This window comes from Pseudomonas sp. R3-41, from assembly GCF_054161485.1.
In genome coordinates, this window is the sequence record NZ_CP096421.1 from 2,523,914 (window position 1) to 2,754,599 (window position 230,686).

The window sequence follows — 230,686 nt, forward strand, 5'->3', positions numbered from 1 at the left end:
GCCATGTCTTCGCCGTAGGACTTGGACAGGCCGTAGTAGCCATCCGGACGGCGAAGGCAATGGGCGTCGAGGGCCTCGTCCTGCTTGTAGAAACCGATGACATGGTTGGAGCTGGCGAAAATCACACGCTTGACGCCGTGCTTGCGCGCCGCTTCATAAATGTGGAACACGCCACTGATGTTGGCGCCAAGGATCTCTTCGAACGGGCGCTCCACCGAGACACCGCCGAAATGCAGGATGGCGTCGACGCCTTCCACCAACTGGTGCACGGCCTGCTTAACCGACAGGTCGCAGGGCACCACTTCTTCGCTTTCGTCGATGGCCGGGGCCATGTTGGCGATGTCCGACAGGCGAATGTGGCGGGCATAAGGCTTGAGGCGTTCGCGCAAGACTTTGCCAAGGCCGCCGGCGGCGCCGGTCAGGAGCAGGCGATTGAAGGGGGGGCGAATCTGTGTCGTGGTCATGGCATTACCTGAGCAAACAGTGAGAGGTACAGTTGTTATAAGTTGTCGTACGACCGAGAGGAAATATCCTTATCCTTCCGCTACCTTGTCAACGTTTGATCGACGAACCGCTCTGGATCGGCGTCCCTGCCGCAGGTTGCCATGGGATGCGCCCATGGCAATATCCCGTGTTACAGCAACGAGATCGGGTAGTTGAAGATGATTCGGTTTTCGTCGAATTCGTTGGTGCTGAAGTCACGACGAAGCGACGAGTTACGCCATTTCACGTTGAGGCTCTTCAGCACACCGCTCTGCACGGTGTAGGCCAGTTCACTTTCGCGGCCCCATTCCTTGCCGTCATCGACGGTGGCGGTGTGCACGTTGTCGCCGCTGATGTAGCGGTTCATCAGGGTCAAGCCCGGCACGCCGACGGCGGCGAAGTTGAAGTCGTGGCGCACTTGCCAGGATTTTTCCTTGGCGTTGTCGTAGCTGGAGTTGTAGCTGTCGTTCGCCAGGGTGCCGCCGCTGGTGCCGTTGACGCGCATCCAGGCATCATCGCCGCCGACTTTCTGCAGGCCGACGTAGAAGGTGTTGCCGCCGTATTTGGCCGAGAGCATGGCGAACGCGGTTTTGTTGTCCAGGTCGCCGGCCAACGCGCTGCCGTTTTCCTTGCCGGTGAAGTAACCGAGGTTGGCGCCCAGGGTCCAGTCGCCCATGGGCTGGCTGTGGGTCAGGTTGAAATATTGCTGTTGGTAGATGTCGGACAGTTCTGCGTACCAGACGCCGACCTGGGTGCGTTTTTCGTTGAAGGCGTATTCACCGCCGCCGAAGTTGAAACGGTCGGAGGTGAACGCGCCGCGGCCGTTCATCGACATGTCTTCCATGCTCGCGTCGTTGCGCGGGCTGTTGCCACGGAACTGACCGCCGTAGAGGCTCAGGCCGTTGATTTCGGTGGAGGTGACCTGGCCGCCGCGGAAGGTTTGCGGCAGGGAACGACCGTCGTCGGAACGCAGGATCGGCAGCACCGGCATCCATTCGCCGACCTTCAGTTCAGTTTTCGAGACCTTGGCCTTGAGGGCCACGCCGAGGCGACCGTAATCGTCGGCCGGGCGACCGTCGTCATGAATCGGCAACAAGGAAGTGTTCGCAGTACCACGGCCGCCGTCGAGTTTGACCGAGTACATCCCCAGCACGTCCACGCCGAAGCCGACGGTGCCTTGGGTGAAACCGGACTTGGCGTCGAGAATGAAGCTCTGGGTCCATTCTTCGGCTTTGCCTTGGGCATTGTTCGGGTTGGTGAAGTTGCGGTTGATGTAGAAATTGCGCAGGTTCAACGTGGCCTTGGCGTCATCGACGAAGCCTTCGGCGCTGGCGGTCATGGGCAGAAATGCGGCAAGGCTGCTGCAACCGAGCAGGACCAGGGCGGGGCTGGAGCTCAGAAGGGTACGGCGGTTTGGACGATGGTTGGGCGAAAAACGGACACGTGTGCTCACTATGGCGCTCCCTACTTTTTGTTGTTTTTATTTGTCATACGTCGTCGTACAACATAGCGGTGATTATTTGGAAGCGGCTGCTCGTTGTCAACTGGCCATTATCGGAATTATCCAACTTGGGTGTGCTTCAAAATGAGGCAGTGCAATGGCTGTCGCTGGCGCAGGCCAAGATCGCAGGCAGTGACGCCGGGGAGATCCGGGGTTTGAGAATAGCGGGGAGGGTGCTTGGTTGTGCGATGACTGGTCTAAGACATTAGTCGAATGTCCTGATCGCAAGGCTTGAGCGGGCTCTTGTGGCGAGGGAGCTTGCTCCCGCTGGGTGGCGAAGCCGCCCCAGGAATTTGTGCTGAAACAAAGAAATTTGGGCCTGCTGCGCAGTCCAGCGGGAGCAAGCTCCCTCGCCACAAGGGTTGGGTTGTCCAGCCTGTTTCCAGTCCAAACAGGCCTGTGTTTATCCAGACGTAGGATTGTTCGGGATTGGGCTACGTTGTCTTGCGCCGTTACCTACAACTGCGCCAGAATCCGCCGGCTTGTGCGCCTTGGGCCAGGGTTTTATCGTTTCCGGGTCGCTGATTGAATCAGCGATCGGGTTTGGTAGCCCTGGTGTCGGTGCATAGCGTCATCTCTTGCAAGTGCGATCATGCACTTCGCTTTTTGGTGGCCATGCGCAGGGCCTCTTCGGAGGCGCCGGCTCCGATGCCCGGTCTACCAACCTTCGTATGGCCGCCACCCTAATTCGTTTGGTAGCGAAAGGGATGTTGGCTCCTTTATCAAATGCATCGGAGCTTCATCTATGTTCAAAGTAACCCCCAACCCACCGGATACAGATCCATCCAACTCAAAAGCGTTCGACGAAGCCGCCGGCCGCATCCTCGACTCCTACCTCAAGCCCAAACCCAGCAAACCCGAAGCCGATCCCGGCCAACTGTTCACCGTCGTCAACGGCGTCGACACCGAAACCCTGCTGGCCAACCTCAGCGAAAACCTGGCCTCGGCCAACGCCATGGTCAATGACCTGGCCTTCGACCTGAAAGGCTCAAGGCGCCACATTGCCCTGGGCATCCAGCAACTGATCGAACTGAGCGCAATGCTGGCGAATCGCGCGCTGGATAACGTCGAAGCACGCTAGCCGACGTAACGCAAAACCCGCTTTTGTGGCGAGGGAGCTTGCTCCCGCTGGGCTGCGCAGCAGCCCCAAAATGGACTGACGCGGTTTTCCAGGGATAGCGCGCCAGCCGGTTTTACGACTGCTGCGCAGCCGAGCGGGAGCAAGCTCCCTCGCCACAAAAGCTTTCCCACATGCGGCATCGGTGTTTTCAAAGATGGGTGAATGCTAGTCTTGACCAACGCTGTTGCCAGGGAGCCCTCATGGGCAATCACAAGATCGAGATTCGTCGCAGTAACGTCGAGAAAATCCTGTTGGCCGCCGAGAAGGTCTTCGCCGAGAAAGGTTTCGGCAGCACCGCCATGGCCGACATCGCCGCCGAAGTGCAGTTGCCGCGTTCCAACCTGCATTACTACTTCAGCACCAAGAGCGAGCTGTACAGTGCCGTGCTGTTCGACCTGCTGGAAGTCTGGAAACAGGACGCCTTGTGCTTCGAAATGTTCGACGATCCGCGGGTGGTGCTTAGCAGTTACATTCGCGCCAAGATGAACCACTCCCGCAGCCGGCCCTACGGCTCTAAAGTCTGGGCCAACGAAATCATCCACGGCGCCCCGACCCTGGGCGAGGCGCTGGACGCCAGCCTCTATGACTGGGCCAAGATGAAGGAAGCGAAAATCCGTCAGTGGGTGGAGGACAAACGCATCCTGCCGGTGGAGCCTTCAAGCCTGCTCTACATGATCTGGGCTTCGACCCAGCACTACGCCGACTTCGATCATCAGATCAATATTCTCAATGATCACCAGCCACTGTCGGACATGCAGTTCGAGCGGGCGGTGCAGACGGTGACCAGTGTGATATTGCGGGGGATTGGGTTGGAGCCTTGAGGCTTTTTGCTGGGGCTGATGGCCCCTTCGCGAGCAGGCTCGCTCCCACAGTGGATTTCGGCGAACACAAACTCTGTGTTCCAAACCGGTCCCCTGTGGGAGCGAGCCTGCTCGCGAAGAGGCCAGCCCAGGCACCTCAAACTTCAAGCCGTTACATGGTAGGGATTCCTCGGATCATGGTTCCAATCCAAAAACGGCTTGCCAGTGTCCACCGTCACCATTTCGATGCAGTCCTGCACCGGGCAGGTGATCTGGCACAGGTTGCAGCCCACGCATTCCTCATCGATCACCTCATACACACGGGTGCCGTCCGCCTGCTTGAGGCTGGCGATGGCCTGGTGCGAGGTGTCTTCGCAAGCGATGTGGCAGCGCCCGCAACCGATGCAGGCCTCCTGGTCGATCTTGGCGATGACCTGATAGTTGATGTCCAGGTACTTCCAGTCGGTGGTGTTGCCCACCGCACGGCCGGAGAACGCCTGGAGGTTGGCGTGGCCCTGGCTGTCCATCCAACGTGACAGGCCGTCCTTCATCTCTTCGACGATGCGAAAACCATGCAGCATCGCCGCCGTGCAGACCTGCACCGCGCCGCTGCCCAGGGCAATGAATTCGGCGGCGTCGCGCCAGCTGCCGATGCCGCCGATGCCGCAGATCGGCAGGCCCTGGGTCTGCGGGTCGCGGGCGATTTCCGCGACCATGTTCAGGGCGATGGGCTTGACCGCCGAGCCGCAGTAACCGCCGTGGGTGCTCTGGCTGCCGACGCTGGGCAGGGCGACCATGCGGTCCAGGTCGACGCTGGTGATGGAATTGATGGTGTTGATCAACGACACCGCATCCGCACCGCCGCGATGGGCCGCGCGGGCGGCGACGCGGATGTCGGTGATGTTCGGTGTGAGCTTGACGATGACGGGTAGCGAGCAATAGGTCTTGCACCAGCGGGTCACTTGCTCGACGTACTCCGGCACCTGGCCGACCGCCGCGCCCATGCCCCGTTCCGGCATGCCGTGGGGGCAACCGAAGTTCAACTCGATGCCGTCGGCGCCGGTGGCTTCCACCAGGGGCAGGATGTTTTTCCAGGATTCTTCGACGCAGGGCACCATCAGCGACACGATCAGCGCCCGGTCCGGCCAGTCCTTTTTCACCTGGGTGATTTCCCGCAGGTTGATCTCCAGGGAACGGTCGGTGATCAGCTCGATGTTGTTGATGCCCAAGACCTCGCGATTGGCGCCGTAGTGGGCCGAATAACGCGAGGACACGTTCACCGCCGCCGGGTCCTCACCGAGGGTTTTCCAGACCACGCCACCCCAGCCGGCCTCGAACGCGCGGACGACGTTGTAGGCCTTGTCGGTGGGTGGCGCGGAGGCCAGCCAGAATGGATTGGGGGCTTTGATGCCGGCGAAGACAATCGACAGATCGGCCATTTACGCAGCCTCCACGTTAAGCATCAGTTGAGCGTTGATCGCCTCGGCGGCGAGTTTGCCGTGCTGCACGGCCTGCACGGTGAGGTCCTGGTCGAGGCTGGTGCAATCGCCGCCGGCGTAGACCCCGGGAACGCTGGTGCGCAGGTGTTCGTCCACCAGGATCCGCCCGTCCTGGCGCTTGAGCTCCCGGGCCAATGGGTCCGCCAGCGCGTTGTCGTCGAAGGCTTGGCCAATGGCTTTGAAAATGGCATCGGCGGGCAGGTCGAAGGTCTCGGCGCCGATGACCAGTCGCCCGTTTTCCAGATGGGTACGGGAAAAGCGCATGCCGCGCACCTGTCCGGCGTCATCGAGCAACACCTGTTGCGGTTGGGCCCAGGTCAACAGGCGTACCTGATTGGCCTTGGCGATGTCTTGCTCGTGCAAGGTGGCGCCCATGTCTTCCAGGCCACGACGGTAGACCAGGTTGACGTCCCGGGCGCCGAGGCGAGCCATTTGCACGGCCATGTCGATGGCGGTGTTGCCGGCGCCGAGGACGATGCAACGGTCGGCCAGGGGCAACTGGCTGAGGTCATCGGCCTGGCGCAGTTCGCGGATGTATTCGGTGGCGGCCAGCAGCCCCGGGGCTTGTTCGTCGCTCAGGCCCAGTTGTTTGCTGGCGGCCAGGCCGAGGCCGAGGAACACCGCGTCGAATTGCTGGTGCAGGTCGCTCAGGCTCAGGTGCTCGCCGAGCTTCTGGCCGTGGCGGACTTCGATGCCGCCAATCTCCAGCAGGAAGTCCAGCTCCCGTTGGGCGTAATCGTCCACCAGTTTGTACTTGGCGATCCCGTATTCGTTGAGGCCGCCGGCTTTGTCCCGGGCTTCGAAAATCACCACGTCATGGCCGTGCATCGCACTGCGGTGCGCACACGACAACCCCGCGGGCCCGGCGCCAACCACGGCGATGCGCTTGCCGGTGGCGGCGGCCCGTTGGAACGGGTGCGCGCTGAAGTGGGCGTTGTCCACTGCGTAGCGTTGCAACGAGCCGATCAATACCGGGGCGCATTCATGGGCGTTGTTGCGCACGCAGGCCTGTTGGCACAGGACCTCGGTGGGGCAAACCCGGGCGCAACTGCCGCCGAGGATATTGGCCGAGAGAATTGTCTGCGCCGCGCCTTGGACGTTGTCTTGGTGGATGTTGCGAATGAACGAAGGAATATCGATCTCGCTCGGACAGGCGTTCACACACGGTGCGTCGTAGCAATACAGGCAGCGGGACGCCTCCAGGTGGGCCTGGCGCGCGTTGAGGGGCGGCGCCAGGTCGCTGAAGCGGGCGGCGAGGGTGGCCGGGTCTTCCTGGGAATGGGGGAGATGACTCAAGGGCTGGATCATGGAATGGGCCTCACGGTGTTTGAGGTGCTGCCTCTGGTGGGCAGTGGTTTTTTCGGTTGTCTGGGCTGACGTCTTCGCGAGCAAGCCCGCTCCCACACTGGATCTTGGGCAGCCATAGAATCTGTGTACACGACAGATCCCATGTGGGAGCGGGCTTGCTCGCGAAGGCCGAAGGCCTCGATTTCAGCGTTTCACGGCACTTGGTTTATTCAACTCCGCCCGCTTGCTCAGCAAATCGAACACCGCCGGATACGCCGGCCGTTCGATGTAGCGCCCCGCGCCGCGCTCGGCCCGCAGGTCGCCGTCGGCCCACACCAGCCGACCCTGGCTGATGGTGTGGCTGGGCACGCCGCGTACGGTCTTGCCTTCGAAGATGTTGAAGTCCACTTGCTGATGGTGGGTCTTGGCGGAAATCGTGCGGCTGCCTTGCGGGTCCCAAAGCACCAGGTCGGCGTCGGCACCGACGCGGATCGCGCCCTTGCGCGGGTAGAGGTTGAAGATTTTCGCGGTGTTGGTGGAGGTGAGGGCGACGAAGTCCTGCATCGACAATTTGCCGCTGTTGACCCCTTCTTCCCAGAGCACCGCCATGCGGTCTTCGATCCCGGCGGTGCCGTTGGGGATCTTGCTGAAGTCGTCACGTCCGGCGGCTTTCTGTTCGGCACAGAAGCAGCAATGGTCGGTGGCGGTGGTGTGCAGGTTGCCGGATTGCAAGCCACGCCAGAGTGCTTCCTGATGCCCCCGTGGGCGGAAGGGCGGGCTCATCACGTAGCCGGCGGCGGTCTGCCAGTCCGGGTCGCGATAGACGCTGTCGTCCAGCAGCAAGTGCCCGGCCAGGACTTCACCGTAGACCGGCTGGCCCTTGCTGCGGGCGTAGGTGATTTCGTCCAGGGCTTCCCGGGTGGACACGTGCACCAGGTACAGCGGCGTGCCCAGGGTTTCAGCGATGCGGATGGCGCGGCTCGCGGCTTCGCCTTCCACTTGCGAGGGCCGCGACAGCGGGTGGGCTTCGGGACCGGTGATGCCCTGGGCCAGCAACTTGCGTTGCAGGTGATAGACCAGTTCACCGTTCTCGGCGTGCACGGTGGGCACCGCGCCCAATTCCAGGCAGCGCTCGAAGCTCGCCACCAACGTGTCGTCGGCGGCCATGATCGCATTCTTGTAAGCCATGAAATGCTTGAAGCTGTTCACTCCGTGATGGCTGACCAGTTCGGCCATTTCTTCGCGGACCTGTTCGCTCCACCAGGTGATCGCTACGTGGAAACCGTAGTCGCTGGCGCTTTTTTCGGCCCAGCCGCGCCATTGATGAAAGGCTTCCATCAGTGACTGCTGGGGGTTGGGAATCACGAAGTCGATGATCGACGTGGTGCCCCCGGCGAGGCCCGCCGCCGTGCCGCTGAAGAAGTCTTCACTGGCGACCGTGCCCATGAACGGCAACTGCATATGCGTATGGGGATCGATGCCGCCGGGCATCAGGTATTGACCGCTGCCATCGAGCACTTCGACAGCCGCCGGAACATCCAGGTTTTCACCTATGGCCTTGATCACGCCGTCGGCGCAAAACACATCGGCGCGATAACTTTCATCATGGGTAATAACGGTGGCGCCACGGATCAACAGAGACATTCCGAGTTCCTCGCAGGCATGACCGACTGTTGCCGGTTCTTTATGTTTTATCAATCACGGTGGGTAAAGTCGTGCCGGTTTACATTCTTGTCACGACTGTCAGGATTAGACGCTAGCTGGAGTTGTTGAAATGAGCAAGATTATTTTTTATAAGCTTATGCGTTATTTAAATAGTTGAAATTAAAGGGTTAATTTACAAAATCACCAAAATGGTGAGGCTGCTCACCATTTTGACGCACTTGACAGGATCGTTATTTGAGCGAGATTTGTCATGGTAAATCAGCGGCTTGAAAGCGTTGGAAGTGCGGGCCAGACACCTCGCGTTGTTGCGGGGTGCACCACTTTGAATCTCCCACTCGACAGGGCGTGAAGGTCATCTAGCCTCAATGTCGGAAAGCCGGGACTGAAACAAAGCAATCACTTGGCTTTAAACGTTAAACATCAAAAGGTTGAAAGGGTTATATCGATCATTCGGTCAGCTCGGCGTGTTATTCGGCACGGTTATTGAGTGCTGTCGTGGCCTGGCGGGGTGGTGGATAGCACGCGTGCAAGTACTCCGGCCATCGCCAGTCGATGAGCAAAAATAATGAAAACAGTGGAGCGGACATGACCAGATCAACAGTGACCGAGCGCGACGGATTATTCGAGCTTGAAGCCGGCAGCGACGTCCTCGACAGCCCCCGTTATAACCACGACATCGCGCCGACCAAGGTGCACGAGCGAACCTGGAACAAATGGCACATCACGGCACTGTGGGTGGGCATGGCGATCTGCGTGCCGACCTATACCCTCGGCGGCGTGCTCACCGCCTATTTCGGTTTGACGGTGGGCGAGGCGCTGCTGGCGATCCTGTTCGCCAACATCATTGTGCTGATCCCCCTGACCCTGAACGCCTTCGCCGGGACCAAGTACGGCATTCCGTTCCCGGTGCTGTTGCGCTCGTCCTTCGGCGTCATTGGCTCCAACGTGCCGTGCCTGATCCGCGCCCTGGTGGCGTGCGGTTGGTTCGGCATCCAGACGATGTTCGGCGGGTTGGCGATCCACTTGTTTCTCGGCTCGGTGTTCGAAGGCTGGAAGAGCCTGGGCGGCACCGGCGAAGTGATCGGCTTCATGGTGTTCTGGGTCATCAACCTGTGGGTGGTGTTGCGCGGTGCCGAGTCGATCAAGTGGCTGGAAACCCTGTCTGCGCCATTGCTGGTACTGGTGGGGGCGGGGCTGTTGGTGTGGGCGTTGCCCAATGTCTCGTTGACTGAACTGATGGCGGTCCCGGCCAAGCGGCCTGAAGGCGCCGGGGTGACGAGTTATTTTCTGGCCGGGCTGACGGCCATGGTCGGCTTCTGGGCCACCCTGTCGTTGAACATTCCGGACTTCAGTCGATATGCCAAGAGCCAGAAAGACCAGATCGCCGGGCAGATCATCGGCCTGCCGTTGACCATGTTCCTGTTCGCCTCCCTCGGGGTGGTCATGACCGCCGCCTCGGAGAAATTGGTGGGGGTAACCGTCTCCGACCCGGTGACGTTGATCGGGCACATCCAGAGCCCGGTGTGGGTGGCGCTGGCCATGGTGCTGATCATCGTCGCCACGCTCTCGACCAACACCGCGGCCAACATCGTCTCGCCCACCAACGATTTCCAGAACCTGGCGCCGAAACTGATCGGCCGCACCAAGGCAGTGATGCTCACCGGATTGGTAGGGCTGGCGCTGATGGCCCATGAGTTGTTGAAGAAACTCGGCCTGATCGTGTCCGAGGTCAGCCTCGAGTCGGTCTATTCCAATTGGCTGCTGGGCTATTCGAGCCTGCTGGGGCCGATTGCCGGGATCATGGTGGTGGATTATTTCCTGATCAAGAAACAGCAACTGGACCTGGCCGGGTTGTACCGCGACGACATTTACCCGGCCTGGAACTGGAACGGCTTCATCGCCTTTGGCGTGCCGGTGGTATTGACGCTGTTGTCCCTGGGCAGCGATGCGTTCAGTTGGTTCTACAGCTATGGCTGGTTCACCGGCTCGGCGCTGGGTGGGGTGATTTATTACGGGTTGTGCAGCATGCAAGGGGCCAGCCCGGCGGTCGCCAAGTCACCTCTGCAATAGCAGATGAATGCGGTGCCTGTGGGAGCGGGCTTGCTCGCGAATGCGGTGCGTCAATCAACATCAATGCTGACTGATACACCGCATTCGCGAGCAAGCCCGCTCCCACACTGGACCGCGTCGAAATGAGATAACTGCCTGAAGGAGATCCCCATGAACGCAGCCCTCGACGTCCTGCAATCCACCCATCAGCACATCAACCGCGACCGCCTGTGGCAATCGCTCATGGACCTGGCCCAGCTCGGCGCCACGGTCAAGGGCGGCGTGTGCCGGCTGGCCCTGACCGACCTTGACCGCCAAGCCCGCGACCTGTTCGTGCAATGGACCCAGGCGGCGGGCTGCACCGTCAGCATCGATGCGGTGGGCAATATCTTCGCCCGCCGCCCGGGGCGCAATCCGAACCTGCCACCGGTGATGACCGGCAGCCACATCGACACCCAACCCACCGGCGGCAAGTTCGACGGCTGCTTTGGCGTGCTATCCGGGCTGGAAGTGCTGCGCACCCTCAATGACCTGAACATTGAAACCGAAGCACCGCTGGAGGTGGTGGTCTGGACCAACGAAGAAGGCTCGCGCTTCGCCCCGTGCATGATGGGCTCCGGGGTGTTCGCCGAGAAATTCACCCTCGAAGAAACCCTCGCCAAGACCGACGCCGAAGGCATCAGTGTGGGCCAGGCGCTCAACGCCATCGGCTATGCCGGCCCGCGCAAGGTCAGCGGGCATCCGGTGGGGGCGTACTTCGAGGCGCACATCGAGCAGGGGCCGATCCTCGAGGATGAGGGCACGACCATCGGCGTGGTGATGGGTGCCCTGGGGCAGAAGTGGTTCGACCTGACCTTGCGTGGCGTCGAAGCCCACGCCGGCCCGACCCCGATGCACCTGCGCAAGGACGCCCTGGTGGGCGCCTCGATCATCGTCGGTGCCGTCAACCGCGCAGCCCTCGGTCATCAACCCCATGCTTGCGGCACGGTCGGTTGCCTGCAAGCCTATCCGGGGTCGCGTAACGTCATTCCCGGCGAGGTGCGCATGACCCTGGATTTCCGTCACCTGGAACCGGCGCGCCTGGATTCGATGATCGCCGAGGTCAAGCAGGTGATCGAAGACACCTGCCGGCAACACGGCCTGACCTTCGATTTGAAACCCACCGCCGACTTCCCGCCGCTGTATTTCGACCAGGGCTGCGTCGACGCCGTCCGCGGCGCTGCCCAAGGGCTGGGCCTGTCCCACCTGGACATCGTCAGCGGTGCCGGCCATGACGCGATCTTCCTCGCCGAACTGGGCCCGGCCGGAATGATCTTCGTGCCCTGCGAAGGTGGCATCAGCCACAACGAAATCGAAAACGCCGCCCCGGACGACCTCGCCGCCGGTTGCGCGGTGCTGCTGCGAGCGATGCTGGCTGCCTCCCAGGCGATTGCCGAAGGACGCATGGCGGCGTGAGGGGGCCGATGCACTATTGCAAAGCCATGTGGTCGTAACTTTCAGCGCATCCATGCTTGAAACCTACTGACCACATGGAGACCCAATGAATCAGCAAGTCCCGACCACCGATACCAACCGTCGTCAATTGCTGCAGATCATTGCCGGGCTGTCCGACGGGGTGATGTTGATCGAGGTCGACCAGACCATTGCCTGGGCCAACGCCGCAGCGTTGGCCATGCACGGCGTCGAGGACCTCAATGAGCTGGGCACCACGGCCCGGCAATACGCCCGGCGTTTTCAATTGCGTTACCGCAACAACCATCCGTTGACCGAAGACAACTACCCCATCGCCCGGGTGGCCCGTGGCGATGAGTTCAGCGATGTGCTGGTGGAGGTTACGCCCAAGGCCGACCCGGATCGCACCTGGGTGCATCGGATTCGCAGCATGATCCTGGCCGACCGTAATGGTGAGCCGGAACTGCTCGTGCTGATCCTCAGCGACGCCACCGAATGGGCCAGCGCCGAGCAGCGTTTCGAAAAGACCTTCGGGGCCAACCCGGCACCGGCGGTGATCTGTCGTCTCAGCGACCTGCGCTACATCAAGGTCAACCCGGGATTCCTGGAGATGACCGGCTATAGCCGCGACCAGGTGATCGGGCGTTCGGTGTACGAACTGGATGTGCTCGAAGCCGCCGAGAAACGTGACCTGGCCATCGAGCGCCTGGGGCAGGGCGCGACCATTCCGCAAATGCAGGCTGAGTTGAAATTGCCCGATGGCACCAGCAAGCAGGTGATCGTCGCCGGCCAGCCCCTGGACCTGCATGACGAAGACTGCATGCTGTTTTCCTTCATGGACATGGAGCCGCGCCGCAAAGCGGAAACGGCGTTGCGCCAGAGCGAGGAGCGCTTTGCCAAGTCGTTCCGCCTGTCGCCCGTGCCCACGTTGGTGTGCAGCGCCGAACAACAGCTGCTGGAGATCAACGAAGCGTTTCTCCAGACCACTGGCTACGCCAGCGAAGAGCTGTTGGGTAAAGCCGTGGAGGAAATCGGTTTCCTCGACAAGGCCGCCAGCGTCGCGCTGTTTGCTCGGCTGGAAAAGGCGGCCGCTGTCTCGAGCATCGACGTCAAGGTGAACAAGAAAGGCGGCGAACTGATCGACTGTGAGGTCGCTGCCGACACGGTGCTTATCCAGGACAAACCCTGCTACCTGCTGGTGCTGATGAACATCACCGAACGCAAGCGCTCGGAACTGGAACTGGTGGCGGCGATCGAGGAGGTGATGAAGGACGCGTCCTGGTTCAGCCGGACCCTGATTGAAAAACTGGCCAACGTGAAGAGCATCAATGCCCAGGTGCCCAGCGCATCCTTCACCGAGCTGACGGCCCGTGAGCGTGATGTGCTGGGGCTCATCTGTGAAGGGTTGGCCGACAAGGAAATCGCCGCGCGCCTGAAGCTTGCGCCTAATACGGTGCGCAATCATGTGGCTACACTGTATTCGAAACTGGATGTCCATAGCCGCAGCGAGGCGATTGTCTGGGCGCGGGAGCGCGGTTTGTTCGCCAATGAATGGCGAATGAAGGCACCATGATAGCCAGTGCAAATGCACCGGATGCGCTGGTGCAAATTCAGGTTTTGCAAGGGGGGGCGGTTCCTTAGGCTGTGAGTGTGCGACATCCTCCGTGATGCCGCGTCCCCCACGAAACACTCAAGGAATACGCCTCAATGTGCTATGAACGAACCCGATATGTGAGCGACAGGATGTCTATGCGGACCAGGAGGTTGGAGCTGTTCACCGTTCATTTGCGCCCCCGGGGCTGAGGGTGCATCGCATGACTCATCTGGCCCCGTTGCGTGCCCGCCTCGAAGAAAGCTTTACGCCGCTGGCCTGCGAATGCAGCCTCAACGGTGACGGCACCCTGACCGTGCGCCTGTATCACCGGGAAAGCGGCGAGGTGGACCTGGTGGTGAGCGGCATGAGTGTCGACAGCGTCCGTTCGGAAGAAAGCATTGCCAAGTTGATCGACGAGCTGCGCTATGAGCTGCAAAACACCCCGCTGCATCGCGGTGAGCCTTGATAACTAAGATCTGGCACACCACACTTTGTGGCGAGGGAGCTTGCTCCCGCTGGGTCGCGCAGCGGCCCCAATATCTGTCGGATGCACACGCCAGCCAAATCCTATCCATCGGTTTTGCGACTGCTTCGCAGCCGAGCGGGAGCAAGCTCCCTCGCCACAGGTGTTGCTCCAGCCCTATGTCTACAACAACGTCGCCCGGCAATCGAGCACCAACCGCGCGCCGCCGTGTTCGCTGCTACCCACTTCCAACATGAACCCATGCAGATTGACGATCGCCGCGACGATCGATAGGCCCAGGCCAAATCCGCCGTGCTGGCTGCTGCCCTCGGCGCGGTAGAAGCGGCGAAACACGGCCTTGCGCTCGGCCTCGGGGATGCCGGGGCCGGAGTCGAGCACTTCGATGCGCGTGCTGTCGCCCTGATCGACCCCGCGCAGGATCACGGTGCCCCCCGGCGGAGTGAACTTGATGGAGTTGCTCAACAGGTTCGACACGGCCTCGAACAGCAAGGCCCGGTCGCCATTGAGCAGGGGCAGGGCGTCGGGCACCTCCAGGATAAAGGTCAGTTCGCCTTCCTCGGCCAGCGGCAGATAAAAATCATGCAGTTCTTGCAGTAGCTGCAACGGATCGAGGCGCACGAAGCCCGAGCGCCGATGCTGGTCCTCCAGTTCGGAAATCCTCAACAAACCGCGAAACCGCGCCATCAGGGTGTCGGTCTCGGCGAGCACCTGGTCCATCTGCAAAGCCTCGGCGGAGCCGTCCGGCGCTTGCTGCTGGATGCGATAAAGTTGGGCGCGCAAGCGCGTCAACGGGGTGCGCAGGTCATGGGCGATGTTGTCGCATACACCCTTGACCTCGTTCATCAAACGTTCGATGCGTTCGAGCATGGCATTGACGATCGCCGCCAGCATGTCCAGCTCATCGCGCCGGCTCGACAACGGCAGGCGATGGGTCAGGTCACCGGCGACGATGGCTTCGGCGCTGGCCTGCAACTGGCGAATCCGTCGTAGCGGTCGGCGGCGCAACAGGTGCCAACCCGCGATGCCCGGCAGGATCGTCAGCGATACCCCCCAGAACAGCGCGTGCAAGATGATCCGCGTCACGGCGAACAGCGAGCCGTTGTCCCGGGCCAGGACCAGCCAGCGACCGTCTTGGGTCCGGGTCGCCACCGCGTCGCAGCTGTCGGAAGGCACGCCCGGTTGATCGGAATCGACGCAGCCGCCGAGCATGTGGATCTTGCCGTCCAGCGGCAGGTCGGCGGGCACCCGCTGGATCGGTCCGCTCAAATGGCGCAATTGCGGATCGAACAGCCCGTAGGCGTCGACCCCACGCTCGTCCAGCGTCAGGCTGGCCATGAGCGCGTCTTCCAGTTGGTCGCCGTGGATCCGCGCGAACAGGTGTTGGCGCTGCATCAGGGAGTGCTTGGCCAGGCTGTCGAGGTAGCCAAACACTTCGTAATACATGACCCCCATCAGGATCGCGCTCCAAATCACGAACAGCGAACTGTACAGCGCCAGCAGACGGCTGCTGGAGGAGCGCCAGCCCTTAGCGGGGTTCAGCAATGACATAGCCGGAACCCCGTACCGTGCGAATCAGCGGTTCCAGGCCCGGCGGGTCGATTTTCTTGCGCAGGCGGCCGATGTGGACGTCGATCAGGTTGGTGCCGGGGTCGAAGTGATAACCCCAGACTTCCTCGAAGATCATCATGCGCGAGAGAATCTGGCCGCTGTTGCGCATCAGGAACTCCAGCAGCTTGTATTCGGTGGGCAGCAGGCTGAGCAGCTGTCCGTTGCGGCTGGCTTCGCGGCTGATCAGGTTCAGCTCCAGGTCGGCCACCCGCAGCGCGGTTTCCGGCTCGCGGGTGCCATTGTTGCGCCGCAGCAGCACTTCGACCCTGGCGGCCATTTCGTCGGTGGCGAACGGCTTGGTCAGGTAATCGTCGCCGCCGGCCCGCAGGCCACGCACGCGTTCGTCCACATCGGAGAGGGCGCTGATCATCAGGATCGGCGTGGCCACGCCCATGGTGCGCAGGGTGGTGACAATCACCAGGCCATCGAGTTCGGGCAGCATGCGGTCGAGGGTGATCAGGTCGTAGTCGCCGCTGACAGCCCGTTCCAGGCCTTCGCGACCGTTGTCGACCCAATCGACATCCAGGCCGTTGCGGGTCAGCTCGGCAACGATTTCACGAGCGGTCACGGCGTCGTCTTCGATGGTCAGGATGCGGTTCATGGGCGGTACCCTGTAGAGAAATTGGAGCGATTGCGCAGCATTCTGCCAAAGAATACCTGTCGGCTTTCTGAAAAAAAGTTCATGAGCCGACGAGCCGATTCGCTGGCCTGGATCAACACTTGGTCACAAATAATCCCTAACATAAATTTCGTGCGCACTATCATGTCGCGTCTGTTGCCCCGCTTCGGTGCGCTGTTGCCGGGTGCCGACGCGAACCGGTGAATGTGTGCCGCAAGGAGCCGAAACTTCACTGAACCTTCAAGGAAGAGCAGCATGATGCAACCTCAAGACGTTCTACGCCGAACATTCGATATCCAGCCGTTGACCCGCGCCGACATGACGGTGCGCCTGGACGGGCAAGTCGTCAACGCCGCCCACGGGGAAACCGTCCTTACCGTCATCCAGTCCCTGGGGCAACGCCAGGTCGCCCGCAACGACCGCGACCAGATCAGCGGCGCCTACTGCGGCATGGGTGTGTGCCAATGCTGCCTGGTCAAGATCGACGGTCGTCACAAGCGCCGTGCCTGCCAGACCCTGGTGCGCCCTGGCATGCAGATCGAAACCCGGGTCAACCGCATCACCGAGACGGAGACGCCATGAGCCTGGATCCGGTGATTGTCGGCGGTGGGCCGGCGGGCATGGCAACGGCCATCGAGCTGGCCTCCCACGGGGTTCGTTGCACACTGCTCGAAGAAGCGCCGCGCCTCGGTGGCGTCGTGTATCGCGGGCCGCTGCGCGATGGCGTCAGCCTCGACTACCTGGGGTCGCGCTACAGTGAAGCCTTGGAGAAACTCCACGGTGAATTCCAGCAACACGCCGCCTTGATCGACGTGCGATTAAGTAGTCGGGTTATCGGCGCCGAAGGCTTCCGGGCGCTGATGCTGCTGAATGCCGACGAGCGCCTGGGGGAGGTCGCCTATTCCCATCTGGTCCTGGCGGCCGGTTGTCATGAACGCAGCGTGCCGTTTCCTGGCTGGACGCTGCCGGGGGTGATGATGCTCGGCGGCCTGCAATTGCAGATCAAGAGCGGCGTGGTCAGGCCGCCGAGCCCGGTGGTGATCGCCGGCACCGGTCCGTTGCTGCCGCTGGTGGCGTGCCAACTGCACGCTTCGGGCGTGGCGGTGGCAGGCGTCTTCGAAGCCTGCGCGTTCGGCCGGATCGCCAAGGAAAGCCTGGCGTTGCTGAACAAGCCGCAGCTGTTCCTCGATGGCCTGAGCATGTTGGCCTACCTCAAGCTCAATCGCATTCCCGTGCGTTATGGCTGGGGCGTGGTACAGGCTGACGGCGAGGGCGAGTTGAGCCACGTCACCGTCGCGCCTTACTCCACGACCTGGGAACCCGACCTCAAACGCGTCGAACAGGTGCCGGCCCAGACCCTGGCGGTCGGCTACGGCTTTATCCCGCGGACTCAATTGAGCCAGCAGATGGGCCTGGAGCACGGTTTCAGCGAGGACGGTTATTTGCGGGTGGTGTCCGATGCCTGGCAGCAAAGCAGCGAAGCGCACATTCATCTGGCCGGCGACATGGGCGGGATTCGTGGCGGTGAAGCGGCCATGCTCAGCGGGCGCATCGCAGCGCTGTCGATCCTGATGCAACGCAACGTACTCGATCCGTCCGAGGCCCTGGCCCAGCGGGAACGCTACCAGGCGCAACTGCAGCGGATCATTCGCTTTCGCGCCGCCGTGGATCGCTACACCCAGCGTGGCGCCGGACAAACCGCCTTGCCGGCCGCCGACACGGTGATCTGCCGCTGTGAACACGCCACCCGCGCCGACATCGACCGGGCGCTGGAGCAAGGCGTGCAGGACATGGCCAGCCTGAAGATGCGCACCCGCGTGAGCATGGGCGATTGCCAGGGGCGGATGTGCGTTGGCTATTGCAGCGACCGCTTGCGCGAAGCCACCGGTCGCTCCGACGTCGGTTGGCTGAGGCCGCGTTTTCCTATCGACCCGATTCCCTTTTCAGCGTTCCAGAACGTCGCCACGGAGGCCGTTTCCCATGATTAAGGACTATGACGTAGTTATCGCCGGAGGTGGTGTGATCGGGGCTTCGTGCGCCTATCAACTGTCCAAGCGCAAACACCTGAAGATCGCCTTGATCGACGCCAAGCGCCCCGGCAACGCGACCCGCGCTTCGGCGGGTGGGCTGTGGGCCATCGGTGAGTCGGTGGGCCTGGGGTGCGGGGTGATCTTCTTTCGCATGATGTCGGCCAACCGCAAGCGCCAGACCCAGGGCGCCGCTGTGGCGGTGGATGCCAGCACCCCGCACATCCTGCCCCAGTCTTTTTTTGATTTCGCCTTGCAATCCAACGCAATGTATCCGCAGTTGCACCGCGAATTGATCGACCGTCACGGCATGGATTTCAAGTTCGAGGAGACCGGGCTCAAGTTCGTGATCTACGACGAGGAAGACCGTTCGTACGCTGAGCACATCGTCGCCTGCATTCCCCACCTGGCAGACCAGGTGCGCTGGCTCAACCAGGCGGCCCTGCGCGCGGCAGAGCCGAATGTCAGCCATGAAGCCCTCGGGGCGCTGGAATTTCTCTGCGATCACCAAGTCAGTCCGTTCCGCCTGGCCGACGCCTACACCGAAGGCGCCCGACAGAACGGCGTCGACCTGTTCTTCAACACCCATGTGACCGAGGTGCTGCGCAACGGCACGCGGGTGACCGGGGTGCAAACCGCCGAGGCGGGGACGTTCAACTGCCGAACCCTGATCAACGCCGCCGGTGCCTGGGCCGCGGACCTGAGCGAGCAGGCCACTGGCGTGCGGATTCCGGTCAAGCCGGTCAAGGGCCAGATCCTGCTGACGGAGCGCATGCCGAAAATCCTCAACGGCTGCCTGACCACCAGCGACTGCTATGTGGCGCAGAAAGACAACGGTGAAATCCTGATTGGCAGCACCACGGAAGACAAAGGCTTCGACGTGACCACGACATATCCGGAGATCGAAGGGCTGGTGCAAGGCGCGGTGCGCTGTATCCCGCAGTTGATCGACATCAATCTGAAACGAACCTGGGCCGGCCTGCGCCCGGGTTCGCCCGATGAGTTGCCGATCTTGGGGCCGATGCGCGGAGTGGCGGGCTACCTCAACGCCTGCGGGCATTTTCGCACCGGCATCCTGACCTCGGCCATCACCGGGGTGCTGCTGGATAAACTGGTGAACAACGAACCCCTGCCACTGGACATCACCCCGTTCCTGGCGGACCGCTTCGAAGTGGCGCCGACGGTAAAGCCCAGGGAAGTGGAGCTGGCCTGAGCAATCGCCGCACATAGCCAGCAGCGACCCGGGGACAAAAACTGTGGGAGCGAGCCTGCTCGCGATGGCGTCGTATCAGCCAACATCAATGTCGCCTGACATACCGCTATCGCGAGCAAGCTCGCTCCCACAGGGGGGGGCGGTGGTGTACCTGAAATCCTGGTACACCACAGAGCCCTGTGGGAGCGAGCTTGCTCGCGAATGACGTCAGGTCAGTCAGTACCTATTAGTCATTGCAGCTTGCGATGAGCCTCACGCAATAGTTGCTCGGTGGACTCCCAGCCCAGGCAACCATCGGTGACCGAGACGCCGTAGCGCATCGACGGGCCCAGCGGCTGGCAGCCTTCGAACAGGTGACTTTCGAGCATCATGCCGATCAGGGAACGGTTCCCTTGCAGTCGTTGTTCCAGCACGTCATTGAAAACCTGGGGCTGGCGCAACGGGTCTTTGCCGCTGTTGGCGTGGCTGCAATCCACCATGATCCGCGCCGGTATCTCCAGGCGGGTCAGGTCGTGGTGTATCTGCGAGACGCTCTGGCGGTCATAGTTCGGCCCACGATGGCCGCCGCGCAGCACCAGATGGGTGTCGGGGTTGCCCGGCGTCTGGATGATCGCCGGATGCCCCTGGCTGTCAACGCCGAAATGCCGATGGGGGTGGGCCGCAGAGCGCATGGCGTCGCAGGCAATGCCGACTCCGCCGTCCGTGCCGTTCTTGAACCCTACCGGCATGCCCAGGCCGCTGGCCATTTCCCGGTGGATCTGCGATTCGGTGGTGCGCGCGCCAATGGCGACCCAACTGAGCAGGTCATCGAAGTAATTGGCGGCCATGGGTTGCAGCAATTCGGTGGCGACGGGCAGGCCCAACTGGAGTACGTCGCGCATTAGCGCCCGGGACAAGGTCAGGCCGGCGCCCATGTCATCGCTGCCGTCCAGGCCAGGGTCGTAGGCCAGGCCTTTCCAACCGACGGTCGTGCGGGGCTTTTCCACGTAGGCACGCATGACCAATAGCATGCTGTCACTCACTTCGTGGGCCAGGCGAGCCAGGTTGGCGGCGTATTCGAGGGCGGATTTCGGATCGTGGATCGAGCAGGGGCCGACGATGACCAGCAGGCGGGCATCTTCACCGTCGAGGATCGCGCGGATGGCCTGGCGATGGGCACTCACTTGGTGGCTCAACGCGGTGCTGAGCGGCAATTGCTGCTTGAGTTGCAACGAACTGGGCAGACGCAGGGTCAGGGCTTCGTTGGCAGGATTGAGCGTGGACAGCGGCAAAGCGGAGACGGACGAATTCATGATTTGGCTTCCTGGACGGGTGGCGGGTTCATTCCCGCGCGCCGGTCCTAGTGGGGTGTTCGACAATTGGCCGGATTGGCCCGCAATTGAGGCTTGCCACCGGTAGGTGACCGATCGGAGGCGGCAGGCTGTCCCGAACGGTGGCTGGTAAATCGCCAGGCGGAAAAACTGTCGTAACGGTAATAAGTGGCGTAGTTCATGGTTCAATCCTCAAGTTGTCTGATGCTGCAAATGTTTGGGGCCTGAAAAAACAAAACCCCCGGTCGGGAGGCCGACCGGGGGTTTGGAAAACTCTGGAAGGCGACCCGTTTAAAGTGGGCGCCGGTTGGGTATCAGGCGCGCCAGTGGCTAAACCAATACCCAAAATAAAAGCTGACCGGAGTTTGAACGCTGTTCGCCCGGGCAGCCGCAACCGAGCGCGGGGCGCTGGCGGTTTTAAGCGGTGAGAGGGCGTTGAACATGGTCTGTCTCCGATGAATGGCCCCGAGCTTACTAGAGGGCGGGGCGCCGGTTCAATCAGAAAATTCTATCGGGGGCATGTAAGTGTTCGCTCTGGCTTGAGTCCGCAGGGCTTTATGACAAACTTCAGGTTTGCACCGCCTTCCAGGGATGAACCATGACCGTTCCAACATTTGCCGCCGCCCAGTCGATCTCCATTGCGGGGGACACTCGCGCCAATCTCGCCAGCCATCAGCGTTTCATGCAAGCCGCCGCTGAACAGGGGGTGCAGTTGCTGGTCTTTCCTGAGTTGTCGCTCACCGGTTACGAACGTGGCCTGGCGGCAGATCTGGCGGTCCTGCCGGAGGATGCCGTATTGCAACCGCTGCGTGATTTGGCGCAAGCGCTCGGTCTGACCACCATGGTGGGCATGCCGATTCGGCTGTCGGCGGACGGCCCGGTGTTGATCGGCGCGCTGGTGCTCGGCGCCGACGGTTCCCTCGGGGTGTACAGCAAGCAGCACCTGCACCCGGGGGAAGAAGTCGCCTTCGCCCCGGGCCATGGTGGCTCGATGCTGACGATGGGGCAGGATCGCATCGCGCTGGCGGTGTGTGCTGATTTCTCCCACGCCAACCATGCGGCCGCGGCAGCCGGGCAGGGCGCGACGCTGTATGCCGCGGGGGTGTTGATCACCGAGGGTGGCTACGTGCCGGATACGACCTTGTTGCAAGGCTATGCCCGGCATCACACCATGACCGTGCTGATGGCGAATCATGGCGGCGTCACGGGCGGTTGGGAATCGGCTGGCCGCAGCGCCATTTGGGGCCCGGACGGTTCGCTGCTCGTGGCAGCACCGGGCACCGGTGAGTGGTTGGTGATCGCTCGCCGCGGCGCCAACGGCTGGGCCGGGCAAGCCATGCCGGTGGCAGTGCTTTAACGAGGTATTCATGAGTTTCGAATGGCGTGCCGCAACGAACGGGGATATCGACTTCGCCCGGCAACTGACCTGCGACAACATGCTTGCTTATTACCTCAGGCATGATTTGCTCTGGCAGGACGAAGCGTTCGACCTGGCCTGGATCATTCGGCAGAACTGGATAATCAGCCGGGCAGGCCAGGCGCTGGGGTTTGTCAGCCTCAGCCGTGATGCCCGGGCGTTGTACATTCGCGAATTGCAGATAGACCAGGCGTTTCGCGGACAGGGCGCCGGGACCTGGGCGATCGGACAGGTTTGGGACTTGGTGGGGTTGGAGCGTCGGCCGGCGCTGCGCCTGACCGTATTCAAGGATAATCCGGCCAGGGCGTTGTACGAACGCATGGGCCTGCGGGTCGTCGGCGAGGACGAGTGTTTCCTCAGGATGCAGCGAGACGCCGGTGCTTGAAGCCTCGGATACCGTGGCGATAAAGATGCGTTGTAACTTTTATCTGTCCCTTTGCGCTAGGTCTGCGGGATGCTTTTTTGCTAAGGTGTCGTGCAACCCAAATAAGACCAAATCGTGAGGTGTCTGCTTGATTAGGGTGTTAGTGGTCGATGACCATGATCTCGTCCGTACGGGCATTACACGAATGCTGGCTGACATCGATGGCCTGCAGGTAGTTGGCCAGGCTGAATCCGGGGAAGAGTCCCTGATCAAGGCGCGTGAATTGAAGCCCGACGTGGTGCTGATGGACGTCAAGATGCCCGGCATCGGCGGCCTGGAAGCCACGCGCAAGCTGCTGCGCAGTCACCCGGACATCAAGGTGGTCGCAGTGACCGTCTGTGAAGAGGACCCATTCCCCACCCGGCTGTTGCAGGCGGGCGCGGCGGGTTACCTCACCAAGGGTGCTGGCTTGAACGAGATGGTCCAGGCCATTCGTCTGGTTTTCGCCGGGCAGCGCTACATCAGCCCGCAAATCGCCCAGCAATTGGCGATCAAGTCGTTCCAGCCAACCAACGACTCGCCCTTCGACGCACTGTCGGAGCGGGAAATCCAGATTGCCCTGATGATTGTCGGTTGCCAGAAGGTGCAGATCATCTCCGACAAGCTGTGCCTGTCGCCTAAAACCGTCAACACCTACCGTTACCGTATCTTCGAGAAGCTTTCGATCAGCAGTGATGTCGAATTGACACTGTTGGCGGTGCGCCACGGCATGGTCGATGCCAGCGCCTGAACATGACTGAATTGTTTGATCCCAGCGCGTTCCTCTCCACTTGCAGCGGTCGCCCCGGCGTGTACCGCATGTTCGACAGCGAGGCGCGCCTGCTTTACGTCGGCAAGGCCAAGAACCTCAAGAAGCGCCTGGCCAGTTACTTTCGCAAGACCGGCCTCGCGCCGAAGACCTCCGCCCTGGTGGGGCGCATCGCGCAAATCGAAACGACGATCACCGCCAATGAAACCGAGGCGCTGCTGCTCGAGCAGACGCTGATCAAGGAATGGCGCCCGCCGTACAACATCCTGCTGCGGGACGACAAATCCTACCCCTACGTGTTTCTGTCCGACGGGGCCTTTCCGCGCCTGAGCATTCATCGAGGCGCAAAAAAGGCCAAGGGTCGCTATTTCGGCCCGTATCCCAGCGCCGGGGCGATTCGTGAAAGCCTCAGCCTGTTGCAGAAGACGTTTTTCGTTCGCCAGTGTGAAGACAGCTACTACAAGAACCGCACCCGGCCCTGCCTGCAATACCAGATCAAGCGCTGCAAGGCGCCTTGCGTGGGGTTTGTCGAGCCGCAGGTCTACGCCGAGGACGTGCGTCACTCGGTGATGTTCCTGGAAGGCCGCAGCAATGCGCTGACCGATGAACTGTCGGCGGCCATGGAGGACGCGGCGGTGAACCTTGAATTCGAACGGGCCGCCGAACTGCGGGACCAGATCGGCCTGCTGCGCCGCGTGCAGGACCAGCAAAGCATGGAAGGTGGCAGCGGTGACGTTGATGTAATCGCCGCGTTCATCAACCCGGGCGGCGCCTGCGTGCATTTGATCAGCGTGCGGGGCGGTCGCGTGCTGGGCAGCAAGAACTTCTTCCCGCAAGTGGGTATCGAGGAAGACGTGGCCGAGGTCATGGCCGCTTTCCTGGGCCAGTACTACATCAGCAGTCCGGAACGCGACTTGCCTGCCGAGTTGATCGTCAATGTGGTCCATGAGGATTTCCCGGCCCTGATCGAAGCCATCGACAAGCTTCGCGGTCGTGAACTGACCATCAGCCACCGTGTTCGCGGCACCCGTGCCCGTTGGCAGCAACTGGCGGTGACCAACGCCGAGCAGGCCTTGGGCGCGCGCCTGGCCAACCGGCAACACGTGGCGGCGCGGTTCGATGCCCTGGCCGATGTCCTCAACCTGGACGAGCCGCCGCAGCGACTGGAGTGCTACGACATCAGCCATTCCAGTGGCGAGGCGACCGTGGCGTCCTGCGTGGTCTTCGGTCCGGAAGGCCCGATCAAGTCCGATTACCGCCGCTACAACATCGAAGGCGTCACGCCCGGCGATGACTACGCGGCGATGCACCAGGCATTGATGCGCCGCTTCGGCAAGCTCAAGGACGGGGAGGGCAAGTTGCCGGACATCCTTCTGGTGGACGGCGGCAAGGGCCAGTTGTCCATGGCCCGCGATGTGCTCAATGAGCTGATGGTCCCCGACCTGATCCTGCTGGGCGTGGCCAAGGGCGCGACGCGCAAGGCCGGTTTCGAGACCTTGTACCTGAACGATGCCGCCCATGAATTCACCCTCAAGGGCGATTCGCCGGCGCTGCACCTGATCCAGCAGATCCGCGACGAAGCCCACCGTTTCGCCATAACCGGACACCGTGCCCGTCGCGGCAAGACGCGCCGTACGTCTACACTGGAAGGTGTGGCAGGCGTCGGCCCGACGCGCCGTCGCGACTTGTTGAAACATTTTGGTGGATTGCAGGAACTGTCTCGTGCCAGCATCGAGGAGATAGCCAAAGCACCCGGTATCAGTAAAAAGCTCGCTGAGTCGATTTATGCAAACCTGCACAGCGAGTAGAATGCCCGTCAACCTCGCAGCCAGTTGTGCCGATGAATATCCCAAATCTGATTACCGTTCTACGCGTCCTGCTCATTCCGATCTTCATTTTGCTGTTCTATTTGCCGTACCACTGGAGCTACGTGGCTTCCGCCTCGGTCTTCGCCTTCGCCGCCGCGACGGACTGGCTGGATGGTTACCTGGCCCGACGCCTCGAGCAGAGCACGCCGTTCGGTGCCTTCCTCGACCCGGTGGCCGACAAGCTGATGGTCGCGGTGGCCCTGGTGCTGCTGGTGCAAGAGCACGGCAACCTCTGGCTGACCTTGCCGGCGGCGGTGATCATCGGCCGCGAAATCGTCGTCTCGGCGCTCCGTGAATGGATGGCCGAGCTGGGCGCCCGCGCCCAGGTCGCGGTGTCGAACCTCGGCAAATGGAAAACCGCCGCGCAGATGCTCGCCCTGGTGATCCTGCTGGCCAACCCTTCGGATTTCAGTTTCTGGGTGCTGTTGGGCTATGCGCTGTTGCTGGTTTCCGCAGGGCTTACGCTGTGGTCGATGGTCCAATACCTGCGCGCCGCCTGGCCGCATCTGCGGACGGATGTTGAGCCGAAATAAAACTTTTTTGAATCAAAGGGTTGACGGCGTAATTTGAATCTATAGAATGCGCCACACCAAGACGCGGGAATAGCTCAGTTGGTAGAGCACGACCTTGCCAAGGTCGGGGTCGCGAGTTCGAGTCTCGTTTCCCGCTCCAAATATTGCGCTACAGAGTTCCACTGAATTCTGTAAGTGATTGAAATCAGGGCCTTTAGGCCCTTTTTTTGTTCCAGCGGGAACCACTGAAATCCAGCACTATCCGGTGCGTTTAAGTCCAGAATTGAGTCCAGAATTCTGACGAGCACTGAATCGGTTTGTTGCTGGAGCAGTTTGCGCAACGAGACGAGCATCTGGCCCTGACTCTGTTCAGGAGCTCGCGATGGCACTCTCAGAAATGACAGTTCGGCACGCCCGAATCACCGGTAATGACTACACCCTCGGCGACAGTGATGGTCTCACACTCAATGTGACGGCCAGAGGCGGCAAAGTCTGGCTCTTCCGCTACTACTGGGCGGGCAAGCAGAAGCGCATGTCCCTCGGCAGTTATCCCCAAATTGGGCTTAAAGAAGCCCGTACCCGTCGTGATGAAGCCCGTACCTTGGTTGCCCAAGGCATCAATCCCTATGAGCATCGCAAACAACAGCGGCTTGCTGTTCATGCTGCGAAGGAGCACACCTTCGAGGCTGTGTTCAATCAGTGGGTGGAGTTCCGCAGGCTCAGTTTGAAGGAAGGGCGCCAGAGCACGCTCTCGCAGATCTTGAGAATCTTCAATAAGGACGTCCTGCCCACGCTGGGCGGACGCTCCATCTACGATATCAATCGTCACGATCTATTGGATTTGCTGAGCAGGATCGAACAGCGCAACGCCTTAACGACTGCCGAAAAATGCCGGACTTGGTTCAACCAATTGTTCCGCTATGCGCTGGTGAAGATCGAGGGGCTGGAACACAACCCAGCTTCAGACCTTGATGTAGTTGCACTCCCCAAACCTCCGGTTACGCACAATCCATTTCTTCGTATGGACGAGCTCCCGGCGTTAATGGCTGCTCTTCGAAATTACGGTGGCGCCAATCAAACTCGGCTTGGCCTTCGGTTGTTGTTGCTGACCGGTGTCCGCACGGGCGAATTGCGGTTGGCGACACCCGACCAGTTCGATTTGGAGAAGCGCTTGTGGGTCATACCGGCGGAAGTGGTGAAACAACTCCAGTTAGCGATGCGCAAGCCAGGTAAGCAGACCCAAAATGTACCGCCTTATATCGTGCCGCTGTCGGTTCAGGCGCTGGAGATCGTGCGTCATTTGTTGGACCAGGTTGTTCCCGCGCAGCGCTACTTGTTTGCGCATCGAAGCGACCTGAGCAAACGCATCAGCGAGAACACGCTGAATGGCGCGTTACGTCGGATGGGATACGCCGATCAACTCACCGGTCACGGCATGAGGGCAACGATCTCGACGGCGCTGAATGAGATCGGGTATCCAAAGGTTTGGGTGGATGCTCAGCTTTCTCATGCTGATCCGGACAAGGTAAGTGCGGCCTACAATCATGCGGAATACGTCGAGCAGCGCCGGACGATGATGCAGGACTGGGCAAATCGTTTGGATCTGTGGGGGCAGGGCCAGCTGAAAGCGGCAAGTTCTCCGCTGACCATTCGTTTAGAGGGTGCAGCTTCGTTACCTTCGTTGGAAAGCGCGAATGCAAACGCCGTTCTGTACAGCAGTGGCTTCCCCGCGACGACGGTTCCAGCGTCCAAAATATCCGTCAGCAACGAACCGGTCCTTAACGCGGCTCAGTATTCACCTGTCCTACTTGCTCCAACGCAGACTGAACAGTTGCGCGAACCCCAAGTATCAGACATACAACGTCAGCGCGCCGAGATGCTCGCCACCTATGAAGCTTCGACTAATCTGCCGCTGCTTGTCTTCGCCAAGCTGGCAGGCAAATCCCGAGATCAGATCAATCGTGATATCAAGGCTCGCCGTCTTTTATCCCTAAGCCTGGGGAATCGTGGTCAGCGCATTCCCGATTGGCAGCTTGATCCATTGCGGCACGAGTTGGTACTTGCTGCGTTAGCGCGATTTCCGGATGTCGATGCGTGGAGGCTTTATCGGGCGGTCTGTGAGCCCCATGAGCGACTGAAAGGGCGTTCGCCAATCGATGTGCTCACACTGGAGAATTTCGACGTGACTGCACGAATCGTTTGCAGTGCGCTGGGTTCAAGCTGAGCTGTCTTCGAGCGGTGACAACGGATGTTGCCGCTTGCATTCAGGAGGCCAGGCCGAATGCGAGTCTGAAAGTGATGTGGCAGCGTCTTGACGACAGCCCAGTAATTTTTCATCATTATGCCTCGCGCCACTGACGGAGGCGTTCGGCCCTAGCTTGGTGAAGCCCCTGCACCGTCGTGTTACCCCCTCTTTATAAACCATCTCAATGGTCAGCATCCTCTAGGGTTCCATGCTGATAATTTGAGGTTCGGTCATGAACACTCCAGCTACACCTTCACTTTCGATTTTGAAGTCTGATGCAGAGAGACTTTTACGTGATGCTCGTGACGGCTGCCCAGACGCAGTGATTCGACTTGTGCAACAAGGCTTTCGAAGAGCCGAGGAGCTCACGCACGATACATGTTTGCGGGTCGTTGCCGAGGAGTATGGTACGACCTTCGTTGAGGCAGTCCGCGAAGAGAAGCTGATCTCCCGTTATGTCCAGCATTCAGAAGCAAAGGGGTTCTGGCGTGAGCCTTATGGGTACCCGTTCCGTCGTGCCCGGTACTTGCGGCAATTTGATGCTTTGGTGGAGTCTCTTCGCGATCAGGTGCCTTTGGCTGTGACAGCTCAGAAACGAGGTGTTGATTTCGCCGGTTTCCATTTCAGCAGCTTGCTATTCGGACGCATTGATCAGGTGCTGAAGCGGCGCAATGTGCCTGATTTTAGCCATCTTCAGGCTCCTGGCAGCCTTGTTCACTGGCACTGGGTATTGGACGTCGTCAAGTACAACCACGCAAATTTCAGTGATGCGAAGTTTTATACGGTCACCGCAGACCCTCTCACACGTCCTGGCGGACATTTCTGGATGGCGGATTTCAGCTATGCAAATCTGTCAGGTGCTGACTTCCGTGGCTCGTACATGAGAGGTGCAAAATTTGTAGGTGCCGACTTAGACGGCGCTGACTTCCGAAACGCCAACATCTTTGAAACAGACTTCACCGGATCACAAGGTGGGTATCTCACTGGAAAGCTGGGGGATGAAGATTGGGATGTTGGGCCGAAAAGGAAAGTGCGTGTAAAAGCTAGCCGAAGCAGATTCTCGGCTAAGGCATAAAGGGCAAAGGCTCTAGGGGAGTAGATGAGCTAGCGCGTCGGGACTAAAAAGGCGTTTTGTCCCGACCGCTTTTCCGGCCGCTAGCTCGCTTGAGGGCATATGGAGAACATCTACTAAATGCAGCAGAAGCTGAGCTCTACTCTCTCCATCCATATCTCCGAAAAACATTTTAACTGGGTTCTAGTACGGTAGTTTCATTGAAAAAATCTTAATATGCCCCCAATTTTGCCCCCACTCCGACGCCTTACATGAGCGATCACCAATGGCGATTCCTGACGAAATCCAGTATGGCTCTGGGTGGCTTTGAATTTACGCCCAAACTGGGGTTAGCTGCGGGGAGGTATGGAAGCGGCACGCTCAGAGGTTCTCCCTCGGTGAGCTGGAACCAAAGCAGGTTATGCGCAGCTCAATTCTTGTTCGGCCCTGCTAATGCAAAGTGACCGGTTCGGTTCGACACGTGTCGGGTGGCGAGGCGCAGCACGCGGGCGGTCGAATGCTCGCGCCCGCGTGCCCAAGTACCGCTTTTGCCGACGCCGGCCTTGGCTCTGCGATTACATCAGGGGCGTCATGTGCCTTTGTGTCGATGCAGTGGAATAGGAGCTCGCCTTGTTTTGACCGAACACATTAACGGTAGCTAACAGAATAGCCGTGATTAGAACACTGGTAGCTGAATGATCATCGTCAATGGCTTTTACCTGCAGAGCGATAAGTTGATTAGCTCGAGGTCAAATCTACCGATTGAGCACCCAAACGAGAAAACCATCGCCAGTGCCTCCTACCATCCATTCAAAATTAGCGCGCGTCAGGTGCGACATAACCCGGGGCAAGGATCGCGTTCTTGACGCCGTACAGTGCCAAGGGGTCGGACAACCACAACCTAAATTCTGGGCCCCTGAGGCTGTGATCTGGTGAACAGTCCACGCTCCACTTGCGTAGGGTGTAGCCCGCCGTGGCCGCCCGAAGTTTTAGCGACAGCATTCCATCAACCATTGCGTAATCCATGAGCGTGACTTCCGGTCGCGGTTGATCTGGGTGAGGGATAAGTGTCAATTCAACGATTCTCGTCCACTGGATGTCTCGATCGCTCGTCTCGTGAACAGCAACGGGATCATCGGGAAGAGGGCTCGCCTTGTGGATCCGGGTAATGACGAAATCTCGGAACTCTTCCGATTTCCTGTCAAACCCACGAACATGCCAGCGAAGTCCATTGTCGATCAGAGAAAACGGCACGATGACGCGTTGGCTGGAACCGTTCAACGACTCGTAATCAATCTGCAATGGGCATTTCTGATGAATCGCCTGGGTGACGTGAGCCAGGATACCGAGCTTCGGCCACGACAGTTGATCAGGAAAATCGACCGTGATCCCAGGTGTGGTGTTTCGGGGTTCCCCATCGCCTAACCCTTTGGTGACCCAAATTAGCGCTTGTTCCGCAGTGGAATCGAACAGGCTCTCGAAGTACTCACTGGCTTTGTAGATACGCGAACTCGCGTCATACACCAAGTTGTGCGAACTGAGTGTTTTGTACAACGCGATGTCCCGGCTAGCAGCCGCTTCCTGAATTTCAAAGCGCTCGATTAAGTGCTGACGTTTGAGCTCACCTAGCATACGTAGTCTGAGATCTATGAAGGCGAGGCGGTCTCGTTGTGGCTGACTGAGGTGTTCAAGCATGGTCGAACTTTTTGTAATGAAGGGGATTGTGATATTACACGATCATCAATAGAATTCCTGAATTGCTATCAAAATGATGAGCATTAGGAATAATATTGATCTCATTGCTAAGCAGATTAGAACTCCATGCCAAACGAACAGCTGCCCGATGCATCCGATTCGCTGGGCGAGCCCAAGAGCGAGTTGATCGACTTATCGCCTCAGTTGCGAAATCAGCGGTTGCTGGAACCAATGAACCAGCTCCATGCGACTCGTAACTTCCATCAAGACGAGCATGGAGAGCCTCTGTTTGATGGACTGGACACCCACTACCTGTGCATGGCCACCCTCAATTTCATGATGGAGGGATCTGCTGTCGGCGCGGGATACAGCATGGCGGATGTGCACACCTACGTGAATTCACTGATCAGTCGGATCCGGCCAGAAAAATCCAGCTCAGCGTGTGCAAAGGCATCCGATGTCGTGATTGGCTGTTTGAGCAATAAAGCGGAGAACTACAAAGAATTCGAATTCACCTACTTTCACGCACCCTCTCTGCAAACCCTCGTGTACCGCTTTCGCCTGGTGACTCTTGAGCCGGATCTTGATGATGTCTATCGGTATCGCCCCTCACCAGAGGGTTATCTGCTTCTGATCGGCATGCTGAATGTGGACGTTGAAGATCAGCAGATTCTCATGGAAAAGATGATGCAGATCCTGATCGAAAGGGGGCGCTTTGAGCAGGCCGCGGAGTTCGCCAGGCGCGCCATGGTGCTTTCCATTGAGCATCGGCAACACATTCATGGGCAAATCACTCAGGCGATCCGCGCACCAGGAACGGTGAGATGGAGTGCGGACATCAAGCCTCGATTAGACGACTCGCGTCAGCACGTCAAAGCCCGTCAGGAGGAAGAGGGGCGGCTGCTTATGGCGATTCGCAACAAGATTGGTGAAGTAGAAAACATCAAGAGCAAACAAGAGCTTTCAAGCCTGCATGACTTGTTGTCGAAGGCCGGAACCGTGAGAGCCCGGCTGCAGCTTGAAGTTAGCAGCGCCGAAGGGCGTTTCATCGAGGCTCAGACAGCCGCGTTTCGAGCCCGAAAATCTTCCGGCATTCCTGATCTTGAGACACATCTTCTTCCGCAAGCAATGATCCGCCCAGGAGCGCAGTTGGCCCAGGCGGCCGAAGATCTCATTGTCAGTTTGTTCCCGGCCGTGTTTCCCAAAACACCTGATTTATCGAACCTGCTCAGCATCCTGATGGAGCGACGTCAGTTAACCAAAGACGCAGATGACGACGAGGATGACGACCAGTTCGAGCCGTTCCAGGTCTGGCCAGATCCGTTTCCAGATCAATTGGTCGTAAAAATTTCTCAATGGTTATCCGCAAAATTTGAAGAAAACCGCTCTTGGCGGATTGATGAACTGATAGGTGCGGGAACACACGAAGGCTTCAGTGCGATTGAGCAACAGTGCATTGCGTTCTGCCTTTATCGCAGCTTCCCCGACAGCGAATCAGAATTTGAAAACCACCATGCCGTGCTCGATGGTGAATATGAAACCCGGGTGGTCCGAGGCGACAACCTCAGGTTCGACGTCAAGACAAAGGTCTAGGAGGTTCAATTGGATAACCAGAACAGCGCCGCTGCACGTCTGATTTATCGGGCACTCAACCTAAGTGCGACCCCGGCCAATGACGTGGAGTATCGCGAGCTATTGGCTCGGTACCGCGCCAGCCCAGAACTGCAGCAGGTCCTCGCGGAAATTGCTGAAGGGATGGAATTGATGGTGCTTGATGTCAGCGAGCGAGGCTTGATCATCGCCCCGGCACGTAAGGAAAGCCGCTTCTCAATACGACTCGGCGATCTTCGCAAAAACCTGTCTGAAGACCAGCGCGTGGCGCTGGCGCTGAGTTCCCTGGCCATCTGCGCGGTGTTTTATCCAACGACCGCTCTGATTGAAGATGATAGCCGGTTTCCAATGCCGGCGACGCTGGCCATGTTCAGGGACACCTTGACTGGTTTGTCCGCGCGCATGAATGCGCTCGAAGATTCCGATGATTATTCCCGAGAGGAGCTGCGACCAGGCTGGAGCTACATTCACAGCCTGCCGGTTTCGATCCCCCAAGCCGATCGCGCGTCACCAAACTCGATTGAAGGATTGGTGCGCATGGCACTCAACTACCTGATTGAGTACGGGCTGGTGAATAACGTGGGGGCTCAGGACGAGGGCGAAGCGGTTGAATTTACCGCCACCCATCGACTGCGTATTCAGTTGCGTGAGCGGACGCTACCGCGACTATTTGACTATGTGCGTTCCGGCGCAACGGCCTGAGGATTTTGTATGCAAAAAATCACCCGAATGCATGTTTGCCGCTACGGCACTGCCACTGCCTGGTACGACCAGACCTTGCTCGACTTCACTGCGCCGGATACGCACGAGGCGGTCAACGCTATCGTCAATCTGGAGAATACCGGTGGCAAGACCTCACTGCTGTCATACGTGTTCAGCATTTTCGAGCCGCGCCGGGATCTGTTCATTCAGCACATGCAGAACCCCAACCACCAGTTCAATGACTATTTCGCTAAAGACGGAAAACCATCTTTCATCATCATCGAGTGGTCGATGCCATCACGACTGCCTGGGGGCAAGGACTACAAGCTGGTCATTGCCCAAGCCGTTGCGACACGAGATGTCATTGAGCGCGGTAATGACGTTGATCGGGTGTTTTTTGCGTTCGAATCCCAGCACGGCATAACCTTTGAAGATATCCCGGCGCCCGGCATTAACACGCTTGGCATGCCTGGGGTGAGCACGATGGCAGAGCTCAATCAATGGTTAACCCAAATGTACAGGAAGTGTCCTGAAGACTTTTACCATACTCGCAATCAGCACGATTGGACCACGCACCTTGCCACCACGCGGTTGCTGGATCTCGATCTTCTGGTCATGCAACGACAATTCAATGGGCAAGAAGGTGGCCTGGAAAGCGGCTTTCTGACCTTCAAGGATGAAGAGGATCTGGTTCGTAAGCTCATGGCACTGACGATGGACCCCGAGCGCGCTCAAACGGTGCGCAACACCGTGGTGAATGTGGCGGACAAATACCAGAATAAGCCTCGCCTTGAAGCGCGGCTTGTACAGTTGGCCAGAATCATGTCGTCCATGAAGCCCCTGGGTGAATCTTCTAAAGCTTTTGAGCTTGCACTTGAAGCGCGAACCGGGTTGTTACGCCGTGCGTCGGGACTGGCCGCCTCCATAGAGCTGGTTCGTTTAAGTGAAGAAAAGCAGGTCACTAATTTTGGTGACCTGATCGATACCCTCAACTCACGCATTTTGGAAAACCAGGCGCAACTGGCACATCAGCGCGCGTTCATAGTTTCAATGCGTGCTTTGCAGCACACGCGTCGTGTGGATCGCACTGCGGCGGCGCTTGAAGAGGCCATGACTGGTAAAGACGCGGCTCAATTGCATCTGAGACATCTCAATGGTGCCATTTCGTACAAGAAGATCACCAGCGCTCATGAGCAGGTGCTCATTGAGGAGCGGTCGCTGGCAGAAGAAGTTGAGGGCTTGCGCCCCATCAAAGAAGCACTCGAAAGACAGGGTGCGCTGCTTCGTGGCGCTATCGATATTTTGCTGAAACAGAACGACGACAAACGCTTGGCGGAGAAAAATGTTGAGCAGGCGGCTGCCGAGGCAGTAACGCAAGCCAAGGCCCACATTAAAACGTTGAGCTTGTCCATCAGGGCGCTTCAGCAAGAGGAGGCAAAAGTCGGGGCCGACATCGATAATGCCGAGATACAACGCACCAGCTTGCTGGACGACGGGGTACTGGGTGCGTTCGATCATGACGCCGCTGCTGCGATCGAAAGAATCACGGCAGCCATTGCCCAGGCGCAAAATCGCCTCGGCACCTTGCGCGCTGAACGAACGGGCCACCTACAACACGTTGATCTTCTTCGTGAGCAGGCGGCGCAGCATGGATTGCGGGCTCAAGCAGAAGCGCACATCCGAGAAAATCTGAACAGAGAAGTCAGTGATGCCAGAACCCTTCAAGAAGCCCTTCAGCAAAATCGGTTGCTGTGTTCGGTGGTCGAAGCTGAACTATGTGACCCTGACTCCCTGACGCTGCTGGGCACCGTTTACGAATTTATCCAATCCATGGACCGTGAAGTGCTGGAGCGGGACATTCGCCTGGCCAACCTCGAGCGCGCCAAGCAGTCCATCGAAGAATCCGAACTTGCGGGCCAAAGTGATGACGTCGATCAAGTTGTCCGGTTACTTCGGACTGCCGGCATTCATTCTGCGCGAGCAACCAACTCCTACATTGCCAATGTTGTCCCCGATGCTGAAGAGGCCCGTCGATTGGTCGACTCCGACCCCGCCCGGTTTCTCGGCGTCTGCGTGGGCTCCGAAGAGTGGGAGAAATCATGCAAGATTATTGCGGGTGCTGACTTCTCCCTGAATGCCCCGGTAACTGTCGCCCTGGCCACCGTTGATGCGGCCGTCGCGGCATTCGATCGAGTCGTGATATCGGCGGAAGACGATTCTGCCTATAACCTGGAGGCCGCGGCTGCCGCGCTGGTCGATTTTGAACAACGAATCGCTGAAATCTCTGGCACGCGCGACGCACACATTCAGCGCCGCAACGAAGCACGTGATGCAGCCAACAAACTCAAGGACTATCAAGAGCGCTTCGGCGCCGTGCGAATCGCGGAGCTTGAGCGAAGCATTCAGACTCACTACGAGGAAGAACAGGCGTTCTCGAGCCTGCAGGCAGGGTGCCTGGAAGAAGCCACTGAAGTGCTAGAGCGTGCGAAGGGACTTGATAAAGAGATAGATCCAATTCCAAGTGAGATCGCCAATCAGGCCAGCAGGATCCAGCGCCTGGAGCGTTATTCGCACGAATATGAACAGCCGCTTGCGCAATGGAAGCAACAGTTGGCATCAGTGCAAGCGTCTCTCAAAAAGGCGGAAAAAGAAAGTGAAACTCTTGAGCAACTGATCGATTCAAAAGCAGAGGCCATCAACCACTCGAAGCAATTGCAGTTTGATCTTACGGGGAGCGCCCAGCAGTTGCTGAGTCGCAAAGACCTCACCGAGATTTTCGATCCCAGCTTCGATTATCGAACAGCTCTTGAATCTGGTTTTGATCTGCAGGCATTGATCAAGAAATACGATTCCGACAAAGCCGTATTTGATACTGAAGAAACTGAGCGATTGGGCGTTCGTCGGGTAACCCTCGAGCAATTGCGCAAAGCGGAAGCCACGTCTCGAGAGGAGTACAGGCTTGAATTTTCCGATCTGCGTGAAGAAGCCGTGATCAACCTGCTAAGCCTCGATCTGCCACATGAACGCACGGCCCAGATAACGCAAGTCGGTTTGTACGAACAGGCCTTCGTATCCTCATCGAATGCACATGCAGTGGCCAGCAGCGACAGAGAGGCCTTCTTCGCCAAGGTGGAACCCCCTCAACCCTCTGATGATGTCCTATCACTCAGCGATGATGAACTTGCGCAACACATTGTGATGGTCCAGGACAATACGGATCAGCTTGAGAAAAGTCAGGTTTCCGATCAGCAAGATGCCGAGAAAGCATCGCAGGGGCGTGCTCAAAGCAAGAAGAACGTCGATGTGCTGAACAAGCATAAGAAAATGCTCACTTCTGCGGTTCCTCATGAGGCTGCCGCTCCTGAGTTTATTGAGCTTGAAGGTGACGGCGAAGCGCAAGTGATGGCGGTGCTCGACCGCTATAAGCAGCGAAGCGTCGGTCTGGAAGAAGCCCGAAAATTGGCTCAGTCGCACTTCGATGAGTTTACGAATGTGGTGAAGTCAAAGGCCGTGCAGGACGTTGATCCGGGCCTTGCGCACGAGCTGTCGAGCAACTCCTTTGAAACCACCTGCAGCGATTTTGATCGACTGATGATGCTCATCGTTGAACGTACGGACGCCTCGCAGTCTGAGTTGGACGGCATGCTGCCCGACTTTGAAAATTGCGTGGGCGAAGTGCATCAGTTGGTAGAAGAGGGCATGAGTGTCCTCAAGAAAGCTTGCGAGGTCATGGTGCCAAAAGGCGCCCCCTATGTCGGTGGCAAAGTCATCATGAAGATGCGTCATCCGATTACAGGTGTTTCGACGGAAACCGGGAAGGCTTCTATTCGGCATTACTTGAACGCGTTGATCGAGACTAAGGTCATTCCTGAGCATGGCGCGGATTTGGTCGCGGCTGGCATGATCAACCTTTCCCCACAACGCGCGTTCGGCTTGCAATTACTGCAAATGGAACAGAATGCCGATCACCAGTACCAGGATGCTGGGCGGCTGAAAAAATCCGGCGGCCAAGGGGTGGTCATCGCCATGTTCATGTACCTGATGATGAGCCAACTGCGGCGTACCCATCAGGCCGTCACTAAGCGCGGTGGCGGGTGTCCCCTTATTCTTGATAACCCGTTTGCCAAGGTACAGACCCGGGCGTTGATTGATGTCCAGATCATGCTGGCCGAGGCCATTGGTGTGCAGTTGATTTTTTTCACAGCCATGAAGGATGTGAACATCCTTGCCGGCTTTCAGCGAGTGATCCGTCTGCGCAAGGAGGGCGTGAAAAGTGGGCGATCTCACATTCAAATGGCAACTGCAACCTTCAATACTGCGGTGCAAAGAGCAGGTACAAATTGATGAACATTGCTTTTTTTGAAGCGTTGCGCGGCAGCCGTAAAAAGCGCATAGAGCTGCTGAAATTAAGGAGCCTCTGGATAGAGCACCATCCAGAGCTCCAACAGCATCCCAATCGAGATAGGTTACTCATGGAGGCCCTTAGGGCTGGCGATGAGCAAGGTATTTTGAGACTTCCTTCTCCCCGCAGTTTCGAGCGTATTGGCAATCCGGCCATGCCCATGTTTATCACCGTCATCGTTGAAACGATCTCGGTGTTGAAACCAGACTGGACAGCAGTTTCCTGGATGCCGGAACTGGGGTTCTGGATGCAATTGACGGAAAGCGAAAAGGTCACTGCCAAGGTCATCAACGAATGGCTCATCCGCCGCAGGGGGCGCTTTATGATGGTGCCGTTGCGTGAGCGATCGCTTGAGATGTTCGGGGATGAGAAATACCTCGATGGCAGGGTGCGATCCAATGCACTTTTTGGCGGCAGGCTTGCTCTGTCAGCGATTGGTGCCAGAAAGGTGGACCTTCCCTTGCCTTACCGACAGCGGCCTGGCAAACCAGGGCGGCCGGTGCTGGTCGTGGAAAACCATCACACGTTCTTCAGCCTTGGCGAATGGAACGACACCGCACATCGCTACGCGGCAGTCGTATATGGCGCGGGTAGCGCCATTACGTCGACGGGCACAGCGCTGGATGAAGTCATCAGGGAGGTTGACGGTGATGGAGCGGAATACTTCGGAGATCTGGACCCCGAGGGTGTTTCAATACCGCTGCGATACAACTCTAAGCATAAGACCCAGCTGTACCCGGCGATCTGGCTCTACCGAAAGCTGCTGACTATTGGTCGCCACAGGCCACTGCCCATCCTTTACGCAGGTGACAACCAAGCGGTTACTTCGTGGATACCTGAACTCGCTCAGGAAGTCCACGATGTGTGGAAGGAGGGCGACTGTCTGCCACAAGAGGGCATAGGGCTTGAGCAACTCTTATCCCAGCCTTATGAACTAGGCTTAAACAAAGCCTCTATCGATAATTTATCTGCAGCCGCTCAGTCGTAGGCTAGCGACAAAATGATCGTTGTGCCGGCTGCGGACAATAGGCTTTGGATATCGAAGGCTTCGCGCAGCCATCATTGATCTTGCCTGGTAATGTCGAAGCATTGACGTATCCGGGGCGCTCCATGCACCCCGACTTCGAAGGCGTCAGTATCGATGACTCGCTCTGGTTACCCCTGTCGCTGAATTGCTACGCGGTGACCATTAGGACGCTTGCTTGGCCAAGCGTTGCATGTTGAGCGAGCTCGTCGTCAGACCGGCCCGGTTGAAGCGGTAGCGCATGTACGCCGAGATATCGTCCTCGTGCGACGACACGATCAACTGGCTATGTTTGAGCTCACAGCGGAGCAGGTCGGTCAGGGATGCGATGTTCACCTCGTCTAGAGATTGGGATGGATCGTCGATGAGGATAAGCGGGACTTCTGCGTAGACCTTGTTGAGCGATAGGAAGAAGGCCAGGCTCAGCGCCGACACCTGGCCCGTGCTCATGGACATGACAGCGTCATGCTCAGATTTTTCTGCCGTCAGGAACCTGAGCTGCTTGCCATCTCGGCTCTCGATGAACAACCCAAGGCCGCGTTGGTAGTTCTGGATCAGTCGCCCACTGTAGATGTGGAAGATGAGCTCGATCTCCGAGATGGTCTGATCTGCATACTTCTGCTCCGTTTTCTCCAAGGTAGCGCGGAGCTGGATGACCTTGCCCTTTGCTCTGGTGGCGGCCTCCGTCTCGCGTTGCATTTTCTGCAGTTCTTCAAGGCATTTTTGAAGTCGGCTGCTCTGCGCTTCGTTGGCTTTGATCGTGATGTAGAGCTCTTTTTTTGCCAGATCCTGAGCGTCAAAAATGTAAAAATCCTGCAAGTCCTTGAAGACTGCTTCGATGGTTTGCCGCCAATCGTCAGGGAGCACCACTGTCTCGTCCGTTTTTTTTGCGTGCATCGATTTTCGCAGTTCTTCCAGGCGAGTCTCTGTCACCACTTCGTCGTTGTTGAATGTGAAGGTGATCAGAATGCCTTCGCCCCTGAGCCGTTCCAGGAGCTGCTGGATTGCAGGGAGGCGGGTTTTAACTTTGACCAGTGCCTGATGCAGTGCCTCGTTGTACCCAGGTTTCAGGATCGCTTCGCGCCCCTGAATGAATGTATCAATGGTGCCCAACTCAGTGGTCATCGCAGTGGTCAACGCGACGAGTGCCTTCCCATCCTTTCCTAAGGTGTCAGAGATTTTTTGGGCTCTGACCTCAATCGCTTCGAGCATCGCAACGTGAGTTTTCCAGTCATTCCCGCACAACGGGCAAAACTTGTCGTCCGGATAAAGCTTGGCGTGCTCATCAAGCAACTGCTGCTTCAGTCGGGCCAGTTCGGCAGCGGCGCTGTCATTGGCTGTGTTCTTGATGTTCAGGTCATTACGCGTTTTGATTTGTTCTTCAAACCATTCAAGTCGACCAGCAGCCCAACTTGGCAGTGTTCGTGCCTGCTCAGCAGTGATGGTGGAAGCACCTTTCTTGACGATTTTGGCTGCTTTATCGAGCCCGTCGAGCTCCTTTTTGATCTGTTCCAGGTCATCTAGTTTGTTCAAGTCGGTGCCCAGCAGTGCCAAGCTGCTCAGCGACTCCGCGTGCGACTCGATGTCCGCATTGATGGCATCATTCTGAGCTCTGACCCGAATGGCTGCTTTCTGAGGGAGCAGGCCATTTAGCTTGCGAATGGCGTTCGAGAACTGGGTGTGAATCTCCGAGTCGTAGGTAGGGAAGGGATCTTCCTTATCCCAACCCGGCCCAACCTCAACCGTGGACAGCTTTTTGTAATCAATATTTCCCAGATCGGCTTGCACCATCGCGCGCAGGGCTGTGCACTCACTGTTAAGCGCTTCTTCATCAGCTTTGCGTTTTTCGTCCCCTAGGAATTTTGTGAACCTTGTCGAGAGTGAGCGGCAATTTTCAATCTCAGTTGCAACATCGTTGATGTTGAACAGGTTGCCAAGCTGGTCTTTACGCTCGTCTACCCGCGTGTGAAGCAGTTTGTTCTGCCCTTGCTCAAGGTAGTTGAGGAAGGTGAAATTTTCCCGGAAGTTTCTGCCGAAAACTTCGTCTAGAAACTCGTTCTCACGGAGGTTGGCCGGCGTGAAGGCTTTCGATTCGAAATCGGGGAGTTCATACAGCTTGAAGTGCTTGAACTTGTCGGCTCGGTTGTTCGATTTCTTGTCGAACGCTTTTACTGGCGCATGCCGGGCCAGAACCAAGCGTTTGTCCTCATCATGGAATTCGATTTTGATGCTCAGGTCTTTTTGATCGGTGCGCTGGTTCCAGAAGAGGTTGTCGTCATAGTTTGTTTTGAGCTTCGTCATCAATGTCGAAAAAAGATTGTCGATCCGCTTGATCTGACCCGTGAGCAACAGCTCGACAGCATCGAAGACACTGGTTTTTCCGTACCCGTTCGGCCCGTCGAGCGTTAGCAGCGATGAGGTGCCGAGATCCAAATTGACGTGTTTAAAAGCCTTGAAGCGAGAAACTTCAATCCGCGCTATTTTCCATTTCATTGCTCATCGGCTCCGTGATCAATTCTTCAGCGTTATTCGAGGTGAGTTTCTGGATGATTGTGTAGGTTTCATCAAGGCCTGCTTCGGCTACGGCGTCGGCTGCTTGCAGGCGCAAGGAAATAAGCTCACCTCGGGTGAACGGGAGCTCAAGAAAAGGAAGCTTGATGAAGATTTTTGCTGCAACACTGTAGTGTGTAGCGGCCAGAGGGTCTTCCTTGTAGTTGCTGAACTGGCTCTTGTCCGAGACAGTGGTCACTAGTTCGTTGAAGGTATAGTCCTGGATGGCATGCTGCTCAGTATCGCTGTAGTAAAGTACATATTTCTTGAAGAAGTGAGGGTCCTCTTCAATCGCAAAAATCTGTTCTTCCTGGTCTTTGAATTCAGCTAGGTGGTTCAGGTGATGAATGCAGATGAGGTCACAGTTTTTCTTGAATGTTGGGTGGTTCAGGAAGGAGTCGGGGGCCGATTGATTAATAAGAGTATTTAGTTCGGTGGGACTGGGTAAGTGATCCAGCTTGTGCAAAATTGCAAAGCGGATGGCGGAGCCGAATTCCCGAATGTAGAAGCTCGTAAGGTCGGTTTCAAAGTCTTTGGTGAATCCATGATAAATGAGCGCCTCATCAATTATTTTATTTATCATTCAAACGAGCCTCTGCGTCTTCTTTAGTCACGATGCTTAAACAAAATGATTTGAGAATGTTGCTGTCAATGCGGTCTCTGACCTGCTGATCGTCAAGGTCGTTGGGGTGCGTGAACTTGGTGTTGATGATGAAAGACTCGGAAGATCTGCTGGGGATCAGGTTGTTGTACTCAAACAGCAGCTTGAGTAAATCTCCGTTGTTATCCATCTCTCCCAGCAGGTCTACAGTGCAACCCTCGTGGTCATCAACGAAGGGCAGGTCGAGTGCCGTCGGGAGATAGAATCGCTTGTCACTGTCCAGGTAGTGCGGGAATTGTTTAAAAATCGGCTCAATCGACATGTCCTCGATAAGGCCGGAATAACGCCGAATATCTGCTTTTTGAATGCTGGAGAAACGCTCTGATGGCTTTATCAATTGACAAAGCGTCTGCATGTCGCTGGCTTCTGAATCCCGAATATATTCGAAGAGCCGACGCGCTCGCCCGTACGAGGCGTCGCTCATACCAGGTAAGGCTTGATCGAGCCTGTCTTCCAGATGACTGTGCAGCTTTGCCTTCAGATCGATCGCATAATACTCAGTGTTGTTGTAGGGGTTCTTGTTAACAATATCGTCTATTAGGCTCTGAGCTGTAATACGGCTTTCATACGCTGCCTTGTTTGCCTTTTCTCGGTCGACCTGTACCATTCGGTGAATCGCGACTGCTTGTGTGCTTATCTTTTCAGACAGAAGGCAGTAGTTATAGTGCAAGAGCTCGTCGGTTAGCAGGATAGAGTTGCTGCTGCATATTTCTTTGATGACGGCTTTTGTGAGTCCTTCGATCTCGCCTAGACCGCAATATTTGTTGTTCCCGTACGAGTAGAATTTAACCAGTTCGTTGTTGTTTCCGGTGTAATCATCGGTGTCGTTGAGTTGGACCGATACATGGAAGTACCGTGATACGCCTTTAACTCGATCGTACTCGACAGCAGATGATTTTTCCAGTGCCTCGATGTACTCGCTTTTGTACGTGCCAATCTTGGCTTTTACTTGATGAGCGCTTACAAGTGCGCCGCTTTTGTAAATGGCGAAATCGTCGCTGCTATCTAGTTGAAGCTCAAAATCTAAGTCGCCCTGATGGATTAACTTGAGGGAGTGATAAAGTGCAATTTTCCCTTGGTAGACGTAGCCGCTCCACGTAGACACAGCGGTGGCTGGATAGCCTTTGCTCTTGACGCTCACGTTGACTCCCTTCACGGATAGATATGGCGCTCGTAAATGGCACAAAGATATCACCATGTAAATGTCGTCTTGTAAACCGCAGATTGGAGAGATTTTTGTTGTTTTTCTGACGCCGGAAAGTTGTAATTGTTTCGCTTTAACGTTTAAGCGCGGTGGTCTGGTGATACTGCGATACGCGAAAAGGGCGGTTTGATGGGCTGGATCTAAATTTAAGCTATTAATCTATATGGACTTTTATCTGTTTTTTCTTCGGCAGAGGGTTGCTACTCCTGCAATCTTTAGAACCGTTTGGCAATGCATTTGCTCTTAGAGTTGGCGAGGGAATTCTTCGACTGTTCAGTTTGAGCAGATCGGATGGACAGGCGGTGAGAGAAGAAGAGATCGGTATTACGAAAGCAGCGAAACTCGGGTTATTCTGTCGGGAGTCACAATCAGCAGAGGATGCGCGCGCGCCCTGCTGAATTATTGCACGTCACTTGCGGGGTTTGCCCGCATCACTCCGTTTGTCTCGAATCTGTCCATCTTGATTGCGTGAACGTGGTTGCTCACCACCACCTGGCTTAGGAACGTTGACGTCTTTGTTGATAGGGCGACGATCTGTCATACGAAATCTCCTTTATGCGTTAAGGATCTCACGAAATACATCTGTAGCCAGCAGGCGCATCAAGCAATTACCACATTATGTAGTATTTTTTGATCTGCCTGAACACAACATAGTGCGTTTCTGTTGGTTTCGCAATTTATTTGGATCATATCCTGAGAGCGCTTGAGCGTGGGATGCTGCGAACAGCGAAACGATTGGTTCAGACATACGAGCTCTGCTTGCCCGTGAGCTCAGAAATAAAGCATATGGCCATTACTGTTGCGTACCAAGGATGGGCGGATAGGCACCCGAAATGGGCGCTCACTCCATCTGTTGATCCGATGGCAAGCAAGGAGAATCGCAGTGAGATCCCAGGTCAGAATCATCGACTCGACGCAGTTAAAAAACGCCAACCCGGACCTTGTAGATCCTGTCGGTTACCGCAAAAGCGGGCTGAGCTTGAATCACATCATTGGCTGTCCACTCGATTGCAGCTACTGCGTTCGTCATCTCTATGGAAATTTCGATCAGCGAACGCCGCAAGCATTGATGAGCGATGAAGAAGCCTTCCAGCGATTTATCACTCACCGGTATTTCCAGCCTCATATCACACCCATTCAGTTGTTCAACCGGGCCACCGACCCGATGCTCCCCGAGGTCAAGAGTCATACCCATAATCTGCTGCGTATGCTTGATGAGGCCGGGCTGACCAACAATGTGCTTGTGATCACTCGATGGCGTGTATCTCAGGACGATTGCGAGCGCTTCAATACGCTCAGAAATATCAAGCTGACAGTGCTGGTTACGTACTCAGGAATTGATGATCCGAAGATCGAGCCCATCAAGTCTTCGATCGCTGCCAACAGTCTGAAGATGCTGTTCCGCCATGCGAGGCACTACAAAGTGGTGTTGTATTGGCGCCCAATCGTTCCAGGGCTAAACGACTCGTCAGAACACATTGCAAAGGCCGCGGCGCTGGCCAACCATGCCCATGCGACCGTATTTAGCGGGCTGTTCTATCGAAAGGAAATAGCCGAGTTTTACCAGAGCCAAGGAATCCCTGAACCTTACAAAATGACGGCAAGACGAAAACTACTCCCGCAGGAAGATGAGCATAGGTTGCTCAGATTGTATGGGGAACAGAATCAGGTGACACCGATCTTCCACAAAACCTCTTGCGGAGTCGCCTTTGCGCATGCACAACCCGATTACAACGGACACTTCGGCATCACCGAACTATGCGATACCTGCCCTAGCTCCCAATTCTCCATCTGCAAGGCGGCATGGAAGAGGCCAGATCAGCAGATTCTCAATCGAGTGTGCCACGAGCTGGGTGCTGTGGAAGACCCGCAGGTAAACGACCGTGCGATTGTCGTTCGAGGCCTGGATGAACAGCGTCGTTACTATTTACAGCACTCCCTAGGTTATCAGGTGCACGACGCTGACAAGCCCCATCACTACGCGCGCCATGGCCGCGCCGAGGCTACAAGGAATCTCTGATGCAAAAAACAGACTTCGCGTGGCCCTCTGAACAAATCATCATCGTAGACGTTGAGGGCAATGGGCATACGCCACCCGACTTGGTCGAAGTGGGAATCGCCCGTTTTCCACTTGTGGAAAATCGCGAGCTTTTATCTTGGTTAATCAAGCCCGTCAACCGGATCACTTGGCAGGCGCAGCGCATCCACGGCATTAAGAACGCGGAGCTGGAAAATTGCCCATCCTGGGCTGAGATCATGGGTGACGTCGAACAGCACCTCCAGAACCGATGGTTCGTTGCACAAAATGCGTCGGTCGACTATGGCGTTATGAAGCGTCACTTGCCCGACTGGTCGCCAGTGGGGGCCATCGACACGTTGAAACTTGCTCGTCACGTCTACCCTAACGCCAAGAGCCATCGGCTTGAGTCATTGCTCATTGACACAGGGCTGCGCGATAGGGTTGCCGACCAGCTCCACCGAGCAGCAGATGATGCTTATGCGACGGCCTTATTGCTTGATCATCTCATCGAAAAGTCAGATGCTAGAACTTGGCAGGACATCTGCAAAATCGCGCAGCTCAAAACGCAACCTGACGAGCAATCGCCTCCCCCGGAGCAAGGAAGCCTATGGTGAAGCCTGTTCTTTTAGGTGTCACTGGAACCCACTCCACGGGAAAGTCCACCTTCTGTGAAGCGCTCAAAGTTTCACTTGAGTGCAAAGGCATCTGCGTTACTACCATTCCTTCGTTCGGGAAGTTGGCGGTACAGCAAGGTATCCCGCTGCTCACTCAGCATACCTACGACTCCACTATGTGGTTTATCGACCGTACGCTCGAGGCGCAACGAGCAGCAGCTGACACTGCCGACGTGATATTGGTCGATCGACCGATCATGGATGCCGTGGCGTATTGGAATGCCGCAGTCGAGCATCGAGGTACATCTGCACCGATGCACCAGGTAGAGGCGGTCAAATCATTAATCACCAGCCAGCTTCCTGGCTACACGATGATCGTTGCGACCAGGCTTGATAGCTCCATTGCTCTCGGCCCAGGACGCGATACCAACTTGCCTTTCAGGGCGTCCGTCGACAGCCATTTGCATCAGATTTTGAGCGACTTCGGGATCCAGCATCAGATGCTTTTTCCTGACGTACGAGATGTTCTTCTCGATAGCTTACACATCGAAATCCTTCAAAAGTTGGAGCACTTATGACCGGCCCCCGTACGGGACTCTTGGCAGGAAAGCAGGTGAGGCGCCTCGGGTTTGGCACCATGAGGCTCACGGGGCCGGGCATTTGGGGCCCACCTGCTTCAGAAGCTGAAGCCGTCCAGCTCCTGCGTAAAGCGGTGGAGTTGGGCGTGCAACACATCGATACCGCTGACGCCTATGGTCCAAATGTGGCCGAGGGGCTAATTCGTAAAGCGTTGTTTCCCTATGCCGACGACCTGATCATTGCAACTAAAGGTGGCTTCACCCGTCAAGGTCCCGGCAAGTGGACGCCATGCGGCGTTCCAGCGTATTTGCGCCAGTGCGTTGAGATGAGCCTCAGGCAGCTCAACGTCGAAGCGATAGATCTGTATTACTTGCACCGTGTCGATCCAAATGTCCCCATGGCTGACCAGGTCGGGGAGCTTGAGCAGATGCGACAAGAAGGGAAGATCAAATGCCTGGGCCTTTCGAAAGTCGATATACCTCAAATCACGCAGGCGATTGCGATTGCACCCATCGCCGCGGTTCAGAATCAATTTAGCATCCTGAATAACCAGTCCGAGGATGTGATCCGCTGGTGTGAGCAGAACGAAATAGCGTTCGTTCCCTACGCGCCTCTGAGCGCCGGGAGGTATTTTTCAGCCGGTGAGGTTCGAGGCCAGTCTGCCTCGGCAACCCATGCCTTGAAATAGCTTCTGAACTACTCGCCGGTCATGTTCCCGATTCCGGGCACATCCAGAGTTGAGCATCTGGAGGAAAGCCTCAGATCGGATATTGAGGGCTAGCACCTCGTGCGCTCTCTCATTCGACACATTGGCCAATGGGCAATTTTCCCCAGCTGCTCGAGCGGCACTCTAGTGTTTACCAATGGAGATTGGCTTTGAGTACCCACATCCCACCTTTTAGTTCGCAACACTTAGAAGCTGCATGTCATGTTCTCGCTGATACGGAACGTGGCTTGAGCGGCACTCAAATTGGATACCTCCTCCAAGACATTCGTGTTCCGGACGCCGACGCCAACAACACCAAGTGGAAGCGTTTGTTCAACGCTTTGGCACAAATGCAAAACCAGCATCAGGTCGGGAACCATCTCATCCTTTTCATCAACAGCGCTATGAATCCTGTGAGCTACGCCCGGGATCGTGAGGCCTTTATTTGGCGCAGGGATGAGCTCAACGTTGTCCTAGCATTCTCGGGATTCTATGTGCGCGATGATGGAAAGGTAGGGCGTACGGACAAGGCAACTACACTGGATGTGGCCCGTGCCCGTGTAGGCCGGCTCAAAGCTGCGCTAGAAGCCCGAGCAGTACATGAGGAGGTTTTGAAATATTGCAGGGCAGAACTGTTGAGCGAAAATTACTTCCACGCCGTATTTGAGGCTACAAAAGGGATTGCAGCACGAATCCGAAATCTGTCGGGCTTGAATGGTGATGGCGCCGATTTGGTGACAAAGGCTTTCCTTGGGCAATGCCCAATGCTTGCCTTGGGCCCCCTGGCCACCGAGTCTGAGAAAAGTGAGCAGAAGGGATTCGCGAATCTGCTAATCGGACTGTTCGGCGCCGTCCGCAATCCTTTGGCGCATGCGACGAAGATTGATTGGCCTATGTCCGAGCAAGACGCCCTCGACATTCTCACGATGGTATCGCTGATGCATCGTAAGCTTGATGTCACCCGCAAGATAAACCCTTAGGTTCAGTAGTGTGAGCCAGCGGATTTCTTCAGCCCCTTCGTCCCGACTCACCTCTATCGAGAAAAATGCGATGCCGGTCTATTTCATTGAGCTCGAGTGCTTTGGCTCATGCCTCCTGAGGCACCGCTTCAATCGAATATCAATGCCTGCGTCAAACTAAGATCATAATCCGTATCACCCAAATGGCTAGCCATACACATCAAGCCAAACCCCACGGCCTTATGCTTGTTCCAAAGTCTTTCAAGATTTTCTACCAGCGGCAGCAAGCATTTTTCTTCGTAGGGGCTGAGCTCGAAGTCGCTCGGCTGTGAGCCAATCGTGTCGAAGTAATCGTTAGCCACCAGCTCCTCCTCTGCATCCGATCGCAAGCAAGTCATTTCATCGTAGGCGCTGTAACAGGTCTCGCGCTCCTCGGCCATGAATGCTTGGAACTCGGCTTCGTCGTCGGGGAATTCCTCCCTCAAATCATCGGGTACATCGGCCAGGCTTTTTATGAGCTTCCCACGATAGTCCTGCTTGAGTCGGGCAACGAAGTAATCGAGGCGATCGAATTTATCGGAGGTGTCCGATAACCATCCGGCTTTGACGTTCAACCATCGCGCATCACTGACTTTATCCATCAGCGTGTCCAGGTCGTCTCCTAGTGGAGTACGGCCGAATACCGTTTTCAGAAAATCGTGCTGCTTGTTGAACTCGTCGTATTGTTTTTCGTAAGCAGAATCTATTTCGTTCGCTTGTTTGATAGTCATAGGTAAGGCTCGTTTGGACTGCCTAAGAGTAGGGCGGTGGTCTGGAAAGTGGCCGTGATTCAGATAAGGAAAAACCTGCCAAGTCGTTATTCTTCGATGCCCATTACCGTGTATACGCCGGACTTTACCCGCACGTATTGGACTTTGGCACCTTTACCAACACTGAATCCATCCGCACCGGTCTTTCCATCTTGTGCGTTGTTGGCGACGGTGGTCCCAATCGCCGACTTCTTGAAGAACTCGAAACCAATCCGATATTTTTCCACCAGCTCCTTACCCTCGGGGCACATTACCCGGCGTCGCTCCGAGGTCAGCTCCTGAACCTCGAAAGGGTCGTTCAGGGCACCATTACGTATTTCCAGCAGAATTGATTCATACAACGTCATGCTTTTTCCCTTAAAGTCAGGCGGTCAAAAGGAATCCTGGCCGCCGGGATTGATCGTCAATGCGCGGGTGAAACACGCCCATTGTTAAAAAACGCGAACCGCACCGGCCGCCGTAGGCAGGAAGAGCCAGGCCTCTGTCACAGGTTTGCCGGAAGCAGCCTCAATCGCTTGGGCATACGCGTTGAGTTGGCCGGCATGTTCCTGGGCGAGCCGCTCCCACTGTGCCTCGGGAGATGGATTGGATTTATGGTCAATGAGTACCCACCCCTCTTTTGTATCCAGCAGCAGGTCGATGCGTCCATTCAGTACCTGCCCTGAGGTGAGCAACTGTTGCACCGGGTACTCGGCCATGGCTTTAGCCTGCGGCCACCGGGACTCGATCCAGGCATGCAAGGCAGATAGCTGATTGATGACCTGGCTGGCGCTCACATGCTCATGTACTTCATGGTTCAGCAGCAGGCGCTGCACTTCGTCCAGGACGACGGGACGGCTTGGATCGGTGAACGAGAGGCACAGACTGGCGTGAATCGCGGTCCCCAATGCACTCATTTCCGGGATGCCCTGCAAGGCAATGCGGGTACCGATTTGGCATTTTTCGCCGGCGCCTGTCACCGATCGGATGACGCTACTGGACGGTTGAAAGCTCAGTTGCATGCGGGGCTCGGCAACTACCAGTGGTGCAAACCAATGCAGATTTTGCATGGCAAATGGGATAGGTTCTGGCGTATGGCCGGCGGTAAGTGTTTGACAGTCGGCCGGCAGCGTTTTTCCGTTAGGTAAACGTAGGACCTGCTCGCCTGGAGTTGTCATCAGCCACGGAGCCTGGACGCAGTCGAGCCACTGCCCGGTTGTTTTTCTGCCGGAACGTGCAATCACCAGCAGATCGCGGGCGCGGGTCATGCTCACGTAGAGCAGGCGTTTTGATTCTTCAACAGCTTCCTCTCGGCACGTTTGGGCCAGGCTGGTCTGTTCGAACTTCTCGGCCAGTGGGACCTTCTGCTGTTTGCCTAGAGGCCAAGGCCAGTAGCGGATGAAGCGGTCGTGCAATGGTTTGTGCGGATCGAACGCGCTATTGGAGCGCGAAGAAACGGACCATAGACGGTCGCCAATATCGCGAGCCAAATCCATCAGGATGACAACCGGCCATTCCAGACCTTTGCTTGCGTGGTGGGTCATCACCTGAACGGCGTCCAACGCCGGTGTGGCCAATGCATCATTGTTAGCGCTGGCCGTTTCGCCCAACCAGAGCACCAGCCCGGAGATAGATGCAGCCCTCAGCCTATTTCGGCATAGGTCCTCATATTGCTGCGCCAAGTCGATTATTGCGTCGAGGTTGGCCATGCGCTTTTGAGCCTGTGCTGGCGAGGTTGACCAACTCGTGACGCGTGAAGGTAAGTCACACTCAGCGATTAAGCGTTGCAACGCTTCCACAGGCGTCAGCAATGGAAGGTCCGCGCGCAGCCGCGCCACTGCCGCAACCAAGGGGTGTGCCCGATAATCGTCGACGTCTTGCTCGCGCCACAGCGCTTTTGGATGACCTGCATGCAAATAACGCAGGCGCTCCGCAACCCAGCTTTCCGGCTCTTCTGCCTCAGCCAGCGAAACAATCTGCGCGGTAGCCAGGGTATCGAAGGGATCATTCAAGCGACGCAAGCACGCCAGCGCCAGTGTTGCTTCTGCGGTAGCCAGCAAGCCGGGCTGCGCAGTGGAGCAGGGCATTCCCGCTGCAGCGAGGGCGGCGGCCACTTTGGCGACGTTGCTGTGGGAGTAGCAAAGTACGGTGATATCGCCCAGCTGGACGTCACGGATTTCCTTGCTGGTTTTATCGAGTACCTGATGCCGGTTTCTCACCAGTTGGCCAATGCCTTCGGCCAACGCATTCACCTGCTGCTCGGCATTGCTGCCATCGAGTAACCAATTGGCGAAGGCGGGCCCGGGCAGTTGGTCCGCTCGAGTAGGTATCAGCTGAACTTCGTCGGGCGGCAAGCTGCTGGAGAACGCCGGGCCAAACACTTCGTTCGCCAGCTCGACCAGCTCCGGTCGTGAGCGCCACGAGTTACGCAACACCTGTTTCTCACCGCCCATTTCGGGCAACGCGTTGAGGATGGCCTGCATCAATGCACAGTCGCTGCCACGGAAGCCATAGATGGCTTGCTTGATATCACCTACCCAGTAAACCCGTTTGGCAAAGCGAGAAAGCTTCAGGAAGACCGCTAACTGCATCGGGCTGGTGTCCTGGAACTCGTCAACCATGACCAGATCAAGTTCTTGCTCCAGCACCTGAATCACGGCGGGGTTGTCTAGCAGTTTCAGCAATGCATGTTCCTGGTCGGCAAAGTCCAGCACGCCGAGCTCAAGTTTGCTCTGGCCGTATACGTGCAATGCGTCGATGGCCAAGGTGAACACTTGTTCCAGATACACCGTGATATCGCGATGCAAGTCCGTATGTTCGGCGTAGCGCTCGACCGTTTCGGTCAGGCTTGCAACCAACGGCTTCAGCTTGGCTTCCGGGGCCGATTTGGCCAACTTTGCCCAGGCACTCCAGCGCGCGTTGCCTTGCAGCAACTCACGGTGGAAATCCATGAGCAGGGATACATAGTCAGCCGTTACTTTTTTGTCGCTATCAGCGGCGACCAGTTGAGCGAGCGCATCGGGAATAATGCCTAGGAGCTCACCACTCAAGTCGGTTTTGGTTGCAGTGGGGAAATGCTCAAGCATGTCCTCGGCATTGCGGACAGCAAAGCCACGAGCCAGATCAAGGTCGATGTCGTTGGTGCGTAATTGATCCAACAGTCTGCGCAGTTCATCGAGCCAGTTGTTGCTCGCATAGTCGCCCTGTTGATGGGTGACCTCCAGGCCAAGACGGCGTGCGATGGCAAGGAAGGTGTCCATGCTTTCACCATGCAGGACCCGATCTACTGCCTGATTGAGCAGCACTTTCGCCTGATTCTCTTCCAGGACTCGTTGTTGTGGTGGCATGCCTGCTTCAAATGCGAAGCGCTCAAGCAATTGGCCGCAAACGCTGTTGACGGTGCCTATCCGGGCTTGCCCCATAGAGGTCGCCAAGCCAATCTCACCTTTTTTGAGCAAATGGCTGCGTACTCGCTCGCGAAGTTCGGCCGCCGCTTTTCGTGTGAAGGTGGTGGCAATAACGCCTGCAGGTTGGACCTGCTGACTGAGCAATTCCTGGTGCAGAATCTCTGTGAGCCGGTGAGTTTTTCCGCTGCCGGCGCCTGCGCTGATAAAAGTGATGTGCGCGTTCTTAGGCATTGTCATTGCTCCCATCCGGCCAGGGCCAGGTAGTCGTTGTAGGCTTCCTTGAGGTATTCCATTGGCATCGCTTTCTCGGGCGGTGTTGAAGCCTCGTCCTCTTCAATGCTTTCAAGTGCCACTTCAAAGATGCCCGCGGTGATTTGCGCCTGGCGCCATTTCCAGGCCTCGGTAAAGCTCTGCCAGAGTTCGGGCGTGGTGCTTGGCGGATTGGCGGGCACCCGTTCCGAATCGGCAAATACGCGGTCATCCGGTGTCAGCAGGCGGGCGGACTCCAGAATGAAATACGCCACGGACGGCAACGAATTGGTCTCCTGACGCAGCAACTCGGCATAAATCGCCAGTTGCAAATGGCGGTTCGCCTTGAGTTGTTCGGGATATTTTTTGCCGCCGGCCCACTTCATATCGACGATGGCTCGATGCCCGTCTTCTGTAGTCAGTACCAGGTCGGCAGAACCCGCCAGAGCGCCTCCAGCGAATTGCCCGTCCAACGCCTGCTCTGCGGTTACAATGCGGACATTGGCATTGGCAAAGTGTGCTCGCAGCTGGGTCATTGCACGCAACACTCGGTGGCGCAGGGTCGACAGATCAGCACCGCGCCCCTCCATCAACAGCACTGCCCCTTCTTCAAGCACCACACGCGGGAAATGAGTCGAGAACCACGCGGCGAAGGCCGCCGCGTCCATGGTCAACGCGTCGGCTCGGCTGAAAAAGTGCTCAGCTAAACGGTGAGCAATTGAACCGTTCAGAAGAAAACTGTCGCTCAGGCTGAGGCTCTTGGATGCCTGAATCTTGGCTCCGTATTGCAACAACCACTGATAAGGGTTGAACAGCAGCAGGTTGAGACTCGAGAAAGAGGCTTTTTCCGGTAGAGTTAGTGGCACGTCTGCGGGCAGCTTCCACCAGCGCTTGCGCACCGGTAGGGGGCTCGACAGCCGGGGGTGGCAGAGTGGGCTTGGCGCAAGCAGAAGGTCCTCTAACAGGTGTACCTTTGGGTGCTGCACAACCGCTTCGATCATCTGCCAAAGTGGATGACTTTCCTCATGTGGCGGCGCCAGCGCCAGCGTTAGATTGCGGTTCGCGGCCAGCAAAGGCCGTAGCCAGTCTTGGGCCGCTTGAGCCAGCAGCGTTCCACCGTCGGGCAGCGCCACTCCTGCATTTGCGAGTTGCAGCAGTTCCGCCTTGGACCACGGCGAAATGGCGGGCAGTGCCAGCATGGCCAGATTCCACCACACCACTGTGTCCGAGCTCTCAATGGCGGCCCCCGGGCGGGAAACGGTCGAATGAGCGCCGACCTGGGCGGCCAGTAACGGATTATCCGTGCCACTCGCAGTGGCCTGTTCGATCACCTGCTGCAACTGCCGCGGACGCAACCGCTCGACGCCTTGAAGTTGAAGCGTCTCTAGTGTTTCCAAAGCAGCTTCGCACTGCGCATAACCCGCCCGAGCAGCTAGGCTGTGTGCGGGTTCTTCATGGCCCAGGCGCGGTTGAAAGAACGCCAGCAAGCGCTGGACACGCAGCAGCACTTCGCTCAGCAGCGCGCCTTCATCAACACTGAACGTGGGAGCTTCGAGCCAGTCGCCAATGGATGTTCGAACACGAGACGCTTCGGCACCGTAGTGTTCTGCGATGCGCTCCAGGACTGCATCCCATTCGGCTCCGACAATACCCGGCATACTCGATACCTTGGTCGCCAACTGTCGACGGGCAAACAGCCGAATCGGGCATATCGGATGGGTCAGAAACTGTAATAGCGCCGGGTAATTCAGTGGCGCCCAAAGCAACTCCATTGCCAAAGGCAATACCTGCAGGGCCGGCCGCAAATCGCTGCTGCCATTCAGGCCATGGCGAGCTTGGTTTGCACCGACTAAATGACCATCAAGGCAGCCGCCTTCGGCAGCGGCCACCAGCAAGGTCTGCACGCTTTCATCCAGCGAGCGGCTCAACCAGCTCGCCGCCAACACTCGAGTCTGTGCCTGAACTACCTTTACCGTGCCGTCCTCTTGCCACGGCATCGGTGTCACGCGCTCACCGGCAATGCTCTTGCGCAGTTGCGTCTGCAACTGGCCTAGGAAGCCTTGCGCCGTGCCCACGGGCACCTCAAGGCGCTCGTGCGGGAGTTGATGCAGTACCGCTTGCCAACCAAGTGGGTACACCTCCCAATCGTCAGCCAGCAGCACATTCTTGATCGGTGGTCGCCGCACAGCCAAAGCCGCGGCAACATTGTGCAGGCGTTGCCCAATCGAGGGCGCGACTACCTCGCGGGCTTTCATCTCTACCTCGCTAAGGTCCTTCAGGCGTTGGCTGGCATCTGCCTCCACGCGCCCATCCCAACCGTACAGATACAAGTCATCTCGCCAAGCCAGCAATGCAGCGGACACACCCAGCTCATCAGCGGAAAAACTGGCGCTGTAGAAACGCTGTGCGTTGTTGCAGTGTGCCAGGCAATCCCGATACGCCGCTGTACGCTGCGCCGCGCAAGGCTGGTGTGCTGTCAGGCCCAGTTGGGTTTCCAGAATATCCAGAAACCCCTGTGGCCCGATCGTCAAAGCGCCCAGCTGATTGCTCGCCCGGGTTGCCCGTTGACCATCGAGTTGCATACCGAACGTGATGAGCATTTCAGACACGTTGACGCTCCTTGTGAACGTTGAGGGTTCAACACACCGCTATCGGTGAGTTGTTGTACCGACCTAAAGACGAAACACATTTAGCGGCTGGCGGCTACCGTACGAACGAGGTGCGACGGATTGCGTCGTGGTCGACACGTTTGTCAGCGAAGGCGCTGTTCTCGCCATATTTGCGACTTATCCAGGATTGAGCCAACTCAGGGCTTGATGAACACGTAAGGCGAGGTTGGGGTGGTGGGCGTTGCGTTCGTTGTGGTGGCGAGTCTTGAGCGACTGGTAATCCATTCCAGGAGTTTCCTTGGGGCAGAGGATGTCCGCTTGGCCTTGATTATCGAGGCTGTATCGGCGGATTAGGCTCAGGCTTGAGCATTCGGGGATACTCAGTCCAGTGCATTCTCGCGCAGTGTGGCGATAAGCTATCACTTGTTGAGGGGAGGGATCCACAGGTGGAGAAACGTCAGCGAACCTGAGTGGGAGCGTTGAAACACTTGTAACCGGGATACTGGGCTTCGGCAGTGACCTTGGCCATGGCCGAGCTCACTGCTTGTACGGTGATAGTGAAATTGGCTTGCGGACCGGCAGTGGCGATGGAGCGTTGCATGAAGGCGCTGTAGGTTTTCATGAGTGCTGGCTCTGGGTTGTATTGATGAGCCTTCATTGTTGTGATCAGCCGCGACAGGATGTGTCGGGATGCGTGTACGACACAAAATGTCGTTGTCATTTCGATAATGAGCCCTATCGAATGATCAACCGGAAGGCTGTCCGAATGAGCCCTGATGAAAAAGTATTCCAGTTTCTGGATGCCCTGTTGCCCGATGCCGAGAGCATGCGGTTTGTCGAGTCGCGGTCGCCATGCGTTGCGGATGCAGACATTGGCATGCCGTCCTTGAGAGTGTTGAAAGCACCTGTGGATGGCAATCTTGCTTACCTCACGATCAAGGCCGCGAGCCCCATGGTCACCATGGTCGATCCCGCGTTGCTGCGCATTCTGTATCGTTCGCTACGCGATGACTCGCTCGCCTCAGACCCGGATGCGCTCAATGATCTTGGCTGGCTATGGATCAACGGTCGTCGCGTCCCTTTCGATAGCGTCCTCGCTCGGCGGTTATTCAAACTCGCGTATGTGTTGGGATCGGGTGAGGCGGCATTCAATCTTGGCGAGCAAGCCTGGTATGGCCGAGGCATGTGCGTTAACCAGGACCTTGCGACCAGTTACTACGAGCAGGCCTATGAGCGCGGCATCACGTGTGCGGCGCAGGCGTTGGGGCGTTTGCATGAAAAAGGAATGGATGGCCAGGCGCCAGACTTTGCCAAGGCTACGCACTGGTACCGGCTGGCAGCCGGAGCTGCGTCTGCGTCAGGAGAAAAATACTATGGGTTTTGAGAGTTGGGCATCGATGGCGATGCTGGGGCTGATCCTTTCAGTGCTGGTTGCGCTGTACACGCGATGCGGCAAAACCTGGCGTTTACTCAGCGATTGGCATGTCACTGCGCAGGAGCGTCGAACTCGCGCGAATTGGCATGCCGAGGAAAATCGTGAGCTCAGATCAGCGCTGCGAGCGGAAAAAGCTCATGTGGAACAACTACAGCGCAAGGTGGAAATTCTGCAGGCCTTGCTGCCTGTGGCGTAAAGCGAGCGTCACAGAGGAGGAATGACATGCCCATAAGACCAAGACCCTTCACATTTGTCTGTGGCAAATGTGGCTGGAAGAATACGGTCGTGCCACTTAGCGATGCCCTTGGACCGGGGGATTGGTGCGATCGATGTGAGAAATGTGGAAACGAAGCGTTGGCCCGACAACCGGCCAATATGATTGATCGTACGTTGGCTGAATGGTTTGCCCGGTTACGTAGATAGGAGGAAGTCATGATCGAATTCCAGGGGCAGCGTTTGCGTGATGCTTTCCATGTGGTCGTATTTACTGGCGCGGGCGTTTCTGCCGAGAGTGGCATCCCGACGTTTCGCGACGCCTTGACTGGCTTGTGGGAGCGTTTCGATCCAGCGGTATTGGCCACCGCCGACGCATTTCGCAACGACCCAGCGTTGGTGTGGGGATGGTATGAATGGCGACGCTCAAAGGTACTTACCGCCAAACCGAACCCCGCCCATTTGGCTGTTGCCGAACTCGCTCGGTTAGTCACCAGGCTGACGGTCATTACTCAGAATGTCGACGATCTGCACGAGCGTGCGGGTTGTCATGGGGTGATTCATTTGCACGGCAGCCTCCACTCACCGCGCTGTTTTGCGTGTGCCCGGCCTTATAAGGGGATCACGGATCAGTTGAGTGAACCTGCAGACGTACGCAGGATCGAACCTCCTCGCTGTCGACACTGCAACGGCAAGGTCCGGCCGGGCGTGGTCTGGTTCGGTGAGTCGCTACCGGAGCAGGCATGGCGTGAAGCGCTGGCGGCCGTCAGAGATTGCGATCTGCTGCTTTCGGTGGGGACTTCGGGGCTGGTACAACCAGCGGCGGAAATTCCTCGGATCGCCAGGGAACATGGCGCTGTAGTTGTGCATGTCAACCTGCAGCGAGAATCGGTCCAGGGAGAAAGGGAGTTCAGTCTGGTAGGCAACGCGGCAGAAATACTGCCGCAGTTGCTTGCTCAGGCAAACGAATAGCGGACGCCTTCAACGGTCAGCGAATTGCTTAACGAGCGCCCTGTCTGCCGAACATGGGTTTGTTCGAGGCCCACAAGCCATCTTCTATCGCCTGGACGACGGCACCGTCGATCTCTTTGCTGAATCGCCAGGCTTGAATACGCAACATTCCCTCAAGTTCTGGCAGCCAGTGGCAGAGCTGCATGGCGTAGGTGCTTTTGCTACCGAAGCCAAGGTGTTGTTTGATCCGCGAAACCAAGTCGGAGGAACTCCCGACATACAGCAGCGCCGAGGCGGGATTAAGACGGCAGTACGCCCGATCGTTTTTCCGATTCAACTTGGCCTCTTTAAAGGCGCCGTGGAGCTCTTCGTTCACATTGTTTTCAACTGAAAACTGGTAGATGTAGCGTGCATCAGCGCTGCACCATTTCGTCAGGGATTTCAGCGTTTGTGCGGGGTAGTCCTTGCGGATCTCGCTGAAAGGAATGCATACGTCATGGTGGCAATCAATAGCTGTGCCTTCGACGATTTTGGCCAGACTCCGGAGATTGCTGGCGATGTCGGTCAGGGTCGATGGTGTGAGCATATGCGTCTCCCTTTTTAGTGTTCGAGTCGGCGGCTTACAGCAGACAGTTTTCTGGCCCATACGCCGCAGCGGCGCGGCGCAATGTATCGCCTACCTGTTGGCGTAGTACTGCCGGTTCCTGCACGATCAAAGAATCGCCCAACGACAAAATCCACCAGTGCAATTGCCAGGTGTTGTTAACAGTAGCCTGGACCTGGTAACCGTCCGACAGAGCTTCAAGCGCCATGTCTTTACTCAATGGTGTCTCTCGAATCAACCGCGCCTGGTGTTCACTCACCCAAGCCTTGAAGAGGATTTTTTCCGGCTTTCCGAACTGCAACGCATCGGTATCTAGGTAGGTTTTCAGTTCAAACGATTCCAGGCCTTGGCATGGAGTCTCGAGTACGGTTGCTTCACGAAAGCGATGCACCGCGAACTGACGGACATCGGTGTAAGGCGCGGCAGTAGCGATGAGGTAGGTAATTAGCCCGCGCTGGACAATTGCCAGCGGGTTGAGGGTTAGCTCACTGATTTTGTCGTTGTGCGCTGAGTAGTATTGGCAATGTACCTGCTGCTCGCTGATCAGTGCGTGTTGCAGCGCCTCCAGTGTTTCTGCACGAATTTCCGGGGCACGAAGGTTAAAGTCTGGCCGAACGCTTGCGACTTTGTCGGGCCAGCGAGCGGCGGGGTTGCCGTCTTCGAGACCTTTGAGCTTTTGCCGGGCGTGCTCGAAACGTGGCTCTAACACGCTCAGCATGCTGCCTGGCAGAAGGGGGCGAACAGCATCCTCGACCAGTGCGAGACTCACGGCTTCAGTCAAGGTGATGCCCTGCAACTCGACGCTCACGCCCGGCTTCCAATACCAACCGTATGGCGTGCCGCCATCGTTGCACTGCAATGGAAACACCATGGACAGGTCGCGCAGGTCGCGCTCGACGCTACGGCGGCTGATGGAGTAGCCAGCGTCTGTCAAACGAGTCAGCAATTCGCTCACGGTGATGCCGGGGGCGCGTTTGGGCAATTGTTGCAATAGTTCCCATTGGCGACTCAAAGCGGTATGGGTCTTGGCTGAAGGCAAGAGATTCATCCTTGTAGTGTGAAACTAACCCTTGGCTTTTGAGTAAGCCGGTTGTCTGCCTATCGGCGACAACCCGGCAACCTTTAGTTTGGTGAATGTATGAAACCGATAGGGCGTTGCTGCCCGGTGGACTTCAATCGGCACTCGGCAAGCAGTGCGCCTGCCAATTCATCCGCGCTGGCGAATGGCTTGAAGCGCCCCCGGCGCGCGACCGCCGCGAAGTCACCGGGAGTCAGGTATGTCTCGCCGCGCAAGCGAGTCGCAGCACTGTTTTGTGGGTCCTTGAGCGCCAAAGCCTTCAGATGTGCGGCAAACAATGTCTGAGCCTGAGCGGTTGCCAGGTAACCGAAATGCACCTTCAGGTCGAAGCGCCGCAGAGAGGCTTCATCCAGATCGAGGATCAGGTTAGTGGAGGCGATGAACAACCCTCGGTAGCTCTCCATTTGCGTGAGCATTTCATTGACCGCTGTGATCTCCCAGCTTTGCCGCGCCTTGCGCCGGTCCTGCAAAAAACTGTCGACCTCATCCAGCAGGAGTACGGCGTCTTCTCGTTGCGCGAGCTCGAAGGCGCCCGCCAAGTTCTGCTCAGTCATTCCCACGTAAGGGGATACGAGGTCAGAGACTCGCTTGACCATCAGCGGCTTGCCCAGCTCCTGCGCCAGCCAGTGGCCAAATGCGGTTTTGCCAGTGCCGGGTGGCCCGTAGAAACACAACCGTGCCTGTGGATGAGAGCGCAAACCGTCAACCAGTCCGTCCAGTGGGAGGTCGGCGTTGATCCACACCGGAGAATAAAGCGCTGGCAAAGCGCCGTCGGTGTGCTGAAGTTTTTCGAAGCCTTGAGCTTTCAGCGTGCCGTCGACAATGCAGCGAATAGTGTTATCCAGCGCCTTGCTGGCGCGCTGCGACACGCTGCGTCCTACGCGCACTGCCCGCTCCAGCACGGCAGGCGTCATTCGCTCGTGTGCACTGAGGTGTTCGATCAACTGATCGCTCAATTTGCCACCGCCACACTCGCGCAGCATCCGCTTGCGTTGTGCCAGTGGGGGGTTGGGCACCTCGATCACTAGATCGAAGCGTCGTATATGGGCGGCGTCGATAGCCTCTATGCTGTTGCTCAGCCAGAAACACGGCAGCGTATTTTCTTCCAGCATGCGATTGATCCAGCCTTTCTGCGAGCGACTATTGGCGTCTGCGCTGGCGGTCTGGAAGATGTCTTCGATCTCGTCAAGTACGAGCAAGGCGCGTTGAGAATGCAGCACACTGTTGGCCGCGCGCAGGGAGCACAGACGTTGCTTGGCGGACACCGGGTCACCTTGGCTGTCAGTGCAGGCGACTTCATAAAGAGCGCTGCCCAGGCTGTGAGCGATCAGACGACTGAGTTGAGTCTTGCCAGTACCAGGCGGGCCATACAGCAGAATGTTCACACCTTGACGCCCTTGGGCCAAGGATTTGCTCAGGTAGCGTTCGGCGATGATCAGCGGCTGTCTGACATGACTGTAATGCTCCCAGCTCAAGCTGCCAGGTGGACTCAATCGGAACGCATAGGCGAACAGCTCCAGTGGCGTGCCTTTGCTGAAGCGCAGGAGGCCAGGCAGATCCGGGTTGCTAACCGACAACATCGAACTCAACGCCATGACGGAACGGTGGTTGTTGCTTATTTCCAGCAGTCCGGTGCGCATCAGTGGGCTGTTATGCGCCAGGCAGGCCTCGACCTCCGGCAGCGGCAGGCCCAATAGTACGGACAGCACTTTTATTGCACGGTTGAGTCCCAGCATCCCCAACTGATCTGTAGCATCACTGAGTGTCGGATCGGTGTGCATCAGCACGCAAAAACCGAGCACCTGGAGCTCTGCGTCGGCCAAACCCAACAATTCTCCCAATGCCTCAAGATTGGTCGCCAGGCTGTCCGGGTAGGGCGCATACAGGGGATCGGCTTTGAAGCTACGAGCGCCTTTGCGCAGTGTCGCCAAGGCAAGTGCGGGGCTGTAATTATCGCCGTCTATCCATTTGGCCAGACCCAGTTCATGCGCCAGATCCTCATCATTGAGGCCGTGTCGGCTGATAAAGGTGCGATGTCCACCCAGATCCAGCAGCAGTTGGAAACTCCACTTCAGCGATAGCGCACAGGTGTCAACGGCGCGGCGGCTGCCGTGTGCGAAAGGGTTTAATCGGGTTCCCATGCTAGATCTCCTGATGCTGTGGAGGCGGCAGGGTAGGACGAGCAGTGGTCAGGATGTGTCGTGGTTGTCGTGCGTATTGAGTGATGTCATATTGCCTGCTGCTCTCGGCGACCCACTGGATGCCAGATCACTGCAGACGACACATCTTGTCGGTGCCTGGTGATATTGCTGGTTTGAACACCTTGTTCAGTCCGGCGTCAGCCTTCTCAAGGATCGAGTTTTCATGCTTACCGTTCTATCTCTGCTGGATAACAGGCTACGTCCTAAAGGATCACGAGATCCCTTGGCCATCGAGTCCATCTGGAGCTCGGTGGGGCGAAAGGCGGTGGGTAACCTGACAACGGTCACTAGCCGCACGAGCCATTTCATGGTCGCGTTGCTGGCCTGCCGATATGCCCATACAGGCACGAAATCTCGTCCCCTTGAAGATGTCCAGCAGCGGTACGCACGCGCCGAGCAACTATCGGCTTACCTGCGACTTCATGACTCTGTTAAAGCAGGGCCACTGGGAAGCCAGCTTGCTATCGCCAATCTCAAGCGCGACTCGATGGAATTGGGCATACACAAGAAGGCGCAAATCCTCAGCAATCAACTCAGCTATGGGCTGTGGGGGCTGTATTCCTCCGCACTACAGGCAGCGGGTCTTATCAAAGGCAGTGAAAGACGACTGACTGACCGAGGTGTGGCGTTCACGGATCTTATGTTGCAGGTGTTTGGTGACTCTCGGTGGCAACGCTTCGAGGATTTTGCCGGCCGGAACAATGTGACCCGGGCGCAACTGTCCCTGTTGGCGCCCGACTTTGCCGCGCTGCTCAATGACAAAAGCGTACGCAAGCAAATCGTCCTGGCGCTGCTGAATTACCAAGGGGCTGGCCCCCTGCAAGTCGCGTTGTTCGAGGCGGTTAACGTGTGGCTCCTTTTGCCTGGCGATAAATCTTCAGTGCGCGATTTCATTCAGTGGGCACTGACCGAGCACAGCGTCGACCCCCAATTGCAGGATGTTCTAAAGCAAATTTTGCTGTTGCAACCAGTGCTGGTGTTTGCCAATACGCTTGTTGGCTGGTTGCAAAGCCAGAAAGGCCGCAGCCGCAGCGATTTGATCGACGACTTGAGTCCACGGCTCACGGCGCCATTTCTACCGTTGGACTGGAGCAGGCCGGGGCTGCCGCATTTATCGTTCCTGCAGAGCCTCGTGGAGGCTGCCAACGGCGGCGATGCCGCTTCGGTAATCGAGCAGATCGTCATCCAGAACAGCCTAGTGATGGGCCAGAGAGGTGGAGCCGCGTGGCTTCACTGGGAGGCAGACAAACTCAGGGTTCGGGTTCCCGTGGATCGCGCCTGGTTGCCTGAGGATCTTTGCGGTCATTGTGGAAAAACCTGGGATTACAGCTTCTTTCTTCATTCCTTCCTGACCATTGCCAAGGCAGGCCAAGAATGAAATCACACACCATCAGTGATGCGTTCCGGGCCTGTATCGGTGAGCGCGAAGTGACCTCGGCTTTTTTCACAACCTACAGCTTCGAGCCAGACTTCTTCGAGCTTGAGGTCATCCCGCTGCTACTGGGCGATCAGGCACTTTCAAGCCAGAGCGATATTCGCTCGATCCAGCTGCAGGCATTGATGCAGGACAAGGGCAGGCGCTTTGCCGTGGTGCATGACGTGGATGTATTCAACCCCACGGCAGGCAGTCGCCTCGAAGTCGATTATTTGCCCGTGCGGATCGGCGGGGGGGGGCAACACGCCAAGATGGCAATGTTGGTTTTGCAGGAAAAGGGCGATCAGATACCGACGATTCTGCTGGTGGCAGGGTCATTCAACCTGACCAAGGCGGGGTGGTGGGACAACATCGAGGTTGGACATTTTGTCGAGCTGCAAGCGACTCGTGCGCCTGCCAATATTCTTGAGCCCATGCGCCGTGCACTGCGATTTTTTCAGGCAGCCGCGCCCACCCCTGTCCTGGATGAAATAGTGAATGTGCAGGCCGGCTGGTTGGCGAGCGCCGATGATCCCGATTGCAGCTTCTATTTCTCCGGGGCTGCTTCCAACCGTTTGGCTTTCCTCGACTTCATTGGCCAGCGCCCACATACGTTGCCCGCTGCCAAGGATGCAGCCACGTTGGAAATCGTCAGTCCTTTCTTCGGCGAGAAACCGGACAGTGGCGATACTCAGAAACTGATGAGCCTGTTCCCGACAGTCCGTTTGCTGCTGCCTCGGGATGAGGAGAAGCGGGCACTTGTCGATCCTGGGGTATTTGACGCGTTTAATACCGATCAATGGTGCGGCTGGGCCTCTGCCTGGAACGATAGCCACCAGGTCATCGGAGCCCCCTTTCGCCGGGTACATGCCAAGATATTCCAGGGGCGCGGCAAGCGGTCGTGGCAGTTTGTGGGGTCAGTGAATTTCAGCCACAAGGCATTCCGGGAAAATGTCGAGGCTGGTTTTCTTCTGCAAGGAGGCGATTTCCAGCCATTGCTGGAGCCTTTGACGGCCCTGCCTTCGGGGTTTGCCCCGGACCCGGATTTGCATAGCGCTGAAGCTTCGGAAGGACTGGCAATGCCGGTCTTGCGCCTGGCATACGACTGGAACAGTCAATGGCTGGAAGTGATAGCACAGGATTCTATCAGCGGTGAGCTGACATTGCTGGACAACCCAACGCCAAGCCTTGGCTCAATTGTTTTCGCACAGACAACTTCGGGCAATGCGTTTCTGCCTGCATTGCGTGACCATCTGGAACGCTCTTCTCTGGTCAGGGTGCGCTGGCAGTCAGGTGCCGAGTGCGTGGAGCGTTACCTGATGGTGACGCAGCGCAACATTTACTGTCGTCCCAGCCAGTTGCCGGCGATGGACCTGCAAAGTCTATTGCGTTTGTTCATCGAGATGCGCCTTACCAAAAAAATCAGCCAGTTCGGTGAGCTGGCTCAACAGATGCTTAACCTCCGTGCCGCACTGGGTGCGACGGATGAACAACTGCCGGAAATGATGGACGCGATTGAAGCCAAAAGCTTCTTCGCGGAGTTCTCGCAGGTCAATGGCGCGTTCTGGCAATTGGAACGCACCCTTGCACTGGCGGCAGACGAGAACAGCGCAAAAAAACTCGCGTACTACCTCGCTGGCTGCCAGCCCGACTCTTTGAAGGCCATGCTGGAGAGCGTGGAAGCGGGGGGCGGTGATGAGGAAACGGTGGTTGTGCGCTATTTGACGCTGGTCAGCATGCAAGGCTTGTTGGCCCGATATCCGCAGCACAGCTGCGCGACCCTGACCAGGCGCGTACAGGCACTCATCGCTGAACTGGAAAATGACGAACTGTTGTGTCATCTCGACGAGGCCGAAGGTACGCGTTTTTTCGAATGGTTCAGGACTCAATTTCAGCGTCCCTTGACCCCTGCAAATTCACGGAAGAAGGATGTCTCTCATGCAGCGGATCAATAAAGCCACGGCCGGGGCCGTCATCGATTTTTCAGGTGGCAACCCTGAACTCAAGGGATTGGCTGAGCAGCAACTGTTGGGCGCGGTCGCCCTGTACAACAAGCTCGCGGACCATCAGGTGGCGTACCTCGCCGATGAAGTGGGGATGGGCAAGACTTACATCGGCCTCGGTGTCGTTGCATTGATGCGGTATTTCAACCCCGGTTTGCGTGTCCTGTATCTGTTGCCAAAAAACAACGTTCGCGACAAATGGATCAAGGACTATCGGGCGTTTGTACATAGCAACTACCGGCTTGAGGATATGGCGGTCAAAGGCCTGGGTGGGGAGCCGGTCACTCCGTTCAGAGCCTGTCACAATTTGTCTGAGGTGGTTCAGACAGTGGCGAGTGGCAACGAGCGCGATCTATTTATCTGCACATCAGCCTTCAGCTTTGCAATGGGAAATACCGTAGCCGACATGCTGCGTTGGACACAGCGATTTGAGGAGTTGATGCCTCAACATCGCAAGCTTCTGGAGAAGATCGTCAGGCAGTTGAACACTATGGACGGCAGAAGCAATCCAGGGGGACTCAAGCGGCAGGTCAAGGATGTCTGGGTGAAGGCGTTGGGCGAGATGTTGCCCCGCTTCGATCTGGTGGTAGTGGACGAAGCGCACAACCTGCGTGCTGGCCGTGAAAGCAGCGACCGTAATCGCTTGTTGGCGACCTTGCTGGGCGACAACAAGCGTATCAAGCGTCTTTTGCTACTGTCGGCAACACCCTACGACCGCCATCTTGAACAGTTGCGCAACCAACTCGCGTTGTTCGGCTTCCAGGGGTATGCGGCTCTGCCGGAGGGCGGCGATCCGGCCGACCCCGACATGCACGCGGCGCTCAGTCGCTTGTTCGTACGTCGCCTGAACACGCTCACGCTTGATCAGGTGGCTCACACCCGCAACATGTATCGTCGTGAGCATCGCAGCGGCGAGGCTGCGGAAGTGAAGATGACCGTAGCGCAAAAATTGTTCGCCGCTCTGCTGCAAAAGAAGGTGAGCGAGCACTTGCAGGAGAACTGCTCTAATCGTTTTGAGCTGGGTATGCTGGCGTCGTTCGAGAGTTACCTGCCTGGCGAAAAAAACCGGCCGGTAGAGTTCGATGGTCATGAGGCCGCGGACGAAGGCGATTCGTTACGGGATGCGGCAGACCGCAGCGTCGTGGAATATCTGGTGAACGATTACGAGAACTCCTTCAAACGCAGACCACCGCATCCAAAAATGGACAGTGTGAGTTAACAGACGCATCGTCTGGCGTTTGTCGAAGGCAAGAAACAGTTGATTTTCGTCCGCCGTGTGCGCAGCGTTTCCGAGCTGAAGTTCAAGCTCGAAGAAGCCTACGACGATTGGATTAGTGCCTACATCGTCGGCGACAATGCCATTGTCAAAAGTTACCAGCTATACCGAACGCGCACGGTCGAACGTAGTCACTCCCTGATCGAAAACGATGTCGCTGACGTGTTCGATGCACCGGCAAGCAGCGACAATTTCTTTACCTGGTTCTATCGTGGTCAGAATCCGGAGCTGGCCAGCATCAAGGGCCTGGGGCAGTTGCCCCACAACTTCCGTAGCACGCTGTTGCAGAGCCGATTGTTCGAGGCTAATTGGTTATCTTTGCCGGGCATGCCCGCCATGACGTCGTTGAAAATCGATTGGAGCGTGATCGGCAAGAGCGAGTCTGTCGCCAGCCCCGGCCAACGTTATCGATTGGCTCAATATGCGTATCTGCGGGCAGTCGCAACGCGTGACGATGCAGCCGCGACAGTCGCCAAGTGCGTGTTGAATGTGTTGTTCGAAGGGTTTCAGGCCACTTGTGACTTGGCTGATCCTTCAGTTCTTGCCCGTGAGCTGGAGCGTTCAACACTCTGGGATAGCCTGCGGCGCCATGACGAACTTGCCGTACTTGCACCCCAATGGAGCCCAGAGGTATTTACCCAACTTGCCACTTTGAACAATGGTGCTGTTGATCGGCTGTTACGCAGACTGAATACCCATCAGGAGCTGCTGGGTGCCCTGTGCCGTGTGGATCATCCTTTCATTGATCTGTATTCGCTCAGGAACGCTCGCAGGGAAAAGGACGGTGACGCCGACGGCCTGTTCATAGAGGCACTGGTCGAGCTGTTGGGCGTTCAATGCGTGAAACACACCCCGTTCAGCAGTTATCAGATACTGCGCGATACCGTCGTGAACCTGGATTTGTTGATCAAACTCAACTTTCCGGAGATTTACTCCCGCTCGGTCAGCAGCCTGACCAAGTACCTGGCCACCCAGGTCCGTTCCACTTCACCCATTCGCGGAGCTACCGGCGAGAACAGCGCCAGCCGTACAGCAATTGCCACGCTCTTCCGCATGCCTGGCTATCCACGTGTGCTGATATCCACCGATGTCTTTCAAGAAGGGGAAGACCTACATACCTTCTGCGACAGTGTCGTGCATTACGGTATTTCCTCCAGCCCCATCGCTCTGGAGCAAAAGGTCGGCCGTGTTGATCGGGTCGGGTCACTGGCACATCGGCGCATGCTCTCGGCCGGCACCGATTATGCCGAGCATTTCATTCAGGCGGGCTTTCCGCACATCCGTCAAAGCATGGAGTTTTATCAGGTACGCCAGGCTGCGGCCAACATGAACGCATTCATTCAAACGCTGCATGCCGTGGGCCACCAGGGACCCAGGTTCAAGCGCGAAGTGGAGCTGCATGAGGAGTTGGTGGACCAGGCGCCCGTGAAGCCGCAGATCCTCGATTTTCTCACCAGCCATTATGAAATCACTGACGAAGACCTTCAGGGCGATGACCGCAGTGAGGCGATAAGCAATCAGGCCAGTGTCATGACGCGGCGTCTGGCTCATGTCAAAACCCAATTGGGGCCCACGCTCAGAGATCTGACTGGCGATCCGCAGGCTTTCGTGAGGGACGCTGGAAACGGCTGGCATCTGTCGACGGCGGATTTCGACACGCCGAGCGTTACCGTGCGCAGCGCTGTTGGCATGGCTGAATTGTTGGTAGCCGCGACGATACCTCGCGATATCGACGAACCAGGCGACATCCTTAGCCCCATCGGCCGCGTCCGCTTCCTCAAGACCCTGCAAGCAGACCCGTTCAGACGGGTGTTGCTGGCGCCGGCAGCCGAAAAAACCAAGCGATTCGCTTTGCAGTACAACGCCGAAAATTACGCGGGCAGCGATGGTGTTCTAGTCGGTGACGAAATTCTCGACGTCTATCGGCGTGTCTCAGGCTCGAGTTCTACATCCAGCAAACGCACCGAGGAAACGGTCGCGCGCATCCACGGGATGGTAGACAGACTCGTACACGACACTGAGCGCATGAGCGTAAGGCGGCTTTCGACGTGGAGGCTTGAGTTCCATTTCAAACTGGAGGGGCGATACCAATTGGTAAGGTGGGGGTTCAAGGGCCAGTACGTGGTGTTCACCTCCAAGGTTGTCGATCACAAATGGACTAGAAAATTGGCGATGTTCAAACAGTTCAGCCAGTCACCGCTGGTGGAGCACACGCTTGGACGCAATTGCCGATTCGATCTGGTGGACTTCCATGTCGACCAGGACGAGGAGCTGAGCGTGCGTGCGTGTCATCTAGTGCAACATCTGAATGATGAAGAGTTGATGCACATTGCCCATCAGGTCGCATCTCAGGCAGACAGGCTGGAGCACGTATTGATGGGGCGGGAAGGGGAAATCGGGGACGACGACTGAGTATCACCGCCAGGTTGAGTATTTTTCGTGCCTTTGAAATCTGCTGCTCGGCCCCGACACAATCTGTCGCGACCGGCTCGTAGGCTGAGCACAGACCACAAGAGAGGGATGCGAAATGCTGAAGAACGTGCTGGCTACCATCGGTTTGGCCGTGGTGCTCAAAGCGAGCTTTGATCTGTATCTGAAGTACAAACAGATGAGCGAGAGAATGATACCTGGCGCAAGTCGGCCACCGGCCGGGAGTGATGTGCTAATTGCCTGGCTTTTTAATTGATCCAAAAAATCTTCAAGTTCGACGTCTGCTGTCCGATAGCTTTCTGATGCGCCGATGGGTCTCCAGCGGCTCAATGAAGACACTGCCTTCGGACTTCCGCAAGCTTCTCTTGCAAGGCTGAAAAGCCCAAAAGCTCAAATCAATGGACTGGTGATTACAGTGTCCTCCAGAGACTATCTCTATCAGAAGTTACGGCCTGAGCTGTTGGCCGCCACCGAAGAACCTCCCGCCAAGACTGCGTCCGCATCGCGAAGCACATTGCCTCGCTTCACACTGGAGCGGGACGTAGTGCTTTCGCCGCAGGTCAAGCAACAGCTCGATGAAGCCTTGGTGAAAATTCACCACCATCACACCATCTACGTCACCTGGGGCTTCGCTGAGGTCGACCCTTGTGGCAGCGGTACGATCCTGAACTTTCATGGCGCGCCGGGTACTGGAAAGACGCTTACGGCCGAGGCCTTTTCCGGGAGTATCGGCAAACGGCTTATCAGCGCCAGCATTGCCGACCTAGAAAGCAAGTTCATGGGCGATACGTCAAAGAATATTGCGCAGTTGTTCGAGTCGGCGCGTGCTGAAGACGCCGTGTTGTTCCTCGACGAGGCCGATACCTTGCTGGGTAAACGCTTGTCGTCGGTCACCCAGGGCATTGATAACGAGGTCAATGCCATGCGCTCCACGCTGCTTATCGAGTTGGAGAAGCACACTGGCATCGTGATTTTTGCGACTAACTTTGCGCGCAACTATGACAGCGCCTTTGTCAGCCGCATTTCTCAGCACATCCGTTTCGAACTGCCTGGCGAAAGTGAGCGGCGAGCACTATGGGCACGCATGTTGGTACCCGGAATTCCTCTGGCAGAGGAGCGCGAAGGGGTGCTTGACGTCCTCGCCGCAGTGTCTGAGGGACTGTCGGGTCGTGAAATACGCACATGTTTGAGACTGGCTTTGCCCAAGCCCCTGCTGGCCCATGGCAACGGGGTACTGCACCAGGCTCATCTACAGGAAGCACTCGCTCAGCTATTGGCTGCGCGTCAAGACATTCACACTTCGCGACCCGAGGTTGGTCTCGGCACCGTCGCGGCGACACGTAAAGCATTGGGCATTCATCAAAGGAGCGATAGTTAATGGGCTGGTTTGATTCTCTCGTAAGTACGGTTTCAAACGCCGTGTCGTCGGCGTTTCGTGCTGTTAAACAAACAGTCAGCAAAGCCGTCAAATGGCTTGCCGACGAAGCAGAAACCTTTGTCGGAGAAGTCAAACGGCTTTACCAGGCAGCCAAGCCTTACATTTCCAGCATGCGCGTAGGGCTTCGGACCCTGGCGACCCATGTGCCCTGGCCGTGGGTCAAAGCCTTGAGTCTGGGTCTGGAACGTGCCTTGGCTGTACTGGAGCACCTGGATACCCACCCGCTGGCCGCCAAGGTGCAGCAGGCCATCGATTGGGTGATCGCTCGAGCCCGTGAATGGCAGAAAAAGTTGCTGGATGAGCAGGAAATCGCTGAAGCGCAGGCGCGGGAGCGGGATCTGAATGCTGCCATGGCCAAAACCCAAGGCCCAGAGCGCGAAGCACTTCAGGCGATTGCACTGACCAACCGTTACCACTTGGTCAAGGCATTGACCAATCGTCTGATCGAAACGGAGGCGTTCGTGGATTTCGACCACTACCTGCGCGTTCGCGCAGTGCAGAAGCTGCTGCAGGTTTACGAAGAACAAATGACCCAGCTTGAAGACATCGGCTCCCTGAGCCAGGAGCCGCTATTCATTATCGATGTCGCCGCCCAACTGATCGAAGCGCGGGCAGAGTTGAACGATGCTGACGTGCAGCGTCTGGATGAACTGACCGTCAAGCACTTTGACAAGGCAGTGATTCCGTTTGTGTTCGAGGAGATGATCCTGGTGTGGGGCCTGGATTTGCAAAATGCCCAAAAAGCCTGGGAAGAGCTGAATAAACGAGTGGTCAAGGACCGAGTGCTCAAGCGCCGCCTGGAGATGGAGACGGAACTGGAACCACTGGAAGCAGAAGAGGCGCGGATGCTGGACGATCTGCGCATTCTGTTGCCGCGTGACGAAGCTCAACTTGAAGCGATGGGCAACGAGACCCGCGCCAAGCGTAATTATGTGTTCGCCGCGGAAGGATTTCTGCAACTGCTTGAGAAAAGCGAGGAACAGCTCGTGGCCGATGATCAGGAGTATTTGATCGACCACGGTGGCAAGGTTGGCGAGATTCTGGTGCGTTGCGCTCAAAACGGCGAGAAATGGGAACGCCTGAGCCCAGAGGAGCAGTCGCTGATTGTCAGCTTCGCCAATATTTTCGAGACCGACTGCAAGAAGCGTACTGATGCCTTCAGAGTGATTGAGGTTGCGGCATGATTGGCGAAATCCTGCAGTTCTTGACCCCTTCGCTGAGCAATCCTCTGGAAGTGTTTTTTTTCAGCATCATCCTGTTCGGTCTGTTGCTGTCGCTGATTACTTCACAGGTTTTCGGTCAACCGGCGAAGTGGGAAAAAAACTGGCGCGGCGGGGCTCGGATCAACGCGCTGGACATTGAGCACGGATCCATCGGTGAGTTGAGCCACGCTGTCGCCTCCGGTTGGGAGCGCTTTGCTTCCAATATGCCGGGCTTGCTGTTGATCATCGGGCTGCTGGGTACGTTTCTGGGCCTGGGCCTGGCGTTGGACAAGGCATCCACCATCCTTCAAGGACATGACGACTCGCTCAACGCCATGAGTGGTTCCTTGACCCAGCTCACCGGTATGATGAAAGACCTTGGCACCAAATTCAAAACCTCTACCTGGGGGATCATTGCCTTCATTATGATCAAACTGTGGGAAACCGCACCGTGGTCAGCGGAAAGCAAGCGCACTGACTGGTGCTTGGGGCACATGAAAGCTGAGATTGATCTAAGTCGCAAAGTCGCGCTAGCACTGCATGCCGAACGTGATCAAGTGAACCTGATGGCCCTCGAGACGGTTGGTACTCGTCTGGTAGAGGCGTTCAATGCCCAAGGCCTGCTGGTGGCCTCCGAGCTCAAGCAGATAAAGGCAGTCGAGTTACAGAACGGTAAACAATCCGAAAGCCAGTTCACAGCGCTGGGTGAAAGGCTTGCCTGTCTGGCAGTCGAAAATGAACTCGGCCGTAAAGCCTCGCAGGCGCTGCGCAAGGAAAGTGAGCAAGAGAATCGGGCCGCACTGGAAAATGTCGGTACGCGGCTGATTGAGGCATTCAACACCCAGGGTCTACAGCTGTCGACCGAGCTAAAACAGCTCAAGACGGTTGAATTCCAGAACGGTAAACAGGCCGAGAGCCATTTCAATGCGCTGGCTACCCGGCTTGCCGACCATCATCAACAGCTCGGTGAGATCGCCAGACTCAGTGAAAACCTTCCACGAATCGCCGAGATGAGTACTCAGCTCAGCCGCTTGGTTGAGGTCGAAGAGAGCCTCAAGAGCCTGCAGACGCTCGAGATGCAATTGGGCGAAGTGGCGGACAGCACCAGGGCGTCGAGCGAAAGTCTGCAAGGTTACGTGGAGGCCAAAACCGACAACTTGCTACGTCAGGAGGCCGCGGTACAGTTGATGGGCGAGTCCGCCACGCTACTGGCTGATTCAGCTGGGCTGCTTAAAGGCGGTGTGCAGGTCATGCAGGAAAAACTCAGCGGCGCGATTCACTCGCTGAATGAGGATTTCGCCGGGCACTTGGTAGAAATGAAGGTGAGCATGGATGGCAACATCACCCGGCTGGGCACCGTCATGGAGACTATCGAAGAGAGCCTGACCGGCACCATTAGCACGATGAGCCGTGATTTTACCCAGAACACCCAGGACATGGCAGCCAACCTGAAAGGGGCGACCGACAATATTTCCACTGCGGTCCATCAGTTGTCAGAGCACGTCGGCATCGTGGTCAACGAAGTCAAGGTGACCACTGAAAGCGCCAAGGACATGCAGAAGAAAACCAGCTCCCAGTTCTCCCTCACCAGCGCCACGCTCAACGAAGCGATTGAAGTCATGAGCTCCAATATGGATGAGCTCGGTAAGAGTATTTCGCAGGGCCTGAAGGAGGCGTCCGAGGCAGGGCAGAAGATGGATGCGGTGGCGAAAAAGCTGGTGACCTTCCCGCAACTCGCCGAGCAGTTCACTGCGCTCAACGTGCAATTCAAAACCATGACTGACCAGGGTACTAAAACCCAGGAGGCACTGGAAGCCTTGCCGGCCAGGCTGACCCCTTTAAATGCAGGCGTCAAACTGCTCGAGCAATTATGTGATTCGGCGCGTCAGCTGCCCCCAGTTATTCAGGACGTGAAGGCAATTGCGGAGTCGCATCGTCAAGGCCAGCAAACCATGAACGCTCTGCCTGAACAGTTGGCGGCCAATATCGACAAGCAGTTTGCCAATCGCATCCAGGTATTCAGCGAGGCGGCACAGTCGACGGTGACGTTGCTGGGCCGACTCACGGCGGACTATGAACCTGCGCCTGCGAGTGGTTTGCAGACCGATAAAGCTCAGCTGGCGTAATCGACCATGAAAGAAAAACCCAGCGAATGGATTTCCATCTCGGACCTCATGGCGGGTGTCATGGCGGTCGTGATGCTCATGCTTGTGGTTTCGGTGTTGCAGAACAAGGCGGCCGAAGCGGCGATGCGAGTCGAGAAGCAACAGATGGAAGCGGCGCGTCAGGCAGAAAAGGCCCAAGGTGCGGCAACTCAACAAACACGCCTGAGTGCTTTGCTTGAAGCGATGCAGGAGGACCTTGCGCATGGCGGTGAAGGTGGACTTATCGATGTTGATATCAAGAACCGCCGGCTGACTTTGCCTGACAACGCCTTTGGCCGTGGCAGCGCCTGTATTACCGATGAGGCCAGGCAGGCGCTCACGCAACTGAGCGTTCGCGTCGCTACCTTCATTCACGATTACGGCCAAGGCCAGGTATTGGTCGAGGGGCATACCGACAATGTTCCGGTAAGCCGACCGGTCACTGATTATGCGCGGTACTGCACGGTCTATGACGATAACTACACGCTCTCCGCTGCTCGGGCACGGGAGGCGCGCAAGTTGTTGGTGTTGGCCCTGGACGGGCAGCAATCACTGCGAGTGATTGTGGCGGGTTACGGTGATTCCAGACCAAAACCCGGCCTGAACCCGGCAAGCGCAGAAAATCGGCGCGTTGAAGTTCAGTTGGTGGTGTCTCAGGAGGATCGCTCGCTCGACGGGCGCTGATCTTTGTCTTGAAGGGCACGTCACGCAGGTAAGGTGCCTCGTGAAAAAAATGGTTGCCGACAGCCTGCTGTTTAGGGTCGGCAACCGGGATGCGAACCCTCAATTCGCCAATCTGGCAACCCCCACGCATTCATTACCCTGCATTTTCAGTTCAAGGATGACCTTGCGCGTATCCAGCACGGCCTGGCTGATTTCACGCAAGCGTCCGGTGCTGTCTGTCGTGAGTTTCAGCAGGCGTTTGTCTTGGGCCTTCAACAAGGACTGCCGTCGCGCATTGAGCTCCGCGCTGGACTGGTGTGGGGCAATTCGGAAATTAATCTTTTTCGATTTTAAGAAAAGGATTGTCGGCTGGTATCAATTCAAAAAATTGCTTCGGTTCCCCAATCAAATACCCCTTCAAGGTGGTTCTCTTCCTAGGGCCCTGCACTTGGCATGTCCAGATATTCAGACCGTTGTCTCGCTTCCTGTGGACCTTCAGTTTCTCAAATTGCTTCTGCACCCAACGCCATTCTTCAATCTCATGATCTATACACTGAGGAATACCAGGGAACTCCTGCGCATAGCGTTGGAAGAGGCCTGGCGTAACCAGGAACACCGTGCCGCTCACCGTGTGGATTTTGGCCTTGCTGTCATTGATGATCAGCTTGTGGCTCAGAATGCCTTCCTTGACCCAATTCAGGAATGCCTGGCCTGGGTTATCCGATTGAAGCGTTGAAGTTTCGATAGCACTTTCTGACAGAGCGTCACTGGCCTCAGGCTCTTCCAACTCGAACATGTCCAGCAGCGTGCCGAGGTAATCGACATCCTCTAGTACCATGGCATCCGGCTGCGGCTGGCTTTGATCTGATTTAATCCTGACTGTATCGGGCGCTGGTGTTGGTAGCGGGGTGTCAGATGAGCGTTCATGCGCCACAATGCTCACCATTCCGCTGAACGCCTCAGGCCGGTCTTCGTTCCCCCAGATCAACGCCGGTTGAAGGCGTAGAAAGGTAAAGCTTTGCTGCCAGTCTCCCTGTATCACTTGCGCGGTCCAGATGGCTTTGCCTTCCGGCGTGGACTCAACCAATCCATGTGACTGCAGCTCGTCAAACACCGCGAGGTTGGACGAGGGAATGCCTTCAATCGATTGCGACAGCAGGTAGGCTCGCAGCTTGTCCGTAACCGTCTTGCTGACCAGCCAGAGTGCGTCTTGAGTCAGCCATCCGGCGGCACCTGGCTGGTTGAGTTTCAGTTCGTGCTGAACCAGATGACGCAATCCACTGATCAAGTGATGTTGCAGCGAATGAGTCGGCGCTTGTAGCGCCTTACTTGGATTGCCGCCGATGTTCTGCGCGGTGGAAATGCGGTCGGCCTGAATCACCAATTCGCCCAGCACGCCGGCACGTTCGTACTGACCCGCCAGGACATACAGCAGATTGGCCCACAATGGCGGAAATCCACTGAGCCAATCGAGGATTGGCCGGTCGAGAATCTGGGTGTAGAGCAAGCCTGCGGCGGCGCCGTGCAAGTGGTAGTCGCGCCCCTTGAGATAGCGAAAACGGTAGGGCTGATTCAGGGATCCCTGCCAAGGATGCCAGACACGGCCATCCTGGCGTTCGACCAGCAGGTCCACGGCAATCTTGCCGATGTCATGCAGCAACGCGCCATAGGCGATGCCAGCGGACCAAGCGTCGGTCTGGGCAGCTTGGTCTTCGGGCGCGGCGCCGGTCGGCAGCAGATACGACTGACGCAGTTTCAGACTACAAGCGACCAGCTCCAACCCATGGTCGAGCATGCCGCCAAGATAAGCATGGTGGTGCGTCTCGCTGGCCGGGAGTTGTTGGACCAGTTCGGCGTAGCGATGGATCGGATTTAAATAGAGCTGGCTGAATTGCGGATGGGAGAGGGCGGTGTACTGCCAAATGCGATCAAGCAACTGGCGGCGATGCTCGGCTGCTAACAAGCTTTGGGACGATTCGATGGGCAGGTACCCATCGGCGACGTTTACGGTTGGTGGCGGAGGAGGCTTTTGCCTTTTGTGCCGAAACAGATTGAGCATCATGGTCCTCCCGGGAACTGGCAGAGTCAGTGGCCTTTTAGCCTTTTCGGATAGGGCTCTTACCCTTGACTCCCCATTCCCTTCCAACCCTTACCGGTCCTTTTGACGCGTTTCCCTTTGTGCGGCAATCGGAATATCGATTTGTCCTGGTGCCGTTTTGTTGGAAGCGCATGCTGGTACGAAAAAGGAAAGTGTCGGTACACTGCGGTGCGAATTTTATCGGGTCTTGCCATGAACCTCACTGACGCCACGCTCATACTGCTGCTCGCGGCACGTATCCATGGAACAGACGAAGCCGTCAGGGCCTCGGCGAAGAGCGTGGTCAAGAAGCTACCGCGCAGCAAACGTGATCTGATCTACAAGGTGATCGACAGCCGAAGTCCACTCGAGCTGGTGGATTACCTGGCTGAGAATCTGGATACGTAACGGCGTACTGCGGTTACGGGATTACCTCATGTTCTTTGCGTCAGAGCTCCGCAGTGTGGGGATTTTTCTGGGCATAGAAAAAGGGTCCAACTCGTGTTGGACCCTGTGAAGCGTTTGCAGCAGTGAGGTGACGATCAAGCTCCATCTTTCATGCATCGCGAGTCATCCATTCCCGTCTGCTTCCGTTGCTGCTCCAGGTTGAGCACATACTCCGAAGCGCATCGGGCCTGGCCACTGGCGCGGAAAATCGCGCGGTTGTCAGCCTTGAGCAGGCCGAGCCAGGAGTCGATATAGCCCTCGTGCCGAAGCTCTCCCCGTATACCGGCGTAGGCGCATAAAAAAGCGGCGCCCATTTCGGCGATCAACTCTTCAAATGCATAGCCTGGCGAGCCAAATGGACACGGAGAGGTCACGCCTTCGCGCTGCAATCGAGAGTGGTGTCCGGTCCAGTGCGTCAGCTCGTGAAGTGCAGTGGCGTAGTATCCACCTTGATCGTGGAATTGCGATTTTGTCGGCAGTTGGATGAGATCCCTGATCGGGTGGTAAAAGGCTTCGTCGGCAAATCGATGAATGATATTCGCGCCCGAACTTAGCAGCAGATTTTCTGCAGCGCTGTTGGGGAAGAAGGGATCGCTCGGTTCCGTCTCGAGCACGGTTTTGTTGAGTGTTTCGAGCCCCTCCGTTTGCTCGATGTTGAACAGAAAATGGGTCCTAAGAATCCCAAAATGAGCAACCTTGGGCTGACCGTTTTCATCAAGTACGGGTTGGCCTGACTCGGTCTGTTCCTCGCGCTCCATCGGCTTGTAGAGCACTGCCAGAGTGCTGTGCTCACCCTTACGGATGTGCCCGCCGGCTTTTTTGGCTTGATTGAAGGTGAGCCAGCGATCTTGAGTGAATCCCTGCAACCTGGCCTCGGCCCAGAGCAACGGTAAATTGATGCCCGAATAGGGACGCTGGGTGATGGCGTTGATGGGGTAGGGGTGGTGATGACCGACGTCAGATGAGCCACTTGAGGACCAGGGCTTGATCCATGGGGCTACGCCTTGGTCTAACGCGGTAACGATCTTGTCTGTCACGTCTTGGTAGATATTGCGCATGGCATTTTCCTCGAAAAACCGGAGGAACGCCTTGCCCGTCGGGGAGGGTTCCCCGGTGGGTGTTGGTTGGATTGGTGCAGGACTGCGTATAGCCTGAGTTGGATCAGTGGTCGGCTATGGCCGTTTGCGTTCAGCGTTGCTGCTCTTCCGCAAGCGCTATCAGTAAGGCGTTAGGTTGGTTTGATGCCTGAAGTAGGCTGAGGCTCAGTCGCAGCAATGGTTTATGTTCTGCATCACTCACTGAGCCGAACTTGGCTACCTCAAACACCACGTAGGGTGCGTTTGGATCGGCCAGATGAGCTTTGAAGGCGGCGTGTACGATGTTGCTCAGCCTATCGAGCTGCAGTTTTTCAGGATGATTCGAACCATCGAGCAATACTGCGTGTTGCCACGCGTCTGGAGTGAACACAACGGGCAAGCGCAGAGTGTTCAGTGCTTTGCTTGTAAGTGAGTCGGACATGGTGTGCCTCCGTTGATAGCGCGAAGAAACCTGTCCCATGGGGGAAAGAATTTCCCCGCAGTGGGTTGAAGAAAAACAAGAGGGGTTAGGACGAGCCGAGCTCGAAAGACGCTCGGGAGAGCAGTAGGCGTTCATCACCGTGAAACGTGACCGTGCGAGCCACCGAACGCTAATCGCACTTGGGGGAACCATCACCGGAGTGACGTAGCTTTGAAGGCTCGGGCTACCTGGGAAGGTGCTGTCGATAACAGCGATCCGTACTCTCTATGTAGCTGGATGATATGGGTGGGTCAACCGCCACTGAGGCGCTGATCCACGAGCTGCGTCTTCTGTCTTCCAGTGAAGAGTTTTCGGCTAGGTAAACTGATAAACGGTCAGGCATGGGCGGTTTTCGGTAGTAGGCTATTACTCCTCTCTCAACCATGAAAACGCTCAGAAGAGGGCGAGACCATGCCGACTCAAAACCGTGTTGAGGTTTCCCGCGTCCACCACTGGGCATATACCTGTGGCATGTCGATAAAACGCGGGTATCGCAAGTTGAAAGCATTGGAGTCCCGCACGGCTGAGCGTGCGGTGACGGCAGGTATGCCCGCAGGCAAGCTGCTTGTTCGCGGGAGTTTTTTAATCTTCAAGTTGGCAGTTGCTGCAGGACTGCTTCTAGTTAGCTTATGGCTCACAGTGTCGGTGATAATCCTTATCGCCTTATGTTGGGCCATCGCGAATGGAACACCTATCAAACCTAAGGATGCTCTCCGTTACAAAGCATATGGCGATCCATATGGTGAGTATGAGTATGGCCGCGCACCCGGTCAGCCTGATTTAAAAGACCTTTAGTCGAGCTCTTCACTCCCTACTTTAAGGCCTTTCCAGCAGACATCAGAGCTCCAGTGCCCCTTGCACCAGCGTCCTGCGCTTGAGCTGCTCCTTTGCTAAGCATGCCGTCGGCGATTGAGCCAACGCTATATCCTGCCCAGCTCATTGCAGCCAAAAACAACATCGGAAGCACGACGAACATTGCCCCCATCACATACTCAATCACCTGTGCCGTGACGGTCCCGTCCATAAAACCGGATGTGGGCAGCGACAGCAGTACCTGATTGGACGCCGACACTTGGTTGTACAAGGTATCGAGCATGCTGGAGTCGACCCAGCGGGCCAACTCCCACCAGAAGGTCAGCATGTGCAGTGTGAACAGCGCGAACGTCACCGTCATGACGGCCTTTAGCTGGTAGGTACTAACCAGCAGGATCAGTGGCAGGCTGATGATGACGCCCATGATCAGGAAAGCCTGCACCATGGGCAGGGCGGCGCGTAGCGCATTCATCGCCGGGAAGTTGCTGAAGGAACCGAGGGCTAGCCCAGTGTTGGTCGCCAGGTTATTGAGCCCCTGATTGATCGACCCGCCGCGAGCACTGGAGCCATAGTCCTGGTACACCTGCCCGGGCGACATGGACATCGATTGTTGGCGCGGGCTGACCAGTTCGCGCAGGGTTGCATCCTCGATTTCGTTGCTCGAACGGCCAGTCAACCAGCCTTTCAGCTGAGTCAGCAGCGAAGGATCGACCTGTTGGATCAAGCGCTCGCGCAACCCGACACCGCTGTCATTCCACCACTGTTTGCAAGTGGGATAGCCCGCGCCATTCTCCAGCCGCGGCAAGGAAACATCGCGGCTTTCGTCATAGGGCCAGCTGACTCGCGGCGTGCGTGAACGATCCGTGTCGTAGTAGCCGGGCGTGTCGAGAAAATAGCTTGACCCTATCCAGGAGGCGTCGTGACTTTGTGCCTTGTCCAACTGCGGACGGTTGGTGAATAGCCGAGAACGGGAATAGCCGTAGCAGTCGCGAGTAAAATCGGCGACTTCCTGTAGCAACACTTGGTTATCAATGCGAGAACTGTCGATCTCCATGCGCATCTGTCGGATGTCCGGTGCGCAGGGAATGGAGGCGGTGGCCGCTGCGGTCACTCCTTTACTCAAGGCGTGCACCAGAAACCACCAGATTGGCACGTTGGCAGAGCGTTCTCCGATGGTGTTGAAAGTGGTACCCCAGGCGGTTTCCGCTGGCTTGGCCACGCTGACACCGCAGCGTTGGCTCGCTGCATCGTCGAACGCCATTGAAGCGAGGTTTAGCGGAAAGACCGGCGCGCAGCCGAACAATACGACAATGTAGGCCAGCCAAAGCCGGTTCTCGATTCGAGGCACCGAGAGCAATCCCTTGTTGCCTTCATCCGCGCCTTGCTGACGGGCCGACAACCATTCTTGCAAGATGATTGCACCAAAGGGCGCGGCGAACAGCCCCGTATCGGACAGGACGTTCCAGATACCGTTGTTGATGATCCATGCCAGCAGGGAGAGGTAAAACTCCAGATAGCTGTTGGTGCTCATGAGCATGGTGGTGACCTCACAATCGAGTGAGCTCGACGCAGGTAAAGAGCGAGAGCCCTAACGTCCCTGCGCGTTTCACGCGCAGTCGGTCCTGTGGTCGATGTCGGTAGCGCCTCAGCAGGTCCCACCAGAGTGCAAAGAGGACGCCGTAGAGCAGGACACGCCACCACCGCAGATAAGACCGTATCGATTCCAAGGCTTGCTGCCAGACCCCGAAACTGCCCAGCGCAGTGCAGCCGATCCAGGCGACCAGTGCGGCGCTCAGGATCATCGCTGCTGCAACCCAGAGACTTGAAAGCAAAGTGAATAGCAGTGAGCGTTTCATGGCTCACTTGCGCCTGGCGTCAGCGTCGTTGAGTCGACCAGGTTCGGGGTCGCCTTGCTCGACGGTGCGCGACGCATCGGCGCCTCCGGCATGCCGATCGAGCACGAGACTCGCGGTGTTGGTAGCCAACATTTGTCGAACCTGCAACTCGGTCTGCAGTAGGCGTATTTCACGCTCCAGCGTGTCGATGTTTTTCGTCAAGGCCGTTTGGGCCGGTTCAGCGGAAGCGATGTTCGGTTCGTGACTGCCTGCCAGCAGGGTGCGCAGTAGCAGGAGCGCCTTATTGAGTACGCTGGACAGGGCCGTCTCACTGGCCAGGCGCCGCGCCAGGAGTTCCTGATCAGGATCGTCGCGCAGGGCTTCGATCACACCACGGGTCACCGGCAGCATCGGGCTGGAGGCTTTACTCAGATTGTCAGGGGTAGGCGACAATGAGCCGGACAACAGACCTTGCAGGGTCTTGAGGTGTTCACTGTAGGCCTCCTGGATCAGCGGCGTCAGTCCGCTGCCAGCGGTAGCCCGCAGAGTCTCGCAGGTGTCACAGGTCGCGACTTCGGTCTCGCCCAACACTCGAACGGCCCATTCGGATTCCTCTTGGGGTGAGGTCCATGCCTGGCAAATAGCGCCGCCCAGGCAATCACTGCTACTGATCGAGGCGCTGTCATCCACGGACCGGTTATGCAGCAGGTTGTAGCCCGCCCGCACCACATCGGAGGTTGCCCGGATGGGTGTTTGTCCGCTACCTCCAGCCTTCTGCCCGCCGACCCAAGACACCCCGTTGTTGCCGTTACGGGCCTCGGTGTTTTTCACCGCGGCCACCGCATCACCGCCTGTTTGTTCTAGGTTACCCTGCATCTCCTGGTTCTTGGCCAATGCGCCCCAGCCGGCTTGACCGACCTTGTCCGCCATCTTCTCGGCCATGGCCTGGCAGGTCAGCTTGGAACGGTCGAAGTCGATGCGCCCTTGCATCACCCCGTTACTCAACAACTCATAAAGCCCGGGGTTGGCGCGCTGGATGATCAACGCAGGCAGCGACATTACCGCTTGGGTCGCGTTCTGCACGATGCTGCCCATGATCTGCTGGAACCCTTCGGTGACTCCGTTCAACTGGTTTTGCAAGGTGTTGGTGAGGCTCATGTTTCCGCACATCATGTTCGCCTGCCAAGACCCACCGACACCGAGTCCGTTGGGGCGATAGAGCGAACTCGGCGAGCCCGCTGCCAAGCCGCCACCGATGGTGTACATCACCCTGTCGTCGAGCACTTCGCCTTGAGTGCCTAGACGGTAATCGTCCTCGGCGGCGTCGGCATGCGTGGCCACGGCGAGCAGTCCGCAGAGCAACAAGCTCATCGGGCCCAACCATGGTCCTGCAAGAAGCCGACTCATGAAGCACCACCTTCGAAGTCGATGCTGAACAGGAAGGTCTGTCCCTCACGCTTGCAGCAGCTATAGGGGCGCCACAGCGACCACGCGTAGCCGCCATCCACGCTCTGCACCGGTTCACTGGGGAAGATGGCACATGTGGGTTGAACCCGGGGGGAGAGCAATTGCCATTTGTGGGTCGAAGCGTCGTTTTCAACGATTGGGCCAGGCGGCCAATAACCATCGCGTGGTACGGGTGTGAGCGGGACATACACGTGCGGTTGCCAGTTGCGGGTAATGACGTCACCCGCTCGCTGCGCCATCACCGCAGCGGCTTTGAAGTCGTCGGGTTGCACCAGGAATCCTTGCCGGGGATAGACGTTGCCCCACATGTTTCCCGCGAGCTGACGACCGATTTCACGGATTCCCGGCACGAGCGACTCGGGGTAAAGGCTTTCCGGGATGCCATGACGCCAGGCCAGTGAGTCCCAAGTGCTCAGGTAGTAGGGCAGGAACGCCGTGGCACCGCTGGCGCAGGCGTAGCCGGATTGCGAGGCAAGTTGCGTGGCGGCCCAGCCACCTGGATGACCGATGGCATCAACGTTTTTGAAACGAGGCAGATTATCGCGCTGGGTGTTCGGCGTGATCAGGTTACCGCCTCCTTCCGCCCCACTGATAGGAGAGGATAGGGCGGCCATCTCGGTCCACGGATTGGCACCGGTGGTGGCATAGCTCGAGACCACCAGCTCAGGAATGAAGTGACGAACCTTGGTTGAGGTTTTCACAGTGCAGCCGAAGGGGGTGCAGAGCAACCAGAAGCAGATGCCGACGACCTTATATTCGAGACAGTCCGGAGTGAGCACGGAGGCGGCAATGGTGCCGGTATCCAGCGCCACGCTTGATCCGGATGCCAGCAGAATGCTCAGCACCAAAGGATGTAACTTCTGGGGCGAAATGTGCGGGCAGGCAGCAGACATGATCCAGGCTCTGGGTGTATGGCCTGGACAGGTTCAATAATCGAGAGAGGGGTGTCAGTGAGAAAGCCGAACGCAGGATTGTCGGTTTACAGCGATCTTCTAGATCAGCAGAGGGTCATTCAGCGCTCAGCTTACGAGCAAGCGCGTCAGACTCGATGAGCAGTTGATCCGTTTTGATCTCGAAAATGTTGGCGAGTTTGCAGAGGACCAATAACGACGGGTTGCCTACCCCTCGCTCGATTTGGCTCACGTAGGTACGATCCACCTCGGCCATGAGCGCCAATTGCTCCTGGGTAAGGTTCTTCACGCGTCGCATCGAGCGGATGTTTTCCGCGAGTTGCAGACGGAGCTGTTCGTAGTCTTGAGTCATGCGCGCAAACTGCGCCTTGAGGGACTCTCAATCCACGGGATATAGTCTACATTGGTCTGATTCGGGCATCTTTTTGATGTTTAAGCGAAGTGCCAGTTTTGTTTCTATGCTGCTTTGAACAGACCCAGCATTAATAAATAAATCGAAAGCTAAGGTGTCTATGGACGAGAATTACGTTTCAATTCCGGCGGCGGACGGTTGCCCGAGCCTTCTGACACCGTGGGGCAGTGAATTCGCGCCCATGATTGATCGTGGCGTGCAATGCGCTCAGGCCTGGCTTAATACACCAGGGGAGGTACCGCTGTGGTGGGAGTTGGCGCAGGCGCGTAAGACTTGTCCGGCAGGAGACTCTCAGGATGCTTTCGAAGCAGGGTTTTTATTGAGAATTCAGCAACGGCTACAAGGCGTTTCACCGTAGCCGTGCGGCTCCAACCCGGACGATATGGCTTGCACGGGAAAATTTACTGGAAGGTATGGTTCCAGGCTCCATTCCTCTAGAATGGAGACCTGACAGAAATAGCGTTGGTCTGTGACAAACAGATTTACGTAGCTAGGATTCTGGTAAGTGCAGATTCTGCACGCTCTGAGAACGTGGAGCGCGATATGAAAGCCGACCAAGTGTTGAGTGACGATCTGGTGAGCCGACTGGAGGGTAAAATCCCAGCCATGGCTGAAGGTGCGATCAATACGGCCTATATCAATGCGCTGGCGGCCGGACGCAGCGTGATGGAAGTCATGGACGGCATGCTCGTTGAGACGACTGCTGATGGTAAGCACAAGGTTATTCGGGTGGCCAAACCCAAGCATAAAGTGACCTTGGGCGGCATTATCAAGGTGCGTCGCTGCTCATGACCGTCCCTCGGCTGAGGATGTTTGCCGGTCCTAACGGTTCTGGCAAAAGCACGATGAAAAGTGCCGTTCCTTCCCATCTGATTGGTATCTACATCAATCCGGATGAAATCGAAAAGGCTGCCAAAGAAGGCGGGCGTCTGGAATTCAGCGATTTTCAGTTGGAAACCGAAGGTGATGAGGTTCTCGGTTTTATCAAGGCGCATCGCCTGATCCGGTCGGTTCAGCTTGATGAAGAGGCGGCCAAAATAGACTTCAGCGGCAACGGCCTGAATTTTCAGACCGTGGAAATGAATTCCTATTTTGCTTCCGTCCTCTCTGATTTTATTCGGCACAAGCTCCTCGAAGCCCAATTGTCGTTCACCTTCGAAACGGTGATGTCTAGCGAGGACAAAATCGCTTTTATGCTCAAGGCAAGAGCGTCGGGATATCGCACCTATCTCTATTTTGTCGCCACTGAAGACCCGGATATCAATATCAACAGGGTCAAGAACCGTGTTGCGGCAGGTGGGCACCCAGTTCCCACGGAAAAAATTGTCCAGCGCTACGGTCGTTGTCTGAACCTATTACCAGCGGCCATCGCAGCCTCGAACCGGGCTTATATCTTTGATAACTCCGGCGCTGATCTGCTGCTGCTCGCTGAAGTAACGGACGGGACCGACCTTGAGTTCAGGACTGATGAGATCCCTGACTGGTTCATGCAGGCCTACGTGGAGAAGGTGTTCAAGGATTTGCTGCCGGGTTGATCGAAACCTAGGATCAGCTCCGTTTCACTTAATTCCTCGCATCTTATCGATCCGCTCAGCTACCCGGTAAGCCGCCTCCAATTCCGAGCAGCCGGTGCGTTGCATCAGTGTCCAACGTTCGGCCTTTTCCTCGGGTTCCGTCATGGCCAGGGCGAGATAGAGGCTAGGTGGCACGGCCCGAAACAGCGTTTCGAGTTTCTTCGACAGCACGACCCCTTCGGTGAACTTACCCGGTTCCTTGTTGGCGGAGAGCAACAAGGCTTTCTGCACCGGTGAAAGCTTCTTGAACCGCGCGATTTCTTCAATCTCCGCTGGCGGCATGTTCAAACAGATCCACCATTCGATCATGTTGAGCATCGTCTGTGCAGCCGTGGGAAAGTCGGCAAGATTTTGTGTGGCCAGCCAGAACCAGGCGCCGAGCTTGCGCCACATCTTCGTGCCCTTGACCACGAACGGTGCTAACAGCGGGTTCTTGGTGATGATATGGCCCTCGTCGGTGACCATAATTATCGGTCGGCCCAGGTACTGATCGCGCTCTGCAAGGTTATTCACGGTGTTCATCAGGCTGATGTAGCTGATGGACATCTGGGCTTCGTAACCTTCACGAGCATAGGTGGCCAGGTCGACGATGGTCACATCGCTCTCGGGCCAAGGCGTGCCTTCACGATCGAACAGTTCACCCTCGAAACCCTGGCAGAACAGGTCCATGGACTCGCCCATTTCCTGGGCACGCTCACGACGCTTCTCCGGCAAGTGCGTGTCGGCGGCGACGCGCAGCAACGCGTCCCGCACGTCGCGGGTCAGCACCTGCCGGCCTGCGGCGACGCAGGCCTGCGCCGCGTCAAGGATGCACTCGCGGATCAAGCTGCGATCGGCTCGACTCAGGCGCGCCTCTTCCTTGGCCTCGCCGCCGGTGATCATCAGGCGGGCGGTGATTTCCAGTTCGCCTAGAACGTCGCGCTGGTTTTCGCGACTGGCTACCGTCTCATCGTCCAGCTCATCGATCGACAGACTCGCCACCTGATCCGGCTGCTCGACCAGGCGCCAGGCATCGGCGAACGGGGCGAGGCTGATTGCGGTACCAGGTTTCAATTGGACCTTGTTGACCGACAAGCCCTGTGTCGCGAAGTAGTCGCCCTGCAAGCCGAATGAGTTACCGGCCTCAACAATAAACAGGCGAGGGCGGTACACCGCCATGACCTGCATCAGCAGGGTGACCAGGGTGGCCGACTTGCCGGCGCCGGTCGGCCCGAACAAAAGCAGATGGCCGTTCATGGTCCGGTCCAGACGTGACAACGGATCAAAGGTCAACGGTGAGCCACCACGATTGAATAGAGTGATGCCGGGGTTGCCGGTGCCGGTGCTTCGCCCCCACACCGGAACCAGGTTCGCCAGGTGCTGGGCGAACATCAGCCGCGTGTACCAGTTGCGCGTGTCGCGGGCCGGGTTGTAAACCATCGGCAACCAACGCAGGTAGCTGTTGCAGGCGGCGACCTCATCGCCTTCACGTACCGGTTGCAGCCCCGCGCCCAATAGCGCGTTGGCAAGGCTGACCGAGCGCTGGTGCAATTGCTGTTCATCGTGACCGCGCACATAGAACGCCAGGGTGCCGCGGTACAGCTTGTGCTGGCGACCGATGATCGCACGAGCCTCTTCAACATCCTGACGACTCTGGGTCGAGGCCAGGTTTTCACCGATGGCTTTGCGTGCCAGACGGTTCAGCTGCTCCTCGAGCACATCTTGGGGTTTGACCACCAGGGTCAGACTCATCACCGTGCCTTCGGGTAACTGGTCGAACAGCGCATTCACCGCGTCGCCCTTGCGAGTTTCACCAGTGAGTTGACCAATCAAGGGCGCTCGGCGCAGCTTGTCCACTACCATCACGCGGTGGGGCTGCTCATCGAAATACCAGAATCCGCGATGCACATCCGAACGCGGCTCATTGAAAAATAGCCGCTCGGCGAAGTCATGATCGAAGGGCAGTTCCAGCGACTCACCATCGCCCGATTCCGGATAGGCCACGCGGCGGTAGAAGTCCTCAGGCTCTTCATCGCTAAGTTTGGGGGCCGGATTGAACCAGGGCAGCAGCCAGGCATACAGACTGCGGCCATCGACTCGCGTCGATTGCACCCCGCACGCCTGCAACGAAGCACGGATACGTTCGCAAGCCTGTTGCAGGGATTGCAGCGGGGTGAGCCCCGTCTCTTCACCGTAGTACTCAAGCCAGCGATAGACCACCAGGCGCAACCGACGGTTATTGCCGCGCCAGGGCAGGCGCGTCACCACCTTATCCTCAAACAAACCACCAGGCTTGGCGATGGCCTTCAGATGACGGCGGCTGAGTTCCAAATACGCTTCGGTGAAGACCGTGGCTCGCGCGCTGTCCTGGATATAATCGGTGAGCCGGGTCAGGTAGGGGGTGAAGTCGTTGTCGTCCTGACAGAAAAACTGCGCCACCCACGGAGCTTGGTCCAGCTCGTCAAAGCTATCCTGCAGGGCATCCTCGAGGGCATCGCGGGCGGCCATCAACCAATCGGGTTCGCGCCCCTCAGTGCCAATGGGCAGCAACTCGAACACGGCACCCACCGAGCGGTTGTCATCCAGTAGAAAACACTGCTCGGTGTCGAGGTATTCGACCCATGGCAGGTGATCGGTGAAGCTGGGGTTATGCGCATAGAGTGCAGCTTCATCGGCCAAGGTGGCGCGAGGGCGCAATGGGTGGCGCCAGGCTTTCCATGCAGAAGTGCGGTTGCCCGAGTCGCCGGTACGCATTACAAGTCCTCCTGACGTTCTCCGGGTAATGCGTACTGCACCCGTTGGTAGAACGGAAAGACGGTCGAGTAACCCGGAACCGGTGCCTGCTCGGTACCGCTCAAATGCGGATACACGTACAGCACCAGATCGGGATTGGGCAGGCGCGGGAACAGGTTGCGGATCTCGTTCGCCGCTGTGCGCGTGTACGGTTCCTGGAGAGCCGCGGAGACATCTGCCTGAGCCAGCGGGCGGCGTAACTGCTGTCGAGCATCCAGCAGTTGCTGCTGAGTGCCTTGCGAACCGGCGCCGTTCCAGATATCCATCATAGTTTGCTCGCCATGGGGCAGCAGCGTGTCTTTGTCGGTGGAACACCCCGACAGAACCCAGCAGAACACGCTAATCCAGGTCAGGCAGAGAGGCATGGTCTTTTTCATGGCGAACGCTCCGGCCCTTGGGCTCGTAGTCGATGGTGATCTCATGGTCGAGGTGCAGCGCGACTTGGGCGGCCGGTGGCACGTACACGGCAGCAAAGGTCTCGCCATACAGTTTGTTGATCCACTCGCGAATGTCGCTGACCCCACCACTGAGAATTGAATTCAGCGCGCTATTGCCACTGCTGCTGGTGACCCCAAGCGTACTGCCGCCCGAACTGATCACGCTGCTGCTGTTCTGCTCATCCCCGAGCAAGGCGGCCACACCGGCGCCGGCGGCAGTGATCAAGCTCTGGCTGCCGAGGTACTGTTGAGCGTTTGAGCGGCGTTCGCCGGCAACGCACGGGATGCCATATGGATCGGACAGGTAACCGAGTCCGCCGCGAATCTTGTCGGTGTTTGAGCTCTGGGTGGTGGAGGCATTACGGCTGGCTACCGCCTTCGGCTGGGGCACCGTGCGGATGGTGCCGTCGGTAAACACAAAGGTGATTGACTCGACCTGTCCGCGCACGCAAGACAGGGCCCAGTCACCGGATGCCGTGCCGCTCATTACGGCCCCCGCGACGTCCGGCAGGTCGATGCCGTTGGCGGTCAGGTTCTCCGGACCGACCAGCACCTTGAAGGGATAGGGGTCATTCACGGTGCCGTCCACCGGGACTCGGCCGATCATCGCGGTCATGGCGACCGAGCCCATCAGCGTGGCGTTTTCAGGAATGGTGTAGACCGGCTTTGCGCCTTCGGTACGATCAGCGGAGCGTGTCAGGTCACGTTCACCCTTGGTGACCTCGTGTAACTGCTTCTGGCTGCGGTCGATGGCATTGTCCTTCAAACCCTCCAGTGAGTTGAAAGCAGTAGGCAGACTCAGGGTGGACGCGGTCTTGGTTTTGCTTTGGGCGTCGGTGGACGGAGCATCCGAGGGCTCAATCCACTGCAGCGCATCATTGGCAGAATGCTGTCCTTCGAAATGAGCACCGTCGCCCGGCTCAAGCCCCAGTCCGATTGGCATATCCTTGCCTTTGCCGGTCAGCCCCGACAGCTGTTCCTGCAATTGCGTAAGCAGAGCACGGGCCTGGCGGCTGTCTTGTTCCGCTTTGAGTCGGGCCTCGTTGGCTTGTCGGCGGCCTTCGTCGACCTGTTGGGTTACGCTGCCAAGCGCGGTCTGGATGCGCGAATCGACACTATTTTCCCGCTCACGAAGGCGGTTGTTCTCCGTCTGCAGCGAATCGTTGTGTTTTTTCAGGCCGAGCATGTCGCTGCGCATGGCCTTCACCTGGCCGACCAAGGTGGCAACCGTGTCGCGTGGGGTATCACCCGCAATACCGAGCGACTTGGCCTGTTCGGCGGATAACTGGAGGTTGTCCTGAGCAGGCGGACTGTCTGACGAAGGCGAGGTACCACCCGCAACCCAAGTTTTCAGGATGATGAACACCACGCCTAGCAGCACAGCCGGTACCAACCATTTGAGCAAGGCGTTAGCTTTCATCGTCAGCACCTCGTGCAACGGGCGGGAGCGGCACGGCGTGTTCGAGGCCGGCACCGTGGGTGACGAGATAGGCAACCGTGGTGTCTTCAGGGCTGCCGACAGGCCCGAGGAAAGCATGCTGGAAGGACGCGGCGAACAACTTGGCCTGAAGCTGACGCGGGTCGAGTTGCACCGGCGCTGAACTAAGGTTGCGTAACTTCACCGCCGTCAACCAGTAATCACCGAGTCGCCAGGCGGCGATGGGCGTGCTGGACACGTTTTCAGTCGGCAGCAGGGTCGGCAGTGCGGTGCGCAGCTTGAGCGGGACGCGACGTATGCCGGGCAGAGGCTCAACGGTACGTAGAGGTGCGTACAGGCTTTGTGCGGCGTAGCGCGTCAAAGCGACCGGGATCGGCGTACGTTCTGGAACAGGCACGGCGCTAAATTCAGCCTCGGTAGGCTGCTCCTGAGCATTCTTGAGAATACGCACGGGTTCCAGCGGTTGATCGCCAGGCTTGGCTGCGATGTCCAAGAGGATGATCTCGCCCGTCGCGACAGATTGCAGCTGTAGGCGGGTCGGGTCGATAGCCTCCGACGCGCGCAGGTACAGCGTGCCGCCAGTTGATTGCACACGCAGCTTGCCCGTCAGGGTTGAGGGCACTCCGACGCGAACAGCCTCATCGACAAAGACCACCCGCTCCTGATTGATCACTAGTGGCACCGCGAGGGGAAGGCGTTCCCAGTGCATCAGCTCCACGGCCTGTGCTACTGCTCCCCATAGCATCAGTGAGAAGGTAAGTCCCAAGGCAGAAATCCGCTTCATGGCGCACCTCCAGGCAGGGAGAGCTTTTGCGGAGTGCCTTGATAACAATCCAGTGCCAGCCCCCACTTATTGCGTTCGGGATCCAGATCAAAACGCACCACGCGTAACGGATAACGCACCACCACCCGTTTTACTGGTTCCGCGGCGTAATACTCATCGGCATTGAGGTCGAGCTTGACCAGCCAACTATCGCGGTCGAGTTGCTTGACCCTGAGGTCCGGATCATCGCTGTAGCCTCGCCCTAGGATTTCGTAGACGCCTCGCACCCGCTGGCGCAGTTCGCCTGCGGCCTTGCGGTACTCATAGTCTCCATCAAGGAATGCCTTGCAAGCGGGTGTTAGGTAGGATTGCAAGCCATAGATTGCGCGGCGATAGTCCTGCTCGCCATCCGAGGGCCAGCGGTTGAGCTGACCAAAGATGTACAGGGCAAAGGCATACACATTTTCTGAAGGGATATCCCACCATTTGCGCATGCTGCCCGAGCGCAGATCTGGCGGTACATGTACGGTCAGATCGGTCGGTGCCGAGCGCCAGCCATACCAGAGTCCGGCGCAGACCAAGGCGAGGATTACCACCGCCAGACGCAGGCTGAAGATATGAGCCTGTTGAGCATCCACCTTGTTCCGAAAACGGCTCATGGTCGCCACCGGGACAGAGCAGGGCGGAGTCGACGCGAGCGGCGAACCGTCCAGACGCCGGAGTGGAGGACTAAACCTCCGCGCCTCAGGCGCCAACGGCTGGCGAGTATCCATTCCAGCTTGCGGTACAACCAGGTCTCGGGACGGGCTCGTTTGGCTCGACGCAAAAGCGTGCCACCGGCTAATAACACCACGGCCATGCCTGCGATCATGCCGGTCGGCGCTACGGCAATGGAAGCGGTGGCGATCGCCAGAGGAACGCCCAGCAGCAGGCCGATGACTGCGCCGGTACCCAGCGCTATCCACATCTCATCATTGGTCAAACCTCGCAGTACGGCAGGGTCGCGATTGAGTCGCTCGGGCAGAAAAACCAAGGTGCCGTCGGCAAGGCGTTCGATAGTGTCGTTCATGTCGACCTCACAGAATCGCGGCAGCCTTGGTCAGGAACCAGATGATGATCACCACCAGCAGAGCTCCGATACCGACTACAGCACCCAAGTCCTTCCAGGTCTTGCGCTGGTTCTGCACGTCGGCATAAACGGTCAGGGAGTGCCAGGCCACACCGAGAAAAGCGAGCAGGGCGATCAGCAAACCGAGCAGGATACCGCCGTCGTAGGCGTAGTTTTTGATCGTTTCGATCAACCCGGAACCTTCACCCCGTGAAGGCGCTTCCATGGTCGGTAGTTCGGCAAAAGCCAAACTTGGACCAAGCACCAGCAGCAGACCGATCAAGCGTTGGCTCGCACGATCACGCAGGTTGTTTTTCAGAGGGGCAAGGCACTTGAGCATGGCGGCGATCTCCTGGATTAGGACAGGGTGAAGAACATCAGGACGAGTATGGTGAGCAAGATGCGGGCGACACTGCCGCCGAAGGCTCCAAAGCGCACGCTGCCGTTGGCCCAGCCCCGGTAAGCCGTCCACATCACCCAGGCACACCACAGCAAAGCCAGGACGAGAACCAAGGACAGCCAGAGCGTCGAACTGCTCTGCGCCGAAAAACCGGAGGCGTTTTGGAAGGCGGCCGTCTGAGCGTCAGTCATGCTCATGGCGAAGCCTCCGCTTTCGGGTATCAAGGCGGTAATCGCCCACCATTTCATGGGGATCGCGGGGTTGAGCGCGAGAGGGGGACATATAGCCCTGCACCCCCTGGCGAATACGTTGGATGTCCTTAGACAGACGGAGATAGTCGAAGCGATAGCGCTCGACTGGTTCAGCCGTGCTGGCTGCCTCAGCTCGTGTCACAAGGCGTTCGATGGCGTCGAGTTGCTGCAGAATTAGACTGAACTGATCTTGCTCATGAGCAGATTCGGCATAGCTGCCGCTATGGAACGTCGTCAGTACGAACAGTGAGCAGATTCGGAAAAATTTGGTTGACATGCGGATAGCCCGTTTGGAGATGGGGCCAGCATTCATCTAACCTCCAGGGCTCAGCAGTAAGAAACATGAAACACGCTGCGTCATTTATTTCTATACAGCTCTTTGGGGCACCGTATCGAAGGTCAAAAACAGGCAAAAATGACACGTTACACTGCAAGCACTGTCTCGATTGCTCATGAAAAACGATTGGTGGCCGTTAACGTTTGATTCCGCTAACAACGTCGCTAGCGGGGCGCAGATAAGCTCCAACGAAATCAGTTAACGAAGAGTGAGTGCAAAGGGTGAACATTCAACAAGCAATTTGGCGGTATCGTATTCGGCAGGGCGTGGGCCTCTCCTTGATGGTCTTTGGTGCATTATTTTATTTTGTCTCGTTGTTGATTTCCCTACACCGTCAAGCGGAGAAACTCGCTGAGTCAGAGATCTTTGGGCATCTGGGTGGGCTGATGCAAAACTTGATAGCTGCTATTTACCAAATCACATCGCCCTTCATCGGTTTAGTTTGGAGCAACGCGCCTACTCTCAACCAGGAAAAACCACTCAGCTATGGGAATTTTCTGTTTCTCGGGTTGCTGGGTGTAATGATTGTTGGAAAGCAATTGCTCCTTTCCGCTAGACATCTCAGAGGGCGTGTTCAGGTCCAGCTTGAACGTATTGAGGAAGCTCACTGGCGCAGCTCGATGCAGAATGGTGCCGCAACCCAAGTCAACGCAAATCAGATCGGCCACATCAATTTTTATCAGCAATCAATGCCGCCATCTTCCACGAGTGATTGGTGGCAGCGGCCATGGGGTATCATTGGTTTGTCTATCATTGGCGGTTATATCGTCGCGGTATTGGCTAAATTGACCGGAATGGTTTAGCACGCCCGCAGTGCGTTCTATTAAATGTATTTTTTGAATGTCGCCGCGGTGATAGCGGTTGCTATCCCGAGCATCACCGCGCAAGGCAAAAAAACCGCTATAGGGTTGAGCGAAAACGGTAGGGATAGGTAAATAATCCAGGGTACGATCAGCAGTGGAAATACAGCTCGCTTAGCGCGGTGATAGACAAAGCTGCTTTCTCGTCCTGCTCCAAATTTGCGTAGATCGCGACGCATCAAACCATCGACAAAACCGGTGAACGAGACCAACAAAAATAGTGGTGTGGCCATGACGAGAATGGTCAGGCGCACCACGAAAGTGAAGGCCACATACACTGCAGCCAGCACGAAATCCTCAATGCTTACGTAGAGCTGGTTGATCCAACTCCAGAAACCGTTGCCCTGACTCGACACTCGCGCCTGTTGGGCAAAGTCCGCAAAGCCGGTCTTGACCAACAACCACTGATTGAGAAAGTCCAGCCACTGGCCAATCGTCTGCCCGGGTTGTTGAATGATCAGTGAGGATTTGAAGTGCTCGCTGAGCCAACCCAATTCGCTATTCAACATGGCTTGGCTGTGCCGCCAACCCTGCTCGCCCCAGAACAGCAGCAAACCGGCGAACTCGATGAGTATCGAGAACAGCAACGAGGCGATCAGCAAACCGATGATGCGTAAGACCAAGCCAATAACCGAGACGATCAATCCCGAGCGTTGGATCGGTTGTGGCGGCGTGTTCTGTACGGAAGTCGCCATCCTTTACTCCATTGCGCACCGTTAAGTTGCTGCTGCCACTGCGCCTGCCGTATACGTGTTTGCTGAATCAAAACCTGTAGCGGGGCGGGCTACCCCACCTGATCCAGATCGAAGTTGGTTGTCGGGCCGCCACCGCTCGCACTCCACCATTGGCCCGCCTGTTCGTTGTAAGTGGCCCGCATCTGCTGGGTAAGCTCCTGCAGGTCCTTGGGCATGGCATTCTCGTTGGAGGGCTTAGGCAAAGGCATGCGGACTTTCCAGAGCTGCCCACCGGCCTGGAAGGAGAACATTTGCCCCTTGGGCAAGCTGACGATATGAGCGGGCTCGATCAACGGCACGCTGGTGCTGCTGACGCGATCCTGCGAGGAGGACGTGAAGTCTGTGTTGGCCTCAGGATCGGAGGTGTCGGTAGCACCCGAGACAAGGGTCTTGGTTAGCACGTTGACCTTGGGCAACTGCTGGGTGAGCAATTCAGCGGTGGCCGTCTCGCGCACGCGGAGCATCTGCAGGGTGTTGAAGTTACCAATGACTTGGCCGGCCTTGGAGCGGTTACCAATGCGCGCTTCGATATCGCTAAGGGTCTGGGTGTAGGCCGTTACCTGGATGCCGGCGCCACCGCCCTTGTTGATTAGCGGGATGAATTCATCGCCCATCAACTCGTTGAATTCATCGGCGTGCAGGTTGATCGGCAGCTTGCCAGCGGTGCTGTCCGATTGGGGCAGACCATGGTCAATGCCATGTTTGTAAATATGGCCCGCGACCGAGACCAAATCGGCAAACATGGAGTTGCCCACCGCGGCGGCCACCTCGGCATCGGTCAGCGCATCGAGGCCGACATAAACGATGCCGCGTTTTCGGATGATCTGCATCCAGTCGAAGATCGGCCGCGGGTCATCTAAATCGGTGTAGTTGGGGGCCAGTAACTGGGCTGTCTTGCCGGTGGTGAGTTTCTCCAGTAGCGGCAGTAGCGAAGCCACGATTTTGTCGAAGTAGGTACGGTCATAGCGTACCGCCGAACGCAGCCCGTCCATTACTGGATCAAATACCCGCTTCACCGCCAGGTACTGCTCGATGGCCACCACGCGTTTTTCTCGTCCGACCATATGCCGGGGAATATTCTTCTCGGTGAGTTTGCCTTCAAGCTGGACGATCACTTCCCACGCTTTTGGATCAGTTCTGGCGAAAAAATGCTGGGCATATTCGATGAACAATGCGTCGATGTTGACCACATGCCGTTGGATTTGCAGATAGTCCGGACGTCGGCCCAACTCGATCAGGGCGCGGGCGATGATGTTGACGAAACGCCAGGCGAACTCGCGAAACGCCGCCGAGTTACCTTCGCCACTGAGCTGTCCAGCGATGCGCGACGCCACTTCCGAGATGCGCCCGAAACGACCCACGGCGTTGTAGCGGGCGGAGATCTCCGGCCAGCCTAGATGGAAAACATAGAATTCCTTTTCTCGACCTGCACGTTTGGCTTCGACGTACATGCGTTTGAGCAAATCGGCATCGCCCTTCGGATCGAAGACGATCACCACCTCGTGTTCAACTCGATGGATGTCTTGGGTGATGTACACCTCGGCGAGCCGCGTCTTGCCAACACGGGTCGTGCCCAGCACGAGGGTGTGTCCGACTCGTTCGCCCAGCGGCAGACTGACTTCCGTTTCGTCGGGCTCGACCCCATGCAACAGCGGTGAGCCACCGACTGGAGGTAAAGGGCGCAACGGATTAAAGGCGCTGTCCCAGGCCGTGACACGGGCCAGTGTCGAGAGCGGAAACGGTGCATGTTCTAGGCGACGTTCGAGTCCACGTGCCAGGCGGTAACGGGTCGGTTGATCGACGTAGTGAGCGACGGCCGGATCCTGGGCCTCGACCAAGCGCTGGGTGTGCAAGCGGGTCCAGCGAAAGCCGCGCCCCATGAACAGACGTTTGCGGCTCACCGGAATCTGCCGGCTGGTCAGTTCGTAGCGAGGCAGCCGGCGGATATTGCGCCGATAGCGCAACACCTCCCAGGCTTGTCGGAGGCGGATCAAACCGAACAGGGCATAGGCCAGAGCCGCAATCAGACCGATCTCGGGTGATAGGGCCACGGCCCAGGGCGAATACACGCATAACCCCGCCGCGGCGACGCAGATCGCCACGGTATACAGCTCAACTGCGGGCCGGAGTTTGGACTCCATCGCATGCTCGGCCATGACCCAGACTCACTGTTCCAGTGAGGTGGCTGTGATTAAGACAGGGTAGTGCTCAATTTTCAGGCGAGAGGCGATGTCGTTGCCGTTGACCGGTAGGATGGTGATGCCCGGCGCGGCTGCGCGAATTCGGGCCAGGGCTTCAGTATCGGTCACTTCGACGGCGAGGCCGGCCGCCCCCATTTCTTGCAGTTCAGTCGCGCGCTGATGCAGCCAAGCCAACGATTGGGGATCCTCCCCGACAAGGAAAAATGGCTGCAAGCCCGGCATGTCCAGGGTACGAGTTGTGATTTGGCCTGGGCTCAAGTGAGAGCTGCGCACGGGCAGTATCCAGGTTTCATCGGCAAATGCAGATAGGTCTGCATGTATGGCCCGAGCAGGCTGGGTCTTGTTGTTTATTGGCGGCCTGACAGCTTCAAACTGGGGGCGGGTGAAACCGCCAGGCTGAACTTCTGCAAACGACAGTCCCGGCTGGGCGAGCGCAGCCAAGAGCACGGCGAAGTAATACGCATTGGGAATTCGCTTCATGGTGGTGTGCCCTGTTTAAAGGAAACCTGCAGTCGTTCGAGTTGTTGAGAAAAGCCGGCGCGGTAACGCGCGGCCAGTGTCCCTCCTGCCGGGCGGTGATAGCGGCCAGCGGCTGACGCCCAATCACCGGTAACGGCGTGATGCTCTTGCAGCAGCGCGGCAGTCACGGCCAGATTGCGGTAGGGTTCAAGTGCTTCGCAGGGACTGGAAAAACGTTGTCCGTGATAACCCAGGTTGATTTGCCCAAGTCCCGCATCGACCCGCTTGGCGTCATACCGAGCAAGCGCCTGAAGCAAGGCGTGACAGGCGGTCTGCCGATTGGCGAAACGGTAAGGGCTACCGGCAATATTCAGCGTCCAGGGCCAGGGCAGCAGTCGACCACGGAGGCGGGCGCCACTCTCCTGCAGGGCAATCGCGAACAACACCGTGGAAGGGACGTTGGCGTCATGCGCTGCCAGTTGATAAGCCGGAGGCGGAAGTTCGTCTGCCCGGACGGCGTGCACCGTCAGCAGGAGCGCAATAGCAATCAATCGAGACGTTGCCATTGTCCGTTCACCTGCTGAAATGTGACGGGTAACGGTCTCGGGGCTCCCAGGCTGAACCAGCGACCACGGTCATGGTTCAGTGTGATCTGCCGGCGTTGGACCTTGGCTGGATCGATGTCCGCTTGCCGAGCCCAGCGACGGACGCGTTCATCCTCGCCTTGGCTGCCCACCAGATAAATATCAAGCGCCGTATCACTGCTTTGCAAACGCTGCGCTTCGGCGGTGCACGCAGGGCAATGGTCTTCGACAAACAGAGCACGGCGCGGCTCTACCGGTGAGCTAGCAGCGGGCGGGGATGCCATACCCTGAATCGGCAACAGTCCAGGAAACAGCCTGGCCCAAGCTGCGGTGTAGGCGTTTTGGTAAGCCAGCTCGCGCTCGGCACGTTTGGCTTCCAGCGCTACCTGCAATTCGGCATAGCGCTGACGCTCTTGGTCGTTCTCTGCTTCGACGCCGAGTGCAGTCAGCGGATCGAGATTCGGGCTCCAGTACCCACGCGGGCCGGCTTGGATCTGTTCGAAGCGTGTCCACTCCTGCTCCGTCAGACCCCAGCTTGCCGCCTGTTCAGAGTGCGAACGCTCCAGCGGAGCAGACTGCGTGTCCTGGGTCCGTGACGGTGTCGTGACGGGGTTGCCCAGCGCAGCGCCCGTGCTCAGCAATGAAATGAAACAGACGATGGGGCTCAGCGGAGCTCTGTTCATGATCGCTTCTCAAGGGAGGTGCACGGTCTGGTCTGGGTGAGCGGTCACCGCGAAGATAACCGCGTTCGGCTCCAGCACCTTCAGTTGCCATGTGCCGAACTGCTCGCCGTTGTGCAGCAACTGGATATCATTGAGCGAGCGACTGTCAGGAGGTGCGACCGCCAGAAAGCGCTCGCCACCGCGGTACTCGACGCTCAACACTGAAAATGGCGGCAGGAGCGGGGCAGGCTTTGGCTGAGCGGTTTTTTTTCGGCTTGGCCGAGGAAGGCGTCGGGGGTGGTAGTAATGGCTGGGTCTTGAGGTCCAGGAGTTGCTGCTCGACGTGCTCAAGTCTTGCGCGCAGCGCGATCATGTCGGCCTCGGTGGCACGGTCTGCCAGACCGTCGCGTAGCTCCTGTATCTCTTGCGCCCATTGATCCAACATCGGATCGAGGGTATTGGCCTGTTGCTCACCGGTATCGACCATCTGCTTCAGGTCTTTCAGCGCGTACTGCAGCTTCTCCTGTGCGTCCAAGAGGGCGCTTGAATCACGTTGCAGGGTATCCAGGGTTTGTACGCGTTGGGCGTTCGCATTTTCCAGCTCGGTCATGCGTTGATACTGGTTATACAAACCACCACTTAGCCCGGAGACCGCCAGGCAAAGTGACCCGACAATGAGGGTTTGAAATGCCGAGGCTTTCATGGACGCGCCTCCCACTGATGGGACGAGGTTGGCGTGACCCGCACCGTGCCGCCATTTTTCTGCCGTTCGAAGCAGACCGAACGGCTAACCTTATCGACCGTGAGTTGCCAGGCGGGGCCAGCCAGTACTTGTAGCGCGTTGCGTAGTGAGATCGGGCCGAGCCGGTAATGGGCGGCGGGCAGAGGCCGGGTAAACAGTATTTTTACTGGTTCGGCAGCAGGGCAGAGCGAATAACCTGAGCGCTGCAGCACGTAGTGCATCGCTTCCTGTACCGAAGGATTCAGGTTGGGTGGAATGCTCACGTCAATGATTTGAGCGAGAAGATCACGTTGCTCTGCCGTGGGCTCGGTGCTGACCAGCGTATAGCGGCCATAGCGGAGCTCTGTCGGGTGACTCTCTTCGGCTGTACTCCTCGAAAGCTGGGCCCGATTGGAACCACCGGCATTTTCTGGACTAGTCGGCAATGGGGTGGGGATCTGCGCCGTGCAGGCGCTCAATAAACCCAGCAGGCAGACAGGCGTGAAAAAACGCTCCATGGAAAAAACCTCATGTCAGATTCAGTGCAGAACCTGACATGAGGTGATGGAGCGATTCAGTGAGTAAGTTGATTCAAGACGGGTCGTGTTTAAGTTGGACGCGTTGCTATTTCGTCATAAATGGCGAGCCCATCCAAGACGGCAGCGTCGGGGTCGAAAATCAACAACCTCACATCCGCCAATGCCGCCAGATACAGTACGTTGACCAAAGCCTCCGGCGTACCGGCGTCGAGCTGTTCTTGCCTCAACGACGAGTAAGGATTGCCCTCGATCTTAACCAAGTTATCGTCGGTCCAGGGCGTGCCGATCAGCTTACACCCGACGCCATTGCAGTCTGGTAGGGCAAAGGGTTCAAACAGCAGTCCGGTTGGCTTGGATTCAAAATTGCCAACCCGGCTTTGCAAGTGGCGCAGTGTTTCGTCAGTGAGGTGTGCGGTACTGATCTCCCAGGCTCGACTGTAGTGTCCTGTGTCGAAGCTCAAACGATGGACCATGGCTTGGGCTTCTTCCAAGGAGTAAAGGTCACCGACATGATGTCGTTCGTTGAGCATTTCGCCAGTCACGGCATAGATCACTTGCCGCACCAGCCCGATGGACTGGAAGTGTTCATCCAATTCATCCGGAATGGCCTGCCCCTCGCTGATCAGAGCGAAGTCGTCGTTGAACAGGCAGGCGAACAGTTCCAGCGCATCATCGAGTAGATGAGCTTGTGAGTCGTGTATGGAGCGAAAGCAGGGAGGGCAGTCGTTTGCGTAGGTGATCAGTAGCAGCCGTTCGATAGATAGATTGTCATAGCCGCGGACGAATGGGTTTGAGACCCCCAGCATGTCTGGGGTTTGGGTAGTGGAGTTCATGAGTATTCTCCAGGATGAAAATGAACAAGGCGCCCGAAGGCGCCTGTAAGGGTTAAAGCCAACCGTATTCGGCAAGAGAAAGTGGGCGACCTTCACCCACGATGAAGTGATCCAGTACGTGAACCTCGATCAACGCCAAGGCCTCCTTCAACCGTGCGGTCAAGACGCGATCTGCCTGGCTGGGTTCCGTACATCCCGAGGGATGGTTATGAACAAAAATGGCGGCTGCTGCGTTATGTGCGAGGGAGCGCTTGACGACCTGGCGGGGGATAAACACTGGCGCCATCGATGCTGCCGTGAAAGAGGATCTCGAACGCCAGAACGCGATGGCGGGCATCGAGAAAAATCACACCGAAAACTTCATGCTCTTGTTGCGCAAGATGAAGTTTCAGATATGAGGCCACGGCGTCAGGTGACGTCAGGTTCGGGCCGCGGGTGAATAGCCGGCGATCCAGAATGTGCAGCGCTTCGTCGATCAGCTGGTTTTCCTGGGCGATACGATCAGCCTCGACATCCGAGGTTTCAATCAGGGTGAGTGGGGTGCTCATGGCGTACCTCCGAAGGGAACAATCCGGGGGGTACACACCCGAGGGGAGTGGTGTCCCCGAGGTGGATATAAAATGACGGGCGTTGCGCGATGACGCGCTGTTTACAACCGAGTGAATCGGTGGCGTTGTCCGTGCAGGTGTGAATCGCAACCGGCGCAGGGCAATGGGGAGAAGGTTCTTATGCCTCGGCCAGTTTCGGGGTCGAAGTCGGCACTGATGGGCATTAGCCGAACCAGCCCGCGATGGAGACCGGCGATGCGTTTCTCGATTTCATCCGCCGTGTAGTAGAGCGATAACGTGCTGTAGTCCTCGTAAGCCGCAGCGAACAGGCAATCGTCGCAAAGCCAGAAGGATTCCATGTGGGTTCTCCTGTGCGGATTGAAGAAAGGCGCTCGATTGAGCGCCTTGATGTAAACATCGTGAATTGTTCAGGCGGACTGAACAGTACGTGTGGCGACACGGCGGGCCGTGCGGGGAGTGGGTGCAGATTCAGGTTCTGTCCCGGATTCTGTTGGGTTGTCGGTATCCTCAGCTTCGGCATCAGCCGACGTTGGGGATGGCTCACTGTTTGGCGCTGGCTCAGCAGGTGCTGTTGCCTCCTGCCTGGCAGGCGCTTTGTACTCGAATACGCCGTTGACCTTGATCCAGTCTATGAAGAGCAAACGACCTTTCAGGCTGGCGCCCGGTTGGCCTTGTTTAGCGCCTTTCTCATAGAGAAATGGGTCAATCCACAGGTCGCCGATACGGAATGACAGCAAGACCTTTTTCTCGGCATTGACGGCATCCATATAGAGGCGGATCAAGCGCTCAGCTTCGCCCCCAGCGACTTTGCAGTCGAAGCGGGTGTACTCGACTGCATCAGTGGCGCCGTGCAGAGCCGCGATATCGCAGGCCATGAACGGCTGGCCGCGGCGGACTTGTACTTCACGAACACGGTTGAGGTAGCCGATACCGACGGTGTGCAGATTGAAGTAAGTAGTTGCTTCTTGAGATTGGTTGGCGTGGGCCATGGTGGTTCTCCTGTTTCAAGGGAAAACGGCGACGCACAGCCCCTGACGGGGAAGTGAGTCCCCGTCAGGGTGGGTTAGGTGAAGGCGAACGATGAACGACTCGTCACCGGCAAGCCGATGACCATCAGATCGATGCGCCTGGAGAATAGGGGGGCAGCAGAGGAGAAATCCGCAGCATATCTGCGGACCTAGGGTAGTGGGCATTCATCACCGCTGAAGCGGTAATCGTGCGAGCCTCCGAATGCTGATCGCACTTGGGTAAACCACCACAACCGTGGCGTAGCCTTGAAGGTTCAGGCTACCTGGGCTGGGCTGTCAACGACAGCGAACCACGGCCTTTGTATAAGCCTGTCACAGGGGAGCGTCAAGACGCCGTAAGCTGATTTTTTATAGCCGGAATACAGTGGAAATTATTGGACTGAAAAAAATGAAGAGCGGGCCTGACGGGGTGCCAGGCGAGGAATAGAAAAGCCACCTTAGGCGGTCTGACGCAGTCGACAAGCTCCTCGCAAAACTTGATTTAACTGCGCCATGATTCGCCAACCGACCCTTATCGTGGCCTGGGTCGGAATACGCTGGCACGCATCCGCGCACAAAGGGTGCCCAGTATTTCCCCGGCGGGCTCCGGGACTGAATGCGATCGCGGTAGCGGATGACCGCTGCTGCCTGGTCGAGGCAACAGTGGTCATCCGCCACATTGATCCGGTCGAGCACAAAGCGGGAATGAAATTCCGCAGAAGAGAAGGCTCCGAACTCAGGGAGTCCGACCGAGCTACCCGGAGCGAATCGGTCTTGGGTCGCCGTAAGCGATGATCCTGAGGCACTACAGCAGAGGGAGTGGGACGACGTCAAGCCAGTGGGTGAAGAGGTTATTTGCTACTGAGATGAGCGGCCAGCTGTTCGACGGTCGTCAGGATAAAGGCACGGTCGCTTTCGTGAAGGCCGCTCAGCAGGCCTGCGATCATCTGGCCCTGGTCGTTGGGGCGACTGCTCGACTCCGTCAGCAGTTCATCCATCCGGCAGTCGAAGATGTCCGCCAGTTGCATCAGCTTGACCACGGAAAGCTCCACCACACCCCGCTCAAGGCGCGAAATGGCTTCGCTCCCGATTCCCAGGCGTTCTGCCACCTCTTCCTGGGTCAGATTACGCTGGGTGCGGTGTTTCGCGATCATGCGTCCGATTTGGGCTTGGGTTGGATGTTTATGTGCCAAGTGATGAGTTCTCCAATTCAACCCGAATGGTTGAGCAAAGACCCATTGACATGAACATCCTTAACGGTTGAGTATCGACTTAAAGGGTTGTTATATTGACTGAAATAGCTGTTTGTCGCGACGTGACACCTATTCCTCCAGGAATCAGAGGCCGAAGTGACCAGTGAGACTGAGCGGTCTGATAGGACCAAATGGAGGCAAGTTTGAGCATGGATGAGCAGCGAGAGCACGACATGGACCTGATCTGGGATCGAACACTGGAGCTGTTCATCAAGATCCATGACTGCCCTGATAACCCCGAACACCGCGACAGCCTTGTTCACTGGCTTAACGAAGATCCTGCTCACCTGAAAGCGTTCAACGAGCTGGGGCAGATATGGATAGCGACAGGCATCGCCTTGGCCCGTGAAATCGGACGACCGCTAAGCGACTTGGAGAAGGAGCAGGAGCAGGTGCCGTTGATGATGCACTGACCCGTACATCAACCCCAAGAACCATGTGAACATCCATGGTGCCTTATGGACGACGTATACCTTTGCTGATCGGCAAAGTGCCTTTGCAGTCCGGGTACTGGGAGCATGACCAGAACGGCGCTGATTTTCCCTTACGCCTGAGCATTGAGGCATTGCAATTGGGGCATGCCGGCCCGGCTTCGACCGGTACCGACAAAGTGAGCGCTCCGCAGTTTGCAATCAGTTGCGTAATCCAGTGCGCCTGCTTGGCAACGAATGCATCCAAGGTCAGACGTCCCGCTTCGATTTCATCCAGCGCTTGCTCCCAGATCGCTGTCATACCCGGATCCGCGACTGCAGCGGGCACCGCCTCGATCAGGGTATGGGCCGCTGCGGAGGCCATCAAAGCTCGTTTTTTCTTCAACAAATAACCGCGATCAATCAAGCCCTTGATGATGCCGGCTCGCGTGGCTTCGGTACCGATACCGGTGGTGTCCCGAAGTTTCTGTTTCAGGCGTGGGTCGTTGACCAGCTTGGCCACGTTCTTCATCGCCTTGATCAGATCGCCCTCGGTGAGCGGTTTGGGAGCAGTGGTGCGCATGGACTTGAGTTCGACGTCGTCCACTGCGCACTGTGTACCCTGTTGTAGGACGGGCAATACTTGGGATTTTTGACTGGGTTCATCGTCTTCGGCGTTGTCGGAGAGTAAGCCTTTCCAGCCTTGAACCAGGATCTGTTTGCCAACAGCGGTTAACCGTTCTTCGCCGCACTCCAGTTCGACCTCGGTTCGATCAAACTCGTGATGCGGCAGAAATTGCGCGAGGTAGTGGCTACGAATCAGTTCGTAGACTTGGCGCTCTTGTTCGGACATCCGCGTGAGATTCGCTGGCTCGGTGGTGGGGATGATGGCGTGGTGCGCGGTGATTTTGGCATCGTTCCATGCTCGTGAGCGCAATGATCGATCGATGCTTCCGAGCGCTGGGCGTAACGCGGGATCCATTCTGAGCAGGGCATCGAATACCGCAGCGACCTCGTTGAACATGCTCTCTGGCAAATAGCGGCAATCGCTGCGCGGATAGCTGGTGGCTTTGTGGGTTTCATACAAGGCTTGGGCGATGTTCAGGGTTTCCTGAGCGCCAAGTCCCAACTTGCGTGAACAGACTTCTTGCAGTGTGCTCAGGTCGAAAGGCAGGGGTGGCGCTTCGCGTAAATGCTCAGTCTGCAGCGAGACTACGGTGGCGGTCTTGCTTCTAGAAATAGCTTGGACGGTCTGACTGGCAAGCGCCTGCTGCAGGCAGCGACCGGCTTCGTCACGTCCTGAGCTTGGCGGTATCCACGATGCGATGAAGGGTTGCCCCATTGAGGACAGGTGCACATCCAGCACCCAGTACGGCACAGAGACGAAGCTGGCAATCGCGCGGTCTCGTTCAACCACCAAGCGCAAAGTGGGCGTTTGGACGCGTCCAACCGACAGCACGCCGTCATAGCCCGCCCGCCGTCCTAGGAGGGTAAACAAACGACTGAGGTTCATACCAATCAGCCAATCGGCGCGGCTGCGGGCGAGGGCTGAGTAATAGAGCGGGAAGGTCTCCTGACTAGACTTCAGCGAGGACAGTGCTTTGCGAATCGACGCCTCGTTGAGTGCGGATAACCAGAGGCGCTCAACAGAACCACGATAGTTGCAGAGCTCTAGTAACTCGCGGGCAATCATTTCACCTTCGCGATCGGCGTCAGTGGCGATGACGACGGTGGTAGCTTCGCTGAGCAGCTGTTTGATGATTTTGAACTGCGCGACAGTCTTGGGTTTGACCTCAACCCTCCACTGCTCGGGAATGATCGGTAGATGATCCAACGACCAGGTTTTGTACTGATCGCCATAGGCTTCAGGTGGGGCCGTTTCCAGCAGGTGACCGATACACCAGGTAACGGTTGTCTCGCGTCCGATCAAGCAACCATCGCCACGTCGGCTGGCTCCGAGAACCTTGGCGATGTCACGACCTTGGGAGGGTTTCTCGCAGAGAAAGAGACGCATAGAACTGCTCCGGGTTGAGTTCGGAGCAGCGTTGTTGGAAACAGCAGTGGCGAGCTATGAGAAACCTGAATGGCAGGTTCCTCATATTAGTCGGTGAGGGCAGTCTTGATTGGGAGTGAGGCTACTACCTTGGAGTCACGTGGACGACAGTGCTTCACGAGCAGCGAGTAATGACAGGCCAGGCACTTCGCGCAAAGGCGCAATTTTTATGCCTCAAGTTAGTCATGCCGATGGTGGCTGCCCTCTGCGCTTTTTGGACTTCGACGCAGCCGAGCTGGCCTGGTCTGTAGCCTGCCCGACGTGAGCCGCAGACGAGGTTGATTCGCTGGAGCGATCCCGCATGACCACGTTCTGCACGCGATGAGGCAGGATGCCGACACGACGCGCCTCGATCTTGAAGGTCACCCGCGCATTGTCTTCGCTGTCCTCCCACTCGTCGCGCACGGTGCGGCCTTCGACTAACACGCGCATACCTTTCTGGTACAGCGTGCTCCAGTGTTCAGCGTCGCGGTGCCAGAGCTCGACCGGCGCCCAATAGCCGCCTCGATCCTCAAAGCTGCCATCGCGTGGCACGGGGTTGTCGAAGTACACATTCAGCCGCAGCAAACGCCGTGGCTCGTCATTGCCTGACGGGAACTCCTGGAACTCTGGCGCACTACCGATGTTGCCTTCGCCGACGAAAAAAGTACTCATCGTGATATCTCCGCTGCTGGTGTGAACTGGCGCAGCAGCCGTTCGGCACTGGCCATTTTGATCGCGCAGGTCGATGCCTGGCGGTAGAGCGAATGCACCACGCTCATCTGCAAGTTCAGTGCAATGCGCTCGCATTCGAAACGGTGCAATCCCTCGCGTACGGCTTGGGGCAACGCCTTGTTGGAGACTTGGCGTTCCCAGACCGCAACGCCCATACGGGCGAAATCGCGGGTGCGCCATCGCAAAAAGGTGCTGCCCGCACTGGTGTTCTGCAGCACCAATCGAATATCCAGCAGCGAGTAACGCGGCTGTCCGGCTTGCTGCACCACAGCCTTCATCAGGTGACATAACTGCGCCTCGATTTCCCTCGCCACCTGCGCCAGGTGCTCCAACTCCCCCTTACCCTTAAAAGGTTTTAAAAGGCCTTTTAGGGAGGCAGCGTGTTCGAGCTGTCGATAGGCATCCGGTGTTAGTGTTTCGAGGGGCATTGGTTGAGTCGGGATTAGGGGCTTCATACTTCGTCCTCCGGCTCATCGACTGTCGCAGATGGCTCTACTGCTTCGTCTGCTAACGCGTCAGCGCCATCCACTGCCACAGCACCATGACGAATGATGGGTGGCGCGAACTGGGAGCGGCGATGTCCCTCAAGGATGTCCATAGGGGGGAGTCCAAACTTCTCCATGGCCGCCAGAGCACGAGCGTTGTTCGCCGCCATGTCGTCACGGGTGACGCCTGCATGCCGATAGCGCTGCGCCTGACCGAACAGGCTGCGCAGCAGGTGGGCGCCGTCGTCGATCCAGGCTTCCATGTCTCGGCGACCGATCAAGGCGGTGTGATGGGCCAACAGGGTATGCCGCACCAGCGTGTCGTAGTCAGTCAGCAGGTAGACGGCGAGGAAGCCCAGTTGGCTGCCGATGTACAACGGCAAGGTGACGGGATGGATATTGAGGTTGTCGCTCATGTCGATCTGCGTCGGCAGTTCTTGTCTGATCCGGTCCAACTGCTGGGTCAGTTCCAGCATCCCAGCCTTGGCCTGCATCAATTTTTCTTCGAGCTGCACGATCGCCCAGTCGGCATAAGGGTCGTCCTGCGCTGCGGCCTGTTTGATCAGGTTAGTGACGCTGATGTAGCCCGCCATGCCCATGATCGAGTGGACGCCTTCGCGTGCGGTTCGACCTTGCCAGATACGGGCGGCGTGGTGGGTGTGCAGTGTCAGGGTGATGCTGCTGCGCAATGAGCCCAGGTTGAGCTGATAGTGATCGGCCACGGTGTCGTCCTCGCATAGGCTTGGACGGGAACGTTGCGACAGATGAAGATCAAGGACAGCCGAAAAGCTGAATGAGGTGTGTTCGGTTTGGTTCGAGACGGTTGATTTTCGACACGCTCGACAGTGATGCCAGTGGCATCAAATCTACTGACGTCCAGGGCGTTTGCCACGCAGCTGGCGCAGTTCATCCAGGCACGCCTGGGCGAGGGCAGAGGCGGGTTCGCCCTTTTTCCTAAGTTGGCGCGGGGGAGCGGGTGGCGGCTCTGTCATGGGTAACGATTCAGCCTGACCTGCCCAAGGGCGGAAATCGCCTTTCAGCGCCCGCTGGATCAGGCCCATCAGATACGCCGCGGGTTTGCGGACGCTGCCTGCCGCACACCGCGCGCCCGCTTCGTTGAGCACCGCCTGCCGATCTGCTGGTTTCAGCTTGTTCAGCGTCACGGTGACGGCCTGCCGCTCGCTTGAACTCAGGTACAGCGGATCAGGCCAGTGCAGGTCATCCACCGCCGGGGTCGCGCGCGGTACCGTACAAATACTTTCTTTTAATACAGTACAGGCGGCATTCGGATTCCGAACGCTGCCGGAAACATGGGCGTTCAGACCCGGTTCGGAATCCGAACGAGGTCCCGCACGATTCCGAACGCGGTGATCGCCACCCAGTTCGGAATCGTGTAACGCTTCATCGGGCGCCTTATCCAATCCTTGTTGTGTCCAATGGTCGCTCCAACTGTCGAGCCGGGTGGGGAGTCGACCCAAATCGATATCGGTGTCTTGGCGGATTTCCTCCAAAACATGCTGAGCGACAATTCGCACCGCCTTGGTTGCATGATCGAGGGCGTGTCCGGCGAGCTCCAGGTAATCCTGGTCCAGCTCCATGGCTTCGGCGGGGGTTAACGGTTCATCATGCAGGACGTACAGAGAACCTTGTAGGCGCCCGCTGAGCTGATCGCGGCCACGACTTACCAAACTGAGCCAGCGAGTCAGCCTGAGCATCGTCAAGACGCGAGCGATGGTTTCACGGGAGGCTGATGCACCGTAGGGCACGCTCGACAAGTAAGGCTGCAGATCTTCATAGCGCGGCGTGACCACGCCCTGACCTTGCAGCATGAGTCGAAATACTTGCCAGGCATTCCGTTCCAATGGCGTCAGGCGACTGTCCAGCAGCAGCCGACGCGGCACCACTTCATGGGATTGACCACTGAACAAAAAGCCCGCCGGCAGGGCCTGATTGGAAGGAGGTTCAGTGGTGGGGCGTCGGGGCCAGTGTTCACTTAGTTGTTGGGTGCATTGCTGCAGGACACGTTGCCAGCGACCGGACGGGACAGTGTTCATGTTCCGTTGCTGTAATGGTCGATCTGCTGCCAAACGATGGTCAAGCTGATCTGTTGCTCCTCCGCCAGCATCATCATGGCGTCGAGCTGATCCTCAGCACCGTCCTGATCGCGTAGTTGGCACCAACGCTGCCAGAGTGCATGTTCCTGCGCCTCGCTCAAGTTCTGAGGACGGCCCTTACGGGTTTCTATCTTGAGCAGACGTCGACGCAGGGCGGTTTCCGAATGCGCCAAGCCGAAGCACTGATACATGATGGTACTGCTGGCACCGAGCTTGAGCGCTCGGTTGATCAGCCGCTCGTTCTGTTCGTCGCGTTCGGCCTGGTCGATCAACCGATGCAGCACCGGCGAATCAATCTTGACCTCAACCCAGGGGACGGTGGCATGGGCCAGGCGTGACAGTGTGGTGGGCGGTAAGGATTGCAACAGGTAGATCTCGTCTTCACCCAGTCCGAGGGCCTTGCAGCGTTGCAAGTTACCCAGGCGCAACTCGTGAAGGATCTGGGTCAGCATGGCCTGGTTGAGCACATTGAAGGATAGGTTCATGGCAACTCCTTCGGTGTATCAGCTTCATGAGTAAGCGTTAGGTCGATCAAGCGACGGGCCAGACGGACCAGGCGATACAGTTTGATTAACAGATCGTCGGGCAGTCGCTCCAATCCTACGTCCATGGTCGGACGATTTATCAGTGGGAGGTGGTAGACCCCCAGCAGCAACTGGCCGAACAGTGCTGAGGGCAGTTGCTTGCGATCCTCCCAGCTGACGTCGTCTTGAGCGCGCAATAAGGCCAGAAGCATCAGGTGAACGCCGGCCGCACGAGGCGCAGCAAGATCAAGTTGCTCTATGCTCAGGGCGAAGCCCAAGCCATGCGTCTGATCGATGATGCTCTCGGGATGTCCGGCATAGGCCGCCATTTCCCGAGCCAGACCGGCAATGGCTAAACGCAGTTGTTCGGGGGTATCCAGTGTTGGCGCAATGATCCAGATGTCGTCGATCGGGCAGGTTTCAACAGTCTGTGCTGGTTCGGTGGCAGTGGCGCGATCAATCTGTTCGCGGATCTGCTGGACACGTGACGGACGGCTGACGGCTGATCCCACGTTCGTTACGGGCAGTGCGAGCTGTTCCTCTCGCTCTGTTTCGGTCTGCGTCCTGGTTTCAGCTGATTTGGAATGCGACTCGGAGGGAGGGGGCTCGGCCGCGGGTTCATTGATGCTCGGCAGAGGGTTGTTCTCTGGGAGCATGATGTCAAAGCCGGGCGTCCGGATGACCCGCTGGGTATCGCCCAGCTCCAAGGCCAACATGCGGTAGGACTGTCCGAGTAAGCGGCTCATGCGTTCGAGCAGTTCATCCTGGATTTGCTCAAGGTCGAAGGACTCTGGGTTGGCATCAAATTGCCCTAAGGTGTCGAGCCAAAACTCGGAAAAAGCGATGGCGTCGGTTGGATAACGATTCCAGGTTCGTTCAGCCTGGCTACGCAGACCAATCAGGCGTTCAATTTTTGGTTTTCCCAGCCCGGCATATAGTGTTTGTGGAATGGCGGGCAGTAAATATTCAAGGGTGTCCAGCATCCGGCTGATGTGCGACTGTGAAATGGGGTAGCCCCCAGCGGCAAGACGTCGTGCCAGCTCTCGTTGCGAAAGTGCCGCTCCATCTGGTTCGAACATGGTTTTGAGTTTGGCTACTGCCAGAGCACGCTCAATGAAGGTGAGTTGGCCGTGCAGATCGCTTTCAGCCAGATGGCCGAGTAGGGCAGTGATTTCACTGCTCCAGGGTCGGAACAGGCAATGAATACGGAAGAAGCGTTCATCGCGGGTTTCCTGCCACAACTCGCCGAGAATTGCCAAGCGCGTATTACCGCCGTTGCGGATGATGAAATAGGTTTCTCCCGGGCGGCGGGTAATCGGCGGTGGTTGATCCAGCCCGCGTTCACGAATCGAGGCTTTTATGTCGTCATACAGCGGGTTGCGGATGAAGCGTGGGTTGTGTTCGTAGGGCCGCAACTGCTCCAGCGTGACTAGCATCGGGGTGCCGATGACTGGATCGGACAGTCGCTCCAGTTCTGGACCCCGAGGAAAATGGTCCTGGTGCAGTTTGTCGGTGATCTCCTCCGGACTGAGCTTTTTCATTTGAACAGCCTCAGTTAGCGCCGGTTGCGCAAATGGTCACCGACCTTGAACTTAACAATCTCGGCTGTACCCGAACCTTCGAAATACCGAGACAGTTCCGCGAGAAACCCACCCATGGCCGAGCGCCCACCCTGCAGGCGAAAGACCACGGTGCAGTACTCCTCGCTTGGTGGGTGATCTTGTCGAATGGCTGGCTGAACGATGATGGGAAACTGAGCCAACATCAAAGACTCCTGGCCAAACGCTGTTGGCCTCAAGGTTGAACAAACAAAATGATTCGGCGAGAAACACTGTCGTCGGAATTCGCCTTATCGAACCTCTGCGTATCTGCTCACTCTAGAAATCGCTTCGCGCCATTCCGGAAATAATTCGATGGCCAGCGCTTGCATAGTTTCCAGCGCTGATTGCGAACGTCGTTCACGTGGCTGGCGAGTCTCGATTCGATGGGCGGGTAGACCAAGGGAGGCGGCGTTGAGATAAGCCACTCGGTCTGGAACTACCGTGTCTAGAACTGAGATGTTGGGAGCCCCAGCGAAGGCCTCATGCAGGCCACGGATGATCATCCGCGTGTCTACTCGGATGCTATTTACCTGGTTCAGCAGCAGTCTCAAAGGTGGTGGTGGAATGCCCAGGTGTCGGAACGGTTCGAGTTCGCTGAGCAGCTTCAAGGTGCCGCGGCGCAGTTCGCGGGCGGCGAGCATTTCCGGCGTTATGGGAGAAAGAGCGAGATCGGACGCCAGGACGGCCATCTCCAGCAGCACGCTACGTGCGCCTTGGGTGTCGATCAACAGAAGGTCATAACTGGAGCGGAAATGGTCGAGCAAATTGCGCAGCCGCAATCGCCCGTCAGGGGCGTGCAGCAGCAAAGTGCTCAGTCGGCCTTGATCGTCGTTGGAGAGGATCAGATCGAGACCGACGACCTCCGTCGTGGAAATTATTTGCGCAGGATCTGTATGGTTGAGCGCAATGAGTTCGTACGCACCGGCGATGGCCTCGTGGTTCAAGGCGTAATAGCTGGAGAGGGTGGGTTGGCTATCCAGATCAAGCAGCAGGACGCGTAGGCCAGCATCCGCCAGCAGACCGCCGAGATTGGCAGCCACTGTGGTTTTGCCTACTCCACCTTTTGTGGACACCACTGATACCACACGCATGACATCAGGCCTGCTGCGCCAAACGCTCAGTGATCCATTGTTCGATCTCCAGCGAGTCCCAGCCGACGGCGCGCAGTCCAATACGTTTGGCATGAGGGAATTTACCTTCCTTCATCAAGTTGTAGATGTGCGCACGCTTGAAGCCGGTTTTCCGCTCCACTTCGTCACGCCGCATGATGTGACGTTCGGCCGGTGGTTGAGGGCTGTCAGCGAGCGAGACGGATGAATTGGACATGTTGGTCACTCCTGGCGCCGCTTGGCGCGTGGTGGGAAGTGATCCGAATTGAATAGCAGAAAAGAAGTGGGGTCATTGCACTGCAATCAAGGGCATCGCAGTGCAATGATTTGGTTCAGGTGGTTTTTTTGAGAGCGCGATTGGCTGCCGCGAACTTTTTATCCAGCGTTCGTTTGCTGAGGCCGGGAGTGTCATTGTGGCGCGCGGTTAAAGCATCGACGATTGCGGCTTGGCTCTTGAACACGGAAAGAGGTTTACCTGCGGGCGACACGTCCAAGACAGTGTTGACCAAGGCACCGATGATCTGTAGGTAGGTGTGTTCACTACGATCGCTGAGCTGTTCCTGCGTTTTTACCAACGCTTTCAGGCTTTCCTGCTCAAGTCCGAGTGCCTGAAGGTCAGCTTCGACATCTTGGAGCTGACGTTGCAGAGCATCGCGCTCTTGCAGGAGAGCATCCCGCTCGGCCTGGAGTGCAAAGTAGACACCCAGGCTGATTTTGTCTCGAGGGTCGCCGTTCGACTCGAACAAAAATTTGGGCCGCTGATCGGGGTGGTAGATCTGCATCCAAAGACGTAAGTCGGAGTGTCTAACGGTCAACAGAGTGAGCTCTACGGGGGTGCCCATGGGGACCGAAATACCGAAGGAGCCATACGGTAATTCGCCATTGCGGACGGCGTCATAAATTTTGTCAGTATTGGCCTGTAGGCACGGCCATTGAGGAAACAGGCTCCAGAGCTTTTCCGGGCAAGACCAAGCCGCTTTCACGATCTGCGCTTCGTAACGAATGAGGTTGCACCAACGCAATGCTGCGTCGATGGGCCGATAGAAGGTTTTAGCCTGCGGGTTAAAGTTGTTTGAAGACATGTGCGAATGGACCTCCATTCCTTATGGATCAGCCTCCCGCGAAACATATCTACATCAGCCTGGCTGATGGCAGCAGCTGTTTATTTGGATTCGTTACTCGGTGAGGTCACTCAACTGCATACCGATTGTTCAATGTTGTTTACCTTGGTAAAGCTAGCTAATTTGCTTCGGCCACTTGCTATGATCTTTGCCAGGCGGTTATATCCCGAACCTTTATCTGTCGGCGCTCTGGTCGGTACCAACCTGATGGTCCTCTGAGGTTGAGGCTGACCAGGTGCCGAAGACTCTGATGCTATTCAGGAGGAGGGCCGGCCAATGGCTAGGTGACTAATCGTATTTACGTCAGCGTTTTGAGTGGCATGCGCCGGACCGGTATTTTCGATCCACCCACCTCCTAAGGCTTTGTAGAGGTTCGCCTCGCTGGTCAGCTGTGATAACCGATCGCGGATCAGTGATTGCTGTGCATTGAATAGCGAGCGTTGGGCATCCAGGAATGTCAGGTTGCTGTCTATCCCGACGCGGTAGCGGTATTCCGCTAGATCTCGGTATTGCTGGTTGGAGTGAACATAATCGCGTTGGGCCTGAAGCTGTTCAATGTAGGTCTTGCGCGAAGCCAATCCGTCTGACACCTCCTGAAAAGCGGTTTGAATCGATTTTTCATATTTGGCTATATTGATGTCTTTTTGGATTTTCGAGTAATCGAGGCTGGCTCGCAGGTTGCCAGCGTTGAAAATTGGCAAGCTGATACTCGGGCTGAATAGCCAGCTACCAGAGCCGCCTTTGAAAAGCCCCGAGAGTTCGGCACTCGAGGTGCCCGCATTGGCCGTCAGAGAAATGCTTGGGAAAAAGGCTGCGCGGGATGCACCGATATCGGCATTTGATGCCTTGAGCGTGTGTTCCGCTTCAAGAATATCCGGACGTCGCGTCAATAGATCAGACGGCAAGCCTGCCGGTACCTTGGCGATTAAGTCTCCATCAAGTGGCTTGCCTGACGGAAGGTTATCGGGCAAGTGAGTGCCTAGCAGCAAAACCAAGCTATTTTTATCTTGCGCAACTTGGCGTTGATAGGTGGCGAGGCTGACTCGAGCACTCTCTACTAGGCTGCGCGCCTGGGCCAGGTCCAGCGCCGATGACGCGCCTACATCACGGCTGCGCTGGGTCAGGTCCCGGCTTTGTGCATACGCTGCTACGGTGTCTTCAGTCAGCTTGAGCAATGCCTCATCGGCTTGCCAGGTGAAGTACGCATTGGCGACGCTGGCGACTAGGCTGATCTGTGTCGAACGCCGCGCATCTTCACTGGATAGGTAGGTCTCTAGGGCTTTTTGATTGAGGCTGCGCACTCGACCAAACAGGTCCAGTTCATAGGAGCTGATGCCCAGCTTGGCAGAGTATTGGCTGGATATATCGGAGCGTCCGGTCTGCGAGAGGTCCGCGGGTGTGCGCTGCCGCGTCAGACCTGTATCCGCCGATACGGACGGAAATAGCGAACTGCGTTGAATCTGATACTGGGCTTGATAGGCCTCAATATTCAACGCAGCTACTTTGAGATCGCGATTGTGTTCGAGCGAGGTCTGAATCAATTGCTGTAAGGTTGGATCCTTGAAGATCTGTCGCCACCCTTGTTCCGCGGCTACTACGTCAGCGTCCTTGGAGGCATATGCTTGGCCTTGAGGATATCGGGCATCTACCGGTGGAATGGGGCGTTCATAATCAGGGTTCAGCGAGCAGCCGCCCAGGATAGATGCAGCAACTGCCAGGCACAGTAGGGACTTCTTCATCACCCATCCTCCGAATAGTTTAATCATTCTTCTGTTTATTGAACCCAAGTGCGATGGTTCAGGTACCCAGTTTTGACTGGGTGCTATCGCCTGCACTGTAGCCGCTTAAAAACGTGTCAATAGCTCGGTGGACGGCATCCTTTAGCTCAGCGCTGGACAGTCCTTCCCTGACGCCCATCAGGAGCGGAAACACCGTCTCGGAATCCAAAAGGGCGATTAGGTGTCGCGTGGCGACCTCAGGATCTGACTTACGCATTACCCCCGCCTCCATTCGACCTTTGAAAAACTCTGTCAGTAATTGCATTGCGACCTTTGGCCCAGCTGCGACGAAAAGATTGCCGATGTCGCTGCGTCCCGATTCGCTGATAACGATCCGTAACGTTTTTATCGATGACTCACTGGCAACTACCGCGAGAGAGGTTTCTCCGAACTCCCTGAGCATCGCAGGCAAGTCTTTGCTTTGACTGGTCAATAGCTTTTCCAGGCTCGGCAGAATCTGCTTCTTGGCCACTTGATGACTGACCGCCGCGAAGAGCTCCTCTTTGGAGCTGTAATAGCGATAAAGCGTGGATTTGGAGCCGCCGATCTGGGCCGCTATGCCAGCCATGGAGGCTGCCTCAAATCCCTCTTCCTGAAAGACTTTTGCTGCTGCCTGAAGAATGGCATCGCGCTTCACTTCCGAGAGTAATCGCACCGTAAATCCTCTTATTTCGATACCCAGCTGTACCATTATTGCTTGACGGAAGAAGACTGTCAAAATATAAGGATACAGGTTGGTATCGTTATTCCGAGTCGTTTCTGGAGCTCTCTATGTGTCTTGCATCTTCCAATCGCCTGATGTTAGTGGCGACCATCGTGTCGATCAGTGTTTTGACGGCTTGTGGAAAGCCTCCCGGCGGACCTCCACCGGCTCCCGGCACTCCCGAAGTCGGGACGCTATCGGTAAAACCACAGCGCGTGGTTTTCACCACAGAACTTCCGGGCCGCACGGTACCTTTCCTGATTGCAGAGGTGAGGCCTCAAGTGAATGGTATTGTCTTAAAGCGCAGCTTTATCGAAGGCAGCGAAGTAAAGGCTGGCGAGGTGCTGTATTCCATTGACCCCGCGACCTACAAGGCGACTTACAGCAGTAACCAGGCCGCTCTGTCCAAGGCTCAAGCAACCCTTACCTCCGTTCGGCTAAAGAGTGATCGCTACAAGGAGTTGGCCTCCGTCAACGCGATAAGCCGCCAGGACTACGACGATGCTATCTCTTCTCTGGGCCAGACTGAGGCGGATGTGTCGTCGGCCAAGGCAAATGTTGAAAGCAGTCGTATCAACTTGGCGTACACGCATGTTGATGCACCTATTTCAGGTCGCATCGGCAAATCCAGTATCACACCGGGAGCGTTGGTTACCGCCAGTCAAGCTACGGCCATGGCAACTATCCAGCAGCTCGATCCGATCTACGTCGATGTCACCCAGCCAAGCGCTGCATTACTGCGTCTCAAGAAAGCGATGGCCCAAGGGGATATTCAAAAGAGCGGTGCCAGTGCTGCAAAGGTCAGACTGCGGCTTGAAGACGGCAGTTTCTATCCATTTGAAGGGACGCTTGAGTTTTCGGACGTAACGGTCGATCAAGACACAGGCGCGATCACGCTACGTGCAATCTTCCCGAATCCTCACACGGATTTATTGCCCGGCATGTATGTACGCGCGGTGTTGGAAGAGGGCGTGAAGGAACAAGGGCTACTCGTGCCGCAGCAAGCGGTGTCGAGAGATAGCAGGGGAAAACCGATGGCCTATGTGGTGGGGACAAGTAACAAACTTGAACGTCGGGAGTTGGAGACCGAGCGTACTATTGGGGATCAGTGGCTGATTCGCAGCGGGCTCAACGCAGGAGATCAATTGGTTATTGACGGCCAACAGCGTGCATCCCCAGGAGTTGAGGTCAAGCCAGTGCCCTGGCAATCGCAACCTGCAGCGCTGGCTAACACATCCTCTGATCTTCGCTGAGCTTGAGTAAATAACATGTCACGCTTCTTTATAGATCGCCCGATTTTTGCTTGGGTACTGGCCATTGTCGTGATGTTGGCCGGCCTCATTTCCATTCTCACATTACCCATCGCGCAGTATCCGAGTATCGCCCCACCGGCAGTGGCTATTACAGCCACTTACCCTGGTGCTTCAGCCAAGACGCTTGAGGACACGGTTACCCAGGTAATCGAGCAGAAAATGAAGGGCCTTGATCGTCTGAGTTACATCGCGTCAACGAGTGAGTCCAACGGAACGGTGACGATCACACTGACGTTCGAAAATGGGACCGATCCAGATACTGCGCAGGTGCAAGTGCAGAACAAGCTCAACCTGGCCACGCCTCTTTTACCCTCTGAAGTGCAGCAACAGGGCATCCAAGTCGTCAAGTCATCCACTAATTTCCTGAACATTTTGGCATTCACCTCTGAAGACGGCAGGATGAATGGCTCAGATTTATCTGACTATGTCTCTGCAAATGTCCAGGATGCCATTGGTAGGGTCGAAGGTGTTGGCGATACCACGCTGTTTGGTGCGCAATACGCAATGCGCATATGGATTGATCCGGACAAACTGGCGAGCTTCAGTCTTACGCCAACGGATGTAAAGCAAGCCATTCAAGCGCAAAACGTACAGGTTTCATCTGGGCAGTTAGGGGCGCTCCCAGCGATTGCCGACCAACAACTCAACGCGACCATTACGTCTCAGACTCGTCTTCGGACTGCGGAGGAGTTCGAAGATATTCTTTTGCGTACCGAGTCTAACGGCGCTCAAATACGTTTACGCGATATCGCCCGCATTGAACTTGGGAGTGAGAGTTACAACAACTCCAGCCGTTTCAACGGCAAGCCTGCCGCGGGTTTGGCCATCAAGCTTGCCACCGGTGCAAACGCGCTGGACACTGTAAAGGCCATTGACGCCCGCATCGAAGAGTTAAAGCCCTACTTCCCTCAAGGCGTGCAGGTACAGAAACCCTACGACACTACGCCATTTGTGCGCATCTCTATTGAAGAGGTGGTACGCACGCTCGTTGAGGCGATAGTGTTGGTTTTCCTGGTGATGTTCCTGTTCCTTCAGAACTTCCGTGCGACGCTCATCCCGACGATCGCGGTTCCCGTGGTGTTGCTCGGAACGTTCGGAGTGCTTGCCGTCTTTGGGTTCAGCATCAACACCTTGACGATGTTTGCCATGGTGTTGGCCATTGGGCTATTGGTCGACGATGCGATCGTGGTGGTGGAAAACGTCGAGCGGGTCATGAGTGAAGAGGGTCTTTCACCCAAGGAGGCTACCCGAAAATCCATGGGGCAAATCACCGGTGCGCTAGTCGGCGTAGCTTTGGTACTGGCTGCAGTATTCATACCCATGGCATTTTTCAGAGGTGCCTCGGGGGTGATTTACCGTCAGTTCTCGATCACTATTGTTTCCGCCATGACGTTGTCTGTACTCGTGGCAATGATCTTGACTCCTGCACTGTGTGCCACCTTTCTTAAGCCCCTGGGCAAGGGGCATGAACCCGCCACTCGCGGTTTTTTTGGCTGGTTCAATCGCACGTTTGATCGGGGAAGTGCCCGGTATCAGCGGGGGGTCAGTCATCTCCTCGGTAAACCTAAGCGCTACATGGCGATATACGGTGTCATCGTTGCGCTGGTTGTATTTGGATACACAAAATTGCCTGCTGGTTTTCTCCCTGATGAAGATCAAGGTACGCTCTTTGCCCTCATCCAACTTCCGCCGGGTGCAACGGCCAAGCGTACGGATGAAGTGCTCAAGCAGGTGGAACAGCACTTTCTTGTTGACGAGAAAGAGGCTGTGTCAGGCCTCTTCACGGTGGCCGGTTTCAGCTTCGCAGGTAATGGACAGAATATCGGTCTAGCGTTCGTCAAGCTGCGGCCCTGGGAGGAGCGTAAAGATGAGGCGCTAAGTGTAAGCAGTGTTGTGGATAGAGCCTGGAGAGCCTTGGGCAAGATTCGAGATGCTCAGGTTGTACCTTTCGCACCTCCCGCCGTTTCAGAATTGGGCAATGCAACCGGCTTCGACCTTATGCTTCAGGATCGTGCCAACCTTGGCCACGACGCTCTGATGAAAGCGCGTAATCAATTGCTGGATACGCTCAGCAAAGACCCGCGCCTAGTCGCTGTTCGGGCCAATGGCCAAGAGGATGCCCCCGAATTTGGACTCGAGATTGATCGTCATAAGGCTGGAGCGCTAGGTCTCTCGATGTCTGACGTCAACGATACCGTGTCTATGGCCTGGGGGAGTAGTTACGTAAACGATTTTCTGGATCAGGGTCGAGTCAAAAAAGTGATGCTCCAGAGTGACGCCCCCTTTCGCATGTTGCCGCAGGATATGGGTCGTTGGTATGTAAGAAACACTTCGGGAACGATGGTCCCATTCACGGCATTTTCGAGCGCGCAATGGGCTTCAGGGTCTCCGAAGCTTGAGCGCTATAATGGTGTTCCTTCTGTAGAAATTCTCGGGATGGCTTTACCCGGGCAGGCTTCGAGCGGCGAAGCACTGGCGATCGTCGAGGAGGCAATCACCAAACTGCCTCCTGGTTTCGGTTATGAGTGGACGGGATTGTCCCGTCAAGAAAAGTCATCGACCGGGCAGACAGGGCTTCTTTATGCATTGTCCATCCTGTTTGTATTCCTGTGTCTGGCAGCGCTCTATGAGAGCTGGGCCATCCCTTTAGCCGTCATCATGGTTGTACCGCTTGGAGTTTTTGGAGTTCTATTGGGGGCCTTTCTGACGTGGAAAATGAACGATGTTTATTTTCAAGTGGGCTTGCTGACCACAATAGGGCTGGCTGCTAAAAACGCCATTCTAATCGTGGAGTTCGCCAAGGATTTGCACGCCCAAGGTCAAGGGCTCTTTGAGGCCACGATGCATGCCGTACGGATGCGTCTACGCCCTATTTTGATGACTTCGTTCGCCTTCATCCTGGGTGTGCTGCCGCTGGTATTAGGCAGCGGTGCGGGGGCCGGCGCGCAAAACGCTCTTGGTACTGCGGTTATTGGAGGGATGCTCTCAGGTACCCTTTTGGCGATCTTCTTTGTGCCGCTGTTTTTTGTTGTGGTTTACAGGTTGTTCAAGGTAGAGAACCCTTCATAAGACATTTGAGAGATTATTAGGTAGTTCGCTCTACTGAAACGTTAATAATCGTACATTTTGTCAAGCTGCTGTTGTTAAATACTAGGCGAAATTGGTGTATTTTCCCGGTATGAGATGATCGCGGCTTAGGGAGGGGTTGATCTATGGTTCGTCGTACTAAAGTAGAAGCGCTTGAAACGCGGAATCGGATACTGGAAGCGGCAGCGACGCTTTTTCACACTAGGGGAGTAGCCCGCACTACGTTAGCGGATATCGCAGCATTAGCCGGGGTAACGCGCGGGGCAATTTATTGGCATTTCAGCAGCAAAGCGGATTTGGTGATTTCCGTGCTGGATAACTTGAATGCGACCGTTGGAGAGCTGTCTCGGCAGCGTGAAGATGAAGAGGATCCGTTGAATGTAATGAGTCGCTTGTTGCTAACTCTCTTTCAGCAGATGGTGACGTGTCCGCGAAAACGGCGGGTGTATCAGATAGCCTTTTATAATTGTGAACTGACAAATGAATTTGGTAGTTATCGTGATAATCGCAAAGCGCTCCTTCTCAGCGGCCGTATCTGCATAGCTCGTATTTTTGTGAGTGCTGTGAAAAAAGGGCTGTTGCCCGCTGATCTTGACACAGACAGGGCGGCTATTTTTCATTACGCATTTGTAGAAGGGGTTATTAGGCATTGGTTGTTAATGCCAGAAATTTTCGATATTTACCAAGAGGCCAAGCGATTAACCGATATTAGTTTCGAGGTGGTGGCTTCGGCTAGCTCCCTGCGAAATCGAATTGAAGAGGGTGATTAATTGGTTGGCGTTGTACTAACTTGGTTCTGGTGCAGAGAGTCAAGTGAGAAATTGATTGTTCTGCCCTTCGTCACGTTGACTCAGGTTCCAGGCCGTATCACCGCTAGGTTGGTTGGCATTGAGTCAAAACGCCTTTTGTCTAGTTGAATCGATATTGCTTTGTAAATAGTACAGGGGTTGATGTTCCTCTTACACTGAGGTCAATTGGGAGGTGCAATGAGTAACTTTCGTTAGCGCGAAAGATTTAACGCCAAGCAGCAATCACTTGACTGAGAAGAAACTGTCTCTCGCGGATGCAGTCGTACGTCTGAGCGTATTACCCATAGCCTCTATTCCTGTATAAAACGAAAAACGGCGCGAGTTACTGGTTATCCATGACCGTGTAGCGGACATTGATATTGGCTCGCGCTTTCACGTTGTTGCCGTTCCCGGAGATCTTGCCAAAGAGGCTGGGCGGATCTTCAAACCATTAACCGCCGGCCGCAGATAACCTGACGACTCAGGGCTCTGAATCTCATATCATGGGAATTTCTTCTGGTGATTGCGACGTGCGCTATAGATAATTTCTCAGGCTGTGATACATCTGCAGAAAACGCGGCGTAGAGATCAGCATGGATCGAGCCAAGGGAACCGCGGTTCTCGATAAAACCTTCGACATCCTCGAGGCCATCGGCTTGTCCAGCGAAGGCCTCGATAACCAGCAATTGGCTGTGCAGTTGAACCTGCCGCGCGCCACGCTCTACCGCCTGCTTGCTTTGCTGGTGGAGCGCGGCATGGTGCGCCGGGACGCTAATAATAAGTGCTACCGGTTAGGCTTTCGTTACCTGGAGCTGGTGCGTGGTGCGTGGATGGAGCCAGATCTAATCGCCGCTGCCAGTTTCGAGCTACGTGCATTGCGTGATCTCACTGGGGAAACTACGTACCTGGCGATTCGTGACGGTGACCAAGTGTTATCGCTGGAGCGTTGCGACGGCGCTCACAGCCGACGCTCCGCTGCCTCTATGGGGCAGCGCAAGGCCATGTATTGCACGGGACAGGGCAAGGCGATACTGAGCGCACTGGGAGATGAAGAACGGCGTGAGCTGGTCAAGCACATGACCCTCACGCCGCTGACGCCGCTGACCATTACCGACCGTAATCGTCTGCAGACTGAGCTGAATGTTACCCGCGTGCGCGGCTACGCTATCGATGATGAAGAAATCGTGCTCGGCGTACGCTGTGTCGCCGCGCCGGTTGTAGACAGCGCGGGCCAGGTACGCGGTGCGCTCAGCATCGCCGGCCCAGCCTATCGCCTGACCCTTGAGCGCCTGACGTTACTCGGCCCGGAAGTGGCGGCGTCAGCACAGCGGGTGGGCAGCCAACTGGCGGTGAAGCAGGCCGAGGCGCGCCCGGATGAATTGCAGCCGGTCAGTAGCCAGTGGGCATTTTTGGGCGGGCACCCGCGTTGGAGTGCCAGTGAACAATGCCTGTACTGGGCGGACAAACTCGGCCCGGCGGTGTATCGCCATGGCGCCGAGGGCACCGAACGGGTGCTGCGCACCGAAAAACCAATCATGGGCCTGGAACTGACGCCGAACGGCTTGTTTGTGGCGCTGGAAGACGAACACTTTCTTTACGACAACGGCGAGGTACGGCACCGCACCCCCTGGGGGTTCGGCACACTCACGTGCCTGTGCTGTGATCGGGATGGGCGGGTCTGGGCAGCGATCCGCATGGGCAGCGGCCAGTGGAAGGTCGGCGAAGTCTCCCGCGATGGCACGCTCACCAGCCATTGGCAGATCAGCGAGGCCATTGGCGCGCTGTGCTGGGACTCGCCTCGTCAGCAGTTGTTTGCGCTGGCGCCGGAGTCGGGCAGTGTGTATCGGCTGCGTACCGGCGGCGAAGTGCGCCGTTTTACCAGCATGCCTAAAGGCTCGGGCCAACTCAGTGGCCTGGCAGTGGATGCGGATGGCAGCGTATGGACGGCATTGTCCGGCGGCTGGAGCATCGTCAAATTCGACCACGAGGGCAATCTGGAGCGCATGCTCGGTGTACCGGTCGCGTCGCCAACCGACCTGTGCTTTGGGGCGGCCGATGGGCGCACGCTGTTTGTCACCTCATCGCGCCAGGCGGTCAGCCGGCAGGCGCTCAAGAATGCCCCGTGGTCAGGGACCGTCATGAGTACACCGGCCGGCAGCCAAGGTGCACCGGCACCGCTGACCCGGGGCCCGGTCTAGGCTTATTTCAAGGCAAACGTGTAAGAGAGGATGACGCGGTTCTCATCGCGCCGGCCTGTCGCATCGCCCTGGATCTCGACATTACGCAGGCGCAGTGCCAAATCCTTGAACATACCTGACTGGATCACGTAGCTCAGGTCGATGTTGCGCTCCCACTCCTTGCCCGGCTGGCCGTTTATCTCGAAGTTGTCGCCGTGTACATATCGCGCAAATGCGCTCAGCCCCGGCACGCCCCAGCCGGCAAAGCTGATGTCGTAGCGGCCCTGCCATGAGCGTTCCTGGGCACGATCGAAACGCATCACCTGGATCGCGTTGCCCACGCCGGGCAGGTCGGTTTCCTGTAGAAACGGCAGCGCGCTGTCACCGGCGTTGTACTGATAGCCCACGGTGACTTTGTGCATGCCATAAGCGGCGCTGGCCAGGGCCGAGGTCAGGCGACTGTCGAGCGCACCGGCGAGGGCTGATCCGGCTTCGCCGGTGTCGGTATGGTTCAAGGTACCTGACAGTCGCCAGGCGCCCATATCCACGAACTTCGAGGCGGTAATCAATTGCTGCTCGTATACGTTTTCCAGTTCGCCGGCCCACAGGCCCAGGCTGAACGACTGCACCGGTGTCCAAGTGGTGCCCAGGTAGTTGAAACGGTCACTGCTGACGTTCAGGTAGTTACCGGTCTGCATGTCGGTGGAGTGGGAGAACCCACGGTAGTTGGTCTGGCGCATTTGCCCGAGGCTGAAGGTGAAATGGTCGACTTCCTGGCTGTCGATCATCACCCCTTCGAAGAACTGCGGCAGCAGGCGTGAGTCACCGGCATATACCAACGGGATTTTGGGAAACAGCCCGCCGATCTTCAGCTCTGTCTTGGAATACTTGAGCTTGAGCGCAGCAGTGCCTTCGGAGTACTCGTTGACCGAACTCGGATCATTGTTGCGGGTGGCACCCAGGCGTTTGGTAAAGCCGGGTAGTAGCTCACTGCCGCTGCGGGCGGGCGAGGAGTCGAGTTTGAGCCCAAGCCCGGCATAGACGTCCACGCCAATGCCGATGGGTGTGTCGGTGTAGCCCGATTGGGCCTTGAAGATAAAGCCTTGGGCCCACTCTTCGATTTTCGACTGCGCTGGCGCCTTGGTGTCGCGCAAATCGTGGTTGTAGTAAAAGTTGCGCAGGGTAAGTGAGGCTTTGCCGTCATCAATGAAGTCGGCGTGGGCCACGACGGGTGCAAGACCCAGACTGAGAAGAGGTAGGGAGCGATAGAAGTTCATTGTTATTGTTGTCCTTCGGTGTGGGGCTGATCGGGTCAGGCAGGGATCCAAGTGAGTGAAAGCGCAGCGCTCAATGTTTGCCCGGCGTCGAGCACTTGGGTGCCTTGCTCGGGCCATAGCGCGGGTGGCGTGTTGAAGGCGTCCGCCAGGTGCGATACCGGCTCCAGGCACAGGTAGGGCGCACCGGGTGGTGCGAAAACCACCAGGTGATTCAACGGCTGCTCCGCCGTCATCAGCACCTGGCCCTGGGGGTAATCGAGTTGCAGGCGCCCGTCCCAGCGCGAGCCGTAAACCGCCACTTCATGAGCGACATCGGCTGGCAGCAGTAGCGACTCGCTTAATTCGTGCACGCTACCGGTGGGCAGGTAATCTGCGTCGATGTCCCAGGCCAGAGCGGGGGCGAAGCGTACGGTCAAACCGGGGTGGCGCTGGAAGTATGGGTGCAGGCCCAGGCCCGCGGGCATTGAGGTGCGGCCCAGGTTCGTGACCGACAGTTGCAGGCGCACAGCGTCGTCGTAGAGTTCGAAGCGTTGCTGGAAACGCACCGGCCATGGCCAGTGTTCGCCGCTGTAGTCCACCGCCAGCAGGGCGTGGGTGGCGCTGTGTTCGATCACCTCCCAGACCAGCGTGTGGCTGACACCATGTAGCGTGTGCGGTTGGGTGGCGGGGTGTGCCGGCAACGCATGGACCAGGCCGGCGTGCTTCAGGCGCGCATTACGCAGGCGGTTGGAGTAGGGCAGAAGTGGGTAGGCGCCACCTCGCGGCCAATCCAGCGGATCAAAGCTGTCGGAATGGAGCGGGGTGAACACATCCAGCTCGCCAACCTTGAGGCTGGCGACGCGGCCGCCCCATTGTGGCAATAAGCTCAGGGACCAGACTTCGTTGTGCAGTGCCAGGGTTTGCATGGTCGCTCCGTGTTTCTCGGGCATGCAGAAGCCCGGCCGGTGGCCCGAAGGCACCGAAGAGGGCTGCTGCGTCAAGGGATGGGGTCAGTTACGCTGGAAGCGCTCGAACACGTTCATGTCCATGACCAGGCCAAGTCCGGGGCCCTGCGGCACGCTCAGCTCACCGTCATGCAATAGACCGGGCACGTCGTAGAGCCAGCCTTGTGGCTGCACATACAGATACTCCACCAGCGGCACCGCTGGTTGGACTGCCGCCAGATGCAAGGTGGCGATCAGGCCCGGTCCGAAATACGGGGTATGCGGCAACACCACGGTGCCGTGCTGGCTGGCCAATTCGGCGATGCGCAGGCATTCGGTAATGCCGCCGACCTTGGTCACACTGGGCTGGATCGAATCCACTGCGCCGAGCTTCAGGGTTTGTTCGAATTGGTACGCGGTGCACCAATTTTCGCCCGCTGAGATCGGTACGCCGGCGCCGCGCAGGCTGGCCAGGGTGGCGAAATCTTCCGGCGGAAAAATCGGCTCTTCCAGCCACGCCAGCTTCAGGTCTGCCAGGCGCGGCAACCAGGCGCGTACATCTTCCACTTTCCAGGCGCAGTTCACGTCAGTGGCCAACGGTGTATCGGCACCTATGGCGTCACGACAACGGGCGATCTCGTCGATGTTCACTTCATGCAGCTTGATGGTCTTGAAGCCTTGCTGCAGTGCCTGCCGGCAAACTTTCGGTGCCACGCTGTGCTCGCCGTAGCGCACCAGACTGGCATAGGCCGGGATCGAGGTGCGGCTCGCTTCGCCCAGCAGCCGATGCAGCGGCACGCCCTCACGGCGCGCCTTGAGGTCCCACAGTGCCATGTCCACACCCGAGAGTGCGAAGGTGGTGACGCCGTAGCGGCCGAACAGATGCAGCGCCAGTTGTGTATCCAGGTTCCACTGCGTGATGTCCTGCACCTCGCGGCCTACCAGCAGCGGCGTAAACAGGCGCTGGATCAGTGCGCGGGTGGCGTCGGCGACGAAATAACCGAATGCCTCACCCCAACCCACATTGCCGCGTTCGTCTTCCACCCGTACCAGTACGTTTTCCAGGGTGTTCCAGGTCGTCGGCGTGACATCGTGGCCCTTGCCGCCATCGGTAAACGGAATCTCGACAATAAAAGTGTCCAGTCGGGTGATTTTCATGAGCGGTTCCCCAGCAAAGCAGTCAATGCAGCACCGGCGTAGCTACCGCCTACATGATCACGCCCGGAGTGGGCCGGGTCCATCGCCTCGTAAGGGAGGAAGTCCTGCGCCAGGTGCTCGGCCGCATTGTCCTGGGGCGTATAACCCAGAGCACGCGCGCGGGCATTGCTGAACATTGCGTTCGGGCACTCGGACACGCCGTAGACAATCTCGTGCTGCACTGCGGGATGTTCCAGACCAATACGTACCAACTGCGCCAGGTCGCGGGCACTGGTCCACAAGCGCAGACGGCGGGCGTCGCTGACCTTGGCGCCAGCGTTACCGATTCGGATCACGAAGGTCGGCAGCTTATACCGCAGGGTCCAGGCGGCGCAGGCGGCTTCACCGAACACTTTGCTCAAGGCGTAGTAGCTGTCGGCAGCAGCCGGCATATCGTCGAAGGTATCGGCGGCGTCAGTGCGGTACTGACCGAGCACATGGTGGCTGCTGGTAAAGATGAAACGTTGCACACCGTGGCGTTCTGCCGCTTCGAGCAGGTAAAGGGTGGCGTGATAGTTCGGCTCCACCGTGCTGCCGAATGCGATGCCGGTGCCATGGGCGCACGCCAGGTGCAGCACTGCATGGCTGCCAGTGACGGCCTGATCGACAAAGGCCGGGTCGGTCAGATCTCCCACTAGTGCAGTTTCGCCTTCTTCAAGACCATGGATTGGTTGGCGGTCGAGCAAGCGCAGCTGGTATTTCTGGCGCAAGTAAGGACGCAGAGCGGTGCCGACGATGCCGGCGGCACCTGTGATCAGAAGTGTTTGCATAGCCAATACTCGAATGCTTGTCAGTGCCGCCCGAGCACGGGCGGCGAAAAAATCAGGCAGTTGCTGCTACAGCCTGCGGGGCTTTGGGCGCGGTCACGAAGAACGCCACAATCAAGGCACCGAAGATGCCGAGGATACCCGCCAGGCCAAAACCGCTGGCGAAGGTGCCGGTGCTCTGAATGATAATCCCGGTAAGCGTCGGCGCGACGATGCCGGAAAGGTTGGCCAGGCCGTGCATGAAGCCACCGGCGGTGCCCACCTGGTGGTCCGGCACCGCGTCCTGGATCAGCGACCAGTAGGCCGGTGCCGAAAGCATCAGGAAACCAATCGCCGCGGTCATCACCACCACGGTCGACGTCACGCTCTCCAGTTGGCCCGTGATACCGATGCAGCACGAAGCGATCAGCAAGCAAGTTACCAGCACCACTTTGCGCGAGAACAACCGGCGGCCAGTGCGCTTGAAGACCCAGTCGATCAACACGCCGCCGGCGATAAAGCCGAGGGTGCCGACAAACCACGGCAGGGCGGTGACGATGCTCATGGACTTGAGGTCGATGCCCTTGGCGTCGATCAGGTAGCTTGGAAACCAAGTCATGAAGAAGTACAGGATGTAGTTGTAGCAAAACAGTGAGACACCGGTGACCAGTACCGCGCGTTGCATGATGATCTGCATCACTGGCGTGCGTGGCGCATCTGCTGTCGCCTGCACCGGCACCTCACGGTCGGCGTTGATCAGTGCCAGTTCCTGCGGACCTACCTTGGGGTGTTCCTTGGGCGTGGACGCGGCCATGCGGAACCAGGCGATGGCCCACAGGATGCCGATGCTGGCAATCACCACGAACGCTACGCGCCAGCCCAACCACAGGGCCAGGAAACCGACGATTGGTCCCGCCAGTGCGCCTCCCAGTGGGCCGCCGGCCTGGGCAAATCCAATGGCACGGGCACGTTCTTTGATGGGGAACCAGCTGTTGATAGCTTTGTTGGCTGTGGTACTGACCGGGCCTTCGCCCACGCCAAACAAGGCGCGCACGATCAGCAACGACCAGAAATTGAACGCCAGGGCAGTACAACCGCAGAGCACCGACCAGAAACCCATCGACCAGGTGAGCACACGCTTGGGCCCAAAGCGGTCGGCCAGGTAGCCCCCGACAAAACAGAACAATGCATAACCAAAGAAAAAACTGGAGAAGATCAGGCCCTTCTCCGACGGTGTCAGGTGGTAATCCTGGGTGATGAAGGGCATTGCAATCGACAGTGCAGCACGGTCAACGTAGTTGATGACCATGGCCAGGAACAGCATCGTCAAGATCACCCAACGATAGGGTTTGTTGTTATTCATCGCTGTCTCCGCGCGCCCTCGTTGGGGCGCGCCTATTGTTGTGGTCGAGCGGGTTTCAGCAGGTGTAGTCCACAGCAACCCATTCGAAGTACTGCTTCAGGTCCTTGACGAGCGCCTGGTGAGCCGGGTGGGGCAGGTAACGCTCCACCGCGTCGGCATCGTCGAAGCTTGAGTCAAGCAGGTAGTCCCAGCAAATAGGACGATCCAGCTCATTGGCCGCGACGGTCCAGTCGCGGATGAAATCGATCTGTTCCGGCAGGCGCTGCATACGCTGCACCAGTTGCTGTTCCAGATCCTGATTCACCGCTACCTCAGGTAGACGGCGGAACATGACGAGGTGTCGCATCATGGCGCTAGCCTCCTTATACCTGGGCCCAGGCCGGTGCATCTTGCAGGGCCACCGGGCGCAGGAAGCGCTCTATAGCGGCGTAGCCGACCGAGGTAGTCTGTGGTGTGGTGGAACTCGGCCATGGACCGCCATGTTGCTGAGCGGCGCAAACCGCCACACCGGTAGGCACTCCGCTGAACAGCACACGACCTGATACCGCTTCAGCGGCTTGCACCAATGCGCGGTTGGCTGGGGTGTCCTGGTTGGCGCCCCACAGCGTGGTAGTCAACGTGCCGCCGACAGCCTGCAAGACCTGGTGCACCTGCGCCAGATCACGCGCCTTCACGACCAATGCGCCGGGGCCGAACATTTCTTCGCGCAGCGCCGGGTTCTGGGTAAATGTCGCCGCATCGGTGGCGTACACCCGTGGCGACGGGCCTTGTGCATCCGGACCGGGGGCGAGCAGGGTGGTGGCATGGCTCGCCACATGGGCGCTGGCCGCCTCAAAACCCTGGCGCATGCCGGGGGTGAGCATGGCGTGGGGTTGGATCGGCGCCAGTGCTTCACAGAGTTGGCCGATGAATCCCTCGCTGATCGCGCCTTCGAGCAGCACAATCAAGCCTGGGCTGGTGCAGAACTGGCCGCACCCCATGGTGATCGAAGCGGCGAGTGTGTTGGCCAGTTCGGCGCTGTTTTGCTCCAGTGCGGCAGGCAAGGCCACCAACGGATTGATCGAACCCAGCTCACCAAAGAATGGCACCGGACGTGCGCGCTCATTGGCGAGTCTCCACAAGGCCGTACCACCCTGGAATGAGCCGGTGAATGCCACTGCAGCGATGTCTGGGTGTTGCACCAAATAGCCGCCGGCGCCACGGCTGGCGTTATCTACCAAGGTCAGCAAGCCTTCAGGCAGGCCCTGGGTACGCACCACCTCACGGGCCAGATCAAACACGGCCTGGGACAGGCGCGGATGGCCGGAGTGGGCCTTGACTACCACCGGGCATCCTGCCGCCAGGGCCGATGCGGTGTCGCCGCCGAGCACGGAGAACGCGAACGGGAAGTTGCTCGCCGAGAACATTGCCACAGGGCCCAAAGGGCGCAGCACGCGGGTCAGTTGCGGGTGTCCGGCAGGCGGTGCGCCGGCCACGGCGTCGTCAACGACGCGGTTATAGGCCGGCCCGCTGGCGAGGCCATCGGCAAACCCGCGCAGTTGGAAAGCCGTGCGAGCGATTTCACCGCCCAGGCGCCCGGCGTCCAGATGGGTTTCTTCGTCAGCTAAGGGAATCAGGCTGTCTTTGTGGGCTTCCAGCGCATCGGCGAGGCCGTGCAGCAAGTTGGCGCGCACGGCTGCGGTGGCTTGCGCCCACTGCGGCGCGGCAGCGCGGGCCAGAGCGACGGCGCTGTCGACTATAGAATGTTCACTCACCTCAAGCCTCCAAGGGTTTCAAGTGGTAGCCGCGACCTTCGTAGTCGAAGGCCACCAGTTCATTGATGGTCACGTCTTGCTTGGCAGGCGAGGCGTAGTAGGCGCGAATCTCACTGATCAGGCCGGTGTCCTTGTCGAAGATGTACCACTCGTCGCCACGCAGGGCGGTGCCTAACTTGCTTTTCCAGTGGGTCCACTCGATCACAGCTTCGTCGCTGTCGTGGCTCACCAGAATCTTCTCGATGGTCCACTGCGAACCCAGGTTTGCCACGCACCACTGCCACTTGCGCGCGATGGTGTCGGCGGTGCGCCACGGAATCTCCGGCAGACCGTCCGGAAAGTAATGCACGGCGTCCGGGGTGAAGCAGCTGACCAGCGCGTCGTAGTCCGCTGCATTGCACGCGTCGAAGTAGCGGCGGATGGTCTGGGCGTGTTTATGCTCGGCCATGATCAAATCCCTTTGCCGATGATCGACGGGATGTGTGGGCGGCCCGAAGCCACCCAGTCCTGATAGGCTGCTACCGCTTCCGGGCTTGGCGGGTACACGCCCCACAGGGCTTCGCCGGCGGCGATGCGCATGGCCAGGTAGTTTTCAATGTCGTCCTGTTCCAGGCATACCTCGGCCAGTTCTTCGGCCAGGTGCGCGGGCACCAGGGTCAGGCCATCGGCGTCGCCAACGATTACGTCACCGGGGTACACGGCAATACCGGCGCAGCCAATCGGCACTTGCAGGTCGGCCACGTGGTGATAGGAGATGCGCGTGGTGGCGACTATTTCGCGAGCGTAGGCCGGCAGCGGTAGTTCAGCGATCTCGCTGCCGTCGCGCAAAGCACCGTCGGTCACGATGCCACGGGCACCACGAGCGAGCAGGCGGGTCACCAGGATGTTGCCCGCGGACGCGGCAGCGGCGTCGTTACGGCTGTCGATCACCAGCACGTCGCCCGGCTGGATCTGCTCCACACCTTGCCATTGCAGGTTATCGCCGTTTGGTTTGGTGGTCATGGTTCCGTAGGTGTCGATGTCTTCACGCGCCGGAATAAAGCGCATGGTGAACGCACGCCCGGCGAACGGCTTGGCAGTGCGGCTCATGGCCTTGAGACCGACAAAAGCTGGCTGGCGATAACCGCGCTTGAACAGCTGGGTGGTCAAGGAGCCGCTGGAGCAACAGGCCAGCTTTTCCAGTGTCTGGTCGCTGACGGTAACGTTGCGCTTGGCTGTGTTCTCGTTTGCTTCAGCGTATTGGTGAATAGCCATTCGGTTCTCCTGGCATCCCGTGACGACGGGGTAAGTTCTGCTCGTGGTGACAATCACCTGGGGAGGCGAGCGATGGGGCGATGCTAGGCCCATGGCCGGCAATGGCAAAACGCCGCGGGCCCTGCCAAGGGCTTGCTGTCTCACATCGCGAGACTCACCTGATGGTGGCAATGCCGTCCCCGCGCTGTCCTGACCGGGCGAACGTTAATCTGGATAGGTGTCTTCTTGCGGATTTGCCTCCATGTCTGACTACCAGCTTGACCCCGCCCTGCAGGTCTATGTCGATACAAGCGCACGCTTTAAGCCCCGCGATGACACCGTGGTTGCGCGTCGCCAAGCCTTTGCCGATGCCTGCCGACATTTCACTGGACCACAACCGCCAAACCTCTTGATCGATGACCGACGACTCGGTGAACTGCAGGTGCGCATATACCAACCTGAGACTGAGCCACTTCGAGGTGGCTGGCCGACGGTGCTGTACCTGCACGGTGGTGGCTGGAGCATGGGCGCGCACGACACCCATGACTGGTTCGTCTTCGCCTTGGCCCGACGCTTATCGGTCGCGATAGTCGCCATAAACTACCGCCTAGCCCCGGAGCACCCATTTCCGGCGCCTCTGGAGGACGTGTCGACTGTTTGGCAGGCATTGCGCGAAGGCCATTGGCCGGGACTCAGCACCGAGCGCTTGGCAGTGGCGGGAGACAGTGCCGGCGGTACGCTGGCGGCGGGGTTGTGCGTAGCGTTGCGCGAACAGGGCTTGGCGCAACCATGCATGCAGGTACTGGTGTATCCGGTGCTCAGCGCACGCAAGGATTTCCCCTCCATGTCCGAGCACACTTGTGCGCCGATGCTTACCTCATCCGGATTGGCGGCGTCGTTGGCCGGGTACGTGCCGGATGAAGTCCGCCAACGCACCCCCAGGGCGTTGGCATTGGAGCAGGAGGTTGCGACGGGGCTGGCCCCTGCATTCATCGCCGTGGCGCAGTGGGATCCGTTGTTCGATCAAGGCCGGGACTATGTGCAGCAGCTCAAGCGGGCCGGGGTGGTTGCGCAGTTGTATGTCGGCGAAGGGCTGGTCCATGCCAGCTTACGTGCAAGCGGCGTAGAATCGGTGGAGCGTTGCTATGACGCGATTGCGCAAGCCTTACGTACGGCGTTGTATCCGCATCATACCGTCCGTTGACAATACGATACGTCTAGTATTAGATTTGTGTCATCTACAAAGAGAATAAAAAATGATCGATGACACGCTTCGAGTGATGTGGTTCGTGCCTCCTGCCATCGCGGTAGCGGCCTCATGGCAAATGCCAGATTTGCCTTTCGAGTCTTCCTTGACTCAATCCTCTGATGAGCAATACCTATCGCTCTGTGAAGGTAAGGTCGATGCCGTCATAACCTCTATCGACAACGTCTTGCACTGGAACCAGCGCGAAGGGCCACAAGACTTCGTGGTAATTGCTCAAATCGAAACTACCACTCCGCTACAACTGATCGGATCATCGGCTCTGTCGACACCTGCCGACTTGGTCGGTGCCAACATTCTGGTGGATGCTCCAGAGAATGGATTTGTCATTGCACTCCGAGCGCTTCTCCAACAAACGGGACTCGGGATGGACGACTATCGCCTGACACCGATAGGCGGCGTGAAAGAACGTTTTACCGCCCTTCTTGAAGGGAAGGGAAGTGCAACTTTACTCGGTCCGCCATTCAATACAATGGCGGTGCAACGAGGTTTCAATAAACTCGAAACAATTCAAAATGTGTTTGCCGACTTCCCCGGTCAAGGATTGGTCATAAGGAAATCTATGAGCCATGCCAATAAGTCCCTAAAGACATGGGTACGGATGCTTCAGGCATCATTGACGAGCCTCCCTGGCGAAACGGCAAAGCTAAAAGAAGCTTTGCAAGTGTTTGGCATGCCTTCTGAAGCAATAACGGCGCTGGTTGAGACTATTCCTAGAACTTTGGTTCCTGCTAGGGAAGGTGTTGAGCTTCTTATCGCTCAGAGAGCTTCGCTCAGATTGCCAGGTTCGAATTTTACTTATGAGCAAATTGTCGATTGCTCTTTCTTGCAATGATTCTGGAGTGCATATGAATAAATTCTCGCTTGGGACATTTTCTTTAAAGTCCAGCCCGCAGCAACGCTTCGCGGGTCTGGTTGTCGAGGAAAGGATTTTTTCTCTCGATGGTTTGGCTGAAAAGTTCGGTGTTGATTCTCTTCGAAACAAAAGTGTGTTGTCGCTCCTTGAGAGCTGGGAGGCTAGCTACACGGCGCTTGAAGCGCTGGTTAATAGAACCGACACTGCATCTTGGTACAGTGAAGAGCAACTGATTTTTCGCCCTGCGGTTGACTTGCCGCGACAGGTTTTCTGCACGGGTGCTAACTACCGCAAGCATGTCGTTGATTTGACGGTTGATTCAAACGTAGGTCCCGAAGGCTTGAGCAAGGAGGAGCTCAGGGCATGGGCCGAAGATATGATGGATCAAAGGGTGGCAAACGGGGAACCTTATGTGTTCACCAAGCCGGTCTCCGCAATTTCGGGTGCTTATGACGACCTTGTTCTTCCTCCTACGACGACCAAGCCAGACTGGGAGTTGGAGCTGGCAGTAGTGATTGGCAAAGAGGGGTATAACATCCGAGCGGAAGAGGCCATGGAATACGTAGCCGGATACACGATCGTCAATGACATCTCGGCTCGCGATCTTATTCCGCGTACCGATTACAAAATGCTCGGTACGGACTGGATGAGATCGAAAGGGCAGCCAGGGTTTCTTCCACTGGGTCCGTACCTTGTTCCCAAGCAGTTCGTAGAAGACCCACATAATCTTTCTATGCGTCTGACCGTCTCTGGCGAAACGATGCAAGATGAGACTACCGCAGATATGCTCTTCGGGATCGCACAACAGATCAGTTATATCTCTAAGTATGCAAAACTATTGCCAGGTGATGTGATTTGCACCGGATCACCTGCAGGCAATGGAACTCATTACAATCGTTTCTTGCGCGACGGCGATATCATGGTTGGCACAATTGCCGGACTGGGTGAGCAGCGGCAGAAGTGCGTCAGTTACCCAGGTTGAGGCGACATGTTATGCAAACGATCGATGACAATCCAGATCGCGCTTTCTTGGAGCGTGTTATTTCGGAGTCACAGTTCGACATCCCGTTTGAATTGACCGCTGGACTAAGTGCGCTTGGCGCTCGGCTGGTTCACGGCCGTTCTGGAGCTGTCGAACTCAGTTTCCAAGTGCCAATAACAGCGGTTCAGGGGAATGATGTCATAGCAGGTGGCACATTGATGACGATGCTCGACTACGCCATGGCTTTTGCAGTGCTCAGCAAGCTCTCTTTTGGACACACCTGTGCCACAACTAGCGTTACGGTGAACATGCTGGTGGCCGCGAAACCATCGCTGCTGAAAGCTAAAGCTACGGTTGAGCGTGTGGGTCGTCAGATTGCATTCGCCAAGGCTGAGCTTTATGACCCTCAGCGAGAAGTCTTGGTCGCCAGCTCGTCAGCAACATTTGTGGTCATGCCGGTAAGTCGCCTTAAGGCGGCATGATGAGCAAAAAAATTTAGATGAATTGGATACAAAACGTATCGTTTCTGAGGCTTTCGATGAATAACGTTAACGAAGTGGCTTATAAGCCAGTGCGAAGAATTGTCACTGGTCATAACGAAGCCGGTGAGTCGATTTTCACTAGCGACGCGAACACTCCAAACGTTTTGGCGCAAGCAGGCAAGCCGGTTGCGCAGGTCGTCTGGGCAACAGGTGCAGGCCGGGCGGTCGGTTTAGATCCGGCACCGGCCGGGCACAAATTTGGTTTTCATTCTGACAATGGTTCGTTACTTCGGATCGTCGACTTCCCACCAGATGAGGTTTATGACCAGGAAAAGTTGGTTGAATTTCTCGATAGTGAAGGTGTTCGTGACAGGCGGCAGCCTCGACATTTCTGGTTCCACAAAACGGAATCTCTTGATTACGCCGTGGTGCTCGAGGGGGAGATTGTCGCGATGATGGATCAGGGGGAAACGGTCATGCGATCAGGGGACGTACTGATACAGCGGGCCACGAATCACAGTTGGTCGAATCGTTCAGGTCGTGCCTGTCGAATGCTATTTGTCCTGTTGGCGCTGAAGGAAGGAGAAACTCTGTGAGAAAAATCATCATTACCGCAGCCATCACGGGCGGTGCACATACGCCATCGATGTCCCCTCATCTGCCGGTGACGCCTGAAGAAATCGGCGATCAGGCAATCGAAGCGGTACAAGCGGGAGCAGCGATCGTTCATCTTCACGCTCGCAACCCTGAGGACGGTCGGCCTACTGGCGATCCTGAAATCTTCCGACAATTCGTGTCCCGAATTAAATTAGAAACCGATGCGGTGGTGAACATTTCTACTGGCGGTGGCGGTCCTGGAATGCCCATTAATGAGCGGGCAGCGGCAGGTATCGCGCTGCAACCAGAGATGTGTTCCCTTAATATGGGATCTATAAATCTCAATCTTTCCGAGATGGCCAGTAAGGATCGAGAATGGCGTTATAGCTGGGAAGTGGAACATCTCAATGCAACAAAGGATCTGGTTTTTCGCAATACATTTTCAGATATTGAATGGATCTTGCGTACCATCGGCGAAACCGGTACCCGCTTTGAGTTCGAATGCTATGACGTGAGCCATTTGTATACACTCAAATACTTCCTGGATAAGGGGTTGGTTAAGCCGCCGTTGTTCATTCAAACGATTTTTGGACTGCGCGGTGCGATGGGGGCTCACATCGAGGATGTGTTGCATCAGAAACGAACAGCGGATCGCTTGTTTGGTGACCAATATTACTGGTCGGTATTGGGGGCTGGAAAAGATCAAATGCCTCTTGCAACACTTGCCGCTATTGCAGGAGGAAACGTTCGAGTGGGCCTTGAGGATAGCTTGTACATCGGACGTGGTGAGTTAGCTGTCTCCAACGCCGCTCAGGTGCGGAAAATTCGCACTATCGTTGAGCACTTGGGTTTTGAGGTAGCGACACCTCAAGAAGCAAGAGAGATGCTGGCGTTGAAGGGGAAATCCAAAACCGCTTTTTAAGCAATTCGATCGTCGGGAGGCGAGGCTGTTATCGGCCTGACAATGTCGATAAAAGAGGCCTTCCTGATAAGAATGGTGGCCGACAGCACCTGCTTGCCGGCCACCATGGAATTTGTGAGCATTAACCGTCTATGGCTCAGCGCCCAGCAGATGGCAAACGTAGCTGATATGTGATTCAGCAAAGGCTTCGTCCAGCGGTGCATGGCCAATCATCAGACGCATATAGACTGGCCCGTAGATCAGGTCCATCAACAACTCGACATTTGTGTCGCTGGGAATATCGCCGCTGCTTTTCCAGTCTTCAAGCATTTCTCTTACGACCGCTCTCCTTCCGTAATGAAACCGCTCCCGGAAGACGCGAAGTACGTTGGGATCAGATTGGCCCTCGGCAATTATCTGGGCGACCAGCCGCCCGGGCCATCCTGAATATTGCGTCACCAACGATCGAAAATGATGCGCTACTGCATCGCGAGGGCGCAGATCACGGGGAAATGTTGTTTTTACCAGATGGTGCTCTATGAACGCATCGATGACCACGGAAGCTTTCGAGTCCCACCACCGATAAATGGTCGCCTTACTGACTCCGGCTTCTCGGGCAATGGCTTCAATAGAAATTGCCTGGATCGATTTGTCCTGAAGCAGACTAATAACGGCATCTAGGATCTGTCGACGCGTAGCTTCACTGCGGGGGCGACCAGCGGGCGACTTGTCGGTTGATGAGTTTTTTTTAACCTGCATTGGTTCTTTGACTCCGAGGAGGTAAGCAGTCTGGCTGATTAAGCGGAAAATTTTTAAAAACGAAACGATTCGATCAGTATATTTTGCCTCCTCGAAAAAAGCCAATTTAGTCGAAGGTACGCACCCCACGCCTCGGATAATTCCGACTGAATACTACGGTCTATTTGCAGGAAAATAGGTTGGGATATTGCCTTCTCTTAGCTGTTTACAAAACGAGTCGTATCGTATAGATTTTGATTGTGCAGACCTAAATGCCGGCTCTTGAGAGCCGTTTCAATAAAAAGAGGGAGAACACATGAAGCTAGGCCGAATTTCTGTAGATGGGCCGGACGGCGCGCAAGCACGTCTGGTATTGGTGGTGCCAGAAGAGAAGCGTGTGATCGATCTGAAGCGTGCGCTCCAGGCCCAATTGATAGGCGAAGGATCTTCTCGTGAAGCGTCGTTGAAGTACGCAGAGGCGGTTTTCCCAGGCAGTATGTCTGCTGCGATCGCTCTAGGCGCGCCATTTAGCCAGGCAGCTGAAAAGATCAACGTGAAGCGGCCGGATGCATACTCCACCTCGTTCGATAGCGTTCAATGGTTGCCAGCTTCAGATCCCTCAGTGGTACGAGATGGGCTGACATTCGTGGGGCACATCAAGGGCTTCCATGAAAAAATCGGCCAAGCGCCCACGCCGAATCTTTTAAAGGTTCCGGGTTATTTCAAGGGTACCCCGCATACGGTCATAGGACATGAAGCGGAAGTTCCTTGGCCAGGTTATATCAAGCACATGGACTACGAGCTGGAGCTTGGCTACGTCATCGGAAAACGTGGAGAAAGTTTGCGTCCCGAAAATGCGCTCGACCACCTGTTTGGTATCACCATCTTCAACGACTTCAGTGCCCGCGATTGTCAGGCAGTCGAAATGCCGATTGGGATGGGCCCCACTAAGTGTAAAGACTTCGCCTATGGTATCGGCCCCTGGATTACCACCGTTGATGAATTCAAGGATCTAGACCGGATTGGCATGGAAGTTCGCGTCAATGGCGAGACTTGGGGCAAGGGTGACAGCTCCAATAAGCTGTGGACGATTGGAGAGCTTATTGCCTGGGCCAGCCTTGGTGAAGCCATCGTGGCAGGCGATGTGATCGGTTCGGGTACGCTGGGCGGAGGTTCCGCCTTGGAGCTTGATCGTAAGCTCCAGCCAGGTGATGTTGTTGAAATGATCGTTGAGGGAGTAGGGACTCTGCGCAACAGAATGGGACAACCAATATCGGGTCTTTGGTGGCCTGAGGAACGCAAGCCCTTCATGTGATTGTATTTTGACGTTCGTGTGCGCCTCGAAAATCTCAGGCTTGGAAAGCAACGGGTCTGATAAAACAAAACGCATTCTTTGATAGGTATTGAAATGAACATCCTTGGCCCGGACACTTTGTATTTTGGTGTTGACGATGTCGCGCTCTGCGAGCGCTTCCTACAGGATTACGGCCTTGAACCGGTGGGTGACGGACGCTTCGAGGCATTGGATGGAACTGGCGTAGTTATCAAGCATCGTGACGACCAGACCTTGCCTGCCTGGAGTTTGCCTACCGCAAATATGCTGCGCAAGACAGTGTATGGCGTAAAAGACGTCGCGGCTCTTGAGAACATCCAGAAGGAGTTTGAGGGAGAGCGCGAAGTCAAGGTTTTGGCTGATGGTTCGCTGGAGTTAGTGGACGATCTGGGCTTTTGTCTGGGCTTCCAACTCTCGATCAGAAAGGCCCATAAACTGGCCGCCGAGCGAATTAACGCGCCTGGAGATATCCATCGTCCTGCGAACCAGACCGGTGTAGATGTCGATAACTCAGAACGGGCTCCCAAGCCACGATCGCTTTCCCATGTTGTCTATTTTGTCCCCGATGCGGAGAAGGCGGAGCGCTTCTATGTCGATCGTCTGGGTTTCAAAGTCACAGATACGTTCGTCGGGATGGGTCCATTCCTACGTCCCGCCGGTACTTTCGATCACCACACCCTCTTCTTCATCCAGACTCCGCCACACCTGCAGGGGTGTGAACATTTCACGTTCCACATGGGCGGGCCTCAGGAAGTAATGCAAGCCGGCTACGCGTTTGCCGCTAAAGGCTACGAATCATATTGGGGGCCGGGACGTCATAAGTTTGGTTCTAACTGGTTCTGGTATTTCAACAGCCCGTTGGGCTGCCATATCGAATATGACGCTGATATGGATCAGCACAACGATGAGTGGTTGCCGCGAGTAGCCCCTGCCATTGTCGATAACTCCCAGGTGTTTTTGTTTCATTGGCGTGAGAAATGGGCGCCCGGCGGAGGTCCCGCTAAGTGAAGTGATTCTATGGCTATGGAGCGAATTTGTCATATAAACGATATTCCGCCAGGTACATCGCGGGGGTTCCGATATTCTCCATTTGGCCATGATGATTTCTTTTTGGTGAATCAGCGTGGTGCAATTTATGGATATCGGAACTCCTGTCCTCACTGGCCTGGCTCCACCTTGCCGTTAAAACGAGGGCAATATTTGAATGAAAGTGGCCGGCACATTTTATGTAGGGGGCATGGTGCGTTGTTTGAAGTTGAAACAGGTATTTGTATAAGTGGTCCCTGTCAGGGTGAAAGACTGACCGCTCTGTCTGTTGAGGTAGATGAGCATGGAAGTGTTTACGTAGTAATCGCCTAGGATAATCTAAAGTCTTTTCGTTGTATTTCAGCAATGATTGGAAAATGCAAATGTTTCCAGGCGACTCAATCTGTATTAAAAACAAAAACAACAAAGGATACTATCCATGAACAATGTCGGTGTTTTGCGAGTTGCTATCTGTTTGTCTGGCTCCTTGGTGGCGGCTAATGCTTCCGCGTTGGAGGGCGGGACATCCAGTTACCCGTCGGGTGTCGTTACGGTGATGAGTGGCGCTGTTGGTGCACCAGGAGAGACCCATGTATATAGCTATAACAAGTTGATCGACATCAATTCCATTCGCGACGGGCAGGGAGACAAGTCAGTTCCAAAGGCCGACGGAAAGATACACGCCCATGCTATTCGGGTGGTGCATACCCTGGAAGGGCCAACGTTCCTCGGTGGGAATGTTTCCCTGCAAGCTGCGCTGCCTTATGTCAAAGCGGACATCGATATTCCTGTACTCGGGCCGAATGGGCGTGACTCGGCAAGCGGTATGGGAGATCCAATGTTTGGTTTTCTCGTGAGCTGGACGTCAGCAAGCTACCTTCAGAATATTGACATTGAGCTGATCGAACCTTGGGGCAAATATGACAAAAATGCCCTGGTCAATCCGGGGAACAACACGAGGGCCTTGTATGCGGCTTACGCATTCACGTGGTTTCCAGTCGACAGAGTGGAACTGAGTTCAAAAATCAGTATGAACTACAGTTTTGAGAACAAGGACACCGATTACAAGTCTGGTGTTCAACTGGTTGCAGATTATGGATTGAATTATCGCCTGACGGAAACTTGGTTGGCCGGCATAGGAGGGTTCATCTCGACTCAACTGAACGACGATCAGTCCGGTGGACGTGATATCGGCAATCGCAGCCGCTCGACAAAGATTGGACCACAATTGGGGTACGGCACGCGTGACTGGGGTTTTGTCGCTGCTTACCAGAATGATATCTACGCTCGTAACACTTCGGGTGGCGATACCATTCTATTAAATGGGTTCATGAAGTTCTGAATACTCCTTATTAAAGCCTGGCCCTTAGCGGCCAGGTTTTTTTTGGTGCGCCCAGCATGGGCGCAATCTTGTGGGTGAAAGTCCCGCCGTAAGCTGACCACAGCGAATGAAGTGAAGCGCAACTGCATGAGGGCGACCGAGTGTGGGAGGAGGCGTGGAGCGAAGCCGTGAGCCGATGAACAAGAACCGGATATAAGGCGAAGCCGACCAGGGTGAGCGGGCCAAAAACCGCGAAACTCTTGTGGTCAAAGGGCGGTAGCGTAAATTCGGCGGTTGTGCGGGGAAGGATTGCGTTCTTACCTGGGGAGATCTCGCCTTATGCCTGAAAGGGCGACGGTACAAACCGGAGCGAGAAGTCAGCAGAGGCCGTAGTAGTCTTTTTTTTTGACGAAGGGCCGAACGAGAGAAAGCGTTATAGGCCATGTTGATGCGAAAGACCGGAAGTCAGATGCCTGCCAAACGCGGGGCGGATGGAGATAACGAGCGGTGAAGCCGTGAGAAATCCCGTCAGCGACGAGGTCAATCGCCCGCAAAATGAACCCGATAACGCAGGGCAATGGCTGCTGGAGCGGGCCTTTGCGAGAGCAAACCTGAAACGGGCGTGGAAACGGGTCAGGGCCAACAAAGGGGCTGCTGGGGTCGATGGTCTGGACATTGAGCAGACTGCCGAACATTTGCAGAGCCGATGGCCTGCGATCTGTGAACAGCTTCTTTTAGGCGTCTACCGGCCCAGTCCGGTACGGCGCGTGGTCATTCCCAAGCCTGACGGCGGCGAGCGCGAGTTGGGCATTCCAACGGTCACCGACCGGATGATCCAACAAGCATTGCTGCAAGTCTTGCAGCCACTGCTCGATCCAACTTTCAGTGAACACAGCTACGGCTTTCGCCCAGGGCGCAGTGCGCAGGACGCCGTTTTGGCGGCTCAGCGCCATGTGTCTTCAGGGCGCAAGGTGGTAGTGGATGTTGATCTGGAGAAGTTCTTCGATCGGGTCGACCAGACATTTTGATTGATCGTTTACGCAAGCGAATTGCGGATCGGGCGGCTATCCGGCTGATTCGGGCGTATCTGGATGCGGGAACGCAGATCAATGGAGTCGTCGAGAAAAGCCGCAGCGGGGCGCCGCAAGGCGGTCCGCTGTCGCCGTTGTTGGCGAATGTGCTGCTGGACGAAGTGGATCGGGAGCTTGAGCGTCGAGGCCATAGCTTCGTGCGCTATGCCGATGATGCGAATGTGTACGTTCGCAGCAAGAAGGCTGGGCAGCGAGTGATGATCCTGCTGAAGCGTCTGTATGAAAAGCTGCACTTGAGCGTCAAGAGAACAAGAGTGCGGTGGCGAGTGCATTTGGCCGCAAGTTTCTTGGGTACGCCTTCTGGGCTTCTCCCCAAGGCGTCAAAAGATCGGTGTCGGTCAAGGCGCGCAAGCAGTTCAAGCAGCGAATACGCGTGCTCACCCGTCGCTCAGGAGGACGCAGCATGGGGCAGGTTGTAGAGAATCTACGTCCTTATCTCTTGGGCTGGAAAGCTTACTTTGGGTAATCGCAAACACCGAAGGTCTGGCGAGAGCTGGACGAATGGATACGACACCGACTGCGAGCGATCCAGCTTAAGCAATGGAGGCGTGGACCGACGATCTATCGCGAACTGCGGGCTCAGGGGGTCAGTGCTCAAACCGCACGGAAAGTGGCGGCTAACTCATGTAGTTGGTGGCGTAACAGCCGCTTTGAGCTTAATCGAGCGCTGGATATGGCATGGTTCGACAGGCTGGGTCTGGTGCGACTCTCATAACCTCAATCTCTCGAACCGCCCGGTGCGGACCCGCATGCCGGGTGGTGTGGCAGGGGAGCGGCCTGTGAAGGCCGCCCCCTATGCCGATTAAATTTTCTCTCTTCGACAGGACTGTGGTACGTCGATTTCGAGCAATGCAGGCGTATTAAATTTCGGCTCTTGATTCCTTGAGCGCACGGGGCGGTGTGGCGGCCATTACAGCCTTTCGGACCCTGCACCAGGCCCCGAGGCAGCGCTATTGGATCTTGATAGGTGCCGGCTAAGTCGATGTCGCTGATGCTCGTGCGGCATGCATTGATCGAGTGGGTGACAGTGTTTTGAGGAGCTAAGGCACTGGACTGGTTTTTAAAGTTCGGCCAACGGCTCTCTATTTCTAAGAAGGCAATCCGAGCATTCGCACGGGGAAGGCTCGGTGGTTTGCGAGGGGCTTGCCTGAAGACCGGATAGGTAAAGTGTCGGAGTCCGCTATCGACAGGTTTTTGGTTTATGGTTCAGCAATCGGGAGCTGAGCAGGGAAGATGGAATGTCGCGATTGCCTGTGTGCGTTATCGCAGGGGTCGGCTGCTATCCTTGGCTGCCGAGCCCAACTGTTGCTTTTTCAGGACCCTGAGGCGTCAAAGTCCCCCAAGCGCGACGTACTTGATTTCAAGGTAGTCGTCGACGCCGTACTTGGAGCCTTCGCGGCCAAGGCCCGAGCTCTTCACGCCACCAAAGGGTGCGACTTCCGTCGAAATCAGCCCCTCGTTGACCCCGACCATCCCAAACTCAAGGCTTTCAACGACGCGGAAGATTATTCCAACATCGCGTGCATAGAGGTAGGCGGCCAGGCCAAAGGGCGTATCGTTGGCCATGCTGATCGCCTCTTCCTCGGTTTCGAAGCGGAACAGCGGGGCTACCGGACCGAATGTTTCGTCACTGAAAATCAGCGCATCGCGAGGTACGCTGGTAAGGACGGTAGGCTCGAAATAGCTTCCACCCAGCGCATGCCGTTTTCCGCCGGTTGCAACCCGGGCGCCTTTCTCCAAGGCATCAGCGATGTGTTCCTCTACTTTCTGAACGGCAGCTTCATTAATAAGGGGGCCCTGCACCACGCCTTTGTCCATGCCATTACCGACCGTGAGGGCGGCGGCAGCCTCGGCGAGTTTCTTCGCGAACGTGTCGTAGATGCCGGCCTGAACGAGTATTCGGTTGGCTGCAACGCAAGCCTGGCCGGCGTTGCGGTACTTGGCTGCCAGCGCTCCTATGACCGCTGCATCGACATCGGCATCGTCGAAGATGATGAAGGGAGCGTTACCTCCCAGTTCCATGCTGGTCTTCTTAATGGTGGGGGCGCATTGCGCGAGCAGTTGCGCACCTACTTCCGTGGAGCCGGTGAACGAAAGTTTGCGCACTGCCGGATTGGCGGTGAGCTCGCCGCCAATCGCCCGCGCCGAGCCGGTCACTACATTGCAAACACCTGCTGGCAGTCCGGCGCGCTCGGCAAGAACGGCGAGGGCCAGGGCCGAGAGGGGCGTTTGGCTTGCAGGCTTGATGACGCCTGCGCAGCCGACTGCCCAACCCGGGCCGGCCTTGCGGGTGATCATCGCCGAGGGGAAGTTCCAGGGTGTGATGGCAGCGAAGACACCGATGGGTGCTTTCTGCACGAGTATCTGGCGGCCCTCCACGTTGTGCGGAATGATGTCGCCGTAGACCCGCTTTGCTTCTTCGGCAAACCACTCGATAAAGCCTGCGGCATAGAGGATTTCTCCGCGGGACTCCACCAGCGGCTTGCCTTGTTCGGCGGTCATGATCGTCGCCAGGTCGTCGAGGTTCTCCAGCATCAGGTCGTACAGCTTGCGCAGCACCCGGGAGCGCTCCTTCGGCAGCGTCTTGCGCCAGCCTCGCATGGCGCGCTCGGCCGCCTCGACTGCGCGGCGAGTCTCGAGCTCACCGCCATTGGGTACGCGTGCCACCAGCTCGCCGGTAGCGGGATTCCTGACTTCGATAGTTTGACCGTTATCGGCCTGTACCCACTGGCCGTCGATCAGCATCGCCTGGCGAAGCAGGCTGGGGTCATTCAGATGCAGCATGGTTGTTCCATTCATGGCGAGACCTCAGATGGAGTGGCGGCCGACGAAGAAGGCTTCGTCCGGATCACGGGTGGGGTTGAGGCCCGCGGCTTCGAGGCCCTTGCGCAGAACCGCCATGTCGCGCTGGTAAACCCGTTGCGTAGGGTGCGGCATCGGACCGCCGTTATAGCCCTGGAGCCAGCCCTGGTACTTCCACATCATGCGGTTGAGGAGGCCGTTGGCGGCCATCGGCAGGCTCGCGAAGGCCTTGCGCGCAGGGTCCATCTTGTACCAGAGTTGGGTCGCTTCGTCGTAATTCCCGGCACGGATCAGCTTATGGATCTGCGGGAGGAGGGGGCCATAGTAAGCGGAGTAGTTGGTACCGCAGAAAGGGATGTCCATGACTTGCGCCAAGGGGACGTATTCGTATTCCAGCGGTGAGGAAATGACCACTTCCTCGTGGAACTCGCGATGTACTTCGATGGCGGACATGATGTAGGGAAGACCGCCTTCGGCCTTGATTGCCACCACGTTCGGGATCTCATCCACCATCCGGCGCAGGACCTGCAGCGGAATGTCAGCAGGATGCAAACGGCTGAAGCCCCAGGCTGGCAACGGGAAGATGATCACCCCCAGATTGGTGGCGTCGCAGATCGCCTTCGTGTAATCGAACACCTCCTCGTAATCCTTCGGGTAGAAGTACGGCGGGTAGCCGAGCAGTACAATATCTGCGCCGGCATCTTCCGCGCGCTTGACGGCTTCGATGTTGTCTTCCAGGGTGTTGAACACAGCATGATGAACGATCACCATGCGCCCCGCGGCCTGGTCCGCCATGATCCGGCAGAACTCGATGTACTGCTCCTGAGTAATGGCGACCTCGGAGCAGGAGAGTGAGCCGACGAAGCCGTGCTGGATCGCCAGCTCGACATCGTGACGGACAGCTTTTTCATTGAGGCGCTTGAAATCCGAGGTCATCGTGGGAATGGTCACGTTGGCCACGCCGAGGAGGTGTTCGCGAGCCCACTCTCGGGCATCTTTCTTGTTGTAATTAGCCATCCACAAGTTTCCTTTTTGTTTGTTCTGTCTGGGTAAAGGGGCATTCAACGCTTGGTTTCAAATTTGATCGGCAGAGGGGTGGCCAAGCCTGCTGCGAGTGCTTTGGCCAGTATGAGTTCTGCTACGACGATGTCTTGAAGGCCACCGCCCACAGACTTGAACATCGGGGCGCGGGCCTTTGCGAGTGCCTCATCGCAGGCTCCGCTCATCAGGTCGGCAAGACTGAAAGCCTTATGGTGAAACTCAATGCCAGCAGCGCTCGCGGCCAGCATGTCTCCGGTTTCTTCCAACACTTCTTCCAGGGTGTCGCAGATGATCAGGTCACTGCGCTCGACCACAGAAATGTCAATTTCGCGCTGTTCGGGAATGGTTGAGCCGATCGAGACAACCGTCGCCCCTGGCTTGAGCCAGTCGCCAAACAGAATGGGGCGTTCGTCGCGCGAGCGAGCAGCAGTTAATACGATGTCTGCACCTTCCACCGCCTCCTGAGCGGTGGCAACGCCTTTCGCAGGTATGCCGAGATCACTCGTGACCGCCGCTGCGAAAGCATCTCGTCGTGTCTGAGTTGGGCTGAATACAGTCACGTCCGTGAGCTGGCGCACGCTCGCGAAAGCACGGATGTGCATCGATGCTTCCAGACCGCTTCCCAACACAGCAAGGCGAGCGGGGGCTTTTGGCGCAAGTCGATCAAGCGCTGATGCTGATGTGGAGGCAGTTCGGAAACCCGTGACTAGATTCCCGTCGATGAATGCGGCAATTCGATTGGTAATGCGATCGAACAAAACGATCACATATTCGATCCCTGGCGTAGCGGATCCCATGTCGGAACCCATTAACTTGGCGCCGTAGTACCGGCTTTTCGGGGGAATGGCGGGAAGCGTGCGCAGCCAGGTTTTATCAGCACTGGCAACCGTCCTTGGTGGCGTAGCTTTTGCCGGAGTCGGATGGCTATACGCTTGTTGGAGCGCAGCGATGGCGTCTTCCCAGCGGAAAACTTTCCGGGCGGCGTCACTTGACACGAAAACAGGCGCTTGGGTGTCGTTACTCATTCAAACTCCGAAAATTATAAATGGAAGAGGACGTGATGAGTGCTGATGGGGCGCGCAGCACGGGCCGATACTCGAATGACCCGGAAGCTGGTCGTCGACAGATGGGGGAAGCCCACCACCTGCATTTTCAAATTTTTGATGTTTCTTCATTTTGTTGAAACGGTACGGCTCGTATCGTAATCTAGGGTCGCTAACCACCTCTGTCAAGTAAACTTGTCTACCAGACATATTGCATAGATTTTTAAATGTGATATTTCTAAACGGGACGTTTAGTATCTTTTGGCGTGGCGTGACCACTGAAGTTTGTGCGCAATGGATTTTGCTCGAGACGGGTGTGGTGGCATTCCAGTGACCAACGTGTCGTGTAACGGTGCGAGATCGCTTGCCAGGTAACAACAATGTCAAACCCCACGTGCTCAATTGGAGCGGGCTTTTAGCTCCCATCACATTGAGCTAGTAACCACGCTGTACGGTTTCCGATGCCATGGATCCGGACAGATACCACCCGCCAGAGAAGCGGAGAGGAGACAACAATGACAGCAGTTAAACGGGTTCTGGTGGTAGGCAGCGGTATCGGCGGCGCCACCGCGGCCTATGCAATGCGCAAGGCTGGGCTTGATGTGCACTGTATTGACATCAAGCCAGAAACATCTATGGCCGGTTCCGGTATTTGTCTGCTCAACAACACCATGCGAGCGCTCGAGACGCTGGGTTTAGGGAAGGCCTGTCTAGAAGTAGGAATGCCATTCGCATTGTTTCGCGAGTTCGACTCGTCGGGACAGTTGCTGCGAAGTCATCCCGCGCCGCCTAGTTGTGGCATCCGCAGAGCTGCGCTCGCATGCATCCTCGAGTCCGCGGCAACAGAGGCAGGAGCTGTCCTGGAAAAAAACCTTTCCATCACCGATCTTTCGGATACCGGTCATGGTGTTGAGGTAACTTTTTCCGACGGACGAGTGGCCTCGTATGATGTAGTGGTGGCGGCTGATGGCGTTTATTCAAAACTTCGCCAGAAGTTTTTTGGTGAGGAGTTTGGGACCAAGTTTGCCGGCCAGAGCGTTTGGCGATTCAATGCACGCCTCCCTACTGAGGTAGATGGCTTCTGTCTCTTCAGAGCACCATCAGGCAAGACACTGGGGATTTTTCCGACGTCACCTGAAACCTGCTACATGTTCTATTTGGAGAACAGTGCAAACCCACTTCGGATCCCTGAAGGTGAGGCTCACCTAATTATCCGTGAACGTCTAGCCGAATTTGACGCGCCGATCGTGAGGAAAGCTCTTGATGAGATTACCGGTCCGTCGCAGGTAATCTTTCGCCCTCTAGACATCACGCTTGTACCAGAGCCCTGGCACCGAGGTCGGGTTGTGTTGCTCGGCGACGCGGCACACGCTCCTACTCCACACATGACCTCCGGCGGTGGCATGGCCATTGAGGATGCTTTGGTTTTAGCTGATTGCCTCGGCGGCACGGAATCCGTTGAAGAAGCTCTGAGTGATTACAGTAAGCGACGCTTTACACGGGTAAAAACCATTTACGACGCCTCTCTTCAGTTGTGTTTGAACGAACAAGAAGATGCGCTTGCAAACAAGGACAAATCCGCAGCGCTGCTGATGCAGACCTATCAATACCTTGCGCAACCAATCTAAAACCGAGCATTCGAGGTAGCCAGGAATATGACCTGCCTATCAATCATCGTTATGTTGGGAACTGTAAAGGGGATATTTCCATGAAAACAATTCTGAAAGAATCGATTATTGCAGGCCTGGTAGGTGGTGCTGTTTCAGCAGTGATAGCTTTCTTTGTGAGCCAGAACTTACCGCTTCCTCTTTCCCCTTTCGATAACTCGATGGGTAATGGCTTTAGCGGTTTTTTTAGCGGCTTGATGAGCGGGTTTGTTGGGGTTTACCTGGTACTTCGTAAAGGCGTTGATTTAGCTGTCAAGTCGTCGTCCTGATCGGCTCGCCGCTAACAGATTTTTTTTGTTGGCGGCTTTCTTGCCCCACTCGTTCTGCAGTACTGCTGCGAGCAAAGCTCGCAGCGGGTGCGCTTGACGCCTTCCTTGCTACAGCGCTGGCGCCGATTGCCGCTCGGCATTCACCCGGCCCCAACGAAGGGGAGGGGGCGGTGCTACCATCTGCAGCGCCGCAAGGTGTTGTCGACCCATTCAACGTATGTCTGGTATGACCGACTCGCCGACTGCTCCAATGAACATCAATGGGTTCTTCTGGTAGCGCACCCAAACAGGCACTGCTGGACGCCGTGCAATTCATCGACACACGCGAACCAAGCTCTTGACCATGGCGCGTAGCGAGCGCTGGAAATACTTAGCCTATGGCGGCTACCACGCGCAGTTGTTCGATTTGAACATGACCGGCAGGAAGCTGCATGAACTGGGACAACTGGTGTATGCCGATGTGTGCGAGGCGCATCGGGGATATCTGTTCGAATGGCTGCAGGATTGAAGCGGCGCACCACTATCAGCCACACCGAGATGGATCTGCGTGGCCAACGGTTTCGGTATGGTGAGCCGGATGCTGAGATGGTGGCGCAGGCCGGAGTCTGGTGACCCTGCTTACAAACCGCGGTGCCCCTGCACGCTCACCGGCACATCACCCTTGAGCGTCACCCGGCGCACGATGCGTTCCTGGGTGCCGTAGTCATCGGGAGCGGGCTTGCTGGCGAAGGCGTCCTCCAGATTTGTGAAAGGCTTTAGCAAGTTCTGCGCCAAGGGCTCGAAAGCTTGCCTGGGGCCGGGTTTTACGTGGTGAGGAAGTGGTCGGTGTTGCGGAGGAAACAATGCGATGGCGGCGGCTGCTAGAACAGCTGCAGTCGCCGCGCAACGCTACTGGTAGGCCAGCATTTGAGAGGCAGGTATTTGCGCACCAAGGCCTGAAGGCCTTTGAAAACGGGACTTTCAGCTTTTGGCGCGGGCACTGCAATAGCTCCGGTAAACAGTCTCGCAGGGGCCATGAATCCGCTCGTGATGCGACGTCAGCTTATATTTACAGCTTTGTTCTTTTGAGACACAGTCGAAATTTGTGTAACAGCGGTTCGGTATACCCGTTTGGTTGCACACAGCCTTCGAATACCAATGCGCAGGCCGCTTGAAAGGCAATGGACTGCTCGAAGTCCGGTGCCATGGGTTTGTAGCGCGGATCACCTGCGTTCTGCTCATCGACGACCCAAGCCATGCGCTGCAATATTTCAAGGGTCTGATTCTGCGTGATGATTCCGTGTCGTAGCCAGTTCGCCATGTGCTGACTGGAAATGCGCAACGTCGCGCGATCTTCCATCAACCCCACGTTATGGATGTCGGGCACCTTCGAGCAGCCGATGCCTTGTTCGACCCAACGCACCACATAGCCCAGCAAGCCTTGCGCGTTGTTTTCGACTTCCTGACGAATTTCATCGGCTGTCCATGTCGGTGCGGTCACGACCGGCACGCTGAGCAAGCCGTCCAGCAGTGTCGGGCTGACGCTACTGAAGTCTGTCGTCTCAAGGGACTCTTGCACCGAGCGTACGTTGACCTGGTGGTAATGTAGCGCGTGCAGGGTAGCGGCGGTCGGCGAGGGCACCCAAGCTGTGTTGGCGCCGGCCTTGGGATGAGCGACTTTCTGCTGGAGCATGTCGGCCATTCGATCCGGCATGGCCCACATGCCTTTACCGATCTGCGCCCGCCCGCGCAATCCGCAGTCCAGGCCGACGAGCACATTGCTCTGCTCATAGGCCTCGATCCACGCGGTGCTTTTCATGTCACCCTTGCGCAGCATGGGGCCTGCTTCCATCGCGGTGTGCATCTCGTCGCCGGTGCGATCGAGGAAGCCAGTGTTGACGAACGCAACCCGTGAGGACGCCGCCGCGATGCACGCCTTGAGGTTGACGCTGGTGCGCCGCTCCTCGTCCATGATGCCCATTTTCAGGGTTTGAGGTTCGAGTTGCAGCAGGTCTTCGATGCGGCTGAACAACTGCTCGGCGAAGGCCACTTCGGCGGGGCCGTGCATCTTCGGTTTGACGATATAGATGCTGCCGGCGCGGGAGTTGCCCCGGCGTTGCAGGTCATGCAGGGCAATCAGGGTGGTGATGACGCCGTCGAGAATGCCTTCCGGAATTTCCAGCCCGCCCTTGTCGAGAATCGCCGGGCTGGTCATAAGGTGCCCGACGTTGCGGACGAACAGCAGCGAACGCCCGTGGAGCGTCAGTGAGCTGCCATCAGCGGCGGTGTATTCGCGGTCAGGGTTCAATCGTCGAGTGATGTTTTCACCGTTTTTTTCCAGGTCTTCCTTGAGGTCGCCCTTCATCAAGCCCAGCCAGTTGCGGTACACCTGCACCTTGTCGTCGGCGTCGACGGCGGCCACCGAATCTTCGCAATCGATGATGGTCGACAGCGCGGCCTCGATCAGAAGGTCCTTGACGCCGGCAGCGTCGGCCTGGCCGATGACGCTCTGCCGATCGATCTGGATCTCCACGTGCAGGTCGTTATCTTTCAGAAGAATGGCCGTGGGATCAGCGAGTGAACCCTGATAACCGATGTACTGCGCGGCGTTCGATAAACCGGTTTGGCTGCCGTCATTCAAAGTGGCTTGCAGTGTGCCGTTGTCGATTCGGTAACGCGCCACCTCGGCATGGGAACCGCTGCTCAAGGGGAATGCCTGATCCAGGAAGCCGCGGGCAAACGCGATGACTTTCGCCCCACGCACGGGATTGTAAGTCCGGCCCGGTTCGGCGCCGCCGTCATTGGAAATTACATCGGTGCCGTAGAGCGCGTCGTACAGCGAGCCCCAGCGCGCATTCGCGGCATTCAGCGCATAACGCGCGTTGACGGCCGGGACAACCAGTTGCGGTCCAGCCTGTACACTGATTTCTATATCGACGTTGGCGGTGCTGACCTTGACGTCTGCGGGTTGCGGTTGCAGGTAACCAATACCGCTCAGAAAGTTGCGATAAGCCGACACATCTGTCACCGGTCCCGGATGGGCGCGGTGCCAGGTGTCCAGTTCGGTTTGCAGGTGATCACGCTCAGCCAGCAGCGCGCGGTTGATAGGTGCCAGTTCATGCACCAGTGCGGCGAAACCACTCCAGAACGCTTGAGAGTCCAGGCCGGTTCCCGGCAGCACGTCCAGATCAACGAAACGTTGCAAGACAGGCGCGACCGTGAGGCCTTGGCAGTTCACGAAATCGGTCACTTTTTGCATCTCCATCACGCAGTGTTATCGAGCGCTAAATCGCGCCCGGCTCAATTCAGTTCAGGCATTGCGCCCCGGCCTTGGCCACCTGCGCATCCTGCTCGGCTTTGACACCGGACACCCCGACCGCGCCGATCACCTGGCCCTCGACGATGATCGGCACGCCGCCCTCAAGGGACGTCAGTAATGGCGCGGACAAAAAGGAATGGCGCCCGCCATTGACCATCTCTTCATAGCCTTTGGATTCGCGTCGACCCAGAGCCGAAGTGCGGGCCTTTTCGGTGGCGATGTAGGCGCCAATCGGAGCGCAACCGTCGAGGCGTTCGAGAGCCAGGGGATGGCCGCCGTCATCGACAATCACGATGGTCACGGCCCATTGGTTGTTCTGCGCTTCGGTGCGTGCCGCCGCGAGGATTTGGCTGACTTCGGTCTGGCTCAGTACGGCTTTGCTTTTCATGGGGATTCTCCAGTACTCGGTTAGGGCAAGGCGGCTTCGACCAGTTCGATCCAGTGCCGGACAGGGGTTCGGCCCGCACCGTCAAGGTGGGACTGACAGCCGATATTGGCCGTGACAATGACTTCGGGATGTCCGCTTTCCAGCGCATTGAGCTTGTTGTCGCGCAGTTGCCGGGACAGTTCGGGTTGGGTCAGCGAATAGGTGCCCGCCGAGCCGCAGCACAGGTGGCTGTCGGGAACGGCGGTAAGGTTGAAGCCCAGACTCGTCAGAATCGCTTCGACGGCGCCACCCAATTTTTGGGCGTGCTGCAAGGTGCAGGGGCAATGGAACGCCAGACGCTGGTCGCTGTGAATACCGAGCTTTTCCAGCGGCTCGTCGCGCAGCACTTCAACCAGGTCCCTGGCCAGGGCACTGATTTTTTTTGCCTTGTCGGCATACGCCGGATCGCTGCTGAGCAGGTGACCATATTCTTTAATAAACGCCCCACAACCGCTGGCGGTTTGCACAATCGCCTCGGCACCGTTTTCAATGCTCGGCCACCATGCGTCGATGTTGCGGCGGGCGCGATCCAGGCCGGCGGCCTGAGCGTCGAGATGATAATCCACTGCGCCGCAGCAGCCGGCTTCGCGGGTCGGTGTGACGCTGATCCCAAGTCGATCGAGGACTCGGGCAGCCACTGCGTTGGTATTCGGTGACAGGCTCGGCTGTACGCAGCCTTCGAGCATCAGCACGTGCCGGGTATGGCGGGTGGTCGGGCGTGGCTTTGCCGGATGCACGTTGCGCGGCAATTTCACTTGCAAGGTGTTGGGCAGCAAGGCGCGGAAAACCTGGCCACTGCCGACCAGCCCTTTGAACAATCCCGGATTGGGTACAACGGCACGTAACCCCTCGCGCAACATTCGCTGGCCGAGTGATCGCGGCACCGCCGCATCGACCACCGCACGGCCGATGTCCAGCAAGTTGTGGTAGTCGACGCCGGAGGGGCAGGTGGTTTCGCAATTGCGGCACGACAGGCAGCGATCCAGGTGCTGCTGGGTCTTGTGACCTCGTTGCCTTCCAGCACTTGCTTGATCAGGTAGATACGGCCTCTCGGGCCATCCAGTTCATCACCCAGCAGTTGATAGGTCGGGCAGGTGGCATTGCAGAAACCGCAGTGCACGCAACTGCGCAGAATGCGCTCGGCTTCTTCGGCGCGGGGCAGTTGGCGGGCTTGTTCGCTCAAGGTGGTCTGCATAGGTCAAAGCTCCGCGTACAGGCGCCCAGGGTTGAAGATGCCCCGGGGATCGAGTTGTTGCTTCAGGTTCCGGTGGTAGCGCATCAATGCGTCAGGCAACGGTTGGAATGGGCTGTCGATCAGGTTCGGGGTGTAGCAGGTCGCATGCCCGCCGACGTTCTCCACGACCGAGCGAATGAAGCTCGCTTCGGCCGCGGATTTGAGCCAGCGCTGGGCGCCGCCCCAATCGATCAGTTGAACCCCCGGCAGGGGCAGCCGAGGCGTGTCCTGGGGCAGGGAGAGGCGCCAAAGCGGAAGATCCTCATCGAAGAAGCTCAAGCGATGTTCGTTGAGATCATCCCAATAGGAAGCGTCCAGCAACTCGCCGCCCAAACGGTCATGCGCCGCCGTCACCGAGCCTTCGCCACCCTCAAGCCGCAGATGCAGGCGTTGTCCGTCGTGACACGCGGCACTGATCGGCAGCGGCTGCTGACCCCATTCCGCGAGACGCAGCAACGCGCGATCGCTGTCCATCTCCAGGCTGATACTCAAGGTCTGTCGCGGTTTTGGCAGCACCTTGAGGGACACTTCGGTCACCACGCCAAGCGAGCCGTAGCTGCCGGCCACCAAGCGCGACAGATCGTAGCCCGCGACGTTTTTCATGACTTCGCCACCGAAACGTAAATGCTTGCCATGCCCGGTGATGAGCCGTGTCCCGAGAACGAAGTCGCGAACGGATCCGGACCAGGGGCGCCGAGGTCCCGAGAGCCCGCTGGCGATCGTGCCGCCCACCGTCGCATGGTCACCGAAGGACGGCGGTTCGCACGACAACATCTGCTGCGCCGCGTCCAATACTTCAGCCAGTTCTGCCAGCGGGGGGCCGCAACGGGCGGTGATCACCAGTTCGGTCGGGTCGTAGCTGACGATGCCTCGATGGTTGCGCGTGTCAAGCACTTCACCCCCCACGATGCGCCCAAGAAATGCCTTGCTATTGGAGCCTTGAATGCGCAATGGCGTGGCATTTTGCAGCGCCTGGTTGACCTGTTCCAGCAGCGCTGCGCTGTCGTCGAAATCCTGTTCGCTGCCCATCAGAAACGCTCCAGGTCGGGGAAGGGCAACTGACCCATATGAACGTGCATGGCGCCAAACTCGGCGCAGCGATGCAGCGTCGGAATGTTCTTGCCGGGGTTGAGCAGCCCGCTCGGATCGAACGCGGCTTTGACGGCATGGAACACGGTCAGCTCATCGCTGTTGAACTGCGCGCACATCTGGTTGATTTTCTCGCGGCCGACACCGTGCTCACCGGTGATACTGCCGCCAACCTTCACGCATAATTCGAGAATCTTGCCGCCCAGGGCTTCGGCGCGATCGAGCTCGCCCGGTTGATTGGCATCGAACAGGATCAGCGGATGCATGTTGCCGTCGCCGGCGTGGAAAACGTTGGCGACCCGCAGGCCATACTCGGCCGATAACGCCGCAATGGCGCGCAGCACACCGGGCAGCTCCCGGCGCGGGATCGTCCCGTCCATGCAGTAGTAGTCAGGTGAGAGGCGGCCCACTGCCGGAAACGCATTCTTGCGTCCGGCCCAGAAACGCACGCGCTCGGCCTCGTCGCGAGCCTGGCGTACTTCGGTGGCGCCGGCCTGTTCCAATACCTGGCGCACGCGGTTGCAGTCGTCGTGGACGTCGGCCTCCACGCCGTCGAGTTCACACAACAGAATGGCTTCGGCGTCCACTGGGTAGCCGGCATGGATGAAATCTTCGGCGGCGCGAATGGCCAGGTTGTCCATCATTTCCAGGCCGCCCGGGATGATGCCGGCGGCAATGATGTCACCCACGGCGCGACCGGCCTTTTCAACGGAATCGAAGGCCGCCAGCAGCACTTTGGCCGTTTGCGGTATAGGCAACAGCTTGACCGTGACCTCGGTAATCACCCCGAGCATGCCTTCGGAACCGGTGAACAATGCCAGCAGATCGAACCCGGGCGAGTCGAGGGCCTGGGAACCCAGCGTCAGGTGTTCGCCGTCGACGGTGAGGATGTCGACCTTGAGCAGGTTGTGCACGGTCAGTCCGTACTTGAGGCAATGCACGCCACCGGCGTTTTCCGCGACATTGCCGCCGATTGAGCAGGCGATCTGCGAGGAAGGGTCCGGCGCGTAGTACAAGCCGAACGGCGCGGCCGCCTGGGAAATCGCCAGGTTACGCACGCCAGGTTGAACCCGCGCGGTACGGGCGGCGGGGTCGATGTGCAGGATGTTGTTGAAACGCGCCATCACCAGCAACACGCCTTTTTCCAATGGCAAGGCGCCGCCAGACAAACCGGTCCCGGCACCGCGAGCGACTACCGACACTTGCCTTTCATGACAGAGGCGAAGCACGCCCTGAACCTGGTCAATGGTTCTGGGCAACACGACCAGCATGGGTGTCGTGCGATACGCAGAGAGTCCGTCGCATTCGTATGGTTTGAGTTTTTCTTGCTGATGCAGGACTTCCAGATCTGGCCATTGCGTGTGCAGGGCCTGCAGCAGGGCATTTTTGTCGACGTCAGGCAGGACCCCGTCAACGCGTTCGTCGTAGAGAATGTTCATGGATGCATGACACTCGCTGTTTTTATAAGAGGTCTATTTACGTATGCAACTGTCTTGCATCATTGGGCCGAGGCGATCTACTGTCTATGTATTGTTGGTGTGGTCGAACCAGTTTTTTTATGGTGTTTTTGTTTGGCTACGAAAAAAAAGCAGACTAAACAACGATATAAAAATAATGTTAATGACATTTGGTCAGACTGGTTGAGCTGGTCATACCAGTTGGGGGGTTCTATGGACGGCGCAGGTGCCACCCGTAATTTACAAGTAGCCGATGTGGTCTGTGAACGTATTGAGCGTCTGATCGTGGACGGCGTGCTCAAAACTGGACAGCTGTTGCCATCGGAGCGTCGTCTGACGGAAAAGCTAGGCGTTTCCCGCACGGCACTTCGCGAGGGGCTGAAGCTTCTGCGCGCTCGCGGGATTATCGAGACGGAGCAGGGTAAGGGATCATTTGTCGCCAAGTTTTCGGGGCATGATGCTGCATCACCGTTGATGCACTTGTTTAGTTCACAGCCTCGCACACTCTACGATTTGTTCGAGGTCCGCAGCTTGCTTGAAGGAGAGTCCGCTCGCCTGGCGGCCCTGCGCGGCACGGACGCTGATTTTGTCCTTATCACCCGCAGCTACGAAGCCTTGGTCGATGCCCACTCTCGCTCTTTGGAAGCATCCGAACACGCTCGGCTCGATCATGCCTCCCATCTCGCAATCTGCGAGGCTTCGCACAATCCAGTGCTGGTGCAAACCTTGCGTTCGCTGACGGATTTGCTGCTCAATACGGTCTTCGCGTCGGTCAATAATCTCTATCACCGAGAACCGCAAAAGCGTCAAATCGATCGTCATCACGCACGGCTCTACAACGCCGTGATCGGCCGGATGCCAGAGCAGGCACGAAAAGCGGCCATCGCACATATCCAGAGCATCTGCGAAAACCTCAAGGAAATTGAAAGCGAAGAACAACGTTTGATTCGGGCCACATTGCGACTTGAGGGGTGGGCGTAATGCAGCACCTGGATCATTTGTCCTTGCACTTGTTCATTCTGGTCTGTGAAGAAGGCACCATTGCACGCGCCAGCGAACGGGCATTCATTGCGCCTTCGGCGGTCAGTAAACGTATTTCCGACATTGAGGCGCGCTTCGGTACACCACTGCTTAAGCGTAGCAAGCGTGGGGTCGAGCCGACGCCGGCGGGGCTGGCTTTGCTGCGACATGCACGTTCACTCACCCGAGCGATGGAACGGCTCGACAGCGAGCTTAGCGAATACGCTGAGGGTGCCCGAGGACATGTTCGAGTATTGGCGAACGTGTCGTCGATCATGGAGTTTTTGCCGGAAGAACTGTCCGATTTCATGTTGAGCAACCCGACAGTTCAAGTCGACATCGAAGAGCGTTTCAGCCCGGATGTGGTGCGCGGGGTGGCTGAGGGCAATGCCGATCTGGGCATTTTTCGGCGCTCGATGGCCGTGGGCGATCTTGAGTTTCAGCCTTATCGTCAGGACCATCTCGCCGTTGTCGTAAGTGCAAGCCATCCCTTGGCTGATCGCACCAGTATTGCGTTTGAAGAGACCCTCGCCTTTGATCACTTGGGGTTGTCCGCATTCGCCACGTTCAATACCTTCATGCGTGAAGAAGCGCAAAAACAGGGCCTAGATCTGCGGTTCCGCTCCTACGTGTCGTCATTCGATGCCGCGTTCCGGCTGGTGCAGTTCGGGCTGGGACTGGCGGTTTTCCCGCTGGAAGCCGTAGCGCGCTACAGACAACTGTTCGATTTGCGAATCATCCCCCTGACAGACGATTGGGCGCTGGGCGAGTTTGTGATCTGTGTACGTGATAGGGATGCACTGTCGCTGTCGGCACGGCGGTTGCTGGATCACCTCCTTTTACGCGCTCCACTGCTTCAATCCCGGCCCTGATCGCATCCATCGCGGTTAACGATGGATCAGCCCGTAAATGACGTCTTTTCGCTAAGTCTATGGCTCACTAATCTGAAATCACGCTTCAGTCTGTGAGATTTTTCCATGAAAACAATAACAATCAACGAAGTCGGTATGCGTGATGGTTTGCAAAGCCTTCAAGCCATTATGTCGACGTCTGCCAAACGACAATGGATTGATGCCGCCTATGCCGCTGGCGTGCGTTACATGGAGGTTGCGTCTTTCGTGCCCGCCAAACTGTTGCCGCAGATGGCCGATGCCAAAGAAGTCGTAGCCCATGCCTTAAGTTTTCCGGGTCTGGTTGTCACAGTCTTGGCGCCTAACCTGAGGGGCTGTCGCGATGCGCTAGAGTCTGGTGCTCACCGTATCATTGCACCTGTATCCGTCAGCGCAGCCCATAGCCTGGCTAATGTGCGTCGCACTCCGTTGGAAATGGTCGAAGAGTTGGGGCGGATGTGCCAACTGCGCTCTGAACTGGGCTTGCACAACGTTCAAGTGATTGCCGGTATGTCGGTGGCCTTCGGTTGCACTCGCCAGGGTGATGTGCCATTGAGTGACCTCTGCGAGTTAACCGGGCATGTGCTTGAAGCCGGTTGCGATCTGGTTTCCTTGGGCGATACCACGGGCTACGCGAACCCTGGCCAAGTGGCGATTACCTTGCAAGCCGTTCGCGCCATTGCCGGTGACAGGCTCAGGGCTGCGCATTTCCACGACACCCGTGGTCTGGCCCTGGCCAATAGCCTGGTCGCCGTTCAGCAAGGTATTACCGAGCTCGATTCATCATTGGCCGGGCTCGGCGGTTGCCCGTTCGCACCTGGCGCATCCGGGAATACTGTCACTGAAGACTTGGTGTTCATGCTGGAGAGCATGGGCTACGAGACGGGCATCGACCTGGCCGCCCTGATCGCCTCGCGGGATGTTCTTCGCGATGCGTTGCCGCACGAAACCCTCTACGGATGCATCGCCCGCGCCGGCCTGCCACTCAATTACGCGTCAGCTGCCAGTCGCACCTGAACCTGTCCGATCGAGGAGAATAATAATGTCCAGACTTCCATTGGACGGCATTCGTGTCGTCGAAATTTCTCACATGGTGATGGGGCCGACCTGTGGAATGATCTTGGGTGACCTTGGGGCCGAGGTGATCAAAATTGAACCGACCCGCGGCGATGGTACACGCCGTCTACTGGGCGCCGGTGCCGGTTTTTTCCGCACGTTCAACCGCAATAAGCAGTGTATCGCCATCGACGTCAATACTCCGCAAGGGCGAGACGCGGTGTTGGAGTTGATCGACACCGCTGACGTATTCATCGAGAACTTCAAACCCGGCCGCATGCAGGAGCTTGGCTTTGGTTACGCAGCTATTCGTGAGCGTAACCCGCGCATCATCTACGCTTCGCACAAAGGCTTCCTCAACGGCCCGTATGACAATCGCCTGGCCTTGGATGAAGTTGTGCAAATGATGGCAGGCCTGGCCTATATGACCGGCCCGGTAGGCAGACCCTTGCGTGCAGGTAGTTCGGTAAATGACATCATGGGCGGCATGTTCGGTGCCATCGGCGTGCTTGCTGCGCTCAACGATCGTAATGTCACTGGCGTCGGTCGTGAGGTGCAAAGCGCGCTTTACGAAAATTGCGTATTGCTCGCTGCTCAGCATATGCAGCAGTACGCTGTGACCGGACAGGCCGCTGCGCCTATGCCAAACCGTATCAGTGCATGGGCCATTTACGACGTATTCGAGTTCGCCAATGGGGAGCAGATGTTCGTCGCCGCCACTGGTGAAGGTCAGTGGAACGCTTTGTGTCAGTTGCTTGGCCAGACTGCATTGCTAGACGACCAGACCCTGGCTACCAACAATGATCGCGTGCTGCAGCGGCCACGCCTGCTGGCTCACTTGGCTGAAATTTTTGCCACCATGGACGCTCAAGCGCTGGCCCTGGAGCTTGAGGCCAACAGCATTCCGTTTGCACCGATTCGACGTCCCGAGGAGCTGTTCGAGGATCCTCATCTGCTGAAAAGCGGTGGGCTGGCGAATTTGGAACTTGAAGACGGATCATTCACCGCCATGCCATTGCTGCCGTTGTCCCTGGATGGCGAACGTCTGCAACCCCGTCGATCGATTCCACGCATCGGCGAGCACACCCACAAAGTCATGCGCGAACTGGGCTACAGCGACGAACACATTGCCGAGCTGTGTGCCGCCGGTGTTCTGAAAGCTGATGCTCAGGCCTGAGGAGGAGCTGCCATGGCTATCTATCAATACGACATGCTTATCCCCGCCATCCACGCCGAAACCTTCGTCGCGGAAGACGCCACCGTCATCGGCAACGTCACGCTAGAGCAGGGCGTCAGTATCTGGCCCCAGGCTGTTCTGCGTGGTGACAACGAATCGATTCGCATCGGTCAGCACAGCAATGTGCAGGAAGGCGCGGTGCTGCATGCCGACCCGGGATTTGCGTTGACGGTGGGCGAGGGCGTCACCATCGGCCACCAGGCCATGTTGCATGGCTGCACCATCGGCGATGGTGTGCTGATCGGGATTCAGGCGGTTGTCCTCAATGGTGCGGTCATCGGCAAGAACTGCCTGGTTGGCGCCGGTGCGATTGTCACCGAAGGCAAGGTGTTCCCGGACAACTCCCTGATTTTAGGCGCACCGGCCAAGGTCGTGCGAGAGCTGACACCTGAAGCGATCGTCGGCATGCACCGAAATGCCGAGGACTATGTCGCCAAGGGTCAGGTTTACAGGGACAAATTGATTCGTATCAGCTAAAAACCCGTTGAGTAACGTCCCTGATGGGCGTTGCCTCTCTCCAATAATTACAACAATGGAGAAACATCATGGTTGCCATGACTGGCGATATCGCGCTTGCGCGCAGCGATAAAACAATCAACGAACTGCTGCTCTATCGGCGCGTGGCCTGGCGCATTATGCCGCTGGCCATTATCTGCTTTCTGTTTTCCTATTTTGACCGGATCAACATCAGCTTCGCCAAGACCCAGATGCAGCAAGAGTTGGGTTTGACGGACGCGGCGTATGGCCTGGCCGCGAGCATGTTTTTCTTCGGCTACGTGCTGTTCGAAGTCCCCAGCAGTCTGGGTCTCAAGCGCTATGGCGCGCCTGCCTGGATCTGCCGGATCATGATCTCCTGGGGGCTGGCGACGGCGGCGTTGATGTTTGCCTACACGCAGTACACCCTGTACTTCCTGCGTTTTCTGATCGGCGTCATGGAAGCCGGTTTTGGGCCGGCGATCCTGTTCTACCTGGCGTGCTGGTTTCCCAGGAAGCACCTGGCGAAGATGAATGGCCTCTGGTTCCTCGCGGTACCTCTGGCGGGGGCAGTCGGCGGGCCGGCGGCGGGAATCCTGTTGGGCACGATGGATGGCGTATTCGGCCTTGCTGGCTGGCACTGGTTGTTCCTGATGTCCGGATTGCCCTGTGTGGTACTCGGTCTGCTGGTGCTGTGGAAACTGGACCGGGACATCGAATCGGCCAAATGGTTAAGCCGCGGCGAAAAGGACCTGCTGGCGGCCAATCTGGTGCATGACAAAATCAACCAGAAGCCGGTACTGGGGTCCTTGTGGCGTGTTTTGCTGACCCGGGAAGTCGCAATCATGGCGTTCATCTACTTCGTGATCAAGACCGCTTCCTATGGCCTCAACTTCTGGATGCCACACCTGATCAAATCCTCCGGCGTGCAGAGTCTGCTCTGGGTCGGGATGCTGTCGGCGCTGCCCTACATCGTGGCGTGCATCGGCATGATATGGCTGACTCGGCGCTCCGACCGTACTGGTGAACGTAAAACCTATCTTGTGCTGTGTCTGATGGCGGCAGCCGTCGGTTACCTGTTGGCCTGTCTGTTCTCAGACTCCTCCTGGGCCATGATGGCAGCGCTGGTATTGGCAACCGCTGGCACCTTCATCGCTATTCCGATCTTCTGGACAATACCTCAATCGACCTTCTCGGGGCTGGCGATTGCTACCGGCACGGCGGCGATCAACTCCATCGGTCAACTGAGCGGCATGGTTGCACCGGTGATGGTTGGCAAGATCAACGATGTAACCGGAAGCACCTACATGGGCATGCTCTCTATCGCACCGCTGATTTTGATCGCCTGTTTCATCGTAATGCGCTACGTCAAGAATCCAAAACCCTGACCGTTCGGTTCGGCTCGTAGCTGTCCATTCCTGACAACAACAACAATAAGACAGGCAGAAACATGACTGTATTGACCACCCAGCGGGCATCGCTGATGCTCGCGACGCTTTGCTGCGCCTCTCATTCGGCGGTTTACGCAGGTTTTATCGACGATGGAAAAGGCAGTTTGGAATTGCGTAACTTTTACTTTGATCGTGACTTCCATGGTAATTCCGCAACCCAATCCCGACGCGACGAATGGGCGCAAGGTTTCATGTTGAAGTTGCAATCCGGTTTTACACCGGGCCCGGTGGGATTTGGCCTGGATGCAGTGGGCATGTTAGGGGTCAAACTCGACTCCAGCCCGGATCGCTCCGGCACCGGTTTATTGCCACGAGGCGCGGATAAGCGGGCCTTTGATGAATACTCAAAGGCTGTCGGCACATTCAAGGCCAAGTTGTCCGAGACAGAAGTCCGCGTGGGTGGCCTGAGTCCACAGCTTCCGCTGTTGGCGTCGAACTACAGTCGGTTGTTCCCGCAGTGGTTCAACGGCGCCCAGTTGGTGAGCAAGGATCTGGACAAATTTACCTTCACGCTCCTGGAGGTCGACTCCACACAGTTACGTGACTCTACTGATTTCGAAGACCTGACGGCGATGGCACAGCAGGGTGCTTACTCGACAACCGTCACCAGCGATCAATTGTATTACGCAGGTGTTGACTATCAGCCGCTGAAGAGTCTGACGTTGAGCTTGCACACCAGCCAGCTTGAAGACCTATTTCAACGTAATTTCGCCGGATTTAAATACAAGACCGGGGTGGGTCCGGGTGAAGCGTTCACTGAGTGGCGTTACTTCTCCGCCAAGGAACAAGGCAGAGACCTGCTTGGCAAGGTCGATAACCGAACCTTGAGCACCAACTTCGGTTATTCCATCCAGGGACATACCTTCAGTGGTGGTTACCAGAAAGCAAGCGGAAATACCGCTTACGCCTATGTGGGTGGTACTGACACCTACCTGTTCAGCGAGCAACAGATCAGTACATTTGCATTGGCAAATGAACGCGCCTGGATGCTGCGCTATGACTACGATTTTGCCGCATTAGGCATACCCGGACTGACCTTCAACGTGCGTTACGTAAAGGGCGATCAGGTAGACCCGGCGAACATCAGCAGCGCCAAGGCCAGAGCCATGTGGGCCTCGGGCGAGGAGGGTGAAGAATGGGAGCGAACGACCGACCTCAGCTACGTCATCCAATCAGGCACTTTCAAGAACCTGTCGCTGCGTTGGCGTAACGCAACCATGCGCTCGAACTTCGCAGATGCGGCTGATGAGAACCGCGTCATCGTCGGCTACACCTTCGTGTTCTAGCCAAAAGGCGAGGATTCTCATGACGCTTCTTGGTTTGCAACTGATCCATGGTGACTTCCTCCCACGCAGTGTGCGGGGGGCTTGTGCACCGCCTGCGGGCAAGTGAATTAAGCGTTTCACCCCTCATTCAGCAATTGCAGGAGCTTGAACCGGATCGACCTGTATGAAAATCCAATGGGTCTGACGGGCTTTGAATTCATCGAATTCGGGCATGCGGTTCATGACCGCGCCGCCGGAAACCTACTATGAGAGGTGAGAGGTCCTGATTTTACACACCCAATTTTTTAGTCCCTGCCAGTTCTCACTTGAACGTGATCCCGAAACCGGTGCCAACGGTCGCGTTGAGCATGGGCTTGTTGACACGCCAAATCGCAGTAGCTAGATTGCATGCATTGCTGTACACATTGTATTCCTGAGCGGGCAGAAAGACCCTTCCGATGCAGTGAAGTGACCAGGAGGATCAGTGATTTTTGCCCGTCGTCAGCAGCCTTATCACGGTCACAACTTTTGACCATCGGGTTTGGCCGATCAGTTTGGGCTGAGCTACCGCTGTTTCGAAATGGCAGGTTTGGAGCCCTTACACTCCCACGGTCGGATGGACAGCTGTATGGAAATCGTCGAACTGATGAGCTTCAGCTTGCTGTGTACTCAGGACCCCGCTTAACCGAGCGCCCTAAGACATGAACGACTACATCCCATACAGCAAGCAGGAGTTGATGATGAACAGATTTGAAAACAAAGTTGCGATCGTGACTGGCGCCGCAGGCGGCATCGGCTCGGCCATCGCTGCGCGCTTGGCGAGCGAGGGCGCAACGGTAGTAGTCAGTGACGTCAATCTGGAAGTGGCGCAGGTAGTGGTCGAGGAGATCAAAGCGAGGGGCGGTAAGGCGGTTGCGATAGCTGCGGACATTGGCTCCGGCGACGGATGCCGCGGTCTGGTAGAGGCGGTAGTGGGACAATTGGAGCGTATCGATGTTTTGGTCAACAACGCGGGGATCAATCGCCGTGGGAACCTATTGGCGTTGAGCGAGGACGACTGGCATGCCAGCTTCGCAATTAACCTTGATTCCATGTTCCATCTCTGCCGAGCAGTCCTCCCGATCATGATCGAAAATGGGGCCGGCGCCATTGTCAACACTGCATCGCAGTGGGGGCTGTACCCAGCACCAGGACACATTGCCTACAACGTAACAAAGGCAGCCGTAGCTTCGTTCACGCAGAACTTGGCCCGGGATTATGCGCCGCAGAATATTCGGGTCAACGCCGTATGCCCTGGCGAAATCCACACGCCAATGCTTGAAGCTGGCGTGCTCCGCTCCGGCCGGACCATCGCTGATCTGGACAAGATGGTGCCGTTCGGGCGTATCGGTAAGCCAGAGGAAGTGGCAGCGCTGGTGGCCTTCCTTGCCTCGGACGAGGCAGCGTTCATGTGCGGTTCGCTCGTCGAAATCACTGGGGCGCAGGCAGTAGCGTAAGAAGGAGGCCTATCGCGGGGCTGCAAGAGCGCCGCGACAGGTCCATGCGCTGTCGTTCACAAAGAGACTGCAATGTTGGGCTACGCTGTGATGATCAACGTCAATTAGGTTACGGATATCTGAGCCGTGAGGTTCTGCTGCATATAGTCCAGAAAACGGCGCTGGAATAATAAGGTATGTTCATGAGCTGCTGCTTCAGCGGCATCGCCGTCTCGGGCTGCGATTGCTTGAATAATATCGTCGTGATCGCGGCCTAGGCGATTAGCGCTCGCTGAACTTACGATATAGTCGAAGTGAAGATGCAGTAAACGCTGCCCCTCGCCCAGCAGGCGCTCGTAATAGTTGATGAAATACGGATTGCGCCCTGCCCGCGCGATGGCCATGTGAAATGCTTTGTTAAGCTCAGACATGACTTGGAAGTCTCCGCTGGTTACAGCGTTTAAATAAGCCGCATCCGCCTGGCGGATAGCTTCGAGATCTTCTGGGCGATGCTGAGTGGCTGCCAAACGAGTGACGACTCGCTGCATTAGATCCAAGGCAGCGACATAGTTGGGGAACTCCTCGATCTCGAAAGGCGTAACCAGCGTCGTGCGATTGGGCAGGATAACTACCAGGCCTTCAGTGATGAGCCGTGCCAGTGCGTCGCGAACAGGGGAGCGAGAAAGGCCAAACTGCGCCGCAAGGGATACTTCATCCAATTGCACGCCTGGCTTGAGCTTGAGAGTCAAAATCTGCTTGCGCAGCTCTTCGTAAATGTAGCGGCCGCCATGGCGACGAGGGCCGCTTTCAATTTCATTATCAGTTGCCATCATCAGGTCTCGGTTGGTCAGGCCAGTATCATACAGGCCAGTACTTTTTTCATATCGTAATCGTTACCGACAACGTGTCCGTTGGACCGAGACTCCAGGTTAGCTTCGTTGGATGTCATCCTCCGGTATTTGAAGCACCCAAGACAAAAGGAGGTGCATGAGCCGGGTTCCGATCTCAACGGCTAAGCATGCTTATTTCCTTCCGGTGTAACAGGTCACGACAATCGTCATTTTCTTCTTCTGCATAGACAAACCTAAAGTGAAATCTGCCTGAAGACGGGGCCGTGCTCGTGTGACTTCTGAGCACGGCCCAGCAAAGGTCACTGGTCTATACCTTCTCCCCAGGTATCGCTTAGCATGAAGCCCGCAGCCAGTGGATCATCCGGGTCTACTCCCAACTGCTGAAGCCCATACAGCCATGCGCGTCCGGTGACCCGTGGCAGCACCGCTGCTCTTCCGGCCACCTCGGTAGCCCCAAGTAACTCGACTTGGAATTGCCCGCCAATGGTCGAGCGCGACACCAAGCTATCACCAGCCTGGACCTGACCACGTGCAGCCAAAGTAGCGAGATTGGCCGAACTACCCGTACCGCAAGGCGAGCGGTCTACACGGCCTGGGGGCAGGGTGGTGCAGGTTTGATAGGTCCGCTCGTCAACCCGGTTGCGGAACATCACATATGCCACCTCGTTGACAGACGGCAGCAGCGGATGCTGGATATTCAACTGACGATTGATTACATCCTTGAGCGCCACACCGGCATCGGCCAACGCCCGAGCGTTTTCTGGAGCTATGCTCAACCCGGTCTGATACACGTCGATCAACGCGTAGTAAACACCCCCGAAAGCCACATCGACCTTAATTTTACCGAAAATTTCAGTTTCGATAACCAGATCAAGGTGTTCGACAAATGCCGGCACCATGTCCAGCGATACGCTCAGGCAACGACCGTCAGCGCACTTGGCCCGGGCGGTGACCAGACCAGCCGGGGTGTCCAGCACCACGGTGGTTTCTGGTTCCTGCATCGGCACCATGCCCAATTCAAGCAAGGCGGTCACGACGCAGATGCAGTTACTGCCTGACATGGGGTGCGCTTTGTCCGCCTGAAGCACGATGAAACCAGCATGTGCTTCGGGGCGGGTGGGCGGCAGTAGCAAATTGACCGACATCTGCAGACAGCCGCGGGGCTCCAAAGTCACCAAGCGACGAAGACTGTCGTCGACCTCGTTGATGTAGTTCATTTTGTCCAGCATGGTGGCGCCTGGAATGCCAAGGACGCCACCCGTGATGACTTTGCCGATCTCGCCTTCGCAGTGCACTTCTGCCAGTTGCAGGGTCTGTTTCCAACGCATGGCGCTACCTCACTTAATGTACCAGCCCCAAGGCTGATCGCTGTTAAAGCTGGTGATTTGCTTGGTTTCGAGGTAGTTGTTCAGGCCCCACTCACCTAGCTCGCGACCAATACCGCTTTGCTTGTAACCGCCCCACGGGGCTTCGGTGAAGGTCGGTTGGGAGCAGTTGATCCAAACAATTCCCGCTCGGAATTTACGCGCCACGCGCTCGCAACGCTGCAGGTCCTTCGACATGACCGCGGCACCCAGGCCGAAGCGCGAGTTGTTGGCCGATTTTACAGCTTCGTCTTCAGTATCGAATGGACGGATGCAGACGACAGGACCGAAAATTTCTTCATTCCAGATCCAGCTGTCTTCCGGTACATCGGCGAACACGGTCGGCTGCAGGTAGAAGCCTTTGTCCAGGTGTGCCGGGCGCTCGCCCCCCGATACCAGGCGCGCGCCTTCTTCCAAACCGCGGGAAATGGCTCGCAGGGTTCCGTCGTATTGATTGCGGTTGACCAGTGGGCCGAGCAGTACGCCTTCTTCCATACCGTTGCCGATCTTGATCTTGCTTGCTTCTTCCGCCAAGCGAGCCAGTAATGGTTCGTACGCGGAACGCTCAACCAACACTCGCGATGTTGCGGAGCAGACTTCGCCTTTGTTCCAGAAAATCCCGAACATGATCCACTCGACTGCTGCTTCGATGTCGCTGTCGGCGAAGATGACGAACGGCGACTTCCCGCCCAGCTCTAGAGTGACGTTCTTGATGTCCTGAGCGGCCGCTTGCATGATGCGGCTACCTACCGGAACGCTACCGGTGAAGGCCAGTTTGTCCACGCCGGGATGTGCGGTTAGCGCTGCGCCGACTGTGGTGCCTGGGCCAGTGACGATGTTCAATACACCAACTGGCAAGCCGGCTTCATCGGCAATGCGTGCCAACTCTAGCGCGGTCAGCGATGTCTGCTCGGCAGGCTTAAGGATAATGCAGCAGCCTGCCGCCAAGGCCGGCGCGATTTTCCACGAGGCCATCAGCATCGGGAAGTTCCAAGGCACGATGGCCCCGGCTACTCCGATGGGCTCCTTGCGTGCCAGCGAGCTGAAACGATCATCGGACAGCGTTACTGCTTTCTCACGCTTCGCATCCAGCTCTTCAGCCATGTTGGCGTAGAAATCGAAGCAACCAGCAGTGTCGCCGATGTCCCACATTGCTTCCGGGAATGGCTTGCCGTTATCGCGTACTTCAATGGTCGCCAGTTCTTCCTGACGTGCACGAATGCCGTCGGCGATTTTGCGCAAATAGGCACCACGCTCGGCCCCGCTCATGCGCGGCCAAGGGCCCTCATCGAAGGCTGCGCGGGCAGCTTTTACGGCGAGATCGATGTCTTCGGCGGAGCCGGATGCTACGGTGGCGATCAGGCTTTCGTCACTCGGATCGTACGATGGAAAACTACCGCCGTTGACTGGGGTGACCCACTGGCCATTGATGTAGAACTGGTCGTAGCGGTTCATGCGTTTCCTCCAAGGACGGCAAAGCGTCGGGCACTGAATGCAGAGAGATTCTGAGTAGGGGTGCGTTGAGCAGCGAGGTCACTTACCAGGCGACCAGTGGTGGCGCCAAGGGTGAGACCAAGCTGGCCATGGCCGAATGCCAGGATGGCGTTCTTGAGCCGTGGCGAGCGGTCGATTACAGGTTTGGTGTCTGGCAGAAATGGCCGATAACCGACGCCAAATTCCATGCCCTGGGTGTTCAGTTGCGGCAAGACGCGGCGGGCCTTTTCCATGATGATTTCGGCGCGCTTGAAATTCGGTTCGGAGTTGGGCGCAGCAAACTCGATGGTTCCGCCAATCTGAAGACCGCGGGTCATCGGTGCGAAGCAAAAGCCGCCGTCTGCATAAATCACGGAGTGACGGATTTCAACGCCCGGCTGCGGGAGTACCGCCTGGTAACCGGCAATGCCGGCGAGCGGGATGTTCACGCCGAGCGTATCAAAGAAGGATCTGGAACCGGTGCCAGCAGCGACAACCAGAAGACTGGCGGGAATCCGGCTGCCATCGCCCAGCGTCACGCCAGTAGCCTGGTCGTGGTTCTCGTTGATCTTCACCACCAGTTGGCGCAGACGTACACCGCCTTGGGCAATGAAACTTTCAGTCAGGGCGGCGATGAAGCCTTCGGTGTCGTTCACCGCGCGCCAGTCAGGGAACATCAGGCCATGCTGGAATTTTCCAGCCAAGGCCGGCTCCAGGTCGCCAATTGCTGCACCGTCCAACTCCTCGGAGCGGAAACCGAGTTGCTTGCGCAGTTCCAGATGCGGCCGCTCGTGGGCCAGGCCTGCAGAGGAGTCGAATACTTCCAGGATTGGCCGATCGCCGAGCAAGGTTTTGTCCGGGCAGGCGTCGAGGAGTGGAGCATAGTCTTTATAAACATGCTGGGTCAGGCGGGCCATGTCCTTGGCGATCTCATTGATCTTCGAAGGTCGTGCACAGGCGAGGAAGCGCATGAACCACGGCAGGATCCCAGGCAGCGCGCTAGGGCGCAGGGCCAAGGGGCCTTTTTGATCGAGCAACCAGCCAGGGATCTTCATTAGGATGCCGGGCTTGGAAAGAGGGATTACTTCGCTTACTGCCATCTGGCCGCAGCTCCATTTGGCGGTACTGTCGCCAGCAGCTGCGGGGTCGATGAGGGTGACCCGGTGGCCGTCGCGCTGCAGGTACAGCGCGCAGCAAACGCCGACGATACCGCCGCCGATGACTACAGCCTGTTGCGATGACGCTTGCGGGTTGTTCATGGGGCAATGCTCTATGAATAGGTAGACGGGGCGAGGAGCGGTGTGGGAGGGCAGACTCATTGCGTCCTGGCCCTCCCACTACAAGGTACTCCGAAGAGCTAACTTGTTAGGCCTGCGAAGCTTCGAATACCTTACGGAATTCGGTTTTCTCTTCCTCGGTCAGTGGCAGCAACGGTGCACGGGCATTGCCGACCTTGAAGCCGGCCAGCTCGGTTCCGTACTTGACCTTCTGCACGAACTTACCGCTCTCCAGGTTGGCCATGGCCGGGAACAAGCTGCGCATGATGTCCTGGGCGCCGCGAATGTCGCCGTTAGTGAAGGCGTTGTGGAAAGCTACGACCTTCTCCGGGAAGATGTTGGCTGGGCCGCAGATCCAGCTGTCAGCGCCCCACAGGTAGAAGTCCAAGGCTTGGTCGTCGGAGCCGCAGGACAACTGGATGCCCTTGTATTTCTCACCGATTTCGATCGCTCGCAACAGGTTGCCGCTGCTTTCCTTGATGCCGATGACGCGTGGGTGCTGGTGCAGCGCGGCGATCACGTCCATGCCGACCTCAACGTTGGTGCGAATTGGGTAGTTGTAGAGCACTACGTTGATCTCGGGGAATGTTTCGAGAATCGTGTTGTAGTGAGCCAGCAGCTCTTCCTGAGACGGCAGGGCGTAGTAAGGTGGAGCGATCAACAAGTTGGTATAGCCTGCGTCGACGGTCTGCTTGATCTGCTCCAACACTTCGCGGGTGCAAGAACCATTAGCGCCTGCGATCAGGGTGCCCCGGTCGCCGACCACTTCTTTAACGGTGGCCAGGATTTGACGGCGCTCTTCGTTAGTCAGGGCGTAATACTCACCAGTCGAGCCCAGTGGAACAAAACCTTTGACGCCGGCGGCCAGTTGATGCTCCAGGATCGAGGCCAAGGTGTCGTGATCGACTTTGCCTGCGGCATCAAATGGGGTGACCAAGGCAGGCAAAATACCGTTCAGTTTCATGTTGAAGTCTCCGGGGTGGTTTCAGATCAGTTAGGTCAGTAGGCGTAGCGGCGCAGCAGGCGCCCTTCGACCACACCAACCAATCGGGTCAGCGGGAAGGCTACGAGGAAGTAGATGACCGCTACCGCCGAGAGGAACTCGACAGGGCGGGCGGTGCTGTTAGAAATGTTTTGGCCAACGAACATCAAGTCCGCGACGCCGACCGAGGAGATCAGCGCGCTTTCCTTGAACAAGCTGACTACGTTCGACAGCAGTGGCGGCACGGCGCGCAGCAGGGCTTGGGGAAAGATCACATAGAGCACCTTGACCTTAGAGGTCAGGCCCAAAGCAGTGCAGGCGTCATGCTGCTCGCTGGCGATGGACTTGAGCGCGCCGCGGAAGGTCTCGCTGGTGATCGCACCCATGAATAGGGTCAGTGAGATCAGCACCGAGATGTACGGCGGGATGTCCAATCCAAACACCACAGGGAAGCAGAAGAACACCCAGAACAACTGGATCAGCAGTGGCGTGCCGCGAAAGAACTCCACGTACAAGGTCAGCGGTAGGCGCACCAATGGGGTTTTGATCTGGCGCAACATGCTGATCATAAAGCCCAGCAGGCTACCCAACAAAGCGCAGACGCCTGTGAATGCGAGAGTCAGGGCCAAGCCTTTAAGCAGTACTGGCCAGTAGTGCAGAACAACTGAGAAATCGAGTGGCATGACTATCTCCTCACCGCTGGCCGGCCATTTCCTGGCGCCGTTCGAACCACTGCACCAACTGCGCGATCGGCAGCGACATGGCGAAGTAGATCAAGGCGATCAGGGTGTAAGTTTCCAATGGGCGGTAAGCCTCAGTGGCCAAGCTCTTGCCCACATACATCAGGTCGGCGACGGCAACAATTGCCACCAGTGCGCTCTGTTGAAGGGTGCCGATGCCGTTGGTAATCAGTACTGGAAGGGCGCTACGTAGGGCTTGCGGTAAGATCACGTAGAAGGTCCGCTGCCATGGCTTCAGACCCAGAGCCACGCAGGCGTCCAGATGCTCGCGGGGCACTGCTTGAACACCTGCGCGATACGCTTCAGCGTTGAACGCGGTGAGGTTAAGGCCCAGTGCCAAGAAACCCATGGCAACAGGGTCGATGAACACATCGAAAAGCATCGGCACGCAGTAAAAGAACCAGACGATTTGTAAGAGCGCTGGGGTGCAGCGGAAGAACTCGATGAATAGCTGTGCTGGCCAACGAATGAAGAACCAACGGTTCAACGTCATAAGGCACAGGAAGAAACCAAGGACCAGCCCGATCATGTTGGAAACGAGGGCCAATTGAAGTGTGACCTTGAGCCCATCCAGCAGCGCCGGAAAGGTGCCGCTTAAAAAGTGAAAATCAAATTGATAGTTCATTGTCTCGCCCTCAATCCAGGTGCAGGACCTTTTCCAGGAACTCGCGGGTACGCGGTTCGCATGGGCTGGTGAAGAGCTGATCGGGGTGGCCTTGTTCGACCACCTTGCCGTTGGCGCAGAACACCACTCGGGTGGCAATGTGGCGGGCGAAGTGCATGTCATGGGTGACGATGATCATCGCCATTTTTTGCTCAGCCAGCTGCAACATCACGTTCTGTACTTCAATGACCATTTCAGGGTCTAGAGCCGAGGTGACTTCATCAAACAACATCAGTCGCGGTTCCAGCATCAACGCGCGGGCGATTGCAACGCGTTGCTTTTGTCCGCCGGATAGTTGGCTTGGATAAGCGTGCAGTTTGCTTTCCAGGCCTAGTCTGGCCAGGTAGGCGCGAGCCTTCTCGGTTGCTTCGGCTTTGCTCAGACCATGAACTTTGACCGGGGCGAGGATCAGGTTGCCCAGCACTGACAGGTGCGGGAACAAGGTGTAATGCTGGAACACCATACCGATCTGCTTGTGCAGGGTTTCGTCCAGTGGTTTGCCCTGTTTGCGACTTCCGTCGATGTAGGGCTTGCCCTGAAAGTTGATCGTTCCACCCTGAATGCTTTCAAGTCCCATCAGCACTCGCAGCAGCGAGCTTTTGCCGCTGCCGGATGGGCCGATGATCACTAGGCGGTCGTCGGCGCGCATGTCCAGATTCATCTGGTCCATCACCACCAGTTGCTCACCGTAGGCCTTTCGCACATCGCGCAGTTGGATGAAATCCCCGCTGTTAGCGGAATCCGGGGTAAGCGAAGCCTGTGACTGGGCTGCTACCAAATAAGGAGTATTCATGACAGTCGTCTCCGCGAGGGTCTCTGATTAGAAGCCCCCGCATGTCAGCGGGAGTTACTGGGCTTTGTTGCCCGCAATGATCTCGGCAGAAGCTTTGTCCACCAACTGGTCGATCTCACCTGCCTCACGGCGTTGAGTCAGATACGCATCCAGTTGTGCGAGATCTTCAGATGGTGTTTCGCGCGGGAGGGCAAAGGACACACCTTGTTTGGCTAGCGCTGGGACCGGTAGCACTTCCTTGGTCCATTCGTTGGCCAGTGCGAACAGATGGTTAGTGTCGTTAGCGTCAGCGAGCACATCAGCGCGACGCGACATCAAGGCCATACGGGTTTCATCGGAGCCGGGCAAGCGCATGAGGGTGGCGTTCTTGATGGCGCCCGAGACAGCTTTATCGGCAGCAGTGCCGGAGATCACGGCGATGGTCACGCCAGGCTTGTCATAGTCGGCGAGGTTGTTGCCGGCGCCATTGAATTTTGGGTTCTTCTGATTGGTCAGCAAAGAAATCTGATAGTCGGTAGCCGGCACCGAAAATGCTACGGCCTTGGCTCTCTCCGGCGTCTGGTTCAACGCCATGGCCATATCCCATTTCCCGCTCTGCAAGCCAGCTACTTGGTTATCCCAACTGGTGTCGACGAACTGCGCTTTAACCTTGAGTACGTTTTCAGCGAAGTCGCGGCAAAGATCAACGAAGAAGCCGCTGTATTGCCCGGTTGATGGGTCGCGCATCACATAAGGTGCGGCAACTGCCGCGCCGCAGCGTAATACGCCGGCTTGCTGAACGTTTTGCCAGGTTTGAGTTTCCGCTTGAACACTGGGCTGTATGAAAAGTGCGATAGCTGCCGCGAGGCCGGCGACGCCACTAGAAGCGGGGCGGGAAAGTAAACGAACCATTTTGAATCTCTCCGTAATTTGTTGTTGTAGACAGAAGAGCAAGCAAAAGAAAAGCAACGCTGTTTTTGTGAGTGCTGCAATGTGTGCAGCGATGTATTCAGGCTATTGCCAATCCGTCGGTTGTGTCAACACGGCATGCAGATTTTTTTTACGAACGGATGTCCTTCACCCTCCTATGCGATCAACGGCACATTTGGAGGGTGGGGCAGGCTGCGAGGTCGGAAAAGGAAGGGATGAGGCGGAGGAGAAAATAGCTAGGCTGGGGTGTTATTAAGTTGTAGTTCGTTGAGGAAACGCTCAAGGATCAGGTTCTGCCGACGTCCTTTGCGGGTAGCGATGGCGAGCTTTGAATCAAAATACAATCTGGCAGGATCAAGCGCTGCCATAAGCCCTTTCTCCACCCAAGTTGCGGCGTAATGATCGGGAAGGAATCCGATGTAACTTCCCGTCAGGATCAAGAATGCAATGCCCTCTCGGTCAGTCGCGGACGCCGCTACATTGAGCAGTTGGTGCAGGCCGATGGCTTCCGCAGTCATCCTGTAGGTAGGCACTACGGCGTCAGCAAGCATGAGGTCTTTATCACCCACGTGTTCTGCGGTGGAGAATAAGGGGTGTTCATGACTGCAATACAGGTTTGATCGCTCCTCGTAGAGCAGGCTGTAGTCCAGGCCTGATAGCGGCGTGATCAGTGGTACTGCCCCTACGTGTAGTCGACCGTCAAGCAGTCCACGTTCGATTTCACCAGGAGTGCTCATGCTGAGGTTGATGCGCACGCCGGTGCCTTCGGCCCGCACCGCTTTGAGCGCATGTGTTATGCGCATTTTTGGTTGTGTAACCAAGTTGTTGACGATGGCAACGTTGAGGTCGCCGCGCAGGTTTTGATGCATCTGGTTGACCTCGCTGCGAAACCCTTCGATGGCCGCTAGGACGGTTTCACTCGCTCGCAAGACCTCTCTTCCTTCATCCGTCAGCGCGAATCCGGCCCGCCCGCGCTGGCACAAACGCATGCCAAGGCGTTTCTCAAGGTCTCCCATGTGAAGACTGATGGCAGATCGAGTGATGCCTAGCACACTCTCTGCCGCTGAGAAGCTTCCGCATTCGGCAACCGTCTTGAATACGCGTAACAGCCTTAGATCGAAATCACTTACTTGATGAAGCGGGACTTTTTTAGTCATTGGTGAATTTTCCGATAACTGAATGAAAGAAAATATAGATTTATCGTACATGATATTCCAGCACAAGCTACGCGACATCCACCCGCTGCTCAGGATCAGTGTCATGAATCAGGCCTTGCAAACAAGAATCTCTTTGGCCAGTGGGCTCAAATTGGACTCGCACTGGATGCCGTTCTCATCGAACCGCAATTTCCAGAAAGATCCACGATTTATTGTTGGAGCCAAAGGCAATCACCTGATCGATGAGCACGGTCGCGAAGTATTCGACGGCCTTTCCGGCCTTTGGACCTGCGGCGCTGGCCATTCGCGCAAAGAAATCGCCGATGCCGTAGCCAAGCAACTGGTCACCTTGGACTACGCGCCAGCCTTTCAGTATGGCCACCCGCTGTCCTTTAAGCTGTCGGAAAAGATTGCCAGCCTAACCCCCAGCAACCTCAATCATGTGCTCTTCACAGGCTCCGGCTCTGAAAGCGCAGATACCTCCATCAAGATGGCGCGTGCCTATTGGCGTCTGAAAGGCCAACCGCAGAAAACCAAACTGATCGGTCGGGCCCGCGGTTACCACGGCGTGAACGTCGCGGGCACCGCATTGGGGGGGATCGGTGGCAATCGCAAGATGTTCGGCCATCTGATGGATGTCGACCACCTGCCGCACACCTTGCAGCCGGAACTGGCCTTTACCAAGGGCGCTGCTGAGACCGGTGGGGTGGCGCTGGCCAGTGAGCTATTGAAACTCATCGAGCTGCACGATGCCTCGAACATCGCAGCGGTCATTGTCGAGCCCATGTCCGGCTCGGCTGGCGTCATCGTTCCGCCGCAAGGCTATTTGCAGCGCCTGCGTGAAATCTGCGACCAGCACAACATTCTATTGATCTTCGATGAAGTCATTACCGCCTTTGGGCGAATGGGCACCATGACGGGGGCCGAGTATTTCGGTGTTACGCGGATCTGATGAACGTGGCAAAACAGATTACAAACGGTGCTATTCCGATGGGAGCCGTGATTGCCACGAGAGAGATCTATGACACGTTCATGTATCAGGCATCTCCTGATCACGCTGTCGAATTCACTCATGGCTATACCTATTCCGCCCACCCCGTGGCCTGCGCCGCTGCTCTCGCGACATTGGAGTTGCTGGAGAAGGAAAACCTGATTCAGCAGTCTGCGGATCTGGCGCCGCATCTTGAGAAGGCCATTCATGACCTCAAGGGCGCGAAGCACGTCGTCGATGTCCGCAATTGCGGGCTTGCTGGTGCATTGCAAATCGCTCCGCGCGACGGTGATCCGATTATCCGGCCCTTCGAAGCAGGTATGGCGCTGTGGAAAGCAGGTTTCTACGTCCGTTTCGGCGGCGACACCCTGCAGTTCGGGCCCACCTTCAATACAAAACCCCAGGAACTGGATCGTATGTTCGATGCAGTCGGCGAAGCCCTGCAAGGAATCAACTGATCAGCATGCCCCCGTACGCTAAGGGTAGCTCCTTCACTTAATAGATAGACAGCTTGTCACCAAGCTAGAGGAAAGAAGATGGCAACTATCAAGCATTTGATCAATGGTGAGCACTTCGCTGACGATGGCCGCACCACTGACGTATTCAACCCAGCCACAGGTCAGGCAATCCACAAGCTGGGCCTGGCGAGCCGCGCCACAGTGCAAAAAGCCATCGAGTCTGCGCAAGCGGCTTTCCCGGCCTGGCGCAACACCCCTCCAGCCAAGCGTGCACAGGTGATGTTCCGCTTCAAGCAGTTGCTGGAGGCGAATGAGCAGCGTATCGCCCAACTGATCAGCGAAGAGCATGGCAAGACCATCGAGGACGCCGTCGGCGAACTCAAGCGTGGCATCGAGAACGTTGAGTTTGCGTCTGCCGCTCCCGAGATCCTCAAAGGTGAATACAGCCGTAACGTTGGCCCGAATATCGATGCCTGGAGTGATCTTCAGCCGATTGGCGTCGTGGCCGGCATCACTCCTTTCAACTTCCCGGCGATGGTGCCGTTGTGGATGTATCCGCTGGCCATTGCCTGCGGTAACTGCTTCATCCTCAAGCCATCTGAGCGTGATCCAAGCTCCACATTGCTGATTGCCGAACTGCTGCACGAAGCTGGCCTGCCGAAGGGCGTACTGAACGTCGTGCATGGCGACAAGGAAGCCGTGGATGCACTGATCGAAGCCCCTGCGGTCAAGGCCCTGAGCTTCGTCGGCTCCACGCCGATCGCCGAGTACATCTATGCCGAAGGCACCAAGCGCGGCAAGCGCGTCCAGGCCTTGGGTGGCGCGAAAAATCACGCTGTGTTGATGCCAGACGCTGATCTGAACAATGCCGTTAGCGCACTGATGGGGGCCGCCTACGGCTCGTGCGGCGAGCGTTGCATGGCGATTTCCGTCGCTGTTTGCGTGGGTGATCAGGTTGCAGATGCACTGATCGCCAAGCTGGAACCGCAAATCAGGGCGCTGAAGATCGGTGCCGGTACCACCTGCGGGCTGGACATGGGGCCGCTGGTGACCGCCGCCGCACGCGACAAGGTGCTGGGTTACATCGATGACGGAGTGGCCGCTGGTGCCACGGTGGTGGTCGATGGCCGCGGCTTCAAAGTCGCGGGCAACGAAGAAGGTTACTTCGTCGGCGGTACCTTGTTCGATCGCGTTACCCCAGAGATGCGCATCTACAAGGAGGAGATCTTTGGCCCGGTGCTGTGCATTGTCCGCGTGAATAGCCTGGAAGAAGCGATCCAACTGATCAACGACCATGAGTACGGCAACGGCACCTGCATCTTCACCCGTGATGGTGAGTCGGCCCGTCTGTTCTGCGACGAGATCGAAGTGGGCATGGTCGGTGTCAACGTGCCACTGCCCGTGCCGGTGAGCTACCACAGCTTCGGCGGCTGGAAGCGCTCGCTGTTTGGCGACCTGCACGCTTACGGTCCTGACGGCGTGCGTTTCTATACCCGAAAGAAAGCCATCACTCAGCGCTGGCCACAACGCACCAGTCACGAAGCAGCTCAATTCGCTTTCCCTAGCAATGGCTAACTAAGGGCAGGCACTCAGTTCGAGTGTCTGCGTCAGGCTCCCTGCAATTGATCGGGAGCCTGCGGCAGCACTTTTCTTTCGAATTTATTATTTTAAAAGGTCGATGATTAACATGCCGATTACCAATCAATCTGTGAAGGATCTTGATCGCGAGTTTGTATTTCACTCGTGGTCGACTCAAGGAGCACTCAACCCTTTAGTGATCGCAGGTGGGGAGGGTTCTACGGTATGGGACTATGAAGGCAAGCGTTATCTGGATTTCTCGAGCCAGCTCGTCAATACCAACCTCGGTCATCAGCATCCAGCGGTCATCGCGGCGATTCAGGAGCAAGCGGCCACTCTGACCACCGTTGCGCCATCGACTGCCAACTTTATGCGAGGCGAGGCGGCCAAGCGCATTATTGAGCAGGCACCTGAGGGCTTTAAAAAAGTCTTCTTCACGAATGGTGGCGCCGATGCCAATGAAAACGCGATCCGCATGGCCCGCCTCTTCACCGGGCGGGATAAGGTGTTGTCATCCTACCGCTCGTATCACGGCAATACCGGATCGGCGATTGTTGCTACGGGTGACCCACGTCGCGTGCCGAATGAGTACGCACGTGGCCATGTTCACTTCTTCACGCCTTATCTGTATCGCAGCGAGTTCAATGCGCAGACTGAGGTCGAAGAGACGGAGCGTGCACTCCGTCATCTGCGACGAGTAATTGAGAGCGAAGGTTCGAGTTCGATCGCGGCGATTCTTCTCGAAAGTCTCCCGGGCACGGCCGGCATTCTGATGCCGTCCGCGTCCTATATGCAGGGTGTACGCGAACTGGCAAATGAGTTCGGCATTTTGCTCATCTTGGACGAAGTTATGTCCGGTTTTGGTCGGACGGGCAAGTGGTTTGCCCTAGAACACTATGGTGTAGTGCCTGATCTGATCACCTTCGCCAAGGGTGTGAACTCTGGGTATGTCCCTGTCGGCGGCGTTGTGATCTCGGAGCAGCTGTGCGCTTATTTCGAAACGCGCTACTTCCCTGGAGGCCTGACCTACTCTGGGCACCCGCTTGCCATGGCCTCGATTGTCGCCTCGATTGACGCGATGCGTAAGGAAGGGGTTGTAGAAAATGCCTTGAACATCGGAGCCAATTGCTTGGGGCCGCGTCTGCGTGACCTGCAGAAGCGTCATACATCGATCGGTGAGGTGCGCGGTGCTGGTGTGTTCTGGGCTTTGGAGTTTGTTAGCAATAAAGAAAGTCGCGCACCGTTGGCTGCACAAACGATGCAGGTGCTCAAGGCCAAGCTGATGGAGCGTGGTCTGTTGCCGTTTGTGGTCGAGAACCGCATTCACGTGGTTCCGCCATGCATCATCAGTGCTGAAGAGGTTGAAGCGGGTATCGCCATCCTGGATGAAGTAATCGGCTCGGTGCTTGGCTAATACGTTTAAGAGTCGACGCGTGGATGGATGCTCCATAAACAATTGTGAGCATCATCTCTATTGGTTTTTATTGCAGTTCAGAGGATTTCATGAGCGTTATCACTCATCTTATTAACGGCGAACCCTATTCAGAAAGTGGCCGTACCTGCGATGTATTCAACCCAGCCACAGGTCAGGCAATCCACAAGCTGGGCCTGGCGAGCCGCGCCACAGTGCAAAAAGCCATCGAGTCTGCGCAAGCGGCTTTCCCGGCCTGGCGCAACACCCCTCCAGCCAAGCGTGCACAGGTGATGTTCCGCTTCAAGCAGTTGCTGGAGGCGAATGAGCAGCGTATCGCCCAACTGATCAGCGAAGAGCATGGCAAGACCATCGAGGACGCCGTCGGCGAACTCAAGCGTGGCATCGAGAACGTTGAGTTTGCGTCTGCCGCTCCCGAGATCCTCAAAGGTGAATACAGCCGTAACGTTGGCCCGAATATCGATGCCTGGAGTGATCTTCAGCCGATTGGCGTCGTGGCCGGCATCACTCCTTTCAACTTCCCGGCGATGGTGCCGTTGTGGATGTATCCGCTGGCCATTGCCTGCGGTAACTGCTTCATCCTCAAGCCATCTGAGCGTGATCCAAGCTCCACATTGCTGATTGCCGAACTGCTGCACGAAGCTGGCCTGCCGAAGGGCGTACTGAACGTCGTGCATGGCGACAAGGAAGCCGTGGATGCACTGATCGAAGCCCCTGCGGTCAAGGCCCTGAGCTTCGTCGGCTCCACGCCGATCGCCGAGTACATCTATGCCGAAGGCACCAAGCGCGGCAAGCGCGTCCAGGCCTTGGGTGGCGCGAAAAATCACGCTGTGTTGATGCCAGACGCTGATCTGAACAATGCCGTTAGCGCACTGATGGGGGCCGCCTACGGCTCGTGCGGCGAGCGTTGCATGGCGATTTCCGTCGCTGTTTGCGTGGGTGATCAGGTTGCAGATGCACTGATCGCCAAGCTGGAACCGCAAATCAGGGCGCTGAAGATCGGTGCCGGTACCACCTGCGGGCTGGACATGGGGCCGCTGGTGACCGCCGCCGCACGCGACAAGGTGCTGGGTTACATCGATGACGGAGTGGCCGCTGGTGCCACGGTGGTGGTCGATGGCCGCGGCTTCAAAGTCGCGGGCAACGAAGAAGGTTACTTCGTCGGCGGTACCTTGTTCGATCGCGTTACCCCAGAGATGCGCATCTACAAGGAGGAGATCTTTGGCCCGGTGCTGTGCGTTGTCCGTGTGAATAGCTTGGAAGAGGCGATCCAGCTGATCAACGACCATGAGTACGGCAACGGCACCTGCATCTTTACCCGCGATGGTGAGTCGGCTCGTCTGTTCTGTGACGAGATCGAAGTGGGCATGGTCGGTGTCAACGTGCCGCTGCCGGTGCCGGTGAGTTACCACAGTTTCGGCGGCTGGAAGCGTTCCTTGTTTGGCGACCTGCACGCTTACGGCCCTGACGGCGTGCGTTTCTATACCCGTAAGAAAGCCATCACTCAGCGCTGGCCACAACGCACCAGTCACGAAGCAGCTCAATTCGCTTTCCCTAGCAATGGCTAAGGCAGGCACCTTGTTCGAGTAACAGCGTCATCACTGGTCAGACGGGATTTGAGATGCGCTGTTGCTTGCACCCGTAGAGTTCTACGGTTTACCCGCTAACCATTTTGGTTAGCGGGCTCCTCACCAGGAACCCTTCGTCTAAAGCTTTGGCTTAAGACCTGGCCGCTACCACACTGGCGGCCTTTTTTTGCGCTGGTTTTAGCGAATCGAGCCTACTTCTTAGAGAACTAGACTTGCCATTCCTTAGGTGATCGCATCGTTCCGCAAGAATAAAAACACAGAGAGCATCAATGAATATCAAGCAAAAGTTGACTTGGGCCTTCGCTGTGATTGCTAGCTTGCCCATTATCCTGGTGGCTATTGTGGTCATCCTCAATCTTCGTGACAAAGCCAGAGAAAATTTCCTGGATAGCAGCAGTCGGGAAATCCACCAGGTCAGTAATGCGATGAGCATCTTTTTCCAGGGGATTGCTCAGAACGTCGACTTTCTGGCGACGCAATCCGAGATGACCGATACCGGCAACAACCTGAACAAGTATCAGCAAACCCATACCCAAATCGTGAAGTTAGGTGACCAAGATCGGCGTGTGACCGAGTTGTTCGACCGTCTGGGCAAGACCCACCCCCATTACGCCTACATCTCCTATGGTGTCAGCGATGGCGGCCATGTCACCTGGCCGGCAGGTCAAATACTGTCCAACTACGACCCGCGCCAACGGCCCTGGTACCAGCAGGCGATGGCCAATCCCGGAAAGACCCAGCGCACTGCCCCATACTACTGGGCCGGCGACGACGCGGTGTTGGTCAGCACCGTGCGCACGGTGGCCAACCAGCTCGGTAACTTGGGGGGAGTGGTCAATATTGATGTGTCACTAAAGGGCCTCACCGAGATCGTCAAGCAGATCAAGCTCGGGGAAAGTGGTTACCTGATTCTGATGGAAAACAACGGCAACGTGATGGTCGATCCACGCGATGCCAGCCACAACTTTAAGCAATTGGAGAGCTTTGGCCCGGGTTATGCGGAACTGGCCAGGGCCGGCAAGGGGTTGATTGAGGTCTCGATCAACGGCGAACGCTACATGGCCAATGTCTATTCCGACGTACAACTGGGTTGGACGTTCATCGGCCTGATCCAGCAGGAAGAGGTGATGCAGGCCGCCACCCACCTGACTTGGCTGGTTGGTACGCTAGCGCTCGTTCTGGCCCTCGTATTTGCCGCAGTCGGCGTCAGCTTTGCCAAATTCATTGTGCGCCCGATCAATAGTGTCACCCGCGGCCTGGAGGATATCGCCCAGGGTGAAGGAGACCTGACTCGCGACTTGGAAGTACGTGGGCGTGACGAAACCGCGCATTTGGCCAGTTGGTTCAACCAGTTCCTCGGCACGATCCGCAGCCTGATCCAGCAGATCGGCATGGCCGCCGGCAAGATTCTTAGTACCTCGGCCAGCTCGACTCGTGTGTCCGGCGATATGGCGCAAGCGGCCAGCCGGCAGCGCGAAGCCGTGGATATGGTTTCTACCGCCTTCCATGAAATGGTCACCACCGCTAACGAGGTGGCCCGTTCCTGCGGGCTAGCTGCCCAATCGGCCGATAACGGTCAACAGCAGGCTCATGAGGGCCAGCAGCAGATCGATGCCGCTGTGCAGAGTGTTGGTCTGCTCAGTCAGGAGATCGAGCAGTCGGCGTTGTCGATCCAGCAATTGGAGCGTGATAGCAACTCCATCCAATCAATTCTCGGTACCATTCGCTCGATTGCCGAGCAGACCAACCTGCTTGCTCTGAACGCTGCCATCGAAGCTGCGCGGGCTGGCGACCAAGGTCGAGGGTTTGCCGTCGTTGCCGACGAAGTCCGTGCGCTGGCCAAGCGTACCGCCGATTCAACCTCAGAAATTGACGGTTTGTTGGGAAGCCTTGCCGGCCGCACGGCTCAAGTGGCCGAGCAGATGCACGCTAGCCTGGAAGTCTCGGTGCAATCGGTCAGCCGCATCGGCAGGGCGAGGGACAGCTTTGGACAGATCCGCGAGTCGGTAGACATCATTCGAGACATGAACACCCAGATCGCCACGGCTGCCGAACAGCAGCATCAAGTAGCAGAGGAAATCCAGCAGCACATGAGCCAGATTCATGGGGATGCGCGGTTGGTTGCTGAACTTGCTCAGTCCGCACGTCTAGATTCAGAAAGCCTAGCGAGCTTGTCCGGTGAGCTGGATTCGTTGGTCCGGCGTTTCCGCACTTAGGGTTGAGTTGGGAGTCCCGGCTAAACGTTGTGATGAGCCGGGACTGCTGCGCAGGAGTGTAAGCCAGCGCTAGAGAGGAGAGCGGACCCTTTTGCTAGTTGGTAGCCAGGAAGAACCAGGTTTCCAGCACGGAGTCCGGGTTCAACGAAACGCTCTCGATGCCCTGCTCCATCAGCCACTTGGCCAGATCCGGGTGGTCGGAAGGGCCCTGGCCGCAGATGCCGATGTATTTACCGGCCTTGTTACAGGCGGCAATCGCATTGGCCAGCAGCTTCTTGACCGCCGGGTTACGCTCGTCGAACAGGTGGGCGATGATCCCGGAGTCGCGGTCCAGGCCCAGGGTCAACTGGGTCAGGTCGTTGGAACCGATGGAGAAACCGTCGAAGAACTCAAGGAACTCTTCAGCCAGGATCGCGTTGGATGGCAGCTCGCACATCATGATCACGCGCAAGCCGTTTTCGCCACGGGCCAGGCCGTTTTCCGCCAGCAGGTCGACGACCTGGCTCGCTTCGCCGAGGGTGCGCACGAACGGCACCATGATCTCGACGTTGGTCAGGCCCATCTCGTTACGCACGCGCTTCAGAGCCCGGCATTCGAGCTCGAAGCAGTCACGGAACGACTCGCTGATGTAGCGCGAAGCCCCGCGGAAGCCCAGCATCGGGTTCTCTTCTTCCGGCTCGTAGAGCTTGCCGCCGATCAGGTTGGCGTACTCGTTGGACTTGAAGTCCGACAGGCGCACGATGACTTTTTTCGGCGAGAACGCCGCCGCCAGGGTGCTGATGCCTTCCACCAGCTTCTCGACGTAGAAACCGACCGGATCGTCGTAGCCGGCAATGCGCTTGTCGACGCTGTCCTTGATTTCCTGTGGCAGGCCGTCGTAGTTCAACAGCGCCTTGGGGTGCACGCCGATCATGCGGTTGATGATGAACTCCAGGCGGGCCAGGCCCACGCCGGCATTCGGCAACTGCGCGAAGTCGAAGGCGCGGTCCGGGTTGCCGACGTTCATCATGATCTTGAACGGCAGCTCCGGCATGGCGTCCACGGAGTTTTTCTTGATGTCGAAGCCCAGCTCGCCTTCGAAGATGTAGCCGGTATCGCCTTCGGCGCAGGAAACGGTAACGCCCTGGCCGTCCTTGAGCAATTGGGTGGCGTTGCCGCAACCAACAACCGCCGGGATTCCCAGTTCACGGGCGATGATTGCCGCGTGGCAGGTACGCCCGCCACGGTTGGTGACGATGGCGCTGGCGCGCTTCATCACCGGTTCCCAGTCCGGGTCGGTCATGTCGGATACCAATACGTCGCCGGCCTGGACCTTGTCCATCTCCGAGACGTCCTTGATGATCCGCACCTTGCCCGCGCCGATGCGCTGGCCGATGGCTCGGCCTTCCACCAGCACGGTGCCGGTTTCCTTGAGCAGGTAGCGCTCCATGACGTTGGCCTGGGTGCGGCTCTTCACGGTTTCCGGACGGGCCTGCACGATGTACAGCTTGCCGTCGTCACCGTCCTTGGCCCATTCGATGTCCATCGGGCACTTGTAGTGCTGCTCGATGATCATCGCCTGCTTGGCCAGCTCGCTGACTTCAGCGTCGGTCAGGCAGAAACGCGCGCGCTCGGCCTTGTCCACGTCGACGGTCTTCACCGAGCGACCGGCCTTGGCTTCGTCGCCGTAGATCATCTTGATGGCCTTGCTGCCCAGGTTGCGGCGCAGGATGGCCGGGCGACCGGCTTGCAGCGTGCCTTTGTGAACGTAGAACTCATCCGGGTTCACCGCGCCTTGCACGACGGTTTCACCCAGGCCGTAGGCGCCGGTGATGAACACCACGTCACGGAAGCCCGACTCGGTGTCGAGGGTGAACATCACGCCGGCGGTGCCGGTTTCGGAGCGGACCATGCGCTGCACACCCGCGGAGAGGGCGACCAATTTGTGGTCGAAGCCCTGGTGCACGCGGTAGGAAATGGCACGGTCGTTGAAAAGGGAGGCGAAGACTTCCTTGGCGGCGCGGATGACGTTTTCCACGCCACGGATGTTCAGGAAGGTTTCCTGCTGGCCGGCGAAGGAGGCATCCGGGAGGTCTTCGGCGGTGGCCGAGGAACGCACGGCGACGGCGATGTCGGGATTGCCTTCGGATAGCTTGGCGAAAGCGGTGCGGATCTCGGCGTTGAGTTTCTCGGGGAACTCGGCTTCCATGATCCATTGGCGGATCTGGGCACCGGTCTTGGCCAGGGCATTGACGTCATCGACGTCCAGGGCATCGAGCGCATCGTGGATCTGCTTGTTCAGGCCGCTCAGTTCCAGGAAATCACGATAAGCCTGGGCGGTCGTGGCGAAGCCACCTGGCACCGATACGCCGGCACCGGCGAGGTTGCTGATCATCTCGCCCAGGGATGCGTTCTTGCCCCCCACATGCTCAACGTCATGAGCGCCAATGCTTTCAAAGAAAACTACATATTCAACCACTTTAATCTCTCCGATAAACGTAGCGGGGCACTTGCGAAGCATCAGTTGTTCGACATTGTCTCAGGCGACGGTGCCCTTTGCTCTGGATGTTGTACGGTTTGATGAGTGTCCTTTCTTGAGTTCAGCAATCAGGAAATGGGGTGCATCTCCACGCTGGGCAGCGCCGATCACACCGGCTATAGACAACATGGTGACGTGACATTGCTTCAAGCCAGGCGCCAGTGATGTATTGGACATGGATAGACTCATTGAATGTTTTTGGAGCGTTCTAATCCGTCGATGAGAGGCATCGCGCGATCCGTCTTGCTGATGTCACCTTAGGGGGCTGTAATTCAGAGGTGGTCTCTCTCGGCATTTGGGTGGCTGTACGTTGAAACGCGGAATGAGGCGTGCGTAACGCTCGTGCCAATCTTAAAAGGGATTCTCAGAGGCTAGCTTCAGTGCATCAAAGTCATGATTCAGATGCTTGCAGAGCGCCTCGACAATGATCTGATGATCCTCCCGATCAGGTAAGCCTGAGACCGTGACAGAGCCAATCACACCAGCACGCCGGACACTGATGGGGAACCCACCCCCTACGCTTGCGTATTCCGCAGGTGAAAGATGATAGCGCTCAGAGATATCCAGATTTTCCAAAGCCAATTGATATCTGAGTCGGTAAGAGCTGCGTAAGAAACGCCGAACCGTGTTTGCTTTTCTCGCTACCCAGTCAAGGTTGTCGGAGGTTACTCCAGGACGTGCGGCAAAAAACAGCGGACGATCAAAGCGTCTCACCTCAATGACAAGAGGCCACGATTCGGTCTCAGCTCGCTCATAGATGTGTGTACCCAACTGCCAGGCGGTTTCCTCATCGAAATGTTCGAATTGAAGTGCCTCCTCTTGGCGAATCAGTAGTGCTAGACCGTCTTTCAGGCTCATCTCGATTCTCCCAGCCAAGCTCATGGTCGACGTACATGAGCAACAATACTCGACAGCATGAGCTGAAACATAACGTGAGTTAAATACAATTGTTCTTGCGCTAAGTTTCTATTTTTCAAACGTAATTATCGTTGGTCACGAAGGTCCAGAGCCTCGCTGATATGAATCCATTACCGCTCATCTTGGCGATTAAGAAAGATTGTAGAAGGCTGGTTGACAGGCCCTCAGATAATTTTTATTGTGAATACAGACATGCACACAAAGCAGCATGCAGCTTAGCGTTCTACCTTTACTGCCAAAAACAACGATTATCAGTGAGGTTAAAATGGTTCGGTTAATCCCTAGTTCCTTCAAAGCTCTATTTGTTGGCGCCAGTCTGTGCGGTGCCTTGATGGCTCAGTCCGCTGCTCAAGCGGCCGAAGGCTCCATCTGGCAAGATGTGCAAAAGGCAGGAGTGCTTCGCTGTGGTGCTGCCGTGGCCGCCCCATATGTCATGCGCAATGCTAGTTCTGGCGAGTACAGCGGCTATTTTGTCGATCTCTGCCGCGACTTTGGCGAGAAAGTCTTGAAGGTCAAGGTGGCCTTTGTTGATACCAACTGGGACAATCTGGTAGCTGGGCTGCAGAGCAACAAATGGGATCTGGCCATGGCTCTCAACCAGACTCCTGAGCGGGCATTGGCGGTCGCTTTCACAGTGCCCGCTACCGACTATCAAGTGTCGCTGCTGGTGAACAAGGACAACCCCAAGTTTGCTGACGCCAAGGACGATGTCAGTGCTCTCGACAAGCCTGAAGTAACGTTTGCCGTGATGTCTGGCACTGCGCAAGACAAGGCTATTTCTTCAATTGTGCGTAACGGCAAAATCATGCGTCTACCAGGCATGGATGAAGCCCGCTTGGCTGTGATGTCCAAGCGTGCCGACGTATTGGTAGACGCCAGCGATACCAATCACCTTTTCGCCCTGGCCAACCCGGATTGGACACGGGAAATTTTGCCTAAACCAGCATTGGCCAAGCAGGGTGTTTCATTCGGCGTGCGTAGAGACATCTCACCGGCAGATCTACAAGTGCTGAATATTTACCTGACGCAGCGGCGTGAGACTGGCGACATCCAGAAGCTGGTGGACAAAGCTTCGGTCGAAGCCAACGCTGAGAAGAAATAAAGCCCACATCCGGGCATGCCTTCTGTCTATGCGGTCAGAGGGCATGTCCGATTTAAACTGAGCGAAGGTAAGCACAGATGAGTGATGCTACACGTCCCCTTGCCGGGCAAACCATCCTGGTTACAGGTGGCTCTGGCGGTATTGGCGCAGCAATCGTTGAGCGACTTGCCTCGGAAGGTGCTCGTCCACTGATCCATTACAGCCGCGATGAGCAGGGGGCGCAGCGCTTGTTGGGCCTTATCGGCGGAAAAGGCTGGATCGTTCAGGGAGATCTGAGTAAGGAAACCGGGCCAGAGGATCTTTGGAAAGCTGCCTTGGAATTGGCCGGAGGCCGAATCCATGGCCTTATCAATAACGCTGGCATTCGCACTGAGATTCCACTTGGAGCGCCTTCCTCGGAGTGGCGAGCCGCATGGCGCCGAGAGTTTCAGGTGAACTTTTTTGCTGCCGCCGACCTGGCTCGTGAGGCGGTCATACATTTTCGTGCCAACGATGGCGGGCGGATTATAAACATGGCGAGCCGGGCAGCTCAGCGCGGCTATGCCGCTGATGCACTGCCATACGGTACGAGTAAAGCGGCGCTGATCAACCTCACCAAGTCGCTGGCACGTAGCGTGGCGGGCGAGGGCATTGTCGCTGTAGCGATTGCACCGGGCTGGGTACGCACAGACATGGCGGAGAAATTCGTAGCTCAACATGGTGAAACAGCGGCGGTATCTGATATACCGGTCGGGCGCATGGCCAACCCATCTGAAATCGCCGAGTTGGTGGCGTTCACATTGCGGCCTTCTCAAGCTTCACTCAATGGTGCAACGTTGGATGTAAATGGCGGCAGCTACATCAGATAGAGTATCTAAGGCCGTCCCAGGTTCGGTTTGATTGTCGAAGCGTGTGACGATGCGGCGGCTTTCTTTCAGCCAGCCGACCATGTGTTCGATGATGTTGCGCTGCCGGTATTTTGGCCGATCAAACAAGCGAGGCAAACCGGGCTTGGGTTTGCGTTTCATGGGTAGCAGGGGGATTTGCGCAGCACGACCTTGCCGGTTTCTACCCAGGCAGTCGCCATGCCTTCGCGCACTTCGTAGCCGAGGCTGGCCAAGCCGTCGAGCACGGCTTCGCGGCGGGCGAGAGCGGCCTGGTTCTGTAAGTGGGAAGCGATAAGCGATTGCACTGCTCGATCAGTCCGATCGTTACCGAGAGTTCGGTGTGGGTTGGGTTTCTGGCGCTTCTTCAATGGCGTTGCGCGCCCTCAACAATGCTCAGACTTACCGAATACATTTTGGTCTCAAGAGCGGTCGTTTCAGGGCAAAAAGCTCAAAAATACTCCAAATGACCTCCAGTAGTCTGTGATAGGGGGAAGGGGGCGAAAGGTGATTTGTCGCCTGTAAGCCGCATGGTGAGGGGCCGCTTATGACCGATACTTACCCGTCCGGCATGTTGTGGATCTGCTCTTGACTTGGCAAGAGGTGAGGCTGCTGCTCAGGAGTCAAGCACATATTTTTCAGCGGGAGCAGCGTCACCACTCCATTTAGTTATCCAAGAAATCCGTGAGTATCTGTCCAGACCGGACGCTTTCCGCCCGACTAGGTATGGGTAGAAGAAATTGGCACAGTCCGGAATCACGCTTTCTTGCCCCTTGATACACCCCAAGAATAAGTCCAGAATCAAGTCTTTTCCTGCCCCGGCAAGAAAATAAACCCCTTAGATTTCAACGAGTCGGACACCAGATACGAGTCTCGTTTCCCGCTCCAATTATTTTTCTATAGACTTCCATTGGAGTATGTAGAAATCAAAAAAAGAGGCTTCGGCCTCTTTTTTAGTTTCATTAAAGTCTACTCTGATACATCGATAGCCACGATTTTTTAGTACATTTTTTAGTACATCAATTCGACGCTTGGTAAATCAGTTTTTAGAGATGCTTGGCACTCTGAAAACCGTACAACATTCCTTCATTCGCATGAAATGGAGTTAGTACAATGGTCCTTACCAACACGGCGGTCCGACACGCCAAACCTCGCACCAAAAACTACACCCTTCCTGACTTTGATGGGCTCGCGCTTTTCGTGAATACGAAAGGCACCAAGAGCTGGCACTTCCGTTATTCTTGGGCGGGCGGGCAACGTCGGATTTCGCTCGGTACCTATCCTGAGACAGCCTACGAGATGCTGGCGCTCTGCGTGATGTTGCCAGGCGGTCGTTGATTGCTCGAGAGCACGATGTTAATACCGGTATGGTTTTGCGCTGGCAACAGCATTACCAAGACAGGGCCTTTGGCCCGGTTAGTCAGGGTGTCCTGCCGATCTCCATCCAATTTCGCCTCGCCCGAGCAGGTAGACGTAGTTCTGCGCTCGGAGCGAGGGAAAGTATAGGTTAGGCTGCCAAGTACTGTTCTGATACTGCAACCGCGCAGGTGGATGCGGTTGTAAATACAAAGATCACCATTGGGTCCACCTCTTGGTCAATAATCTGGGAGATTTGAAATCCGGCTTCCACCGCCAGTAATGAATCGCCGCCGGAGTTAAAGAAATCGTCGTCTGCGGTCAGTGATGGCACTTGAGTTACTGAGCGAAAGATTTCTAATATTTTGTCTTCCAGGATCTGGATCTCGATGGTCATAACCACTTCCTTTGGTTGGTATCACGAAGTTTCGTTACAAATGGTCCATGTGGGCAACGGGTTGCTCTAACTCGGACATGTACTTTCGCAAGATGCTCAGTTGGTCAAGGCCTTCCATGACGCTTTCGTGCTTGAGGCCGAAGTCGATAAGACAGGCAATTTCATCAACACCCGCCGAATGGCAAAGATCAACCACTTGTCTTGCATAGTTCAAATCACCGATCAGTCCCGCCTCACATAAGTATCGCTGCGCGCTGTCCTTTATTTGAGCACGCACCGTTTCATGGGTTTCAGGGGCCACCCGTTGGCTGGTGCCTGCCCGATAGGGCGTCAAGGAGCCGATTAGGTAGTCTTCCAGCGCAGTTTGAGCGTCCCGCAGCGCCTGTTCACGGCTAGGTGCCAGGTAGGTATGAAGCATCAAAGTGACGTGTCCACGCCAGGCACTGCCGGTTTGCGCCAGTGCCGTACGATAGGCGCTGATTTTTTCCGCCAACTCGGGAATGTCCTGCTTGACCAGATGGGTCAAGACACTTGCTTGGGCGCGACCGGCTTCTTCAAAGGTGTCCAGAGTGCCCGACGACGAGATCCACAGTTGGAGAGGTGCGACAGGAGGAGGGAAGGTCGCGACCTTCGAAGCCCCCTCCCCAAAGGGCTGGCCCGACCATAGGTTTCTGAGCGTCTGCACGGTTTCAAATGTTGAATCGCGTCTGTGTTCATAAGCCCCGGGAGCCAGCACGAAGTCGCGAGGATTCCAGCCGGAAGCCAGCGAAATACCCACTCTGCCGTTCGACAGATTGTCGACGACGGACCATTCCTCGACCAAGCGCAAGGGGTGATGCAAAGGCACGACGACACTACCGGCGCGGATATGTACCCGCTCAGTCACCATGGCTACCGCCGCACCGAGTACCGCCGGGTTCGGGTAAAGCCCCCCCACGGGGTGAAAGTGCCGTTCTGGTATCCACACGGCGGCGAAGCCATGGGCGTCAGCGTAGCGAGCTCCATCCAGTAACAATTGATAGGTATTGCCGGTGGATTTTTTTCCGGTTGCCGCATCCGCAAAGTAAAACAGGCTGAGTTGCATGTTCAGGTCATCCTTAACGTGTTATGAGCAGCGAAATTTCAACGGGATTGCCCAGCGTTCGAGTGGTCGGTGAACGTCAACGAGCACCGCCTGCGGGCGGGAAAAATCCCTGCTCCACCCCATGGGCCACGAAGTCTGCAATCCATGATTTCGTCGGCTTGAAGTACTGGAAGCCCAATTTTTCGAGCCAGGCGTCAGTCACGGCATGCTTGAGCGCAACCGGGCGACCAGCGCCTCGGTAGGTCATCGGCAGAATCCGGCCGACGTCTTCAACCCGTGCCTTGTCGCGCCCCAATATCGGCAGCGTCTCCTCGAATTCCTGTGCTGATACCAGATCGATGTCGTACCCCAGCTCATTGAGGGTCTGGATGAACTCACCATAGGGCAGTGCGTTGGGGGTCTGGATATGGAATGTGCGACCTGCTGCCAGAGGCTGGCCGCCGAGCAGCAGAACCGCCTGGGCCATGGTGTCGGCCGGTATGAGTTGAATACGTCGCTCCGTCCAGTCGGCGGCAACGCCCAGGCCCATGACGGCGCGTACGTAGCGGCTGAAAAAGTGTGCATCGATATTTCGCTGGAATTTGCCGCTCACGGAGTTAGGTGAAACCGTGCCCACTCTGAAGACGGTCGCGTAGTCGCCTGATTTATTGAAGTCGGCGATCAAATGCTCCGCGAAAATCTTGCTGGCCGAATAGGCTTCGGTCGGTGTTTGCCCGACTTCAAGCTGATACTCGTTGATGGACCTCGCCACGCCATCCAGGCTCCGTCCCGCCACGCCGATAGTCGAAATGTGGCACAGGTTGGGCTTGGCGAGCTGTGAGCACAGCTCGATCACGCGCTCTGTGCCATCGGTGTTGACGGCAAAGAAGTCGCGCTCCGAGCCAACATGACGCACGTCCGCCGCCGCGTGTATCACTCTGTCGCACGTCGCTGTCAGTACCGAGCGTGCCTCGTCGCCAAGCCCCAGGTTCCTTTCTCGCAAGTCCCCCCTGATGCACCGTACTCGTCGGGAAAATACCGACGCATCGATCTCGGACTGCGAGAAGTACCAGGCATATTGACTGGCGAGCCGATCCTGGGCGGCCTGGTCATTCTGGCCGCGCATCAGGCAAACAATTTCCAGCTGCGGATAGCTGTAAAGAAGCTTATGCAGAATATGGATGCCGAGCATGCCGGTGGCCCCAGTCAACAGCACTTGCCTGCAATGACGCCAGGTGTCGAGGCCAGCATCAATGCGCGTGAAGTCGATTTCGGGCTCGGCGGCAGCGGGCTCCACATGGGTGATGGCTTGCGGTTGCTCGTGGTGAGGTTGCACGGTGTCGATCCAGCGGGCCAGCAGCTCCACGGTTCTGTGTTCGAAGACCACCTGAGGCATCAAACTGATGCCGGCCTGCCGCAAGTGAACGGTAATGGAGATCGCCAGTAACGAGGTTCCGCCGACCTCGAAGAAATCATCGGCGACCGACTCCACTTTATAGGCCAGTACGTCCTGCCAGATTCGTGCGATCAACAGCTCCGAAGGGCTTTTGGGTGGCCGATTGTCGGTGGTGGTGCTGAAGACCGTTGGTATTCTTTTTCTGTCTATTTTTCCGTTGGCGGTGATCGGCAAGGCGTCCAGGACGGTTATCACCGAAGGCAGCATGTAGCTGGGCAGGCGTTTGGAGAGCGCCTCCTTGATGAGGTTGGACAGCTGAACCTTCTTCAGCCGTGCCCCCGGATTGTTACCGTCGGCCGACGGCTCTGACCGGAAGCTGCGCCCGGCAAGCGTGGCGAACAGATTGGCCGGATGCGCCGCTGTTGACAACACCATGTCGTAGTACCCGTCCGGATGATCCGAGCAGTTGAACGAGACGGTATAGCCACACTCGGTAGCAAGTTCACGAAGCGCTTCAGGGATGACACTGTCAGGCAGCGTCGAGGGAGTATCAGTTGAGTAGAGTTCATCGCGCCGGCGCAGATCGTCAATCAGCAGGCCGTGAGGTACACCGGTGAATGCGAAAGCAGCGTTTGTCCGTAAACGTAGATGTTTGGCCAGCTTCTCAAACGTCCAGTTTCCTGCACGCCATTCCTGCCAGTTCAACGCTGGCAAGTCATCGTTGCAAGCGGCCGAGGGTCGACTGAGCGTGACGTCATATCGATACTTGTTCATCTCCGTGGCGTGCCGTCCGCGACGGGGTTCGATGCGCGGCATCAGCCCGGTTTTTTTCGCGTAGTTGTGGAAGAAGCACGGATTGACGTTCAGTTCCGGCTCATCCTGGACAGCCTTTGCAATTCTGGGCAGCAACTCATCGTTCGTCAGTTGCGGCGCCCGAGCAGACTGTACCGAGGCGTGGAACATTTCCAACAGGCAGTAATTCCGGACATCTCCCAGGTAGATCACGCCGTCTGGGGCGAGCCGGCTGAGCAAGGCGTCCAGCACCTCGGTCAAATAGGCCATGTCGGGAAAGTACTGGCTTACCGAGTTGACCACGATGACATCGAACAGGGCCTCAAACTCAGGCAGGTTCCTGGCTTCTGCCACTGACAACTCGATGTTCGTGAGTCTGGACAGCCGGAGTTTCTGGCGCAGCTTGAGAATGACCGAGGTGGAGAAATCTGCGCCAACATAGCGCGCGCAGTGCGGTGCGAGTTCTTGAGCGAGCAATCCCGTGCCGACCCCGATTTCAAGAACATTGGGTGGCGTTGAGCGCTGCTCTGGAAGATAACGCAGGATGTTCTCAACTGTTCCGTCCAACCATTCGTCCATGACTGATGGCGCAATGGGTTGCTGATCGTAGCTGGAGTTCCAGCCGGTAAAGTCCCTCGTTCCGGACGCAGAAATTTCGTGGGTCTGGTCGAAGAGGGTGCGCCAATGCGCGACAACATCGGCGTCGAACGCATTCTGGTCCTGTTCGAGAGGTGCATCCTGTGCTGTCACACAGGCCACGAGCCGGCAATTGCTCCCGGGATCGCCGACTGCCAGCACCACGGCATTGTGAACGCCGGGCAGGCTGGTCAGCACTGCCTCGATTTCGCCTGGCTCAATGCGAAACCCGCGGACTTTCACCTGGCTGTCCAGGCGCCCGCGGAACTCGAAGGTTCGTTGCGCCCTGTTCCAGCGGCCCCGATCACCGCTGCGGTAATACTTGCGTCCACTCAACTCGATGAAGCTGGCGCGGGTTTCTGCCTCACGATTGATGTAGCCGGTGGCCACGCCTCGACCGCCAATCCAGATTTCGCCGGTTACGTCATCGGGCAGCACATTGCCGTGCTCATCTGCGATGACGACTTCAACGCCGTCCAGCGGTTGCCCTATCGGATAACCGGTGACCGGGCGTTGTTTGTCGTACAGATACAACGTGGAAAAAATGGTCGCTTCGGTGGGGCCATACGCGACGAAGACCCTGGCCTTGGGGAAGGCGTGGGACAAGGTGGCCAGCAGGTCGGCAGGTACGATGTCGCCACCGGTGATCACCACTCGAAGCGATTCATGACTGTGTGAGGCGGATTGTGACATGGACGTCAGCAGGTTTTCCATCAGTCCGGGAACGGCCTGAAAGATCGTCGCGGTCTTCAGCAGCTCGTCAATCGCCTGCGGCGAGAAGATTTCCTCCTGGGTCACAATTCGGCTCTGTCCGCCGGCCAGCATGGCGATAAACAGCTCGAAGTAGAAGACATCAAAGGTGCTTGCCGCGAGTACCAGCCCGACATCCGAAGGCGAGCATTCATGCAGCAACTGACAGGCGCGCATCGTATTGACGATATTGCCGTGGGAAACTATGACGCCTTTTGGCCTGCCGGTCGTACCGGAGGTATAAAGGATGTAGCAAGGCGATTCGGGCACAACCGCCGCGTCAATCGCGCGCAGTTGTTCTGGCGTCGGCTGGTCGTGGGCTTTACCGATGACGATACTGGGGATCGTATCGCAGCCTTTGTCTGCGCAAGACACAATGATCGCCCGGGCATTGGAGTCCGAGGTAATAAAGGCACGTCGATCGTCGGGATCCGCCGGATTGATCGGGACAAATGCCGCACCCGCTCGCAGGACGGCCAGTGTGGCTACAGCAATATCGACGCTGCGCTCGACACATATTGCGACGGTGTCGCTCTGGCGCACGCCACTTTGCAGTAACTGCACGGCCAGCGCGGCTGACTGGCGGCTGAGTTGGTCAAAGGTCAATAGGCCGTGCTTGTCCGAGACCGCACCGGCGTTCGGTGAGATTTGCGCCGCGTCAAGAAACAATCCATGCAGCCCGCAGTCTGGCCAGACCTGCTCGTCTGGCGTGCCGTTCGTGGAGGACAGCTTGTGGAAGAGGGGGAGTTGGGAGATGTCCTGTTGCGGTGTCTGCACGATGCAATTGAGCAAGCATTCGTAATGGCTGGCCATTTCCCGGATCACCTGCTCGTCGAACAGGTCCAGCGCATAGTTGATCCGCAGGCGCGCGTCTGTCGGGCGCCGCCACAACGTCCATTCCAGGTCGACCCGGGCAACGTCCAGATCGACCTTCAGGAGCTCGGTTCGCGTACCTTGCAACTCAATTTTTCCGGCCTCGACGTTCTGCAGAGTGAAAAGCACCTGAAACAACGGGTTATGACTGAGCGAACGCTCCGGGTTCAGGTCTTCCACCACCTGTTCGAATGGCGTTCGTTGATGCTCCAGCGCGAGCAACGTCGTGTCTCTGAATGCCTTGAGGACGGTAGTGAAGCTGGCCTGTGGAAGAATGCGGGTGCGCAGCACGACCGTATTCACGAATAACCCTAGGACATTCTCCAGCTCCTCGACCGGTCGGTTGGCGACAGGGGTGCCGAAGACAATGTCAGTCTGGCCTGAATACCGATGCAACAGCACCTTAAGTGCGGCGCCCAGGACCATGTAGAGCGAGCTGTCATATTGCTTGGCTAAGGCTTCCAGTGATTGCACCAACCCCTGTGGAAGTGTCAGGTCAATATGATTGCCCCGGAAGTTGGCGATGGCCGGCCGGGGGGTTGCCATTGGCAATTCAATTTGTGCGAGGTCGTGGAGCTGGGTCTTCCAGAATTGCCGGCTGCGGATACCCGCTTCGCTGGCAAGCCAGGCTTTTTCGGCCGCGACGAAGGTACTGAAATCGATATTGCCAGTGGCAGGTAACGCTTGCGAGGCAAGTGCGGCGGCATAAAAGCGTTGCAGGTCTTCATGCAGGATACCCAGCGACCAGCCATCGGCGACGATGTGGTGAATCACCAGGGCCATCAGGCAGGATTCATCGTCAGTGCGGATGACAACGGCCTTGAGCAGGGGGGCGCGGCTCAGGTCAAATGGCTGCCAGATAAAACTATCCAGGCATTGCTCTGCCGATTCGGGATTGTCGATGACGGACACGTCAGCGTCGACGGCGTCATGGACTACCGACTCAGGCTGGCCGTTGTCATTGGCCTGGAAAGAAGTGCGCAAGCTGGGGTGCCTGTTGATCAACGCTTGAAATGCCTGGCGTAATGCATCCAAGTTAACGTGGCCATGCAATTTGGCGATGCTGAAAATATTGTAGGCCGCACTGTTCGGATCCATCAGGTGCAGGAACCACATGCGTTTCTGGCCGTAAGACAGGGCGGATGTATCAATATCGAGTTGCGTGTGCGGCTCAGATGTTTTCTGTGCGCTCTTTATATGCTGGGCGAGAATTCTCTCGGCCGCTGATCTTTGGTCTTTATGTGCATTAGCCTTAGAACAAAAATCCATTCGATATACCATCCATAGTCGAGTAGCTCCTGCGAATTACCATAGAATCTCATTTGCGCTAGGGTCAAGCGCAAAAAATCAATTTCATCAGCCGAGCCGGTAGTGGCGTATAGCCATGGCTCGCCGCAAGCCCCATATTACTTAGCGTTGCGGCTGTAGCAGAGCATAAAAAATAATTGAGGTTATCCGCTGATGTTCAGGTATGGGTTTGTAATGACGTTGTAACGGTAATGGGGGGCATGGCAGCAAAATCAGCGCTTGCATTATAATTTTTGTGATTTAAAACAATGGGTAAGTGCTTTGTCGGGGGAGGGTGGTGGTAGTTTTGTCGCCGATTTCAGCAGCAACCGCACAGCTTGTGTGGACGTTAAAGCGGTTGTTGCCGATCGCGAAAAAAAATCTTTACGCCTCCGTTTTTCCTGTGTTACCAATAAAAAATGCTGAGGAAGCTGTTGGATTCAGCCTACAAGTAAAAGCCGACGCTTGGATGAACTAAAGTTTGCCAGCGAAATAAGGGAATATAACTCCGCCTGTTAAAGCGGAAGAATGTCGGAGGCTAATTGCTTGAGTATTGAAAAAGGGTCCCTCTGGCGGGACAGAAACTTCATGTGTCTTTGGATGGGGCAGTCCGTCAGCGAGATGGGCTCGTCTATCACCAATATTATTCTTCCACTGCTCGCCATTACCACGTTGAGTGCAACTCCGGGTGAGATTGGCTTACTTCGCGCTATGGCCTCCATTGCTGTATTGCTTGCGTCAATACCTTCGGGTGTCTACATCGACAGATTCAACAAGCGAAGTTTGATGATCGTGTGCGACTTCGTGCGAGCGGCGATATTGGTTACCGTCCCGCTATTTGCATTTTACGATCAGCTTTCGATGTACTGGCTGTATGCCGTGTCCTTCTTGTGTTCCGTGTTCTCGGTCGCCTTCGGAATCGCCTATCACTCCTACTATCCGATTTTTGTGCCGCGCAAGGATTTGCCCGAGGCGAACAGCAAGATCGAAACCACGGAATCAGCCGCGCGGGTCGGTGGCCCGGGGATCGGCACGTTCATGGCGGGCTGGATCGGAGCCCCGCTCACGCTGTTATTCGATGTCGTTTCCTATATTGCCAGCGCTGTTCTCCTGAGTTTTACCAAGACTGACGAGTCGAGCAAGGTGAAGGTAACCAAAAGGCCGCCCTTGCTGCAGGAAATAGGTGAGGGATTCAAGCTGCTATATGCCAATTCGGTATTGGCGCGAACTGCGATGACGACCATTGGCTCGATGTTCTGCCTGGCCATGATGAATGCGGTTTTTTTATATTACTTGATTAGCGATTTGAAGCTTTCACCGCAAATGGTCGGTATTGTCTTTTTTATCGGTGAAGGTGGCGGGCTGTTGGCAGCTATCCTCGCGAGTGCTTTGATGCGTTCAGTCGGTAGTGCAAAAATAATGTGGTGGGTAGTCTTTCTTAGTCCGGCAGGTTTCCTTTTGGGTGGGGCACAAAGTCATCCGCTATTGCTGCCGACACTCTATCTATGTTTGACGTCTGTTCGCTTTGTATTGTTTGACATTGCCCAATATTCCTATCGGCAGTCTTCTTGTCCGCTGGAAAGTCTCGGCAAGGTGACTGCAAGTATCAGAACCTGTATCGGCATTGCGGCGGCAAGCGGGGCAATTTTCGGTGGGTGGCTGGGCAGTATTGTAAGTCCAGTCGCGAGTATATTCATTGCAACGGTATTGATGTGTGTTTCATCCCTTCCTGTAGTGTTTTCGGCGTTACGGCATACCAGAGATATTGAAGACCTTCCCGCGCTGACCCATGTAGATCGTTGATAGAGGTCGGTCTGCAGCAAAGTTTTCCTCGTGTCGTTTTAGTTGCCAGGTTTTCCTTGGTAAAAAAGGGAGTTGAACAAGCATGGATAGCAAAAGCGTATATGGCGTTGTCATCAATCAACAAGAACAGTATTCCCTGTGGAATAACGACCGGCCGGTACCGGGGGGATGGACCTCCATTGGCGTAACCGGTTCTCAGGATTTTTGTTTGAACTGGATTCAAAATAACTGGCTGGATCAGCGCCCCGGTTTCTTGCGCGAAAACATTGCGCCGACAAAGGCACCGTCGGTCGAGGAGCTGTAATGAACAGCACCTTTGAAATAACTAATCATGTGCTCGATCTCTTGTCCCGTTATCTTGAGAATGGTGTTTGCCTGCACCTTGCCAACGAAGGATTCGAGCTGCAAACCCTTGAGTCGTCGGCCTCGCAGCCCCTGGAAGCACTGACACCGGAACTTCAGACGCACTTGCAGAGCCTGTTGCAGGAGGAAATCGGCAGGCCTTTGCAGGGCGGCACGCTATTGCCGTTGTCCTGGATTCAGCGCCGGCATTACTTCGTCACCCGGCACGAAGGCGCCGAAGTTTCATCAACAGTGCCTCATGCGTTGCGCTTCAGCGGCAAGCTGGATCGAGCGGCACTGCGTGACGCTTTGCTCCACCTTCAGCGAGTTCACCCGATGCTCCGGGCGTCCGTGCATGAAATGTACGGAGTGCTCTTTCAATGGATCGCGCCAACGGCTCAACTGACCATTGAATTCGAGGACCTTTCGCACACGCCGGTCAGTTCCCGAGAAGCACAATTGGCAGCGTTTTCACTTGACGTCATGCGCCGACCTTTTCAACTCGACCGCGGCGTGCTGATGCGCCCGGTACTGGTCAGGCTCAGTGACGAAGAGCATGTTCTGCTGCTGCCGTTGCATCATCTGATTGCTGACGGCTTGTCTCTACGCGTGATCAACGACAGCCTGTTATCGGCTTATGAGGGTTACCGTACTTCTGGTCACGCTGACCTGCCGGCGCCGAGTTCAACCTATGCCGACTTCATCCGCTTTCAACATTCTGAGCGGTCCCTGACGGAGAACGAGCGGCACCTGGACTACTGGATCAAACGCATGGCCGGCAAGCCCGTCATGCTCAGCTTGCCCACCGACAAGGCACGGCCTGCGACGCCGTCCTACAAAGGCCGTTACGTCGAACGTGTGCTTGATGAGGCTCTGACCAACGCGCTCAGTGACTTTGCAAAGAAGCAACACGTGACGCCGTTCATGCTCTACAGCGCGGCGTTTCATGTCCTGCTGGCGCGGTATTCGGGTCAGAGTGAAGTGACCTTGGGCTACCCTTTCGGCAATCGTATTCGGCGAGAGGACACCGATACCGTCGGGCTGTTTGTCAACACGCTGCTGCAACGCGTTGATGTGAGTGATGATCCCGTTACGAGTGTGTTCCTGACTCGGGTAAAGCGCGAGATCCTGCTGGGGACGGGGCATCATCGATTGCAATTCGACAAGCTGCTGGATGCATTGGACGTAGAGCGCAGCGCCAGTTACCACCCGCTGTTTCAGGCGTTCATCGGTTATTACGGCCAACAGGCAAACGGGGTAAAGCCCACCAGCGTTGCGGTCAAGCCCTACATTGTGGACACCGGGGCGGCGCGTTTCGACCTGGAGTTGTTCCTTCGCCCGCAAGGTGGCGAAACCGTCATGATGCTCTGGGCGCAAGATGATCTGTTTCGACCGGAAACATCCGCCAGGATGCTCGCACACCTGGACAATATCCTGAAGGGCATGCTCGCGGCTCCCGAAGAAAAGATTTCCTCGTTGTCGCTGCTTTCCGAGCAGGAATCCGGGGACCTGTTGAGGCTGGCGAGGGGAGGCGACCCGCTCCTGCCGGGCATCACGATTCTTGAACAGATCGCCGATACGTGCCGCGCTTTTCCAGACCGGGTTGCCGTGCGATTTGAGGGACAGTCGATCTCTTACCGCGAGCTGGACGCGGCTTCGTGGCATGTGGCGCGATCCCTGGCAGATCATAGGGTAAAGGCGGGCGATGTTGTCGCGGTCCAGTTGCAACGCTCAAGGGAGTTGCCGATCTGCCTGCTCGGGATTCTCAAGGCGGGCGCCGCCTACATGCCGCTGGATCCCCAGGCGCCGCAGAGTCGAGTGATGGAGATGCTCGATGATTGTTCCCCACGTGTCTTGATTGTCGAAGACAGCGCTATGGCGCCTCCCGGGGAGCTGCCTTGGGCCACCCTTTCTTCCTTGTTCACCCAGGAGCAGGCTGGTCCGGGCGATGCGGCCATTGCGCAGGGGCCGGCGAGCAAGGACCTGGCCTACGTGATCTTCACCTCGGGCTCCACGGGACGGCCCAAAGGGGTGATGAATACCCATGAGGCGTTGCTGAACCGTCTGGCCTGGATGCAAAAGGCTTTCCCTCTGCAAGCCAGCGATGTCGTTGTGCAAAAGACACCGCTGACGTTCGACGTCTCTGTGTGGGAAGTGTTCTGGCCGCTCATGTATGGCGCCACGTTGTTGATGGCCAAACCCGAAGGGCACAAGGATCCCGAGTACCTGGGGGCACTGTTCTCAAGGGAGCAAGTGAGCGTCGCTCATTTTGTCCCTTCCATGCTGAGTGCGTTCGTGGCTGCCGAAGTGTTGCCGTCCTGCACTCATCTCAGACAGGTGATTTGCAGCGGTGAAGCGCTGCCGCTGCGCTTGGCCAACGCCGTCAAGCAAACCAGTGAAGCCGAATTGCACAACCTTTATGGGCCTACCGAGGCGGCCATTGACGTCACCTGGTACACGGTGACCGAAAACAGTTTGAAGGCCGGTAGCGTACCGATCGGGCGTGCCATTGATGGGCTTGAGATATTCATCCTGGATAAAAACCTCAATCTGGTCCCCCCCGGCGTCGTTGGAGAAATCCATATCGGCGGCATCGGGCTGGCACGTGGCTACATCAACCAACCGGCACTGACTGCACAGAAATTCATTCCCTCACCCTTCAGTGAACAGGGCGCGCGGTTGTACCGGACTGGTGATCTGGGAAAACACCGCTGGGATGGTCAGATCGAGTATCTGGGCCGGAACGACAATCAGGTCAAACTGCGGGGCTTTCGCATCGAGTTGGGTGATATCGAAACGGCCCTGATGCGCCTGCCGGCCATTCGCGAAGCGGTAGTGACACTCAATCAGGACATCCATGGCCACGCGATGCTGGCGGCATTCCTGGCGAGCGATGACGTCAGCGCGCAACTGATACGCCGTGCTCGCGAGGCGCTTTCATCCTCCTTGCCGGAGTACATGATTCCCTCCCTGTGGTCGGTCGTTGACGTGTTCTCGAGATTGCAGTCAGGCAAGGTCGACCGGTCCGCTTTGCCAATACCTGTCGCGTATGCCGACGCAGTTGGCGCTGCGGGGCCGCTTGAGCAAGCGACGTTGAGTGGCATCGAGCAGACATTGGCAGCCGCCTGGGCGCTCGTGCTGGGCAGAGTGGTCACCCACGGTGACGAAGACTTCTTTCATTTGGGCGGAGATTCAATTCGCAGTATTGAACTGGTCGTGGCAGCCCGGCGAGCAGGCTTGCAACTGAGTGTGGAGAAGATTTTCCAGAACTCCACGCTGAGCAGGATGGCCCTGGTTGCCACGCCGCTGAGTGGCCCCGTGTTGATGGCCATTGCGCCATTCGGACTGATTTCAGCGGCCGTCCAGGAAGGCCTTTCCCAGGACATCGAAGACGCCTTTCCCTTGTCCCGGCTGATGACCGGACTTTACTACGAGTCGGTGGCCAGCCCGGATTACCACATCTATACAACGGCAGTGGAGTTGGAGGGGGCGTTTGTGGAGCCAATGTTCAAGCGTGCTGTCGCGCTGTTGATGAAACGCCATCCCTTTTTGAGAAGCTCCATTGATGTGTCTTCTTACCATCAACCTTTGCAGTTGATTCATCGCGACGCCGAGGTGTCGTTGGCAGTTGTCGATATCAGCGACATCGATCCGGCAGCCCAGGCCGCTTCGTTCAAGGCATGGTTCGATGAGCAGCGGACTGTCAGGTTCCAATGGGACAAGGCGCCGTTGTTTGCCATGACCGTGCATCGTTACAGCGCCTCGCGGTTCACCCTGACACTCGCCGAACCCTATCTTGATGGGTGGAGTGTCACGCTGGTCATCAGTGAATTGCTCGAGTTGTATCAGCAGCTCCTGGAGCACGCTGTGCCCGTCGTCGAGCCCGTGCGCGCACAAGGCGAGTTCTTGCTCAGGGAGGCCGAGGCGCTGGATGACCCGGACCACAAGGCGTTCTGGGCCCGACAGCTCGCGTCGCCTCATCAGGGCCAATTGCCGCTTGCCAAAGGCAGCGATTACCGCACGTTCAATGTGCCGGTCTCCAGCGCGACGTCCGATAACCTCAAGCGTCTTGCGCAATCATTGGGCGTGTCGATCAAGGCGGTCCTGCTCAGCGCCCATTTGCAAGTCATTGCCTTCATTAGTGGCCGTACTGAAGTCATCACCGGCCTGATGTCCAACAGTCGTCCGGAAACGACAGCGGGCACGTCGGCAGTCGGCATGTTCTTGAATACGTTGCCGTTGCAAATCAACGTCGCGGGCCTGACGCGCCGCCGGCTGATTCAAGCCGTGCACGCTTTCGAGGCGCAGGCGCTGCCATTCAGGAACTACCCGTTTGCGCAGATGTTGAGTGATGCCGGTATCGATAACGTCATCGATTCCACGTTCAACTACACCCATTTCAGACCTTACGAGCAGTTCGCGAACAATCAGGGGCTGAAGCTCAAGTCTATCAGGGCCACTGACCAGACTTATCACTCGTTGACCGCTCAATTCAGACTCGATGTGTTAACCCAGGGCGTCGGTCTGTTTGTTGAGTTCTCCAACACAGCGCTGTCGGAAGCCGCGATGGGGCGAATCGCTTCGTACTATGACGCGGTGTTGTCACAGCTGGCGACCGACCCTGAATCCAGTGTCTGCCCTCTGGACAGGCTGGCAGGCAGCAACGCTCATGCACTTCTGGTGTCGCCACCGGTGGAACTGGAAGTCTCCCGTCTGATCGTCGCGTTTGATCAGCAATGCGAGGCTTCACCGCAGTCATTGGCATTGCTCTGTGAGGGGCGCTCGATCAGCTATGCGTGCCTGTCTCAGTGGGTCGACAGGTTCGCCGAAACACTGCATGAACAGCAGGTGGTGCCAGGTTCCGTCGTCGGCATCTGCGTCGAGCGATCTGCCGAGTATGTCGTCGCAGTGCTGGCATCGTTGCGCCTCGCTGCCACCTACATGCCGCTGGATCACGCCAGCCCGACCGAACGGCTGGGGATGATCCTGCATCAATCACAAGCCCGGCTGCTGATCGTGTCTGAGTCGACCCGGGGCAAGGTACCCGGTGAGATTCGTGCCGTGGCGGTTGAAGCGATGCCGGTCGATGAGCGGCCTTCCACCGCCAGCTGGCCACTGAATGCGCGGCATCCAGCGGTCTTGATGTACACCTCTGGCAGTACGGGAACCCCTAAAGGTGTCCTGTTGCACGATGAGGCCATTCTGACGCGCCTGCAGTGGTCGCGATGCCAGGAACCGAGTAAACCCTCGGACGTTTTCGTGCTGAGAACGCCAGTCGGCTTTGTCGACGGCATCGCCGAAATGTTCGATGGACTGCTCAGAGGCGTGCCTACGGTGATCTTGCCGGAACGCATCAAAGACCCGGTGGAGCTGATGAACTTCATCCAGACCCACCGAATTACCAAGTTGACCTGCGTGCCCGCCCTGGCAACCGAGATGCTCGAGTCGGGCGCCGAAGCGCGCGCCAGGCTGGCCACGCTCGATTGCCTACACTTGAGCGGTGAATTGCTCAAAGGGGAGTTGGTGGAACAGATCCGGCAACACCTGCCGGGCGTCAATCTCATCAATTTGTATGGTTCGACAGAGGTTTGCGCGGACGCAACGGTGTTCGAGGTCCGGGAGGCTGCGGCGCTGCTGACTCCGGTCGGTCTGCCGATTCCCGGTGCACAGGTAATGGTGGAGCATGAGGGGGGCGGTTACGCACCGATCGGGACGCCCGGAGAACTGCTGGTGGGCGGTCAGATTCTTGCCCTCGGCTACTTCGGCGATGCGAAGCAGACGGCGCAGCGATTCACGCCCTCTTTGCTCAATGATGGCGGACGGGTCTATCGCACGGGTGATATTGCCGTGCTCAGTGACAGTGGCGATTTGAATGTGTTGGGCCGCACCGACCGGCAGATAAAGATTCGAGGCATCCGCATCGAGCCCGCGGAAATCGAAGCGGCGCTGAAAACCCACGCGCAGGTTGCCGAAGCATTGACCGTGCAGCGTGTGCTGGAAGGGCGAAAAGTGCTGGTGGCCTATGTCCGCCCGGCGGCGCAGGCTGATGCGGTGGCAACTGATTCGTTGATCGAGCATTTGTCGTCGCGCGTCCTGGTGGCGGCTATCCCGGATGTGTTTATCACCGTTGAAAGCTGGCCGTTGTTGCCGTCCGGGAAGGTCGATATCAACGCACTCCCGGTTTATGGACCGCAAAGGGCCGAGGGCCGCCAGCCCGAAGGGCTTATCGAACTGGAGTTGGCCGCGCTCTGGGAGCAGCGGCTCAAGACAGCGCTGGTCAGTGTTGAGGATGACTTCTTTCAACTCGGCGGCAATTCGTTGTCCGCCATTATTCTGGCCGGCATGATCGGGCGGCGATTCGGCGTCTGCGTGAATGTGTCAGATATTTTCGACCACAGAACCCTGGCGAAACAGGCGCATCTGCTTGAGGTGAAACTGCTCGAGACCGAGGCAGCAGAACTGGCGGATGAACAGTGATCGCCGGGCAGCTGGCATCGTTTAGATAAGGATGTGAAACGACATGGAAAACTCCAAAAGTTGGCGTTGGTGGGACGATGTGCTGGTACGCGGCGCAGGCTTTGGCGCCGGTGGCGTATTGCGTCTGGCGAGTACGAGCCTGGCGGCGCAGGCTGATCGGATGGGGAGTAGGCCTTTTTCCGAAGCCGACTTGAGCGACTACCGCGGGTCATTTGCGAAGGTGTCTGTCGAGCTCTCCCGGGAGCTGCAAGACATTGCCCGGCAGGACGACTTTCTACGGGCCGTCTCCTGGCAGAACCATCGTCTGCTGGACGGTGCCGTGCGTCCATTTTGCGAATGGGATCCGGCCACTCAGACAAGGCATTCCAAGCATCGCCAACGTGAAGAACTGATCGCCAACTATTGGCAACGATACTGTGTGAAGAATGACACCATCGGTTTCTTTGGCCCGTCGGGATGGGGCACCTTCAGCGACGACTCTGCCACCCGCTACACGCCGGGTGAAACGCTGATCGAGCGCCGAGAAGTGTTCTTCGAGTCCTGGGCGATCGATTGCCTGGCGGAATCATTCGAAGCGCTTCCCGCAATTCGCGAATGGTTGAAGCCGCGCCGGCTGACATTTGTAAAGATCGAGGGCGACATCAATTTCAACGGCCCCGGCCTGAAGGTCAAACTGCCGGCTCTGGAAACGGCCGTGCTGTCGATGTGTGACGGCAAGACGTCCGTTTACGATATCGAGCGCGAGTTGTCAGGCAGTTATTCCGTCTCGTTGATGGATATTCTTGGCATTCTCGATACGCTCAAGGCCAAGCGCTGGATCGTGTTGAAGATCGAATTGCCAGCCGGGGCCCACCCGGAAATATTCCTGCGCCAGTTCTTGCTGGGCATTGGCGATACGCAGTTGCAATCCTTGTTGCTGGCCAGGCTCGATGCCATGGAAGCCGCGCGCGACAAGATCGAATCGAGCGGTGACGCTACCGAGCTGACCCTGGCGCTGTCTGAACTGGATGCGCTTTTTTCCGGGTTTACCGAGACCAGCTCGACGCGGAACGAAGGCCGTACCTACGGCGGCAGGACGCTGGTCTACCACGATAGTCGACGCAATATGGCGCTATCGGTAGGCGAGGATATCAAGCAAGGTCTGGCGCCGCTGTACCTGCTGGCCAAGAGTGCGCGCTGGATTTGCTGGCGGCTGGGGACTGAGGTTCGGCAACTGCTCAGGCAAACCTATCAACGCTGTGTCGAAAAGCACGGGGCGCAATTTGACCTGACCACCATGTGGCTGGAATCGCTGGGCCCCTTGTCAAAAGTCATCGATGCGGCGCTCGACAACATTGATCAAGTCTTCCGGGCCAAGTGGGCGAAAATCATTGCAGTCGAGGATAGCGAGCGACGGGTCGAGTTCACGTACGCGCAGCTGGAGGGGCGGGTCAACCAGGAGTTTGACGCCCCAGGGGCCGGTTGGGAGGGCGCGCGCTACTTTTGCCCGGATGTGATGCTTTCCGCCGTCGACATCAATGACCTGAAATCAGGTGACTTCAAACTGGTGCTAGGGGAAATCCACCTGACAATCAACACCATGAGAAGCTCATGTTTCGTCACACAGCATCCCGATAAATCAGCGTTGCTCAAAGAGGTAGACAAGGACTTCCCCAAACCGCAGTTGCTCAATGTCCTTCCCAAGGAAAGTCCACCTCGTCTGTCGGTCCGCACCCACCCGGTGCTGTCGCGAGACTGCGATTACATGATCGAACTCAACTATCACACCGTGGATGCGGGCCGCGATCGCCTGGTGAAAAGTCGAGACACCACCATCCTCGAAGAGGACGGGCTGATCAAGATCAGGATTCCCAATGGCGAAACGTTTGATCTGGTCGACGTTTATGCTGAGCTGCTGATGGGCCGTGTGATTGATAAGTTCCAGTTGTTCTCGGACCGCGCGCACATGCCCAGAGTCAGTATCGATAAATTGGTGATTGCACGAGAAAGCTGGCGCTTCCAGGCGCAAGACCTGGAGTTCGCCAATGAAAGAGATGAGGCGCTGAGATTCATGAAGGCGCGCAGCTGGTGGAAATCTCAAAACATTCCGCGCTTTGTCTTCGTCAAGTCGAAAACCACTGAAAAGCCATTTTATGTGGATTTCGAAAGCCCGATCTTCATCAACATCCTTTCCAAGTTGATACGACGTAATCAAACCTCTGAGGCAATCAAGAACAAAGAGGTGACATTCGTTGAGATGCTGCCGGACCACCAGGATCTCTGGTTGACCGATCATGCCGGTAATAAATACACGTCGGAACTCAGGTTTACCTGGGTCGATAACTACCCGATCAAATGACCGGTGGCTGACGCCAGGTCCGGGTTTGGAAAATGACTTTTACACGGAGGTGATGGGTATGCGTATTCATGAAGACGCAGGACAGGCTGACACTCACGAGTCGTTGTTGCGAGAGGATGCTGCCTACGTCTGGCATCCTTGGGCGCCTAACCGCATAAGCACCAGTACGGTCATTGCCGTCGCCGGGGAGGGCAGCCACATCACGGATGCCAAGGGTGATCGATACCTGGATGCCAAGGCGTCAGGGATGAATGCCACGCTGGGGTACGCCAACCAGAAGATCGTCAAGGCCATAACGGCTCAGCTGGAAAAGCTGATGACCTACGACATGGTCGAAGGGGGCAATGCGCCCGCCATCGAGCTGGCGCGGGCGATTGCCCAGGTGACCGCACCGGGCTTGACCAGGACGTTTTTTTGCAACAGTGGCTCGGAGGGCATCGAGACGGCGCTCAAGGTATCGCGCCGCTATCACAAGTTGCTCAACGACCCGCAGCGATCACTGATTGTGTCGCTGAAAAACTGTTATCACGGCACCACCCTGGCCGCCTCTACGTGTGCGACATCTTCTGCCGGCGACGAACAAGGGCTGCTTCCCGCAGGGTTCGTTTCAGTGCCCGGGCCCGACTGGGAGGCCGTGCGCCGCGAAGGCCTGGCTTTTTCGCGTTCTGGGGTCGAGGCGCTCGAAGGTTTTTTTGCCGAGCAAGGGAAAAACATTTCGGCATTCATCGTCGAGCCTGTCCAAGGTATTGGCGGCTACATCGTGCCGGACAACTATCTGCGGGCGGCGCGAGCGCTCTGCACCCAGTACGGTGCGCATCTCATCCTAGATGAGGTTCTGACCGGGTTTGGGCGTACCGGCAAGATGTTCGCCTATGAATATGCGTACATCACCCCCGATATCCTAATCACCAGCAAGGGCTTGACGGCCGGTTACATGTCGTTGGCGGCGGTGACCACCCATGACACGATTTTCGATGTGTTTGAACGCGAAAAGGAAATGTCCGGCTTCAGCCACGGGCACACGCATTCCGGGCACGCTTCGGCCTGTGCGGCAGGCCTTGCGGTACTGGATATTCTGCAAAACGATGGCGTGTTGGCGCGAGTCCATCAGTTATCGACGGTGTTGCACGAAGCGGTCGGGGCGTGCGCCGAGACGGCAACGGTCCGGGAGATCAGATGCCGCGGATTGCTCATGGCGGTCGAGTTCGACAGTGTCCAGCGCGCCCTCTCGATCAAGAAGCACCTGCAGGACAACAAAGTACTGATCCGTCGCAGTGGTCGGAACATCATTTTTGCACCGCCGCTCAATATCGACCTGACTGATATTGAGTACCTCGCTGCGCAGTTTCTCGACGCTGTCAGCGTCGCGTCAGCGCAATGAACGTAACAGGTTGAGTGTTGTAATCAGCAATCGGGAGGTGTCGCAACATGGATGAAGCTTTGTTTTTCGATGACGTCAGCGTCGATCATATACGCCTGTATGTGCATGATCTTGAGTCGGCCTCACTGACTCTGGGCGAGAAATACGGTCTTGCGTCATGTCATTTCGATCTTCCGGCCTGCTCTCGGGAGGCAGAGCGTTCGCGCTGCTTTTGCAAGGAAGATATCTGCATTGTCCTGACCCAGCCGCTGGTGCCGTCGCATCCGGGCAGCGAGTTTTTGCGACGGCATGGCGAAGGAGTTGCGGACATTGCCTTGGCGGTGCCGGATGCCACGCAGGCCTTCACGCTGTCAGTGTTGCGTGGTGCGGTGCCGCACCTGTCTGCGCAGCAGAAAGACGGCATCGTCAGCGCTTCGATTTTTGGCGCGGGGAACCTCGTTCACACGTTTGTCCAGCGAGAAGCGTCCGGACATCGGCGTGCGCCAGGTACGCCAGGGAGAACAGGCAGCGGATTGCATGCCTTCGATCACTTTGCCGTGTGCCTGCAGGCCGGTGATCTGGCGGCAACCTGCGCCTTCTACATGCTGGCGCTGGATTTCTCCGTTCTCTATGAGGAGAAAATCGTCGTGGGCAAACAATCCATGAACTCCAAGGTGGTACAGAACAGGTCCGGTCGGGTGACGTTGACCTTGATAGAACCCGACCTGAGCTATGAAGCAGGGCAAATCGACAGTTTCATTCAGAAGAACAATGGCGCAGGCGTGCAACATATCGCCTTGCGTACAACGAATATCGTCAAGTCGGTCCAGGCCCTGGCTGAAAAGGGTGTCGACTTCTTGAAGTCTCCCAGCGCCTATTATCAGCAGCTGCCGGAGCGTCTTGAGAGCCTCAAATACGATGTCGACGAACTGATGGAGTTGAGCTTGCTGGCTGATCAGGACCATGCCGGCCAGCTATATCAGATATTCGCCAAACCCTCTGATCCCGATTGCCATTTTTTCTTTGAAATTATCGAGCGTGTCGGGGCCAAGACCTTTGGCAGCAGCAATATCAAAGCGCTGTACGATTCTGTAGAAATGAGTAGGGCGTCATGATCTCGACTCCGGTAAACCTTGCCGATTATTCGGAACTGGCGCGCCTGGCCTTGTGCGACTCGATCTGGGATTTTCTTTGCGGTGGCAGTGGCGAGGAGATCGCGCTGAGGGCCAACCGGACGGCACTGGATCGCATTTCCCTGTTGCCGCGTGTCTTGACGGGCCTGACCGGGCACAGCACGGCTTGCACCTGGTTCACACATGCCAGCGCGATGCCCGTCGCCATTGCACCGATGGCCTACCACAAGCTGTTCAATCCGCAAGGCGAACTGGCCACCGCACGAGCCGCAAAAGTCAGCGGTGTGCCGTTGATCGTCAGTACCCTGAGCAGTGTTTCGATCGAGGACATCGCCGCAGTGGGCGCTGATCTCTGGTTCCAGTTGTATTGGCTCAAGGATCAGGCTCAGGTCCGGTCCCTGATCAAGAGAGCCGAGGATGCCGGCTGCAAAAGCATCATGGTAACGGCCGATGTGCCGCTGATGGCGCGGCGTAACCGTGACTTGCGTAACGGATTCGCCTTGCCCGCTGATGTGCATGCCGCCAATCTAACGCCGAGTGCGCATCTGCATGCTGTTTCGCATACCGGCAGTGCCGCCACTTCCGCTGTGGAGCGGCACACCCGGGAAGCCTTTCTTGCGGGCTTGAGCTGGCGTCACATCGAGCAACTGCGCGGCATGACGACCTTGCCCATTATTGTCAAGGGGGTCATGGACCCTCGTGATGCGCGCCAGGCTTTCGAAAGCGGTGCTGATTGCGTCGTGGTTTCCAACCACGGCGGTCGACAGTTCGATGCTGCACCCGGAGCGCTGGAGAGTCTGGCGAATATTGTCGAGGTGACCCCGAACGAATGTTCCGTACTGTTTGACAGTGGAGTCCGCACCGGTAGCGATGTTCTGAAGGCCATGGCACTGGGCGCTGATGGTGTATTGCTGGGGAGGCCGGTCCTGTGGGGCCTGGCCGCGCAAGGTCAGCCTGGCGTGGAGCAGGTTCTCGCGTTGCTCAAGGATGAACTGCTGGACGCCATGGTCCTGGCCGGATGTCATTCACCCGCTGACGCCAAAGCGCTGGTTGTAGGGTAAGTCGGCTTTTTGCGTTCAATTTCAAAGGATGGAATCTGCACAATGAATCTGAATCTGGACGATCTGCACACCAGCGTCACTGACCCGGCGCTCAACTCCATGAACTTCCTCAATGAAGTGGCCGAGCGATATCCTCAAGCCATTTCCCTTGCCGCTGGCCGTCCTCACGAGAATTTCTTTGAACTGGAGACAATTCATCGAGCCATTCGTGTGTTTACCCGTTATCTGACTGATGACTGCCAAATGAGCGAGGAGAAAGTACGGCGAACCATTTTCCAGTACGGACCTACCGCTGGCATCATCCAGGGACTGATCAGCGAGCACCTGGCCATCGACGAAGACCTGCAGGTTGACCCGCACGCGATTGTGATCACGTCGGGATGCCAGGAAGCAATCCTGCTGACATTGCGCGCGCTCTGTCGTGACCCCGGTGATGTGCTTCTCGCCATCAATCCGACCTATGTCGGGCTGACGGGAGCTGCCCGCCTGCTCGATATTGAGGTAGTGGCGGTTGCCACCGACGCGACCGGCGTTGATTTCGCTGACTTCAAGGCAGTCGTCGCGGGCTTGCGTGCTCAAGGACGCAAGCCCAAGGCCTGTTATGTGATGCCCGACTTTGCAAACCCCTCTGGGGCGAGCATGAGTCTGGAAACGCGTCAGGCGTTACTGGCATTCGCGGCTGATGAAGCGCTGTTCCTCATCGAAGACAACCCCTACGGCTACTTCCACGGGGATGGCATCAGACTGCCGACGTTGAAGGCGTTGGATAAAACCCGCCAGGTTGTCTACCTGGGGTCTTTTTCGAAAACCATATTTCCCGGGGCAAGAGTTGGCTTCGTGGTCGCCGATCAGCTCATTGAGCCCGCAGGCACAGCCGGTTTGCTGGCTGATCAAATCGCCAAAGTCAAAAGCATGGTGACGGTCAACACGTCCCCGATTGTGCAAGCCATCATCGGCGGGCAATTGATCGAGCATCGGCTCAGTCTCTCTACCGCGACACGTGATCTGCGCGGCATCTACGAGCGCAACAGGATGGCCGTGCTGGCTGCCCTGGCAGAAAAACTGGGGGGGCATGATTTACCCGTCAGTTGGAACATCCCAGCGGGCGGATTTTTTCTTGTGCTGACGGTACCGTTCGCGGCTGACGAAGCAGCCCTTGCGCAATGTGCGCATGAGTTCGGCGTCATATGGACGCCCATGACCCATTTCTATCTGGGAGAGGGCGGGGCGAACCAGATACGTTTATCTATCAGTGCCTTGAGCCCCGAGCAGATAGAGGATGGTATCGAGCGTCTGTCGCGTTTTATTCGGATGAGGATCGAACGTGGGTGAACGTTGTGTTGGACAAATTATTAATCGCTCGTTTTCGATCCTATAAGGGGTTGATTTTAAACGAGGATGGAACGTCATTATGAATGGTTTTATCCATCGGGACAGAAAGATGGAAAAAAATGAATACAGTGGCATCAAGGTTGTCGGTGCTGAATTTTATAATTGTGATTTTTCACAAGCTGACTTGAGTGAGACGCAATTTGTCGACTGTAAATTTTATGATTATGACACTGAGTTGGGTTGCAATTTCAGAAGTGCATCTTTAGCGAGAGCTGTGTTCACAAAGTGTGATCTTACAATGTGCAGCTTTAATTTTGCAAAGGCGCTAGGCATAGAGATGTCTGGTTGCAAATTGCAAGGTGCCGATTTTTCCAATACAAGTTTTATGAACATGATTACAGACAAGAGCTGGTTCTGCCATGCAACGATTACGGACTGTAACCTCTCATACGCGATTTTTTCGAAGGTGATACTGGAAAAGTGTGAGTTGTGGGGCAACAGATGGGTTGGAACAAATATTAAAGGTGCGAGTTTTAATGGCTCAGATCTGTCAGGTGGGGAGTTTAACTCGTTTGAGTGGGAGCATGCGGACTTTAGAGGTTGCGATCTAAGGAACTCAGAGCTAGGGGTGCTTGATATTAGAAGAGTAAGTCTTGACAGGGCAAAGTTGGATGTTGAGCAAGTTTGCAACTTGGCCAGAGCGCTTGGGGTTGAGGTGGTGTGAGCACTTGAAGGTGTGGTATGTTTCGTCTAATGAAGACCGATGGGAGAGGCCGATTTTTAGGTTCGCTAAAGCGGCGGAATTTGCCAAGTGATTGATATTTTTAAATGCAGGTTTTTCGTCTGTTGATGCACTTCTAAAACAATTCCAGAATTGAGTCTTTTCCTGCCCGGGCAAGAAAATAAACCCCTTATATTTCAATGAGTCGGACGCCAGATGCGAGTCTCGTTTCCCGCTCCAATTATTTTACTATAGACTTCCATTGAAGTATGTAGAAACCAAAAAAAGAGGCTTCGGCCTCTTTCTTTGTTCCAGTAAAGCCTACTCTGATACATCAATGTCCACGGATTTTTAGTGCATTTTTTAGTACATCAATTCGACGCTTGGTAAATCAGTTTTTAGAGGTGCTGGACACTTTGAAAACTGTACAACACTCCTTCCTTCTATGAGTGGAGTTAGTACGATGGTTCTCACCAATACGGCGATCCGGCACGCCAAACCTCGCGCCAAAAACTACACCCTTCCTGATTTTGACGGCCTCGCGCTTTTCGTGAATACGAAGGGCAGCAAAAGCTGGCACTTCCGCTTCTCTTGGGCGGGAAAGCAGGCTCGTATTTCGCTCGGTACTTATCCTGAAATAGGTCTACGCGATGCTCGCGCTCTGCGTGATATCGCCAGGGGGCTGGTCGTGAAGGGTATCGATCCCCGCGATCAGCGACGCCTTGAGCGCAATGCCAGACTGTTAGTTCTGAAAAGCACCTCCTGAACGCTGTTTTAGCATCGGCGTTGCAGATCCTCAGTCCAAGGAGGAGGGACCGCCCGAGGAGTTGGCTTTCGTGGTGCGCTGGGAATTCAAGCAGTGCTGAACTCGGTTATGCCAACTTTTCGCTCCATCGTCGCAGGGCTTGAGCAAGATTGCTTGCTACACATCTGATTGCCAATATCGTGTCCTTGGGCTTCTCGCCTCAACGCCGTGCGCTGAGCGACGGCAAGGCGCGCTCCCTCAAACCTATCTATGCATCCGGATGAATGGAGGCTAGGCCAGGGCTGGGGTTATCAAAGATATGCTAGGATTAGATAGCGCAGATAACTGATGAGGAGATTTCCATGAGCGTTACAGAGCAATCGGGCGTCTCCACCTTGATCGGTACGCCTAAGGAGGCGCGGGCCAGCTTGAGCCGTTCGCATGCGGACCGAGTGCTGGTCGTGTCGTTCGATCAGGTCAACCTCAGCGTATTTGAGGTATTGGCGGAAAACTTCGCCAATGTGGCTTCCTCAATGTATGAGGTGCTGCAGGAGCGTCAGGATCCAAAGTCGCTGGAGCGACTGGCCGAGGTCTTTGTGACGCGTAAGCCGCCGTCGCCTCGCCTGCTCAAGGAAGCGGCAATGCTGGTCCAAGCCCGTAAAGCGGTATTGGAAAGTGGTGACTGGCTGACCGCCGCGGACATCGCCCAGGTGGCACAGTTGAGTACACGAAACCCGAGTGCCCAGCCCAACAAATGGAAAAAACAGGGGCAAATCTTTGCCATCAGTCACGGTGGGGTCGACTATTTCCCTGGTTATGGCTTGGATCCGGATGCGGGCTATCGGCCGTTCAAGGCATTAGCCAAAGTTATTGAGGCTTTCGCTGGCCACAAGGACGGCTGGGGTATGGCTTACTGGTTCCGCTCAGATAACAGCTTTCTGGGCGGCAAAAGGCCTCAGGACCTCTTGGCATCGGCGCGTGATCGGGTGATTGCTGCCGCACAGGATGAAATCCAGGGCGTTGTCCATGGCTAAGCAGCGTACCGAGTCCAGTGAGGGTAGGGCGACGCCTCCCAGGGATTTGGCGGCGTCCGTTACCCCAGTGTCTGCGGCTACGTTGCACGTCACTTTCACCGTGATCGCCAAAGGCGATGTACTTCATCGTGTGCACCAGGATAAGTATCAGCCTGATCAATTCAATCCGGGTGTGCACGGCAACGCAGGCTTCAGCCCGATCCAGGATGATCAGGGGCGGGCGATTCCCACCTTGTATGGAGGCACGACAGTCGATTGCGCCTTGATGGAGACCGTCTTCCACGACGTTCCCCATACGGCTGGGTTTAAGAGCTTCGACAAAGGCAAGCTGACTCGACAGGTGCATTCTGCCGTCCAGGTTAGCCAACCGCTGCACCTGGTTGATCTGTCCAGCGTGCCCCTGCGGAAACTGGGCATCACTCGCAAACAATTGATCGGCACTGAGAAAGATCAATATCCTGCGACGCGCAAATGGGCCGAGGCAATCCACCGTCAGTGTCCAGATGCCCAAGGGCTGTCTTGGGTGTCGCGACAAGACGATTCGGCACGTGCGGTGGTGCTCTTTGGTGACCGGGTTCCTGACGGCGCACTCCATCCGCAGGGGGCGTCACGCAGCTTGACCGGCGACTCGACTGTGTTCGACACGGTGCTCAATCTGGCAGAGCGGATTGGGGTCGTTATCATCGCGGGAAAAAGCTGAGTCAAAATGACCGAACAGTGGCCCCTGGAATCCGCTCTCTGAGGCTGGAATTGCCATTCCCTCAGTCATTAGATCTTGCCGGAAACGGCGAGTTTTTCAATGGGGGTATTAATGGTAATTTCCGTACAAGTTTCACGTAGTGTCTATCGCCAGACTCGTTTCGCGTACATCCCAAGGAAGGGGAGGTGCCTGCCACAGAGCGCAGCAACAACGATGGCTGGTTCCGTGCTGGCCTAGAAATGCGGAGCTCGTTATGGACGTCAACCCGATGTTAAATGATGAACTGGTGAGCCGGCTGGAAGAGAAAATTCCAGCCATGGCGAAAGGCGCGATTAAGGCGGCCTATATCAATACGCTGGCGGCCGGACTCAGTGTGATGGAAGTCAGGGATGGCATGCTCGTTGAAACAACGGCCGATGGCCTGCACACGGTTATTCGGATGGCCAAGCCCAAGCATAAGGTAGCTTCGGGCAGGATTATCAAGGTGCGCCACCTTTCATAGCGAGAGGTTGAGCGCTGTATCTTAACGACGTCGCCGCGGGGGGGGGGCGGGAAAGAGTGTAGGGCGGACGGAGACGCTAACTCTGTATTGTTGATATTTCTTTAGGGGACACGATAGAAACTGCAATGATATGTAAATTAATGCTTTGCAAAGCGAACGCCAGTGCAGAGACGCTCGCTTTACGAGCGTGGTTATTTCCTTGGTTTTGCAACACTCAATGGGTAGACGCCATAACGACCATTTACTGGGTAATAATCACCTTTCGGGTTTTTTGATACAAAGAAAAGATAAGATTTTCCGGCCTCGCAACAGTTGGGTTGGGCTTCAGGGATCGTTCCATTGTATGCGATTTTGATGTTATCCGAGGGGTTGCTTTTTAGCACCTCTATCGGCTGAGTAATGGCTAAGTCGTAGCCAAAATCCTGGTTTTTTTTTGAGTTTTAGTGACAAATCCAATGAATACGAGATCCGATGAAGAAACTTTATCCTCAAGCGACATTTTCTTTAGCTCCAAGCAAAAAGCAGAGCTCGTCATAAAGCTCATTGCTGCAAAGGCTGTACTGACTGATATAATTTTAGATATTCATATTTCACTCCCTGTGGCCAAGATCTTGAGCCCTTAAAGGCTCTTTCTTTATCTCGGCTCTGACTTTGTTCTCATTGGAAACTGCATTGCCTGTGTCGGAGCCAACCATTCTTGGAATCGCATGCCCAACCATCTCGTGCATTAATGCGCCTCCTTGATCTGGGTTTACGCTTCCTCCATCTTGTGCTCCACAACTTGTTATTTCTTTGCCGACAGCGACAAGATGGGCAGATCCGACGCCAAATGAAGTAGTTGCAGCGCCTCCATAATCTGAAATACTAACATCTCTTCCCTCTTGGGCGCTATACAATGAATCAGCAAGCTTAATGTATACGGAGTTCTTGCTCGCGATTGCTTGTTCCAGCCTAGCGCTATAATATTTTGAGCCTCCAGAAGGGTTGTTGTCTCCGGTAACCTCTAGTCGGTTGGAACTATTAAAGCCAAATATTTTGATGTGTGGCTATTAATCATGCTTGCAATGATTTTATTATTTCGGCTATCGGCAGATACCGCTTCTCTACCATCTGATCATGGAGCGGGCGTCTGGATCGGTCAGTGAGGCCTGTTTATCCGGCGATTCGTTGAGCTGGATTTCGATCGCTTTAAGCTCTTTCATTTGCGTCTTCAGCTTGGCAATTTTCTCCTCCAGCCGCACGGTGCTGGGCTCGGAGGCTGTTGGCTCTTGCCGATCGGCGGCATCGAGTGCTGTCAGGTAACGGTTGATGCTCGATTCAATTTCTTCCATTCGCCGCTTCAGTTTGGCGCTGGTGAAATTGCGGTCGCGGTTGTTGACTGCTTTGAATTTACTGCCATCGATGGCGACCAGATGTTCTCCGAACAGTCCCAACTGCTGACAGAGCACAACGAACTGGCGACAGACGCCTCGAATGGCCTTGCTGTTGTCTTTTCGGAAGTTGGCGATGGTCTTGAAATCCGGCATCAAATGCCCGGTCAACCACATCAGCTCGACGTTGCGTTGAGCTTCCCGCTCCAGGCGTCGGCTTGACTGGATGCGGTTGAGATCCGTAGATGTAGATCTTCAACAAGACCGAGGGATTGTAAGCAGGTCGGCCAGTGTCGGCTGGAATGGCACCTTCAAAACCCAGACCCTCTTCGCTGGGCGTGGAGCTCGAAGAGGTTAAGGCTAAACACAAGCGTACCACGTCATGGTTTGCAACGCAGATGGTCAGAGTAGGCCGAGTCGAGTTGACCGTAGTTCATTGCGGGAAGGGGTTCACAACCTCCTTTACGATTCTAATCGCTCATTGGCATTTGGGATCCGGTCGGCCTTCCATCGAACGCTGGCATCGGATCAACCTGAACGCTGCTAGCTAGTAGGGCGGCCCATGCATCACAAGCGAGTTGGTGACGCGCTGCCGCTTCGGCCCAGCGAACGCCCGAAACCTCTCCTGCTGTCACTAGCATCATGAGATGATTCGTTGCTGCATCGACATCCAACAAATGCCTATGCGCTCTGAAGCGGAAATCATCATTGGTGCTCATCGGAGTACTCCACCTAGGATGGGCAGCCATTCCCTTTAGAATCCTGCTTGGAAGTATCGCATACTGCTTTTCATCTGATGAGCCTAATTTTGCCCCCAAATCAAGCAAACGGACGGCCGGAGGATATGGCTTTTTTCGGGATGCAGCTGGCTGAGCCTAGTCCCATCTTCGGTGGGTTCACCGCTGTGTTGCTTCCACCCACTTGCACTCACGGGAGCTCATTCGATGGAAGGTATGGAGCGATTCAGGGAAGAAAGAGTAATTAGCAGCTTGCTTGGCAGAGGTGGCATAAACCCGGTTCTGCCATCTCCTTTCTCTTAATTCATGCGGTAAAAAACAACCCTAACTCGAATGGCACTTACTTAACCTTCTTTGGGTGTCCATTCTTCCTGACCTCGGCCCTTGCTGATCGACGTGTTTTCATCAGCGTGGGGTAAGGCTTGGGCCTTCGTTTTATAGCGCGCGGCTCAATCCTGCCAGGACGTTGACCGACCCGTTTCTGAGCAATCAGCTCAAGCAAATTCAGCAGCCGATCCTTTGCTCTTGAGCCCCATACTGCCTCAACGCCAGGCACAGCTGAAGGCAATGCTTGAAGCTCAGTTCGCGAGGCAGACAGTCGGCTAGCAGAGCTGATTTCGTCATGAGCATCCGTATCAGGTTGTGGGGCAGCAAGTAGACCCACAACTCTTTGACGGCCATGCCCGGTGTCTTGCAGCTCAGTACCTCAAGCCCCAGGGTAGTCTTGAGGTTGCGCGGATCCAATTCCACATGCCATCGGTCCTTGAACAGTGATTTGAGGGCGCTTTTGGCACCTGCTGTGGGCAATTCAAAGTAGTGACCAGGATTTTCCCACCGGCCTTCAACTCACGTACTGTCAGCGTTTCAGGTGCCTCGTCGTAATAGGCCTGACTCATCCAGGACGGCTTTGCCTTGGGCTTTTTCAACTCAACCAAATGATCTTCCGACCCCAAGGGCTTTCCCAACTGAAAGTCCGTGCTACGCCGTCGAGCGCCATATTGTTCGAACACCCCGTCCACGCCTCGATGTTGCAATTCACACAACAAAAAGTAGGTTGCGTAGTAGGCATCGCCCAGCACAATGTCACCTCGTTCCAGAGTATCGAGCATGGTCCTGAGCAGCGTCTGCTCATCACCTCCTTTACCGCGGAAACGTCCCAACGAGGCATCCAAAACAGCACCGCTGGCGAGGCAAACAATTCCCACCACCCGGCAGATGGGAAAGCTCAGTCCGGCTTTCTGCCCACGAGATTGCGGATAGGCCTCTTGGTTGGCCGGCGTATCCGGCAGGGTAACTGTAGTGCCATCCACGAGGCGCACAGGTCGCCCCCTCCAACGCCACGATGACGGAGCCCGGTTGCTCATCGATGACCCGTGGAGCGCAACAAGGTTGAAACCATCTCCACCGGCAGCCGCGCTCTGGCTTTGCAGTAAGCACCGGTATGAATGCTGTTGGGTTTCAACCCTTCGCAGGAGCGTTTGATAGACAAATCATTCACGGCATTCTGGCAGGAGCGATCGGCGCTCATCGCCTGGGACAAAAACAGGGACAGTGTTTCGGTCGGGGCGAATAGCCGCTGGCGATGCTTGGGTATCGACGACTCGACACCCCGCAATAGCTCTGGATCGGTGAGCAGCTTGAAGAAAGCATGAGCATTGCTGTTCGTGGCGTGCTGGCGTATACGGTGCTGTTGATGACGGACGATTTGGCGTCTACGATTCACTCGGGCTGTGTCCTTGCTTGATCGGTGTGTGTTCGCAACTATCACCGTAGACCAAGGCCAGCCTTTTTTCATTTTTTGCAGGCGTATCAGCTAGTTAGCCGTTAAGTAAGCGCCACTTAACCCTAACTCTAATTTCCTTGTAGTCCAAGCGAATGGGGGGCGGGGGTTATATTAGTTGCTACTTATAGAGATCAGCCTGAGTAACGGTAGATAGAGCAGCCGTGCTCATGTTTTTGGCTGTCGCTCGCGGGTATTGCCACTAATGTTGCTTCGATTTACTTTAACCCGGACGGTTTTGCAGCGCTTTGGCCATCGGGACTTGGCGCAGTCGGGCTGCTTGCTTGGTATATCTGGGGAATGTTCGTACCCAAACAATGCGTTAGTTTTGGTAAGCATGCAGTTCGCTGCATGAGTATCAATCGATACGGTGATAGGCGTAAGTACTGAGCAACGTAGTGTGACTAACCTAAGCGCTCGTCAGTCAGAGTGGGCCCGGGTAACTGTCAGTGATATGGAAAAACGTTCAGCTTTTCAGTGTGTAGTATGCAAGCATGACTGGGTGGAAGTAGATCAATACAAGAAGGAAGGAGGTTGTTTTCTAATAGATGCAGGGCGAAAAGACTAAAAAGGTCGAATTGAGCTTAAGTAAATTTTACCTGATAATTCTATAGAGTTAAGTGTGATTGTCGGTGCTTCATTGGTTACGTGCTTATTCGAGCTTCGCAGTTATAGGGGGGGAGGTTCGCTGGATTGGTTTTTTATGCTTTCAGCAAGCGTCGTCCATTACATTATAAATTGACACTTAGGCTGTTTCAGGTGGTCGGAACTTAGTGTTGTCGGCCAGCTTGGCATTCATCACTTAGGCCGCCATCTAATTTTTGGCCCCTAGTTTTGCCAGCTCTTGCTTACTGTCCGGCATTTTCTCCGATATTCCATAAAGCGCCACGGACGTTGTTGGCAGCGTCTACAAGCCCTTGCTTTTCCGCTTGTAACGTGAGCTCCATAATGGCGGACTTTAGCCCGAGCTGATTCTCGTACATTCGTTCCAGCAAGCCTGATAGGGAATATTCATTGGGCATCGGCGTTAGCTCCAATTGGGAGAAACTGAGCATAGCAGCTCCGCCGAAGGTGAGCGGGGCGCAGCTACCGACGCATTTCTGATGATATTGAAGAAGCGGATCGCAACGAACTAGGGCGGTGAGCCGAGCGTCCCTGGTTTCGTTGGGGTAGCCGAACAAAAAAAGCGGACGCATAGCGCTGGTCCGTCTAGCATTAAGTGACGAGCCGCACACCACCCAGCATAATGCTACGGAAGTCGAATCGACTTGTTTCACTGCGTAGTGATATCATTTGGCCTTCAGTTGGCAGGGTTAGGCTCAGCTAGCGTTCATATGATCACAGCTCGTGCGTCGCTAGCGAACGCCAACCGCGCCACACTTGGAGAGGGAATTGTTAAGACATCGCGTTGCGACGACTAAGGCAGCTTTGATCGCTGTATCGGCTCTGCTGGTTACAGTGGTTCCTATGTGGGTGGCTCTTGATACATGGCTTGATCACGAGCTAGCCATGGTGGAACAAGCGGCTGGCAACGATGCCTCGAATTTAACAATAGCATTTGAAGAGCACGTTCAGAGCGTGGTTCGTTATGCTGACGCTTTGCTCCTAGATATACGTGAAGACGTCCTAGAGGATCCTGAAGGGCTAGATGAGGTAGTTAAGGAGGAGCTGGAAGTCTATGGGGACATGTTTGCGCAGGTCGCAATAATAAGAGCGGATGGACAACTGGTATACTCCTCGTTGGGTCCCATATCTGAAAAAATAAATCTAAGCTCCCGTGAGCATTTTCAGGTGCACCGGAATAACCCTTCTCAAGACAAGCTTTTTATTAGTAAGCCGGTGCTTGGCAAGATTTCTGGTGTTTGGTCTATACAATTCACCAGACCAATACTGTCTCTGAATGGATTCGCCGGGGTTATCGTTCTGTCAATTCCCATAAAATTCTTCACGGATTTTTATGAGAAAATAAACATCGGTCAGAATGGTCTTATAGCACTGGTCGGATTGGATAGAGTACCTCGGGCTGCTGCTTCGAAGAATCTTTTGAATGTAAAATTGGAAGGGTTAGTTCTTCCAAAGGATAAGCTATATTTTTACGGCTCGAATCCTAGGGAGGGGGTCATCCGGGAGGCGAGCGCATTTACTGCTATGGATAGTTTGGTTGCGTATCGCAGGTTGAAACAAACAGAGTTGATTGTAATGGTTGAACTTTCGCCAGCAGATTACCTCGCTCCCTATGCTGAGCGCAGGGATTTTTTAGTTTACAGTGCGGGGATAAGTTCAGCGCTTCTGGTTGCCTTTGTTGTGTTTGTTTTTTTTGCCACCAAACAGCATTTAGGAAATGCCGCTGCCCTTAAGCAAGCGCATCAGGCTCTCCAGCATCTCGTTAGCGTCGATCTTTTAACAGGGGCAAGGAGCAGGGGAGATTTTTACGAGGCGCTTACCGTAGAATTCAACCGTGCAAAACGACACAATACAGAGCTCAGTTTAATAGGGTTTGACCTTGATCATTTCAAGAAAGTGAACGACACATACGGCCATCCGGTTGGTGATGTCGTGCTGAAACAAATAGCGCGTGTTTGTAGTAACATGCTCCGGGGACACGACGTGTTTGGTCGTCTCGGTGGCGAGGAGTTTGGTGTCATATTGCCCCATACGGATAGTAAAGAGGCCCTCAACGTGGCCGAGAAATTACGTTTAGCTGTAGAGAACACCAGTATCGGTACGGAACGTGGGACGATCCAGGTCACGATAAGTTTAGGTGTTAGTTCTGCTCTGCCTAGTGGAGATAGTCCTGGTCAACTCGTCGTGCGGGCGGATGATGCTCTCTATAGCGCTAAGCGCGCCGGGCGGAACACGGTGGCCGCTGCCCCTGTCAATCCGCTAAATAAAAATATTGCTTGAGAGATTAATAAGGGGGCGCACAGCAGTGAGTAGAGAGTTCATACTCTAGGTCTCCTGTAGGAATTGCGTTGGGTCTGAGATCATCTGGGTAAACGCCTTTTAAAAATAATGCGACCCCGGCCCTTGGTTGCGTTCAGCTTCCGTTTTTTCCTCGACCATTCTGCTAACGCTCTTGAATGCTGTCGTCAGGTCCAGTGTTTTGTCAGCATCCGTGGTGCTGGCCTCTTTACCTATCGGCTAAGCAACAATCGCCGCATCGTCGATTACCTTCGGTGTGCCCAACTGCTTGTCCTGCGCTCTGGCTCGCTCAACCTATGCCATCGTACGGGCTCGACGTTGGCCCGCTCCAATCTTTGCTGCAGCTGCAAGGCACGGTTAGCAGCGCCTTGCCTACTAATTACCCGGTTTAAATCTCCGCTAGGCATTTCAGTGGCGCACGTAGTTTAGGCTGCTCTTCCGTCTCCTAGTAGCCGACGCCAAGGGAAACGGAGGTGGTATTTTCTCCTTACGGCTCCGATTGCCGCTGGCTTGATTGTTAAGATCGGCCTATATGGGAATGCCATCCGTTCGATTTGGAAAAACTTACACTAAGTAGGTTGCGGCCCCCTGAATCTAGGCTCTTGAATTTACCAAGGCGCTCATTTTAGTTGGTTTGCAAATCGTTCTACTGCACTGACGACTTGCTTCGCTCCCTCTTGAATTTGCACAATCACTGAGCCAGCTTGGTTGGCAAGCGCTAAGCCCTGCTCTGCTTGTTGCTTGCCACCGGCCATATCCTGCACGGCTTTATTTACTAAATCTTGATTTCTGCTCACAACGCCAACAATTTCCTCCGTAGCAGCACTGGTGCGCCCCGCCAACTGCCGTACCTCATCCGCGACCACCGCAAAGCCACGTCCTTGCTCACCGGCCCTGGCTGCTTCAATTGCTGCATTCAGCGCTAGAAGATTGGTTTGTTGAGCGATGCTGCCTATTGTCTGCACCATTGAGCTGATCAGATGCGATTGCTTACCCAAGTCCTCAATGCTCAGGGATGCGGACTGCATCTCCACCGATATACGGCGCATAATATCAACCGTTTCCCGGACAACCGACGCGCCTTCTTGAGCGGTAGAATCCGTGTTTTGAGAGACTTCGTAAGCGATACTTGCCGCTTCGTTCACTTCGGACTCTCTATCTACTTGTTCCGTGATGACAGTGGCAAACTTAACGAATTTATATAACTTGTTTTGCTCATCATAAACTGGGTTGTAGGAAGCTTCGAGCCATATTGTGCGCCCGTGTCTATCAACCCGCTTAAATCGTCCGGCGACAAACTCGCCCTTATTGAGAGTCTCCCAAAATGCGGCGTAGGCCGGTGACGACGCTTCATCGTGCCCGCAGAATATTCGGTGATGTTTACCTTTAATCTGATCTAGGGTGTAACCCACTGCTCGAAGAAAGGACTCATTCGCCGTGAGGATTATGCCGTTGGGGTCAAATTCAATTATTGCGGTAGATCGCGAAAGCGCCTTTATAAAGGCTTCGTTCTCTCGGGCGAGGTTCATTGAATCTGTTATATCTCTACCGAAAAATTTGATGCTTATTAACTTGCCGGCATCATTTTTTACCGGTTGCCATAATCCCCATAACCATACCAAGCTTCCGTCGGCGTGCAGGTAACGATAATTATCGCTGACCGAGTGCCCCTTGTCCACCGCCTCACGTAAATTTCGGTAGCAAGGTAAGTTCACAACATAACCGGGGACAATCTCTCTTAAAGGGCGTTTGATAGAGGAGCTTTCATACCCCACTGCCTTTAGAAATTTTGAATTTGCGTCCACGATGTTAAAATTTTCATCAAGTGTGAGAGTTAATGTCTCTTCAGTCAAACCGGTGAGTAGCTGTTGAAGTACTGCTAGATGTTGCTTTGCTTCTTGCAATTCTTGCTTTAGATGATTGTTAAACATTTCAGGCTCCTGAGGATTCGCCGGTCGTTTCCAAGGTATCGGCCTCTGCGACGCTAGCTTGACTGAGGCTAGCCGTGGGGGGACAAATACAAGGGAGACTGAGGAAATTTTCCGATGAGTGGATAGACGGCTACCAATAACGTCTGTCCCGGGTGTGACAGGCAATACTCAACGAGGCTGAGCCAGTGGGTTTGGTCGCCTTTGACTGAACAATTTCTCAGAGAGTCCAGGCATCCGCTTGTGCTCAGAGGTCAAAGGCTGGCCTGAGCGTTTAATCCCCGGCCCGTTCTATCCTGTATTTGCGATTAATTTCTATTCAAACTCAGCGAGGCGGTAGAAATATCAAGGTGCTTCGATGCGACAGTCCGGTTTTTGCGATTGGCAGCCGAACGCAAGAATCACTGAAATTGACGGTCGGAACTTTAATGCAGAGGTTTGTGGGTTTCTGGAATGGCCACACAATCCGAATGATCCTTCGCTTTTGTTTCGGTTAGCAAGCCATTAAGCCTTTTGAAGATTACGCGAGCATCTTAATCGTGCCCCACAGGCGGAGCGATTCGATCAGGCCTTCATACTTTAGCCAATTCAAATGCTAATGGGCGAGTTTCTGGCTATGCGGATTTCGTTGGCAGCAACACGGCCTATCGCACACGGTATGGAATTGAAGACGTGCAATATTAGAAGGTGACGATAGTATATGGCGACGTCGAAGCCGCGTCGTGCCCGTACAGTTGTAGCTGGGCTCTGCCACCAGTAATACTGGCGGCCCCAGGAGCGTACAGCGCTTATTAACTCAGAGACTCCCTTATGTTGCATTGCGCATCGGCCAGTCTTCATGGAAGGGCAGGACAAGACGTTTGTCGGCGACGTACACGAAGCGGTAATGCTTGCAAAGCTTTGCCCAACCCTTCGGGGGAACCAATGAAATTTGTCGATATCAGCATGCCGGTACAGGATAAAGCCGGACGCTTTATCGGCGTACTGGCCACCCACCTTTCCTGGCAATGGCCCGCAGAAATAGGCCGAACCATGTTCGAGCCTCTGAAAAATAGCCTTCCGGGTTTAGAGTTTCTGGTTGTTAGCAAAGACGGGACTGTCCTGCTCGGCCCCAAGCACCTGATTGGCAAGCCAAGTGAGGCCGGCACAACTCATAACAGTGAGATCCGATGGTCGGTGAATCAATGGCAGGATGGAAAAACCTATGTGGTGGGATCGGCTGAAAGCAAAGGACTTGATGGTTACCCTGGTTTGGGCTGGACCGTTGTAACGCGTCAGCCGGCAGAAGTCGCCTTTGCTGAGGCAAACGGACTCCGCGCAGAAATACTGCTTTGGGGAGCATGTTGTCCATCGCTTTTGCTGTGATTGGATGGTTTGTGGCTGGTGTCATCACGGGACCGCTAAACCGAATAGCTGAGGCTGCTACGCTTCTCTCCGAAGGGGCCGATGTAGACATTCCGCTGGTGAAGGGGAGTATTGAAGTAGAAAAGCTGAGCATGGTCATTCGACACTTGGTTGAAAGCCTGACGCAAAAGAAGGGGCAATTGGCGCTCATCAAAGGGGTAGCCTATCGTGATACGGTGACAGGTTTGCCTAATCGCGCCGCGTTGGAAAACTACGTCAAGAATATAGAAAGTGAGCCTGGTCAGCGTCCTGCTTTTGGCGTGTTATGCCTGGATCTGGATGGTTTCAAACCAGTGAACGATCGTTTTGGACATGCCGTTGGGGATGCGCTGCTTCATGCTGTTGGGCTACGGCTCTTAGCAACGGTGCGCGATGGCGACATTGCGGTACGCCACGGCGGTGACGAGTTCGTGCTGCTGCTGCGGTTGAGGGCGGGCGAATCACTGGCAAACGTGCAGAGCGCAGCTCAACGCATCATTACAAAGCTCGCGGAACCGGTCCCGCTAGCAGGCGAGGTGATCAGGGTAGGCTGTGTAGCATCGGGGGAGCGCTGTGGACCGAGGGCGACTTCGCTGACGCATTGGGTAAGGCCGATGAAGCGTTCTATGGAGCTAAGCGAGCTGGCAAATCCCAAGCGCAGTTTCATGAGTCCGCAGGATATAAAAATGCCTTAGCCAGCGAGACTGAGCTGTAAAGGTCTAAGATAACTTCGCGTTCGACGATGATTCCAAAATACCGTGGCATCGTGAGCCAGATTTTAATGTGCATCTATCTGCCAGGCTTAATCCACAGCGTTCAGCAGTTAATCGTCCAAATCAATGTCTTGTGATAGGAGCTTCCCTACAATGACGACATTCAGTCAGCGTAGGTTCGCGATTAGCTCCCGTAGAACGGCGCTGTGTGAATTAAGCTCCTCTCTCGCAAGCTCGTATTCGTCCACCGCCTTGCTGCGCCCGTTGCATTTGCTGCGCTCCGCCAGCTGGTCCAGCAGCGTTTGCTTTTCATGCAGCGCTCGTATGGCCACCCAAAGAGCATCTTCCATTGTCTTGTTCTGGGATTGGAACAGCGCTGCAGCGGTGTAGCTATGACCGGTATGGCAACGATACCGCGGTGGCGAAGCCCCTATCTCCCATAGTGCGCCCCCGCATTCGGGGCAAGACATTCCTGATGCGGCGCCTACCTGAGATACAGCGTTTGGGGCTCCCGCGCTCAAATCGAAGGTGAGCTCATTCTCGGTGGCGAATGGCTCAATGCGAGAATGCATAGATAGTGCTGTGCCCACCGCAGCACGCTCTTGGACTGTCTGAACGATTATCTTCCCTAGTTCCGCTACGGATCGGCAGGCATCAACTTCTACATGGCGAAGTGCGCTCTCTGGCATAGAGGGCGCCTCGGCAGTGGCCGGGTCCTGTACCAATGCTAACCCCCCATACACCTTCACCGCTTGCAATCCAACGATCCCGTCATCCATTTCGCCAGTGAGAATGACGCCAATTACCATGTTTCGGTGGCTGATGGCTGCGGAGCGAAACATGGGGTCAATTGCCGGTCGGGCATGATTTTCCTTGGCGCTTCGAACAACCTGGATGACGTCGTTTTCAATTAGAAGATGACGATCAGGCGGCGCGACGTAGATGCGCCCATTTTTGATCTTTTCGTGAGGCTCCGCGAAGCCGATCCCTAGAGAGGTGTCTTTGGCAAGGATATGCGGTAACGAACTGGCGTTTCCCCCGATGTGCATGGTAATGAAAACTGACGCGTTGAGATCATTTGGGAAATGACCTAGGAGTTCCCGAAGTGCTTGAAGCCCGCCAGTGGAAGCGCCTATGACAATAATCTGGTGCGCGGGTGTGTATGGCTGCATTGATTACCCAACATATCGATAGGCCATGTGGTCGGCCGGTTTCAAATTTAGGTTGCACGTCTTTAGAACCTCAACCGGAGCTAAAAGTTAGCCGACGGCGGCAGCAGGAGGCCGAGCGGAGCAGTTTTATGCTTTTTGCGGAGGCTTTTTCCTTCCGTCGGGATACTAAGCGCGTTTCCGGCGCCCTTTGCTTAATCTCTGCATCGCATTGATCATACCTAGGGAAGCCATGCATTTATTCCTCGCAACCTGTGAGAGGTCAAACCACCGCCCAGCAGCCCCAACGCAGCGCCATCGGCGGCCCAGCCACCACCTTCGATGGCCCCGAGACTTCGTGAGTGAAACGGCGACCATTGCACATAAAACTCACCTCCAAAACATCCGGCTTCGGCTTGGTCATTGCTGCCGTCGGCGTGGTCTACGGCGATATCGGTACCAGTGCTCTCTATAGTAAGCGTCTGGGCAACACACCTTCCTGACCCCGACGCCAAAGGCGATGGTGTCCACCTAATTAAGTGGACACCATTTCTAGCCTTTTAAGCGGGTCTTTCCATGCAGCCACAACGCCGATCCTATTCCAAATCCTTCAAGGCCCAGGTAGTCCAAGAGTGCGCTCAGCCCGGCGCGTCGATTGCCAGCGTCGCGCAGCACCACAGTCTTAACGCGAACCTCGTTCATAAATGGATTCGGGTACAAACGAACAAAGCCATGGAGCTGCAACCTGCTTTCATTCCGCTACCTTTGCAGCTTGCCGGAGGGCATTCCCAGGCTCCGTCATCGAGCATCTGCGTTGAAATCCAGCACTCGCGTGGCACCGTCAAAGTGAACTGGCCGACCGAAAGCGCTGCCGTCTGTGCGTCCTTTCTGCGAGACCTGTTGCGGTGATTCGAATCGATGCGATCTGGCTCGCCACCGAACCGATGGATATGCGCGCCGGCACAGAAACGGCGTTAGCCCGGGTCATTGCTGTGTTCGGTGCGGCGAAGCCGCACTGCGCTTATCTGTTCGCCAATCGCCGCGCCAATCGGATGAAAGTTCTGGTGCATGACGGCGTGGGTATCTGGCTTGCGGCGCGAAGGCTGAATCAGGGCAGGTTTCACTGGCCAGGTACTCGGTACGGCTCGGAAGTCGAACTCGACAGCGAGCAACTTCAGGCCTTGGTGTTAGGGGTGCCTTGGCAACGAGTTGGCGCGGGCGGCGCGATCACAGTGCTTTAGCACCTGCCATTAGCCCATCGGTTTATCGCCGCTGATCGCCTGCTCTGGCACAATCAGCGGCATGAATTCCTCGCCCAACCTCGACCAGATGACACCGGAACAGTTTCGCGCCTTAGCTGAACAAGCTATGCAGTTACTGTTCCAGGTCGACGCAATGGGCCAGAAGATCCAACGCCTTGAAACGGTCAACGAGCAACTTGCTCACGAGATCGCCATCCTCAAGCGACACAAGTTCGCCAAGCGCAGCGAGCAACTGAGCCCCGACCAAGGCAGTCTGCTCGACGATCTGCTCGATACCGATATCGCAGCTATCGAAGCCGAGCTGAAGGCAGCCAATCCGCCGGCCGCACCGGCCGAGCCACGTCAGAAGCCCAAGCGTGCACCACTGCCACCGCAGTTCCCACGT

At 56.7% G+C, this 230,686-nt stretch carries 189 protein-coding genes, 1 tRNA gene and 17 pseudogenes (2 of these 207 cut by a window edge); 99 read left to right on the forward strand and 108 right to left on the reverse strand.

Going from position 1 to position 230,686, the window contains the following annotated elements:
• A protein-coding gene (locus M1D99_RS11440) for an NAD-dependent epimerase/dehydratase family protein (RefSeq protein WP_458131798.1) crosses the window boundary here: on the reverse strand, nt 1–464 show its 5' portion. The gene continues 358 nt to the left of window position 1, outside the view; the window shows 464 of its 822 coding nt (coding positions 1–464); it begins with the start codon at nt 462–464; its stop codon lies off the left edge, out of view.
• A 170-nt stretch (nt 465–634) separates the two neighbouring features.
• Nucleotides 635–1,822, reverse strand: coding sequence for an OprD family porin (locus M1D99_RS11445; RefSeq protein ID WP_411387493.1), 1,188 nt, complete (start codon nt 1,820–1,822; stop codon nt 635–637).
• Nucleotides 1,823–2,729: 907 nt separating this feature from the next.
• Here M1D99_RS11445 and M1D99_RS11450 point away from each other — a divergent pair.
• Nucleotides 2,730–3,065, forward strand: a complete 336-nt coding sequence (locus tag M1D99_RS11450; RefSeq protein ID WP_458131799.1) for a DUF6124 family protein — start codon at nt 2,730–2,732, stop codon at nt 3,063–3,065.
• A gap of 239 nt (nt 3,066–3,304) precedes the next feature.
• Nucleotides 3,305–3,925, forward strand: coding sequence for a TetR/AcrR family transcriptional regulator (locus tag M1D99_RS11455; protein WP_186729398.1), 621 nt, complete (start codon nt 3,305–3,307; stop codon nt 3,923–3,925).
• Between the two features lie 143 nt (nt 3,926–4,068).
• On the opposite strand, the gene preA is transcribed toward M1D99_RS11455, so the two are convergent.
• The 3 genes from preA to hydA form a co-directional block, all read right to left on the reverse strand.
• Nucleotides 4,069–5,343, reverse strand: coding sequence for an NAD-dependent dihydropyrimidine dehydrogenase subunit PreA (gene preA / locus M1D99_RS11460; protein ID WP_458131800.1), 1,275 nt, complete (start codon nt 5,341–5,343; stop codon nt 4,069–4,071).
• Nucleotides 5,344–6,711 (reverse strand): NAD(P)-dependent oxidoreductase, encoded by a 1,368-nt coding sequence (locus M1D99_RS11465; protein ID WP_458131801.1) that lies wholly within the window; start codon nt 6,709–6,711, stop codon nt 5,344–5,346.
• Nucleotides 6,712–6,894: 183 nt separating this feature from the next.
• Nucleotides 6,895–8,334 carry a dihydropyrimidinase gene (gene hydA / locus M1D99_RS11470; protein ID WP_458131802.1) on the reverse strand — a complete coding sequence of 480 codons (1,440 nt, stop codon included), beginning with the start codon at nt 8,332–8,334 and terminating at the stop codon, nt 6,895–6,897.
• 606 nt (nt 8,335–8,940) lie between these two features.
• Here hydA and M1D99_RS11475 point away from each other — a divergent pair.
• The 4 genes from M1D99_RS11475 (at nt 8,941) to M1D99_RS11490 (ending at nt 13,916) form a co-directional block, all read left to right on the forward strand.
• Nucleotides 8,941–10,425, forward strand: a complete 1,485-nt coding sequence (locus tag M1D99_RS11475) for an NCS1 family nucleobase:cation symporter-1 (protein WP_458131803.1) — start codon at nt 8,941–8,943, stop codon at nt 10,423–10,425.
• A gap of 150 nt (nt 10,426–10,575) precedes the next feature.
• On the forward strand, nt 10,576–11,859 hold the full coding sequence (locus M1D99_RS11480) for a Zn-dependent hydrolase (protein WP_434575348.1): 1,284 nt from the start codon (nt 10,576–10,578) through the stop codon (nt 11,857–11,859).
• 85 nt (nt 11,860–11,944) lie between these two features.
• Entirely contained in the window at nt 11,945–13,429 is a 1,485-nt protein-coding gene (locus M1D99_RS11485; protein ID WP_434575349.1) for a helix-turn-helix transcriptional regulator, read from the forward strand.
• Between the two features lie 241 nt (nt 13,430–13,670).
• Nucleotides 13,671–13,916, forward strand: coding sequence for a DUF1652 domain-containing protein (locus tag M1D99_RS11490; protein WP_434575351.1), 246 nt, complete (start codon nt 13,671–13,673; stop codon nt 13,914–13,916).
• A 180-nt stretch (nt 13,917–14,096) separates the two neighbouring features.
• On the opposite strand, the gene M1D99_RS11495 is transcribed toward M1D99_RS11490, so the two are convergent.
• Together M1D99_RS11495 and M1D99_RS11500 are read right to left on the reverse strand one after the other, a co-directional pair.
• The gene (locus M1D99_RS11495) at nt 14,097–15,482 is read right to left on the reverse strand and encodes a sensor histidine kinase (protein WP_458131804.1); all 1,386 of its coding nucleotides are present in this window, start codon (nt 15,480–15,482) and stop codon (nt 14,097–14,099) included.
• Nucleotides 15,460–16,143, reverse strand: coding sequence for a response regulator transcription factor (locus M1D99_RS11500; protein WP_053122824.1), 684 nt, complete (start codon nt 16,141–16,143; stop codon nt 15,460–15,462). Before M1D99_RS11500 ends, M1D99_RS11495 begins: the two co-directional genes overlap by 23 nt.
• A gap of 276 nt (nt 16,144–16,419) precedes the next feature.
• Here M1D99_RS11500 and hcnA point away from each other — a divergent pair, with 276 nt between their 5' ends.
• The 3 genes from hcnA to hcnC are packed head-to-tail and all read left to right on the forward strand — an operon-like array spanning nt 16,420 to nt 19,401.
• Complete coding sequence (hcnA, locus tag M1D99_RS11505; protein WP_458132129.1) at nt 16,420–16,743, forward strand: cyanide-forming glycine dehydrogenase subunit HcnA; 324 nt, start codon at nt 16,420–16,422, stop codon at nt 16,741–16,743.
• Nucleotides 16,740–18,149 carry a cyanide-forming glycine dehydrogenase subunit HcnB gene (gene hcnB / locus M1D99_RS11510; protein WP_458131805.1) on the forward strand — a complete coding sequence of 470 codons (1,410 nt, stop codon included), beginning with the start codon at nt 16,740–16,742 and terminating at the stop codon, nt 18,147–18,149. The genes hcnA and hcnB overlap by 4 nt, the downstream gene beginning before the upstream one ends.
• Nucleotides 18,142–19,401, forward strand: coding sequence for a cyanide-forming glycine dehydrogenase subunit HcnC (gene hcnC / locus M1D99_RS11515; protein ID WP_458131806.1), 1,260 nt, complete (start codon nt 18,142–18,144; stop codon nt 19,399–19,401). The genes hcnB and hcnC overlap by 8 nt, the downstream gene beginning before the upstream one ends.
• Before the next feature lie 230 nt (nt 19,402–19,631).
• Here hcnC and M1D99_RS11520 read toward each other — a convergent pair whose 3' ends face one another.
• Nucleotides 19,632–20,693: a 3-deoxy-7-phosphoheptulonate synthase gene (locus M1D99_RS11520; RefSeq protein WP_458131807.1), complete on the reverse strand. Its 1,062-nt coding sequence runs from the start codon at nt 20,691–20,693 to the stop codon at nt 19,632–19,634.
• A gap of 47 nt (nt 20,694–20,740) precedes the next feature.
• Nucleotides 20,741–20,893, reverse strand: a complete 153-nt coding sequence (locus tag M1D99_RS11525) for a hypothetical protein (protein WP_003200270.1) — start codon at nt 20,891–20,893, stop codon at nt 20,741–20,743.
• A gap of 416 nt (nt 20,894–21,309) precedes the next feature.
• On the opposite strand from M1D99_RS11525, the gene M1D99_RS11530 reads away from it, so the two are divergent.
• From M1D99_RS11530 to M1D99_RS11565, 8 genes are all read left to right on the forward strand, one after another.
• Nucleotides 21,310–22,068, forward strand: a complete 759-nt coding sequence (locus M1D99_RS11530; protein WP_434575361.1) for a carbon-nitrogen hydrolase family protein — start codon at nt 21,310–21,312, stop codon at nt 22,066–22,068.
• 10 nt (nt 22,069–22,078) lie between these two features.
• On the forward strand, nt 22,079–22,513 hold the full coding sequence (locus M1D99_RS11535; RefSeq protein WP_186706175.1) for a GNAT family N-acetyltransferase: 435 nt from the start codon (nt 22,079–22,081) through the stop codon (nt 22,511–22,513).
• A 127-nt stretch (nt 22,514–22,640) separates the two neighbouring features.
• On the forward strand, nt 22,641–23,282 hold the full coding sequence (gacA, locus tag M1D99_RS11540) for a response regulator transcription factor GacA (RefSeq protein WP_003200277.1): 642 nt from the start codon (nt 22,641–22,643) through the stop codon (nt 23,280–23,282).
• 2 nt (nt 23,283–23,284) lie between these two features.
• Nucleotides 23,285–25,108, forward strand: coding sequence for an excinuclease ABC subunit UvrC (gene uvrC, locus M1D99_RS11545; protein WP_192263183.1), 1,824 nt, complete (start codon nt 23,285–23,287; stop codon nt 25,106–25,108).
• A 32-nt stretch (nt 25,109–25,140) separates the two neighbouring features.
• On the forward strand, nt 25,141–25,701 hold the full coding sequence (gene pgsA / locus M1D99_RS11550; RefSeq protein WP_018608070.1) for a CDP-diacylglycerol--glycerol-3-phosphate 3-phosphatidyltransferase: 561 nt from the start codon (nt 25,141–25,143) through the stop codon (nt 25,699–25,701).
• A 63-nt stretch (nt 25,702–25,764) separates the two neighbouring features.
• Nucleotides 25,765–25,840, forward strand: a tRNA-Gly gene (locus tag M1D99_RS11555).
• Between the two features lie 222 nt (nt 25,841–26,062).
• On the forward strand, nt 26,063–27,904 hold the full coding sequence (locus M1D99_RS11560) for a tyrosine-type recombinase/integrase (RefSeq protein ID WP_458131808.1): 1,842 nt from the start codon (nt 26,063–26,065) through the stop codon (nt 27,902–27,904).
• A 253-nt stretch (nt 27,905–28,157) separates the two neighbouring features.
• The gene (locus M1D99_RS11565) at nt 28,158–29,000 is read left to right on the forward strand and encodes a pentapeptide repeat-containing protein (RefSeq protein WP_458131809.1); all 843 of its coding nucleotides are present in this window, start codon (nt 28,158–28,160) and stop codon (nt 28,998–29,000) included.
• Nucleotides 29,001–29,792: 792 nt separating this feature from the next.
• Here the strand turns inward: M1D99_RS11565 and M1D99_RS11570 are convergent.
• Nucleotides 29,793–30,608, reverse strand: a complete 816-nt coding sequence (locus M1D99_RS11570) for a WYL domain-containing protein (RefSeq protein ID WP_458132130.1) — start codon at nt 30,606–30,608, stop codon at nt 29,793–29,795.
• Nucleotides 30,609–30,797: 189 nt separating this feature from the next.
• Here M1D99_RS11570 and M1D99_RS11575 point away from each other — a divergent pair, with 189 nt between their 5' ends.
• Genes M1D99_RS11575 through M1D99_RS11590 form a run of 4 tightly spaced genes read left to right on the forward strand, consistent with a single transcriptional unit; the run spans nt 30,798 to nt 38,374 of the window.
• Entirely contained in the window at nt 30,798–32,264 is a 1,467-nt protein-coding gene (locus M1D99_RS11575; RefSeq protein WP_458131810.1) for a hypothetical protein, read from the forward strand.
• Between the two features lie 9 nt (nt 32,265–32,273).
• The gene (locus M1D99_RS11580; protein ID WP_458131811.1) at nt 32,274–32,984 is read left to right on the forward strand and encodes a hypothetical protein; all 711 of its coding nucleotides are present in this window, start codon (nt 32,274–32,276) and stop codon (nt 32,982–32,984) included.
• Between the two features lie 9 nt (nt 32,985–32,993).
• Nucleotides 32,994–37,328, forward strand: coding sequence for a hypothetical protein (locus tag M1D99_RS11585; protein ID WP_458131812.1), 4,335 nt, complete (start codon nt 32,994–32,996; stop codon nt 37,326–37,328).
• Entirely contained in the window at nt 37,328–38,374 is a 1,047-nt protein-coding gene (locus M1D99_RS11590; RefSeq protein ID WP_458131813.1) for a Wadjet anti-phage system protein JetD domain-containing protein, read from the forward strand. Before M1D99_RS11585 ends, M1D99_RS11590 begins: the two co-directional genes overlap by 1 nt.
• Before the next feature lie 201 nt (nt 38,375–38,575).
• Here the strand turns inward: M1D99_RS11590 and M1D99_RS11595 are convergent, their stop codons facing one another.
• The 3 genes from M1D99_RS11595 to M1D99_RS11605 are packed head-to-tail and all read right to left on the reverse strand — an operon-like array spanning nt 38,576 to nt 42,762.
• The gene (locus M1D99_RS11595) at nt 38,576–40,903 is read right to left on the reverse strand and encodes an AAA family ATPase (RefSeq protein ID WP_458131814.1); all 2,328 of its coding nucleotides are present in this window, start codon (nt 40,901–40,903) and stop codon (nt 38,576–38,578) included.
• Nucleotides 40,878–41,543 (reverse strand): ABC-three component system middle component 1, encoded by a 666-nt coding sequence (locus M1D99_RS11600; protein ID WP_458131815.1) that lies wholly within the window; start codon nt 41,541–41,543, stop codon nt 40,878–40,880. The genes M1D99_RS11595 and M1D99_RS11600 overlap by 26 nt, the downstream gene beginning before the upstream one ends.
• Entirely contained in the window at nt 41,533–42,762 is a 1,230-nt protein-coding gene (locus M1D99_RS11605; protein WP_458131816.1) for an ABC-three component system protein, read from the reverse strand. Before M1D99_RS11605 ends, M1D99_RS11600 begins: the two co-directional genes overlap by 11 nt.
• Before the next feature lie 946 nt (nt 42,763–43,708).
• On the opposite strand from M1D99_RS11605, the gene M1D99_RS11610 reads away from it, so the two are divergent.
• The 5 genes from M1D99_RS11610 (at nt 43,709) to M1D99_RS11630 (ending at nt 47,724) form a co-directional block, all read left to right on the forward strand.
• The gene (locus M1D99_RS11610) at nt 43,709–44,845 is read left to right on the forward strand and encodes a radical SAM protein (RefSeq protein ID WP_458131817.1); all 1,137 of its coding nucleotides are present in this window, start codon (nt 43,709–43,711) and stop codon (nt 44,843–44,845) included.
• Nucleotides 44,845–45,459, forward strand: coding sequence for a 3'-5' exonuclease (locus tag M1D99_RS11615; RefSeq protein ID WP_458131818.1), 615 nt, complete (start codon nt 44,845–44,847; stop codon nt 45,457–45,459). The genes M1D99_RS11610 and M1D99_RS11615 overlap by 1 nt, the downstream gene beginning before the upstream one ends.
• Complete coding sequence (locus M1D99_RS11620; RefSeq protein ID WP_458131819.1) at nt 45,453–46,037, forward strand: AAA family ATPase; 585 nt, start codon at nt 45,453–45,455, stop codon at nt 46,035–46,037. Before M1D99_RS11615 ends, M1D99_RS11620 begins: the two co-directional genes overlap by 7 nt.
• On the forward strand, nt 46,034–46,726 hold the full coding sequence (locus M1D99_RS11625; protein ID WP_458131820.1) for an aldo/keto reductase: 693 nt from the start codon (nt 46,034–46,036) through the stop codon (nt 46,724–46,726). Before M1D99_RS11620 ends, M1D99_RS11625 begins: the two co-directional genes overlap by 4 nt.
• Nucleotides 46,727–46,992: 266 nt before the next feature.
• Nucleotides 46,993–47,724, forward strand: a complete 732-nt coding sequence (locus tag M1D99_RS11630) for a TIGR02391 family protein (protein ID WP_458131821.1) — start codon at nt 46,993–46,995, stop codon at nt 47,722–47,724.
• 128 nt (nt 47,725–47,852) lie between these two features.
• Here the strand turns inward: M1D99_RS11630 and M1D99_RS11635 are convergent, their stop codons facing one another.
• From M1D99_RS11635 to M1D99_RS11655, 5 genes are all read right to left on the reverse strand, one after another.
• Nucleotides 47,853–48,473 (reverse strand): hypothetical protein, encoded by a 621-nt coding sequence (locus M1D99_RS11635; protein WP_458131822.1) that lies wholly within the window; start codon nt 48,471–48,473, stop codon nt 47,853–47,855.
• 86 nt (nt 48,474–48,559) lie between these two features.
• Entirely contained in the window at nt 48,560–48,859 is a 300-nt protein-coding gene (locus M1D99_RS11640) for a hypothetical protein (RefSeq protein WP_458131823.1), read from the reverse strand.
• A gap of 84 nt (nt 48,860–48,943) precedes the next feature.
• A complete protein-coding gene (locus M1D99_RS11645) occupies nt 48,944–52,129 on the reverse strand; it encodes a UvrD-helicase domain-containing protein (RefSeq protein ID WP_458131824.1) in 3,186 nt (1,061 codons plus the stop codon).
• A 2-nt stretch (nt 52,130–52,131) separates the two neighbouring features.
• On the reverse strand, nt 52,132–54,747 hold the full coding sequence (locus M1D99_RS11650; RefSeq protein ID WP_458132131.1) for a PD-(D/E)XK nuclease family protein: 2,616 nt from the start codon (nt 54,745–54,747) through the stop codon (nt 52,132–52,134).
• A gap of 466 nt (nt 54,748–55,213) precedes the next feature.
• The gene (locus M1D99_RS11655) at nt 55,214–55,378 is read right to left on the reverse strand and encodes a hypothetical protein (protein WP_165933340.1); all 165 of its coding nucleotides are present in this window, start codon (nt 55,376–55,378) and stop codon (nt 55,214–55,216) included.
• A 144-nt stretch (nt 55,379–55,522) separates the two neighbouring features.
• Between M1D99_RS11655 and M1D99_RS11660 the strand changes: the two genes are divergently transcribed.
• From M1D99_RS11660 to M1D99_RS11670, 3 genes are all read left to right on the forward strand, one after another.
• Nucleotides 55,523–56,140: a tetratricopeptide repeat protein gene (locus tag M1D99_RS11660; protein WP_458131825.1), complete on the forward strand. Its 618-nt coding sequence runs from the start codon at nt 55,523–55,525 to the stop codon at nt 56,138–56,140.
• Complete coding sequence (locus M1D99_RS11665) at nt 56,130–56,387, forward strand: hypothetical protein (RefSeq protein WP_458131826.1); 258 nt, start codon at nt 56,130–56,132, stop codon at nt 56,385–56,387. The genes M1D99_RS11660 and M1D99_RS11665 overlap by 11 nt, the downstream gene beginning before the upstream one ends.
• A 236-nt stretch (nt 56,388–56,623) precedes the next feature.
• Nucleotides 56,624–57,376, forward strand: a complete 753-nt coding sequence (locus M1D99_RS11670) for an SIR2 family NAD-dependent protein deacylase (RefSeq protein WP_458131827.1) — start codon at nt 56,624–56,626, stop codon at nt 57,374–57,376.
• Nucleotides 57,377–57,404: 28 nt separating this feature from the next.
• On the opposite strand, the gene M1D99_RS11675 is transcribed toward M1D99_RS11670, so the two are convergent.
• The 3 genes from M1D99_RS11675 to M1D99_RS11685 form a co-directional block, all read right to left on the reverse strand.
• Nucleotides 57,405–57,941, reverse strand: coding sequence for a GIY-YIG nuclease family protein (locus tag M1D99_RS11675; protein ID WP_458131828.1), 537 nt, complete (start codon nt 57,939–57,941; stop codon nt 57,405–57,407).
• 34 nt (nt 57,942–57,975) lie between these two features.
• Nucleotides 57,976–58,998, reverse strand: coding sequence for a helix-turn-helix transcriptional regulator (locus tag M1D99_RS11680; protein WP_458131829.1), 1,023 nt, complete (start codon nt 58,996–58,998; stop codon nt 57,976–57,978).
• Between the two features lie 83 nt (nt 58,999–59,081).
• Nucleotides 59,082–61,178: an AAA family ATPase gene (locus tag M1D99_RS11685; RefSeq protein WP_458131830.1), complete on the reverse strand. Its 2,097-nt coding sequence runs from the start codon at nt 61,176–61,178 to the stop codon at nt 59,082–59,084.
• Between the two features lie 223 nt (nt 61,179–61,401).
• Between M1D99_RS11685 and M1D99_RS11690 the strand changes: the two genes are divergently transcribed.
• From M1D99_RS11690 to M1D99_RS11730, 9 genes are all read left to right on the forward strand, one after another.
• Nucleotides 61,402–62,616: a hypothetical protein gene (locus M1D99_RS11690; RefSeq protein WP_458131831.1), complete on the forward strand. Its 1,215-nt coding sequence runs from the start codon at nt 61,402–61,404 to the stop codon at nt 62,614–62,616.
• Nucleotides 62,613–64,607: a hypothetical protein gene (locus M1D99_RS11695; RefSeq protein ID WP_458131832.1), complete on the forward strand. Its 1,995-nt coding sequence runs from the start codon at nt 62,613–62,615 to the stop codon at nt 64,605–64,607. The genes M1D99_RS11690 and M1D99_RS11695 overlap by 4 nt, the downstream gene beginning before the upstream one ends.
• The gene (locus M1D99_RS11700) at nt 64,591–65,874 is read left to right on the forward strand and encodes a DEAD/DEAH box helicase family protein (protein ID WP_458131833.1); all 1,284 of its coding nucleotides are present in this window, start codon (nt 64,591–64,593) and stop codon (nt 65,872–65,874) included. The genes M1D99_RS11695 and M1D99_RS11700 overlap by 17 nt, the downstream gene beginning before the upstream one ends.
• 39 nt (nt 65,875–65,913) lie before the next feature.
• The gene (locus M1D99_RS11705) at nt 65,914–68,343 is read left to right on the forward strand and encodes a helicase-related protein (RefSeq protein WP_458131834.1); all 2,430 of its coding nucleotides are present in this window, start codon (nt 65,914–65,916) and stop codon (nt 68,341–68,343) included.
• Between the two features lie 115 nt (nt 68,344–68,458).
• Entirely contained in the window at nt 68,459–68,617 is a 159-nt protein-coding gene (locus M1D99_RS11710; RefSeq protein ID WP_458131835.1) for a hypothetical protein, read from the forward strand.
• A 54-nt stretch (nt 68,618–68,671) separates the two neighbouring features.
• Nucleotides 68,672–69,739: an ATP-binding protein gene (locus tag M1D99_RS11715; RefSeq protein ID WP_458131836.1), complete on the forward strand. Its 1,068-nt coding sequence runs from the start codon at nt 68,672–68,674 to the stop codon at nt 69,737–69,739.
• A complete protein-coding gene (locus tag M1D99_RS11720) occupies nt 69,739–70,983 on the forward strand; it encodes a hypothetical protein (RefSeq protein ID WP_458131837.1) in 1,245 nt (414 codons plus the stop codon). The genes M1D99_RS11715 and M1D99_RS11720 overlap by 1 nt, the downstream gene beginning before the upstream one ends.
• Nucleotides 70,980–73,127, forward strand: a complete 2,148-nt coding sequence (locus tag M1D99_RS11725) for a hypothetical protein (RefSeq protein ID WP_458131838.1) — start codon at nt 70,980–70,982, stop codon at nt 73,125–73,127. Before M1D99_RS11720 ends, M1D99_RS11725 begins: the two co-directional genes overlap by 4 nt.
• Nucleotides 73,128–73,133: 6 nt before the next feature.
• Nucleotides 73,134–73,829 (forward strand): OmpA/MotB family protein, encoded by a 696-nt coding sequence (locus M1D99_RS11730; RefSeq protein ID WP_045155625.1) that lies wholly within the window; start codon nt 73,134–73,136, stop codon nt 73,827–73,829.
• A gap of 99 nt (nt 73,830–73,928) precedes the next feature.
• On the opposite strand, the gene M1D99_RS11735 is transcribed toward M1D99_RS11730, so the two are convergent.
• Together M1D99_RS11735 and mobH are read right to left on the reverse strand one after the other, a co-directional pair.
• Nucleotides 73,929–74,087, reverse strand: coding sequence for a hypothetical protein (locus tag M1D99_RS11735; protein WP_458131839.1), 159 nt, complete (start codon nt 74,085–74,087; stop codon nt 73,929–73,931).
• Between the two features lie 55 nt (nt 74,088–74,142).
• Complete coding sequence (mobH, locus tag M1D99_RS11740; protein WP_458132132.1) at nt 74,143–75,867, reverse strand: MobH family relaxase; 1,725 nt, start codon at nt 75,865–75,867, stop codon at nt 74,143–74,145.
• 231 nt (nt 75,868–76,098) lie between these two features.
• Here mobH and M1D99_RS11745 point away from each other — a divergent pair, with 231 nt between their 5' ends.
• Complete coding sequence (locus M1D99_RS11745; protein ID WP_027912535.1) at nt 76,099–76,293, forward strand: DUF7740 domain-containing protein; 195 nt, start codon at nt 76,099–76,101, stop codon at nt 76,291–76,293.
• 134 nt (nt 76,294–76,427) lie between these two features.
• On the opposite strand, the gene M1D99_RS11750 is transcribed toward M1D99_RS11745, so the two are convergent.
• Nucleotides 76,428–77,390: an ArdC family protein gene (locus tag M1D99_RS11750; protein ID WP_458131840.1), complete on the reverse strand. Its 963-nt coding sequence runs from the start codon at nt 77,388–77,390 to the stop codon at nt 76,428–76,430.
• Nucleotides 77,391–77,520: 130 nt separating this feature from the next.
• Complete coding sequence (locus tag M1D99_RS11755) at nt 77,521–77,850, reverse strand: hypothetical protein (protein WP_458131841.1); 330 nt, start codon at nt 77,848–77,850, stop codon at nt 77,521–77,523.
• Between the two features lie 450 nt (nt 77,851–78,300).
• Between M1D99_RS11755 and M1D99_RS11760 the strand changes: the two genes are divergently transcribed.
• Nucleotides 78,301–78,684 carry a DUF3742 family protein gene (locus tag M1D99_RS11760; RefSeq protein ID WP_305489705.1) on the forward strand — a complete coding sequence of 128 codons (384 nt, stop codon included), beginning with the start codon at nt 78,301–78,303 and terminating at the stop codon, nt 78,682–78,684.
• 16 nt (nt 78,685–78,700) lie between these two features.
• Here the strand turns inward: M1D99_RS11760 and M1D99_RS11765 are convergent, their stop codons facing one another.
• The 5 genes from M1D99_RS11765 to M1D99_RS11785 all read right to left on the reverse strand — a co-directional run bounded on the left by M1D99_RS11765 (nt 78,701) and on the right by M1D99_RS11785 (nt 83,267).
• Nucleotides 78,701–80,239 (reverse strand): conjugal transfer protein TraG N-terminal domain-containing protein, encoded by a 1,539-nt coding sequence (locus tag M1D99_RS11765; RefSeq protein WP_458131842.1) that lies wholly within the window; start codon nt 80,237–80,239, stop codon nt 78,701–78,703.
• A 10-nt stretch (nt 80,240–80,249) separates the two neighbouring features.
• Complete coding sequence (locus M1D99_RS11770; RefSeq protein ID WP_458131843.1) at nt 80,250–80,558, reverse strand: hypothetical protein; 309 nt, start codon at nt 80,556–80,558, stop codon at nt 80,250–80,252.
• Between the two features lie 3 nt (nt 80,559–80,561).
• Complete coding sequence (locus tag M1D99_RS11775; protein WP_458131844.1) at nt 80,562–81,944, reverse strand: integrating conjugative element protein; 1,383 nt, start codon at nt 81,942–81,944, stop codon at nt 80,562–80,564.
• Nucleotides 81,941–82,897 (reverse strand): TIGR03756 family integrating conjugative element protein, encoded by a 957-nt coding sequence (locus tag M1D99_RS11780; protein WP_458131845.1) that lies wholly within the window; start codon nt 82,895–82,897, stop codon nt 81,941–81,943. Before M1D99_RS11780 ends, M1D99_RS11775 begins: the two co-directional genes overlap by 4 nt.
• A 115-nt stretch (nt 82,898–83,012) precedes the next feature.
• Entirely contained in the window at nt 83,013–83,267 is a 255-nt protein-coding gene (locus M1D99_RS11785) for a helix-turn-helix domain-containing protein (protein ID WP_003235912.1), read from the reverse strand.
• A 160-nt stretch (nt 83,268–83,427) separates the two neighbouring features.
• On the opposite strand from M1D99_RS11785, the gene M1D99_RS11790 reads away from it, so the two are divergent.
• The 3 genes from M1D99_RS11790 (at nt 83,428) to M1D99_RS11800 (ending at nt 84,862) form a co-directional block, all read left to right on the forward strand.
• Entirely contained in the window at nt 83,428–83,685 is a 258-nt protein-coding gene (locus M1D99_RS11790; RefSeq protein ID WP_458131846.1) for a LasR-specific antiactivator QslA, read from the forward strand.
• A gap of 185 nt (nt 83,686–83,870) precedes the next feature.
• Nucleotides 83,871–84,119, forward strand: coding sequence for a hypothetical protein (locus tag M1D99_RS11795; RefSeq protein WP_159285461.1), 249 nt, complete (start codon nt 83,871–83,873; stop codon nt 84,117–84,119).
• Nucleotides 84,116–84,862 carry a zeta toxin family protein gene (locus M1D99_RS11800; protein WP_458131847.1) on the forward strand — a complete coding sequence of 249 codons (747 nt, stop codon included), beginning with the start codon at nt 84,116–84,118 and terminating at the stop codon, nt 84,860–84,862. Before M1D99_RS11795 ends, M1D99_RS11800 begins: the two co-directional genes overlap by 4 nt.
• Before the next feature lie 24 nt (nt 84,863–84,886).
• Here M1D99_RS11800 and M1D99_RS11805 read toward each other — a convergent pair whose 3' ends face one another.
• From M1D99_RS11805 to M1D99_RS11845, 9 genes are read right to left on the reverse strand one after another with little or no spacing between them, the layout of a single operon-like run.
• Complete coding sequence (locus M1D99_RS11805; RefSeq protein ID WP_458131848.1) at nt 84,887–87,634, reverse strand: conjugative transfer ATPase; 2,748 nt, start codon at nt 87,632–87,634, stop codon at nt 84,887–84,889.
• Nucleotides 87,634–88,050, reverse strand: a complete 417-nt coding sequence (locus M1D99_RS11810; RefSeq protein WP_458131849.1) for a TIGR03751 family conjugal transfer lipoprotein — start codon at nt 88,048–88,050, stop codon at nt 87,634–87,636. Before M1D99_RS11810 ends, M1D99_RS11805 begins: the two co-directional genes overlap by 1 nt.
• Complete coding sequence (locus M1D99_RS11815; protein ID WP_458131850.1) at nt 88,013–89,530, reverse strand: TIGR03752 family integrating conjugative element protein; 1,518 nt, start codon at nt 89,528–89,530, stop codon at nt 88,013–88,015. The genes M1D99_RS11810 and M1D99_RS11815 overlap by 38 nt, the downstream gene beginning before the upstream one ends.
• Nucleotides 89,520–90,332, reverse strand: coding sequence for a TIGR03749 family integrating conjugative element protein (locus tag M1D99_RS11820; RefSeq protein ID WP_458131851.1), 813 nt, complete (start codon nt 90,330–90,332; stop codon nt 89,520–89,522). The genes M1D99_RS11815 and M1D99_RS11820 overlap by 11 nt, the downstream gene beginning before the upstream one ends.
• Nucleotides 90,329–90,970, reverse strand: a complete 642-nt coding sequence (locus M1D99_RS11825) for a PFL_4703 family integrating conjugative element protein (RefSeq protein WP_458131852.1) — start codon at nt 90,968–90,970, stop codon at nt 90,329–90,331. Before M1D99_RS11825 ends, M1D99_RS11820 begins: the two co-directional genes overlap by 4 nt.
• Nucleotides 90,967–91,380, reverse strand: a complete 414-nt coding sequence (locus M1D99_RS11830) for a TIGR03750 family conjugal transfer protein (RefSeq protein ID WP_458131853.1) — start codon at nt 91,378–91,380, stop codon at nt 90,967–90,969. Before M1D99_RS11830 ends, M1D99_RS11825 begins: the two co-directional genes overlap by 4 nt.
• Nucleotides 91,381–91,387: 7 nt before the next feature.
• Nucleotides 91,388–91,759, reverse strand: coding sequence for a TIGR03745 family integrating conjugative element membrane protein (locus M1D99_RS11835; RefSeq protein WP_060738069.1), 372 nt, complete (start codon nt 91,757–91,759; stop codon nt 91,388–91,390).
• 17 nt (nt 91,760–91,776) lie between these two features.
• Nucleotides 91,777–92,016 (reverse strand): TIGR03758 family integrating conjugative element protein, encoded by a 240-nt coding sequence (locus M1D99_RS11840; RefSeq protein ID WP_458131854.1) that lies wholly within the window; start codon nt 92,014–92,016, stop codon nt 91,777–91,779.
• Nucleotides 92,003–92,383, reverse strand: coding sequence for an integrative conjugative element protein, RAQPRD family (locus M1D99_RS11845; RefSeq protein ID WP_458131855.1), 381 nt, complete (start codon nt 92,381–92,383; stop codon nt 92,003–92,005). Before M1D99_RS11845 ends, M1D99_RS11840 begins: the two co-directional genes overlap by 14 nt.
• Before the next feature lie 245 nt (nt 92,384–92,628).
• On the opposite strand from M1D99_RS11845, the gene M1D99_RS11850 reads away from it, so the two are divergent.
• Nucleotides 92,629–93,210, forward strand: coding sequence for a hypothetical protein (locus M1D99_RS11850; protein ID WP_458131856.1), 582 nt, complete (start codon nt 92,629–92,631; stop codon nt 93,208–93,210).
• A gap of 20 nt (nt 93,211–93,230) precedes the next feature.
• Here M1D99_RS11850 and M1D99_RS11855 read toward each other — a convergent pair whose 3' ends face one another.
• From M1D99_RS11855 to M1D99_RS11910, 12 genes and pseudogenes are all read right to left on the reverse strand, one after another.
• Nucleotides 93,231–93,962, reverse strand: coding sequence for a TIGR03747 family integrating conjugative element membrane protein (locus M1D99_RS11855; protein ID WP_458131857.1), 732 nt, complete (start codon nt 93,960–93,962; stop codon nt 93,231–93,233).
• A gap of 89 nt (nt 93,963–94,051) precedes the next feature.
• Nucleotides 94,052–96,157 (reverse strand): type IV conjugative transfer system coupling protein TraD, encoded by a 2,106-nt coding sequence (traD, locus tag M1D99_RS11860; RefSeq protein ID WP_458131858.1) that lies wholly within the window; start codon nt 96,155–96,157, stop codon nt 94,052–94,054.
• A gap of 9 nt (nt 96,158–96,166) precedes the next feature.
• Nucleotides 96,167–96,682 (reverse strand): integrating conjugative element protein, encoded by a 516-nt coding sequence (locus M1D99_RS11865; RefSeq protein WP_458131859.1) that lies wholly within the window; start codon nt 96,680–96,682, stop codon nt 96,167–96,169.
• Nucleotides 96,679–97,227, reverse strand: coding sequence for a lytic transglycosylase (locus M1D99_RS11870; protein WP_458131860.1), 549 nt, complete (start codon nt 97,225–97,227; stop codon nt 96,679–96,681). The genes M1D99_RS11865 and M1D99_RS11870 overlap by 4 nt, the downstream gene beginning before the upstream one ends.
• Nucleotides 97,209–97,928, reverse strand: coding sequence for a TIGR03759 family integrating conjugative element protein (locus M1D99_RS11875; protein WP_458131861.1), 720 nt, complete (start codon nt 97,926–97,928; stop codon nt 97,209–97,211). The genes M1D99_RS11870 and M1D99_RS11875 overlap by 19 nt, the downstream gene beginning before the upstream one ends.
• Before the next feature lie 9 nt (nt 97,929–97,937).
• Nucleotides 97,938–98,610 (reverse strand): annotated as a pseudogene (locus tag M1D99_RS11880) (chemotaxis protein).
• Nucleotides 98,607–99,146, reverse strand: coding sequence for a PFGI-1 class ICE element type IV pilus protein PilL2 (pilL2, locus tag M1D99_RS11885; RefSeq protein WP_458131862.1), 540 nt, complete (start codon nt 99,144–99,146; stop codon nt 98,607–98,609). Before pilL2 ends, M1D99_RS11880 begins: the two are co-directional and overlap by 4 nt.
• A gap of 89 nt (nt 99,147–99,235) precedes the next feature.
• A complete protein-coding gene (locus tag M1D99_RS11890; protein ID WP_458131863.1) occupies nt 99,236–100,000 on the reverse strand; it encodes a DUF5983 family protein in 765 nt (254 codons plus the stop codon).
• Nucleotides 100,001–100,052: 52 nt separating this feature from the next.
• Nucleotides 100,053–100,548, reverse strand: a pseudogene (radC, locus tag M1D99_RS11895) (RadC family protein).
• A gap of 101 nt (nt 100,549–100,649) precedes the next feature.
• Nucleotides 100,650–100,907 carry a hypothetical protein gene (locus tag M1D99_RS11900; RefSeq protein WP_458131864.1) on the reverse strand — a complete coding sequence of 86 codons (258 nt, stop codon included), beginning with the start codon at nt 100,905–100,907 and terminating at the stop codon, nt 100,650–100,652.
• A 69-nt stretch (nt 100,908–100,976) separates the two neighbouring features.
• Entirely contained in the window at nt 100,977–101,558 is a 582-nt protein-coding gene (locus M1D99_RS11905) for an STY4534 family ICE replication protein (RefSeq protein WP_458131865.1), read from the reverse strand.
• Between the two features lie 869 nt (nt 101,559–102,427).
• The gene (locus tag M1D99_RS11910; RefSeq protein WP_458131866.1) at nt 102,428–102,769 is read right to left on the reverse strand and encodes a helix-turn-helix domain-containing protein; all 342 of its coding nucleotides are present in this window, start codon (nt 102,767–102,769) and stop codon (nt 102,428–102,430) included.
• A 209-nt stretch (nt 102,770–102,978) separates the two neighbouring features.
• Between M1D99_RS11910 and M1D99_RS11915 the strand changes: the two genes are divergently transcribed.
• Nucleotides 102,979–103,242 (forward strand): hypothetical protein, encoded by a 264-nt coding sequence (locus M1D99_RS11915; protein WP_458131867.1) that lies wholly within the window; start codon nt 102,979–102,981, stop codon nt 103,240–103,242.
• A gap of 43 nt (nt 103,243–103,285) precedes the next feature.
• Here the strand turns inward: M1D99_RS11915 and M1D99_RS11920 are convergent, their stop codons facing one another.
• The 13 genes from M1D99_RS11920 to M1D99_RS11980 form a co-directional block, all read right to left on the reverse strand.
• Nucleotides 103,286–105,253 carry a DNA topoisomerase III gene (locus M1D99_RS11920; RefSeq protein WP_458131868.1) on the reverse strand — a complete coding sequence of 656 codons (1,968 nt, stop codon included), beginning with the start codon at nt 105,251–105,253 and terminating at the stop codon, nt 103,286–103,288.
• A gap of 222 nt (nt 105,254–105,475) precedes the next feature.
• Nucleotides 105,476–105,946: a single-stranded DNA-binding protein gene (locus M1D99_RS11925; RefSeq protein WP_458131869.1), complete on the reverse strand. Its 471-nt coding sequence runs from the start codon at nt 105,944–105,946 to the stop codon at nt 105,476–105,478.
• On the reverse strand, nt 105,943–106,461 hold the full coding sequence (locus tag M1D99_RS11930; RefSeq protein WP_458131870.1) for a DUF3158 family protein: 519 nt from the start codon (nt 106,459–106,461) through the stop codon (nt 105,943–105,945). The genes M1D99_RS11925 and M1D99_RS11930 overlap by 4 nt, the downstream gene beginning before the upstream one ends.
• Nucleotides 106,458–107,213: a PFL_4669 family integrating conjugative element protein gene (locus M1D99_RS11935; protein WP_458131871.1), complete on the reverse strand. Its 756-nt coding sequence runs from the start codon at nt 107,211–107,213 to the stop codon at nt 106,458–106,460. Before M1D99_RS11935 ends, M1D99_RS11930 begins: the two co-directional genes overlap by 4 nt.
• A gap of 144 nt (nt 107,214–107,357) precedes the next feature.
• On the reverse strand, nt 107,358–108,545 hold the full coding sequence (locus M1D99_RS11940) for an STY4528 family pathogenicity island replication protein (RefSeq protein WP_458131872.1): 1,188 nt from the start codon (nt 108,543–108,545) through the stop codon (nt 107,358–107,360).
• A complete protein-coding gene (locus M1D99_RS11945) occupies nt 108,542–109,090 on the reverse strand; it encodes a DUF2857 domain-containing protein (protein ID WP_039011304.1) in 549 nt (182 codons plus the stop codon). Before M1D99_RS11945 ends, M1D99_RS11940 begins: the two co-directional genes overlap by 4 nt.
• The gene (locus M1D99_RS11950) at nt 109,087–110,670 is read right to left on the reverse strand and encodes a ParB family protein (RefSeq protein WP_458131873.1); all 1,584 of its coding nucleotides are present in this window, start codon (nt 110,668–110,670) and stop codon (nt 109,087–109,089) included. Before M1D99_RS11950 ends, M1D99_RS11945 begins: the two co-directional genes overlap by 4 nt.
• Before the next feature lie 14 nt (nt 110,671–110,684).
• On the reverse strand, nt 110,685–110,894 hold the full coding sequence (locus M1D99_RS11955) for a hypothetical protein (protein WP_025214459.1): 210 nt from the start codon (nt 110,892–110,894) through the stop codon (nt 110,685–110,687).
• An 84-nt stretch (nt 110,895–110,978) separates the two neighbouring features.
• Entirely contained in the window at nt 110,979–111,821 is an 843-nt protein-coding gene (locus tag M1D99_RS11960; RefSeq protein WP_458131874.1) for a ParA family protein, read from the reverse strand.
• Nucleotides 111,822–111,825: 4 nt separating this feature from the next.
• Nucleotides 111,826–112,056, reverse strand: a complete 231-nt coding sequence (locus M1D99_RS11965; RefSeq protein WP_253547706.1) for an AlpA family transcriptional regulator — start codon at nt 112,054–112,056, stop codon at nt 111,826–111,828.
• 115 nt (nt 112,057–112,171) lie between these two features.
• Nucleotides 112,172–112,921, reverse strand: coding sequence for a hypothetical protein (locus M1D99_RS11970; protein WP_458131875.1), 750 nt, complete (start codon nt 112,919–112,921; stop codon nt 112,172–112,174).
• A 296-nt stretch (nt 112,922–113,217) separates the two neighbouring features.
• The gene (locus tag M1D99_RS11975) at nt 113,218–114,699 is read right to left on the reverse strand and encodes an AdeC/AdeK/OprM family multidrug efflux complex outer membrane factor (protein WP_458131876.1); all 1,482 of its coding nucleotides are present in this window, start codon (nt 114,697–114,699) and stop codon (nt 113,218–113,220) included.
• A 58-nt stretch (nt 114,700–114,757) separates the two neighbouring features.
• Nucleotides 114,758–115,393 (reverse strand): TetR/AcrR family transcriptional regulator, encoded by a 636-nt coding sequence (locus tag M1D99_RS11980; protein ID WP_458131877.1) that lies wholly within the window; start codon nt 115,391–115,393, stop codon nt 114,758–114,760.
• Between the two features lie 116 nt (nt 115,394–115,509).
• Here M1D99_RS11980 and M1D99_RS11985 point away from each other — a divergent pair, with 116 nt between their 5' ends.
• The 4 genes from M1D99_RS11985 (at nt 115,510) to M1D99_RS12000 (ending at nt 122,827) form a co-directional block, all read left to right on the forward strand.
• Entirely contained in the window at nt 115,510–116,694 is a 1,185-nt protein-coding gene (locus M1D99_RS11985; RefSeq protein ID WP_458131878.1) for an efflux RND transporter periplasmic adaptor subunit, read from the forward strand.
• A gap of 15 nt (nt 116,695–116,709) precedes the next feature.
• Nucleotides 116,710–119,823 carry an efflux RND transporter permease subunit gene (locus M1D99_RS11990; protein ID WP_458131879.1) on the forward strand — a complete coding sequence of 1,038 codons (3,114 nt, stop codon included), beginning with the start codon at nt 116,710–116,712 and terminating at the stop codon, nt 119,821–119,823.
• A 143-nt stretch (nt 119,824–119,966) separates the two neighbouring features.
• A complete protein-coding gene (locus M1D99_RS11995; protein ID WP_458131880.1) occupies nt 119,967–120,611 on the forward strand; it encodes a TetR family transcriptional regulator in 645 nt (214 codons plus the stop codon).
• Between the two features lie 611 nt (nt 120,612–121,222).
• The gene (locus M1D99_RS12000) at nt 121,223–122,827 is read left to right on the forward strand and encodes an IclR family transcriptional regulator domain-containing protein (protein WP_458131881.1); all 1,605 of its coding nucleotides are present in this window, start codon (nt 121,223–121,225) and stop codon (nt 122,825–122,827) included.
• Nucleotides 122,828–122,829: 2 nt separating this feature from the next.
• On the opposite strand, the gene M1D99_RS12005 is transcribed toward M1D99_RS12000, so the two are convergent.
• The 9 genes from M1D99_RS12005 to M1D99_RS12045 form a co-directional block, all read right to left on the reverse strand.
• Nucleotides 122,830–124,083: an OprD family outer membrane porin gene (locus M1D99_RS12005; protein ID WP_458131882.1), complete on the reverse strand. Its 1,254-nt coding sequence runs from the start codon at nt 124,081–124,083 to the stop codon at nt 122,830–122,832.
• Between the two features lie 35 nt (nt 124,084–124,118).
• Nucleotides 124,119–124,988, reverse strand: coding sequence for an aldose epimerase family protein (locus M1D99_RS12010; protein WP_458131883.1), 870 nt, complete (start codon nt 124,986–124,988; stop codon nt 124,119–124,121).
• A gap of 84 nt (nt 124,989–125,072) precedes the next feature.
• Nucleotides 125,073–126,164: a mandelate racemase/muconate lactonizing enzyme family protein gene (locus M1D99_RS12015; RefSeq protein WP_458131884.1), complete on the reverse strand. Its 1,092-nt coding sequence runs from the start codon at nt 126,162–126,164 to the stop codon at nt 125,073–125,075.
• On the reverse strand, nt 126,161–126,973 hold the full coding sequence (locus M1D99_RS12020) for an NAD-dependent epimerase/dehydratase family protein (protein ID WP_458131885.1): 813 nt from the start codon (nt 126,971–126,973) through the stop codon (nt 126,161–126,163). The genes M1D99_RS12015 and M1D99_RS12020 overlap by 4 nt, the downstream gene beginning before the upstream one ends.
• 52 nt (nt 126,974–127,025) lie before the next feature.
• Nucleotides 127,026–128,312: an MFS transporter gene (locus tag M1D99_RS12025; protein ID WP_458131886.1), complete on the reverse strand. Its 1,287-nt coding sequence runs from the start codon at nt 128,310–128,312 to the stop codon at nt 127,026–127,028.
• A gap of 55 nt (nt 128,313–128,367) precedes the next feature.
• Nucleotides 128,368–128,661: a Dabb family protein gene (locus tag M1D99_RS12030; RefSeq protein WP_458131887.1), complete on the reverse strand. Its 294-nt coding sequence runs from the start codon at nt 128,659–128,661 to the stop codon at nt 128,368–128,370.
• Between the two features lie 13 nt (nt 128,662–128,674).
• Nucleotides 128,675–130,066 carry an aldehyde dehydrogenase (NADP(+)) gene (locus M1D99_RS12035; RefSeq protein ID WP_458131888.1) on the reverse strand — a complete coding sequence of 464 codons (1,392 nt, stop codon included), beginning with the start codon at nt 130,064–130,066 and terminating at the stop codon, nt 128,675–128,677.
• A 1-nt stretch (nt 130,067) separates the two neighbouring features.
• Nucleotides 130,068–130,514 carry a nuclear transport factor 2 family protein gene (locus M1D99_RS12040; RefSeq protein ID WP_458131889.1) on the reverse strand — a complete coding sequence of 149 codons (447 nt, stop codon included), beginning with the start codon at nt 130,512–130,514 and terminating at the stop codon, nt 130,068–130,070.
• 2 nt (nt 130,515–130,516) lie between these two features.
• Entirely contained in the window at nt 130,517–131,320 is an 804-nt protein-coding gene (locus M1D99_RS12045; protein WP_458131890.1) for an RraA family protein, read from the reverse strand.
• A 241-nt stretch (nt 131,321–131,561) separates the two neighbouring features.
• Between M1D99_RS12045 and M1D99_RS12050 the strand changes: the two genes are divergently transcribed.
• The 6 genes from M1D99_RS12050 to M1D99_RS12075 are packed head-to-tail and all read left to right on the forward strand — an operon-like array spanning nt 131,562 to nt 136,402.
• On the forward strand, nt 131,562–132,503 hold the full coding sequence (locus M1D99_RS12050; RefSeq protein ID WP_458131891.1) for an alpha/beta hydrolase: 942 nt from the start codon (nt 131,562–131,564) through the stop codon (nt 132,501–132,503).
• Between the two features lie 52 nt (nt 132,504–132,555).
• Nucleotides 132,556–133,398: an ABC transporter substrate-binding protein gene (locus tag M1D99_RS12055; protein WP_458131892.1), complete on the forward strand. Its 843-nt coding sequence runs from the start codon at nt 132,556–132,558 to the stop codon at nt 133,396–133,398.
• Between the two features lie 13 nt (nt 133,399–133,411).
• On the forward strand, nt 133,412–134,401 hold the full coding sequence (locus M1D99_RS12060; RefSeq protein WP_458131893.1) for a fumarylacetoacetate hydrolase family protein: 990 nt from the start codon (nt 133,412–133,414) through the stop codon (nt 134,399–134,401).
• Nucleotides 134,402–134,412: 11 nt separating this feature from the next.
• On the forward strand, nt 134,413–134,883 hold the full coding sequence (locus M1D99_RS12065) for a PaaI family thioesterase (RefSeq protein WP_458131894.1): 471 nt from the start codon (nt 134,413–134,415) through the stop codon (nt 134,881–134,883).
• 56 nt (nt 134,884–134,939) lie between these two features.
• Nucleotides 134,940–135,479: a cupin domain-containing protein gene (locus M1D99_RS12070; RefSeq protein ID WP_458131895.1), complete on the forward strand. Its 540-nt coding sequence runs from the start codon at nt 134,940–134,942 to the stop codon at nt 135,477–135,479.
• A complete protein-coding gene (locus tag M1D99_RS12075; RefSeq protein WP_458131896.1) occupies nt 135,476–136,402 on the forward strand; it encodes a 3-keto-5-aminohexanoate cleavage protein in 927 nt (308 codons plus the stop codon). Before M1D99_RS12070 ends, M1D99_RS12075 begins: the two co-directional genes overlap by 4 nt.
• Before the next feature lie 129 nt (nt 136,403–136,531).
• Here M1D99_RS12075 and M1D99_RS12080 read toward each other — a convergent pair whose 3' ends face one another.
• Nucleotides 136,532–137,140 (reverse strand): TetR/AcrR family transcriptional regulator, encoded by a 609-nt coding sequence (locus M1D99_RS12080; RefSeq protein ID WP_458131897.1) that lies wholly within the window; start codon nt 137,138–137,140, stop codon nt 136,532–136,534.
• A 295-nt stretch (nt 137,141–137,435) separates the two neighbouring features.
• Here M1D99_RS12080 and M1D99_RS12085 point away from each other — a divergent pair, with 295 nt between their 5' ends.
• The 5 genes and pseudogenes from M1D99_RS12085 to ltrA all read left to right on the forward strand — a co-directional run bounded on the left by M1D99_RS12085 (nt 137,436) and on the right by ltrA (nt 142,605).
• Entirely contained in the window at nt 137,436–138,434 is a 999-nt protein-coding gene (locus M1D99_RS12085; RefSeq protein WP_458131898.1) for a fumarylacetoacetate hydrolase family protein, read from the forward strand.
• 93 nt (nt 138,435–138,527) lie between these two features.
• Nucleotides 138,528–139,460, forward strand: coding sequence for a VOC family protein (locus M1D99_RS12090; protein ID WP_458131899.1), 933 nt, complete (start codon nt 138,528–138,530; stop codon nt 139,458–139,460).
• 15 nt (nt 139,461–139,475) lie between these two features.
• Entirely contained in the window at nt 139,476–139,811 is a 336-nt protein-coding gene (locus M1D99_RS12095; protein WP_458132133.1) for a Rieske (2Fe-2S) protein, read from the forward strand.
• A 106-nt stretch (nt 139,812–139,917) separates the two neighbouring features.
• Nucleotides 139,918–140,820 (forward strand): SphA family protein, encoded by a 903-nt coding sequence (locus M1D99_RS12100; RefSeq protein ID WP_458131900.1) that lies wholly within the window; start codon nt 139,918–139,920, stop codon nt 140,818–140,820.
• A 470-nt stretch (nt 140,821–141,290) separates the two neighbouring features.
• Nucleotides 141,291–142,605, forward strand: a pseudogene (gene ltrA, locus M1D99_RS12105) (group II intron reverse transcriptase/maturase).
• Nucleotides 142,606–143,219: 614 nt separating this feature from the next.
• Here the strand turns inward: ltrA and M1D99_RS12110 are convergent.
• From M1D99_RS12110 to M1D99_RS12120, 3 genes are read right to left on the reverse strand one after another with little or no spacing between them, the layout of a single operon-like run.
• Entirely contained in the window at nt 143,220–144,671 is a 1,452-nt protein-coding gene (locus M1D99_RS12110) for an NAD-dependent succinate-semialdehyde dehydrogenase (RefSeq protein WP_458132134.1), read from the reverse strand.
• Between the two features lie 27 nt (nt 144,672–144,698).
• Nucleotides 144,699–145,709 carry a dihydrodipicolinate synthase family protein gene (locus M1D99_RS12115; protein WP_458131901.1) on the reverse strand — a complete coding sequence of 337 codons (1,011 nt, stop codon included), beginning with the start codon at nt 145,707–145,709 and terminating at the stop codon, nt 144,699–144,701.
• Between the two features lie 44 nt (nt 145,710–145,753).
• Complete coding sequence (locus M1D99_RS12120; protein WP_458131902.1) at nt 145,754–146,758, reverse strand: ornithine cyclodeaminase family protein; 1,005 nt, start codon at nt 146,756–146,758, stop codon at nt 145,754–145,756.
• 533 nt (nt 146,759–147,291) lie between these two features.
• On the opposite strand from M1D99_RS12120, the gene M1D99_RS12125 reads away from it, so the two are divergent.
• From M1D99_RS12125 to M1D99_RS12135, 3 genes and pseudogenes are all read left to right on the forward strand, one after another.
• Nucleotides 147,292–148,404 carry an FAD-dependent monooxygenase gene (locus tag M1D99_RS12125; protein WP_458131903.1) on the forward strand — a complete coding sequence of 371 codons (1,113 nt, stop codon included), beginning with the start codon at nt 147,292–147,294 and terminating at the stop codon, nt 148,402–148,404.
• A gap of 80 nt (nt 148,405–148,484) precedes the next feature.
• On the forward strand, nt 148,485–148,712 hold the full coding sequence (locus M1D99_RS12130; protein WP_458131904.1) for a hypothetical protein: 228 nt from the start codon (nt 148,485–148,487) through the stop codon (nt 148,710–148,712).
• 337 nt (nt 148,713–149,049) lie between these two features.
• Nucleotides 149,050–149,324 (forward strand): annotated as a pseudogene (locus M1D99_RS12135) (phosphonate monoester hydrolase); the annotation flags it as partial.
• A gap of 6 nt (nt 149,325–149,330) precedes the next feature.
• Here the strand turns inward: M1D99_RS12135 and M1D99_RS12140 are convergent.
• The 6 genes and pseudogenes from M1D99_RS12140 to glcD form a co-directional block, all read right to left on the reverse strand.
• A pseudogene (locus tag M1D99_RS12140) lies at nt 149,331–149,426 on the reverse strand (TauD/TfdA family dioxygenase); the annotation flags it as partial.
• Between the two features lie 334 nt (nt 149,427–149,760).
• A complete protein-coding gene (locus M1D99_RS12145) occupies nt 149,761–151,941 on the reverse strand; it encodes a malate synthase G (RefSeq protein WP_458131905.1) in 2,181 nt (726 codons plus the stop codon).
• A gap of 55 nt (nt 151,942–151,996) precedes the next feature.
• Entirely contained in the window at nt 151,997–152,398 is a 402-nt protein-coding gene (locus M1D99_RS12150; protein ID WP_458131906.1) for a heme-binding protein, read from the reverse strand.
• Between the two features lie 20 nt (nt 152,399–152,418).
• Nucleotides 152,419–153,632 (reverse strand): annotated as a pseudogene (glcF, locus tag M1D99_RS12155) (glycolate oxidase subunit GlcF).
• A 3-nt stretch (nt 153,633–153,635) separates the two neighbouring features.
• On the reverse strand, nt 153,636–154,700 hold the full coding sequence (gene glcE / locus M1D99_RS12160) for a glycolate oxidase subunit GlcE (protein WP_458131907.1): 1,065 nt from the start codon (nt 154,698–154,700) through the stop codon (nt 153,636–153,638).
• Complete coding sequence (gene glcD / locus M1D99_RS12165; protein ID WP_458131908.1) at nt 154,700–156,199, reverse strand: glycolate oxidase subunit GlcD; 1,500 nt, start codon at nt 156,197–156,199, stop codon at nt 154,700–154,702. Before glcD ends, glcE begins: the two co-directional genes overlap by 1 nt.
• A gap of 231 nt (nt 156,200–156,430) precedes the next feature.
• On the opposite strand from glcD, the gene glcC reads away from it, so the two are divergent.
• The 8 genes from glcC to M1D99_RS12205 all read left to right on the forward strand — a co-directional run bounded on the left by glcC (nt 156,431) and on the right by M1D99_RS12205 (nt 165,106).
• The gene (gene glcC, locus M1D99_RS12170) at nt 156,431–157,198 is read left to right on the forward strand and encodes a transcriptional regulator GlcC (protein WP_458131909.1); all 768 of its coding nucleotides are present in this window, start codon (nt 156,431–156,433) and stop codon (nt 157,196–157,198) included.
• On the forward strand, nt 157,198–158,109 hold the full coding sequence (locus M1D99_RS12175) for a LysR family transcriptional regulator (RefSeq protein WP_458131910.1): 912 nt from the start codon (nt 157,198–157,200) through the stop codon (nt 158,107–158,109). The genes glcC and M1D99_RS12175 overlap by 1 nt, the downstream gene beginning before the upstream one ends.
• Before the next feature lie 105 nt (nt 158,110–158,214).
• The gene (locus tag M1D99_RS12180; protein ID WP_458131911.1) at nt 158,215–159,144 is read left to right on the forward strand and encodes a hydroxymethylglutaryl-CoA lyase; all 930 of its coding nucleotides are present in this window, start codon (nt 158,215–158,217) and stop codon (nt 159,142–159,144) included.
• Between the two features lie 25 nt (nt 159,145–159,169).
• Nucleotides 159,170–160,360 (forward strand): CaiB/BaiF CoA transferase family protein, encoded by a 1,191-nt coding sequence (locus M1D99_RS12185; protein WP_458131912.1) that lies wholly within the window; start codon nt 159,170–159,172, stop codon nt 160,358–160,360.
• A gap of 12 nt (nt 160,361–160,372) precedes the next feature.
• Nucleotides 160,373–160,897: a gamma carbonic anhydrase family protein gene (locus M1D99_RS12190; RefSeq protein ID WP_458131913.1), complete on the forward strand. Its 525-nt coding sequence runs from the start codon at nt 160,373–160,375 to the stop codon at nt 160,895–160,897.
• Nucleotides 160,898–160,965: 68 nt separating this feature from the next.
• A complete protein-coding gene (locus M1D99_RS12195) occupies nt 160,966–162,282 on the forward strand; it encodes an MFS transporter (RefSeq protein WP_458131914.1) in 1,317 nt (438 codons plus the stop codon).
• A 62-nt stretch (nt 162,283–162,344) separates the two neighbouring features.
• On the forward strand, nt 162,345–163,631 hold the full coding sequence (locus tag M1D99_RS12200) for an OprD family porin (RefSeq protein ID WP_458131915.1): 1,287 nt from the start codon (nt 162,345–162,347) through the stop codon (nt 163,629–163,631).
• 680 nt (nt 163,632–164,311) lie between these two features.
• Complete coding sequence (locus M1D99_RS12205; protein ID WP_458131916.1) at nt 164,312–165,106, forward strand: SDR family NAD(P)-dependent oxidoreductase; 795 nt, start codon at nt 164,312–164,314, stop codon at nt 165,104–165,106.
• Nucleotides 165,107–165,210: 104 nt separating this feature from the next.
• Here M1D99_RS12205 and M1D99_RS12210 read toward each other — a convergent pair whose 3' ends face one another.
• The 10 genes from M1D99_RS12210 to M1D99_RS12255 form a co-directional block, all read right to left on the reverse strand.
• Nucleotides 165,211–165,918: a GntR family transcriptional regulator gene (locus tag M1D99_RS12210; RefSeq protein ID WP_458131917.1), complete on the reverse strand. Its 708-nt coding sequence runs from the start codon at nt 165,916–165,918 to the stop codon at nt 165,211–165,213.
• Nucleotides 165,919–166,235: 317 nt separating this feature from the next.
• Nucleotides 166,236–167,264: a proline racemase family protein gene (locus M1D99_RS12215; protein ID WP_458131918.1), complete on the reverse strand. Its 1,029-nt coding sequence runs from the start codon at nt 167,262–167,264 to the stop codon at nt 166,236–166,238.
• Between the two features lie 9 nt (nt 167,265–167,273).
• Nucleotides 167,274–168,755 carry an aldehyde dehydrogenase family protein gene (locus tag M1D99_RS12220; protein WP_458131919.1) on the reverse strand — a complete coding sequence of 494 codons (1,482 nt, stop codon included), beginning with the start codon at nt 168,753–168,755 and terminating at the stop codon, nt 167,274–167,276.
• Nucleotides 168,752–170,092 (reverse strand): NAD(P)/FAD-dependent oxidoreductase, encoded by a 1,341-nt coding sequence (locus M1D99_RS12225; RefSeq protein ID WP_458131920.1) that lies wholly within the window; start codon nt 170,090–170,092, stop codon nt 168,752–168,754. The genes M1D99_RS12220 and M1D99_RS12225 overlap by 4 nt, the downstream gene beginning before the upstream one ends.
• Nucleotides 170,093–170,138: 46 nt before the next feature.
• Nucleotides 170,139–171,014, reverse strand: coding sequence for a 4-hydroxy-tetrahydrodipicolinate synthase (gene dapA, locus M1D99_RS12230; RefSeq protein WP_458131921.1), 876 nt, complete (start codon nt 171,012–171,014; stop codon nt 170,139–170,141).
• A gap of 35 nt (nt 171,015–171,049) precedes the next feature.
• On the reverse strand, nt 171,050–171,715 hold the full coding sequence (locus M1D99_RS12235; protein WP_458131922.1) for an amino acid ABC transporter permease: 666 nt from the start codon (nt 171,713–171,715) through the stop codon (nt 171,050–171,052).
• A 10-nt stretch (nt 171,716–171,725) separates the two neighbouring features.
• Nucleotides 171,726–172,397 (reverse strand): amino acid ABC transporter permease, encoded by a 672-nt coding sequence (locus tag M1D99_RS12240; protein WP_458131923.1) that lies wholly within the window; start codon nt 172,395–172,397, stop codon nt 171,726–171,728.
• Nucleotides 172,398–172,407: 10 nt separating this feature from the next.
• The gene (locus M1D99_RS12245; RefSeq protein ID WP_458131924.1) at nt 172,408–173,229 is read right to left on the reverse strand and encodes an amino acid ABC transporter ATP-binding protein; all 822 of its coding nucleotides are present in this window, start codon (nt 173,227–173,229) and stop codon (nt 172,408–172,410) included.
• A gap of 54 nt (nt 173,230–173,283) precedes the next feature.
• Nucleotides 173,284–174,120 carry a transporter substrate-binding domain-containing protein gene (locus tag M1D99_RS12250; protein WP_458131925.1) on the reverse strand — a complete coding sequence of 279 codons (837 nt, stop codon included), beginning with the start codon at nt 174,118–174,120 and terminating at the stop codon, nt 173,284–173,286.
• Between the two features lie 254 nt (nt 174,121–174,374).
• Complete coding sequence (locus M1D99_RS12255; RefSeq protein WP_458132135.1) at nt 174,375–175,295, reverse strand: LysR family transcriptional regulator; 921 nt, start codon at nt 175,293–175,295, stop codon at nt 174,375–174,377.
• 103 nt (nt 175,296–175,398) lie between these two features.
• On the opposite strand from M1D99_RS12255, the pseudogene M1D99_RS12260 reads away from it, so the two are divergent.
• From M1D99_RS12260 to M1D99_RS12285, 6 genes and pseudogenes are all read left to right on the forward strand, one after another.
• Nucleotides 175,399–176,744 (forward strand): annotated as a pseudogene (locus M1D99_RS12260) (aminotransferase class III-fold pyridoxal phosphate-dependent enzyme).
• A gap of 78 nt (nt 176,745–176,822) precedes the next feature.
• Nucleotides 176,823–178,319, forward strand: a complete 1,497-nt coding sequence (locus tag M1D99_RS12265) for a CoA-acylating methylmalonate-semialdehyde dehydrogenase (RefSeq protein WP_458131926.1) — start codon at nt 176,823–176,825, stop codon at nt 178,317–178,319.
• 112 nt (nt 178,320–178,431) lie between these two features.
• A complete protein-coding gene (locus M1D99_RS12270; RefSeq protein ID WP_458131927.1) occupies nt 178,432–179,736 on the forward strand; it encodes an aminotransferase class III-fold pyridoxal phosphate-dependent enzyme in 1,305 nt (434 codons plus the stop codon).
• Between the two features lie 89 nt (nt 179,737–179,825).
• Nucleotides 179,826–181,322: a CoA-acylating methylmalonate-semialdehyde dehydrogenase gene (locus M1D99_RS12275; RefSeq protein ID WP_458131928.1), complete on the forward strand. Its 1,497-nt coding sequence runs from the start codon at nt 179,826–179,828 to the stop codon at nt 181,320–181,322.
• Nucleotides 181,323–181,768: 446 nt separating this feature from the next.
• A pseudogene (locus tag M1D99_RS12280) lies at nt 181,769–182,701 on the forward strand (cache domain-containing protein); the annotation flags it as partial.
• A 261-nt stretch (nt 182,702–182,962) separates the two neighbouring features.
• A pseudogene (locus tag M1D99_RS12285) lies at nt 182,963–183,559 on the forward strand (methyl-accepting chemotaxis protein); the annotation flags it as partial.
• A gap of 94 nt (nt 183,560–183,653) precedes the next feature.
• Here M1D99_RS12285 and ppsA read toward each other — a convergent pair.
• The 3 genes and pseudogenes from ppsA to M1D99_RS12300 all read right to left on the reverse strand — a co-directional run bounded on the left by ppsA (nt 183,654) and on the right by M1D99_RS12300 (nt 186,935).
• Entirely contained in the window at nt 183,654–186,017 is a 2,364-nt protein-coding gene (gene ppsA, locus M1D99_RS12290) for a phosphoenolpyruvate synthase (RefSeq protein ID WP_458131929.1), read from the reverse strand.
• Between the two features lie 123 nt (nt 186,018–186,140).
• A pseudogene (locus tag M1D99_RS12295) lies at nt 186,141–186,266 on the reverse strand (hypothetical protein); the annotation flags it as partial.
• A gap of 162 nt (nt 186,267–186,428) precedes the next feature.
• On the reverse strand, nt 186,429–186,935 hold the full coding sequence (locus M1D99_RS12300) for a heme-degrading domain-containing protein (protein ID WP_458131930.1): 507 nt from the start codon (nt 186,933–186,935) through the stop codon (nt 186,429–186,431).
• 268 nt (nt 186,936–187,203) lie between these two features.
• On the opposite strand from M1D99_RS12300, the gene M1D99_RS12305 reads away from it, so the two are divergent.
• Entirely contained in the window at nt 187,204–188,097 is an 894-nt protein-coding gene (locus M1D99_RS12305) for a transporter substrate-binding domain-containing protein (RefSeq protein ID WP_458131931.1), read from the forward strand.
• A gap of 77 nt (nt 188,098–188,174) precedes the next feature.
• The gene (locus M1D99_RS12310; RefSeq protein WP_458131932.1) at nt 188,175–188,945 is read left to right on the forward strand and encodes an SDR family NAD(P)-dependent oxidoreductase; all 771 of its coding nucleotides are present in this window, start codon (nt 188,175–188,177) and stop codon (nt 188,943–188,945) included.
• Here the strand turns inward: M1D99_RS12310 and M1D99_RS12315 are convergent.
• Nucleotides 188,895–189,119, reverse strand: a pseudogene (locus M1D99_RS12315) (hypothetical protein); the annotation flags it as partial. The gene M1D99_RS12310 and the pseudogene M1D99_RS12315 overlap by 51 nt on opposite strands.
• Nucleotides 189,119–189,250, reverse strand: a pseudogene (locus M1D99_RS12320) (hypothetical protein); the annotation flags it as partial. The pseudogenes M1D99_RS12320 and M1D99_RS12315, both read right to left, overlap by 1 nt.
• Nucleotides 189,251–190,073: 823 nt before the next feature.
• On the opposite strand from M1D99_RS12320, the gene M1D99_RS12325 reads away from it, so the two are divergent.
• Complete coding sequence (locus M1D99_RS12325; protein ID WP_458131933.1) at nt 190,074–190,298, forward strand: Arm DNA-binding domain-containing protein; 225 nt, start codon at nt 190,074–190,076, stop codon at nt 190,296–190,298.
• Nucleotides 190,299–190,467: 169 nt separating this feature from the next.
• Here the strand turns inward: M1D99_RS12325 and M1D99_RS12330 are convergent, their stop codons facing one another.
• The 3 genes from M1D99_RS12330 to M1D99_RS12340 all read right to left on the reverse strand — a co-directional run bounded on the left by M1D99_RS12330 (nt 190,468) and on the right by M1D99_RS12340 (nt 197,492).
• On the reverse strand, nt 190,468–190,713 hold the full coding sequence (locus M1D99_RS12330; protein WP_134660710.1) for a phosphopantetheine-binding protein: 246 nt from the start codon (nt 190,711–190,713) through the stop codon (nt 190,468–190,470).
• A gap of 34 nt (nt 190,714–190,747) precedes the next feature.
• The gene (locus tag M1D99_RS12335) at nt 190,748–191,797 is read right to left on the reverse strand and encodes a MupA/Atu3671 family FMN-dependent luciferase-like monooxygenase (RefSeq protein ID WP_134660711.1); all 1,050 of its coding nucleotides are present in this window, start codon (nt 191,795–191,797) and stop codon (nt 190,748–190,750) included.
• A 76-nt stretch (nt 191,798–191,873) separates the two neighbouring features.
• On the reverse strand, nt 191,874–197,492 hold the full coding sequence (locus M1D99_RS12340; RefSeq protein WP_458131934.1) for an amino acid adenylation domain-containing protein: 5,619 nt from the start codon (nt 197,490–197,492) through the stop codon (nt 191,874–191,876).
• Between the two features lie 564 nt (nt 197,493–198,056).
• On the opposite strand from M1D99_RS12340, the gene M1D99_RS12345 reads away from it, so the two are divergent.
• The 13 genes and pseudogenes from M1D99_RS12345 to M1D99_RS12405 all read left to right on the forward strand — a co-directional run bounded on the left by M1D99_RS12345 (nt 198,057) and on the right by M1D99_RS12405 (nt 217,058).
• Nucleotides 198,057–199,313: an MFS transporter gene (locus M1D99_RS12345; RefSeq protein WP_256657142.1), complete on the forward strand. Its 1,257-nt coding sequence runs from the start codon at nt 198,057–198,059 to the stop codon at nt 199,311–199,313.
• An 82-nt stretch (nt 199,314–199,395) separates the two neighbouring features.
• Nucleotides 199,396–199,617 (forward strand): MbtH family NRPS accessory protein, encoded by a 222-nt coding sequence (locus M1D99_RS12350; RefSeq protein WP_434603994.1) that lies wholly within the window; start codon nt 199,396–199,398, stop codon nt 199,615–199,617.
• A complete protein-coding gene (locus M1D99_RS12355; protein WP_458131935.1) occupies nt 199,617–206,132 on the forward strand; it encodes an amino acid adenylation domain-containing protein in 6,516 nt (2,171 codons plus the stop codon). The genes M1D99_RS12350 and M1D99_RS12355 overlap by 1 nt, the downstream gene beginning before the upstream one ends.
• Nucleotides 206,133–206,175: 43 nt before the next feature.
• A complete protein-coding gene (locus M1D99_RS12360; protein WP_458131936.1) occupies nt 206,176–208,470 on the forward strand; it encodes a lantibiotic dehydratase in 2,295 nt (764 codons plus the stop codon).
• A 58-nt stretch (nt 208,471–208,528) separates the two neighbouring features.
• On the forward strand, nt 208,529–209,851 hold the full coding sequence (locus M1D99_RS12365; protein WP_458131937.1) for an aminotransferase family protein: 1,323 nt from the start codon (nt 208,529–208,531) through the stop codon (nt 209,849–209,851).
• Nucleotides 209,852–209,898: 47 nt separating this feature from the next.
• Nucleotides 209,899–210,945 (forward strand): 4-hydroxyphenylpyruvate dioxygenase, encoded by a 1,047-nt coding sequence (gene hppD, locus M1D99_RS12370; protein ID WP_434603984.1) that lies wholly within the window; start codon nt 209,899–209,901, stop codon nt 210,943–210,945.
• On the forward strand, nt 210,942–212,024 hold the full coding sequence (locus M1D99_RS12375; protein ID WP_134660718.1) for an alpha-hydroxy acid oxidase: 1,083 nt from the start codon (nt 210,942–210,944) through the stop codon (nt 212,022–212,024). Before hppD ends, M1D99_RS12375 begins: the two co-directional genes overlap by 4 nt.
• 42 nt (nt 212,025–212,066) lie before the next feature.
• Entirely contained in the window at nt 212,067–213,356 is a 1,290-nt protein-coding gene (locus tag M1D99_RS12380) for an aminotransferase-like domain-containing protein (protein WP_458131938.1), read from the forward strand.
• A 79-nt stretch (nt 213,357–213,435) separates the two neighbouring features.
• Nucleotides 213,436–214,080, forward strand: coding sequence for a Qnr family pentapeptide repeat protein (locus M1D99_RS12385; protein WP_434603978.1), 645 nt, complete (start codon nt 213,436–213,438; stop codon nt 214,078–214,080).
• 460 nt (nt 214,081–214,540) lie between these two features.
• Nucleotides 214,541–214,807, forward strand: a pseudogene (locus M1D99_RS12390) (Arm DNA-binding domain-containing protein); the annotation flags it as partial.
• 377 nt (nt 214,808–215,184) lie between these two features.
• Nucleotides 215,185–215,856 carry a hypothetical protein gene (locus tag M1D99_RS12395; protein ID WP_458131939.1) on the forward strand — a complete coding sequence of 224 codons (672 nt, stop codon included), beginning with the start codon at nt 215,185–215,187 and terminating at the stop codon, nt 215,854–215,856.
• Entirely contained in the window at nt 215,849–216,556 is a 708-nt protein-coding gene (locus M1D99_RS12400; RefSeq protein WP_458131940.1) for an RES family NAD+ phosphorylase, read from the forward strand. The genes M1D99_RS12395 and M1D99_RS12400 overlap by 8 nt, the downstream gene beginning before the upstream one ends.
• 253 nt (nt 216,557–216,809) lie before the next feature.
• Nucleotides 216,810–217,058: a hypothetical protein gene (locus tag M1D99_RS12405; RefSeq protein WP_434604256.1), complete on the forward strand. Its 249-nt coding sequence runs from the start codon at nt 216,810–216,812 to the stop codon at nt 217,056–217,058.
• Nucleotides 217,059–218,170: 1,112 nt separating this feature from the next.
• On the opposite strand, the pseudogene M1D99_RS12410 reads toward M1D99_RS12405, so the two are convergent.
• The 4 genes and pseudogenes from M1D99_RS12410 to M1D99_RS12425 form a co-directional block, all read right to left on the reverse strand.
• Nucleotides 218,171–218,750, reverse strand: a pseudogene (locus M1D99_RS12410) (transposase); the annotation flags it as partial.
• Between the two features lie 148 nt (nt 218,751–218,898).
• A complete protein-coding gene (locus M1D99_RS12415; protein WP_434604261.1) occupies nt 218,899–219,147 on the reverse strand; it encodes a hypothetical protein in 249 nt (82 codons plus the stop codon).
• Between the two features lie 358 nt (nt 219,148–219,505).
• Nucleotides 219,506–220,888: pseudogene (locus tag M1D99_RS12420) on the reverse strand (IS4 family transposase).
• Nucleotides 220,889–221,759: 871 nt separating this feature from the next.
• A pseudogene (locus M1D99_RS12425) lies at nt 221,760–221,967 on the reverse strand (hypothetical protein).
• A 487-nt stretch (nt 221,968–222,454) separates the two neighbouring features.
• Between M1D99_RS12425 and M1D99_RS12430 the strand changes: the two are divergent.
• Nucleotides 222,455–223,849: a sensor domain-containing diguanylate cyclase gene (locus M1D99_RS12430; RefSeq protein WP_458131941.1), complete on the forward strand. Its 1,395-nt coding sequence runs from the start codon at nt 222,455–222,457 to the stop codon at nt 223,847–223,849.
• A 638-nt stretch (nt 223,850–224,487) separates the two neighbouring features.
• Here the strand turns inward: M1D99_RS12430 and M1D99_RS12435 are convergent.
• Both M1D99_RS12435 and M1D99_RS12440 read right to left on the reverse strand, forming a co-directional pair.
• Nucleotides 224,488–225,012, reverse strand: coding sequence for a methyl-accepting chemotaxis protein (locus M1D99_RS12435; protein ID WP_434605086.1), 525 nt, complete (start codon nt 225,010–225,012; stop codon nt 224,488–224,490).
• 15 nt (nt 225,013–225,027) lie between these two features.
• Nucleotides 225,028–225,798 (reverse strand): annotated as a pseudogene (locus M1D99_RS12440) (PAS domain-containing protein); the annotation flags it as partial.
• A 921-nt stretch (nt 225,799–226,719) separates the two neighbouring features.
• Here M1D99_RS12440 and M1D99_RS12445 point away from each other — a divergent pair.
• A complete protein-coding gene (locus M1D99_RS12445; protein ID WP_458131942.1) occupies nt 226,720–227,160 on the forward strand; it encodes a hypothetical protein in 441 nt (146 codons plus the stop codon).
• The gene (locus M1D99_RS12450; RefSeq protein ID WP_458131943.1) at nt 227,136–227,873 is read left to right on the forward strand and encodes a GGDEF domain-containing protein; all 738 of its coding nucleotides are present in this window, start codon (nt 227,136–227,138) and stop codon (nt 227,871–227,873) included. Before M1D99_RS12445 ends, M1D99_RS12450 begins: the two co-directional genes overlap by 25 nt.
• Nucleotides 227,874–228,058: 185 nt before the next feature.
• On the opposite strand, the gene M1D99_RS12455 is transcribed toward M1D99_RS12450, so the two are convergent.
• Nucleotides 228,059–229,063, reverse strand: coding sequence for a chemotaxis protein CheB (locus M1D99_RS12455; RefSeq protein WP_434559415.1), 1,005 nt, complete (start codon nt 229,061–229,063; stop codon nt 228,059–228,061).
• A gap of 552 nt (nt 229,064–229,615) precedes the next feature.
• On the opposite strand from M1D99_RS12455, the gene tnpA reads away from it, so the two are divergent.
• The 3 genes from tnpA to M1D99_RS12470 all read left to right on the forward strand — a co-directional run.
• Entirely contained in the window at nt 229,616–229,948 is a 333-nt protein-coding gene (gene tnpA / locus M1D99_RS12460; protein WP_371057453.1) for an IS66-like element accessory protein TnpA, read from the forward strand.
• Nucleotides 229,945–230,280: an IS66 family insertion sequence element accessory protein TnpB gene (tnpB, locus tag M1D99_RS12465; protein ID WP_458131944.1), complete on the forward strand. Its 336-nt coding sequence runs from the start codon at nt 229,945–229,947 to the stop codon at nt 230,278–230,280. Before tnpA ends, tnpB begins: the two co-directional genes overlap by 4 nt.
• Before the next feature lie 61 nt (nt 230,281–230,341).
• Nucleotides 230,342–230,686, forward strand: the 5' portion of a protein-coding gene (locus M1D99_RS12470; RefSeq protein ID WP_458131945.1) for an IS66 family transposase. The gene runs 189 nt beyond the window's last position; 345 of the gene's 534 nt are visible here — the first part of the coding sequence; its start codon is at nt 230,342–230,344; its stop codon lies beyond the right edge, outside the window.

Coding starts and splice junctions, on each gene's coding strand:
- M1D99_RS11445 (WP_411387493.1), bottom strand. CDS start 1,822: ATGACCGCCAGCGCCGAAGGCTTCGTCGATGACGCCAAGGCCACGTTG.
- M1D99_RS11450 (WP_458131799.1), top strand. CDS start 2,730: ATGTTCAAAGTAACCCCCAACCCACCGGATACAGATCCATCCAACTCA.
- M1D99_RS11455 (WP_186729398.1), top strand. CDS start 3,305: ATGGGCAATCACAAGATCGAGATTCGTCGCAGTAACGTCGAGAAAATC.
- preA (WP_458131800.1), bottom strand. CDS start 5,343: ATGGCCGATCTGTCGATTGTCTTCGCCGGCATCAAAGCCCCCAATCCA.
- M1D99_RS11465 (WP_458131801.1), bottom strand. CDS start 6,711: ATGATCCAGCCCTTGAGTCATCTCCCCCATTCCCAGGAAGACCCGGCC.
- hydA (WP_458131802.1), bottom strand. CDS start 8,334: ATGTCTCTGTTGATCCGTGGCGCCACCGTTATTACCCATGATGAAAGT.
- M1D99_RS11475 (WP_458131803.1), top strand. CDS start 8,941: ATGACCAGATCAACAGTGACCGAGCGCGACGGATTATTCGAGCTTGAA.
- M1D99_RS11480 (WP_434575348.1), top strand. CDS start 10,576: ATGAACGCAGCCCTCGACGTCCTGCAATCCACCCATCAGCACATCAAC.
- M1D99_RS11485 (WP_434575349.1), top strand. CDS start 11,945: ATGAATCAGCAAGTCCCGACCACCGATACCAACCGTCGTCAATTGCTG.
- M1D99_RS11490 (WP_434575351.1), top strand. CDS start 13,671: ATGACTCATCTGGCCCCGTTGCGTGCCCGCCTCGAAGAAAGCTTTACG.
- M1D99_RS11495 (WP_458131804.1), bottom strand. CDS start 15,482: ATGTCATTGCTGAACCCCGCTAAGGGCTGGCGCTCCTCCAGCAGCCGT.
- M1D99_RS11500 (WP_053122824.1), bottom strand. CDS start 16,143: ATGAACCGCATCCTGACCATCGAAGACGACGCCGTGACCGCTCGTGAA.
- hcnA (WP_458132129.1), top strand. CDS start 16,420: ATGCAACCTCAAGACGTTCTACGCCGAACATTCGATATCCAGCCGTTG.
- hcnB (WP_458131805.1), top strand. CDS start 16,740: ATGAGCCTGGATCCGGTGATTGTCGGCGGTGGGCCGGCGGGCATGGCA.
- hcnC (WP_458131806.1), top strand. CDS start 18,142: ATGATTAAGGACTATGACGTAGTTATCGCCGGAGGTGGTGTGATCGGG.
- M1D99_RS11520 (WP_458131807.1), bottom strand. CDS start 20,693: ATGAATTCGTCCGTCTCCGCTTTGCCGCTGTCCACGCTCAATCCTGCC.
- M1D99_RS11525 (WP_003200270.1), bottom strand. CDS start 20,893: ATGAACTACGCCACTTATTACCGTTACGACAGTTTTTCCGCCTGGCGA.
- M1D99_RS11530 (WP_434575361.1), top strand. CDS start 21,310: ATGACCGTTCCAACATTTGCCGCCGCCCAGTCGATCTCCATTGCGGGG.
- M1D99_RS11535 (WP_186706175.1), top strand. CDS start 22,079: ATGAGTTTCGAATGGCGTGCCGCAACGAACGGGGATATCGACTTCGCC.
- uvrC (WP_192263183.1), top strand. CDS start 23,285: ATGACTGAATTGTTTGATCCCAGCGCGTTCCTCTCCACTTGCAGCGGT.
- pgsA (WP_018608070.1), top strand. CDS start 25,141: ATGAATATCCCAAATCTGATTACCGTTCTACGCGTCCTGCTCATTCCG.
- M1D99_RS11560 (WP_458131808.1), top strand. CDS start 26,063: ATGGCACTCTCAGAAATGACAGTTCGGCACGCCCGAATCACCGGTAAT.
- M1D99_RS11565 (WP_458131809.1), top strand. CDS start 28,158: ATGAACACTCCAGCTACACCTTCACTTTCGATTTTGAAGTCTGATGCA.
- M1D99_RS11570 (WP_458132130.1), bottom strand. CDS start 30,608: ATGCTAGGTGAGCTCAAACGTCAGCACTTAATCGAGCGCTTTGAAATT.
- M1D99_RS11575 (WP_458131810.1), top strand. CDS start 30,798: ATGCCAAACGAACAGCTGCCCGATGCATCCGATTCGCTGGGCGAGCCC.
- M1D99_RS11585 (WP_458131812.1), top strand. CDS start 32,994: ATGCAAAAAATCACCCGAATGCATGTTTGCCGCTACGGCACTGCCACT.
- M1D99_RS11590 (WP_458131813.1), top strand. CDS start 37,328: ATGAACATTGCTTTTTTTGAAGCGTTGCGCGGCAGCCGTAAAAAGCGC.
- M1D99_RS11595 (WP_458131814.1), bottom strand. CDS start 40,903: ATGAAATGGAAAATAGCGCGGATTGAAGTTTCTCGCTTCAAGGCTTTT.
- M1D99_RS11600 (WP_458131815.1), bottom strand. CDS start 41,543: ATGATAAATAAAATAATTGATGAGGCGCTCATTTATCATGGATTCACC.
- M1D99_RS11615 (WP_458131818.1), top strand. CDS start 44,845: ATGCAAAAAACAGACTTCGCGTGGCCCTCTGAACAAATCATCATCGTA.
- M1D99_RS11620 (WP_458131819.1), top strand. CDS start 45,453: ATGGTGAAGCCTGTTCTTTTAGGTGTCACTGGAACCCACTCCACGGGA.
- M1D99_RS11625 (WP_458131820.1), top strand. CDS start 46,034: ATGACCGGCCCCCGTACGGGACTCTTGGCAGGAAAGCAGGTGAGGCGC.
- M1D99_RS11635 (WP_458131822.1), bottom strand. CDS start 48,473: ATGACTATCAAACAAGCGAACGAAATAGATTCTGCTTACGAAAAACAA.
- M1D99_RS11640 (WP_458131823.1), bottom strand. CDS start 48,859: ATGACGTTGTATGAATCAATTCTGCTGGAAATACGTAATGGTGCCCTG.
- M1D99_RS11645 (WP_458131824.1), bottom strand. CDS start 52,129: ATGCCTAAGAACGCGCACATCACTTTTATCAGCGCAGGCGCCGGCAGC.
- M1D99_RS11650 (WP_458132131.1), bottom strand. CDS start 54,747: ATGCTCATCACGTTCGGTATGCAACTCGATGGTCAACGGGCAACCCGG.
- M1D99_RS11655 (WP_165933340.1), bottom strand. CDS start 55,378: ATGAAAACCTACAGCGCCTTCATGCAACGCTCCATCGCCACTGCCGGT.
- M1D99_RS11660 (WP_458131825.1), top strand. CDS start 55,523: ATGAGCCCTGATGAAAAAGTATTCCAGTTTCTGGATGCCCTGTTGCCC.
- M1D99_RS11665 (WP_458131826.1), top strand. CDS start 56,130: ATGGGTTTTGAGAGTTGGGCATCGATGGCGATGCTGGGGCTGATCCTT.
- M1D99_RS11670 (WP_458131827.1), top strand. CDS start 56,624: ATGATCGAATTCCAGGGGCAGCGTTTGCGTGATGCTTTCCATGTGGTC.
- M1D99_RS11675 (WP_458131828.1), bottom strand. CDS start 57,941: ATGCTCACACCATCGACCCTGACCGACATCGCCAGCAATCTCCGGAGT.
- M1D99_RS11685 (WP_458131830.1), bottom strand. CDS start 61,178: ATGGGAACCCGATTAAACCCTTTCGCACACGGCAGCCGCCGCGCCGTT.
- M1D99_RS11690 (WP_458131831.1), top strand. CDS start 61,402: ATGCTTACCGTTCTATCTCTGCTGGATAACAGGCTACGTCCTAAAGGA.
- M1D99_RS11695 (WP_458131832.1), top strand. CDS start 62,613: ATGAAATCACACACCATCAGTGATGCGTTCCGGGCCTGTATCGGTGAG.
- M1D99_RS11700 (WP_458131833.1), top strand. CDS start 64,591: ATGCAGCGGATCAATAAAGCCACGGCCGGGGCCGTCATCGATTTTTCA.
- M1D99_RS11710 (WP_458131835.1), top strand. CDS start 68,459: ATGCTGAAGAACGTGCTGGCTACCATCGGTTTGGCCGTGGTGCTCAAA.
- M1D99_RS11715 (WP_458131836.1), top strand. CDS start 68,672: ATGGGTCTCCAGCGGCTCAATGAAGACACTGCCTTCGGACTTCCGCAA.
- M1D99_RS11720 (WP_458131837.1), top strand. CDS start 69,739: ATGGGCTGGTTTGATTCTCTCGTAAGTACGGTTTCAAACGCCGTGTCG.
- M1D99_RS11725 (WP_458131838.1), top strand. CDS start 70,980: ATGATTGGCGAAATCCTGCAGTTCTTGACCCCTTCGCTGAGCAATCCT.
- M1D99_RS11730 (WP_045155625.1), top strand. CDS start 73,134: ATGAAAGAAAAACCCAGCGAATGGATTTCCATCTCGGACCTCATGGCG.
- mobH (WP_458132132.1), bottom strand. CDS start 75,867: ATGCTCAATCTGTTTCGGCACAAAAGGCAAAAGCCTCCTCCGCCACCA.
- M1D99_RS11745 (WP_027912535.1), top strand. CDS start 76,099: ATGAACCTCACTGACGCCACGCTCATACTGCTGCTCGCGGCACGTATC.
- M1D99_RS11750 (WP_458131840.1), bottom strand. CDS start 77,390: ATGCGCAATATCTACCAAGACGTGACAGACAAGATCGTTACCGCGTTA.
- M1D99_RS11755 (WP_458131841.1), bottom strand. CDS start 77,850: ATGTCCGACTCACTTACAAGCAAAGCACTGAACACTCTGCGCTTGCCC.
- M1D99_RS11760 (WP_305489705.1), top strand. CDS start 78,301: ATGCCGACTCAAAACCGTGTTGAGGTTTCCCGCGTCCACCACTGGGCA.
- M1D99_RS11765 (WP_458131842.1), bottom strand. CDS start 80,239: ATGCTCATGAGCACCAACAGCTATCTGGAGTTTTACCTCTCCCTGCTG.
- M1D99_RS11770 (WP_458131843.1), bottom strand. CDS start 80,558: ATGAAACGCTCACTGCTATTCACTTTGCTTTCAAGTCTCTGGGTTGCA.
- M1D99_RS11775 (WP_458131844.1), bottom strand. CDS start 81,944: ATGAGTCGGCTTCTTGCAGGACCATGGTTGGGCCCGATGAGCTTGTTG.
- M1D99_RS11780 (WP_458131845.1), bottom strand. CDS start 82,897: ATGTCTGCTGCCTGCCCGCACATTTCGCCCCAGAAGTTACATCCTTTG.
- M1D99_RS11785 (WP_003235912.1), bottom strand. CDS start 83,267: ATGACTCAAGACTACGAACAGCTCCGTCTGCAACTCGCGGAAAACATC.
- M1D99_RS11790 (WP_458131846.1), top strand. CDS start 83,428: ATGGACGAGAATTACGTTTCAATTCCGGCGGCGGACGGTTGCCCGAGC.
- M1D99_RS11795 (WP_159285461.1), top strand. CDS start 83,871: ATGAAAGCCGACCAAGTGTTGAGTGACGATCTGGTGAGCCGACTGGAG.
- M1D99_RS11800 (WP_458131847.1), top strand. CDS start 84,116: ATGACCGTCCCTCGGCTGAGGATGTTTGCCGGTCCTAACGGTTCTGGC.
- M1D99_RS11805 (WP_458131848.1), bottom strand. CDS start 87,634: ATGCGTACCGGCGACTCGGGCAACCGCACTTCTGCATGGAAAGCCTGG.
- M1D99_RS11810 (WP_458131849.1), bottom strand. CDS start 88,050: ATGAAAAAGACCATGCCTCTCTGCCTGACCTGGATTAGCGTGTTCTGC.
- M1D99_RS11815 (WP_458131850.1), bottom strand. CDS start 89,530: ATGAAAGCTAACGCCTTGCTCAAATGGTTGGTACCGGCTGTGCTGCTA.
- M1D99_RS11820 (WP_458131851.1), bottom strand. CDS start 90,332: ATGAAGCGGATTTCTGCCTTGGGACTTACCTTCTCACTGATGCTATGG.
- M1D99_RS11825 (WP_458131852.1), bottom strand. CDS start 90,970: ATGAGCCGTTTTCGGAACAAGGTGGATGCTCAACAGGCTCATATCTTC.
- M1D99_RS11830 (WP_458131853.1), bottom strand. CDS start 91,380: ATGAACGACACTATCGAACGCCTTGCCGACGGCACCTTGGTTTTTCTG.
- M1D99_RS11835 (WP_060738069.1), bottom strand. CDS start 91,759: ATGCTCAAGTGCCTTGCCCCTCTGAAAAACAACCTGCGTGATCGTGCG.
- M1D99_RS11840 (WP_458131854.1), bottom strand. CDS start 92,016: ATGAGCATGACTGACGCTCAGACGGCCGCCTTCCAAAACGCCTCCGGT.
- M1D99_RS11845 (WP_458131855.1), bottom strand. CDS start 92,383: ATGAATGCTGGCCCCATCTCCAAACGGGCTATCCGCATGTCAACCAAA.
- M1D99_RS11855 (WP_458131857.1), bottom strand. CDS start 93,962: ATGGCGACTTCCGTACAGAACACGCCGCCACAACCGATCCAACGCTCG.
- traD (WP_458131858.1), bottom strand. CDS start 96,157: ATGGCCGAGCATGCGATGGAGTCCAAACTCCGGCCCGCAGTTGAGCTG.
- M1D99_RS11865 (WP_458131859.1), bottom strand. CDS start 96,682: ATGAAGCGAATTCCCAATGCGTATTACTTCGCCGTGCTCTTGGCTGCG.
- M1D99_RS11870 (WP_458131860.1), bottom strand. CDS start 97,227: ATGGCAACGTCTCGATTGATTGCTATTGCGCTCCTGCTGACGGTGCAC.
- M1D99_RS11875 (WP_458131861.1), bottom strand. CDS start 97,928: ATGAACAGAGCTCCGCTGAGCCCCATCGTCTGTTTCATTTCATTGCTG.
- pilL2 (WP_458131862.1), bottom strand. CDS start 99,146: ATGGAGCGTTTTTTCACGCCTGTCTGCCTGCTGGGTTTATTGAGCGCC.
- M1D99_RS11890 (WP_458131863.1), bottom strand. CDS start 100,000: ATGAACTCCACTACCCAAACCCCAGACATGCTGGGGGTCTCAAACCCA.
- M1D99_RS11900 (WP_458131864.1), bottom strand. CDS start 100,907: ATGGAATCCTTCTGGCTTTGCGACGATTGCCTGTTCGCTGCGGCTTAC.
- M1D99_RS11905 (WP_458131865.1), bottom strand. CDS start 101,558: ATGGCCCACGCCAACCAATCTCAAGAAGCAACTACTTACTTCAATCTG.
- M1D99_RS11915 (WP_458131867.1), top strand. CDS start 102,979: ATGGATGAGCAGCGAGAGCACGACATGGACCTGATCTGGGATCGAACA.
- M1D99_RS11920 (WP_458131868.1), bottom strand. CDS start 105,253: ATGCGTCTCTTTCTCTGCGAGAAACCCTCCCAAGGTCGTGACATCGCC.
- M1D99_RS11925 (WP_458131869.1), bottom strand. CDS start 105,946: ATGAGTACTTTTTTCGTCGGCGAAGGCAACATCGGTAGTGCGCCAGAG.
- M1D99_RS11930 (WP_458131870.1), bottom strand. CDS start 106,461: ATGAAGCCCCTAATCCCGACTCAACCAATGCCCCTCGAAACACTAACA.
- M1D99_RS11940 (WP_458131872.1), bottom strand. CDS start 108,545: ATGAACACTGTCCCGTCCGGTCGCTGGCAACGTGTCCTGCAGCAATGC.
- M1D99_RS11945 (WP_039011304.1), bottom strand. CDS start 109,090: ATGAACCTATCCTTCAATGTGCTCAACCAGGCCATGCTGACCCAGATC.
- M1D99_RS11950 (WP_458131873.1), bottom strand. CDS start 110,670: ATGAAAAAGCTCAGTCCGGAGGAGATCACCGACAAACTGCACCAGGAC.
- M1D99_RS11955 (WP_025214459.1), bottom strand. CDS start 110,894: ATGTTGGCTCAGTTTCCCATCATCGTTCAGCCAGCCATTCGACAAGAT.
- M1D99_RS11960 (WP_458131874.1), bottom strand. CDS start 111,821: ATGCGTGTGGTATCAGTGGTGTCCACAAAAGGTGGAGTAGGCAAAACC.
- M1D99_RS11965 (WP_253547706.1), bottom strand. CDS start 112,056: ATGTCCAATTCATCCGTCTCGCTCGCTGACAGCCCTCAACCACCGGCC.
- M1D99_RS11970 (WP_458131875.1), bottom strand. CDS start 112,921: ATGTCTTCAAACAACTTTAACCCGCAGGCTAAAACCTTCTATCGGCCC.
- M1D99_RS11975 (WP_458131876.1), bottom strand. CDS start 114,699: ATGAAGAAGTCCCTACTGTGCCTGGCAGTTGCTGCATCTATCCTGGGC.
- M1D99_RS11985 (WP_458131878.1), top strand. CDS start 115,510: ATGTGTCTTGCATCTTCCAATCGCCTGATGTTAGTGGCGACCATCGTG.
- M1D99_RS11990 (WP_458131879.1), top strand. CDS start 116,710: ATGTCACGCTTCTTTATAGATCGCCCGATTTTTGCTTGGGTACTGGCC.
- M1D99_RS11995 (WP_458131880.1), top strand. CDS start 119,967: ATGGTTCGTCGTACTAAAGTAGAAGCGCTTGAAACGCGGAATCGGATA.
- M1D99_RS12000 (WP_458131881.1), top strand. CDS start 121,223: ATGGATCGAGCCAAGGGAACCGCGGTTCTCGATAAAACCTTCGACATC.
- M1D99_RS12005 (WP_458131882.1), bottom strand. CDS start 124,083: ATGAACTTCTATCGCTCCCTACCTCTTCTCAGTCTGGGTCTTGCACCC.
- M1D99_RS12010 (WP_458131883.1), bottom strand. CDS start 124,988: ATGCAAACCCTGGCACTGCACAACGAAGTCTGGTCCCTGAGCTTATTG.
- M1D99_RS12015 (WP_458131884.1), bottom strand. CDS start 126,164: ATGAAAATCACCCGACTGGACACTTTTATTGTCGAGATTCCGTTTACC.
- M1D99_RS12020 (WP_458131885.1), bottom strand. CDS start 126,973: ATGCAAACACTTCTGATCACAGGTGCCGCCGGCATCGTCGGCACCGCT.
- M1D99_RS12025 (WP_458131886.1), bottom strand. CDS start 128,312: ATGAATAACAACAAACCCTATCGTTGGGTGATCTTGACGATGCTGTTC.
- M1D99_RS12030 (WP_458131887.1), bottom strand. CDS start 128,661: ATGATGCGACACCTCGTCATGTTCCGCCGTCTACCTGAGGTAGCGGTG.
- M1D99_RS12040 (WP_458131889.1), bottom strand. CDS start 130,514: ATGGCCGAGCATAAACACGCCCAGACCATCCGCCGCTACTTCGACGCG.
- M1D99_RS12045 (WP_458131890.1), bottom strand. CDS start 131,320: ATGGCTATTCACCAATACGCTGAAGCAAACGAGAACACAGCCAAGCGC.
- M1D99_RS12050 (WP_458131891.1), top strand. CDS start 131,562: ATGTCTGACTACCAGCTTGACCCCGCCCTGCAGGTCTATGTCGATACA.
- M1D99_RS12055 (WP_458131892.1), top strand. CDS start 132,556: ATGATCGATGACACGCTTCGAGTGATGTGGTTCGTGCCTCCTGCCATC.
- M1D99_RS12060 (WP_458131893.1), top strand. CDS start 133,412: ATGAATAAATTCTCGCTTGGGACATTTTCTTTAAAGTCCAGCCCGCAG.
- M1D99_RS12065 (WP_458131894.1), top strand. CDS start 134,413: ATGCAAACGATCGATGACAATCCAGATCGCGCTTTCTTGGAGCGTGTT.
- M1D99_RS12070 (WP_458131895.1), top strand. CDS start 134,940: ATGAATAACGTTAACGAAGTGGCTTATAAGCCAGTGCGAAGAATTGTC.
- M1D99_RS12080 (WP_458131897.1), bottom strand. CDS start 137,140: ATGCAGGTTAAAAAAAACTCATCAACCGACAAGTCGCCCGCTGGTCGC.
- M1D99_RS12085 (WP_458131898.1), top strand. CDS start 137,436: ATGAAGCTAGGCCGAATTTCTGTAGATGGGCCGGACGGCGCGCAAGCA.
- M1D99_RS12090 (WP_458131899.1), top strand. CDS start 138,528: ATGAACATCCTTGGCCCGGACACTTTGTATTTTGGTGTTGACGATGTC.
- M1D99_RS12095 (WP_458132133.1), top strand. CDS start 139,476: ATGGAGCGAATTTGTCATATAAACGATATTCCGCCAGGTACATCGCGG.
- M1D99_RS12100 (WP_458131900.1), top strand. CDS start 139,918: ATGAACAATGTCGGTGTTTTGCGAGTTGCTATCTGTTTGTCTGGCTCC.
- M1D99_RS12115 (WP_458131901.1), bottom strand. CDS start 145,709: ATGGCTAATTACAACAAGAAAGATGCCCGAGAGTGGGCTCGCGAACAC.
- M1D99_RS12120 (WP_458131902.1), bottom strand. CDS start 146,758: ATGAGTAACGACACCCAAGCGCCTGTTTTCGTGTCAAGTGACGCCGCC.
- M1D99_RS12125 (WP_458131903.1), top strand. CDS start 147,292: ATGACAGCAGTTAAACGGGTTCTGGTGGTAGGCAGCGGTATCGGCGGC.
- M1D99_RS12130 (WP_458131904.1), top strand. CDS start 148,485: ATGAAAACAATTCTGAAAGAATCGATTATTGCAGGCCTGGTAGGTGGT.
- M1D99_RS12150 (WP_458131906.1), bottom strand. CDS start 152,398: ATGAAAAGCAAAGCCGTACTGAGCCAGACCGAAGTCAGCCAAATCCTC.
- glcE (WP_458131907.1), bottom strand. CDS start 154,700: ATGGGCAGCGAACAGGATTTCGACGACAGCGCAGCGCTGCTGGAACAG.
- glcD (WP_458131908.1), bottom strand. CDS start 156,199: ATGAACATTCTCTACGACGAACGCGTTGACGGGGTCCTGCCTGACGTC.
- glcC (WP_458131909.1), top strand. CDS start 156,431: ATGGACGGCGCAGGTGCCACCCGTAATTTACAAGTAGCCGATGTGGTC.
- M1D99_RS12175 (WP_458131910.1), top strand. CDS start 157,198: ATGCAGCACCTGGATCATTTGTCCTTGCACTTGTTCATTCTGGTCTGT.
- M1D99_RS12180 (WP_458131911.1), top strand. CDS start 158,215: ATGAAAACAATAACAATCAACGAAGTCGGTATGCGTGATGGTTTGCAA.
- M1D99_RS12185 (WP_458131912.1), top strand. CDS start 159,170: ATGTCCAGACTTCCATTGGACGGCATTCGTGTCGTCGAAATTTCTCAC.
- M1D99_RS12190 (WP_458131913.1), top strand. CDS start 160,373: ATGGCTATCTATCAATACGACATGCTTATCCCCGCCATCCACGCCGAA.
- M1D99_RS12195 (WP_458131914.1), top strand. CDS start 160,966: ATGGTTGCCATGACTGGCGATATCGCGCTTGCGCGCAGCGATAAAACA.
- M1D99_RS12200 (WP_458131915.1), top strand. CDS start 162,345: ATGACTGTATTGACCACCCAGCGGGCATCGCTGATGCTCGCGACGCTT.
- M1D99_RS12205 (WP_458131916.1), top strand. CDS start 164,312: ATGAACGACTACATCCCATACAGCAAGCAGGAGTTGATGATGAACAGA.
- M1D99_RS12210 (WP_458131917.1), bottom strand. CDS start 165,918: ATGATGGCAACTGATAATGAAATTGAAAGCGGCCCTCGTCGCCATGGC.
- M1D99_RS12215 (WP_458131918.1), bottom strand. CDS start 167,264: ATGCGTTGGAAACAGACCCTGCAACTGGCAGAAGTGCACTGCGAAGGC.
- M1D99_RS12220 (WP_458131919.1), bottom strand. CDS start 168,755: ATGAACCGCTACGACCAGTTCTACATCAATGGCCAGTGGGTCACCCCA.
- M1D99_RS12225 (WP_458131920.1), bottom strand. CDS start 170,092: ATGAGTCTGCCCTCCCACACCGCTCCTCGCCCCGTCTACCTATTCATA.
- dapA (WP_458131921.1), bottom strand. CDS start 171,014: ATGAAACTGAACGGTATTTTGCCTGCCTTGGTCACCCCATTTGATGCC.
- M1D99_RS12235 (WP_458131922.1), bottom strand. CDS start 171,715: ATGCCACTCGATTTCTCAGTTGTTCTGCACTACTGGCCAGTACTGCTT.
- M1D99_RS12240 (WP_458131923.1), bottom strand. CDS start 172,397: ATGAACTATCAATTTGATTTTCACTTTTTAAGCGGCACCTTTCCGGCG.
- M1D99_RS12245 (WP_458131924.1), bottom strand. CDS start 173,229: ATGAATACTCCTTATTTGGTAGCAGCCCAGTCACAGGCTTCGCTTACC.
- M1D99_RS12250 (WP_458131925.1), bottom strand. CDS start 174,120: ATGGTTCGTTTACTTTCCCGCCCCGCTTCTAGTGGCGTCGCCGGCCTC.
- M1D99_RS12255 (WP_458132135.1), bottom strand. CDS start 175,295: ATGACTAAAAAAGTCCCGCTTCATCAAGTAAGTGATTTCGATCTAAGG.
- M1D99_RS12265 (WP_458131926.1), top strand. CDS start 176,823: ATGGCAACTATCAAGCATTTGATCAATGGTGAGCACTTCGCTGACGAT.
- M1D99_RS12270 (WP_458131927.1), top strand. CDS start 178,432: ATGCCGATTACCAATCAATCTGTGAAGGATCTTGATCGCGAGTTTGTA.
- M1D99_RS12275 (WP_458131928.1), top strand. CDS start 179,826: ATGAGCGTTATCACTCATCTTATTAACGGCGAACCCTATTCAGAAAGT.
- M1D99_RS12300 (WP_458131930.1), bottom strand. CDS start 186,935: ATGAGCCTGAAAGACGGTCTAGCACTACTGATTCGCCAAGAGGAGGCA.
- M1D99_RS12305 (WP_458131931.1), top strand. CDS start 187,204: ATGCAGCTTAGCGTTCTACCTTTACTGCCAAAAACAACGATTATCAGT.
- M1D99_RS12310 (WP_458131932.1), top strand. CDS start 188,175: ATGAGTGATGCTACACGTCCCCTTGCCGGGCAAACCATCCTGGTTACA.
- M1D99_RS12325 (WP_458131933.1), top strand. CDS start 190,074: ATGGTCCTTACCAACACGGCGGTCCGACACGCCAAACCTCGCACCAAA.
- M1D99_RS12330 (WP_134660710.1), bottom strand. CDS start 190,713: ATGACCATCGAGATCCAGATCCTGGAAGACAAAATATTAGAAATCTTT.
- M1D99_RS12335 (WP_134660711.1), bottom strand. CDS start 191,797: ATGCAACTCAGCCTGTTTTACTTTGCGGATGCGGCAACCGGAAAAAAA.
- M1D99_RS12340 (WP_458131934.1), bottom strand. CDS start 197,492: ATGGATTTTTGTTCTAAGGCTAATGCACATAAAGACCAAAGATCAGCG.
- M1D99_RS12350 (WP_434603994.1), top strand. CDS start 199,396: ATGGATAGCAAAAGCGTATATGGCGTTGTCATCAATCAACAAGAACAG.
- M1D99_RS12355 (WP_458131935.1), top strand. CDS start 199,617: ATGAACAGCACCTTTGAAATAACTAATCATGTGCTCGATCTCTTGTCC.
- M1D99_RS12360 (WP_458131936.1), top strand. CDS start 206,176: ATGGAAAACTCCAAAAGTTGGCGTTGGTGGGACGATGTGCTGGTACGC.
- M1D99_RS12365 (WP_458131937.1), top strand. CDS start 208,529: ATGCGTATTCATGAAGACGCAGGACAGGCTGACACTCACGAGTCGTTG.
- hppD (WP_434603984.1), top strand. CDS start 209,899: ATGGATGAAGCTTTGTTTTTCGATGACGTCAGCGTCGATCATATACGC.
- M1D99_RS12375 (WP_134660718.1), top strand. CDS start 210,942: ATGATCTCGACTCCGGTAAACCTTGCCGATTATTCGGAACTGGCGCGC.
- M1D99_RS12380 (WP_458131938.1), top strand. CDS start 212,067: ATGAATCTGAATCTGGACGATCTGCACACCAGCGTCACTGACCCGGCG.
- M1D99_RS12385 (WP_434603978.1), top strand. CDS start 213,436: ATGAATGGTTTTATCCATCGGGACAGAAAGATGGAAAAAAATGAATAC.
- M1D99_RS12395 (WP_458131939.1), top strand. CDS start 215,185: ATGAGCGTTACAGAGCAATCGGGCGTCTCCACCTTGATCGGTACGCCT.
- M1D99_RS12400 (WP_458131940.1), top strand. CDS start 215,849: ATGGCTAAGCAGCGTACCGAGTCCAGTGAGGGTAGGGCGACGCCTCCC.
- M1D99_RS12405 (WP_434604256.1), top strand. CDS start 216,810: ATGGACGTCAACCCGATGTTAAATGATGAACTGGTGAGCCGGCTGGAA.
- M1D99_RS12415 (WP_434604261.1), bottom strand. CDS start 219,147: ATGAGCACCAATGATGATTTCCGCTTCAGAGCGCATAGGCATTTGTTG.
- M1D99_RS12430 (WP_458131941.1), top strand. CDS start 222,455: ATGGTGGAACAAGCGGCTGGCAACGATGCCTCGAATTTAACAATAGCA.
- M1D99_RS12445 (WP_458131942.1), top strand. CDS start 226,720: ATGAAATTTGTCGATATCAGCATGCCGGTACAGGATAAAGCCGGACGC.
- M1D99_RS12450 (WP_458131943.1), top strand. CDS start 227,136: ATGTTGTCCATCGCTTTTGCTGTGATTGGATGGTTTGTGGCTGGTGTC.
- M1D99_RS12455 (WP_434559415.1), bottom strand. CDS start 229,063: ATGCAGCCATACACACCCGCGCACCAGATTATTGTCATAGGCGCTTCC.
- tnpA (WP_371057453.1), top strand. CDS start 229,616: ATGCAGCCACAACGCCGATCCTATTCCAAATCCTTCAAGGCCCAGGTA.